This window comes from Rhizobium sp. G21, from assembly GCF_014158035.1.
Lineage (GTDB): Bacteria > Pseudomonadota > Alphaproteobacteria > Rhizobiales > Rhizobiaceae > Rhizobium_E.
The window spans coordinates 1,023,176-1,245,284 of sequence record NZ_JACFXW010000001.1; the positions used below are offsets into that span (position 1 = coordinate 1,023,176).

Genomic DNA, 222,109 nt, shown 5'->3' on the forward strand with positions numbered 1-222,109 from the left:
CTATACGGTGGAAACCGAAGGCTTTCCGAAGGGCTGAGGCGCAAGCGTCGGCCAAACGGCAGAGGACAAAGGGAGCGCGACCATGCCGAAACTGCTGGTGAAACCCAAGGCCGACCACGGCCTCATCCATGATGTGACGCCTGAAAGCGCCGGCTGGACCTATGTCGGATTTGCGCTTCATCGCCTGAAGGCCGGAGAAACCGTCTCGGCCAACACCGGCGACCGCGAGGCCTGCCTGGTCTGGCTGACCGGTAAGGGCAAGGCGACCGCCTCGGGCGAAGATTTCGGCGAGGTCGGCGAACGCATGAGCGTGTTCGACGGCGCGCCGCATGCGCTTTACGTGCAGGCCGGCTCCTCCTGGTCGGTGACGGCGACGACCGATCTCGAACTCGCTGTCTGCACGGCGCCGGGCGGCGAAGGGTTCAAGACCAGGCTCATCGCGCCCGGAACGCATCCTCAGTTCATGCGCGGCAAGGGCTCCAATGTCAGGCACGTGACGAATATCATGCCGGAGGACGACGGCGCGGCCGCTTCGCTGCTGGTGGTGGAAGTGATCACGCCCTCGGGCAACACCTCGTCCTATCCGTCGCACAAGCACGACCAGGACGACCTGCCAAACGAGAGCTTCCTGGAAGAGACCTATTACCACCGCCTCAACCCGCCGCAGGGCTTCGCCTTCCAGCGCGTCTATACCGACGATCGCTCGCTCGACGAAGCCATGGCGGTGGAGAATGGCGATGTGACCCTGGTGCCCAAGGGATATCACCCCTGCGCCACCATCCACGGCTATGACCTCTATTATCTCAACGTCATGGCGGGACCGAAGCGGGTGTGGAAATTCCACAACGCCCGAGAGCATGAATGGCTGCTTTCCACCTGACTTGACATTCCGTCTCCTTGGCTCATCTTTAGGAACAAGGAGACCAGTCATGAAGGTGACGATCGAACAGGCGCAATCCGATCTCGCCCGCCTTATCGAGCAGGCGGCCGAGACAGGGCAGGACGTGACTATCGCGGACGGCGACAGGTCGGTCGCGACCATTGTGCCTTGGCCGAAGAAGCGGAAGTTCCATCTGGGCATTCTCAAAGATCAGCTCAAAGGCGACGCGCCGGACTTTCTTGAGCCAATGAGCGAAGAAGAGTTAAGGCTCTGGGAAGGCGGTTGATGGCGTCTTACCTGCCGAATACCCATGTGTGGGCATGGACCACCAATCTGGATCGGCGGTTACCGGGCAATATCGCAGCTATTATTCTGGACGCTGATATTATTTAGGTCAGCGCGATTTCCGTCTACGAAATCTGCCAGAAAGTTCGAATCGGAAAATGGCCTGAGATGGAGCCGTTCACCGACCGTCTCCCGGAGCTTGCCGTCAATCAGGGCGGGCGGATTATTGACCTCAATCCCAGCATTGCGCGAAGCGCCGGCCTGCTCGATTGGGATCACCGCGACCCGTTCGATCGCATGCTCGCCGGCACCGCGCTGGAGATGGGGCTGCCGATCCTGTCCGCCGACAGCGCGTTTGACGAACTGTCGGCTCGGCCGTCCTGGCCTGGGCGCGCATGGGTAACCCATCATCAACCATGCTGGACTTGAAACCTGTGCCGCAATGGCCCAGTCGACCTCAAAATCACGCGCTTCGATAAAATTGTAGCAATCCGCTTGAACCTGCCTCAACCCGCCGATGCTATTGTCGTCTTCAACCAGAAAGGAGGATGACCATGCAGATCCGGGAGTTCAAGAATTTCAACGACGTTCTGATGATCCAGAATCCGAAGCGCAGCTTCAAGATGCATAAGATAGACCGTCCGGGCACCATCATCCCCGTCGCGCCGCATCTGCAGATCAAGAAGAAATACAATACCTTGATCGAGAGCATCTCCTGCGGCGGCGCGCTTTTGAATTTCAGTCCCTATATCGACCTGCCGCGCAATTTCTTCCTGGTGATCATGGGCTCGTCAGAGGAGATCGGCTCGACGATGGTGCGCCGTGAAAAAGATCGCATGATGATCAAATTCAACATGTTCCTCGACGCGGGCTATCTGCAGACGATCGTCGGCGGCGTGTCGATCGAGGAACTCGAGGCCATCTGAGCCAACTGCAAAGCGACGATATGCCCGGGCCGCCTCGCGCGGCCCTTCTTCGTTGAAACGGGTGGATTTCGTCCAAAACTCCCGAATTCGCACAGCCCTGTCGCTTAAATCTGGATTCGTTAAAATTCTAAGACCGCCCTTGAGGCGGATTAAATGTTTGGGGTGGATTGTCGGGTCATGGAAACAAGGAGTGTGTCCATGGCTGTAGGCGCAGAAGCGACGATCAGCACTGTTCATGTAGAGCAGGGCCTGGAAGCAAAGAAATTCGAACGATTCATCGTCAATAGACCCGGCGTGGTCTATTCCGTCCTCCCCGGGCTGGCGGGCCTTTCCCCGCGATCCTGTCAGGTGGTGGACATCTCTCGCGGCGGCGCCTGCTTGCAGATGTTTACGACCATCGGCCTTCCCGATCACTATTATCTTTCCTTCTCGGGTCTGGCGATCCGCATCGGCTGCGCCGAGGTCCATCGGCTCGACGGCCGCGTCGGCGTGCGGTTCATCAAGCCGCTGCCCGAGGGCCTGTTGTCGAAAATCGTGCGCGGCGATTTCATCGCCGGCGACAATCTTCCCGGACGCGTTCGTTTTCAATAGGGTGATCCCGATCATGAATCAGGGCTCACACGCATATGTCGACCTTCGAATATTTCACGCCGCTCGTCCGCGATCTTCCGGCCACCATCCCTTTCGTGGGGCCGGAAGCCATCGAACGGAACCGCAATCTCCTCGTCGCGGCGCGGATCGGCGCCAATGAAAACGGCTTCGGCCCATCGCCGCGGGTGAAAGCGGCGATGGCGGCGGCGATCGACGAGAGCTGGAAATATTCCGATCCCGAGAATTTCGCGTTGCGCGAGGCGCTGGCGAACCATCTCGGCCTCGATCGCCATGAGGTCAATGTCGGCGAAGGCATCGATGGTCTGCTCGGAGAGATCGTGCGGATGACGATCGAAAAAGGCATGCCGGTGGTCACCTCGCTCGGCGGCTATCCGACGTTCAACTATCATGTGAACGGTTATGGCGGGCGGTTGGTGACCGTCCCCTACAAAGACGACAAGGAAGATCTCGACGGTCTTCTCGATGCAGTGAAGCGCGAAAAAGCGCCGCTCGTCTATTTCGCCAATCCCGACAATCCCATGGGCAGTTGGCACGACGCCGGGGCGGTTCTCGCTTTCGCCCGCGCCATTCCCGACGAGACCTTGCTGATCCTGGACGAGGCCTATGGGGAGACCGCCCCGCAAGGCACACTGCCCGCCAATGAAGCGCTGCTCGACCGGCCGAACGTGATCCGCACCCGCACCTTCTCCAAGGCCTATGGGCTGGCCGGCGCGCGCATCGGCTATGTCATCGCCGCCCGCGGCACGGCCCAGGCCTTCGACAAGATCCGCAATCACTTCGGCATGAACCGTGTCGGCGTCGCTGGCGCGATCGCAGCGCTCGCGGATCAGGATTATCTCGCCGACACATTGGCGAAGATCGCCGCCGCCCGGGACCGCATCGGCATGATCGCCCGCGCCAATGGTCTTGCTCCCCTACCCTCCGCGACGAATTTCGTGGCGATCGATTGCCATCGCGACGGGACTTATGCGCGCGCCATCGTCGATGGCTTGATGGAGGAAGGCGTGTTCATCCGGATGCCGGGCGTGGCCCCGCTCAACCGCTGCATCCGCGTCAGCGTCGGGCCGGAGAGCGATCTCGATCTGTTCGAGAAGGCGCTTCCCAAGGTTCTGGCGAAAATCGGCTGAACGCTGGCCAAAGAAAAGCCGCGGGCGCTGGGTGAGCGGTCGCGGCTTCAATATTCTGCTGCGTAAACCGCAGTCTTGGTCTTCACGTCTTTTGTGATGAGCGGCATGCGAATGACGATCAGTGCATCGTCATCCATTCGCGGGCGGCGCGCAGTGCGCGGGCCAATTCCATCTTGGTCATCGACGGGGTCAGTTCGGCGCGCAGCATGGCGGCGCGTTCGGAGCCTTTGATCGCGGCGATGTTGAGCCATTTGTGCGCAGCGACCAGATCGATGTCGCAGCCCTGGCCCGTGGCGTACATCAGGCCCATGTCGCAGAAGATGTCGGCCTGGCTTTCGCCGCCCATAGCCGAATTCGAGATGTTCATGTCGTAACGCGCCATTGTCGTTGTCCCTGTTTAAGACGTTGTTTTCTTTTCACCCTGTTTTGCCTTGCATGAAGGCCGGACTGCGCTTGCCTATTCTTTTCGATCGCTCGGCGCTTTCCGTTTTTCGGCGGCGTTTACTGCCGTCCTTGTTATGGCTCTACTATGCCGAAGGGCTTTGAAAATTCGCCTAAAATGCATCCTTAATTTGCAGCAAACGAAATCCGAACAGCTGGTAAACTTATGTTTTTCTTAAGTATCCAACCGCCTGCGCTTCTCGGCGAATACGGAAAACTTTACGAAAATTTCAGCCTGCGGTTTTAATCGGCTCGTAACCATGGAAATCGATCGCGCGTTTTTGCAAGACGCGACTGCTGTTCAGTTTCCTGTTTTCTTCCAGGCAAATCGACGCTACCAATTCCGTGACGAGGCCTCTGGGACGGCCTTGCAGACTGGGAGGCATGGATGCGCAGATTTTTGACGGCACTTCTGATCATGGCGTCCGCGGGCGCGGCAATTGCGGCGGAACCGATCGAGGGCAACTGGAAAACCAAGAGCGGCGAAACCGCCGCGATCGCCAAATGCGGCGGCGCTTATTGTGTGACGCTGAAATCAGGAAAGTTTTCGGGCAAACGTATCGGCACGATGTCCGGAGCCGGCGCCGACTACAAAGGCGAGATCACAGATCCCGAGAACGACAAGACATATTCCGGCTACGCGACCGTGTCGGGCGCTTCCATGAAACTCAAGGGCTGTGTGATGGGCGTGCTCTGCAAATCGCAGACCTGGACCAAGCTCTGATCGAGTTCCTCATGCGAGGAGGCGGGCCCCAGAGGGAGCCGCCTCTTTTGTCGTTATCGAGCGCGTTGGCCGAAGAGGACTTTCTGCGCTTCCTTGTCTTCGGCGAGATTGGCCTGGCGTTCCCGCTCTTCCTTGCCCACGGCAATGCCTCTCAATAGCGCGGGGCGCTGATGCAGGCGCTCGAACCAGGCTTTGAGATGCGGGAAGTCGTCGAGATCCTGACCTTGGTTCTTGTACGGGATCACCCAGCCGATGCAGGCCATGTCGGCGATCGAATAGTCGCCGGCGAGGTAATCGCGATCGGCGAGCCGCTTGTTCATCACGCCATACAGACGGTTGACCTCGTTGGTGTAGCGGTCGATGCCATATTGGATCTTTTCCGGCGCATAATTGCGGAAATGATGCGCCTGCCCGGCCATGGGACCGAGCCCGCCCATTTGCCAGAACAACCATTGGTCGACCTCGACGCGGGCGCGTTCATCGACAGGATAGAACTTGCCGAACTTGCGGCCGAGATATTGCAAGATGGCCCCGGATTCGAACACCGAGATCGGCGCGCCGTCGGGGCCTTCGGATCGACGATCGCCGGCATCCGGTTGTTCGGCGCGATCGCCAGGAAGGACGGCTCGAACTGCTCGCCCTTCGAAATATTGATGTATTTGATCTGGTAAGGGGCTTCGAGCTCCTCCAGCATGATGGTGATTTTCCAGCCGTTGGGGGTGGGCCAGTAATAGAGATCGATCGGTGCGGACATGGGCGTCTCCTTCCTCTGTCTGACGTTAGTTAGTGAGCCGGTTAATGGCCGGCAACCACTCTGAACCGAAAATGAACATGAAGGTCAGCGCGGGTTCAGTCACATCTGGTTAGAGTTTTCTCCATCGAAGACGGGAATGGGATGAAGCCTGAGATGAATGCGATCATGATACGCCGCTTTGCGATCATCTGCCTCGGCGCCGCGCTTTTTGCGATTGGTTTGCAGGTCGCGGTGGAAAATCATTCTCGCGCTCCGCATTTCGCCCAGTTCAATGTCGAAAGCTGCTCGAACCCGATGAACGCCAGCTGCGGAATTCGCTGAATCATCCCGCGCAATTGCCCTCATGCCGCGGCGCAGCGTGAAAAATTCGCGGGAATGACCGATCCGGGACTGTTCAACTGTCATAAACCGCCTTCTATTATGGCCTATGGCCAAGCGAATCCTTTCTTCCTCCATCCTGAACGTCATCTCTCCGGAGCCCTTTGAGCAGGCTTCCTTCACCACGGCCGATGAAGCCGTCGACGCGATTGCGTCGCTGTACGAACGCAACACGTCGTTTCTTCGAGCCGCCTTCGAAAAGATCATTCAGGGCGGCGCCGCCGAAGGCAGATACCGCGCCTTCTACCCCGAGATAAGACTGGGAACGGTTCGCTACGATCATGTCGACTCGCGACTGCCCTATGGTTTCCTGAGCGAGCCCGGCGAATATTCCACCACCATCACCCGCCCTCTCCTGTTCAAGCACTACCTCAAGACGCAGATCGGGCAGCTTTTGAAGAATCATGGGCTGCCGGTGATCGTCGCGGAATCGTCGACGCCCATTCCGCTGCATTTCGCCTTCGGCGAAGGCGCCCATATCGAAGCGTCGGTCGGCAGCACCATCGAGGCGCCGTTGCGCGACCTGTTCGACACGCCCGATCTTTCGACCACCGACGACGAAATCGCCAATGGCGAATATGAGCCGCCGCCTGGCACGCCGAAGCCGCTCGCGCCTTTCACCGCCCAGCGCATCGATTACTCGCTGGCGCGGCTCAGCCATTACACGGCGACCAAGGCGGAGCATTTCCAGAATTTCGTGCTGTTCACCAATTACCAGTTCTACATCGACGAATTCTGCGCCTGGGCGCGCCGGCAGATGGCCGAAGGCGGCAACGGCTACACAGCCTTCGTCGAACCCGGCAATCTTGTCACCTATCCCGGCGAGGACGCGCCGAGCGAAGGCTCGCCCGCCCAGCGGCTGCCGCAGATGCCGACCTATCACATCAAGCGCAAGGGCCATGCCGGCATCACCATGGTCAATATCGGCGTCGGGCCCTCCAACGCCAAGACGATTACTGACCATATCGCCGTTCTCCGTCCGCATGCCTGGCTGATGCTCGGCCATTGCGCTGGACTGCGCAATTCGCAACGCCTCGGCGACTACGTGCTGGCGCATGCCTATATGCGCGAAGATCATGTGCTGGACGACGACCTGCCGGTCTGGGTGCCGATCCCGGCATTGGCGGAAATCCAGCAGGCGCTGCAGGATGCGGTGGCCGAGGTCACCGGCTATGACGGCTACGAGCTCAAGCGCATCATGCGCACCGGCACGGTGGCGACGATCGACAACCGCAACTGGGAGCTCCGCGACCAATCCGGACCCGTAAAACGCCTGTCGCAAGCCCGCGCCATCGCGCTCGACATGGAATCCGCCACCATCGCCGCCAACGGCTTCCGCTTCCGCGTTCCGTACGGAACATTGCTCTGCGTATCGGATAAACCGCTGCATGGAGAATTGAAACTGCCGGGCATGGCGACCGCCTTCTACAAGAGCCAGGTCAGCCAGCATCTCAAGATCGGGCTTCTGGCGCTCGAGAAACTGTCGGCCATGTCGCCCGAAAAGCTGCATTCACGCAAATTGCGAAGCTTCTTCGAAACGGCCTTCCAATGAGAGAGCAGGAAGACGACCGGCTGTACAGCGATCCGCGGCTCGTCGACTTCTACGATCTCGAAAACGGTTGGGGACAGGATACGCGCTACTGCGCGGAACTGGCCCGCACCGCCGGCTCCGTGCTCGATTTCGGCTGCGGCACCGGCTTGTTTCTCGCCGGCATCGCCGACGGCAGGCCCATGGTCGGCGTCGATCCCGCGTCAGCCATGCTGGAAGTGGCGCGGCATCGGACGAATGGCGAGCAGGTGCGCTGGGTCGAAGGCGACATTCGCAGCATCCGGCTGGGCGAGCGCTTCGATCTCGTGACCATGACCGGACATGCCTTTCAATGCTTGCTGACCGATGCCGACGTAAAGGCGGCGCTCGCCACCATCGCGGCGCATCTCACGCCATCGGGGCAATTCATTTTCGACAGCCGCAACCCCGCCCGCCGCGAATGGGAGGGCTGGACGCCAGAGGCCTCACGTCGGACCGTGGCCCATCCTGATTACGGCAAAGTCGAAAGCTGGAACGACGTCGCCGTCGATGAAGAGACCGGGGTCGTCTGCTATGAGACCGCCTATCGTCTGGCATCGGGCGAGACACTCTCGTCCCGCTCGTCGATCCGTTTCATCGATCAGGCGCATCTCGCCGGCCTGATCGCCCGCGCCGGACTCGTGATCGACGTCTGGCTGGGCGACTGGATAGGCGCGCCGTTCGAGCCCGGCTGCAAGGAAATCATACCGTTGGGTCGATTGGCTTGAGGCTGGCGTCCGCCGGGGCGATCACCTTCAATTCTCCTGGATGAAGACGAATTTCGACATCGCGCGGCAGTTTCATCAACTCCCCGTCGAGTACGAAATTGGCGGCTCGATAGAGTTTGGGGAAATGCAGGTCGACAGACTGCGCTTTCATTTCGGTAATGGCGGGATTGGCCTTCAGCCGTCCGCGCAGCACATCGACCGCCAGTCCCACAGCGCCGGCCGGATCGAGCGGATCGGCGATATAGAAACCGAGATGACCGGTCTTGACGTCCTCTGCAACCAACAGTCCATTCTCGCCGAAGGGGTTGTTGGACACCGAAATCGCCGAAACCATTCGGTTTTCACGATGGCCGTCGGCGTCGAACTCGATCTCGAAACGCGGCGGGTTGAGCACCGCGCCGACCGCCGCGCGGACATTGGCGGCAATCTTGCCGGCGCGCGAGCCATAGCTCATCTGGTTGCGATAGCGCACCATGCGCGCATGCATGCCGGCCGAGAATTGATGCACGAAAGCGCGGCCGTTGACGCTGCCGATATCGGCGTCGTCGACGACGCCGTCGGCGAGAACCGGCAGGACCTGCCAGATGTCGAGCGGCAAGCGCAGCGTACGGGCGAACAGGTTCATCGTGCCTGCCGGAATGACGCCGAGCGGCTTGCCCGCTTTCCAGGCGATGCCCGCGGCCGACGAGATCGTGCCGTCGCCGCCGCCGGCGATGATCGCATCGACATCGTCACGGCCGGCCGCCTTCTCCAGCGCGGCGCCGATATCCGACCCTTCGACCACCACCGTTTCAAGAACATGGCTGCGCTCGGCGAAGATCTCCGCCATTTTCGCTTCATAGGCCTTCATATCCGTGGTCCGGAACGTTCCGCCGTCGCGGTTGAGAATGGCTTTGATCTTCACGCGTCATCTCCCGTGTGGTCAGCAGGATATAGGCTTGTTTTCCGCGTTTTTAGGAGCGGCCGGCTCAGTAACGCGCAGAACCGACTTTTGATCATTCTCATTTTCATTTGCGCCGCAAAATCGCCTTTACCGCAATGCAAAATCTCTATTATATTACTATAACTCATCATCGGACGGCCTGAATCGTCTGCGCCGCTTCCATTCTCGACATCCGGGTCCCCAAACCCCTTCAGACGGATCTTTACCGTGAGCGACGCTGTTTGCACCGATACGATAGCAATACCCGAAGAGGCGCGTGCGCTGACGCGCTTCCAGATCGCCTTGGTGATCCTGGCGCTCGCCTGCGGCGGCTTCGGCATCGGCACCGGCGAATTCGCCATCATGGGCCTGCTTCCGGATGTCGCCAGAACCTTCGCAGTTACGACGCCGGAAGCGGGTTACGTGATCAGCGCCTATGCGCTCGGCGTGGTGATCGGCGCGCCGCTGATCGCGATTCTCGGCGCCAAGTCCTCGCGCCGCTCCCTGCTCCTGGTGCTGATGAGCGTCTTCGCCGCCGGTAATCTCGCCAGCGCGGTCGCGCCTGATTTCTGGAGCTTCACCGCGCTGCGATTCCTATCGGGCCTTCCGCATGGCGCCTATTTCGGCGTCTCCGCCCTGGTCGCGGCGTCGCTGGTGCCGGTTTACATGCGCGCGCGCGCCGTGGGCTACGTGATGCTCGGATTGACGGTGGCGACGCTGGCCGGCACGCCGGTGATGGCGCTGTTCGGCCAGTATCTCTCCTGGCGGGTGCTGTTCTTCGCTGTCGGCGGCATCGGCGCGCTGACCGTCACCCTCATCTGGCTCTATCTGCCGCGCGACCGGCCGGCGGCAGGCGCGAGCGTGTCCCGGGAGCTCATCGCCTTCACGCATCCGCAGGTGCTCCTGACCCTGACGCTGGCCGCGACCGGCTTCGGCGGCATGTTTTCGATCTTCAGCTACATCGCTGGCACTGCGACGGAGGTGGCGCTGATGCCCGTCTCGATGATCCCCGTGATCATGGTTCTGTTCGGCATCGGCATGAATGTCGGCAATGTCGTCGGTTCGAAATTGGCCGACATGTCGCTGATGGGCACGATCGGCGGCATGCTAGTGTTCAATGTGGTGGTGATGACCGTGTTCGGCCTGACCGCCGCCAATCCCTATCTGCTCTGCCTGTCGGTGTTTCTGATCGGCTGCACCTTCGCCGCCGGGCCGGCTGTGCAGACACGGCTGATGGACGTCGCCGCCGACGGCCAGACGCTGGCCGCAGCGTCGATGCATTCGGCCTTCAATGTCGCCAATGCGCTGGGCGCCTGGCTCGGCGGCCTGGTGATCGCTTATGGCTATGGCTATGCCGCCACCGGTTATGTCGGCGCGATTCTGTCCTTCTTCGGCCTGTTCGTGTTCGGCGCGTCCTGGCTTCTCGAAAAACGGGCGGCGCGCTGAAGCTCTCGATCATTCTTCCGGCAATTTCAGCGGTCCGTTCGCCTTCACCGTGCGGATCGCGAAATTGATCGGATATCGGTGACCTCCGGCAGCGTCAGCAGTTGCTCGGTGAGCAGCCGCTCATAGGCGGCCAGATCCTCCACCACCACTTCCGCCAGAAAATCCGCCTCTCCCGAGATCATGTGGCAAGCCACCACCTCAGGCAGCGCCAGAAGCGCATCCTGCAGATTGCCGGCATTTTCCCGACTATGGCGGATCACCTTGAAGAACACGAACACCGTCAATTCCAGGCCCACGGCGCGGCGGTCGACATCGGCCCTGTAGCCGCGGATCACGCCGCTCCCTTCCAACGCCCGTATCCGTCTGAGACACGGCGATGGCGACAGATTGACCCGCGCTGCGATGTCGACATTGGTCATCCGTGCATCCTCCTGCAGCGCGTCGAGGATCCCGAGATCAAATTCATCCAGTTTAGGCATATTCCACCAATTATCTCCCAGCAGACGCAATATCCTGCGCCATGGCCTTAATTTCAAGTCACAAGTCGCAAGGACATGCGCGACCGCGCTGGTTTAGTGTCCGAGCATTGACGGTCGGGGCTAGGAGCGAGCGGATGGCGATGGCGGCGGATACGGCGAAAACGAGTGAAATCTCGCCCTTTACGGGCCGCCTCGCAGCGCTGGCGGTGGTGGCCATCTGGGCGGCGTGGCTGGTGTCGACGCGACATGGAACCGTCTCGTCGCTCAAGGCCGTCGATCTCAGCTTGCTACGCTACGGCATTCCGGCGTTGATCCTCGCGCCGGTCTGGCTCAGGACAGGTCTCTGGCCGAAGGCCACGCCGAAATGGCCGCTCGTGCTGATGATCCTGGGCTCCGGCGCGCCCTTCTTCCAGATCGTGGCCGTGGGCATGCGGGCGACGCCTGCCTCTGCCGCCGGCGTCCTGCTGCCGGGCGTGATGCCATTGGCGACAGCGCTGATCGGAGTGGCGATCTATCGCGAACGCCCCGACCTGATGCGCTGGTTCGGCATGGGCGCCATCGCGCTCGGCGGGCTGGTGATGCTGACGTTCGGCGTCGGCGAAGTCGAACTCGGCTGGAGAAGCTATCTGATCCTGCCGTTCTGCGCGACGCTCTGGGCAATCTTCACCCATGCTTTCCGGCGCTCCGGCCTGACGCCGCTCGAAGGCGGCGCGCTCGTCTGCGTCTGGTCGACGCTGATCACGCTGGCGCTGATCCCGTTTCTCGGCGTTCACCTGTTTTCAGCCCCGCTCGGCGAAATCGGATTGCAGGTGTTGACGCAGGGCGTCTTGTCTGGCCTCTGCGCCACCCTTCTCTATGGCTACGCGATCCGGGCCTTGGGCGGCACGCTTGCCGCCGCCTTTACCGCGGCGACGCCAGCGGCCGCGGCTGTCGGCGGCGGCTTGTTGCTGGGCGAGCGGATCGGCGCGGCGACGATCGCCGCAGCCGTCATCACCGGTCTCGGCGTGGTGCTCTCGACCGGGCTTCTGTCTCGACGTCAGGCCTGAATGACCACGACCTTGTCGCCGGTGGAGACACGGCTGTAGAGATCGATGACGTCGTGGTTCAGCATGCGGATGCAGCCCGACGACATGGCGTAGCCGATCGATTGCGGCTGGTTGGTGCCGTGAATGCGGAAGTGAATGTCGTTGCCGCCGCGATAGAGATACATGGCGCGGGCGCCGAGCGGATTGTTCGGGCCGCCCTTCATGCCGCCGGCCAGCGGGCCGTATTTCGCCGGTTCGCGGCGGATCATGTTTGCGGTCGGCGTCCAGGTCGGCCATTCGGCCTTGCGGCCGACATAAGCGTTGCCGCGCAGCTCCAACCCTTCGCGGCCGACGCTGACGGCGTAACGGATCGCCCTGCCATTGCCGAGCACATAGTAGAGACGACGGGCGGGCGTATCGACCACGACGGTGCCGGCGGGCTGGCTGGTGGCGTAATCGACCTCCGTGCGACGCAGTTCCGGCTTGATCTTGTCCAGCGACATGGCGGGCAGCGGATAAGGCTCCGTCGTCTGCGCGCCGTAATTGGCCTTGTCGTTGGAATGATTGGTCTGGCATCCCGCCAGAAACGCCGATGCGCCGAGAAGGAACGCCCGCCGAGAAACCGCCATCGAATTGAGTCCTTAATGCCCCGTTGATGCCGCAGACATTAGGAAGATTATGGTTAATGGAGCGTAAAGCAGCGTCGCAAAAGTTAACGATCGTCAGGATTTTGCTGCGAAACGGGGCGGTCCGTTGCATGATACAATTCGGCGTCGGCCGCCAGCCGTTGACTGCTCCTGCGGTCGTCGGACGGTTCGGATCCCATCAGGAAAGCCGACATGCCGACGCTCAGGAAGAGAAGCGTCGAGAGCAATACCCGCAACGCGTTGACGCGCTCGTCGCCACCACCGCAGGCGGCATAGAAGTCATCCTCACCCTTCCAATTCGCCGCCATCGTCAGGTTCGCCCAGAAGGCCATACGCGGATCCATGTCTTCGCCCTCGCATTTTTTCGATGACGCTGGTCGAATGCGAGAGGCGAGTTTCGACAGCCTGGCCGCACGACGTCGCAAAAATAGTTTCTCTTTCCCGCCTTTTGCTGTCGAAATGTCCTCGCGCCATTCGACCAGTCCGCCATCAACCAACCGAGGAACCGAACGATGAAATATCTGCTGCAAGTCTGGCTGCCTGACGGCGTCTTCGATCACATGCCGCAAGACGAGAAGGACAAGCTCGACCGGGACTCGCTTGCCCACGACGTCATGCTCAAGGAACAAGGACATTTCATCGCCGCAGAGCCCCTGCTCGGGCCTGAGACAGCCGTTTCGATCCGACACGGAAATGGCGAGATTTCCATCACCGACGGTCCGTTCTGCGAGACCCGCGAGCATCTCGGCGGCTTCCTCGTCGTCGAGGCCCGCGATCTCAACGAGGCGATCCGATTGGCGAGCGCCGTGCCGGTCGGACGATATGGCGGCATGGAGGTGCGTCCGATCTTCGATCTCGAAGCGCTGGTGGCTGCGCAAACCCGGGCAGCCGGTTGACGATGGACGACGGCATCGACGCCATCTTTCGTCAGCATTCGCGAAAAGCGCTGGCAAGCCTGATCCGGTTGCTGGGCAGTTTCGACCTGGCGGAAGAAGCACTGCAGGACGCCTTCCTGCAGGCGGCGAGGCAGTGGCCTGAGAAGGGGCCGCCCGACAATCCCCTCGCCTGGCTGGTGTCGACGGGACGGTTTCAGGTGATCGACAGACTGCGTCGTCACAAACGGTTTGGCGAGTTGACGGCTGACGTGACGGACACACTCTACGGAAGCGGAGCAGTCGAGATGCAGGATGAGCCGGAATCGCTCGCCGACGACGAGTTGCGCCTGATCTTCATCTGCTGCCATCCCGCTCTTCAGCCCGATGCGCAACTCGCGCTGGCGCTGCGCGAAGTCTGCGGGCTGAAGACCGAAGAGATCGCACGCGCCTTCCTCGTCTCCGCCCCGACCATCGCCCAGCGCATCGTTCGGGCCAAGAAGCGCATCCGCGATCTGGCTCTGCCCTATGACGTGCCGGACGCCGCCGCGCTGCCGGCGCGGCTGTCGGTCGTCCTGCACGTCGTCTACCTCCTGTTCAACGAAGGCTATGCGGCGTCGAGCGGCGCGGACTTGATGCGACAGGATCTCGCCGAGGAGGCCATCCGGCTGAACAGGCTGCTGATCGGCCTTCTGCCGGAGCCCGAGGTTCTCGGGCTTGGGGCGTTGATGCTGTTCCAGCACGCCCGCGCGCCGGCGAGGCGCGGGCGCCGATGGCGACCTCATCCTGCTGGCGGACCAGGATCGACGCCTCTGGAGACAGGATCTCATCGCCGAAGCAACCGCGCTTCTCGAACGCGCCTGGGCGAGCGGCGAAGTCGGGGCCTATACGCTGCAGGCGGCCATCGCGGGCGTGCATTCCACGGCGACGTCCAGCGAAGAGACGGACTGGCGTCGCATCGTCGGGCTTTACGATCTGACGCTGCAGGCCGCGCCCTCGCCGATCGCGGCGCTCAACCGCGCCGTGGCCGTCGCCATGGTCGATGGTCCGGCTGCCGGCCTGGCGCTGGTCGATCGCTTACTGGAGACAGGAGAGCTCGGCGCCTATCATCTGGCGCATGCCGCCCGCGCCGATTTCCTCCGCCAGCTCGGCGACATCGCTTCAGCTCGGCAAGCATATCGGCAGGCCTTGTCGCTCGCGCGGCTGGATGCGGAGCGCGATTTTCTCGCACGCCGCATCCGTGAACTCGGCTAACCGAGCCTCATCACATATTCGGATAGACAGGCCCTTCGCCGCCCTGCGGCGGAACCCAGGTGATGTTCTGGTTGGGGTCCTTGATGTCGCAGGTCTTGCAGTGCACGCAGTTTTGCGCGTTGATCACGAAGACCTTGTCGCCGTCCTTCTCCACCCATTCATAGACGCCGGCCGGACAGTAGCGCGAGGACGGGCCGGCAAAAACGTCGAGTTCGGACGACTTCTGCAGCGCCGGATCCTTAAGACGCAGATGGATCGGCTGGTCTTCCTCGTGATTGGTGTTGGACAGGAACACCGAGGACAGGCGGTCGAAGGTCAGCACGCCGTCGGGCTTGGGATAGTCGATCTTCTTGTGCTGGGCGGCAGGCTCCAGCGAGGCGGCGTCGGTCTTGCCGTGCTTCAGCGTGAAGGGCGACGTACCGAAGATCTGGTTGATCCACATATCCAGGCCGCCGATCGCCACGCCGATCGCCGTGCCGAATTTCGACCAGAGCGGCTTGACGTTGCGGACGCGCTTCAGATCCTTGCCGATGTCGCCGGCGCGCCATTCGTTTTCGATCTCGATGACTTCGTCATTGGCGCGGCCAGCAGCGATCGCAGCTGAAATCTTTTCTGCGGCGAGCATGCCGGAGAGCACCGCATTGTGGCTGCCCTTGATGCGCGGCACGTTGACGAAGCCGGCCGAACAGCCGATCAGCGCCCCGCCCGGGAAGGTCAGCTTCGGCACGGACTGGTACCCGCCTTCGGTGATGGCGCGAGCGCCGTAGGAGATGCGCTTTGCGCCCTCAAACACGCCGCAGATCGCCGGATGCGTCTTGAACCGCTGCATCTCCTCGAACGGGAAGAGGTAGGGATTCTTATAGTTCAGATGCACGACGAAGCCGACGGCGACCTGATTGTCTTCGAGATGATAGAGGAACGATCCGCCGCCGGTCTTCATGTCGAGCGGCCAGCCGAAGGAATGCTGCACGAGGCCCCGTCTGTGGTTTTCCGGCTTGACCTGCCAGAGTTCCTTGATGCCGATGCCGAACTTTTGGGGCTCGCGATCCTTCGAGAGGTCGTATTTGGCGATCAGCTGCTTGGCGAGCGAGCCGCGCACGCCCTCGCCGATCAGCGTATATTTGCCGAGAAGCTCCATGCCGCGGGCATAGTTTCCTGTCGGCTCTCCGTCGCGGCCGATGCCCATGTCGCCGGAGGCGACGCCGCGCACCGCGCCGTTCTCATCATAAAGCACTTCGGTGGCGGCGAAGCCCGGATAGATCTCGACGCCGAGTTCTTCCGCCTTGGTCGCTAGCCAGCGACAGACATTGCCGAGCGAGACGATGTAATTGCCATGATTGTTCATCAAAGGCGGCATGAAGATATTCGGCAAGCGGATGGAGCCCGCCGGCCCCAGAAACAGGAAATGGTCATCGGTGACTGGGGTCTTGAACGGATGATCCGCCTCGTCGCGCCAACCTGGCAGCAGCCGGTCGACGCCGATGGGATCGACCACCGCGCCCGACAAGATATGCGCACCGACTTCCGCGCCTTTTTCCAGCACCACCACCGACAGCTCGGGATTGACCTGCTTCAGCCTGATGGCGGCGGCAAGACCCGCGGGACCTGCGCCCACGATCACCACGTCGAATTCCATGCTCTCGCGTTCGGGCAATTCCATGTCGCTCATCTCAAAAACTCCGGCCGGGCGCGCAAATTGGTCGAAGTCTTGTGTCAAATCCGCAAAACCTTGTCGAGCCAGCAAACGACATAAGCCTATCTCATTTGCTCATACCTTACTTTGACGTAAACGTAAATTATCGGACAAAAAAATGTTAGAAGAATTGCTGCCATGAACCTGTATATCAATAGGGTCGCGCCAAATCTGGGAACATGGGGAAATGTTTGAGGTTCAACGTCGCCAACGGCTTTTGCATCGAGATGGCAGTCGACGCGATAACAGCATCTACAAGATCTACGCCGTGGCTCGGTCCATAGCGGCGAAGATATTCACCCGCGCGCAAGGAAATATCGAGATCCACGGGCACGCAGGCCATTTTCTCAAACAGCGCGCGGAACAGCGTTTCCTCCGACGTCTTGCGGACGCCACGCATGACTTCCACGACAGTCAGCATAGAGATGGCGGGACGCTCATTCTGGTGTAGGAGAAAATTGAGAGCGGCTTGGTTGCCCCGGGAAACATCAATCAGAATGCAACTGTCGACAATCATGCGCCGTCGGCTCTTGACATTCGCTCGACGAGTTTTCGCCGCTCCTCGATGGTTTGTCGGTCCAGGTCATCATGATCCCGCCAGACGCCGAAAACGGCCTGAAGCGCAGACCTCCACTCCGCTGAACCGTCATTTTCTGTCGCGTTTATCTTATCGGCGCCGTCTCGGCTTGCAGTCGTACTGGCCATGCGGAAGATCCTCCGTGTCCTTCGCGCGAAGGTAGTCGCGTTCAGGCTCAGCGTCAAATTCCCATTGCCATCCCCCTGCCCCTGTGGCATGAGGCGCGCCTTCCGCTGCGGCGCAGCATTTCCCATTTCCGATGGAGTTTTCAGATGGCGACCGCGCTCGGCCTGGATTTCGGCACCACCAACACCGTGCTCGCGGTCAAGGAAGGCAACGGCTCGCGTTCGCTCACCTTCGACAGCCTCGCCGGCCACACCGACAGCATGCGCACCTGTCTGTCCTTCATGAAGGACGGTCGTCTCGGCGCGTCCAAGCTGGATGTCGAAGCGGGCGCCGCGGCGATCCGCGTCTTTGTCGACAATCCCGGCGATGTGCGTTTCCTGCAGTCGATCAAGACATTTGCCGCCTCGCCCTTGTTTCAGGGCACGCTGGTCTACGCCAAGCGCTTCAGCTTCGAAGACCTGATGGAGACCTTCCTCAACCGACTGCGCGATTATGCCGGCGCGGCGCTCGACAGCGGCATCAATCGCATCGTCGTCGGACGGCCGGTCAAATATGCCGGCGCCAATCCCGATGAAGGCTTGGCCGTCACGCGTTACAACGAGGCGCTAGGCCGTCTCGGCTTTCCGGAAGTGCATTTCGTCTATGAGCCGGTCGCCGCGGCCTTCTTCTTCGCCGAAAAGCTGAAGCGCGACGCCACCGTGCTGGTGGCCGATTTCGGCGGCGGCACCACCGATTATTCCGTCATCCGCTTCGAAACTGCTGCGGGCCGGCTGACGGCGACGCCGCTCGGCCATTCCGGCGTCGGCGTGGCCGGCGACCAGTTCGATTACCGCATTATCGACAACCTCGTCTCGCCGGTGATCGGCAAAGGCTCGAAATTCAAGAGCTTCGACAAGATCCTCGATGTTCCGACCAATTACTACGCCAATTTCGGTCGCTGGAACCAGCTGTCGATCTTCAAGACGCTCAAGGATTTTCAGGACTTGAAGGGTCTGGTTCGCGCCTCGCTCGAGCCGGAAAAGCTCGAAGCCTTCATCGATCTGATCGACCAGGATGAAGGCTATCCGCTCTATCAGGCCGTGTCGCGGACCAAGATGCGTCTGTCGGAAGAGGAAGAGACCGAATTCTTCTTTGCGCCGCTCGGCGAGAAGAGCCGCCGCATGGTCAAGCGCACGGATTTCGAAGGCTGGATCGCCGACGACCTCAAGGCGATGGAAACCGCGCTCGACGACGCGCTGACCAAGACCGGCATGTCGCCCGGGGCGATCGACAAAGTCTTCCTCACCGGCGGCACCTCCTTCGTGCCGGCGGTGCGCCGCCTGTTCGAAAACCGCTTCGGCGCCGAGCGCATCGAAAGCGGCGGCGAACTCCTCTCCATCGCCCATGGCCTCGCCCTGATCGGCGAACGCGAGGACGCGGCGGATTGGGCGGCGCTGTGAGCGGGAGTTCATGTTCGTCGGCAGCGATGAAGCTAGCCGAAAGATAAGGAGTTCCGTAGGTTGCCGGGCAAGGAGGCTCCGATGAAGCTATCAGAATACGCCGCTTCGGAAAATGGAAACACATTTTATCACGGAGAACGACTTCTGTTCCCAGGAGATGGGATTATCCATGAGGATTGGCTTGAAGTCATGCTGTGCAAATTTTCGGAGTACGGCGGAGGGTATGGTTTCGTCATCTTATCTGGTCGCAAAGCCGGACGCATACTAACAACTCTTCCCAAAGAAGCTGAAACACCCCGACACGAAGCCGTATCGTCCGCTTGGCTGATAGAAAATTTCAACGAATGGGTGTATGAAGACACAGACATCCAGGATGTTTACGTACTGGAGCAGCCAGATGCTGCCCAGAGTCCGTCAACGGAAAACGATAGTTAGAACGGCAAGGATTCTCCCCTACTGGCCGACCATCTAGTATGCCGACGCGGTAATGTGTAGCAAAGTCCCGGCTTTTCATAATCCTTGACTACCGCTTCGGTCTAAAGATGACGCACGCCGAGGCCACGCTAGATTTTGTTCGTGAGGTTCGCCGATGACCTCGGCTGAGAGTGGAACCTGAAGGCCCAAAGCGGCGGAGGTTTTATCCGCAATAGTGATTACCGCAGTATCACGCCAATTAGCGAGGCTAGTGGCCTCTGGCCTCACCCTGATCGGCGAACGCGAGGAGGCGGCGGACTGGGTGGCGTTGTGAGCGGGGGCTTGCCTCGGTCATCTCTCTATAGAGATATATCTGAAAACCCTCGTAGTCGGGGGAGGAATGTTTTTTTGAAGAGTTCGGCGAAGCAGGATCCGCAATAAGAGGACGCCTCATCGATGTTTTCCGAGAAGTAATTACGCCAAAACTCGTCTTCCCATCCGCCGATTCTCAATTCGGCGCTATCACTCTTGCGCCTCGAAATAATGACGAAGGGTAGATCCGGGTTGTAAGTCATCCATACAGCCGCGTTACTGTCAAATAAAATATAGTCATTGTTTCCCCCGCCATCCCGCGCGAGCTCATGGGCTATATCATAGCTAAACATCTCCAACTCCGCCGCCACAAAGTGCCTAGGATCGCAAGAGAAAACGTATTTTTTGCGTGATAGAGCCTTGTTGAAAAAATCCTGAATAACATGGGATAATGGGTGATCATGAACATCCTTATCTTCATGTTCATCGATGCTGAAGGGGATCGCCACATGATTGACGCCATTCACCTCAGGCAACAGAGGCAAGCTCAGGATACGGTCCCATCTTTCTCCTCGAGATAACAAAAGATCAAATAGTTTGTGATGATCGATCTTGTTTGCCTGCTCCGGATCCAGGAGCTTTACAGACATTGAGGTCAGCCAATGACGAAGCGGCGCATCGCCTTCCTCGTTTTTAAGCGGGTCATAGGCGTCTTCGTTAAAGAAGGCTCTTCTCATATGTCAGACTTCCTCATGCTCCCTCGCATACCCATATCTTTGCCGGCTTCGTTTTGCAGAAACAACCAATAGCAGTGATGGCAATTCTCTGTCATGGTTTCCTTTAAACATTGCAGTGCCGATTTTCGGCCCGGTCATAGGAACAAACCCTCCTCTCCCCCAAACGCACGCATCGGCTTCGCCGATGGACGGCGCGGACGGAATAGCCTAAGCACCCGGCCGCACGCTACAATCGGCGCGCGCGACGGAGCCTTGATGTGACCAACAGCCTCAAATCGATTTCCAGCCTGCTTCTCACGATCTTCATCGTCATGACCGGTTTCGGGCTGGGCGGCTATATCGTGCAGTTGCGCGCGCTCGGCGAAGGCTGGACGGCCTATGACATTTCGCTGATCGGCGCGGTTTATTCGCTCGGCTATACGCTCTCGTCCTTCGTCACGCCACGCTTCATCCGCCGCACCGGCCATATCCGGGTGTTCTCCGCCTATATCGCGTTGATGTCGATTTCGATCCTGCTCTGCTCGCTCGAGCAGACGCCGCTGTGGTGGATGCTGTTTCGCGGCCTGTTCGGCTTCGCCATCGCCGGCGGCTACATGATCATGGAAAGCTGGATCAACGAGAAGGCGACCAATGAAAATCGCGGCCTGATGTTTTCGGTCTATATGGTGGTGGCCATGGGCGGCTCGATCGCCGGCCCCTATATCGCGGCGCTCGCCGATCCCATGACCACGGTTCTGTTCATCGTCGCCGCCATCCTGTTTTCGGTGGCGATCTTCCCAATCGCGCTGTCGTCCAGCACCTCGCCCTCCATCCCCACCGAAGCGGGTTTCGATCTCAAGGGACTGTGGACGCGCTCGCCCGTCGCCTTTGTCGGCACCTTCATCGCCGGCGTCATTTCGGCGGCCTGGGTGAATTTCTCCGCCGTCTACGCCAAAATGAGCGGGCTGAGCGAAACCGGCGGCGCAAATCTCATCGCCGCCGTCATATTGGGCTCCGTGGTGGCGCAGTTTCCGCTCGGCCGCATTTCCGACCACATGGACCGCCGGCTGGTGATGGTCGGCTGCGGCGCGTTCGGCATCGTCGCGGCGCTCGCCATGGCGGCGTCGTCAGCCTCGCCCTATTTCGTCTATCTCTCGGGCTTCCTCGCCGGCATGGTGATCTTCCCGATCTATTCGCTGAATGTCGCGCATGCCAACGATCTCGCGAGCCCGGCGAATATGTGCGGATCTCGAGCGGCATCACTGTGCTCTACGGATTGGGCGTCGTCGTCGGCCCCCTGGCCGCCGGCCAGGCCATCGCCTTCGGCGGCGCGCCGGGCCTGCCGATGCTGCTGGCTCTGTGTTTCGCGCTCTACGGCGCTTATGCGGGGCTTCGCTTGCGGCAGCGTCCCGCCGTCATCCCGCCGTCGGACGTTTGACGCCGCGGCGGCTTTCCCGCCAGATGATGAACACGCCGGAGCCGATGATCACGGCGGCTCCCAGATACAGGGAGGCGCTGAGCGTTTCCCCGAACAGCAAATAGCCCACCGCCGCCCCGCCGATGATTGACGTATACTCGAAAGGCGCGATGGTCGAGACGTCGGCGTAACGGTAACTCTCGGTCAGAAGGATCTGCGCCACCCCGCCGAAGAAACCGGCCCCCATCAGCATCAGCGCCTGCTCCCAGCTCATCGCCGGCCAGCCAAAGGGGATGGTAAGAAGCGACAGCAAGGTCGCCGACAGCGAGAAATACAACACGATCGTCGGCGTATTCTCGGTGCGCACCAACTGCCTGACCTGCACCATGGCGAGCGCCGCCAGCGCCGCGCTCGTCAAGGCCGCGATTGCGCCCGCAAATTCTCCGGCGCTCATCCGCCCCGATGTGAACAGATCGAGTTTCGGCCAGAGAATGATCATCACCCCCAAGAACCCCACGGCCACCGCGCTCCAGCGATAGGCCCGAACCGTCTCCCCAGAAGCACGGCGCCTGCGATGACGGTGAACAGCGGCAACGCATAGCCGATGACGATCGCCTCCGGCAGCGGCAGATGCACCAACGCGTAAAAGCCGAACGACATCGATATAACGCCAATAAAGCCGCGCTTGAAATGGCCGAAGGGGTTGTCGGTGCGGAAGGCCGAGAGAAATTCGCCGCGCATCGCCAGCCAGGCTAGGATTGCAGGCATGGCGAAGAGGGATCGAAAGAAGGTGATCTCCCCGGTCGCCAACCCCTTGCCGCCTTCCTTGATCAGGATCTGCATGCAGAGAAACAGCACGATCGACAGCAGCTTCATCGTGATGCCGCGCAGCGGATTGGTGACGGTCTTGTCCATGGGATTCGGCTCGGCAGGGCTTGAGTTTCCCACTTGCGCTCATTCGACGGCCAAGACAAGACGTCGATGGGCAAAATAGCGACGGCTGTGATCATCCCGCCCCAAGAATGATCGCATACGATCGACTGCAAGACAAAGCTGTTCGCATTTGATACATGTTAACGTTAGATCAGCATTTCACTGAAATACTGCCGCCGGATTTGCGCGCATCGCATGAATTGCAAGCGGGATGAGCGCTTTCGCCGACGATCACCATGATGATTCGCGCTTGCAAACCGGGAAGACACGATGGACGCCTCCTCCGGCCAGATTATTCATCTGACAGACTACCGCCCCACAGATTTCGTGCTCGAGCGCGTCGATCTCACCTTCGAACTCGACCCTACGGCGACGCTGGTGATCCAGCGCTCGCTGATGCATCGCCGCGATGGCGCAGCCGAGGATGCGCCGCTGGTGCTGGATGGCGATGAACTGTCGCTGAAAGCAGTCGCCATAGACGGCAACGAAATTCCCGCTTCGCAATACGACGTCTCCGATAAACAGTTGGTCATCCGCGATCTGCCCACCGGCGTGACGTTCGAGGTCACCATCGAGACCATCATCAATCCGGAAGCCAACACCAAGCTGATGGGGCTCTACCGCACCAACGGCACCTATTGCACGCAGTGCGAGGCGGAGGGTTTCAGGCGGATCACCTATTTCATGGATCGCCCCGACGTTCTCGGCGTCTACACCATCACCATCATCGGCGATGGCGAGGCCAATCCGCTCATGCTGTCGAACGGCAATTTTCTCGGCGCCGGTCCCTATGGCGACGGCCGCCGTTTCGCCGCCTGGTTCGATCCGCATCCAAAGCCCAGCTATCTCTTCGCGCTGGTCGCCGGCGATCTCGGCGTGGTCGAAGACACCTTCACCACCTTGTCTGGCAACGACGTCGCGTTGAAGATCTATGTCGAGCATGGCAAGGAGCCGCGTGCCGCCTACGCCATGGACGCGCTCAAGCGCTCGATGAAGTGGGACGAGGAAGCCTTCGGCCGCGAATATGATCTCGACATCTTCATGATCGTCGCCGTGTCCGACTTCAACATGGGCGCCATGGAGAACAAGGGCCTCAACGTCTTCAACGACAAATACATTCTCGCCGACCCGGAAACCGCGACAGACCAGGACTACGCCAATATCGAGGCGATCGTCGCGCATGAATATTTCCACAACTGGACCGGCAACCGCATCACCTGCCGCGACTGGTTCCAGCTCTGCCTCAAGGAAGGCCTGACCGTCTATCGCGACCACGAATTCTCCGCCGACCAGCGCTCCCGCGCCGTCAAGCGCATCGCCGAGGTCCGCCATCTCAAGGCCGAGCAGTTCGCCGAGGACGCCGGCCCCCTCGCCCACCCCGTCCGCCCTGAGATCTACCGCGAGATCAACAACTTCTACACGACCACGGTCTATGAGAAGGGCTCGGAAGTCACCCGCATGATCGCGACGCTGCTCGGCGCGTCCGATTTCCGCAAGGGCATGGATCTCTATTTCGAACGCCATGACGGACAGGCGGTGACGATCGAGGATTTCGTCACCTGCTTCGAGGATGCGAGCGGCCGTGATCTCGGCCAGTTCTCACTCTGGTACCGCCAGTCCGGCACGCCGCTTGTGTCGGCCTCCGCCGCCTATGACGCGGCGGCCAAGACGCTCAGCCTGTCGCTCGAACAGATGGTCCCGCCGACGCCCGGCCAGCCCAGCAAGCAGCCGATGCATATTCCGTTGGCGTTCGGCCTGATCCTGGAAGACGGCTCCGAAGCCAAGCTTAGCGCCGTCACCGGCGGCGAATATTCCGGCGGGGTGCTGCATCTCACCGATCGCGCCCAGACTTTCGTGTTCGAAGGCGTACCCTCTCGTCCGGTCCTGTCGGTCAATCGCAGCTTCTCGGCCCCGATCAACTTGCATCTCGACCAGTCGGCCGCCGACATCGTTCATATCGCCCGTCACGACGCCGATCTCTTCTCACGCTGGCAGGCGATCAACACGCTGGCGCTGCAGGATCTCCTGAAGGCGGTGCGCGCCGTCCAGGCCGGCGAGACGCCGTCCGCAGGTCCCGAACTGATCGACATTCTCGGCGCAACCTTGGTCAATGAGACGCTGGAGCCTGCCTTCCGCGCTCAGGCACTGGCGTTGCCGTCGGAATCCGACATCGCCCGCGAGATCGGCGCCAATATCGACACCGACGCTATTCACGAAGCCCGCGAGGGAGTAATCGGCGCCGCCGCCAAGGCCGCAGCCGGGGCGCTCGCCGATATCCATGCGACGCTAGCCCCCGAAGGTCCGTTCAGCCCCGACGCCGTCAGCGCCGGCAAGCGCGCCCTGCGCAACGCCGCGCTCGGCTGGCTCGCCTCTGCCGACGGGACGCCGGCGCGGGCCGCAAAGGCCTTCGCCGAAGCCGACAACATGACCGAACAGGCGTCTGCTCTGACCACGCTCGCGCATCGTTTCCCCGACAGCGCCGAAGCGACCGACGCGCTCGCCGCCTTCGAAAAACGGTTCGGCGACAATCCGCTGGTCATGGACAAGTGGTTCTCCATCCAGGCCGCCATTCCCGGCGCTTCGACGCTTGATCGCGTCAAGGCCCTCACGGAAAGCCGCCATTTTGCGCCGAACAATCCCAATCGCCTGCGGTCGCTGATCGGCTCTTTCGCCATGCAGAACCCCACCGGCTTCAACCGCAAGGACGGCGCGGGCTATGCTTTCCTCGCCGAGCAGATCGTGGCGATCGACAAGCGCAACCCACAAGTCGCAGCCCGTATCCTCACCTCCATGCGCTCCTGGAGGTCGCTCGAACCCGTTCGCGCCAGCCATGCGAAGTCCGCGCTGATGGAGATCGATCGGTCGGGGCCGCTCTCTCCGGATGTCCGCGATCTCGTCGATCGCATGCTGAAAGGCTGACGGAGCGCGGCGGGGTGGTTCCCGCCGCTCTTCCTCCCCCTCTCCGCAGCGCCGCCGAACTCAACCCCGACACCCGAGAGAGCCGCCTATCCGGCTGATTTTGTTCGGCTCCGGCGATGTCGCCGAAAAAAGCCGAGTCGAATAAAGGGGTTAATAAAAGTTTAATCCTGATCTCTGGACAAGCCGATTCGGGGATGATTCATTACGGCAGATTCGAGCGAGCGGCGGTCGAATCATCAAAGGAATCAAGGCGGAAAACATGGCGGATACGCGACGGGGAAGCGTGACCGACGGCTCCGTTCGTCCCGGCTTTACGGCTCTTTCGGGCGTCGAGCGGCAGGTGCGAACATTCATCAAAGGCTGGCGTCGCGCGGGGAGCATGTCCCGGGCGCAACCGCATCTGAAGCGTTCCATCCCTATCCTGATCACTGCTTTTCTGCTGGTCGTCGCCGCCTCGCGCGCTTTCGGCATCTATGCCGAAGTGCAGCGGTTGGAGGACGCCCATATCCTTCAGGCTCAACTGTCGGCGAATACCATCGCGGCGCGGCTCGCCGGCAATCCGGACGTCGTCACGAAGAACGAAGCCATGCGCGCCGAGGCCCTTGCTCGCGCCGATCTGCCGGCCGCTCTGATCAATTCGGGACTGGAAGTCTATGCCGCAGATCGAAGCGGCTATATCGTCGCCGCCATCGGTTCCGAAGCCGGCCGGCCCGGACGCTATATCCAGACGCTGGCGCCGAGTTTCTATGCCGACCAGATCCCCGCGGCGGATCAACGCGTCCTGCTGAATGGCAAGAGCTTCTATGCTTCCGTCGCGCGCATCGGCGCTGATCTCGGTTCGGTGATGGTCTTCCTGCCCACAGATGGCGTCGACGCGCTCTGGCGCGAGGAAATTTCGCTCAACGTCACGCTGTTCACCGGCATTGCGGCGATCATTCTCGTCATTCTCTACGCCTATTACAATCAGGCGAAGCGCGCGCGCGACGCCGACGAGATCTTCGTCGAATCCAATGTGCGGGTGGAAACGGCCTTGTCGCGCGGTCGCTGCGGCCTCTGGGATCTGGACATGGAGGACGGGCGGCTGTTCTGGTCGCGCTCGATGTTCGAAATGCTCGGCGTCGCCTCGCGCGACACGGTGATGTCCTTCGGCGAGGTCGCCCGGCTCATGCATCCGGACGACAAGTCCATCTATTCGCTCGCCCGCAGCATCGCGCGCGGCGAACTGCGCCAGCTCGACCAGGTTTTCCGGGTTCGTCATGCGTCCGGCCATTATGTCTGGCTGCGCGCCCGCGCCCAGATCATTCGTTCCACCTCGCGCCGGGTTCATCTCATCGGCATCGCCATGGATGTCACCGAGCAGCACAAGCTCGCCCAGCGCTATGCGGAGGCCGACCAGCGTTTGGCCGACGCCATCGAATCCACCTCCGAAGCCTTCGTGCTCTGGGACAAGCACGACCGGCTGGTAATGTGCAATTCGCACTACCAACAGGCTTACGGCCTTCCCGATTACGTGCTGGTCCCCGGCGCCGAGCGGCATGTGGTGCTGGGGGCGGCCTCACGTCCGGTGATCGAACGACGACTCGCCGATCCTGATCCCGGTCAGGTCATGTCCCAGACCATGGAAGTGCAGCTCGCCGACGGCCGCTGGCTGCAGATCAACGAGCGCCGCACCCATGACGGCGGCCTCGTCTCGGTGGGCACCGACATCACGCTTCTGAAGCGCCACCAGGAGCGTTTGCGCGACAGCGAGCGCCGGCTTATGGCGACGATCGGCGATCTCTCCGCCTCGCGCCTCAAGCTCGAACGGCAGAAATCCGAACTGTCGGTCGCCAACTCCAATTACCAGGCGGAGAAGGAGCGCGCCGAGGCCGCCAACCGCGCCAAGTCCGAATTCCTCGCTAATATGTCGCACGAGCTGCGCACGCCGCTCAACGCCATCCTCGGCTTTTCCGAGATCCTGCAGAACCAGATGTTCGGCCCGCTCGGCTCGGAAAAGTACTTCGAATATGCCGGAGACATCCATGAGAGCGGCAAGCACCTGCTCCAGGTCATCAGCGACATTCTCGATATGTCCAAGATCGAGGCGGGACATCTCAAGATCAATCCCGAGCCCACTGATCTCGGCGTGCTGATCGAGGAAAGCCTGCGTTTCATCAACATCGCCGCAGCCCAGAAGCACATCACCGTGGAGCAGCATATCGACGGCGATCTGCGCCTGATGGCCGACAAGCGCGCCATGAAGCAGATCCTGCTCAATCTGCTGTCCAATGCGGTAAAATTCACCAATCCCGACGGCAAGGTCATCGTCCGCGCCCGCAAGCTCAGCGATTGCATCTGCATGACCATCGCGGACACCGGCATCGGCATCCCGAAGTCCGCCATGCACAAGATCGGCCAGCCCTTCGAGCAGGTTCAGAGCCAATACGCCAAGAGCCAGGGCGGCTCCGGCCTCGGTCTCGCCATCTCCCGCTCCCTCACCCAGCTCCACGGCGGCGAAATGAAGATCCATTCCGAAGAGGGCAAGGGCACGATCATTGTGGTGAGGATTTAAGACAGAAGGCGGAGATTGCTACCTCTTGACCTCTGCCCTCGCATTGACAAAATACGCAATTTACGTATTTTTCTCCTATAGGAGAAGTTTCGATGTCTCGTCCTCTGCAGGTTTCAGCAACCCAGTTTTCTCGCAGCTTCGCGCGATATCGGGAAGAGGTCCACGCCGTCGGCGTGATCGAAGTGACGTCGCACGATCGTGTTGTCGGCGGCTATCTCAGTCCTAAGGAACTCGAACATTACCGCCGTCTCAAGCTCAAAGAGCGTGAGGTCGTGGCTGTTGAAGATATTGATGACGAACTTCTCGACGCCATAAAGAATGCCAAATACGGCGAAGTATCCGAGTGAAGACGCCGGCTCCAGTCCAGGGCCTCGTGATCCGATACAATTACCTTTGGCTGGAAGAAGCACGAAGCGGTCTGACGGAAGGCGTCAAGGATCGTCCCTGCGCAATCGTCATTTACGTCTCCCGGACGGGGCGCGCCTCTGTTGTGCCCATAACCCATTCGCCACCCGATCTCGGCCAAGAAGACCTATCCCTGGAAATTCCGGAGGAGGTCTGCGCATCGATTGGCCTTGATCAGCAGACCAATTGGATACGGTTGGACGAGATGAATTCATTCGATTGGCCAAGCGAGCTTCTCCGTCCCCGCCCTGATAAGCCAGAGCGATGCGATTACGGCATGATTCCAAAAGAGTTTTACGAGCAGATCCGTGATCACCTCGTCCGACTGGCCGAAGCGCGTCGCATCGCCCGGATTAACCGTACCTGATCACTCTGCCTTCACCGTCGCCTTGAAGATCTTGCGCACCTGTGCCGACATGCGCCTGATCTCCGCTTCCAGCACCCGGATATCCGGCGCTTCGGCGATCTGGCAGATCAGGTCCTTGAGCCCGTCGGGTGCATCAGCAATGATGAAATCCCCCTCGACGCAGAGCCGCGCCATCTGCGCAAAGGCCGAATAGAGCCGGAGCGCGGCGATGACCGTTTCGAGATCGGCGGGCTCTAGAAAGGACGGCCCGAGCCGGGCGAGCGTCGCTTCCGTGCCGGGTCCCCGCTCGACATCGCCGAGCCCGCTCAACGGCGCGATCAGCGCGAAATATTGCGCGATGAATTCGATGTCGACCAGACCGCCGGCGATCAGCTTGACGTCCCAGACGTCGCGCGGCGGCTTTTCCTTGTCGATCATCGCCCGCATGTCGGCGACGTCGGTGGCGATCTTGCTCCTGTCGCCGGGCCGCGCCAGCACACGGGCAATGATCTCTTCGGCCTTGCCGGCCAGATCTCTATCGCCGCTCACCACCCGCGCCCGGGTCAGCGCCATATGCTCCCAGGTCCAGGCTTCTTCGAGCTGGTATTTCTCGAAGGCCCGCAGTCGCGTGGCCACAGGACCTTTGTTGCCGGAGGGCCGAAGACGCATGTCCACCTCGTAGAGCACGCCCTCTGCGGTCGGCGCCGATAGCGCCGCGATCAGCCGCTGCGTCATGCGGGTGAAATAGCGGTTGGCGTCGAGCGGCTTTGGCCCATCCGACACCGCGTCATCGTCATGGTCGTAAAGCAGGATGATATCGACATCGGAGCCGGCGGTCATTTCGCGGCTGCCGAGTTTTCCCATGCCGAGCACCACGACCTCGCCGCCTGGCAGTTTGCCATGCGCCGCCTCCAACTCCCGCCTGACAGCCGCCAGCGCCTCCCCGATCACCAGATCGGCGAGATCGGTGAAGGCCGCAGCCGCCGCATCCGCGCCGATCGCATCGGTCAGCAACCGTACACCGATCAGGAATTTCTGCTCGAAGGCGAAGATGCGGAGACGGTCGAGCACATCCTCGAAATGCACCGCGCCCGACAGAAACGCCGTCAGCCGTCGTTCGAGATACTCCCGCGTCGGCAATTCCGAAATCAGCGTCGGATCGAGCATGCCGTCGAACACATGCGGCTTGGCCGAAATGATCCGCGCCAGCCGCGGCGCCGCCGACATGATGGTGGCGATCAGCGACAGCAGCGAAGGATTGGAAGACAGCAGCGAAAACACCTGGATGCCGGAGGGTAGACCGGCGATGAAGCGGTCGAAATCGAACAGCGCCTCATCCGCCCGTCGCGTCTGGCCGAAGACGCTGAGAATATCAGGCGTCAATTCTGTCAGCCGCTCACGCGCCTCAACCGATTGCGTGGCCCTGTAGCGGCCATAATGCCAGCCGCGTATGGCGCGGGAAATATCCTCGGGCCGTTTGAAACCGAGTTGCGCCAGCGTCTTCAGCGTATCGGGATCGTCCTTCTGGCCGGTGAAGACGAGATTGCCGGTTTCGCCGGACAGCTTGCTTTCCTGCTCGAACAACCGGGCGTAACGGCGCTCCACCGTTTTCAGCCGCTTGGTCAGCGCAGAAGAGAACGCGGCCGTATCGGAATATCCCAGCATGAAAGCGATGCGCTTCAGCTCGGCCTCGGACGTCGGCAGGCTATGCGTCTGTTCGTCATGCACCATCTGAACACGATGCTCGACGCCGCGCAGGAACCAATAGGCCTCGATCAGCTCAGCGCAGGTCTCCCCATCGATCCAGCGATTGCTTTCCAACGCATTCAGCGCCTGTTCGGTGCTTTTGACGCGCAATTCGGGAATGCGGCCGCCGGCGATCAATTGCTGTGTCTGGGCGAAGAACTCGATCTCGCGAATGCCGCCGCGGCCGAGCTTGACATTATGCCCCTTCACCGCGATTTCCCCATGCCCCTTATGCACATGGATCTGCCGCTTGATCGAATGAATGTCGGCGATCGCCGCGTAGTCGAGATATTTGCGGAACACGAAAGGCGTCAACTCTTTGAGGAAACGCTCGCCTGCCTGGAGATCGCCCGCGATCGGCCGCGCCTTGATATAGGCCGCCCGCTCCCAATTTTGCCCTCTGCCCTCGTAATAGAGGATCGCCGCCTCCACCGGGATCGCGAGCGGCGTCGAACCCGGATCGGGCCTGAGTCGAAGATCGGTCCGGAACACATAGCCGTCGCCGGTGCGATCCTGAAGTATGCGGATCAGCCGTCTCAGCAGCCGCGCGAATGTCTCCGTCCCCTCGTCGGGATCGACGAGAATGCCTGCCTCCGGCTCATAGAACACCACGATATCGATGTCGGAGGAGTAGTTGAGCTCGAAGCCGCCGAGCTTTCCCATGCCGAGCACGATCAGCCCGGACCCTTGCGACGGTTGGCCGGGATCGGCGAGCACCAGCTTGTCGGCTTGCGCGCCCGCCAGCAGCAGATGATCGATTGCCGCCGCCGTCGCCGCACCGGCGAACAGGCTCAGGCTCCGCGTCGTCTCCGCCGCCGTCATGATCTCGGCGAGATCGGCGAGCGCGATCAGAAAGGCCGCCCGCCGTTTCGCCTGCCGCAGCGCCGTCATCAACTCGGCCTCGGTCCGCCCGCGCCAGCGCTCACGCGTCTCGGCAATCAACGTCTCGATTTCCCAGGCCGGATCGGTTGTCAGGGCTTCGGCCAGAAGACCGGGATTGATGCGGGCGGTGTCGCGCAGAAAAGGCGACAGAGTCATGGCAGCGACCACGAAATCCCGGGCCGGACTGTCCCCCGACAGAAGCGCCGCGATATCAGGCTGTTCCTTCGCCCAATCCTTGAGATCGGCCAGCGCCGATTTCACCGCCTGCTGCGACAGCGGCAGGATGGGGTTGGTCGTGAGATCCAAAATGCGCCGCCCCTCCGCGCCGCCGCTCTTCTCCGTCATCCGACCTCCTCGGCATTCCCTACTGCGCCGCCGACCGCAACGCCTCAAGGCAGAGGTCGACGGCGACGGGACGCAAATCCTCGAAGGCAGGTTTTACGGCGAGATCGGCGATGACGCCATGGAGAAATTCGGGGCTGGCGGAAAGCACGGCGCGTTCGGCGCGGCGAACTTCGTCTGGAAATGCTTGGAGCGCCGAAAGCACCTGGCGCCTGTCGGCTCGCCAAGCCGCTGCTATATCGAACATGTCGCGCGGCAGGAGCGAGGCTCCTCGAAAGTAGACCTTCTTCGCCAGGATCTCTCCGATCGTCTCCACCCGGGTGGATAGACCGAGCACATCAAGTCTGCGATGAGGTGCCGTTGTAAGATCGGGACAGGCAATGAAATCAATCTCGCCCGCAGCGCCGAACGACAGCTTGAGAAATCGCACACCATCGCCATGATAGGCTGCCAGGCCTTGGACAAATCCGATATTGCCCTTGCCAGGGTCCAGATACGCCAGCAGCTGCGGATCGGGGAGAAAAACATCGATGTCATGACTTTCTCGATGGCCTATCTGCAACATCAAGGCCGTTCCGCCACCAAATGACCACCGATCCAGAAAGCCGGCGCGTCCGAGAATTTCATTCGCTTTCAGAAACAGGTCTTGCCAACCGCCGCTCAAGCGGCCCGGCCCAGCCATGTCCGGCCCGTCCAATTGTCGAAGTCAGCTGCAGCCTGAGCAAGGCGCTCATCGGAGATGCCGTGCTCCCCAGCAAATTGCCGCTGTAGATCTGCATCGACTTCATAGAGAAAGGAGGCGGCATGTCCCGGCATGGCCTTCATGCGCTTTAGATCGAGAAGCAGTGAAGCAATCTGTTTCCCGCTGAGCTTGCGGGCATAGGAGGCGTTCACAGTGGCCAAAATCAGCGGTTCGACACTCGCCATAGACTTATCCTCCGAGTGATGGTCGAAGAGTCTCACGCGCCTTCGGTTGCGTCAACCCACCGGAAACACCATCGTCACCGCAAGCCCCGGATGCGCCGCCCCCGCCTTCGTCGGCGCAAGCTCCACCCGGCCGCCATGCAGTTCCATCACCGCCACCGTCAGCGCCAGCCCGAGCCCCGTGCCAGGCTTCGAGCGGCTTTCGTCCAGGCGAAAGAAGCGTTTGACCACATCGCCATATTTGTCCTCGGGAACCCCTGGCCGCGATCGGCCACCGTCACCCGCACGCCCTCGGCGCCGAGCGTCACCGAAAGCGTGATCACAGACGCGTCGGGATTGTCGCCATATTTCATGGCGTTGTCGATCAGGTTGGAAATGGCTTGGCCGATCAGTTCACGGTTGCCGCGCACGGTGATGTCGGGCGCGATCATCCGGTCCAGCCGGAAGCCGGCGTCTTCGGCCACGGGTTCATAGAGTTCGCCGAACTCCTCGGCGACCTCGGACAGATTGACCACAGACATTTCCGCCGCCGCTGAACCCGCCTCTACCCTGGAAATCATCAGAAGCGCGTTGAAGGTGCGGATCAGCTGGTCGGTGTCGCCGATCACCTCTTCGAGCGCGACGCGGTAGTCCTCGGCGTCATCGGCCTTGGCGAGGGCGTTTTCCGCCTTGTTGCGCAGTCGGGTCAGCGGCGTCTTGAGGTCATGGGCGATGTTGTCGGAGACCTGCCTGAGGCCCTCGTTCAGCCGCTCCATGCGGGCGAGCATCACGTTCAGCGATCCGGCCAGTCGATCGAACTCGTCGCCCGACCCGGTTTCCGGCAGGCGTTGCGATAGGTCGCCGGCCATGATCTTCTGGGCGGCGAGCGAGGTCCGGTCGATGCGCCGCAGAGCATTGCGGCCGATCGCAAACCAGATCACCAGCGCGCCGACGCCCATCACCCCAAGCGCCAGCATCAGCGCCTTGCGCACCAGGAGGCGGGCGTTTTCCGGCTCGCCGACATCGCGGCCCACCAGCACGCGCAAGCCGTTTTCGAAGCGGATCACATGGGCGATGGCCTGATGCCGGTCCTTCTTGGCCGTCTCGCCGAAACGATTGTAGAGAAAGGGCTTGTCGGTCCAGCCCTCTTCGTTGAGCACGCCGGCCTGCAAGCCCGCCACATTGCCGGCGAGGATTTCGCCGCTCGGCCCGGCGATCACATAGAGATTGGCGCCGGGCTGATGCGAGCGGCGCTCCAGCACGCGCAGCAACGAGGCGACGCCGCCTTCGGTATAGATATCCTCGAGCTGGTTGACCTCTTCGGTAATAGATTCCTTCATCCGCGCCTGCAACTGGCCGTCGGAAATCGAAGTGACATACAGCACCAGCACCGCCGCGCAGGCGGAAAACAGCAAGAGATAGATGGCGGAGAGGCGGACGGCGGTATGGCGATAGAGCAGCCTCAGGCGCGCCAGCGCAGCCATCACGCCTCGTCCTTGATCATATAGCCCGCGCCGCGAATGGTCTTCAGCAGGGACTTTTCGAAATCCTTCTCGATCTTGCCGCGCAGGCGCGACACATGCACGTCGATCACATTGGTCTGCGGATCGAAATGGTAGTCCCAGACATTTTCGAGCAGCATGGTGCGCGTCACCACCTGGCCGGCATTCTTCATCAGATATTCGAGCAGGCGATATTCGCGCGGCTGCAGCACGATCTCCTTGCCGGCCCGGCGCACCTCGTGCGAGAGCCGGTCGAGTTCGAGATCGCCGACCCTATAGATCATGTCCTGCTCGGGCAGAGCGCGGCGGCGGCCGAGAACCTCCACGCGCGCCAGAAGCTCCGTGAAGGAATAGGGTTTGGGCAGATAGTCGTCGCCGCCGGCGCGCAGTCCTGTCACTCGGTCATCGACCTGCCCGAGCGCCGACAGGATCAGCGCCGGCGTATTGTTGTTGCGGCGGCGAAGCTCCGAGATCACCGACAGCCCGTCTCGCCGCGGCAGCATGCGGTCGACGATCAGCACGTCATAGCCGTTTTCGGCGGCCATGAAGAGACCCGCTTCGCCGTCGCTGGCATGATCGATCGTATGTCCCGCCTCGCGAAAAGCCTTGACGAGATAGCTCGCCGCGTCGAGATCGTCTTCGATGATGAGTATTTTCATGGCCGGGAAATTAAGGCGAGAGCATCAAAAGCGAAAGCCCCGTCGGGGGCTTTCGCGGTTCGGATCGGAAGGTCAGCCGATCGGCAGGGCCACGAAGCGGTTGCCGGTCTGGTCCTGGATCTGGAACAGCGCCTTCTTGCGGCCGTCCCTCTTGGCGTCCTCGACGATCTTCTTGATGTCGGAGGGCGACTTGATCTCCTGGTTGTTCACCGAGGTGATCTTCTGCCCCTCCTTTACGCCCTTGTCGGCCGCGTCGGAGTCCGGGTTGACCGAGGTGATCGCCACACCCTTGCCGTCGTCGGTGGGGGCGACGATAAGGCCGAGTTGGTCGAGCGTCAGTTCGGCCGGCGCGGCCTGCTCGTCGGAGCCCTGATCCTGTTGCGGCTCGGCCGAAGCAACCTTCGGATCGGTCGGCAGCGTGCCGAGCGTCACCTTGACGCTGACCAGCTTGCCGTCGCGCCAGACGGAGATGTCCGCCACCTTGCCGGGGTCCATGGCGCCGATCTTGCGGGCCAGTTCCTTGGGACCCTTGACCGGATCGCCATCGACGGCGGTGATCACATCGCCCACCTTGATGCCGGCCTTGGCGCCGGGAGAATCGCCCGTGGGCTCATTGACCAGCGCGCCGGCGGCTTCCGCCAGGCCGAGCGAGTCGGCGACGTCCTGGGTCACGGGCTCGATCTTGACGCCCAGCCAGCCGCGCTGAATTTCGCCGCCCTTCATCAGCTTGCCGACCACATCCTTGGCCACCGAGGCCGGAATGGCGAAGGCGATGCCGACATTGCCGCCCGACGGCGAGAAAATCGCGGTGTTGATGCCGACCACTTCGCCCTGCAGGTTGAAGGTCGGGCCGCCGGAATTGCCCCGGTTCACCGCCGCGTCGACCTGCAGATAGTCGTCATAGGGGCCGGAGCCGATGTCGCGGCCGCGAGCCGAGACGATGCCGGCGGTCACGGTGCCGCCGAGGCCGAAGGGATTGCCGACAGCCACCACCCAATCGCCGACCCGCGTCTTGCTGTCGTCGGCGAACTGCACATAGGTGAACTTGCGCTTGGCGTCGACCTTCAAAACCGCGAGATCGGTGCGCGGATCACGGCCCACCAGCTTGGCGCCGAGTTCGGAGCCGTCATTCATCACCACCGTGAAGGCGCTGCCGCCGTCGACGACATGGTTGTTGGTCACAAGATAGCCGTCCTCGGTGATGAAGAAGCCCGAACCCTGCGAGGTCGGACGCAGACGCGGCTTGTCGCCACGCTTGCCGTGATTTCGCCAGTAGTCGCGCTCCTGGTCGCCGCGCTGGCTATACTGGTCGCCGCCGCCGAATTCCTTGAAAAAGCGCTTCAGCGGATGATCGTCCGGGAGGTCTTCGAAATTCTGGCCGCCGAAATTGGGACCGAAATTGAAGTTGAAGCCGTTGGACGCGTCCTCGGAGGCCGGCTGGGCGCGGCTTTCGACACGCACAGACACGACGGCCGGGGTCACGGCGGAGACGACGTCGGCGAAGCTCGGCACCTGCGGCGGCGCCGTCAGTTTCACCGCCTCGGCATGCGCCGTGTTGAACGCCATCGGCGCGCCGGTCACGAGCACGGCGGTCGCCATGCCGGCGATGGTGCCGGCCTTGAGGAGAGAAGTCAGCGAAAAGCGTGAAGCGGTCTTTCCGGTCATGGTTCTAGTCCTTCATCGTCAGGCGGAGCGGGGGCTCCAGTTCAGATCCTTAAGATGGGATTAGATCTAGCGCGCGCCACCTTGCGGCATTCTTTCCGGGGGTGAAATTTTGGTAATGTGCAAAAGAACTCAGTCTTCTCGTTGCAAAAGCGCGTCCAGCTTGCGCTGCTCCTCTGCGCTGAGGTCCTGTGCCCCGACTGAGATTCTTCTGCGACGCAATTGGACAAGCACCACCCCTGCCCCTATCGCCGCCAGCGCGACCGGCATGCCCCAAAGCAGGAGCGTGTGTTCGGACAATCTCGGCTTCAACAGAACGAATTCGCCGTAGCGCGACACCAGATAATCGATCACCTCGTCGTCGCTGTCGCCGGCCGTCAGCCGTTCGCGCACCAGCAATCTGAGGTCTTTGGCGAGATCGGCGTTGGAGTCGTCGATCGACTGGTTCTGACAAACCATGCAGCGCAATTGCGCCGACAGCCCCCGCGCCCGCGCCTCGAGCGCCGGATCCTTCAGCACCTCGTCGGGATTGACGGCGAAAGCCGGCGCCGCCGCCAACAGCAGCAGAAAGGCAGCGACGAGCCTCCTCATTCCGCAGCCTCCAGGATGCCCGGCGCAGCGATCGGCCGCGCCCGTTTCGAGGGCGCCCCGATGCGGAGACGCCGATCCGACAGCGACACGAAGCCGCCGATCATCATCACCACCGCCCCGCCCCAGATGAACAGGATCCACGGCTTCCACCAGATGCGCACCACGTGTTCGCCTTCGGGGTTCTTGTCGCCGATCGAGATGTAGAGCTGCGACGCGCCGAAGGTGATGATGCCGGCTTCCGTCGTCGGCATCTGGCGGGCGGTGTAGATGCGCTTGGCGCTGTTGGTTTCCGCCACGACGACGCCATCGCGCAGCACCGAAAAATGCGCAGCGTCCTCGATGTAGTTCGGTCCCCTGCCCGCGCGCTCGTCGTCGAAGCGCACCGTATAGACGCCGTTTTCAGTCGTGTCGCCCGGCTTCATTTCGAGAATATGTTCGGTCGACCACGCGGTGGTCAGCACCACGCCCAAAACCGATACGCCGAGGCCGAGATGGGCGAGCATCGTGCCGAAAGCCGAGCGCGGCAGACCGGCAAGCCGCCGAAGGCCATTGGCGAAGCCTGCCTTGGCGAAACCGGCGCGCTGCCAGAGATCGACGAGCGCGCCGGTCACCAGCCAGAAACCGGCGATCAGCCCGAGCGCCGCCAGCATCGGCCCATCGCCGCGCGCCACCCAGACAGCAACCCCGAGACAGAGCGACAGCGCAAAGGCGAGCCCAAGCCGGCGGCTCGCCGCTTTCAAGTCGCCGCGCTTCCAGGCCAGCAGCGGCCCGAAGGGCAGCACGACGAACAGCGGCGCCATCAGCCAGCTGAAGGCGATATTGAAGAAGGGCGCGCCGACCGAAATCTTCTCGCCGGTCAGCGATTCAAGCAGCAGCGGATAGAGCGTTCCGGTCAGGATCGCCCCTGTCGCGACAACGAGAATAACGTTGTTGAGCACCAGCGCCCCTTCGCGCGACACCGGCTGGAACAGACCGCCGGGCGCGAGCGACGCGGATCTCAGCGCAAACAGCGCAAAGGCGCCGCCGATGAAGATCGACAGAATGACCAGAATGAACACGCCGCGCGAGGGATCGCTGGCAAAGGCATGCACCGAGGTCAGCACGCCCGAGCGCACCAGGAAGGTGCCGAGCAGCGACAGCGAGAAGGTCATGATCGCGAGCAGCACGGTCCAGATCTTCAGCGCATCGCGCTTTTCCATCACCAGCGCCGAATGCAGAAGCGCGGTGCCGGCGAGCCAGGGCATGAAGGAGGCGTTTTCGACCGGATCCCAAAACCACCAGCCGCCCCAGCCGAGTTCGTAATATGCCCAATAGGAGCCCATGGCGATGCCGGCGGTCAGGAAGGTCCAGGCGAGCAGCGTCCACGGCCTCACCCAGCGCGCCCAGGCGGCGTCGATCCGCCCTTCGATCAGGGCGGCGACGGCGAAGGAGAAGCAGACGGAGAAGCCGACATAGCCGAGATAGAGCAGCGGCGGATGGATCGCCAGGCCGAAATCCTGCAGCACCGGGTTGAGGTCGCGACCCTCCGCCGGCGGGGGGTCAGTTCGGCGATGCCGAAGGTGCGCAGGAAGGGATTGGAGGTCAGCAGGATGAACAGCAGGAAGGCGACGGTGATCCATCCCTGCACGGCCAGCGCATTGGCCTTCAGGCTCTTGGGCAGATTGCCGCCGAAGCCCGCCACCAGCGCCGAGAAAAAGGCGAGGATCAACAGCCAGAGCATCATCGATCCCTCGTGATTGCCCCAGACGCCGGAAATCTTGTAGACCATCGGCATCAGCGAATGCGAATTCTCCCAGACATTGATGACGGAGAAATCCGAGGTCACATAGGCCCAGGTCAGCGCGAGATAGGACAGCCCGATCAGCGTAAAACTCGCCAGCGCCCCGGTAGTCCCCACCGCCATCAGTCGCGCCTCGTTGCGAAAAGCGCCGACCACCGGCAAGGTCGACTGCAACAGCGCCGCGGCGAGCGCGCAGGCGAGCAGAAAATGCCCGAGTTCGACGATCATTGGATCTTCTCCTTGCCGCTCATGGTCACACCCTTGGCCTTCAGCCGGTCGGCGACGTCCTTGGGCATATAGGTCTCGTCATGTTTGGCGAGCACGGTGTCGGCCACGAAGGTCGGCGGCGCCATGCTGGTCATCCGCCCCTCCGCCACCACGCCCTGCCCCTCGCGAAACAGATCCGGCAGGATGCCGGTATAGGCGACCGAAACCTGGCCGATCGTATCCGTCACCACGAAATTCTCATGCATGCCCTGCCCGCGCTTCCAGGAGCCGACTTCCACCAGCCCGCCAAGCCGAATGCGCGTGTCCGGCTTCAGGTTCGCCTTGGCGAGATCGGACGGCACGTAAAAATAGGCGACCGACTGGCTGAAAGCGAACATCACCAGGAGAACCGCGGCGATCAGAAAGCTCACGCCGCCGCCGATCAAGGCCAGCCTCTTCTGCTTGCGGGTCATGGGGTCGCTCCCTCCATCGGCGCGCCCACCTCGCGCGCCAGCGCCATCAGCGCCTTGCCATTGTCGGTGTTCGCGGGGAAAGCCGCAAGACCCCGCTTCAACGCTTCACCAGCCTTGGCCGGGTCGCCCAGCACCATGTAGGAGCGGATCAACCGCTGCCAGCCCTCGAAATTGGCCGGCTCGTCTGTCAGCCGCGCATCGAGCGATTCGACCATGGTGCGGATCATCTGCATGCGGTCGGCGTCGTTCAGTCCGGCCGCCGCCTCGACATCCGCCGCCGAAGGGTTGCCGGGCGCGGCCGGATTGGCCGCTTCGGCCTTGAACCGCATGATCTGCGCGGCGACGATCTCCTGCCAGGGCGCATCCTGGGACGCCGAGGCCGCCAGCGCCTCGAGATCGGCGATCGCCTTGGCTCTGTCGCCGGCTTGCCCCTCGGCCAGCGCAAGATAGAAGCGGGCGCGCGCATCCGCCGGGTCGAGCTTCAAGGCTTCCATGAAGGCCGCGCCGGCGTCCTTGGTCACCATGCCCTGATTGCCAGCCGCGATCGCCTCGCCCAGCGCGCCGTAAAGCTCGGCGCTGCCGCCCTGATAGCGGATGGCGTTTCGATAAGCGTCCGCCGCGTCTTCCGTGCGCATGCGGCGCATATAGATCGGCGCGAGCAGCGCCCAGCCGCGTCCGTCGGTCGGATTGGCTGCGAGATGCGCTTCGGTCTTGGCGATCAGCACATTGATGTCGGGATCGGCCTCGTTCATGCGCATGGCGAGCGGCAGATCCGGAAATTCTGGATTGCCGGTGCGCAGATAGAGAAGTCCTGCCGCCGCCGGCAGGAACAGACAGAGAAACAGGATGACGCCCACCGCCGCGCCGCGCGACAAGCCCGCGCCGCCGCCTTCGCTCTTTTCGCTGGCTGCGATCAGCCGGCGGGCGATCTCGGCGCGCGCCTGCTTTGCCTGGTCGGCCTCGATCAGGCCGGCGGCCTGGTCTCGGTCGATCTCGGCGAGCTGGTCGCGATAGACTTCGGCGTCGTTGGCCGACGCCGGCAAGGCGGCCGCCGGCCGCCGCATCAGCGGGGCGGCGACGATGAATGCGGCGATGACCGCGATGGGTAGCGATACGATCCAAAACATGATGGATATCAACTAACGAAAGCCGCGCGGCGTGAAAATGCGCCAGATCAAGGAATTCGCTGTCGGGAGACGATTGGCCGCATTCCCGAGGTCAATTTCACGTGAGAGGCGTCCAGGCTCCGTTGCCCATACGGCAGGCGGCGCCGCGCGCAGTCACCGCGCCGCTCTTGGCGGCCAGCACGTGAGAATATTGACGGCAATTCTGCGAGCCCACCTGATAAGGCGCCGCCGCCGTCACTTCGCCCTTCAGTCCGTTGCCGCTCCAAACCACCGCCTGGCCGTTCGGCGCCGCTTCCAGCGCCTTGTATTCCGCTTCCAGCGCCCGCGCTTTATCGGCCTCCGACAGTTTCACGCCCGGCATCCGCGCCACGAGCCCGCCCTTCAGGGCCTGCAGATAAAAGGCCGGCGGCTCCGGCCTGTCCGACAGTTCATACCCGGTTGCGTCGGAAATCTTTTCGCCGGTCTTGTCGAGCCGGGTTGAGCCTGATGTGGTGGCGCAGGACGCGACGGAAACCGCGACGAGCGCGAGAACGGAGAAACGGGCGGTCACACCAAATGCAGTCACGAAATTCATTCTTGTCATCACGGATTTGCGGGCAGTCCTGCGGCGCAGAGATGGCCGCAATATGACACGGATGAAACGAGAAATATATTCGTTTTGATGGAAATGATGGCGTGGGCGCTCCACAGCGCATTCGTCAACCACGATCATAATGCGAGGGTGCTTTTATTGAGGCACAATCGAGGTTTCCGCAAATGTCGCCGCTACTGCGGAAAGCGGAATATACATCGCTTTGTAACCCTTCCTGATCCTGATCGGCTTCGGTGAACGTCTTAAATCCGAAGGCTTCGTATATTTCCTGAACGCGCGCATTGAAGGCGTGTAGCGTCATCGCGTACACTCCAACATTCTCCCTAACCGACAATGCGCTCTCAAATGCGTTTAGCATCATGGTGAGACCCAAGCCCTTCGGCGCATTCTTGTCGCGCCCGATCATGGTCAGATAAATGGTAGGGATTGCAGCAAATCGACCAAACTTCTTGTCTGCTTCGTCGCTCATGCCAGGCTTGAAGGTCATCGTTGTGAGGGCGTAAAATCCGAGCGGCGTCGGGCATCCGGCTCTACAGGAGACGAACACGCGCTGGGCATAGCTTTTGTGGCTCTTGAGCGTGTTTATTCGGAAGAAGTTGTCGATCGGCTTCAGATCGCAGCAAAAAGCCCCTCGCGGATGATCACCAAGGGGCTCAATGACAATCTCTTCCATAGGCGGACTTATTTAGATTGCGTCATAAAACGCGCGCGCGATTTGCGAATGAGTTTGGCTAAGCTGGGCACAGACTCTGCGTTCTCGTCAACCGCCGCCGCTTTCAATTGTTCAAATTTCGCCGTATCGACCACGACAGGCATCGGCGTGAACTCGCCGTCATCTTTGAGAAGAGCTACCATGATGGCCTCCGTGCGGCGCGCAGGAAAAACATGGAACAAAGATGGTGTGCAGCCTGCAGGCTTTCATCTATAATTATCGCATAAAGAGCCACCGTGCAAGAGATTCAAACTCCATACAACCTCCGATAGATTCTAGATATCTTCAGAATCTGTTGGAACTACAATGCCGGACCTATGCTCAACCACCCCACCGCCGTCACCCCCAATCATTGGCAGGATCAGTTCCGCCCTCAACCCGCCGGCCTCGGCCCGCGACAGCGTGAACACGCCCTGATATTCCGAGACGATTTCAGACACGATCGACAGGCCGAGCCCGGTGCCCGGCTTGCTCTCGTCCAGCCGGCGTCCGCGCTTCATCGCTTCCGTGATCTGGTCGGGCTCGAGGCCGGGGCCGTCGTCCTCCACCGCCACGAGCGCCCAGTTCTTGCGGGCCGCATCCTGACCGACCCGGCCGGGCGGCGCGGGCGTCACGGTCACCGACACGGTCGAGGCGGCGAAGCGGCCGGCGTTTTCGAGCAGATTGCCGATGGTTTCCTCGAGATCCTGCGCTTCCATCGCGAGTTTCAGCCCACGCCCGGTCATCGATAGCGTGAATTCCTTGCCGTCGTTGAGCTTGCGCATCACGCGCAGCAAGCGCTCCAGCACCGGCTCCACCTCGGTGCGGGCCAGGATGCTCTCGCGCTGGGCGGCGATGCGGGCGCGGTTGAGATAGGATTGCACCTGCGCCCGCATGATCTCGGCCTGGCTCTTCACCAGCGCATTATGCGGCGAGGCCATCTGGTCGGCGTCGTTGAGCAGCACGGCGATGGGCGTCTTGAGCGAATGGGCGAGATTGCCCACCTGCATGCGCGCCCGCTCCATCACCCGCTTGTTGCTCTCGATCAGCGCGTTGACTTCGACGGCCAGCGGCTGGATTTCAAGCGGCAGATCGTCGTCCAGTCTTTCAGCCTCGCCGTTGCGGATGCGGGCGAGCGAACGTCTGACGCGGTCGAGCGGCTTCAACCCGATCAGGATCACCAGCGCGTTGAGCCCGAGCGAACCGATGCTGAACAGGCCGAGCGACAGATAGAGATTGCGGTTGAAGGCGGCGACGTCGTTCTCGACCGTCCGGTGGTTGCCGATCATCCGGAAACGCACGGTTCGATAGACGGCTTCGGGAAGTTCGGTGGCGTTGGCGTCGATATCCTCGGGCGCGCCCTCGTCGAGACTGATCTCGGCTTCGGCCACCCGCACCGGATTGCCGGCGCTGTCGGTGGCGGCGTAATAGCGCTCGAAGCGTTGGTTGAACGGCGCGGATTCGTTGGTCGCCGTCGGCACCGTCACCCCTTCGAAGCTCGGCGAGGTCAACGGCTCTGTCTGATAGTCGCCGAGCGGCAGCACTGCCCAGTACCAGCCCGATCCCAATTGCTGGAAGCCGAGTTCGCTCATCTGCGGCGATCCCGTCAGTTTGCGGCTGTCGGGATCGATCGACACCGAATTGATCGCCGAATAGAGCTGGGCGCGCAGAAGATCATGCAGATTCTTCTCGGCGCTGCGTTCGTAGAGCGTGGAAATGACGAAGCCCATGATCACGACCCCGATCGCCGACCATACGGTCGTGTAGATCAGGACGCGGCCGGTGAGCGAGCGCAGCCTATCCATTGGTGTTGGGCTGGATGCGGTAGCCGAGGCCGCGCACGGTCTCGATGATGTCGATGCCCATCTTCTTGCGCAGACGGCCGACAAACACTTCGATCGTGTTGGAATCACGGTCGAAATCCTGATCGTACATATGCTCGACCAGTTCGGTGCGCGACACGACCTGGCCCATGTGATGCATCAGATAGGACAGAAGCCGGAATTCGTGCGAGGTGAGTTTCAGCGCGCTTCCATTCACCGTCACGCGGCTGCTCTTGGTGTCGAGCTTCACCGGCCCGCAGCTGAGTTCAGAGCTCGCATGGCCCGCAGCGCGGCGGATCAGCGCCCGCAGCCGCGCCTGCACTTCTTCCATGTGGAAGGGTTTGGCGACATAGTCGTCGGCGCCGGCGTCGATGCCCGCCACCTTGTCGCTCCAGCGGTCGCGCGCCGTGAGCAACAAGACCGGCATCTTGCGCCCGGCCGCGCGCCATTTTTCAAGCACGGTGATGCCGTCCATTTCGGGCAGGCCGATATCCAGGATCACCGCGTCATAGGGTTCGTTTTCGCCGAGATAATGGCCCTCTTCGCCGTCATAGGCCTGGTCGACCACATAGCCGGCTTCCTTCAGCGTGTCGGCGAGTTGGCGGTTGAGATTCTGGTCATCTTCGACGACGAGTATGCGCATCGGAACTCCTCGGATAGCCGGGCCTGCGTATCAATAATCCATGGGAATGCGCAAGCGGACTTTCTTCGGCCGTCCGTTCTGCTTGATCACCAGCATGGTGACCACGCAGACGCCCTGGTTGCGATTGGCCCGCACCGACAGGAGTTCGCCGCCGGTCATGGCCATCGCCTGATTGACCGCGCCGGCGCAACCGGCGCGGTTGTTGGCGCGCATCCGCCTCGGCGCCGGCGCATATTCATCCGCAAACACCGGGCCGTCCTGGAGATAGAGCATCTGCGCGGGCGTATACTGCTTGGCCGGCGCCGGCAGATCGCCGGTGGGGCCGAGCATGAGGCTCGCGGCCAGAAGGGAGGGCAGGAAAGCGGCCATGGGCAGTTGCGGTTCCGTGTAAGGCGTTTGACTTGCGCCCTTTCTAGAGCAGCAACAATGAATGGCGAATGAATGTGTCCTTCAGCTTCGATTGGGTCGGCTCAGGACACGCGCCGATCGGCGCTCAGCCGCCCGTAGATCGCCAACAAACCGCCTGCCGCGCCGGCCAGCGTCGTCAGCGCCTCGACGAGATCATGCTCCATGCCGGGCGCGAGAGGCGACCCCGCCGCCTGCAAGACACTGGCGAGAATCGCCACCAGCGCTCCCCAGACGGTCTTGGATTGATGCCATGCTTTCGTGTCGTCCATGGTGTCGTCCTTTCCTGGCTCCATGTCAGATTGGCAGTGTGGCGTGCGCGGGCAGTCCGGCCGCCACGCGTGCGCCCCTCTGGCGCACGCGGATCGTCAAGGCGGTTTGCGGCGCGCCGAAATCGGCGATTTCGTCGTCGGCCGCATAGAGGGCCTCGGGATCGTTCACATGCAGGCTGCGGACCACCTCGCCATGCCTGACGATGTCCAACCGATAGGCTTCGCGAACCTCGTCGAGCGGAATGTCATCGCCGTCCCAGCCATCGGCGTTGATGCGGCCGCGGCGGATCCATTTGAAGCGAATATCGCCGTCCGGCTCGCGCCAGCCGCGCAGATGAACCGGCGCGAGCGGCGTCGCCGCCCTTTCGCCGCCGGAGAAGACGTAAGGCCCGACCCGCCCGCCCGCGGCGCCCGCCGTTTCGGTGATCCAGTTCAGCGTCAAGCCGGCCTCGGTTCCTTTCAGCCCGAGCGATCGGACGGCGTCGTCGAGAAGCACGAATCGAGCGCCGCTCTCTGCGCCGGCGGCCAAGGCGTCGTCGGTCCCAAACAGACCGCGCAGCAATCCGTGCAGGCGCCAGACATCGGCTTCGATTTCCTCGGCGCTCTGGAAGGCGATGATCTCCCAGCCGCCATTTCCGGCAGCGATCGCCGCGCGGTTCGCGCCATTCAGAAGCGCAGACCTCGACACGCTTTCCACAGCGCCGGACGTCATGCGCACGGTCACCGCATTGGCGTGGTCGATCACCGCCGTCGGACCCGCGCCGAGCGCCGTCGTCAACCGTCCCAGGCTGGCGCGCCGCGACAGCGTCAACCGCCCCTCGTAATTGTCTGCGCCCGACGACACGGACATCCGCGTCCGCCGCCAGGGCGACGCCGCCACTGCGGCCATCGCGAAATCCTGGTCTTCGCCGTCGCCCAGCCTCGGCAGATCCATCAGCGCCACGAGGGGCCGATAGACCGCATTGGCGGCTCCCCCGCGCGGCTGACGCCGCGCCCTCACCGTCGTCGCCAGGCTCTCGCCGCCGGATCCGGCCTCGCGCGCCGTCACGCGCCTGACATCGCCATCCTCGATGCGGGTGATCAGAAACCGCCCCTCCGGGCCATCGGCCAGTTCGACGACATCGCCGGGCTCATGCGCGAGCGCCAACGGCGGCAGGCGGAAGCCGATCTGCCGCCGTCCCAGCCGGTGATCCCTCAGCATCGCGTCCACCGTGGCTTGCGCCGCCTGTTCATCGAGCGTTCCGGCCAGCGAAATGCTCAGCGCGCGCTGATGGGCGGGCTCGGCCCGCCGGGAACGCACGCTCGCCGGTTCATGCTCGTTGTCCTCCGCCTGATAGGTGAGGATCGCTTCGGAGGCGTAGTCGCCGTCCTGCCCCAGCGTTTCCGACCACAGCGGCTCGTCCTCGGTCTCCGCCAGCACGTCGATCACCGCCGCCGGCGCCGAGGCGAGATCCCGCGACCGGAAGGTGAGCCGTCCCGCCGCCTCCGTCACGTCCAGCCGATAGGCGGTGAGAAGCGGCTCGATCAGCGTCCGGGCCGAACTCTGCTGGCCCATCACATAGCCCTGGAGATTTCCCGAGACGGCTGCGACATCCACCTCGCCGATCTCGCAATCCCGAGCGATCGCCGCGATCACCGTCGCCAGCGTTCCCGCTCCCAGCCGCCCGTTCAGCCAATGGCCGGTACGCCAGTTTTCTCCATCGGCGAAGATATCGGGGTCCTCCGGAAAGCTCGGCGCGGCGCGCGCATCCCAGGTCCAAAGAAACACATGCCCCGGATCGACCATGCCGTCCGGCGCCCCGCTCCCGTTCCAATGGCTCAGATGCGCATTGAGAAACCGCCGCGGCGTCTCGTCCGACCGGACCCCGCTCGAAAAATACGGTATCTCGGATTCCGACGATTTCGGTCGACGAACACATTCGGCTGGTTGCCGCCGCGGTCGATCGCCGGGCAACCGAGCTCGGTGAACCAGATCGGCTTCATCCGCGCCGTCCAGCCGGTTGGCGACGTCAGTTCCGCTCCGCCCACGCGGTCATGATGCCGGTGCGCCCACCAGTTCTCGATATCCTTGTAGCGGTAGACCCAGGGCTTGCCCGCCAAGCCGTCGCTGATCGGGCTGCGGATGCGCGCCGCCCGGTCGGCGCTCGCGTAATACCAGTCATAGCCCTCGCCGCTCTCGATCGCCGCCCGCATCGCCGCCTCGTCGTCGGCGATCACGGCGCCGTCCGGATGGGCGTGGGTCAAATCCTCGTCCTGAAAATCCGACAGCGGCATGTAATTGTCGATACCGACGGCGTCGATCGCAGGCGAAGCCCAGAGCGGATCGAGGTGAAAGAGGCGGTCGCCCGTCCCGTCTTGCGGCTGATGGCCGAAATATTCGCTCCAGTCCGCCCCATAGGTCAGCTTGGTCGAGGGCCCGAGAATGGCCCTGACATCCTCCGCCAGCTCCACGAGCGCCGCCACGAAGGGATAATTCCCCGAGGCATCGCGGATCTGGGTCAGCCCTCGCAACTCCGAGCCGATGATGAAACCATCGACCCCGCCCGCCGCCTGCGCCAGCAGGGCATAATGCAGCACCAGCCGCCGATAGCCCTCGTCGGCGCCCTCATGGCGCACGCTCTCGCCATCGACCTCGAAATCTCCCGCCTCGGCCGCGCCCATGAAGGCCAGCGCCTGCGCCGCACCCTCAGCCGTCCTGTCGGCGCTGTCGGGCCGGCCGGCCGCCGGATGGCAGGTGATGCGTCCGCGCCAGGGAAAGGCCGCCTGCTCGCCCCAGCCATAGGGGTCCGGCAGACCATTGCCCGGGGAATGTCCATCATCAGGAACGGATAGAGATAGACGCCGAGCCCGCGCGCCTTGAGGTCGCGGATCGCCTGGATCACGCTCCGGTCATCGGGCGTGCCGCCATAGGCGGGCCCCCGAACTCGACGAGATCAGATGCGCCGAGACGCGGTCGCGACCGCAGACCCTCCAGGCGGGATCTTCCTCGTGGCGCACGCGCGTTTCCACGCCCGGCCGCACACGGCAATGCCCGGCCCGGAGATCGCTCCCGAACCAGGACACCACCAGCGCCGCCCGTTCGAGATGCGGGCAGAGCGCCTGCAATTCATCCAGCGACGCCTCCCAATCGGTGGCTCGTCGCAACTGGTTGCGGTTGATCTTGCGCCCGCGGTCCTCGCCGGTCTTCTCCGTGGCCACCTCCGTCGCATAACCGTGTTCGGTCGCGCCGGGAATGATCGTCACCGCCCTGATCCGACTCTCGAGCGGATCGATCACCCGCAACACTTCGAATTGCAGCACCGGAATGCGATTGCCGAAGGCGTCGAGCGGCATGCGCTCGAACACCACATAGGCGAGCCCCCGAAAGGCCGGCGCATTCCCGCCCCCTGCTTGGCCTCGATCAGGGGATCGGGGCCCTGGCCCTCCGTCCCCTCGTAGAAACGGATCTCGTAATCCGTCTGGTCGATCTCCATCCCGTCGGCCCAGATCCTCCTGATGGCGGCGATCGGCCCCTCCGCGAGACCGACGGCGATATTGGCGAAGTAGCGATAGGTCTCCACCCGCGGCCCCGTCGCCTTGGAGCCCGACCGCTCCTTGCTCACCTCTTCCTCGAAGCGCGTCGCCCAGATCAACGTGCCGCCGATCCGCATCGTCCCATAGACCCGCGGGATCGCCGTCCCCTCTTCCGCGCCCGCGATCCGCGCATTGGCGAGCCGGCTGCTCTCGATCGTCGTCAGGCCCGAAATCAGGCTGCGGTCGATCACATTGCCCGCCAAAGCCCCCGCCGCCCGCCCGATGATCGCGCCGACAGGGCCGAACACTCCGCCGAGCGCCGCGCCGGCGGCCTGCAAAACCAATGTCGCCATGAGATTGTCCTTAAACAGCTAAGGGATCGGACGACGCTGCTCGCGCGCCGATCGTTCTGACTTTGAGAAGATATGAAGATGAGGGCAAAGAGGCCCGCAACAGGCGCTCACTCGGGGCCGAAAGGCCCTTTTAGGGCGCCGACCAGCGCCTCGACCCCCAGGATCACCGCCGGCAAATCCCGGGTTACGGTGGTCCAGACAAGGTCGAGATTGATGTCGAAATAGCCGTGAACCAATTGATTGCGCACGCCGCGCATTGCTTTCCATGGCAGGGCTGGATGCAAACCGGCGAAACCAGGATCGACGCGCTGCAACTACACGACAGCCTCGCCCATGACGATCAGGCTCATCACCACCGCCTGCTGGGTTCTGCGATCACCCCGGAATGCCTCGATGGTCATTCCATCACAAAACCCCACCGCCTTGCGCCCCGCCCGGAGAATATGTCCGAGATAGTCGGCGGCGGTTCGATTGGTCATAAGGGCTCAGCCTCGGCCAGCACCTCTGCCCGTATCGCCGGAGGCAGATCTTGTGGCGTCCTGAGATCGACGCCGACGCCCAGCATCTCCTCCAATTCCTGCCGAAGTCCGCCGAGATCGAACAAAGACGCGCCGGGCTCGGCGTCGACGAGAATATCAAGGTCGCTGTCCGGCCGATCCTGCCCGGTCAGCGCAGAGCCGAACAGACGCGGATTGCTCAAGCGATAGCGCGACACGGCATCCCGGACATCGCCAAGCCGCGCGGCCAACCGCTCCGACGGCTTCAGGGCCACGGCGTCCGACGCTAGTGCGCTTTCAAGCACCCGCCGCGCTTCGTCCTCGACCGTCCTGCCGCTCCTCTGCGCCCGCGCCTGCAATTGCTCGAGCGCGGCCGCATCCAGATCTTCGATCGTCACCAGGCCCATATCAAGCCTCCAGTTGAGAGACAGTCTAAGCTCCGGTTCGGAGAACCGCAAGTTCGGCCTAAGTCACCCTCGCTGCAGCGCCCGCGGATGCAACACCAATGACTCTGAGATGAGAGAGAACGGCGGCTCCCGCGCGAGCAATCACTACGGTTGCAACCAAGGGAAAAGAACGTCACATTCGCCTCAGCGAAGGTCAGGCGCAGAAGACGACCGCGCCACCCTTGACAATCGAGCAAATGTACAACTACTTATACAGGCAATTGAATGCGCAAGCGCATCGTCTGGATGGGATTGTCATTCGACGACATCAGGGAATTCCCCGCCGCCGCCCGACGGCAGGCGGGCCATGACCTCAACCTTATCCAGGCGGGCCTGCCGCCCATGGACTGGAAAGCGTTTTCCACGGTCGGTCCCGGAGCTTACGAGATCCGCATCAAGTCAGACGACAACCAGTACCGCGTCTTCTATGTCGCGAAATTCGAAGAGGCGATCTATGTGCTGCATTGTTTCGTCAAGAAGAGCCGGAAGACCGCTGCCTTCGATGTCGAGATCGGCCAGCAGCGCTACAAGGCAATGAAAAAGCTGAGAGAACAGATGAAGGAAGGCGCATGACGACAGTTCACGACATCGGCCATGTCACGCCGGAGAACGCCAACATCTTCGCGGAACTCGGTTTCGCCGCGGATGAAGCCGAACGGCTTCAGACGGACTCGGAAGCCCGCATCACCGCCGCCATCGCCATCAAGAAAAGCCTGATGGCGGAAATCGCCGCCTGGATTCGCGACGGCCGGCTGAAACAGGCCGAAGCCGCCGAACGCCTCAACGTCTCCCGCCCGCGCGTCTCCGACGTCGTCAATATGAAAGTGTCTAAATTCACCATCGACACCCTGATCGACATGGCCCAGCGCATCGGGAAAACGGTCGAGGTGACGGTCAGAAACTCCGAGACTGCGGAGCGCGTCGCAGGGGCGCGATGAGCACGCTCACCCCCGCTGCAGCGCCAGATTGACGCCTAGCCCGCACAGCACAGTCCCGCCCGCGCGCCGCATCAGCTTCTGCGCGCCGCTCGACCGCTTCAGCCGCTCGGTCACCAGCCCCGCGAAGAGCACGCAGACAATGTCGGCCGACGTGAAGATCAGGTTCACCGCGCTGCCGAGGATCGCCAGTTGCAGCCAGACGGGGAAGCCTGCGCCGGCGTCGACGAATTGCGGCAGGAAGGCGAGAAAGAAGATCGCCGTCTTCGGGTTCAGCACCTCCACCAGCATGCTCTCGATGAGCGCCGCCCGGCCGCTTGTCATCGCGCCCGCTTCCGCCGCCGGCTGATCCTTCGCCACGATCATCCGAAAGCCGAGCCAGACGAGATAGGCCGCGCCCGCCAGCTTCACGACGAGGTAAAGCGCCGGCACCGCATGAAACAGGATCGACAGCCCGGCGGCTGCCGCAAACACATGCGCATAGCAGCCGAGATGAATGCCGAGCGCCGCCATCAGCCCCGCCTTTCGCCCCCGCGCCAGCGTCTGCCCCGCCGCATAAAGCATCGCCGGCCCCGGCACATAGGCGAAGACGAAGGTGGTCGCGAAGAAGGCGGCGAGCAGGGACAAAGACGGCATGAGCGCTCCGGGACTCTTCTGCCGGACCTCACGAGACGGAACAGCCGGCCCCGCCCCGTCACGGCCACCTGATCACGCGGCGGAGGTGTTGTCAAAACTCCGCCTGCGGAAGCATTTACACGTCCCGCCAAGGGTTGACGACCTCAACGCCCGTCAGATCGAAATCCTTCGTGTTGCGCGGGTCACGATCGTCGCGCCTACCGAAAGGGCGATCGCAGCGATTTGCCCATCGAATTGCGACATCGTCCTCCCTTGCGACCGCCTGTCCGCCATGATCGATGCAAAGCGTTCAGCCGCGGGCGCGTCGAACGGCAGTATCCTGCCCAGAAACGCGTCGTGCAACAACAGGCCGATCTCGCGCTCCAGAAGCATGCGCCGCCGACCTTCGGGTAGAAGCTTCACCCCATAGAGAATCTCAGCGACCGTCACAGCCGAAATATACTGACTGCGAGCCGGATGCGACGCGACCCATGCGAGAACGCCTGGATCGGGCTTGATCGACACGAGGTCCGAGATGACATTCGTGTCGAGGAAAAACATCAGCTCGGCGTCACCCGCTCGGCCATGGCCGCGCGATCTGGGAGAGCGAGATCTTCTCCGCCGAACCGGGCCACCTTGTCACGAATGAAGGCAGCGAGATTGTCAGTCTTGGGCGTCGCGGCGCGCTCCGTATCGAGCGCGGCTTCGAAGCACCGCCTTTGCTTCATCGGCGAGCGTGCGGCCGTTTTCTCGCGCGCGTTCTTCCAGCGCCGCCTCCGCGTCCTTGTCCAAACCGTCGATCGTAATCAGGCCCATCGCAAGCCCCCGTGCTGAAACGGCAGTCTACCGCCGCCACCGGGCTCCCGCAACACTCAAAACCGGAACACGCCCGCGATCCGCCGCCGCCAGGCCGGCGCGAGCGGGCTTTCCACCACGCCGGTCTGCTCACAGGCGTGAATGAAGCGGTCTGCGCCGGAGACGATGCCGAGATGCTGGGCGGCCATGCCCCGCCTGAGCCGGAACACCAGCACGTCCCCCATCCGCAGCGTGGCCTCGGCGCAGGCCGGGCCGAAATGACGGGTCGCGGCCTGCAGCAGACGCTCCTCGCCCGATCGCTCCGCCCAGTCGCGGCCATAGGGGCCGGGCTCCTCGGGCTCTTGGCCCCGCATTTCACGCCAGACGCCGCGGATCAGGCCGAGGCAATCGCAGCCGATCCGGCTGAAACCCTGATGCCGATAGGGCGCGCCGATCCATGTCCGCGCGATCGCCGCCGCCCGCTCGCCCGCGCTGTCGTCGGCCTCAGTCATAGAGCGGCCGTCCGTCATGCTCGGTCTCCCCGTCGGCGTAGGAATAGGCGAAATCCGCGCCCGGCATATGCGGAAATCCTCTGAAGTTCAGCGCATTGCCGAAGCGGTCGCGGCAGGTCTCGAACCGCTTGTCGCAGCCTTCGAGCAGGCTCACCGCGTCGCCGGGCTCGGGAGGCGCCGCTATCGGCTGCCAGAGCGCGAGCCGCATCCGCCCGTCTCTCCGCTGCGCCCCGTCGACATCGACCGCCAGCCCCGCAAGCGCTCCGCTTTCCACCGTCATCACCCCGCCCGCGAGCCGGGCCGGCGCGGCGCCGCCAAGGCCCTCCACCGTCACGCTCGATCGATCGGCGGAAATCACCACGCCCGCATGCCGAAATGCGCTGGCCGCAAGCCCGCATCGGGCGTCGCAAAAGCCCGCGTCGCAGCGATGGCCATAGACGCGCCCCTGCACCTGACCGAGGCGGTGCGAAAGCCCCCGCAATTCCGCCCTGAAGTCGCTCTCGCTCCTCGCCACCTCGCCGATCTCGTAGCGCCTGAGCCGCATATGCTGCGCCGGCGCCTGCCAGTTGACGAGATAGAGGTCCACCGTCGCGCCGTCATAGCGGCCCGCCGCGATATCCTCTGCGCTGATGACGTCCGACGACAGCGCCCCGAGCGTCTCGGAGGATGCCGCCGCCAGCCCGCTCTCGCTCTCGTCGTCGCCCGCCGCAAAGCCGCTCGCGGCGAGAAAGGTCACGCCCGCAAATGTCAGATCATGGTCGTGATCGGTGAAGCCCAGCGCCACGCCATCCCGGCGAGTCACCTTCCAGGCATTGGCGAGCGTCGTCGCCTCGCCGGCGATATGGGTTGCAAGCGCCTCCGGAATGCGCCTCATGGCCGGATCTCCACCAGCGGGATCGACGGGATGCGGCCCGCCTGAAACGCGTCGAGGTCGATATCGAGCCTGTCCGTATCGAAACGAACAGGCGTATCGAAGCGAAACCCGGCCTTGATCACCGCGCCCTCGCCCGGCGTCGCCGAGGCCGAAAACGTCACCATCCCCGTCTCCGCCGCCACCGAAAAATCCGCCCCGTCAATCTCGACGCCGTCGACGGAAATCCGCACGCTGGCCGCCAACGGCTTCTCGATCGTCCTGACGCTCTCGCCGCCGGCGTCTCGATAGGTCTTCCTGAGCTGGAAATTCCGCGTTTCGCCATCCCCGTCCCGATCCGCTGATCGCCGGGCCCAACCGCCTCATGCGGCCCGCCGCTCTTGAAATCGAAGGGATCGGTGAAGCGGAACCCATAGAGCTGTCCCGCCCGCGCCTCGAAAAAAGCAAGCGTTTCATAGAGATCGGCCAGCGTCTTCATGCTCGATCCCACATCATAACGCCGCCGCGCATCCCGCCACCGCCTGTTGCGCGCCTCGCGCCCATTGGACAAAGACACGATCTCCGTCCGCCTCTCCGGCCCGCGCGCGCGCCGAGCGCCAACCTGAGCGGAAACTGCACCTCGTGAAATGCGGTCATGGATGATCTCCTTGGGGGAAGTGATATCGGGGGCGTGGAAAATTGACGCGCAATCAACCGCACACGGTATGACGAACTTTGCTTTGTTGCGTTTCCAGTCCTGCGAGAAAGATCGTGACGCGACAGCCTTTAGGCGCCGATAGGTTCTCAGAAGTGTTCGGAACCATGCCGCAGATAACAAGGAGTTATTGGCCAAGATCAGTGACATCAGGTGGTCACGCCGTGAGCCACTAAAATTGTGGTGAACAGCCGAGATTATTGGGAAACTTGTCCTCGGACGCGCCATGCGCTGCCGCTTGAGCATTGGGCCTTCGCACTGATATCAACCACAGAATTTCGCCGAGGAAGGCGCGTCTGTCTGATCAAGAACATTCTCGGAAAGGCGGAGATGCCCAGGGATTTGCGCCCCGCGACCTCAAGACGGATCGATGATGCCTACAACCTTGGCAACGATTTCATCGACCGTGTCTGCGTCTAGCGTGTCGACATAGCGCGCTGTCTTCTGGAGAACACGGGACACGATGTCGAAGCTTCTGACATGATTGCAAAGCGCGACCCCATTGGTCTCGTGTCCTGCAATATTCACCGCCATGCCCGCTTTCCGAGCGAATTGGCCGCCAGTTGTAACGACGATGGTCAAGCACATGCCGAGAGCGTTGACCTCACGAGGCGAAATCACCACGCAGCGATGCGTGTCTCGCATCTCGTTTCCCACGACCGGATTGAGGTCAATAAGAAAAACATCACCGCGTTTGGGAACATGACTCCGCACCATCAGAGAATTTCATTCCCCACAGGACCGCCTGTGTCCCATCCCGCAGCTTGCCTGCTCAGTTCGATCATCTCGTCCGACCCTTCAAGCAGTTCTGCAAGGGTGTATTTTTCTTTGACTTAAGCGGCGTCGCGACCAGAGCGCCGTTGTCCACGACTAAGGTGAGTTCAGCCCCAACGTCCACGCCGAGCATTTTCAGAAGCGCAGGAGGAATGCTGAATACTGCGGCGCCGCCCTGGCGGCGAATCTTTGCTGTGTTGGACATATCGCCTTCCCATTGGTGTGCTACATATATAGCACCGTCCTATTTTTCGCAAGGCGATGATGGAGCCATCGGTGGAAGACAGTTACGCCGGAACCAAATTGTGGGACATTGACGAAGACCTGGCTGCATTGGCATTCGACTTTGCTCACACCCCGCGCCGTCCCCTGGCAGCCGCCCGCGCCAGCATCGCGTTGATCTGCTGCTCGGACCGCCGGAAGCTGGCCGCATCGGTGGCCTGCACATTGAAGACGATCTGGGTTCCACCGCCCGCGCCCGCCACGCCGAGGCGTCCGTCGGCGCCGTGGCTCAAAGGCAGGATGGCCTCGGCGCCGGCTTCGCCCATCAGGCCCAGCCCGTCGCCGGCGCCGAAATAAGTCGGGCCGTTGACGACGCCGCCCTTGGCGTAGGCTGTCGCGCTTGTGAGCGTCTGGGTCAGGCTGGAAACGCCCGACGACAACGCGCTTTGCAGCGGCGCGAGCCCGGCGTCGAGCGCGATCGACGAGAAACGCGTGGCGATCGAGGCCAGCACCGCGTTCAGCCCGTTGCCTTCGAGCGCAGCGCCCTTGAGCGCACTTGTCAAAGCCGCGCCAAAAGCGCGCGAGCGCGCCTCGAGCCCATCCAGCGTGTCGGTCAGCGCGCCGGCGAGATCGAGGCTCGCCTCCAGGTCATCGTCAGCCATAAGTCCCTCCTTGTTCCACCTTCGCCGGCTCGTCCGGCCAGGCCGCCATCAGCGCGGCGAGATCGCCGCGCCCCAGCGGGCGTCGCTGCGGCCCGCCCAGCAGCACGGTCAGTTCCCTCACTGTCATCGACCAGAAATCCCTGGGCGTGAGCCGCAGCCGACCGAGGCCCGCCTCCATCACCTGCCGCCAGGGAAAACCGGCGCCGGGCTTGTCGGACCCTGCGCCGGCGGCTGAAAAGGGCTGCTGGCCCCGCCTGCCGCCTCCGTCAGAAAGGCCGAAGCGAGAAGCTCCGCCGTCAGCCGCACCGCGCCTTCCAGTCCGCCCTCGATGCTGAGATCGGCGAGATCCTCGTCGTCGAGCCGGTTTCCGCCGCCGCGCAGGCCGGCGGCGAGGATCGTCATGACGTCGCGCGTCGACAGCCTGCCACCCGAAAAACGCCCGGCGAGATCGGCGATATTGTCGACGCCGAAGCCGGTTTCCAGTTCGGCGATGGCGCCGAGCGTCAGGCAGAGAATACGGCGCTCGCCATCGATCACCGCTTCCACCTCGCCGCGCCGCCGGTTGGCCCGGCCGCTCACGCCAGCGCTCCGAAACTCAATTGACCCGCCGATTCCAATGCCAGATCGAACAGCACCTCGCCGTCGAACTGGCCGTAATAATCGAGCGCGGCGATCTGGAACGGCCCGGTCACCTGGCCGAAATCGGGAATGACGATCCGCCAGTCGAGCACGCTGCCGGCGAAGAAGGCAGCGCGCACCGTCGCGTCGGACGCCTGATCCTTGAAGATGCCGGAGCCGGACACGGCCGCCTTCTTGACCCCGCCGCCGTCGAGCAATTCCCGCCAGCGTCCGGCGCTTTCGGCGTCGGTGGCGTCGATCACCGCCGCATTGAAGGCGATGCGGCGCGAGCGCAGCCCCGCCACCGTCTCGTAACTGTCGCCATTGTGGATCTTGAGCAGCAGATCCTTGCCGCGCTGGGCTGTCATGCGCCTGTCCTTTCTTACTGGGATAACCGGTGTCGCCCTCGCCTTGCGGCGGCGGGCGGCGGCGCCTATGCTGGCGTCGCATTCAAAGAGATTTTCATGACGTCGCCATCCGCCGCGCGCTTTCGCCTTCTCGCGCCCCTGGCGCTCTGCCAGATCATCGGCTGGGGAACGACCTTCGATATGCCCGGCGCGCTCGGCCGCATCATCGCCGCCGATCTCGGCTTTTCCAACGAGGCGGCCTTCGCGGGCCTGAGCGTGATGATGATCGTCTCGGGCCTTGCCGGCCCCTGGGCCGGCCGGCTTTGAAGGCGCGCGGCGCGCGTTTCTGCCTGATCACAGGCGCCTGCGCCATGGGCGCGGGCCTGACGATCATCGCCGCCGCGCAGGGTCTTTTTCTCTATGGGCTCGGCTGGCTGGCAGTCGGGCTGGGCGCGGCGCTCGGTCTCTCGGCCTCCGCCCACACCGCCGTGGTCGAGCGCGAAGGCCTCCGCGCCAAGGCGTCGATCTCGCTGATGATGATCGTCACCGGCCTGTCGGCGGCCGTGTTCTGGCCGCTTCTCAGCCTCGTCAATGCAAGCTTCGGCTGGCGCGCAGCGGTGCTGATGGGCACCGCCCTGCAGATCGGCCTCTGCGTTCCGCTCTATCTGCTCGCGCTCCCCGATGCGCCGCCACAGCCGCCCCAGGAAACGCAATCTCCCACATCGGCGCCTGCCGAGACCGCCAAAGCCGGACGCGCCACCTTCCTGCTGCTCGCCGCCGTCTCGACCTTGTTCACGCTAGTCACCTTCGGCCTGTCGCCGATCCTGATCGCGCTGTTGACCGCCAGCGGCGCGGCCCCGGCGCTCGCGCTCAGCCTCGCCTCGTTCCGCTCGGCGCTCGGCGTCACCGCCCGGCTCGGCGATCTCCTCCTGGGCAAGCTCAGCACGCCGCCGCGCGCCATGGCAGGCGCCTGCCTTCTCTTGCTCGTCGCCTTCGCTGCGCTCGCCTTCGGCGCGCCGTCGCTTACGGCCCTTATCCTGTTCATCGGCCTTTACGGCTTCGGCTCCGGCGTCGGCACGGTGGCCCGCACCGTCCTGCCGCTCAGCCACTTTTCGGCGGCGGATTTCGGGCTGATGTCCAGCCGCATCGCGCTGCCGCAAAACATCGCCACCGCCTTCGCCCCCGTCGCCATGACCGCCCTTCTTGATCGCGGCGGCCCCATGGCCGCATTGTCGGCGGCGGCGCTGCTCACGCTGGCCGCGCTCGCCTGCCTGTGGGGGCTTCAGAGAGGGAGGCGCTCATGACTCCGGGTCAAGCGCCGCGATCAGGTCACGCATCGGCAGGATCAGCGCCCGGTCGAGCCCCTAACCTTGCGAAAGCCCCATCTCAGGTAAAATGCTTCGGCGGCTTCGTCGAGCGCATGCACCAGCACCGCCCGCGCCCCGACATGATCGGCGGCGAGCGTCGCCACCGTCAGCGCATGAGCCAGCATGGCCCCGCCCAGTCCCTGGCCCTGGCATCGCTGATCGACGGCCAGACGGCCGAGCACGATTACCGGGATCAATCGCGGCGCGCCATGGCCGCCGATCGCCCTGTCCACACTCGCCCGCTCGATATCTCCGGCGGCCAGCGAACAATAAGCGACGACGCGCTCTCGCTCGTCGGCGATTACATAGGTGCGGGCAAAGCCTTCGCTCTCGCTGGCCAGCCCCAATTTTTGCAGATAGTCATCCAGCGACGGCTGCCCGCAGTGAAACTCGGCGACCTGATGGCGCGCTGACAGTTTCGCCGGGCGCCGATAGAGCGTCAATCGAGCCACTCCCGCGTCCGGCGCATCAGACGCTTGAGCCCATCGTTCACGCTTGCGGGTTCGGCCAGAAGCGCGTCGATCTCGTCGAACACCTCGTCCGATAGCGTCAGCCGCGTCCGCTCCATCAGCGCCTGTTCGGCCGCCGCCTGCGCAACTTCGGTCACGAAGGCGGTCATCGTCTTGCCCTTCAGCGCCGCCGCCTGCTGAATGGTCTTCAGCGCCGAAGCCTCCATGCGAAATGTCACCGTCTCGGTCTTGCGGATCGCGCCCATCGAAAAGCTCCTGCTCATCAGGGCAAAAGCCGAACACAACGTCATGACATTGTCAATACACTCACCGCGGCGCGCACCCCAATCTCGACCACGACAGCCCCGCTCCCCTCCTTCCGCCGTGCGGCGGATGTCCTGAGCGCCAGCCGCGCCAGCCCGCCGCCCTCGAGCGCCAGATCGGCGCCGTCGAGCGTCCGGGCTGCGCAGGCGGCGATCGCCTGCGCCTCGGCTCGCCCCGTCGCCCGCGACCAGGCTTCGAAACTCAGCAGATGCTCCTCGACGCCCTCCGCGAGCGGTTTCGCCTCGCTTTTTGACAGGAGCAGATAGGGCATGGCGCGCGCGCTGCGGCGATGGTCGAATACGCCGTCCGCGCCCACCAGCGCCATCAGTTCGGCGTCGGCGGTGAGCCTCGCGAAAACAGCCTTTTGCAGAGGGTTCAAAAACGCGCTCATATCTCTCCCTCCGTCACGCGGCAGACGAGAAAGCGGCCGGTCTCATCAGGATCATGCAGCGTGCGGATCACGAACACCCGCCCACCCTTGCGAAAGCGCATGCCGGGTTGGACCACGCCGCTCCAGCGGATCCAGATGCGATGGGTGATCGTCTGGCGCTCGACGCCGCCGGTTTCCGCGACCGTATCGGCCACCGGCTCGATCCTCGCCCAGAGGCTGGCCGCAACGGCGTGACTCCGCGTCACCCCGCCCTGCCCGTCCGGCGTCTCCACGGCTGACTCCAGGTCAAGCCGCACTGTCAATTGCCCGGCGTCGAAGAAGCGCGTCAGCATGTCAGAGCCTCATCATCCGATAGGGCGCGATCAACCGGTCGTAACCATCCGGCACGCCCGCCGGCTGCATCTCGGTGGAAACGACGGCGCGAAAGCCGTGCATCAGCGCCACATGCGTCAGCATCGCCCGCTTCAGCGTGTCGGGAATATCGGCGCCTGTGTCGCCGAAGCCGGCGGTAAAATCCACCTCGACGCCGTTCACCGCGCCCCGCGTCTCCGGCCGCCGCTTCAGCCACAGCCGCGCCGGCCGCGCCGCGCCGTCGAGCACATGCCCAGCGAGATCGACAAGCCCCTCGGCGCCGTCGGCGTCGAAGATCCTGACCGCATCCACCGCCGTCACCGGCCCCCGCGCAATCTCGATCAGCCCCGTCTCGGGCCAGCGATCGAGATAAAGCCGCATCGGCCGGCGGACGAGCGCAAGCCCGCTCACTTGTTCGAGATGCTCGCGCGCGGTCGCGATCAGGCTCGTGATCAGCCCGTCCTCGTCCGTGTGATCGATCTTCAGATGCGCCTTGGCCTGGGCGAGTGTCAGCGGCTCGGCGCCGGGCGGCGCGAGGTTGATGATGGTCATGGGAGGTCCTTGCAATGGAAAATCATGGGCGTGACGGCGCCAAACCCCGGCGCCGTCAATCTTGCGGGCCCTCAGCTCGCCGAAAACTTCACCAGCTTGATCGCCTCGAAATTCTGCACGCCGCCGCCGACCCGCTTGGTGGTGTAAAACAGCACATAGGGTTTGGCCGAATAGGGGTCGCGCAGCACCCGCACGCCGAGACGGTCGACGACCAGATAGCCGGCGCGGAAATCGCCGATGGCGATCGCCAGCGCATTGGCGGCGATGTCGGGCATATGCTCGGCCTCGGCCACCGGAAAACCCATCAGCGAGGCCGGCTCGCCCACCGCCGCCGGCGGACGCCAGAGATAGTTGCCGTCGGCGTCCTTGAATTTGCGGATCGCGGCTTGCGTGGTGCGGTTCATGAGATAGGTGGCGTTCTGGCGATGGCCGGCCTTCAGCGCATAGGCCGCGTCGATCAGCACGTCGGCCGGACCGGACGACGAGAAAGCGCCCGCCGCGCCGGTGGCGACATAGCCGAGATTGCCCCAGCTCCAGCCGGCATTGGCCACCGCCGTATAGGCGAGCACGCCCTTGGGCTTGGACACGCCGTTGCCGGTCACGAAGGCGGCGCTTTCCTGTTCGGCGAAAGCGATCTCCACCTCCGAAGCAATCCAGTTCTCGATGTCGACGGCGGCGTCGTCGAGCAGCGTTTGCGTCGCCGCAGGCATGGCGTAGAGCTCCATCGTCTCGAAGGAAAGCTCGGTCAGCGCTGCCGCCGCCGTCTCCGTCCGCGCCGCCGTCTCCGCCGCCCAGCCGGTGGTCATGCCCGAGGTCGAGAACGGCTTTTTCAGCACAGGAGTGGAGACCTGCCGCACTGTCGCCAGCGCCCTGATCGGCGAGACCACGGCCAGCCTGCGGCCGATCTCGCCATCGGTCTCCTCGGGCACGAGATAGCCGCCATCGGCATTCGATCCCGCCGACATCGCCTTCTGTTCGAGCGACCGCAGCCCCGCCTCGTCGCCGCGACGGATATAGGCTTCGAACGCGCTCTTATGCTCGCCGCGCTCGGCCCCGTCGCGCACCGCCCGAGAGACGCGGCCGCGCCTGTTTCAGCGTCAACTGGTCGAGCATGGATTTCTGCTCGTCGACCGCCTTGTTGATGCGCTCCACCTTGTCGCGGGTCACGACGTCGGCGCTCAGCTTGCGCTCGATCTCGTCGAGCCTGACGTCATTGGCCTCCTTGAAGGCGTCGAACGCATGCATGAAGCCGTCAAAGGCGTCCGCAATCGCATCCGGCGCCGCCTTGATCTCGGGGCTCATATGGGCGTGGGTCATTCCAGGTCCTTTCCATGAAAAAAGGGCCCCGAAGGACCCTTGGTGAAGATGAAATTTGAAAATGGGTCCGTGGGCGGGGTCGCACCCCTCTCCGCCGTCATCCTCGCCATTGCGCCGAGAATCTAATAAATCTAACAAAATCAATATTTTGAAGATGCCCTAAACAGGCCCGAGCATGACGGCGGCGGCTATTGTGGTCGGTCTATGGGCAACGCCTTCTACCCCATGCCGGGACGTTCGCCCCTCCAGAGAGCGGAGGGGTCACACCCCTCTCCGCCGTCATCCTCGGCCTTGTGCCGAGGATCTAAGCCATCGAACAAAATCAAGGCGTTCGCAGATGCTCGGGCCTGTCCCACTGCTGTCCGGTTTAGCCAAAGGGCAGCGGCAGGGCCAATTGTCGGGGATCAGAAGACGGTCGTTCCGGCGGTGATTTGAGCGTCGTTAGACTGCGCCTCTCCATGATGTTGAGGCGCACGAGTCGGGCGAAGGCGAGCGGTTGACGGACAGCCTGCTGCCGGGATTGCCCCAGGCGCAGCAGGATGTGGGCGATCAGGGCCACGAAGATTTGAATGCGCACGGCGTTCTCCGAGCGGCCGAGAAAGTGGCGGATTTTCAGGTTCTGCTTGATCCATTTGAAGAAGAGTTCGATCTGCCAACGCTGTTTGTAGAGGTCCGCGATCTCCTCGGCCGGCGCATCGAGATCGTTGGTCACGAGCCTCAGGATCTTGCCGGTGGACAGCTGGATGGTGACGACGCGCACCGGGTCCTGAAAAGGGTTTTTGCGGCAACTGGCCAAGCGCTCCGGCAGATGCCCGATGGCGTCGGCAATGATGCCCTCTCGATTGCGGCGGGGCTTGCGGAAGCGTGTTTCATTGTTGAGCCGAAGAGGGGTGTTGGCCTTCAATCGGGTGACGAAACGGGCGCCGCATTGATCGATCTTGGCCCACCAGCCGAAGTCATAGTAAGCGAGATCAAAGACATAGGTGACGCCGAACAGGATCGTCGCGTCCCTCGCCGGCAGGATGTCGTTGGTCTTCTGGCCGGTGATCGCAGCGTCCACGGGCGCATCGGCGAGCGGATCATAGGCGACATGCACCTTGATCGCCTGCTTGCCGCCGATCATGTCGGCCCAACCGCCGCAGAGCGAGGAGACCTTGATGCGGGTGGCGTCGATGAGGCGCACGCTGTCGCGCATATGACGGCGGGTGCGCCGGGAGGCGGTCTCGGCCATGCGGGAAAACAGCGCTGCGAAAAGAGCTGCAGGCCGCTTGGCATTGGCGTCGGCCAGGGTGGCGCGGGCAATCGTGCGTCCGCCGACATGGTAAAGCCGCGTCTTCTGGCTGGCCAGCCCCGCCTCGATCTCCCTCAGGCTGACCGCGCCCGCCAACTGGGCGAACAGCAGCGCCAGGAACTGGCTTTTGGTCGTCAGTTTGCGGACGCGCCGGTCGGCTTTATGTTCATCCACAAGTTAGTCGAAGAGTGCCCAGGGAATATGCTGTTGAAGCTGGTGAAAAACGCTATTCTCATGCCGCATGACATTGAGCTCCACTTGGTGTCCAGAACGCCGCGAAACGTCTGAAACCGCGTAGAATCAATGTCATGCGCCTTGTCCAGAAATTTAAACCGGACAGCAGTGGCCTTGTGCCGAGGATCTGAGCCATCGACAAAATCAAGACGTTGCAGATGCTCGGGACAGGCCCGAGCATGGCGGCGGCGGCAAATATGGTCTTTCCATGGGCCACGGCGTGCAAAGCCCCTCATCCCCTAACGGGACCTTCTCCCCGCGCATGCGGGGAGAAGGAGGACGGAGCGCCGACATTGCCCCGATCGCCCTTCGCCCCGCAGGCGCGGGGAGAAGGTGGCGGCAGCCGGATGAGGGGCCGTGCACGACGCTTCAACGCGACCCCAACCACCTAGCTCAGCGCCTCGATCCCCTTGCGCCGGATCAGATCGAGCAGCACCAGCGCCCTATCCGCAATCCCGGCGCGCCGAACGAATTTCGTCCTCCACCGGGTCATGGAGATGCGCATGCCGACATCCGCCGATCGGCAAACTCTAGTTCATTGTGCGACAGCTTCAAGCCGTCGCGTCGCCTCGCGTATCCGGCCCGCAAGCCCCAGCGCCTTCACCGCGCTCACCCGCGCGCCCGGCAGCATGGGAAAAGTGACGATCGAAATCTCCCAGAGATCCGCCTCAAGGATCCGCCGCACGCCGCTTTTCGGATCCGCTCTGGCCCGCACCGTCTCGAAGCCGATCGACAACCCGTCGAGCGCTTTAGTGCGCATCAATTCGCGCACCTCCCGCGCCCGCGCCACGCCGTCGGACAGCAGCCCCTCGACATAGAGCCCGCGCCCATCCTCGCGGATCGTCCGCCACACGCCGATCGGCTCGGCCGGATCATGCTGATAGAGCATCCTGACGCCTTCAGCCCCGCGCCGCGCCAGCGATTTCAGAAAGGCCCCGCGCTCGACGCTGTCGCGGCCGAGATCGGTCTCGCCGAACAGGCTGGCGTAACCGGAAAAGGCGCCGCTGGCGTCCAGCATCTTCAGTTCGGGCAAGGTTAAGCGTCGCCCGGCGCGTCCGCCGATCGCGGTTCTGATCATGATAAAACTCCTGGGTTTTGAGCTGGGCGCGCCGAATTGACAGCCCCTGAAGCCTATGGTGGACTATCGACATGAAGGCGGCTTTTGGTCATCCGACAACGGAGACAGCGCGCCGGGGTTCACATTAAAAGCTGCTCGACGATTTCGCCGAGGCGGTGTCGAACCTGAGGGGAGAGCCGATTTGACCAAGGTCGATGTCCATGTCGCCGAGCCCTTCTCCGCATCCCGGCGTCGCATTCTCGATGCGCTGGCGCAGTCGGACGCCGGCGAGACCGTCGACGAATTCCACATCGTGTTTCCCGACTGGACGACGCTCGCCTCGGTCATGACGCCGAGCCGTCTCACGCTGTTGCGCCATCTCCATGCGCATCCCGGGTCCAGCGTCGCGGATCTGGCGCGCGGCCTCAAGCGCGACGACACGCGGGTGCAGGAAGACGTCGAGGCGCTGACGGCCGCCGGACTGATCGATCGAGACGATTTCGGCCTCAGCGCCGCCTATAGCGAAATCCGCGCGTCGATTGCGCTGTAAGGATCCGGCTCGGTCAGGAAGGTTCACCCCTTCCCCGCCCCCACCGTTTCGCCAGCCGCTCGATCAACCCCAGCCCCCACCAGGCGCTCACGCTCACGCCTGCGGCCCCCGTCAGCATCACCTCGGATGGCGAAAGCGACCCGGCCACGCCCATGCGCTGGGCCAGCCACACGCCGGCCGGGCCGCCGAAGACGACGCCGGCGATCAGGCCGGTGGCGAACCGGGCGGCGGCCTCGCGGGTTCCGCGCGGCAGCATATAGACGAGCGACAGCGCCGCTCCCGCCGAGGCGCCGGCGGCGCGCTCCATCCAGAAGCCGGGGTCCTGGGTCAGGTCAGCCATCGTTAACAGTTTCACGGTAAGGTCCATCCAGTTGTTCAGGCAGGTCATCGGCGTCTCCTCCCGTTCCCGAGGCGGCGCCGCGACGTCGAAAAAGCGAGTCTCCTGAATCGCTTGGCCGAACGCGCTGAGACGGCGGTTTCACACCGCGCGCGCCCGCCAGAGCCGGGCCTTCACGCGCCTCATGAACCGCCTGCCGGAGCGTGTCTGGCATCCTCTGGAACATCATGATTTCATTGTCGTCTTGATCCGCCGCGCCTTTCTCGCCGCCGGTTTCGGCCCCGCTGAGGGCTCTATCATTTTGAGTCAATCGCTCTGGACAAGTCCCTCAAAACGCTTAGCTTTAGGCTTGAAGCATCAAGGAGCCGCCCATGTCCGATTTCCCCGTGATCGATCTCGCCGCCTTCGAGGCCGCCGATCCTGATAAAAAGCGGCAGATGGGGCGGGAGGTAGACCGCATCTGCCGCGCGTCCGGCTTCCTCGCGGTCGTCAACCACGGGATTTCGGACGAAACCATTTCGAATGCGTGGGCGCCGCCCGCGCCTTTTTCGATCTGCCCTATGAGCTCAAGGATCAGGCGCGCGCCCCCTATCCGGGCTATCCCTACGGCTATCTCGGCCCGGGCGCCGAGGCGCTCGCCCGCTCCAAGGGCGTGGAAAGCCCGCCCGATCTCAAGGAAAGTTTCAATGGCGGCCCGCTCTCGGCGCCCGAAGGGCTCACCGATGAAGAGGCGCTGAATTTCTGCTATGCGCCGACCATCTGGCCGCGCGATCCACAGGGTTTCCGGGGCGATTGGGAGGCCTATTACAGCGCCGTCACCGATCTCGCCGCACGCATCATGCGCGTCTTCGCCGTGGCGCTCGATCTCGATGAAGCCTATTTCGAACCCTTCATCGCCAATCCCATCTCGGCGCTGAGGGCGCTGAATTACCCCGAACTCACCGCCCCGCCGCCCGAGGGCCAGTTGCGCGCCGGCGCGCATACCGATTACGGCAGCCTGACCATCCTTCTGCCGCAGCCCGGCTCGCGGGGGCTGGAAATCCTGACGCCGGAAGGCGCATGGCGCGAAGTGCCCCCGTCGACGGCGCCTTCGTCATCAATATCGGCGATCTCATGGCCCGCTGGACAAACGACCGCTGGGTCTCCACGCTGCACCGCGTCGTCAACGTCCCCCGACCAAGGCGGCCTCGACCGCCGCCAATCGCTCGCCTTCTTCCACCAGCCCGACTGGTTCGCCGCCATCGAAACCCTGCCCTCCTGCCTGGCGGAGGGCGAGACGCCGAAATACGAGCCGGTGCTGTCGGGGCCGTATTTGATGGGGAAGTTTAGGAAGACGGTGGTGTGATGGCGGGTATTTGGGCGTGGTAGGGCGGGGGATCCGATAGTGGGTTGGCGCCAGAATCGGACCTATTACGTTCACTGAGTGGCGATTGGTGTTCGCTGCGAATTAACTACCAATGATCTGCTTATTCAATATCACATCCACAAGCGCAGGGCTTAATATGTCAAGCATCGAAAGACTGGCGATGGAACCCAATCGTTTTGACTGCTCAAACTCAATAGCTAAACTAATACAGCTTGTGGAAGATCACTTTTTGCAGTGACAACCCCCACATGTCCGCAGTATTGCTTTGATATGGCGGGCCAACGCGCCTCAGCGCATGTGGATGAGCATGATTGAAATCGCGGACCATTACTTCTTCGACAGCTCTGCGCTGCTCGACCGACTTAGCAACGGCGTTAGGGTCTCTACCAAAGAGGTCGTGTTCGTGGTCGGCGCACCTTTGACCGCTCCCTACGGTGGAAATCCAGGTGTTGACGACGTCAACGCGGTCATACAGCTAATCCGTGACGAATTCTCGGCGGAAAGCGAAAACCTGCGCAGGCTTGACGCAGATATTCACGCCAGCGACAACCGCTATCAGGCGGCCTTCCGCTTCCTGCAAGGACGGCGTGGTCAGGACACGGCGAACGAGGTGATCAGGAAAGCGGTGTTGAACGCCCACAACGGGTTGCGGAGCGAAAGAAATGACGTGGCTCGTTGGCCGGACGCCCAACTTGCACCTCTTGAAGAAAGCATCGGGGAATGGGACCTCAGCCCGGGCGTTGCAGCGCTTGGCGAATTGCTCGCGATTAAGGACACTCCGTTTGGCAAACTGGCGATTACGTCAAATTTCGATCCGCTGGTAGAAATTGCAACGAGGGCGGCGGGTGGAAAAAGTTGGAGAACGTCTCTACATGTCGACGGCGATTTCAGCCTGAGCCAAGCCCCCGGTTGCCAAGTCTTGCATATCCATGGCCATTGGCAAGGTACCGATACGCTTCACACAGGAAACCAGTTGCTCCAGACACGCCCGTTCCTGAAGAATGCTCTCTTGCGATACATGCAGGACAAGCTCGTAGTCGTCATTGCCTACGGAGGGTGGCAGGATATTTTCACAGGTGCGCTTCAAAGCTTGGTCAGCGATCCTTCTACTTATCCGGAGGTGCTTTGGGCTTTCTACGAACAGGCCCCCGAACTCAACAGCTACTTGAGGTCCGTACTGACTCCAGGTCTAGATCGCAATCGCGTGACCCTCTACGGAGGGGTGGACTGTCATGCATTTTTTCCGGAACTGCTGAACAGATGGAAAACCTCGCCGACTGCACCCGAGCGGTTGCCCTTCTCGGCTCGGCCTTCGGCCGCTCCCGAAACGCCAATCCGCCTCAGGTCCTCGGAAAGCGACCGTCCACCCAACATTGAGGTCTGGGTCGGTCGCGAAGCGGAGGTAAGAGCACTGGAGGCATCGTCTGCCAAGGTCGTCATCGTTTCGGGTATCGGTGGACAGGGCAAATCCACACTTGCCGCACACTATCTGCGTCTCGTCTCTGAGGGCGGCACTCAGTACACTCATTGGGACTGGCGAGACTGTAAGGAGGAAGGCGACCGAATCCGAACCCAGCTGTTAGCCGCGATTGAGAGAATTTCCTTGAACAGTCTTTCAGCCGAAACCTTGGGGGCGGCGTCAGACGCGGACATAGTCGAAGCGTTCATCAGCGTCGCCGAAGACACCGCGTGCGTATTCGTGTTCGACAATGTGGACAGCTATGTGGACCTCGTCAACGAAGTATTTATTGGCATCCTCGACAAGCTCGTAAGGAAATTCTCGCGTTCCGCGACCAAGAGTCGGATTATCATCACATGCCGCCCGCGCGCGGCTTACGACATCGTATCCATTATTACCATCCCGCTCACCGGCCTTACTTTGAAGGAAACCGTCGAGCTTTTCGACCAACGAACGGGAAGAGGAAAGACAAACTCTGCCCAGATTGAAACCGCGCATTCCATGACCGAAGGACACGCGTTTTGGCTTGACATGATGGCAGTGCAGGTCGGTCGAGCCCCGGGTGTGACTCTCAAAAGTATATTGGAAGACACACGTAGGGGACGGGAAGGCCCCACAAATCTTCTAGCTTCGATTTGGAAGACCCTACCTGAACGCGAAAAGGTCGTGCTTCGTGCAATGGCAGAAACAATGCGACCGGAAGATGAAGATCTCATCGCCGACGTCGTGTCCGGGAAGCTTAATTTCAAGAACTTTAAGAAGGCGCTGAAGTCACTCGTCAACCTCAACCTCGTGCTGGTGAAGCCGGAGAGGAACTCGCCCGATCTGTTTGACCTTCATCCCTTAGTGCGCCAGTTTGTCCGTCTGACTTTCGACCGCCGCGATCGGTTAGGATTCATCAAAATCGTCCTTGTCCAATACGGCAACATAATAAAGGGCATCGGGTCCGCGCTTGGCGTCCATCTTCCCCTATCGCTCCTTGAAAGATGGTCGCAGAAGGCGGAACTCGAAATTGAAGCAGGTATGCTAGTTGACGCTTTGGAGACCCTCGCCTCGGCATATGACGCTCTGATCGGTGGTGGACACACAGAGGAGTTTGTCCGGGTGGCGCGAAAACTGTTTCAGACAAACAACTGGGCCGACCTCCGCGAGCTTCCAAAATTTGACGGCGTCTGCGCTGCCATGATCTCAGGCCTAAGCGATCTGGAGGAATTTTCTGACGTAGATGACATGCTGCAAAAGTACGAGCAGACCATCAGCATCAAAACGGCGCGGTACATTAAATTCTGTGACATCAAATCACACTATCTTTGGCAACGCAAGAAATTCGACGAAGCAATAGAGTGGGCAACCAAAGGCGACGACCTCAAGAAGTCGTCGCACGTTGACACCCTTTATGACTGCGAGCACAATCTAGCTTTAGCACGCAGAGACGGAGGTGATCCAGGGAAAGCGCTAGAATACTTCACCCGTAATTCGTCACTTGAAGTAATGCTTGATCCAGACGATACGTCGATCGAAAGCGCTTCATTGCTCGGCAACACAGGTCGTTGTCTGCAACTCATGGGCCGCTTGGATGAGGCTCTGACATGCCTGAAGAAATCTGCACGCATCCTTGAGACAGACGGGAGTGCGCATCGCCTTGGTAATCAGGCTTTCGCTCGCCAATGGATCGGGGAAGTGTTCCGGACGAAGGGCGACCGGGACACCGCTTTTTTATTTTTCTGTGATGCCGAGCAACTTGTTATTAAGGCATTCCCAGGTCGGGCGAGGGAGCTGCGTTCCGCTATCGAAATCCTCTTCCAGGGCGAACCATTGCCCTCCATATCTCCAGCCGACACTCAAAGGCGAGTCAGCCGGTGGATACAGGGACGCAACAATTGGAACGGGCACGCCATAGCATAATGCCAGACAACCCAAGATCGCAGGATAATTAAATGAGCCTACGCACTCGAGGCGCTGCGAGATTTCAAGCCAAAACATTTGGAGTTCGATGGCTTTTTAACAGTGACTCCCGAGCATCAGAGTAATTTCAAAGCAACGACAACTCAGTCATTCAGCGCCGTGAACGTCCGCAACATGGGACACTCTACGACTCGTCGCCTACAGCCCCCCTCAATACCCCACCGCCTCCCGCTTCTCCGCATCCGTCAAGAACCCCGCCGCCCCCACTCTCGCCCACAGCGCATCCCGCTCGGCTGAGAGCCCCGAGGCCTGGTCGAGATCGTGGCTCAGCCTGATCTCCTCGCCAAAAATCTCCGAGAGAAACCCCGAGAAGGCCGAGGCCGTGCGGGCGGCGAGCGGCAGCACGGTCAGCCGCCAGAAGGCGCGGTTGGCTTCGGCGTAATTGGCGTAGGTGTTGTCGCCGGGCAGGCCGAGCAGCAGCGGCGGCACGCCGAGCGCGAGCGCGATGTCGCGGGCCGCGCCGTTCTTGGCCTCGAAGAAATCCATCTCGCGCGGCGTCAGCGCCATGGATTTCCAGTCGAGCCCGCCTTCGAGCAGCATCGGCCGCCCCGCCCGCGCCGGGCCCGAATAGCCCTCGGCGAGCTCCGCCTTCAGCCGCTCATATTGGTCGGGGCTCAGATTGCCGCCCTCGCGCGGCTGATAGACCAGCGCGCCCGAGGGCCGGGCGGAATTCTCGATCAGCGCCGCGTTCCATTCGCCGGCGCGGTTAGAGAGGTCGAGCGCCGTCAGCGCCGCCGACAGCGGCGCAAAGCCCAGGTGATCGTCGAGCGGATGAAAGAGTTTGAGATGCAGCAGCCGCCCCTCGCCGAGAGCCGGATAGCGCCGGCCGCGGCCGCCGGCGGTGTAGTCATAGGCCTCGGCCCAGCCATCGGCGCCCTCGATCACCCTGATGCGATCGGGCCTCAGCAGATGCAGTTCGGCCAGCCGCGTCCCGGCCTTCACCGGCAGCGCATAGCCGTTGCCGGAGATCAGCAGATGGCCAAACAGCGCCTCGAAAAACTCCGCCCCCGACTGGCGCGGATTGGGCGCGGCGATGAGCGCGAGCGCCGGATGCGCCGCCGCCTCGCGCCCTCCCACATGGCAGAGCCAGGCGAGCGAGGCGGCGGCCTCGGCGATCAGCCGCACGCCGCGATGGGCGATCGGGTTCTTCATGAAACCCTCGCGGGCGAGCGCGGCGTAGGATTTCTCCCGCCACACCACCCGCCCCTCGCCGGCGAAGGCGATCAGGCTTTCGAGCCCCTTGCGCTCGGCCGGCGCGGTGTCCTCCCGGCGTCGCCGCCAGGGCAAGAAAGATGTATTTTTCATCGTCGGATTTACCTTATGTTCAACGCGTCGTGGCAGCTTCGGCACAGGGAAAGGAGGTCCACCGGCCATGGCTAATTTCATCCACGCGCGTCAGGGGCTCAACAAGGGCGACATCGTCGTCGTCCAGTGTTCGCATCAATGCAATGTCTTCCTGATGGACGATCAGAATTTCGAGGCCTACAAGAAAAGGGCCAAATTCACCTTCTTCGGCGGCCACGCCAAGCTGTTCCCGGTCAAGCTGCCGGCGCCCGCCTCGGGCCATTGGAACGTGGTGATCGATCTCGGCGGCAGGCAGGCCGAAATCAGCCACCAGATCAGTTATATCCGCCAGCCGCAGCCGCAGCGCGCCGCCGCCCAGGCGTGAGGCGCCGCGCTCTTCAGGTATGCAGCCGCAGTTTTCCGGTCACGGGATCGCGCTCCATTCCGGGGTTGTGGGTCACGGCCGGCCAGAGCTCGGCATAGCCGTCCGGCGTCGAAAACAGCGCGTTGCACATCACCTCGGCGGTATAGGCCATGCCCGGCGCGAGAAATTGCGGCGGGCGTCCATCGTAATAGAGCAGGAAGCAGAGATAGCCCTTGCCCGCCATATAGGCGAGCATCTCGTCGAGCCCGCCGCCCAGCTGCGCGAGGCCTTTCTGGTGCATCTCGGCGACGATGAAGCGGATCGCCTTGCGGTCGAGCAGGTCGCCCGCGCCCCTGAGGATCAGCTGCTCGGCGCCTTCGGTGTCGATCTTGACCAGCCGCGCGCCGTCGAGCCCGCGCTCGGCCAGCACCGCGTCCAGCGTCGTGGTCCGCATCGTTCTCGCCCCGCCGCTCATGCCGGCGTCGCCGTTGAACTTCACCGGGTCCCACAGCGCGTTGCCGCCCGAACTCTTGGCGTTGAAGAAGAATTCCGCGTCGCGCTCCGCCTCCGCCAGCGGCCGGTCGACAATGTCGATGACCTCCAGCCCGTTCAGCCGGCATTGCAGCCTTATGCGGTCGATATTCTTGGGGTCGGGCTCGGCCGAGATCACTCGTCCCCCGGGGCCGACGAGCAGGCCGCCGAGCACCGAGAAATACCCGACATTGGCGCCGATATCGACCAACACGTCCCCCGGCCTCAGCGCCAGGCGAAACAGATTGGTCACGTCGGGCTCATAGGCCCCGCCGGCGCGCAGAAACTGCAGGATGTGGTTCTCGTTGACGTTCTGATCGTCGTGGCGGAAATGCATCTCGGTCAGCGGACGCTCCATGCCCCTGATGCGAAACTTGTAGTCGGTCTCCATGCGCTCACCCCGGCGAATCCTTTGCCGGAGAAAACCATGCGGAGCCTGCCCGGAGCCGTCGCAGGCCGCCCCGTCGGATCGGGAAGATCGGGAGCCGAGCCGGCCCGGCTCCCCGCGCGCGTCGTCAGCCGGCCATCATGCGTCCGGTCCCGGTCCGGTCGAGACGCTGCGCGATGGCCTTGCGGGCGTTGTCCATTCCGCCCTGGCGCGCATCCGGCCCCATCGCCAGCCCGTCGGCATGGATCACGACGATATCGATGATGCCGATGAAGGCCAGCAGGTTGCGCAGATGCGGCTCCTGCGAATCCATCGACGCGGCCGGGCCGTCCCGGTAAACGCCGCCCTGCGCCAGGATCACGACGGCGCGTTTTCCCGTCATCAGGCCCCTGGGCCCCGCTTCCCCATAGCTGAAGGTCACCCCCGCCCGCAGCACATGGTCGAACCACGCCTTGAGCGTCGAGGGCATGCCGAAATTATACATCGGCGCGCCGATCACGATCGTGTCGGCGGCGACGAGTTCAGCCACGAGCTGGTCCGACAGCGCCAGCGCCGCGGCTTGTCCGGCCGTCGCCGGCGGCTGTCCGCGCAGGGCGGCGGCGCCGTCGCCGTCGAGATGCGCCACCGGGTCGCGGGCGAGATCGCGCGTCACGATGCGCGGCGCGTCGCCGGCGCGTCCGAGGGCTTCGAGGGCGAAATCGACCAGTTCGTTCGACGCGGACGCTGATCCGAGGATGCTGTTCTTGAGAACGAGAATATTCGTCATTGCCGTATTCCTATGCGTTGAATGCCGGGCTAAGGAATAGTGATGCTTTGGCGGCGCCAGTAGCCGCCGTCTGGGCACAACACTGTTGCTTCCAGAGGAACGCGATGATCGAAATCGAGGATATGCGGGCTTTTGTCGAAGTCGCGGGCGGCGGCGGCTTCACGCGGGCGGCGGCCAGGCTCGGCGTCGCCAAGTCGGTGGTGAGCAGGCGCATCGCCAAGATGGAGCGCGACCTCGGCGTTCAACTTCTGTCGCGCAGCACGCGCGGCGTCACCCTCACCGAAGCCGGCGCCGAGTTCCGGCAGCGCAGCGAGCTGATCATCGGCGCCTTCGACGAGGCCCGCGACGCCGCCGCCGCGCATCGGGGCCAGGTCGCCGGCAAATTGCGGCTCGCGGCGCCCACCGCCTTCGCCCGCCTGCTGGCGCCGACGCTGGTGCAGATGGGACAGACCCACCCCAGGCTCGAAATCGACGTCTCCTTCACCGACAGGGTGGTGGATATGATCGCCGAGCGCTTCGATGTCGCGATCCGGATCGGCGCCCTGCCGGATTCCAGCCTGATGGCCCGGCGCATCGCGCCGATACGCTCGGTCGTCGCCGCCAGCCCGGATTATTTGGAGAAGATGGGCCGGCCGGAAACCCCGGCCGATCTGGCCCGTCATTCCTGCCTGCTCTACGCCATGTCTCCGGTCGGCGGCTGGAGCTTCCGGATCGGCGGGCGCTGGACGCAGATCCAGGTCGCCGGCCGCTTCCGGTCCGACAATGGCGAGACCATCGTCGATTGGGCCGTGGCCGGGCTCGGCGTCTGCAATTCGCCGTCCTTCCTGGTCGAGGACCAGATCGCCGACGGCAGGCTCGAACAGTTGTTCACCGACTACCCGACGCCGGAATTCGGCATTTACGTCGTCAGGCCGCCGGGCGGCGAAGCGACCGCGCGCGTGAAGCTGCTGACGGATTCGCTGGCCGAACGGCTCAGCCGCTGCCCCGGTCGCTGACATCCCCGGCTGCGCCCGTTTTCATGGCGTCAGGCGCTGGCGCAGGTCGTCCAGCAGCCAGCTTCCGGCCCGCCCCAGCGGACGATTGCGCATATGCGCCGCATAGATCGGCAATGTCTCGGCGCGGGACGGCGCGTCGCCGGAGAGATCGAGCGCCTTCAGGCGACCCGCCGCCAGGTGCTGGTCGACGAGATAGGGCGGCATCCTGCACCAGCCGAATCCTGCGAGCAGAAAATCCAGGCGGCGGGCAATATCCACGAATCTCCAGACCCGGCTGCTGATCACCCCGTAATTCGGCCCTTCGGCGCCGAGGGCGTCGGACAGGACGAGCTGGATATGGGCGTGGAGATCGTCACGGCTCAGCGGACGCGCCAGACGGGCCAGCGGATGCTCCGCCGCCGCCACGGGAATGAGCCTGCGATCCATCAGCGGATAGGCCATCAGATCGTCCGGGACCGTCGGCAGCAGCAGACAGAAGGCCAGCGACGCCGATCCCGACCGCAGCCGCCGCTCGGCGCCTCCCAGCCCTTCGGTGAAAAACGACACCGGCAGGTCGGGAAATCTGTCCCGCAACGCCCGCATGCTGTCGATCAGCGGCTCGGTCGGCACGAGCGGATCGATGGCGAGCGTCAGCGACGCCTCTAGCCCCTGCCGCGTTCCGGCGGCGATGGCTTCGAAACGCTGCGCGCTCGCCAGGATCGCACGCGCCTGCTCGACGAGCACGCGTCCCACCGGCGTCAGCACCGGCCGCTGCCGGCTGCGGTCGAAAAGCTCGACGCCCTGATTGTCCTCGAGCGCCCTGATCGACTGGCTGATGGCCGATTGAACCCGGCCGAGCGCCCGCCCCGCGGCGCCGAACCCGCCCTCGTCGCTCACCGTCACCAGGATTCGCAGCTGGTCCAGCGTCAGGCTCTCGATCACGCCCATCTCCATTTATGATCGTCTTGATCACTATTTGATCAGTTTTTGTGACTGGCGTCATCCCGTAAATCTCTGCCGGAGCCGCAGGCAACGCGGCGCCCTAGACGCAATCAATCGACCCTTCAGGAGTTCCCATGCCCACCTTGCTCGTCGTCAATGCCAGTCCCCGCGGAGACCAGTCCCTATCGCGCGGGCTGTCGGCGATGTTCGTCGACCGCTGGCGCGCCAACAATCCGGATGGCCGGGTGATCGAACGCGACCTGATGGAGAGCAATCTGCCCTTCGTGACCATGCCCTGGCTCGGCGCCTATTTCACCCCCGCCGACCGCCAGTCGGCGGAGATGCAAGACATGCTGCGCCTGTCGGACGCGCTCGTCGACGAAATCCTCGCCGCCGATCACATCGTCATCGGCACGCCGGTCTACAACTACAATATTCCGGCGGTGCTCAAGGCCTATATCGATCACATCGTCCGCAAGGGCCGGACGCTCGGCTTTTCCGGCGAAGGGCTGGTTCATGGCAAGGCCTGCACCGTGGCGATGGCGTCGGGCGGCGTCTACACCGAAGACTCGCCGATCCGCGACCGCGACATCGCCACGACCTATCTCAGGCTGATCCTCGCGGTGATCGGCATCGAGGACGTCACGGTCGTGGCCGGCGGCAACGCCAAGTCCGTCGATATGGGCCAGATGTCGCGCGAGGCCTTCCTCGAGAGTTTCGCAGCCGAGATCGCCGCGGCCGCGGCCGCGGCCTGAGCGGACCGAAACGCTGCAGTCCCGCGTCAGGTGGCCAGGGCCAGCACGTCTTCGGCCGGCATCGGACGGCCATAGCGGTAGCCCTGTCCCGACGGGCATCCCATTTCCAGCAGCGCGTCGGCCTGGGCTTCCGTCTCGATGCCTTCGGCGATCGTGTCCAGGCCGAGATCCGAGCTCATCGCCACCAGAGCGCGGATGATGGCGGCGTTGGACGACTTGTGCTCCAGCCCGCCGACGAAGGCCTTGTCGATCTTCAGCGTGGTCAGGGGAAAGCGTTGCAACGAGCTCAACGACGCGAAACCGGTGCCGAAATCGTCGAAGGCCACGCCCACGCCCATGTCGCGGATGGCGGCGAAGGTCTCGAATGTCCGGTCGTCGTCGGCCAGCGCGATCTGTTCCGTCACCTCCAGCTCCAGCAGGTCGGATCGCAGCGCATGGTCGCGCAGCGCGCTCTCGATCTTGTCGCACAGGTTCAGGGCGCGAAACTGCGCGGGAAACAGGTTGACGCTGACCTTGTAGTCCCCGCCGCCGCGATTGAGGCGCGCCGCCATCGAGGCGGCTTCTTCCAGCGTCCACCAGCCGATATCCAGCGCCAGCGCGCTCTGCTCGAGAGCGGGCAGGAAGGCCGCCGGCGACATCAGCCCGCGGACGGGATGCGCCCAGCGGATCAGCGCTTCGAAGCCGGTGATCCTGCTGGTCCGCAGGTCGACCTGCGGCTGATAGAACATCTTCAATTCATTGTCGCGCAACGCCCGTCGCAACTCGTCGCGCAGGGCGCGGCGCGCCTGGGCCTCGGAGCGCATGGACGGCTCGAAGATGCGGAAACTGCCTGCCGCCGCCGCCTTGGCGCGATAGAGCGCGAAGTCGGCAGAGGCGAGCAGTTCGTCGGCGTCCACGCCATGCTGCGGGGCCAGCGCCACGCCGGCGCTCGCCGAGAGGTCGAGAGACAGCGGCCCGAGCGTGAACGGCTTGCGGAAGGCGTGCAGGATCGCCCGGACCTCCGCATCGACCTCCGTCGCCTCCGATGCCGGAAACAGCACGGCGAATTCGTCGCCGCCCAGCCGCGCCAGCGGCACGTCGGCGCTGAGCAGATAGGACAGGCGCACGCCGACCGCCTGCAGCAGGCTGTCGCCCACGGCATGGCCATGCGTGTCGTTGACCTCCTTGAACCCGTCGAGATCAATCAGCGCGGCCGCCGCGGATCTGCCGGCGATCAGCGTGTCCTGCAACAGCGCCATGAACTGATGCTTGTTGTAGAGGCCGGTCAACGTATCCTGCGACGCCAGGCGCAGAAGGCGCGCCTCGCGCTCCCGGCGTTCGGAAATGTCGCGGATCACCGCGCCCGCGCAATGGCCCCGTCGCCCCTCCCAGACCGACAGGGTGATCTCGATGGGAAATTCGACGCCGTTCTTCTTGAGCGCGAACACTTCCACGGTTCTGCCGCCGAGATTGGGCTGCTCGCCCTTGGCGACGCGGGTGAAGCCGGCCAGATGCGCGCCGCGCATCCGCTCGGGCACGATGATGGTGATCGGCTGCCCGACCAACTCGTCCCGCGCATAGCCGAACAGGCTGCAGGCGGCGGGATTGACGAATTCGATCACGCCCCGGCTGTTGACGGAAATGAGCGACAGATAGGTTGCTTCCGCAAAATCCAGAACATTGGTCGAGATGTAATCCGCTTCCATGGCTTTCCGATCCATCGCGCCGAGCTCTGTCGTCTGCGGCGATATTACCACACCTCCGTTAGAAACTTCTGATTTATCTCAAACGATGTTACCGGCGCGGAAAGCTTTTCTGCGCCCCAGCCGCCGGCCGGCGGAGCGAAATCGCCGCCGGCGTCCGTCGGGCGGCGCCCGCTGCGGAACCTAACGCTCATCCTGCCGTTTGTGATGTTGACCACCCACACGCACTGAAGAGGCGCCATCATGGCCGACAAGACCCCCGCCCCCGCACGACGACCGACGCCGGCATCCCGGTCCAGAGCGACGAACATTCGCTCACGATAGGGCGCGACGGCCCGATCGTCCTGAACGATCACTATCTGATCGAGCAGATGGCGAATTTCAATCGCGAGCGCATTCCCGAGCGCCAGCCGCACGCCAAGGGCAGCGGCGCCTTCGGCCGCTTCGAGGTGACGCAGGACATCAGCAAATTCACCAAGGCGAAATTCCTGCAGCCCGGCGCGAAAGTCGAGACGGCGGTCCGCTTCTCCACCGTCGCGGGCGAGCGCGGCAGTCCCGACACCTGGCGCGATCCGCGCGGCTTCTCGGTGAAATTCTACACCGAAGACGGCAATTTCGACATGGTCGGCAACAACACGCCGATCTTCTTCATCCGCGACCCGATGAAATTCCAGCATTTCATCCGCAGCCAGAAGCGCCGGGCCGACAACGGTCTGCGCGATCACGACATGCAGTGGGACTTCTGGACGCTCAGCCCCGAAAGCGCGCATCAGGTGACCTATCTGATGGGCGATCGCGGCGTGCCGAAAAACTGGCGCGAGATGAACGGCTATGGCAGCCACACCTATATGCTGATCAACGAAGCGGGCGACAAATTCTGGGTCAAGTGGCATTTCCACACCGATCTGGGCGACGGCAACGCGCATCTGACGCAACAGGCCGCCGATGAAATGGCCGGCCAGGACGGCGACTATCACCGTCGCGACCTGTTCGATCACATCGACAAGGGCGAATTCCCCAGCTGGACGCTGAAATTCCAGGTCATGCCGTTCGAAGACGCCCGCACCTATCGCATCAATCCGTTCGACCTGACCAAAATCTGGCCGCACAAGGATTATCCCCTGATCGAGGTCGGCAAGCTCACCCTCGACACCAATCCCAAAGACTGGGACACCCAGATCGAGCAACTGGCCTTCGAGCCCAACAATATGGTGCCCGGCATCGGCCTCAGCCCCGACAAGATGCTGCTCGCGCGCGGATTTTCCTATGCGGACGCCCATCGCGCCCGGCTCGGGGTCAATTACAAGCAGATCCCGGTCAATCAGGCCAAGGCGGCCGAGGTCCATTCCTATTCGCGCGCCGGACGCGGGCGAACCGTCAACGCGGTCGATCCGGTCTATGCGCCCAATTCCTACGGCGGTCCCGGCGCGCAACCGCAAACCGGAGGCGAAGCGACGTGGATGGCCGACGGCGACATGGTCCGCGCGGCCTACACCTTGCGCCAGGACGATGACGACTGGAGCCAGCCCGGCGCGCTGGTGCGCGAGGTCATGGACGATGCGCAGCGCGAACGCTTCGTGAAGAACGTCGCCGGGCATCTCGCCAAGGGCGTCAGCGAACCCATCCTGCAGCGCGCCTTCGATTACTGGCGCAATGTCGACAAGGACATCGGCGACCGGATCGAAAAGGCCGCCCGCGATCTCGTCGGCGGCGCTTCGAAGGCTCCGGGCATGGCGAGCGCCAAATCGATCTCCGGCTATCAGGGCATTCCCGAGACAGCCTCGATCGCCCGGGGCGAAGGCCAGAAAAACGCCGCGGCCGAGTAACGCGACGCCCGAACACGCCGCTCTGATTTCCTCGATCCCATCTCCGACGTTCCACCGTCGGAGGCGGAGATCGAGAAAACCGCATTCGGGCCCCCGGTCCGGGTGACGGGCGGCCGACGCAACCTCGACGCCGGCCGAAGGGTCGGCCTCGACGCCCGGTCACTCGCTCGCGAAATCGGCTGGGTCTCGGATCGAGACAAACACGATGGTCGGATCTGGCAAGCGTCTAACGATGCTGGCGGCCGATCGGCCATCCCTGACGTTGGATGCGCCCGGCTCTGGCTGAGGTCGCGTAAGCGCCAAAAGGAGAGATGAGCTGCGTTGAGTTTAGAGGCTGAAAAGGGGCCGGAAGCAGACTGTCCGCTTATGTTCGGTACCACGACAAGCCGCCATGTCCACAGTGCGCTGCAGGCCTTGCTAAACCTGGACCAGTTCGCCTTCTACACCTGAAGCGTGGAAACGTCGAGGTCGGCCTTTAGTTAGCGCGGCATGCAGGGATGGCGCGCGTCGCTGCAATGATTTCATTGCGAGCGTCCGGCGAAGACATGCGCAAGGTCGACCAATAGGCGGCGCCGCCGCTGTTGGGTTTTGCGGTGCTCCCGCCGATGGGCTTACCGTCCCTTACAAGCTTGGCAATGATCTTGACGCCGCATTGCAGATTCACGTCGGGATTGGTGACCTCGGCCTCAGTCACAAACTGGCAACCGGGCGGATTTGCTTCGCTATAGGAATCTCTGTCGTGATAGGACAGCTGCAGCAGGCCAAGGCTGTATTGAAATTGGCCTGGTTCCCACAGCACAGTCTTAGTCTTGTAGTCCGACTCCGGCCTAGCCATCGCGGTCAGTAGCTCCCGCCAGAAGGCAGCACGGCCTTCATTGTTGGTGCTGGCATAGCCGGGGCAGAAGACGTCGATGTCGGCGGGCATGATCGCGGTGAGTGCATGGCCCGAGGGTATAAGCGAGCGCAGCTTCGTTCGCACGGTCGCCGGCGACATCGTCAGATCGACCGCACCATCTTCAGCGGTTAGGCATGTTGCCGCGAATAGCTTCGCCTCTTTCTGCGTGGTGTGGCCATGTGCCTTCCATGCCCGGGTACATTTGGGTTCTTTGCCGCCTGTCGCCAGCGGCGTCACATGTGCAACAACCGGCGGCATCTGCACGACCTCAGCCGGCGCCTCCTTCCTCACGCATCCTCCGATTAACGGCGTGATCGTTATGCAGGCTGCCATGGTCAAGGCACGTTGCGTCATCCGCATGTCTGTCACCTATTTTTTGATGAGGGCGTGCAGAGCTTGCACCTGGCCGGCCCAACTTTTCAGATCCATGTGCTGGGGATCGTCATGGACGCCGTCGATGCCTTCATCGATGTTAAAATGGTAGGCGGGCATGAGCCATTTGCCCGCCTGATAGCTTGCCGTGAAATAAAGGAGCGCAAGCCTCTTCTCCTGGGCTTTGGTGAGCCCCGGGACGGGTGCCTCCACGCGCCCACGATCCCTTCGGCTTAAGTCTTGGCTGCGTGTTTTCAACATGCACGAAGAGCGACCGCGCTGCGGGAATATGTTCCGTCTCCCCGGCTTGTCCCTGCGTAGCTCGAGCTTTATTCCGGACATCGGCCGTTCTTCGCCCCAAACATGGAAGATCAACGATTGACCGTCGCGGCTGGTGATCGCGTTCACCTTGTCACAAAGATCGCTTTTCGACCATGAAGCGGAAAGATCGTTCCAGCCATAGCTTGACTCGTCCATATTCTTTGGGAAGTCCTTTGCCTTGGGGATTTCGGGCCAGCTGGTGTCATGAATGACAAAGTAGCGGACCTTGGACGCGCTCCCTTGACCAGGCCTTCCCCTACGTACTTCGGGGCAATATCATTCGCTAAAAGATACTCTTTGAGTTGCTGGTCCGAGATGTCGATTGGTTTGCCAACATGTGCCACCAACCAATCAGGTATCGGCTGTTCATCTGCGCCTTTGGCTTGCTCCGCACCTTGCGAAGCAGGCATTTCATCTGTGTTGCAATGTCGCCCGCGAAATCGAGCTTTTCCTTGGAGAACTTGCATCCCCCATAAGGCGTGGTTGGATCCCACGGCGCACCCCACGCATGAGTCTCTGCAAGCAGAATTGCCGTTGCGATCGCAAACGTCGAAATGATGTATTTCAATTGCATGTCATCCCCCGACACATGCCGCACAAGCATTGTATTGCAAATGCATCAGGCAATCAATTGGGGATTGCAGAGTTTTTCACGGGCTTTTTGGGCGCAGAGGGTGCCTGAGGGATGGGGCGGCATCCCCGCCTCTTCGGGTTGAGACAGGTCGAGCAGGCGACAAATACAACGACGTTCTCACTCGACGCGCTGCGCGAGGGCAAGGGCAAGGGCACGCGACTAAAACCTAAGTACAAGCGCAATGGTTTTCCAATGACCGCTTCTGCCGCATTCGAGACCTGAGGTTTGGTCGTCGTTCGCCTTTTAGAGCCATTCGAACTCGAATGAGCGACGTCTGCTTTCGGGAAGATCCCACCGCAGCCCCTATGTCTGAAATGACGGCGCGTAGCTGCCTGGCAGCTATCTGTCCCGGAGCGTCACCTTCGGCCCCCGGACAACGCCACCAAACCCTCCCCGCCACATCTCCCTCGACCCCCGGCCCTCGCCAGATCCGTCAAATCTCCGCATGGCCTTCGAGATAGAAGACGCATCGACCTCGCAGGGCGACGCGGTCGCCGTTCAGGCGGCAATCGATCTCGCCGCCGCGCGCGGAGGCCTGATAGGCGCGGAGAGACGTCTTTTCGAGTCGGGCGGCCCAGTATGGGGCCAGCATGCAATGCGCGCCGCCGGTGACGGGATCTTCGGCTATGCCCTTGGCCGGGGCGAAGTAGCGGCTCACGACGTCATAGCCGTCGTCGCCCGGGGCGGTGACGATGACGCCCGGCCGGTCGAGCGCTGCGACCGCCGTCAAATCGGGGGCGAGCGTCCGGACCGTCCGAGCATCGTCCATCACGGCGAGGTAGTTGAACGCATTGACCCAGACCTCCCGGGGCGCAACGCCCAGCGCCATCGCCAAAGCGGGCGGCGCCGGCGCCCGGACCGACGGTCTCGACGGGAAGTCCATCACATAGCCGTTTTCGTCGCGGATCACCGGCAGGGGGCCGCTTGCGGTGTCGAACACCACCTCGTCCAGCTCGGGCCTGAGACGCTCCATCACCACCGCCGCGGTCGCCAGCGTCGCATGACCGCACAGCGGCACCTCCACGGTCGGCGTGAACCAGCGCAGGCGATAGTCGCCCGGCCGCATCACCAGGAACGCCGTTTCCGCCAGGTTGTTCTCGGCGGAGATCGCCTGCATCGTGGAATCGTCGGGAAAGTCCGGCAACACCATGACGGCGGCGGGATTGCCGCGAAACCGCCGGCTGGTGAATGCATCGACTTGAAAAATGGGGACGCGCACGCGTGAAATCCTCCTCGGAGCCCGAAGTCCAGACCTTGTGCCCGAGCGCGCCGCCCCTCGCAAGCGCCGCGTCGCGGAGAGAGAGGCGATCGCAAGTTCCGCCCGTCGCCCGGCGGTCGCGTCGAAGGCCCCTCGCCGCTCGTCGGTTCCTGCCCTTTTTCGACGTCAATCAGACCGAGTGGCGAAGGCTCTTTGCGCCGAGAGAACCTCGTCCCGATGATCTTCCGTCCATTGCAGGATCGCGCGGAGATGCGGCTCCAGGGATCGCCCGAGCGGCGAAATCTCATACACCACCGCCACCGGCGCCGTGCTGACGACATGGCGGCTGATGAAGCCATTCGCTTCCAGTCTGCGAAGGGCCTGGGTCAACGCCTTCTGCGAAATGCCTTCGTTCGCCCTCTTCAAGGCGTTGAACCGCATGGGGCCGGCGCAGAGGGAGCCGAGGATCAGCAGCGTCCATTTGGTGGTGATCTCTTCCAGGATCGCCCTGTTCAGTTCCAGCCCTTCGCGGGAGGTCGTCGTCATCGAGCAGGATACTCCAGGTTACCAGGTAACGTACAGGTGCGTAATTGCATTCACGTATAATATGTATACCTAACTCGTCTCTCATCAACAAGGAGACGCAAAATGCCCATCCAGGCGCATGACATCGACAGGGAGCACTCGCCCCGCAAGACCATACTCGTGTTCGGAGCGACCGGACAACAAGGGGCGCCGTCGCCTCGGCGCTGGGCCGAACCGGCTGGACGGTTCGGGCTCTCGTCCGCGATCCCGAAAGCGCGAAAGCGAAGGTCCTGGCGTCCCTCGGGGTCGAAGTCGTGCGTGGCGACCTCTCCGACAGCGCATCGATCAGATCGGCGATGTCCGGCGTCTACGGCGTCTTCAGCGTTCAACCGAGTTCCGGGCAGGGAGAAGTCTACGGCGTCACCGACGAGCAGGAGGTGCGCTACGGGACGACGATCGCCGATATCGCGGCTGAGTGCGGCGTCGAGCACCTCGTCTATACGTCGGTCAATGCCGCCGGCCCCGAAAAGACCGGCATGGGGCATTTCGACAGCAAATCGGAGATCGAGGCCCATATCCGCAAGCTCGACCTCAAGAGCACGATCATCCGTCCGGCCGGCTTCATGGAACTGTTGATGCTGCCCGGAATGGGGCTCGACAAGGGATATTTCCTATCCTTCGTGCGCCCGGATCAGACAGCGCAGGTGATCGCAGTCCAGGACATCGGCAGGATCGTCGCCGGGATTTTCCAGAACCCGGATCGCTTCGTCGGCGAGACCATCGAGATCGCCGGCGACGAAATCACCGGGCAGCGTCTGCAGGACAGCTTGAGCCGCGCAGCCGGCAAACCGATCGCCTATAGCCGTTTCCCCGACAGCCTGTTGCGACAGAACAGTTTTCTCGATCGTCTCGCCGAACTGTTCGATGACGGACGACTTGCCGGACATGCCGACATCCCCCGCCTCGAGCAAGACTTCGGAAAGTTCCTCAGCTTCGACGAATGGTTAGCGGGGCCCGGCAAACCGCTTTTCGAGGCGGCCCTGGTCGCAGAAAACGCGCCCATCGCCCTTCGTTGATCCGCGCGACGGCGGCGCTCCCGCGCTGCCGTCCTTAAATACGCGATGTTGACGTGGCGGACGCAGGGTCCGCCACGTCGTTCATCGAGAAGGTTCACGACGCCGGATGCTCACAGCGTCACGCCGACGCTCGACAGGAAGCTGTCCATGCGGCGATCGACCTCGCGCTTGGTTTCGGCCCAGGCGGGAAACGACTGCAGAAGGTTGTCGTGCCACGCCATGAGATTGGGAAACTCCCGAAAGGGAGGCCTCGACCGGTCGATCTGCGAAAACGGACCGGCGATGTCGATATCGGCGAGGGTCAGGGTCTCTCCGACAATGAATGTGCGGCGCTCCAGGCGCTGGTCGAGCACTTTCGCCGCCGCGCGGAGCTTGCTCTCGGCGAAGTCGATCACGGGCTCGCTTTTCGGCATGCCCGTGACCGTCTTGCCCACGCTCTCGTCGAACAGCGCCGTCGCAAAGACGCGCCACTGCTCCGCCGACCAGAACATCCATTGCAGAACCTGAAAACGCTCCTCCGCATTGGCTCCGGCCAAGGGCGAGTTCGTCTTGTCCGCCAGATACAGGTTGATCGCCGCCGCTTCGTAGAGAATGACGTCGCCGTCCTCCAGAACCGGCGTCAGGCCATGCGGGTTGAGGCGTGACTTGAACGCGTCGGTCCGGCTTTCGCCCTTGAAAAGATCGACCATGACATGTTCGAGCTCGATACCCATTATTTTCGCCGCCGTGGTCACGCGGCGCAAGCTGCCCGAGCCCGGATCGCCATAAATCTTCATCGTCATATCTCTTCCTCTCGGCTTGAGGACCGCTGCGGCCCAACGCAGGAAGCCTTTTCATATTCTCTTGAGGAATTGAATTGACGGTAAAGGCATAGACTCTATTCGAAATCGGCATAGATATGGACCAGCCGCGGCGCGACGTCAGGTTTGAGCCGCGCCCGTTCGACGGAGAAAGCGAATATGGACAGACTGGACGCAATGCGGGCGTTCGCGCGCGTCGTCGAGACCGGGAGCTTTTCACAGGCCGCGCGCGACCTGAGTGTGAGCCAACCAACGGTCAGCAAGCAGCTCGCGGCGCTCGAAGCGCGGCTGGGCGCCCAGCTGCTGACGAGAAGTTCGCGCGCGCTCACCGTCACGCTGGCCGGACAGGAATATTACGAAGCCGCGATCCGCATTCTCGAGGATATCCAGACCGTGGAGGAAAAACTGCTCGAAGGGCAGTCGTCGCCGTCGGGTCTCGTGCGGATAACCCTCGCTCCCGCCTTCGGCAGGATGTATGTCATACCAAAGCTTCCCGTCTTCAAAGAGCGCTTTCCGGACGTCTCGATCGACATCGAAGTCTCCGGCCGTCACGTCGATCTCGTCGAAGAGGGGATCGATATCGCCATCCGCATCGGTCACCTCTCGGACTCCGCTCTGCTGGCCCGGCGGATTGGCGATATGCGCATGATCACCGGGCGTCCGCCGACTATCTAGCCAGGCGCGGCGCGCCGCGAACGCTGGACGATCTGCAGGGCCACGAGCGGATCGGCTACGTCCATCAGGGCCACACGATCGGCTGGAATTTCACGGTCGAGGGCAAGGAGATCACCCTGGAAGGCGGCTGCGCCTTCCGCACCAACGATGCCGAACATGTCCGGGGCGCCGTGCTGGCCGGTCTCGGCATCGCCCATCACGCGAGCTGGCTGTTTCCGGATGTGCTCGCCTCCGGGGAAGTGGCGCGCGTTCTCGACGATTACGCCCCGCCCCTTCTTCCGATCAACGCGATCATCGCCGGGGGCGCCGCATGCCGTCTCGGGTGCGGCGTTTCATCGATTTCCTCGCCGACATCTGCGCCGCGGAGCCCGAGTTGCGCATCGGATAGCCACCTCACAGCGCCGACGACGACCGACGGCGCAGACCGCCCCCTTCACGCCAAGCTCCCCCTCGCCGCCTCCTCCACCCGATAATCCGCCGCGATCCGCATCTCCCGAAGCGGCCGAACGATCTCGATCGAGCGCTGATAATTCGGATGCGCCTTATAGGCCGCGAGCTGGGCCTCGTCTTCGAATTCGCCATAGACGACCAGGTCCGCTTCGCCGCCCAGCTGGTCGGTCGTCAAATTGGTCGCGGACGGAGAAGAACAAACGATAGGACGGATCACGCGAGCCTCCGCCGATGCTGGCTGGCCGCCATTGGCCCAAAGCAGACTTTCACTTCGAAGAACGCGACGCGGCGGTCTTGCTCTATCGAAACGTAAAGCCGTTACGCGCAGTTCTGAAAACTCCTCCAAACGCAAAGCCAAGAGCAAAGCCTGCGAGCGGCCAAACCCATCCCACTCCAGGCGTGCTAAAATAGCTATCCACCAGATCAGCCGCACTCATGAGGGCTGTTGAGCCAGTAGCGCCCGCAAACGCATAGGCGGGAACGTTGCGACTGCGTGGTCTCCATGCGTGATAGAGGCCGGTTGTCATCGCGGCTGCCGAGAATATGAGGAAAAGCAGAAGATAGGACACCACGTTGTCAATAATCGGCTCGAATCCGTGACCAGCCACCGCTCTGCTGACGTTGACGAACGCCAGGAACGGGAATGGCGACAACACCAAGAGAACAAGCATGGTCACAACGGAATTGACAGGGCGCACGGTTCACTTCCATCCAATTGGGGCAATGTTACCGTTCTGCGCCAAATCGAACAACCCGACCAATGTCTCCTCTTGGCGCAAAGCAACCCGCCCCCTCACGCCAAGCTCCCCCTCGCCGCCTCCTCCACCCGATAATCCACCGCGATCCTCAACTCCCTCAGCGGCCGAACGATCTCGATCGAGCGCTGATAATTCGGATGCGCCTTATAGGCCGCGAGCTGGGCCTCGTCTTCGAATTCGCCATAGACGACCAGGTCCGCCTCGCCGCCCAGCTGGTCGGTCTTCAGGTTGGTCCCGATCTCGAGCAGGATCTTGTCGGGGATCTCGGTCAGGATGGAGAGACCGGCCTTGATGCGGTCGAGATCGGCCCTGTCGCGGGCGGAGAAGAAGACGATATGGCGGATCATGCGGGCCTCCGGGGATGCTGGCCCGCGCTTAGCACGGCCCCCGCGCCGCCTGCAACCGCCTCACTTGTACGACAGCGCCTTATAGAACGCCCGCCCATGCCCGGCCAGCCGGTCGGCGCTTTCCAGCCCGTTGATGATGCGCCGCGCGCCGGCCCAGTCGTCGCTGTCGCCGTCGAAGAACTCCTTGAGCTTGCGCGTCGTGAACAGCCCCTCGATCATGCCGGCGATGATGATCTTCACGGCGATCTCCGGGTCGAGCGCCCGGTCGGGATCGGTGACGAGATCGACGCCGAGCCGCTCGCCGAGCGCCGCGTAATTGCGCTTGTGGGTGAGCTGCACCAGCCCGCGGCCATACCAGCTCTTGCCGTCCGCGTCCCTGCGCCAATAGGGCGTCTTCACCCAGGGCAGTTTGCCGGCGTTCCAGGCGGTTTCCAGCCGCCTGATCGCCTGGTCGTCGGTGTTCGCCAGCGTCTCGCGCACCGCCTGCAGCGTGTGGGCGCTTTCGTGATAGGCGGTGGCGAGGATATAGGCCAGCCAGCGGTCGTCCTCCTCAGCATGCCCCCTCCCAGGCGTCGAGGATCGCCTCGGCCCCGTCGACCTGGCTCTGTCTCAGCCCGTTCGGAAACAGGCTTTCGCGGATGATCTCAAAAAAGAACGCCCTGTTGATGCTCATGGTGTGTTGCTCCTGTGTCGCGAGTGTTTTCGAACCGCTCGGGTGTGCATTGCTATCCGTCGCTCGCTGTGACGCTGCCGCTCGAGCCCGACCATGAGCATAAAAAACCGGCTCGCATGAGCGCGAGCCGGGTGCATGGATGCGGATTTCTACAGCGTGGGTGTTCAATACTCCGATTCGATTTTCTGGTAATCGAACAAGCTCTTCATGGCGCCGTTGATCTGATCCTGGGTGAGAGGATGCGGCACGCCCAGAGTGTCAGGCTTTTCTGCGGGCGGCATCCCGGACCTCGGCTTCGGTTTCGGCGCGCCCGCAGCTGTCTTCTGCGGCTTCGCCCTCACAGTCTCGGGCGGTCCCAGCCGCTTGAAAACCATGTTGATCTCCCCTTCCGCGCCACTCGACACGGAGACGAAGCCGGCGGGAACCGCAAAATGCTTGGATTTATATGTCGCCCCGCCGCTATTGATCCCCTCCGCCGAGGCAATTTTGGTCGTTTGCGAAATCGGCGGATCTTCAATCGGAAGACTGACCACAGGCACGAGATTGTCAGGCCTCCGGCTGTAGTTCTGCTCGGCATAGGCCGCCCTCATCACGATCGCGCCGGTGTTAAGGTCGCCCGCCGGCCGGTTCATGCAGACATTGTTCGGGATGGCGGATATGGAGATCACCACGTTTTGCGTGACCGAATTTTCCGTCGTCCGGGATAGGTTGAGGCCGAAGACCCCGCTGACGGCGGTCGCGGTCGAGCCATCCAGATTGCCAAATCCGAAGGACGGCGCAAATCCCCGCCCCGTCGTCGATTTCAGCTTCACCGCGAGCGCGATGACCCAGTTGCCCTCAAGAAACTTGGTCTTGTCTGCCCCCAGTTTTTCGACGCCGTCATGCACTTCGCACTGCACCTGTCGGATGACGCGGTCAGCATCTCCGATGTCTTTGGCGCTCATTTCGGATGTCTCGACACTCGCGCAGCCCTGCAGCAGAAGCAAAGATAAGACTATGGCATATCCTTTATTTGCAGAGATCATGTTCTTCCCCCTTTATAGTTGGACAGAATTCAACCATCGGAAGAATAAAAAATCAATAAAAAGTTGCTACACCCTCATAAACACAACCATCTACACGCCCCTCACCCTCGGCTCGCCCGCCCCCGTCAGCATCAGCGCCGTCAGCGCCCAGACCAGCGCGTCGAGCCGGTCGGGAGAGGCGCCGTTCGACAGGCCGTCGGGGCCGAAATCGCACATCTGGTCTTCGAGCGCCGGAAAGGCGCCGGCATGGGCGACGCGGCCCTGCTCGTAAAGCGCGGCTGCGGGTTCGGCGCGGGCCCGTTTGCCGCGCCGGGCCGAGACGGTGGAGATAGGCAGATTGGCGTCGGCGGCGCGTAAGACCGCCGTCACCATGTCGCCGCCCTGGTTGATCTCGGCGATCACCCGGTCGGCCTGGAAACGTCGATAGGCGCGGACGACGGCGTCAGCCCAGCGGGCCGGCGAGGCCTGCGCCACCGAGCAATCGGCCAGCACCACCGCGCGGCCATCCTCGCCGAAGCCGGCGACGACGACGCCGCAGCAGCTGTCTCGGGCGTTTTCCGACGCCGGCGGATCGACCGCCACGACGATGCGCCGCATTGGCCCCGGCGCGCGGATGCGGCTCCGTTCGATCAGCGAGCGGCTCCACAGCGCATCGTCGCGATCCTCGATCATCTCGCCGTCGAGTTCCTGCCGGCCCAGCCGCGTGCCGCCATAGCGCTGTTCGAGCGCGGCGATGAAGCCCGGCGCGAGATTGTCGGCATTGTCGCGCGTCGAAAGCCGGGTCAGGACCGCGCCGGGCTCGGCGATCAGCCGCTTCAGAAGCGGCGTCGTCCGCGGCGTCGTCGTCGCCGCCTGGCGCGGATGCGGCCCCAGCCGGAGGCCGAATTGCAGCATGTCCCAGGTTTCCTCGGCATGTTTCCATTTGCCGATCTCGTCGGCCCAGGCATAGTCGAATTGCGGCCCGCGCAGGCTTTCGGGATCTTCGGAGGAGAAGAGCTGCGCCGTCGAGCCGTTCGGCCAGACCAGCCGCCGTCGGCTCACCTCGAAGGACGGCCTGTCGACCCGGGCGATGCGCCAGATGCCGGAGACGCCATCCACCATCACCTCGCGGGCGTCGCCCAGCGTCTCGCCGATCAGGGCGATCCGCACCGGGCTTTCGCCGGTGGCCAGCGCCTGCACCCATTCGGCCCCGGCCCGGGTCTTGCCCGAGCCGCGCCCGCCGAGGATCAGCCAGCTCCGCCAGTCGCCCTTGGGCGGCCGCTGGTCGCGCCTCAGCGCATGCCGCGCTTCGAGCCGGAGCAGCGCCGGAACCGGCAGAGCGGTAAGGCCTTGGGCGGTCAGCGGCGGCAAGGCGAAGTGTTCGGCCATGCTCTGGTCACCCTCACGGCCATCACTCTCAGGAGCCCGGGAGGCGCAAGTCTCGCTTGCCCTGTCGGAAGCCCGATCCGACGCCGTATCCGCATCAGCGCCGGCGTCAGTCCCGGCCTGCGCCAGACCTCCCTCAACCGCGCCGTCGCCCTGTCGCGCGCCCGGATGCGGCTCGGGGCCAGCGTCTGCCGCGACCGGACATCCGGCATTCACCTCCGCATCGGCGCCGCTCGTCGCCATCGCGCCAGCGGCGCCAGCGCCATCCGCCGCCTGCGAAACCGCCGCCGGGACCGATCCGTCCCGGGCCGATCCGCCTGCAGCCTCTCGCAGCCCTTGCACAACATCCCGAAAGCGATTCCGAGATGCGTGCAGACCCTTCGCCGCCATCAGCTCGTCTTTCACCCGTTCAAGCGCCTTCGCATTGTCATCGAGCGCTCGGCCGGCCTCTGCGTCGATCGCTTCATTTTTCTGCCGCAGCGTCCGCTGTGAGGCCCCCGGTCCAACCGTCCGTGATGGTCCCGACCCGGCGTCATGCCAATCGCGCCGCCTCGACCGGCGCCGCAGCCCATGGCCCGCCGTCGCCGGGCGACGCCGCCGCGCCGTCTGGCTCCCCGGATCGTCCACACATGTCGGGGCCGGCGGTTTCCCGGGGCCGCAGAGAATCTTCAGCTATCCCCGCACTCTCAGGCCCATCCCGCGCCTCGCCCGGCTCACGCCGCTCGCGCATTTCCACCGCCAGTTCCCGGGCGCGGGCCTCGATCAGCCGCTCCACCCGCGCGGCCAGCGCCTTGTGCGCCTCGGCGCCGAAACTGGCCTCCTCGCGCGCCGCCCGTTCTTCGGCGAGCGCCCGCTGCAGGCTGTCGAGCTTTTCGATGGTGCGGACAATCTGCTGGATCGCCTCGCTCGCCGCCTTGGCGTCGGCCTTGGCGGTCTTGTGGTCCTCGCCCTCGGTCTCCATCAGCTGCTGCGCGCGGGCCCGCATGGCGCGAAACATCTTCAGCTCCTCGCCGAGTTCGGTGACGATCTCGGAGAGCATCCGCGCGAGCTCCCGCCCCTCCTCCCCAGCCGCCTTGATCTCCGGCGCCATCTCCGGCTCCCGGTCGCCCAAAAGCGCCCGCCCGATCAGCAGCTCCGCCGCGACATCCTCGAGGTTATCCAGATCGTCGGTCATGGAAAATTTTCCCAACAAAAAAGGCGCGAGCCTCACGCCCACGCCTCATCCTATCGACACTATTTCCCGGCCTCGCCGCCTCCGGGAGCCAGTCCCGAGCCGCATTTACCGGATCATGTCATAACCCTACCAAATCACCGTCACGCCGTCAAGGACTTTTTCCTATTTTTGGATTTTACAGTCGTTTCGGTCGTGCTCCGCCCCTCATCTCCTGCAGGGATCTTCTACTCCTATCAAAGGCAGAAGGTGGCGGCAGCCGGATGAGGGGCTGTGCACGCCATCAAACCAGCAAGGCCAAAACTACCCCGCCTCCGCCACCGTCTCCGGCGACTTCAATTCCGGCGCCGTCTTCATCTTCTCCCCCAATTCCCTGAGCAACCGGCTGGTCGCCGTCGACAACAGCCTCGGCCGCTCGAACACCGGCAGGCCCGCCTTGGCGGCGTCCTCGGCCTTCTTGCGGGCTTCCTCGGCCACCACCGCCGGGTCGCGCTTTTCGGCTTCCGGGAACGGGTTTTCGACGCCGGGGATGGCGCGGAGCTCGACGCCCTGATGGGCGTAATCCATCAGCATCTTGAAAGTCATGGCGGGCAGCGAGCCGCCGGTCATGTTGTTGGTGGAGGTGTAGTCGTCGTTGCCGAACCAGACGGCGGCGGCGTAGTTGCCGGTGAAGCCGCAGAACCAGGCGTCGCGATAGGCCTGTGTCGTGCCGGTCTTGCCGGCGGTCAGCACGCCGTCGACGGCGGCCTTGCGGGCGGTGCCGACATAGGGGATGCGGGTCAGCATCTGGTTCATATAGGCGGCGGCGGTTTCCGACAGCACGCGCTTGGGCGGCGGGGCGTCGCGGCTGAAGTCGTAGAGCACCTTGCCGTCGTAATCCATGATCTGCTCGACGCCGTGGCGGCGCGATTCGTAACCGCCGGCGGGGAACACCGCGTAAGCCGTGGCCTGGTCCATCACCGTGACTTCGGAACTGCCGAGCGGAATGGTGACATCCTTGCGGATCGGCGTCTCGACGCCGAATTTCTTGGCCTCGTCGATGATCTGCTGGATGCCGTCCTTGCCGAACTTCTCCTTGGCGAAGCGCACCGGTATGGTGTTGATCGATTTGGCGATCGCCGTCTGCACGTCGATGCGGCCGGCATAGGAATTGCCGTAATTGCCCGGGCACCAGTTGCCCCAGCAGATCGGCGCGTCGGTGATCGCCGTGGTCGGCGTCAGCCCCTTCTCCATGGCCAGCGAATAGGTGTAGATCTTGAAGGACGAGCCCGGCTGGCGCAGCGCCCGGGTGGCGCGGTTGAACTGCGTCTCGCCATAATCGCGGCCGCCGACCATGGCGCGCACGGCGCCGCCGTTTTCGATCATCACCAGCGCGCCCTGGCTGACGCGGTAGCTCTCGCCATATTGGCGCAGCCCCGTCTCCACCGCCTGTTCGGCGGCGTGCTGCAGGCTCATGTCGATGGTGGTGCGCACCACCAGCGAATGGTCGGTATAGTCGCGCGCCTGTTTCAGCACTTCCTCATAGGCCCAGTCGAGGAAGAAGTCGGGCGCCTCCTGCTTGCCGCGATCCACCGCCGTGGCCGGGTTGCGCCGCGCCTCGATCACCTCGCCCTCGGTCATCAGCCCGCCCTGGACGAGATTGGTCAGCACTTCGTTGGCGCGGGCGCGGGCGGCCGGCAGGTTGACATGCGGCGCATATTTGGCCGGCGCCTTGAACAGGCCGGCCAGCATGGCGCTTTCGGCCAGGGTCAGATCGGTGATTTCCTTGCCGAAATAGAAGCGCGCCGCCGCCGCCGCCCCGAATGTGCCGCCGCCCATATAGGCGCGATCGAGATAGAGCGACAGGATTTCCTTCTTGGAATAATTGGCCTCCAGCCACAGCGACAGGAAGGCTTCCTTGATCTTGCGGTCGAAGGTGCGCTCGTTGGAGAGGAACAGGTTCTTGGCCAGCTGCTGGGTCAGGGTCGAGCCGCCCTGCACCACGCCGCCGGCGCGGGCGTTTTCGCTCATGGCGCGGGCCAGGCCGAGAAAATCGATGCCGAAATGGTCGAAGAAGCGGCGGTCCTCGGTCGCCAGCACCGCCTTGACGAGATGGTCGGGCAATTCGTCGATCGGCGCGGAATCCTCGTGGATGATGCCGCGATGGCCGATCACGTTTCCGTAGCGATCGAGAAAGGTGACGGCGAAATCTGCTTCTTGCGCCAGTCGCTCTTGGCGATCTCGAAAGCGGGCTTGGCCAGCGCCAGCATCGCCACCATGCCGACCGCGCCCCAGGTGAGCGCCTCGCCGGCCAGCTCCACCGGCAGCCGCTTCCAGCCCTTCACCTTGAATTTACGGAAGAAAATCGTGACGTCTTCCCACCAGTCGACGAAATTGAACGAGGCGTTCCACAACGTCGAATCAATCCAGGCGTCGATGCGCAGCAGAATATGCTTCTTCAGGCGCGGTTCTCGTTCTTTCTGCGGGTCGTCGGCCATTGGAAACTCACGCGTCCGTCAAAGCGATGGAAAATCAAGCCACGGGCATTTCGGATATTTCTAAACCGGGCGGCATTCTCTATACCACCGCGATGACCGACACAGAACTGGAAAATACGGCGCCATTTTGGAAGACCAAGACGCTGCGCCAGATGACCGACACGGAATGGGAAAGCCTGTGCGACGGCTGCGGCCGCTGCTGTCTCAACAAGGTCGAGTTCGAAGACACCGGCGAGATCGTCTTCACCAATATCCGCTGCAAGATGCTCGATCCGGTGAGCTGTCGCTGCATGGACTATGAAAACCGCCAGCAACATGTGCCGGATTGCATCCGACTGACCATCGAGGAGGTCGAAACCCTGCCCTGGCTGCCCCCACCTGCGGCTACCGCGTCGTGAAGGAAGGCCGTGATCTCGCCTGGTGGCACCCGCTGATCTCCGGCGACCCCGACACCGTCCACGCCGCCGGCATCTCCGTCCGCGACCGCACGGTCAACGAGGAAGACGTCGCCTGGGAGGATTACGAGGAACACGAGGTGGACTGGCCGATGCAGGATCCGGAGCGGTAGTGAGGGGCTGACCTCACCCCCTCTCCGCCGTCATGCTCGGGCCTGTCCCGAGCATCTGCGAACGCCTGAATATCGCTGATACTTCAACGTCCTAGCCCCGCGCGGCAGATCCTCGGCACAAGGCCGAGGATGACGTCGAGCAAGGGGGCGCCCCTCACACCGCCCACGCCCCCGCCGCCCTGTCGCCCGCGGTAAACTCCCCCGTTTCCAGATCCACCACCCCGTCGTCGAACACCGCAAGCTCCACGCCCTCGAGCCTGTCCCGCCCCTCGCCGCCGCCGGAGATCACGAGCGTGTCGAGGTCGATGTCATAGTCGCCATGGTCGCCGGAAAAGATCGCCCGGTCGCGGCCGGCGCCGGCGATCAGCGTGTCGTTTCCATCGCCGCCGTCGAGCCGGTCGGCGCCGCTACGGCCTTCGAGAATGTTGCGGCCGTCGTCGCCGGTCAGGGTGTCGGCGAATTTGGAGCCGATCAGGCCTTCGATCGCGCTGTAGCGGTCGCCCCTGGCCTCGCCTGAATTTCGGGAGGCGTCGGAGAGATCGGCGGTCACGCCATTGCCCGCCAGCTTGTAGCTGGCGAAGTCGACGCCGTCGCCGCCCAAGATCCTGTCGGCGCCCGCTCCGCCCGCCAGCACGTCGTCCCCCTTTGCCGCCCAAAAGCTGGTCGGCGCCTGCGAGGCCGTAGAGGAAGTCGTCGCCGGCCCCCGTCTTCAGCACGTTTGCTTCCTCGCCGCCGATCACCAGATCGCGATAGGCCTCGGTGATCCTGCCGCCCTTGGTCGTGTCGTAATCGTCCGGCAGGTCGCTCCATTTGTGCACCCAGGCATTGTCGATGCGCCGGCCGTCGGCATAGCGGACGCCCGCCTCGATCACCTCGCCGCTGGCGTCATACCCCATATAAGCGAGCTGTCGGGTATAGCCGGCCTGGGCGTAGATCCCGTTGACGAAATTCTGGTTGTCGCCGGCCGGGTTCCGGATCGTCCAATTGTCCTCGTAGCCTTCCAGCGCATGGCCGAGTTCGTGGACGATGGCGGTGAAGGGCGTGTCCTTGACCGCATTGCCGTGGCGGTCGAGGTAATGGGCGTCGTCGAGTTCGCGCATGTCGATATAGATCTGGCCGGTTCCCAGGCCGGCGGCGAAATTGCCCTTTTCGTAGTTGACGACGATGTGCGCGCCGTCGTCGCCCACCCAGTCCTCCAGCATGCGTCGGCCGATCGCGGAGTCGCGATAGGCCTGGCGAAACACCGCCAGAATGGCCTTTTCGTCGGCGTCGGAGAAATCCTTGTCGATGTCGACGGCGGCGAGGACTGACTTCAGGGACATACGGCATCCTTCTTGCGGGCGATGGCGGGCGACCGGACCGACACTAATCGCCGCTTTCGCCCGGCGTCAACGCGCCCGCCGCACCGAAAAACTATGGCGTCGCCTGCATCCACGCGCGGCAATATTAGCAAGTCCAGTCATCATCCGACAGTTTCGCGAAAGTTTGCCCCCTACCCTGAGACGAGGTTTGGTCAGTGGGGATTCTGCATGGATAATCTGGCGCGCAAGGAAGATGTGGATCAGCGGATCCGGCAGACGATGGCCGACATCGCCCGCATCGGCGACCCCAAGCGGATGATGGAGCTCGCCGACAGCCTCGTCTACTCCATGCCGCCCGAGCGGGGCGTGGAAATGGCCGGGCTGATGAGCTACGCCAATCCCTTCTACCTGCCCGAAATGCCCGACGAGGCCGCCGAGCGCATCGCCATCCATATCGGCACGCTGGCCGAATATGTGATGCGCGCCAAGCTGACGGCCAACCGCGCCGGCAAGCGCAACATCCTGCTCGCCTGCGCGCCGAAATCGGCCTCGACCTTCATTCAGGGCGCGCTGCGCGCTTCGCTCGATCTGCCCACCGCCAGCCTGTTCACCGCCACCACCGATCCGATGTCGGGTTCGGCGCTGGGGGCCAATCTGCGCGAGCAGGAGCCGGACGAACTGGCGCTGTTGCGCGCCGGCCTCAATGGCCGCGGCTATGTCAGCCAGCATCACGCCCGCTGCTCGCCTTATCTGGCGCGGCTGATGGAGACCTATCGCATCCGCCCGATCGTCACCTATCGCAACATCTTCGACACGCTGGTGTCGATGGACGACATGGTGGTCGACTGGCGCAAGGGTCTGCCGGCGACCGTCAGCAATTTCTTCAACGACGCCATGCCGCAGAATTACCATCTGCGCGACCGCGAGGCGCGGCTGATGATGCTGGCGCGGCGCTGGGCGCCCTGGCTTACGCAATTCTATGTCAGCTGGCGCAAGTCCGAGGCGCTCGGTTTCGTCAAGCCGCTGTGGATCAGCTACGACGCCGATTTCCTCGGCGACAAGTCGGCGCTCGCCGCCCGCATCGTCGATTATGTCGGCGCCTCGGGCGACGCCGCGCTGCGCCTGGCCGCCGCCTTCGAAGACCGCTCCGACGCCTCCGCCAAGCGCCTGAACAAGGGCGTGGCCGGCCGCGGCCGCGATATTCCCGACGCCGTCCGCGCCCATGTCATGGCCGTGGCGTCCGCTTATGCGGACGATGTCGATCTTGCCCCGCTGGTCGGCGGCTGAGCCGAAACCGTTTCGAGGACCCCCGCATGCACGCACACGCCGCCAATGATCTCGAGGGCCAGATCCGGCCGATGATGACCTGGATGTCGCGCAATCCCGACGGACGGGAAATGCTCGATGTCGGCAACGCCTTCATCCTGCGCTTTCCGCCGCAGCGGGCGCTGGCCGTCGCCACCGCCATGAGCCTTGCCAATCCGTTCTTCCTGCCGAAAGTGCCGGATCAGGCCGCCAACGATCTCGCCGTGCCGCTCGAGGATTTCGCCGAAATCGTCATGCGCGCCAAGCTCACGGCCAAGAAGGCCAAGCAGAGCAATGTGCTGATCGCGGCCGCGCCGTTTTCCGGCGCCGATCTCATCCAGAGCGCGCTGGTCCGCGCCGCCGGCCTGCCGGAGGCCTGCCTGCACTCCACCACGCTCGACGGCCCGGCCGCCACCGCCCAGGGCGGCAGCCTGCGGGAGCAGGAAGTCGACGAACTGGCGCTGATCCAGAACGGGCTCAACATGCATGGCTACACCGCCCTGCACGCCGTACGCTGCACGCCCTATATGTCCCGGCTGTTGTCCACCTATGGCGTCAGGCCGATCGTCGCCAGCCGCGGGATCGCCGACACGATCGTGTCGCTCGAAGCGGCGGCGCTCGCCGGCCGCGCGGGCCAGGACGGGCTCTACCCCGCCTATTTCGCCGACGGACTGCCGGGCAATTTCCACACGCTCGGCCGCGAGGAGCGGTTGACGCTGATCGCCCATCGCTGGACGCCCTGGCTGGTGCAGTTCTTCGTCAGCTGGCGGATCTGCGCGCGCGAAGGCCTGGCGCAGCCGCTGTTCCTCACTTACGAGGAAGACATGCTCGGCGATCTCGACCTGCTCGCCGCCCGCATCGCCGATTTCGTCGGCTATGACGTCGCCGACATCGAAAAGGTCGCCCGCGTCTTCGCCGATCCCGACAATGCGGCCGCCCGCAGCCTGAAGACCGATCCCGCCGGCCGCGGCGCCGATCTGCCGGCCACGGTGGCCGCCTTCATACAGGCTTCGATCGACGATTATCGCGACGATGTCGACCTGACGCCGCTGGTGGGCGCGGCGCTCGCCTGAGATTTGACCTATCGCATTGATTTCGCCGCGTCGGGGCCTTCCTATGGGAGGCCCCGACGTCGTTTCAGGAGATCGTCACTTGGTGGATCTGCCGCATGGCCTCTTGCCGTTTCTCATCGCCAGCCTGCTGATCGAGCTGACGCCGGGGCCGAACATGACGTGGCTCGCCATCCTGACTTTGGCGGAGGGACGCGCGCGCGGGCTGATGGCGGTGGCCGGCGTCGGGCTCGGGCTTGCGCTTCTGGGCGCGCTCGGCGCCCTCGGCGTCTCCGAGATCGTGCAGTCGTCGCGGCTCGCCTATGAGGCCTTGCGCTGGACGGGGGCGGCCTTCCTGGTCTATCTCGCCTGGGAAGGCTGGCGCGGCGGCGAAAAAGAAGAAGGCGGCGGCGAGCGCCGCGCCTTCGCGCGCGGCTTTTTCGCCAATGTCCTCAATCCCAAGGCGGCGGTGTTCTACATCGCCGTGCTGCCGGGCTTCATCACCCCCGATCACGACGTGGCCGCGCAGACATGGACGCTGACGGCGGCCTATGTGACGGTGGCGACCTCGGTGCATGCGGCCATCGTGCTCATGGCCTCGGTGCTGCAGCCGCTGCTGATGGAGCCGCGCCGGGCCGAGATCACCCGAAAAGCGCTGTCGCTGGCGCTGTTCGGCGTCGCGGTGTGGTTCATCCTGACCAGCAGCCGCGCCTGACCGCCTCACATGGCGGCAGCGGTCGGCGTGCGGCGGGCAAACAGCCAGTGATCGAGCGACACCGGCCCGGGGCCCCGCAGCGCGATCAGCAGCAGGCAGGCGGCCCAGGTTCCATGCGTCGGCCAGGCGCCGGGATAGACGAAGATCTGGATCACCAGCGTCATGCCGAGAAGCGCCAGCGCCGCGAAGCGCGTTCCCAGACCCAGCACCAGCAGGATGGGGAAGAAATGCTCGGCGAAAGCGGCCATATGCGCGGCGAGCCAGGGATCGATCAGCGGCAATTTGTATTCGTTTTCGAACAGGAAGATGGCGCTGTCATTGACCATGAAGCCGTCGACCTTGGTCTGGCCGGACTGCCAGAACACCGCGGCGATCGACAGCCGCGCGATCAGCGACACCGGCCAGAGCGGCGCGGCCTCGGCCAGCCGCAAGGCGCGATCATAGAGAGACAGTGCGGATGTGGTCACGGTCATGGCTGGGGCTCCAGAGGTTCGAGCGCGATGAAGCAGCCGGCCTGGATCAGGCCGGTCAGATGTCGGGTGATGTCGAAATCGGCGGTCGTCGCGGCGGTCGTCGCATAGGCGGAGCCGAGCGATGCGCCCTCGGCGAGAGCATTGAGAAACAGCGCCCCGCCCGGCGGCAGCACGCGGGTCTCCACCAGCATCTCGGGACGACAGACCAGCACGTCCTCGGCCCGCCAATCGGTGATCGGGCCGGGCTCGGCCTCGCCGGAATTCATCGCCCAGATCGTTCCGACCGGATGGGCGGAGGCGATGACGGCGAGCGAGGGATGGGCGCGGAACCGAATCTCGGCCAGCCGTCCGGGCGGGAGGGCGGCGAGCGCCTGCGGATCGAGCGGATCGGCGTCCGCAGCGTGATAGGCATGCGAGCGGGCGATCTCCAGCCGCGCCACATCGGCGAGGTAAGGCAGTTCGGCGACCGGTTCGAAGCCAGCGAGAAACTCCGGCAGATCGTCGCCGTAGTTCAGCAGCAGCGGCGAGCGCGGCGGATGGGCGGAGACGAAGACCTCGGCCATCGCGGTGAAGAAGGCGTCGCCCACCAGTTTCTCGATGACGGGAAAGCGGCTGGCGAGCGCGCCCCGAAGCCCGATGGCGACATTGTCGCGATAGACGCGGAAGCGCCGTCCCACCGGCCCGCTCCAGGCTTTCAGGCCCTCGGGCGGCGTCTCCCCGGGGGTCAGCAGCGCTGCGGCGAAGTGGTCGTGGATCTGCATGATCACGCCGCCCGCGCCCGCGCCAGATCGAGGATCGCTCCGGCCGCGATCGCTTCCGCGCGCAGCACCGTCCAGTCCGGCACGTCGTTGTCCCATTCGATCAGCGTCGGCAGCGGCCCGGTCTTCGCGATGGTCTCCCTGTAGAGCGTCCAGACCGGATCTTTCACCGGCGTGTCGTGGCTGTCGATCAGCAGGGCCGCGCCATGCTCGTCCTCGGTCTCGGAATGACCCGACAGATGGATCTCGCCGACATGGCCGAGCGGAAAGCGGGCGAGATAGGCGCGCGGATCGAGATTGTGGTTGGCGGCGGCGACAAAGACATTGTTGATGTCGAGCAGCAATCCGCAGCCGGTGCGGCGGACCACTTCGCCGAGAAAATCGGTTTCCTCGATGTCGCTCGCCTCGAACAGCAGATAGGTGGCGGGATTTTCGAGCAGCATGCGCCGGCCCAGAGCCTCCTGCACCTGATCGACATGGCTGACCACGCTGTCGAGCGTCGCCTGATTATAGGGCAAGGGCAACAGATCGTTGTAGAAATTCTCGCCGTGGCTCGACCAGGCCAGATGTTCGGAAAAGCTTTCCGGCTGATAGCGGTCGCAGACGATCTTCAGGCGCGCCAGATGGGCGCGATCGAGCGGCTGCGCGCCGCCGATCGACAGTCCCACGCCATGAATGGACAGCGCGTAATCCTGCCTCAGTTTCGCGAGGCGCGCATGCGGCGGCCCGCCCGCGCCCATATAGTTTTCCGCATGCACCTCGAAAAAGCCGAGCGGTTGAGGCTCCCGGTCGATCTCGGAAAAATGCTCCGGCTTGAAGCCGACGCCGGGACGGGCGGGAAGCAGCGTCTGTCGCATGATCGGTGTCCTTTCGAGGCGTGAGGGTATTGTTCAGGGTTTGACGGCGTGCACTGCCCCATCCGGCTGCCGCCACCTTCTCCCCGCGGCTGCGGGGAGAAGGATGAGTGTGGCAATGTCGGCGCTCCATCCTCCTTCTCCCCGCATGCGCGGGGAGAAGGTCCCGGCATGGGGATGAGGGGCGGTGCACGACGCGCGCGCCGCCGATTGCAAAATCACATCGGCGCCGGACCCTGCTCCAGCATGCCCATGCCGTCGGGGGTCTTCATGGTGACGCAGGTGCCGGCGGGCACCAGCTTCCAGGCGTTCTTCTGATAGTCGACCTTGGAGGTTCCGGCGCAGGTGGTGCCGGCGCCGGCGGCGCAGTCGTTCTGGCCCTTGAGCGCGACGCCGTAGCACTTTTCCTTGTCGGCGGCGGCGGCGGGGGGCGGTCACGGCGGCCGAGAGGGCGGCGGCGACGGAAGCGGCGAGGACGGCGGTGTTGACGAAGTTCATGTGGATCTCCCAGTGATCGGTAAAGTCGGGTTGCGTGCGGAGGGGCGGATGGATCAGGCCGGGGTCAGCGAGCCCATGCCGTTCGGGGTTTCCATCTTGGCGCAGGTGCCGGCCGGCACGAGCTTGAAGGAGGCCTTGTCGTAATCGACCTTGGAATGGCCAGCGCAGTCATGCTTGCCGGCGGCGCAATTTCTGGCCCTTCAGCGCGACGCCGTAGCATTTTTCGGTGTCGGCGGCGGCGGCCGGGACCGAAACGGCGGCGAGCGCGGAGGCGAGAGAGCCGGCGAGCGTCAAAGTCAGCATGGTCTTGTTCATCGATCTGTCTCCGTTTGAGCGGCCATCCATCGGCCTGCAAAGGGGAATACGGGGGTATTTCCGCCTTCATTACAGCCATGGTGAAATTTTTTTCGGAGGGGTCCCGCATCACGTCTTCGACACGCAAGCGTGATCCGAACGTCGCGACATTTGAATTTTTTCATCTTCGCGCTGTAATAAAGGCGCGGGCTCTTGCGTAACAGGGGATAACGCGTGGCGATTTCGGCGCGACAACAGCAATGGGCGACATGGATGCGGGCGGCGCTTTCGGGCGACGAGCGCGCCTATCACGCCTTTCTCACCGACGTCGCGCCGCATCTGCGCGCCATGGCGCGACGGCGATGCGACATGCTGGGCGCGGACAAGAGCATCGCCAGAGGATATCGTGCAGGAGGTGCTGCTCAGCGTGCATCTCAAGCGCGGCTCCTGGGATCCGTCCCGGCCGATCGGCCCCTGGCTCGCCGCCATCACGCGCAACAAGCTGATCGACGCGCTGCGCCGCAGAGGCCGCCGCGTCGACATTCCCATCGAAGACGTGGCCGAGACCCTGGCCGCTCTCGACGCGGGAGAGACCGAGCAGGATCTGGGCGACGCCAGCCGTCTCCTCGACCGGCTCAAGGATCCGCAGCGCGACATCGTGCGCTCCATCTCGCTCGAAGGGCGGGAGGTGCGCGAGACCGCGGCGCGGCTGAACATGACCGAGGGCGCGGTGCGCGTGGCGCTGCACAGGGCGTTGAAGAACCTCGCGGCCCTTTATCGGAGCACGGTGGAATGAAGACCGAAGACCTGATCGCCCTGATGACCAAGGACGCCGGCAGCGTCAAACCGCTCGGGGGCGCCTTTTCCGGTTGGCTGGCGCTCGGCGCGGCGGGCTCCGCCGTCCTGTTCCTGCTCACGATCGGTTTGCGGCCCGATCTCGCGGTGATGATCGCCACGCCGCGCGTCGCCTTCAAGATCGTGCTGACGCTTCTCATCGCCGGCGCCGCCATTCTGCTGGCGCGGCGCATGGGCGAGCCCGGCCTGTCGCTGAAGCCGGCTTTCGCCCTCATCGCGCTCGCCGGCGTGGCGCTGGTCGCAGGCGTGGCGACCGAACTCGCCGCCCTGCCCCGCTCGGCCTGGGCGACCAGCCTGATCGGCCGCAACTCGCGCTTCTGCCTCGTCGCCATCCCGACGCTGTCGCTCCTGCCGCTTCTCGCCTTGATGCTGGCGCTTCGCCGCGGCGCGCCGGACCGGCCCGCCGCCGCGGGCGGGGGGGCGGGCCTCGCCGCCGGCGCGGTGGCGACCGCCATCTATGCCTGGCATTGCCCCGACGACAGTCCGCTCTTCGTGGCGTCCTGGTACATGCTGGCCATGCTGATCGTGACGGGCGTCGGCGCGGCCATCGGCGCCCGCGCGCTGAAGTGGTGAATTGGCGCAACGCAGCGATCTCGGCAATCGGAGATTGACGCGTCGCGCGCAGTGTCGTTAAAGTCCTCCGCACAGTTGACGAAGCAATTTAGGAGGATGTGATGAGCGTTTTTACAGTAACGCCCGGCGATTACCTGTATTCATTCGCGAGCTTCGTGGGAGCGGTGGACGCCTTCATCTTCGCCCGGGCCGACTTCAGCGCCACGTCGAGTTCCTCGTTCAAGTCGGTGATCGAAGAAGGCCCGTTCGAAGGCCTGGGCTTCAGCGTCAAGGGCAGCGGATTTCGCTACAACGGCGACAGTTTGGCGGATGGGGTGATTTCCTCGATCACCGCCACCGAACGCGGCGAAACCATCTTCCGGATCACCGGCCAACTGGACATGGACGTCTTTCGTCCCTTGATCGTCAAGGAACTGACCGGCACGGACCGGCTGGCGATCGAGCGCAAACTGTTCAGCCATGACTGGCGCTACACCGGCACCGACGCCGACGACGTCGCCGCCAAGAACAGCCTTTTGGGCGGCGACGGCTACCGGTTCAATCCCAAGGGGAACGACGTCATCAAGCTCATGGGCGGCAATGACGATTTCTTCGCCGGCGACGGCAATGACGAGATCTATGGCGGCGCGGGCAATGACCGGCTGGACGCCGGCGCCGGCCGCGACCTCGTCCATGGCGGCGCGGGCAAGGACACGCTGACCGGCGGCGCGGGCGGCGACACGTTTCTGTTCCGCCGCGGCGACGGCAAGGACACGATCGTCGATTTCGACGCCAAGGGCGGCGATCACGATCGCATCGATCTCTCCGACATCGCCGCGATCAAGAACTGGGCCGATCTCAAGGCGAACCATCTCGACAGGGACGGCGCGGATGCGATCATCGACGCCGGCGCCGGCGCGCAACTGCGGCTGGAGGACGTCAAGCTGGGCGACCTCGACAAGACCGACTTCCTGTTCTGAGCCGGACCATCGGCGCCCGCTCTCCTGAGTATTTTCGGGACTATCGTTCGAATACGCTAAAATTACGGATCGGACGCTAACCCTTCGCTAACCGGAACGCGGTGTAACTCGGGCTCGGGAAAGCGCAGCCGCGCTTTCGGGACAGGGCGGAGTGTGCGCGTGTTGATGCCTGCGGAAATAAACCTGGCCTATCCGCGCATGGTGGATGCGCGGGCCGCGGTGCTGCTCGTCGAGGGATCGGAATCCCTCAGTCTGCTGCTGAAGACGCGCATCGAGGCCGAAGCCGACGTCGATGTCGTCGCCTGCCACACGCTCGCCGAGGCGCGCGCGTCGCTGCGGGCGCGACGCTTCACGCTCGTCGTCGCCGCCCGCACCCTGCCCGACGGGCCGGACGGCGAGATCGTGGCGGTGGCGGAAAAGGCGGAGACGCCGTTCATCCTGCTGACGGCGACCTTCGACCCCAGCCTGCGCAGCCGCTTCGCCCGGCAGCATCTCGTCGACTATTTCGTCAAGGACAATGCGCATGCGGCGCAGCTGGTGACGGCGGCGGTGGTCAAGTTCATCGCCAATCGCGACGTGACGGTGCTGGTGGTCGACGACAGCGCCTCCGGCCGCAGCAGGCTGACCGACATCCTCCGCCGGCAGAATTTCACCGTGACGCAGACCAGTTGCGCCGAAGACGCCATGCGCCGCATCGACGCCGGCGGCGTCGAGCTGGTGATCGTCGACTATTACATGCCCGGCATGAACGGCTATGAGCTGATCCGCAAGATCCGCGAGACGCATCCGTCGGACCGCATCCGGCTGATCGGCGTTTCCGCCTCGTCCGACCGCATGCTCGCCGCCGCCTTCCTGAAAGCCGGCGCCTCGGACTTTCTCTATCGCCCCTTCGTGACCGAGGAACTGCAGTGCCGGCTCGATGCGCATGTGGAGACGCTGAGCCAGATCAAGCGGTTGCGACATCTCGCCGACCATGATCCGCTGACCGGCCTCCATAATCGCCGCGCCTTTTCGAACACGCCCGGCGCCGCCTCCGCGACCTCGAAGGCCGCGGCCGGCGCGGCTCGGTGTTCATCGTCGACATCGACCATTTCAAGCAGATCAACGACACGCATGGCCACGAGGCCGGCGACCGGGTGCTCATCGGCGCCGCGAAGCTGATCAAGGCGCATGCCGATCTGACCGGCTCGCTCTCGGCCCGGTTCGGCGGCGAGGAATTCGTGGTGCTGTCGACCGATCTGACCGACATCGCCGCCGAAGCCTCGGCGGAGGCGCTGCGCACCCATTTCGCCGCCAGCCGCTTCGACGCCACGGACGAGCCGATCAGCGCGACCATCTCGATCGGGCTCGCCGAACTCGATCCCGGCGAAACGCTGTCCAACGCGCTGAACGCCGCCGACCAGATGCTCTACCTGGCCAAGAGCGGCGGCCGGAACAAGGTGGTGTCGGACCGGTCGTTCGCCTAGAGCCTTTTGCTTGCGCCGGGCCGGGGGCGAAGCCTATCCTCACCCCAACCTCCTCAACGCCGCGTCGCCCCATGCTCGCCGCCTTTCGCGCCCTGTCCGCCACCCAACGCTCCGCCCGCGCCGACCGGCATCTGGCCTATTGCCTGACATTCGCGGCCGGCGCCGCCAATGCCGGCGGCTTCATGGCGGTGGGGCAATACACGTCGCATATGTCGGGCATCGTCTCGGCCATGGCCGATCACCTGACGCTGGGTCAGGCGGCGCTCGTCGGCGCGGGACTTTCGGCCTTTATCGCCTTCGTGGCGGGGGCTGCGACCTCCGCCATCCTGGTCAACTGGGCGCGGCGGCGATCGCTCGCCAGCGAATACGCCCTGCCGCTGATGCTGGAAGCGGCGCTGCTGGCGCTGTTCGCGCTGGTCGGGCCCCGGCTGCAGACCTATGCCTGGGCGCTGGCGCCGGCCACCGTGATGCTGCTCTGCTTCATCATGGGCCTGCAGAACGCCATCATCACCAAACTGTCGCAGGCGCGCATCCGCACCACCCATATCACCGGCCTCGTCACCGACATGGGCATCGAGATCGGCAAGGCGCTCTACTGGAACGCGCCCTCCTCGACGCTGCCGCCGGTCAAGGCCGACCGCGACAAGCTCGGCCTGCTCGCCAGCCTGATCGGCCTGTTCTTCGCCGGCGGGGCGCTGGGCGCAAAAGCCTTCATGACCACCGGCTTCGCCGCGGCCTATGCGCTGGCCGGACTGGTGGCGGCGCTGGCGATCGCGCCCGTCATCGAGGATCTGCGCAGGCTGCTCTCCGCCGGGCGTCGCCTGAACTGACGCCGCGTCGGTTGCGCTTGCGCGGGTCTTGACGCCCCTCAATTGTTAACGCTCATTTCCCATTCGTAAACGGTAACCTTTGATTAACCATGAAATGCAACCATTTATAAACCATGGGGGCATGGGCATCGCATTCGAAGGGGTTACTCAAAATGCCAGTCATTACAATTGCGAACACCAAGGGCGGAGCGGGCAAGACGACGGCGGCGGTGCTGCTGGCGGTGGAGCTCGCCCATTGCGGCCACAAGGTCACGGTTTTCGACAGCGACGCCCAGGCCTGGTTTTCCGAATGGTACAATGTCGCCCGGCCCGCGGGCCTGTTGACGCTCGTCACTCGTGTGACGCCGGCTTCGCTGGAATGTCAGATCCGCGACATGGCGCCGGACGAATATTTCATCATCGACCTCGCCGGCGAGCGCAACCAGTTGACCGCAACCGCGCTGGCTTTCGCCAATCATGTGCTGATCCCGGTGCAGGGTTCGGCGATGGACGCCAAGGGCGCGATGAAGATCCTCGACCTGATCAAGCAGATCAAGGCCGAGACCGGCTTCGACATTCCGCATTCCGTGTTGCTGTCGCGCGTCAACCCGATGGTGACGACGCATTCGCTCTTGGTCATCAAGGGCATGCTCGCCCAGCGCAACGTCAATGTGCTGGCGACCCCGATCGTCGAGCGCGGCGCCTATCGCGAAATGTTCGACCATGGAACGACGATCTACGATCTCGATCCGACCAAGACTTCCAATCTCGATCGCGCCCAGTCCAACGCCCGCGAATTCGCCGCCGAAATCATGCGGCTGCTGCCGGCCCGCATCATCCGCAGCGCGCGCCGCAAGACCATGTTCGGCTGGAGCCGGGCGGCGTGAGCGCAGGAAGGTCTGATTGCGCGCCTGAAGGGGATGGACTATATCTCCCGGATGAAGAGCGTCATGAAGAGAATTTCTCTGGACGAGCACTGGACGAAACTCGTGGAGGACGCGGTCGAGGACGGCCGCTTCCGCTCCGCAGAGGACGTTGTCACCGCAGGTCTCCGACTGATCGAGGAGCGTGATGGCAGGCTCCGGGCGCTCAAGGACAAGGTCGCCGACGCGATTGCCCGAGGCGGGGCTGTGTCCGAACCGGAAACGGACGCTCTGCTGGTCGATCGAGCCGAAGCGCTGTTGCGCGAAGGCGTGTGATTGCGGCGGCTGGTCTATCTTCCAAGCGCCGCTGCAAACTGGAAGCTGTGCTTTGAAAGTCAATGTATTTCACAGCGGGTTGATGATTGGCTACAGTCGCCTGGATGCGGCCGATCCGCCGATGAGCGTTGCGGCAGGACCATTTGAGCCGACGTCAGACTATGATCCGCAACGCCATGCCAGCACCATCGACGGTGAGGACAACACCGGGCGCGTTGAAGAGCAATTGTCTGTCCGCTCGGAAGAGTTTGGGGGCATCGACTGCCAAGGCGTCATCATCGACGACTACAGCAAAACACTGGGGAGATAAGCATCTCCGTGTTGTGCATACGCCATCCGGATTACGACACTTTATTTGCATCCAGTCCGGCCTATAAGGCCTATTGGGATTAATCCGCCTGACCTCACATCCCCGCCCGGCGCTCCAGCGCCTCGACACGCTCGGTCAGATCGCTGAGCGCGGTCGTGTTCTGAAGACCGCCCTGCAGCGCGGTCAGAATATCGTTGTATTGGCTGCGGAGCTCGATGCGCATCTCACGGATATGTTCCGAATTGGCGTCGAGCGTGTTTTCGATGTCCTCCATGCGGTGATGAAGCGCTTCCAGACGTTGCGCGAGCGCCTCCAGACGATGCGCGAGCGCGTCGAGACGATGCGTGACATCCGTCCGAAACTGCGCGAAATCCGACCGGAATAATGTGTGCTCCGATCTCATCTCGAGCACGTCACCGCGCACTTGCGTGTTCTGGCGCGACAATTTGGTGAATTCCGACTCGAAGCGCCCGATGGCGCCTGATGTTTTCGGAAATATTGCTGTTCAGCGTCTTCATGCCGTCGAGAACGGCGGAGAACTGGTGGATCAGGCGCTTCTGAAACTCAAAATCTTCAGACATCGGGCGATCTCGGCGTTGACGACGAGGATCATACAACGTTGCGATGACCGAGACAACAAGGACAACCGGCGGGGCCAAGCGGGCCGAACTCCCCTTGCCCCCGCCCCGCATTCGCTCTATCCAGCCGGCTTCCCTTTCCCCCCCCGGAGGCCTCGACCATGCTCCCCTGGATCACCCTGGATACCGCGACGATCCCCGGCGGGACGGAGACGTTGCGGCTCAAGCAGCGGGGGACGGAGTTTTCGATCATGCTCGGGGCCAACGAGTTGATGAACAGCCGGCTCTTCGGCTCGGAAGAGGCGCTGGCGACGCTGTCGATCGAGGCGCTCGCGGGGCGCCCCCGGCCGAAAGTGCTGATCGGAGGGCTCGGCATGGGGTTTACGCTGCGGGCGGCGCTCGGGCGGCTCGGCGGCGATGCGGAGGTCGAGGTGGCGGAGTTGGTGCCCCAGGTGGTCGATTGGGCGCGCGGGCCGATGGCGGCGCTGCATCAGGGGACGCTGGAGGATCCGCGGGTGAAGATCACGCTGGGCGATGTCGGCGCGGTGATTGCGGGCGGCAAAAGCTATGACGCCATCCTGCTCGATGTCGACAACGGCCCGGATGGTCTCAGCCGCACCGCAAACGACGCGCTCTACAACGCCCGCGGGCTGGGGCTGGCGAAAGCGGCGCTGAGCAAGGGCGGCGTGCTCGCCGTCTGGTCCTCGGGCCGCGATCCCGGCTTCACCAAAAGGCTCAATCAGGCCCGCTTCCAGACCGAGGAGAAGATCGTGCGCGCCACCGGCAGATCCGGCGCCAAGCACATGATCTGGCTGGCGGTGAAGCCGTAAGGCGTCCTGCGCGTCAGAAGATGAAGTCGCTGGCCCTGAAGTCGGCGAGCGTGACGTTTTCGATCGTCACCTGATCGTCGCCGGGCAGGTCGAGGATCACGTTCTTGCCGCTCTGGCGCATGACATTGGTCTTGAGATCGACGAAACTGTCGAAAGCCTCGCTCTGGGCGAAATCGCTGATGTCGATCCGGTCGTCGCCCGCCCCCTTGATCTGAAAACCGCGGATCCTATCGGCCCCGCAATCGAGGCTGAAGACGAATGTGTCTCGCACGCCGTCGTTCACTGAGCCGCCGATCAGCAGATCGTCGCCGCGGCCGCCATTCAGCGTGTCGGCGCCGGCCAGTCCTTTCAACGTGTTGTCGCCGCGATTGCCGGTGATGAGATTGGCGGCGCTGTTGCCGACGCCCTTGAGCGCGTCGCCGCCGCGCAGGGTCAGGTTCTCGATATCGAGACCGAGCACGGTATTGCGGATGACCGAGAGCGTATCGGTCCCCTCGCCGCCCGAGACCTCGATGTCGACGGCCCCCATAAAGATAAAATCGTCGCCAGCCCCGGTAGTCGCATCGCCGCCGACCACGCCGGCGAGAAGCTTCAGCGTATCGGCGCCCTCGCCGAGATCGATATCGCCGGTGATGACGCCGGTGTTGATCAGCGTCGCATTGGCCAAGGTTTCGGTGATCGAGCCCTGGATCGTTCCGGAATTGACGATGCGGGCGGTCGCGTCCGTCTCGCCCGAGATCTGCGCCGCCACGCCGCTGTCCACCGCGACCACGCCGGAATTGGACAGCGACAGGCCTGCGCCCGACAGCTGCACGGCGACGCCGCCCGAGGTGATTTCGCCGCTATTGGCGAGTGCGCCCTCATCGCCGCTCAGGAATACGCCGAAGGAGGCGCCGGTGATCGCGCCGCTGTTGACGACGGTGTTGCCGGTTCCCGACACATTGACGCCGCCAACGCCGGTGATGGCGCCGGCATTTGTGAGCCGCAGGGCATTGGCGTTGCCGGTGACGCCGCTATCCGAGGCCAGGATGCCGCCGCCAGCGCTGATCATGATGTCGTCGCCGGAACTGAAGATCGGGTCGAAGGTGAACTCGTCGAAGGAGCCCAGCGAGACGCCATCGTCGCCCGCAGACACGATCCGTCCATCGATCAGCACATTGCGCCCGACAAAGGCGCCGGCAAGCTCTACCGCGTCTGTCGCCGTGATCAGCGATATGCCGGCTGCGACCACAAGCGCGTCGGAACTGTGCGTGAGACTGACGACGGCGGTGGAATTGGCGGTGAGGACGGTAGTGGCCATGGATCAGCTCCGGTGAATTTGCTGGACGGCAAGACGACAGTCCGCTTGCCATCGGACTAACAAACACTAAATTGAAAACTCTGCGGGCTTCAAAGCCCAAAAATGGGGGCATCCGTCCCAATTCTGGGCGGACCGGACAGCGAGAGGGCGAGATGGACCAGATGAACCGCAGTCTGCTGCCGGACACGCTGCGCGCCCGCAGCCAGGCGCTCGCCGCCCATCCCGCCTTCCATCACGTCGCCCGGGCCGGCGCGCAGGGGCTCATCGCCATGTATGACCAGCACCCGGCTTTGGTGCGGCTGATCGGCAATCACCAGAAATGGCTGCTGACCGGGCTGATCTACGGCGCCTATCTCAAATCGATCGCGCCGGGGGCCGCCCGTCCCTTCTGCGCCGCCCAGGTCATCGAGGACGCCGACGCCGCCGGCATCCTCAGCCGCAACACCGTGCAGCAGACCATGGACGCGATGGCGGGCTACGGGCTGCTGGACAGGACCGATCATGCCGATGACGGCCGCGTCGTGCTGCTCGGCATTCCCGATCATATCCATGGCTCGACGCGCGGCTGGCTGGCCATGCATTGCCAGGCGCTGGACGGGCTCGACGGCGGCGATCGCGCCGCCCGTTTCGTGAGCCGGCCGGAGCTGTTCGCCGCCATCCATCGCGGCCTGATGGCCGGCCTGACCCTGCCCGGCGGCTGGCGCGATCCGCCCGAGGACGTGGCGCTGTTCTACGACGCCCGCCACGGCTTCCTGCTCGCCGAACATCTGGCGGCCACCGCCGAAGCCGAGGGCTCCCGTTTTTGGGTGGCGGGCCTCACCCGCAGCGGCGTCAGCCGCCGCTACGGCATCGGCCGCTCCACCGTGCACCGGCTGTTCCAGGCGGCGGAAGCCAGGGGGCTGTTTTCCCTGGGAGACGGCGGCGTCACAGTCTCTTCCGGCTTCATGGCCAGTTACGCCGGCTGGCAGGCGCTGAAATTCGCCGCGCTGGACCTCGCCGTGGAGCGGGCGTTTTCCGGCGACGCCTGAGCCCTCACCAGGATGTCAGCGCCCTGAGCGTCGGGGTCTTCTTGAAGACGTGATCGTCCATGCGGGTGAAGAGGCGGTCGATGAGGCCGACGGCCTCGACCACGGCGGGACCCTTGTTGAGCATCACGCATTCGGCGCGGGCGGCCATGGCGGCGTCGGTCATTTCGCCGCGCGAGGGCACGCCGTCCTTGACCAGATCCTCCAGCACCTGGGTGGCCCAGATCACCGGGGTGGCCGCCGCCTCGCAGATCCACAGGATCTCCTCCTGCATTTCCGCCAGCCGCTCGAAACCGATTTCGGCGGCGAGATCGCCGCGGGCGATCATCACGCCGAAGGGCCGGCGGGCCCGCGCGATCAGAGCCGGCAGATTGCGCACCGCCTCCGGCTGCTCGATCTTGGCGATCAGCGCCAGCGCTCGGGCCGGTTCGCCGGCGCGGAGAAGCGCGTCCTCGAACAGGTCGAGATCGTCGGGCCGGCTGACGAATGAATAGCCGATCATGTCGGCGATGCCGATCACGGTCTCGAGATCGGTCTCGTCCTTGGCGGTCAGCGGCGACAGGCCGAGCGCGGTGTCGGGCAGGTTGATGCCTTTTTCCGGCTTCAGCTTGGCGCCGCCGGCCTTGGCCTTGACGACGCGCAACAGGACGTCGCCGTCGCGCTTTTCCTCCACCACCGCTTCGAGCTTGCCGTCGTCATAGCGGACGCGATGGCCGACCTCCAACCGGGTGACGATGTCGGGCAGCGACACCGAGGCGGCGAAGCGGGCGCGACCGTCGAGCGCGGGCGCGTCGATGGTCAGGCGAAAGTGATCGCCGGGGGCGAGTTTGCCCGCCTTCTTCTCCGACACGACCGTCTCGACGCGGATCTTCGGGCCGGCAATGTCCATCAGCACGGGAATGTCGCGGCCGAGTCGTCGAGCGGCCGTGCGGACATGGTCGGCGATGGCGCGCCAGACATCGGGGCCGTCATGGGCGCAATTGATGCGGGCGACATCCATGCCGGCTTCGGCGAGCGCCAGCACGAAATCGGCGTCGCCGGCCGCCTCGCTCGGCATAGTGACCATGATCCGGCCGCGCCTGTTGACGCGCGGCGCGCCGAACAGACGATCGGTCGCCGCGATCAGCCTGGCCTCGCCGGAAAAGAACTCCTCCTCCGTGGGCGCGGCGTGTTCGGTCGAACCGCCGGACAGCGCGGCCAGAGCATGGGCGACCGCGTCGAGCGTCGGCAGCACCCGGCTTTCCATCCGCCCGAGCGAGGAGAGGCCGCGCGCCATCAGCCTGCGTTGCAGCGGCCGGAGATCGCGATGGCGCAGCGCGAGATAGGCGGCGAGATTGAACAGTTCGGGACTGGCCTCGGCGGGATCGAGCCCGAAGCCTGCGATCAGCGCGGGGGCGGCGTCCGTCGCCTCGCGCCTGAGCGCGATGATCTCGTCGAGCAGCGCGGCGGCGTTGTCTTCGAGGGCGATGGGTTGGGGGCGATGTCGACATGCGCGTCCATGGCGGGCGATCCTCGTGGCGTTGGCCGGCATCCTAGCCGCGGCCTGCGAAGCCACCATGACAGGGATCAAACGGCGCTGTCGAAAAAGCCTCCGCCGCACAGGCCGCGAACCGGATTTTCGAGCTTCGCCATTTGCTTGCCCCGGAATCAGTGCTAACCCTCCGAAGAGACGTTTCACAGGATCGCCCGCCGTCGATGTTCCGCCTGCCCTTCCTCGTCGCGCTCGCGCTCCTCGTCGCTTTCGGCCTCGGCATCGGCTTGACGGTGATGATGCTCGACGCCTCCTCCGGTTTCGGCGCGATCCGCATCGGCGCCTGGAAAGCCTTTCCGGCGGCGCAGACGGCGGACGCCGACCCCTATGCCCGATCCCATCGCGCCCGCGCCGGACGGCTGCTCTACGGGGCGGCGGAGGGCCTGACCTTCACGGCCGAAACCGACGACGGCGGCCAAGGGCTGACGCCGGCCTGCACCTATCGCATCAGCGGCCAGACGCCGCCGGCGCGGTTCTGGACGCTCTATCCCGCCGACGCCAGGGGCGAGCCGATCGCGGTCGATCCCGCTTTGCCCGGCGCGCTCAATTCGGTGACGGCGCTGCGCCGCGCCGACGGCGGCTTCACCATCGCCGTCTCGCCGCGGGCGCAGGCCGGCAACTGGCTGGCTGCGCCGGCCGACAGGCCCTATCGGCTGGCGCTAACGCTGTTCGACACGCCGGCGGCAGGCTCCTCCGGCCTGATCGACGTGGCGATGCCGACACTCGAAAAGGTCGGTTGCCCATGATCCGCGCCTCGCTCTTTTCCCTGCTGGTCGGCGTCGCCGGCGCGGCGCTGCTGCATGTCATCATCGTGCTGGCGCTGCCCGCCTTCACCGGCATCGACGCCTATACCAAGCTCACCAATTACGACGCCGACCAGCGCTTCGTCCGGTTCGGCGCCGAGCCCGACGCGCAGGGCTTCTCCAACGGCGATCCCTTCCTGCGCACCGCAGCCTGCCTGGTGTCGGTGGCCGAGCGGCCGGTCAGGCTGGCGGCGCCGGGCGGGCCGGTGTTCTGGTCCTTCGCCGTCTACGATTCCGACTCCAACGAGATCTTCTCGATGAACGACCGCTCGCAGGCGGGCGGCGATCTCGACGCCATTCTCGGCTCGCCCGAGCAGCTGGCCCGCATCCGCCGCGACAATCCCGACGCCGCCTCCGACAACGTGCTGATCGAAATGCCGCGCCCGGAAGGCTATGTCGTCATCCGCGCGCTCGCGCCGACGCCCAGCCGGGAGCAGGCGGCGCGAGACTTCCTCGACGGCGCGAGCTGCGAGGGGGCGTGACGCCCCAGGCAAGCCCTGTTTCCAGCCAAATCGTTGCCATCAAAAGTTTTTTCGGCGCTCAGAGTTAACGCGCAATAAAGTTTTGAGACTTGTATAAACCATTTAGGCACATCCCCTGATACACCCGAAAATGCTCAGGGCAAACATAACTTCTCAGAGCGCTTTCATAAGGAACATTTAAGATTCTGGATCGCTAATGAAGCGGTCAAACGAATTAGCCGTTCCTGGAAAAGACGAACAACGCGCTTCTCCTGAACCTTATCTCTAACACGCCGGACGAAAATTCCGTCATCGACGCGACATAAGGTTGCGCCGAAACCCTTGGCTGTGACCGCGCGCAAGCGCGATCCTTCCGCCGATCTGCTTCGTTGCGGCGATGATTGCCGCTCGCGCTCCCCGACATATCAAACCTGGCAAGCCGGTCTTTCAACGGACGCGGCGCGAGCACCTGCGCATAGGAAAAACTGATGACCACCTATAGTGAAATCCTCACCCTTCTCGGCTCCGGCGCTTCCGTCGACCTGCCGGACGACGAAGCCTCGATCACGCTGGAACAGGCGATTTCGCTCGCCGACGCCGGCGTCAGTTTCGGCGCGGGAGACGTGCTCACGGTCGCCGACACAGCCGCAAACCTGCAACAGATCGACGATGACGGCGTCGCCAAGATCGCGACGCTCGGCGTCTCGCTCATCAAGGCCACCGACAGCGCGCTGACGCTGAGCCTGTCGCAGGTCAATGCGCTCGCCGCCGCCGATATCGGCGCGGGCTACAGCTCCGGCGAATATGGCTGGTCGTCGGATAGCGACACTCAGGTCGTCGCCACCTCATCGACCTATGATTCCAGTGTGACCGCCCTGAAAGCCGGCGGCTATGTGGTCACCTGGTCGTCCTACGACTCGTCGCAAAGCGGATACACCAACTATTTCGAGATCCTGAACTCGGATGGCTCCAGCGCCGGGGAACCGACCGCCATCGCCAGCACGTCCTCGAATAGCGGCTGGACGTCGGTCGAAACCACCGCGCTCGACAATGGCGGCTTCGCCGTGGTCTGGACGGACTTCACCACGGGCAAGGTCAAGCTGGCCACCTACTCCGCCGACGGCGTCAGCGACGTGGTCGTGGACGTCGGCGACGCGACATCGTCGCAATCATACTATTCCTATAACGAGATCAATGCCCTGCCCGACGGCAACCTCGTGGTGACCTGGTCGAACTACGGCAAGGACGGCTCGGGCTACGGCGTCTATATGAAAATCCTCGATGCGTCCGGCGACGAGGTGCTCGCAGAGACGCGGGTCAACGACTATACCAGCGGCCAACAATCCAATCAGAAAGTGACGCCGCTCGAAAACGGGTCTTTCGCGGTCGTCTGGACCTCGAACGGCCAGGACGGCAGCAACGAAGGCGTCTACCTGAAGGTCTATTCGGCGGACGGCGTCGAGATCCTGGGCGAAACCCGCGTCAACGACTACACGGCGAGCACGCAGTATCTGCCGCGGATCGTCGCGCTCGCGGATGGCGGTTTCTCCGTGACGTGGTCGTCCTATGAGCAGGACGGCTCGAGCTACGGCGTTTACACCAAGGTCTATGACGACAATGGCGAGGTTGTGCTGGGGGAAACCAAGGTCAACGACACGACGGAAGGCCACCAGGACTGGTCAAACGTCACTCCACTCGCCAAGGGCGGCTTCGTCACGACGTGGATGTCCTACGACAGCTACAGCAACTATGAGATCTACGGCAAGCAATTTGCAGCCGATGGCACGACGGTCACCGCCGAGTTCCAGGTCAGCAGCGGCTCCAACGGCTATGATATTTATCCCTCCGTGTTGGCCCTGAGCAATGGCGGCTACGCCATCGCCTGGTATTCTCTCGACAACTCTTCCAACTGGATACCGACAGTTCAGGTCTACGACGAAGACGGCAATGCGATCGGGGACGTGATGCCGGCTTCACTCACGCATTCGGCGACGGATTGGGGCTATGGCAATGGCGAAGACTACGGCGTCAACCTGATCGAACTCGACAATGGCGACATCGTCGTCGCCTGGGGCTCTTCCGACGGCATCTACACACAGACATTCGAAATCGGCGTCGAGGCCGCCAGCCTCAGCGAACCGGCCGAAACGGTCGAGAACCTGTCGCCGTCCGACATCGCCGACCTGATCGAACTGGGGTCAAGACCATTCATGTCACCGACGCCGGCGACGTGACGCTGTCGAGCGATCTCGCCACGTCGCTGATCGGCATCGCCGGCCTGAAGATCCTGGAGGCTTCCTCGGTGACCGTGTCGGCCGAAGGCGCGACGCTCGATGATTTCGAGGCCGCCGATATCGCCAAGCTCGGCGCGATGGGCGTCACGGCGATGGACGCCGCCGACGATGCTGCGACGCTGAGCTACGACCAGGCCAGCGCCTATGTGAGCGCCGACATCGCCTTCTCGACCGGCGATAAGGTCACCGTGCAGATGGAGTCGTCGGAGCTCGCCGAACTCGACGCCACCGCCATCGCCGACCTCGCCGGCATCGGCGCCGACATGCTCGATCTGACCGACGACGCCGTCACCCTGTCCGCCTACGGCGCCCAGGTCCTGATCGACGCCGGCCTCACCTTCGCGGATGGCGACGCCGTCACGGTCAGCGGAACGGCCGCGGAACTCGACACGTTCATCGCCGCCTATGTCGAAGGCGACGCGACATTCGTCGATCAGTTCGACGTTGCGGATGACGGCGCGGTGACCCTGGCCGTCGCCGAATGGCGCGCCCTGTCGGATCTCGGCGCAGCCTTCTCCGAAGGCGACTCCATCGTGATCGCCGACGGCTGGGAAGGCCTGGCCACGCTGACGCCCGACGATGTCGACAGCCTCGCCGCGTATGGCGTCAAGGAAATCACCTTCACCGGCGGCTCGACCAATATCGACGGCGACGTCGTCCGGGAAATGGCGATCGAGGGACTGGCCTTTACCGAGGACGCCGGAACGGTGGTCCGCATGACGGTGAGCGCAGACGACGTCTCGGGCTTGACGACCGACGACATCGCCGCGCTGGCCGCCGTCAAGATCGACGCCTTCTTCGTCGAGGAAGACGCGAGCGTGACGCTGGACCAGGTGGCGGCTCTCGCGGACGCAGGCGTGAGCGTCTATTCCACCGGCACGCTGGCGCTGGCGATCAGCGTGGCGGAAGCCCAGAGCTTCGACGCGGCGACATTCGAGACGGCTGAAACCGTCGGCGTCAACGCGCTGCAGATCTCCGACGCCGCAGCGCAGATCGCCACGCTCTCCAGCCTGTCCCCGGACGTGTTGGCGACGATTGAAGGGGCGACGCTGAATGTCGACGGCGGCCAGGGCGCATTCACGCTCGCCGAGGCGAGCGGTCTCGTCGACGCCGGCTTCGCGTTTGTCGACGGCAATACGATCACGGCGACCCTCACTTTGGCCGAGGCCAAGGCTCTGGAGAGCGCGACCAGCGATGCGCTGGACGCCGCCGGCGTCGACATCCTCCGGCTCGAGGCCGCGCCGGCCGACATCAAGGCGCTGACCACGACCGAGATCGCCGCGCTGGGGGCTGCGGGCGTCGACACGGTCAATCTCGATCCCGACCGCGTCATACTGAGCGCAGCCCAGATCGCCGCCTTTGCGAATGCCGGCATCGCCTTCAGCGACGATGACGACGTCGTCGAATATGTCGACCTGCAGCTCGGCAACGACACGGCCACCGTCGCCGAACACGCCGTCGCCAAGGTGGACGTGACGGCCAACGACATCGTCACCGACGGCTTCGCCCTCGACGTCACCGAGGCCGTGGTCTCCTCCGGCGACGGCGTCGTCGCCATCAACGACGACGGCACGCTGTCGGTCTCCTATGACGGCGCCGATATCGACGGCTCCGCCCAGGCCGAGGTCAAGGTGACCTACACCGCCACCGACGGCGAGACGAGCTCGACGGCGGAGCTGACCGTCACCTTCACCGCCACGGCGGAAGACGGCGACGACATCGTCGGCACGCCCAGGAGCGACAGGCTGGCCGGCACCGGCGCCGGCGAGCGCATCTTCGGCCTGGCCTCCAACGACGTCATCCTCGGCTATGGCGGCGACGACAGGCTCTATGGCCAGGCCGGCGCCGACACGCTCTATGGCGGCGCGGGCGACGACAGCCTGTTCGGCGATACGGGCAAGGACCGGCTGCTCGGCGGCGACGGCGCCGACCGGCTGTCCGGCGGGGCCGACGACGACCGGCTGTTCGGCGGCGCGGGCGACGACACGCTCGACGGCGACGGCGGGGCCGACCGGCTGCTCGGCGGCGACGGCGCCGACCGGCTCGACGGCGGAACCGGCGATGACCGCCTGTACGGCGACGAGGGCGACGACATCCTCGCCGGCGCCGCGGGCGTCGACCGGCTGCTCGGCGGAGCCGGCGCCGACCGGCTCGACGGCGGAACCGACGACGACCGGCTGTTCGGCGATGCGGGCGACGACCGTCTCGTCGGCGGCGGCGGCGCGGACCGGCTGGTCGGCGGCGACGGCCGCGACCAGTTGCTGGGCGGAACCGGCGACGATATCCTCTCGGGCGGGGCCGGCGACGACACGCTGACCGGCGGGGCCGGCAGCGACAGGCTTTCGGGCGGAACCGGCGCGGACACCTTCGTCTTCGTCGACGAGATCGGCAGCCACCGCGACATCGTCACCGACTTCCAGGCTTCCGGCGCCGCCCAGGACGTCGTCGATCTCTCCGACTTCGACCTCGACGGCTTCCAGGACCTGCGGTCGCTGATGAGTCAGCGAGGCGACAACGTCGTCATCGCCTTCGAGCCGGGCGAGACGATCGTGCTGAAGAATGTCGACATCGACGATCTCTCCAAGAGCGATTTCCTGCTCTGATCCGCGCCGAACCACCTCGGACGCCCCCGCGCGCCGCCCTGAAACGGGCGGCGCGTTCGCGTTGTGGCGAGGCTCGGACGGACGGACGAGGATGAGGCGGCCTTCGCCCGCCACGACGCGGCCAGGCGGCGCCTATTGCCTGCGTCCGCACTCCTATATTCAAGCACTTCTATATATTCTCATTTAGCAATAAACAAAAAAACACGTCTATCCCTACAGTATAAAAATCTAAAATTATAAGTTCCCGCCACATGCGTGAGATATGCTTAGCAAAACAAAATCGTCACCAGAAATGATCAGGGAAAGTGCGATTTCTGGATGTTTCCGGAAAGGAATCCTTAAGGGCAGCGGCTTTTTATAGAAACTACATTATTGACCAGGGAGTATTTTTCGGACGGAAACGCCCATCACTTTATTTTTTTGAGGCCGCAGCGAGACGTCGGGTTTCGCCGCCCGGCCAGGGCCGCTCCAGGGCGCGGCTTGGGCTGGTCGAAACCCGCGATATGGCGACGGGACGGCGCGTTGGGCGCGAGAGTGTCCCGACTTCCGACGATGAACGTTGGAGCCGCCGGTCGCGATCGACGATCGACGACGGCGCTTTCATCCTCTTCAGACCATCTCGAACCGGCGCGACCGCCGCATACAGATCCAACATATCCGACCAACCGATGTCACGCCTCAGGCCGACCGCGCTCCGAGAAGAAAGCGCGCCTGAAGTCGTCGCCAATTCGCAGGAATCGAAGTTATGGCCCTCAACTATTATACTACCGCTATACAGACTGTGACGAACGTCAATCTCTCGAAATTTGATGTCGTGGACACAACGATTTCCTCCGGCGGGGAGACGAATGGCCTCTTTTCGGTTGTACCGAGCTCCGTTTATACAGAAACATATTACAACAACACGCTTTTGCAAAGATGGGCAATATCATCCGCCACCGAAACAAACATCATCACTTTTTCTTTTCAAGAAGTACCCTATTCACTTATCAGCATTAAAACCGCAACAACTTCATATCATATGCTTTACAAAGGGAATTCCAACAACACTTTTACATTCTATAGATCATTCTATACAACTATCTCGGATCAGCTTACCGGTGTTTATCGCGATACGGAAACCGGGGACATTCTCATCAGACACACGAACAGCTCCACCGGCAACGACACGTTTTCTCTGATTGATTCCGGCTATGACGTGAACACCGCGCCGACATTGGCGACAAGCCCCGAGACCTCCACCAGCGCCGACACCGGCCTCACCGTCGCGATCGCCGATCTCGGTTCGGACGCCGACGGCGACGATATCAGCCTGGGCAATCTCACCGTCACCAGCGGCGACGCGATCGTCTTCACCGACGCCGACGGCGCTCTGGTGGTCATCCCCACCGGCTCGCTCGCCGAGGGCGACAACGGCACGGTGACCATCGGCTATTCGCTCAATGACGGCACAGACCTTACCTCCGGCGGCGCGCTCACCGTCACGGTCACCGGCACGGGCTCCAGCACTCTCCACCTGACGCTGTCTCAGGCAAAAGGCGCCTATGCGGCCAATTATACGACGCTCTCATCGCTCGGCGACGCCTTCACATCGATCACCATCCACGCCACCGGAACGGAAATCGCCGCGCTGAGCGACACCGACCTCGCCCAGTTCAAGGATCTCGGCGTCACCCTGCTCGACGCCTCCGACGATGCGATCAGCCTCTCGCTCGCCCAACTCACCGCAATGAACACCACCGGCATCGGCCTGAGCGCGGCCGACGCCGTCACCCTGTCGGCGACCGCCACCGATATCTCGGCGCTCGACGCCGACGATGCGGCCATGATCGCCGGCATGGGCGTCAATACGATTACCGTCTCCGGCGGCGGGCGCGGCGGCGGCGGCGCCGTCACCCTCGACGCGTCCGTGGCCGTATCGCTGGCCGACGTCTCCGGCCTGGCCATCACCGGCGCCTCGTCGGTGACGATCACCGGCGACGGCGACACGATCGCGAGCGTCTACAGCGACGACATCCAGGCGCTGGCGACGCTGGGCGTCACCGCGATCGACGTCTCCGACAACGCCGTCGCCATCGACATTGCCGAAGCCGAGGCTTACGTCTCGGCCGGCATCGCCTTTGCAGCCGACGACACGGTCGCGGTCTCCCTGTGGAGCACGGACCTCGCCAGCTTCGGTACACAGAAATTCAACGAATTTAAGGACTTGGGCGTCGATATCCTCAATGTGAGCGGCAATAGAGCCACCGTGTCGCTCGCTTTTGCGCAAGCCCTGGCCGCCCGCAACATCGGCTTTTCGTCCGAAGACGCGATCACGATCACCCTGTCGGCCTCCGAACTCGCCGCGCTCGACGCCGACGATATCGACGATCTCGACGATCTCGGCGCCGATGTCCTCGACCTGAGCGACAATGCCGGATCGGTGACCCTGGCCCAGGCCGTCATCCTGTCCGCCGCCGGCATCGCCTTCGCCGCCCAAGACACGATCACGCTCGCCGACACCGGCGCGAACCTGGCGGGCCTGACCAGCGTCGGGATCAGCGACCTGAAACTGCTCGGCGTCTCCGTGATCGACGCCTCCGACAACGCCGTCGACCTGTCGTTCGCCCAGCTTGCGGATCTCAAATCGGTCTTGATCGGCCTGACCTATTCCGACGCCGTCACCCTGTCCGACACGGCGGCCAATCTGTCGGCGCTCGACACAGACGACGCCGCCACGATCGCCGCCATGGGCGTCGATGCGATCACCGTCTCCGACGGCGGCGCGGTCAGCCTCGATGCGGCCGCAGCCCTGGCGCGTGTCGGCGGTCTCCGGTCTCGCCGTTTCCGGGGCCATGTCGGTCACCGTGACCGGAACCGGCGCCACGATCGCCGCTTTCGACGCCGACGAGATGACCGCGCTCGGCGCGCTCGGCGTCACCGTGATCGACGCCACGGACGACGCGGCGACGCTGACGCTCGCCCAGGCCCAGGCCATAGCGGACGCCGGCATCGTCTTCGACGACGGCGACGTCGTCACCGTCGCCCTGTCGACCACCGAACTGGCCGCGCTCGGCGCCACCGATCTCGACGCCCTCGACGCCGTCGGCGTCGACGTCCTCGACATGACCGGCAATGTCGCCACGCTGACCCTGGCCCAGGCCGCTGCGCTGGCCGCTGCCGGCATCGCCTTCGCCGGCGACGATACGATCACGGTCGCCGACACCGGCGCAAACCTCGCCGGCCTGGACAGCGCGACGATCGCCGATCTCGCCGCTCTCGGCGTCGCCACGCTCGACGCCTCCGACAACGCCGTCGCCCTGTCGCTCGCCCAGCTGAGCGCCTTGAAGACCGCCGGCATCGGCCTCACCCCATCCGACGTCGTGAGCCTGACGATCAGCGCCGCCGACATGTCCAACCTGGGCAGCGACGACGTGACCCTGATCGCCGACTTCGGCGTCGACAAGATCGCCCTGTCGGACACCGGCGGCGTCACCCTGCCCGCCGGCGTGGCGGCCCAGTTGCTGACCATCGCCGACCTTTCCGTCACCGGCCTCGGCTCGATGACCGTCGTCGGAAACGCCGCCCTGATCGGCGGCTTCAGCGCCGCCGACATCGCCGGGCTCGCCGGGCTCGGCGTCTCCGGCATGAATGTCAGCAACGACGCCGTGACGCTGACGCTCGCCCAGGCCAAGGCCTATGCCGAAAACGAGATCGGCTTCGCCAGCGGCGATGCCGTGACGGTGGCCCTGACCGCCACGCAGGCCGGCAGCCTCGACACCGACACGATCGACGATCTCGGCGAGATGGGCGCGGACGCCTTCGACCTGGTCGGCGACGCGGCGACGCTGACGCTCGACCAGGCCCAGGCCATAGCGGACGCCGGCATCGTCTTCGACGACGGCGACGTCGTCACCGTCGCCCTGTCGACCACCGAACTGGCCGCGCTCGGCGCCACCGATCTCGACGCCCTCGACGCCGTCGGCGTCGGCGTCGACGTCCTCGACATGACCGGCAATGCCGCCACGCTGACGCTGGCCCAGGCCGCTGCGCTGACCGCGAGCGGCATCGCCTTCGCCGGCGACGATACGATCACGGTCGCCGACACCGGCGCAAACCTCGCCGGCCTGGACAGCGCGACGATCGCCGATCTCGCCACTCTCGGCGTCACGACGCTCGACGCCTCCGACAACGCCGTCGCCCTGTCGCTCGCCCAGCTGAGCGCCTTGAAGACCGCCGGCATCGGCCTCACCCCATCCGACGTCGTGAGCCTGACGATCAGCGCCGCCGACATGTCCAACCTGGGCAGCGACGACGTGACTCTGATCGCCGACTTCGGCGTCGACAAGATCGCCCTGTCGGACACCGGCGGCGTCACCCTGCCCGCCGGCGTGGCGGCCCAGTTGCTGACCATCGCCGACCTTTCCGTCACCGGCCTCGGCTCGATGACCGTCGTCGGAAACGCCGCCCTGATCGGCGGCTTCAGCGCCGCCGACATCGCCGGGCTCGCCGGGCTCGGCGTCTCCGGCATGAATGTCAGCAACGACGCCGTGACGCTGACGCTCGCCCAGGCCAAGGCCTATGCCGAAAACCAGATCGGCTTCGCCAGCGGCGATGCGGTGACGGTCGCCCTCACCGCCACGGAGGTGACCAGCCTCGACACCGACACGATCGACGATGTCGACGCGTGGGGCGCGGACGCCTTCGACGTGATCGGCGACGCGGCGACGCTGACGCTCGACCAGGCCAAGGCCATAGCGGACGCCGGCATCGTCTTCGACGACGGCGACGTCGTCACCGTCGCCCTGTCGACCACCGAACTGGCCGCGCTCGGCGCCACCGATCTCGACGCCCTCGACGCCGTCGGCGTCGACGTCCTCGACATGACCGGCAATGTCGCCACGCTGACCCTGGCCCAGGCCGCCGCGCTGACCGCTGCCGGCATCGCCTTCGCCGGCGACGACGTCGTAACGGTCGCCGACACCGGCGCAAACCTCGCCGGCCTGGACAGCGCGACGATCGCCGATCTCGCCGCTCTCGGCGTCGCCACGCTCGACGCCTCCGACAACGCCGTCGGCCTGTCGCTCGCCCAGCTGAGCGCCTTGAAGACCGCCGGCATCGGCCTCACCCCATCCGACGTCGTGAGCCTGACGATCAGCGCCGCCGACATGTCCAACCTTGGCAGCGACGACGTGACCCTGATCGCCGACTTCGGCGTCGACAAGATCGCCCTGTCGGACACCGGCGGCGTCGCCCTGCCCGCCGGCGTGGCGGCCCAGTTGCTGACCATCGCCGACCTTTCCGTCACCGGCCTCGGCTCGATGACCGTCGTCGGAAACGCCGCCCTGATCGGCGGCTTCAGCGCCGCCGACATCGCCGGGCTCGCCGGGCTCGGCGTCTCCGGCATGAATGTCAGCAACGACGCCGTGACGCTGACGCTCGCCCAGGCCAAGGCCTATGCCGAAAACGAGATCGGCTTCGCCAGCGGCGATGCGGTGACGGTGGCCCTCACCGCCACGCAGGCCGGCAGCCTCGACACCGACACGATCGACGATCTCGGCGAGATGGGCGCGGACGCCTTCGACCTGGTCGGCGACGCGGCGACGCTGACGCTCGCCCAGGCCCAGGCCATAGCGGACGCCGGCATCGTCTTCGACGACGGCGACGTCGTCACCGTCGCCCTGTCGACCACCGAACTGGCCGCGCTCGGCGCCACCGATCTCGACGCCCTCGACGCCGTCGGCGTCGACGTCCTCGACATGACCGGCAATGCCGCCACGCTGACGCTGGCCCAGGCCGCCGCGCTGACCGCTGCCGGCATCGCCTTCGCCGGCGACGACGTCGTAACGGTCGCCGACACCGGCGCAAACCTCGCCGGCCTGGACAGCGCGACGATCGCCGATCTCGCCGCTCTCGGCGTCGCCACGCTCGACGCCTCCGACAACGCCGTCGGCCTGTCGCTCGCCCAGCTGAGCGCCTTGAAGACCGCCGGCATCGGCCTCACCCCATCCGACGTCGTGAGCCTGACGATCAGCGCCGCCGACATGTCCAAACTTGGCAGCGACGACGTGACCCTGATCGCCGACTTCGGCGTCGACAAGATCGCCCTGTCGGACACCGGCGGCGTCGCCCTGCCCGCCGGCGTGGCGGCCCAGTTGCTGACCATCGCCGACCTTTCCGTCACCGGCCTCGGCTCGATGACCGTCGTCGGAAACGCCGCCCTGATCGGCGGCTTCAGCGCCGCCGACATCGCCGGGCTCGCCGGGCTCGGCGTCTCCGGCATGAATGTCGGCAACGACGCGGTGACGCTGACGCTCGCCCAGGCCAAGGCCTATGCCGAAAACGAGATCGGCTTCGCCAGCGGCGATGCGGTGACGGTGGCCCTCACCGCCACGCAGGCCGGCAGCCTCGACACCGACACGATCGACGATCTCGGCGAGATGGGCGCGGACGCCTTCGACGTGATCGGCGACGCGGCGGCGCTGACGCTCGACCAGGCCAAGGCGGTCGCGGACGCCGGCATCGTCTTCGACGACGGCGACGTCGTCACCGTCGCCCTGTCGACCGCCGAACTGGCCGCGCTCGGCGCCGCCGATCTCGACGCCCTCGACGCCATCGGCGTCGACGTCCTCGACATGGCCGGCAATGCCGCCACGCTGACGCTGGCCCAGGCCCAGAGCGTGGCGTATCGCGGCATCGCTTTCGCCGAGACCGACGCGATCACGGTCGCCCTGTCGGCCGCCGAACTCGCCGCGCTCGACGCCGACGATCTCGAGGATCTCGACGAGGTCGGCGCGAATGTGCTCGACCTGAGCGACGACGCCGGATCGCTGACCCTGGCTCAGGCGGTCAGGCTCTCCGCCGCGGATATCGCCTTCGCCAGCGGCGACACGATCACGCTCGCCGATACGGGCGCCCGTCTCGCCGGCCTGACCAGCGTCCAGATCGGCGATCTGAAGGATCTCGGCGTCGCCACGCTCGACGCCGCCGACGACGCCGTTTACCTGTCGCTCACCCAGCTTGCGGATCTGAAATCGGCCTCGATCGGCCTGGCAGCCGGCGACGTCGTCACCCTGTCCGACGACGCCGCGGCTCTCTCGGCGCTCGACGCCGACGGGGCGGCCCTGATCGCCGACATGGGCGTCGATGCGATCGCCGTCTCCGACGCCAGCGCCGTCAGCCTCGACGCGGCCGCAGCCCTGGCGCTGTCGACCGTTCCCGGCCTCGCCGTCTCCGGCGCGGCGTCGGTCACCGTGACCGGAACCAGTGACGTGATCGCCGATTTCGACGAAGACGACGTCTCCGCCCTCGCCGCCTTCGGCGTCACCGCCATCGACGCGACGGACGACGCCGTGACGGTCACGCTCGCCCAGGCCCAGGCCGTCGCGAACGCCGGCGTCGCCTTCGCCGGGGAGACGTGGTGACGGCCACCCTCACTTTGGCCGAGGCCAAGGCTCTGGAGAGCGCGACGGGCGACGCGCTGGACGCCGCCGGCGTCGACATCCTCCGGCTCGAGGCCGCGCCGGCCGACATCAAGGCGCTGACAACGACAGAAATCGCCGCGCTGGGGGCTGCGGGCGTCGACACGGTCGACCTCGATCCGGACCGCGTCCTGTTGAGCGCGGCCCAGATCGCCGCCTTCGCCGACGCCGGCATCACCTTCAGCGACGGCGACACGGTGGTCGATTATGCCCCGCTGCAGCTGGTCGCCGATAGCGCCAAGGCCTCCGAACACGCCGTCGCCAAGGTCAATGTCGGAGCCAACGACATCGTCACCGACGGCTTCGCCCTCGACGTCACCGAGGCCGTGGTCTCCTCCGGCGACGGCGTCGTCGCCATCAACGACGACGGCACGCTGTCGGTCTCCTATGACGGCGCCGATATCGACGGCTCCGCCCAGGCCGAGGTCAAGGTGACCTACACCGCCACCGACGGCGAGACGAGCTCGACGGCGGAGCTGACCGTCACCTTCACCGCCACGGACGAAGACGGCGACGACATCGTCGGCACGCCCAGGAGCGACAGGCTGGCCGGCACCGGCGCCGGCGAGCGCATCTTCGGCCTGGCCTCCAACGACGTCATCCTCGGCTATGGCGGCGACGACAGGCTCTATGGCCAGGCCGGCGCCGACACGCTGTATGGCGGCGCGGGCGACGACAGCCTGTTCGGCGATACGGGCAAGGACCGCCTGCTCGGCGGCGACGGCGCCGACCGGCTGTCCGGCGGGGCCGACGACGACCGGCTGTTCGGCGGCGCGGGCGACGACACGCTCGACGGCGACGGCGGGGCCGACCGGCTGCTGGGCGGCGACGGCGCCGACCGGCTCGACGGCGGAACCGGCGACGACCGCCTGTATGGCGACGAGGGCGACGACATCCTCGCCGGCGCCGCGGGCGTCGACCGGCTGCTCGGCGGAGCCGGGGCCGACCGGCTCGACGGCGGAACCGACGACGACCGGCTGTTCGGCGATGCGGGCGACGACCGTCTCGTCGGCGGCGGCGGCGCGGACCGGCTGGTCGGCGGCGACGGCCGCGACCAGCTGCTGGGCGGAACCGGCGACGATATCCTCTCGGGCGGGGCCGGCGACGACACGCTGACCGGCGGGGCCGGCAGCGACAGGCTTTCGGGCGGAACCGGCGCGGACACTTTCGTCTTCGTCGACGAGATTGGCAGCCACCGCGACATCGTCACCGACTTCCAGGCCTCCGGCGCCGCCCAGGACGTCGTCGATCTCTCCGACTTCGACCTCGACGGCTTCCAGGACCTGCACTCGCTGACGAGTCAGCGAGGCGACAACGTCGTCATCGCCTTCGAGCCGGGCGAGACGATCGTGCTGAAGAATGTCGACATCGACGATCTCTCCAAGAGCGATTTCCTGCTCTGATCCGCGCCGAACCACCTCGGACGCCCCCGCGCGCCGCCCCGAAACGGGCGGCGCGTTCGCGTTGTGGCGAGGCCCGGACGGGTGGACGAGGTCGGGGCGGCCTTCGAAATAGGAGCCCTTCGCCGGCCCTTCCGGGGGCTTCGGCGCGATCGGACGCCAGGCCTGCGCGGCTTCCGATGTCCCGCCTGCCGAAATCCCCAATAATGATCAGATTTGAGTGTGTTTTTTTATTGCGAAAAGACAGTTATGCGTCCATGATCATCTTCATAGCCGATAAATTCAACTGATTTATACAAATAAATACAGTCGCGCCAATGACGCCGCGCGTTTACGGTCCATGAGGGCGCCTTTCATCACGCTGTTTGGATGACGTAAGCCTTTTCTTTCTCATTCTCGTCGAGTGTAGTCCGTCCAAGTGCATTTTGCGCGATCGGGCGGAGACGCCCGGTTGGACCGCTCGGTCCGCGGCCATGCGAAGGCGCGATTCGGCGCGCATCGACGCCGGGCGGCATTCGAGAGCCCGCGCTTTCTCCATGAAGGGCTCGTGCGGACGCCATCGGGGCTCGAAAGCGAACGGGCGCCGGGCGCATGTCCGGGACATGCGCGATGACGGATCGACCAACCGGGAACACGTCGCAGGAAAGGGCCGGACCGCGTTCGCCGACTGCATGCCCATCGGACGCGCCCGGCGATCGGGACCGGACGGAAGCGTCGCGGCGGGGAACCTCGCGGCGCGAATGATGCGGCGGGAAACGATGGGGCGCGAAGGATGAGGCCGGAAGGACACGCGCCGCGGCGACGACGCCACTCTAAACCGGGTTCAAATACACCCCACAAAAAAGTCATGCGCGAGTGATCTGCGCCCGATCATCGCTCGTATGAAAAAATTGGCCTTATCGTATAACTTTAGCAATATCAAATACACTTTTCGTAAACGAACCTTGCCTAAGGTTTATCCGCGACATGATCCGAAACGCGCAAGGCGCCCAGCCCGCCGCTTTCCCACATGACCGACGCCGATGGAGCGCGACGACCGACCTCGGCTTCGCGCGACGACGCAGGCCCGCAATGACGGCGGGCCCAGCATGACATGTATCGAGACAACAGCCGGCGGCGCTCATGATTGCGCGCCGGATCAAGACGGCGCGCGTCGGCGCGTCCGAAAGTGGGGACGACAATGCTCGACGGACTGTTTGCCAAACACGCCAAGGCGAAGCTCGCGGCGCTGGATGCGCTCGGCGCGAATGTGATGCTGGCCGACGCCCAGCTCAACATCACCTATATGAACGACAGCGTGCGCGAGTTGCTGCAGGACGCCGAGAGCGACCTCAAGAAGGAACTGCCGCGCTTTGCGATGTCGACGCTGATCGGCTCGTCGATCGACGTGTTCCACAAAAATCCGAGCCACCAGCGCAATATGCTGGCGGCGCTCAAGACGCCGCACAATGCGACGATCTGGGTCGGCAAGCACGCCTTCGATCTCAAGGTCGCGCCGCTGATCGACGGGGGCAAGACTTTCGGTTTCGTGGTGGAATGGTCCAACGCCAAGGAGCGCCTGCTCAATCTCGACTATCACAACCAGATGGCGGCCATCCATCGCGTGCAGGCGGTGATCGAATTCACGCCCGAGGGCAAGGTGGTCTGCGCCAACCAGAATTTCTGCGACGCCTTGGGCTACCGGCTCGACGAAATCGTCGGGCAGAACCACAGCCTGTTCGTCGACAAAGACTACGTCGCCTCCCCGGCCTATGGCGAATTCTGGAACGCGCTGCGCCGCGGCGAACCACAGATCGCCGAATTCACCCGCGTCGCCAAGGGCGGCAAGAAAGTGGTGATCAGCGCCTCCTATAACCCGATCAAAGACTCCCACGGCCGGGTGATCAAAGTCGTGAAGTTCGCCACCGACGTGACGGAACGGGTGCGCGCCGTCGACGAGATCGGCGAGGGCCTGGGACGCATGGCCGACGGCGACATTTCCTTCGAATTGAACAGGCCATTCGCGCCGGACTTTGAAAGCCTGCGCATCAATCTCAACAATGCGCTGAAGCAACTCTCGGAGACGCTGGGCGCAGTGGCGCGATCCACCGGCGAAATCGACGGCGGCACGCAGGAGATCTCGCGCAACGCCAACGATCTCGCCCGCCGAACCGAACAGCAGGCCGCCTCGCTCGAGGAGACCGCCGCCGCGCTCGACGAGATCACCGCCAATGTCTCCAGTTCCTCCAAACGCGCCGACGAAGCCCGCCGCGCCGCCGGCGAGGCCAATGACAGCGCCGCCCGATCCGGCAAGGTGGTGGCCGACGCCGTCGGCGCCATGGCGCGGATCGAGGCGTCGTCGAACCAGATTTCCAACATCATCGGCGTCATCGACGAGATCGCCTTCCAGACCAACCTGCTCGCCTTGAACGCGGGCGTCGAGGCGGCGCGCGCCGGCGACGCCGGCAAGGGTTTCGCGGTCGTGGCGCAAGAGGTGCGCGAACTCGCCCAGCGCTCGGCCCAGGCCGCCAAGGAAATCAAGGACCTGATCCGCAACTCCTCGGAAGAGGTGAAGACCGGCGTGCGCCTGGTCAGCGAGACCGGCGAGGCGCTGAAGACGATCGAGACCAATATCGTCGCGGTCAACGACCATATGAACGCCATCGCCATCGCCGCGCGCGAACAATCGGTCGGCCTGTCGGAGGTCAACACCGCCGTCAACCAGATGGACCAGACCACCCAGCAGAACGCCGCGATGGTGGAGGAATCCAACGCCGCGAGCGCCACGCTGGCCAGCGAGACCGATCGTCTCAGGGAGCTCATCTCCCGCTTCAAATTGGCGGGCGGCGCCATCGCCGCGCCGCGGGCCGTCGGCCACGCCGCCCGCCCCGTCGCCTCCCCCGCCCGCGCGCTGACCGCAAAGGTCGCCCGCGGCATGAGCGGCGGCGCGACCGCGGAGAAGTGGGACGAATTCTGAACCCGACCGTCGGCGGCCATCGCCTCGACGGGGGCCGCCGCAGCGCCCGAGATAGAGACGAAGACATCGCGCGTCGCCGGAGGCAGTCCCTCCGGCGGCGTTTTTCGTCGCCGGATCACTGGGAAAGGCGACCGGCGCAGGCTTTGGTTGTATCGGGCGTCGAGCTCCGAGACCTGTCGCGGATGATGAGATCTTGCGCGCCCCGCCGTTGTTCGCGCGACAGTATAGTGTCTTTGAAAATCAGAGTTTTACAGGTTGCAGCCTTGCATGAGAATTTTCGCGAAAACGCAAATAGGCTGAATATCAGCACCCGAACATAAGTGTCCGTTAACCCAAACTAACCAATATTGGTGCGGAGCCGCGGCGAACGGCCTGAAATTATCACGCTACTTTAGCGTGTTTTCCGGAGAAAGAACTGACTGCCATGCAGAATATCAAGATAATCCACAAAATCGGCCTCGTGATAGGCTGCCTGGTGCTGCTCAGCCTCGGTGTGGCCGCCATCGAGCATCACGCCACAGGAGTTCAGGACGAAAGCGCGGCGATGATCGATCACACGCATGACGTCATCAGCGATGTCAACGCGATGATGGCCGCCATGGTGGACCAGGAAACCGGCATGCGCGGCTATGTGATCGCCGGCGACGAGAAATTCCTCGAGCCGCAGATCGCCGGCGCCAAGGCCTTCGAAAAGGCGCATGCCTCCGCCAAGGCGCTGACGGCGGACAATCCGGTCCAGCAGGCCCGTCTCGACGACGTCGCCAAGCTCGCCGCCGAATGGACGACCAGGGTGGTCGAAGCCGAAAAGGCGTTGATGAAGGACCCGGCGACGCAGGATCAAGCGCGCCAGATCGAGATTTCCGGCGCCGGCAAGGCGTCGATGGACGGCATCCGCGCCAAGGTGGCCGAGCTGATCGAAGCCGAGGAAGCACTGCTGGTCATCCGCGATGCGGACGCCGAAGCCGCCGCCGACATGTCGCAGATGGCCGCCATCGGCGGCGGCGTTGTCATGGTGCTGTTCTCCATCGCCGGCCTGTTGCTGCTCAACCGGGCGCTGGTCGCGCCGGTCCGCGCGCTCAACGCCTGCATGGTGACCCTCGCCGGCGGCAAGAACGACATCGACGTGCCCGGCCGCGATCGCCGCGACGAACTGGGCGCCATGGCCGCCGCCGTGGAGACGTTCCGCCAGACGGCGCTCGCCAAGATCGACGGCGACCGCCGCGCCGCCGCCTCGCGCGAAGCCACCGACGCCGAGCGCGCCCAGGCGATGGAAACCGAGCGCCAGCGCGCCGCCGCCATGGCGGAAGCGACCACCGGTCTCGCCGAAGGCCTCAAGCATCTCTCGCAGGGCGACCTGACCTATGAGCTGCCGCGTCCGTTCGCCAGCGAATTCGAAGGCCTGCGCGTCGATTTCAACGCCGCCGTCGCCCAGTTGCGCGAGACGCTCTCCTCGGTGGCCGAAGCCACCCGCTCGATCGACTCCGGCTCGCAGGAACTGTCCTCCAGCGCCGGCGATCTTTCCAAGCGCACCGAACAGCAGGCGGCGTCGCTCGAGGAAACCGCAGCCGCGCTCGACGAGATCACCGCCAATGTGTCGAGCTCGTCCAAGCGCACCGAAGAGGCGCTCGGCATCGCCACCAACGCCAACAGTTCGGCGCGGCAATCCGGCGAAGTGGTCTCCAACGCCATCCAGGCGATGAGCCGGATCGAGGAATCGTCGGGCAAGATCAGCCAGATCATCGGCGTGATCGACGAGATCGCCTTCCAGACCAATCTCCTGGCGCTCAACGCCGGCGTCGAAGCCGCCCGCGCCGGCGAAGCCGGCAAGGGTTTCGCCGTCGTGGCCCAGGAAGTGCGCGAACTCGCCCAGCGCTCCGCCCAGGCCGCCAAGGAGATCAAGGATCTCATTCGCGCCTCGGCCATCGAGGTGGAGAGCGGCGTGCAACTGGTGACCGCGACCGGCCAGGCGCTGAAGGGCATCGAGGAGCATGTGGTGGCGATCAACACGCAGCTGACCGCCATCGCCACCTCCGCCCGCGAACAGTCCGTCGGCCTGTCGGAGGTCAACACCGCCGTCAACCAGATGGACCAGACCACCCAGCAGAACGCGGCGATGGTGGAAGAGGCGACCGCCGCCAGCGCCTCGCTCGCCAGCGAAGCCGACAAGCTGCGCCAGCTGGTGGGCCGCTTCCAGCTCGGCGCCCGCATGGCCGCGCAGCCGCGCTCTGCGAGCCACGCCTCCCGCCCCGTCGCCTCTCCCGCCCGGGCGCTGACCGCGCGCGTGGCGAAGAGCGTCGGCGGCGCGGCGGCGGCCCAGCAATGGGACGAATTCTGAGCCGACGTCTCGCGCGATCGGCCCGGACAGACATCGACGAAGGCCGGCGGACCAGCTTCGCCGGCCTTCGTCGTATCAGAGACGGTCGGCGCGCTCGACCCGGAGCGCGGCGATCTCTTCGCGCAACGCCCTGACCTCGCGCAGCAGATCGGCGTTTTCGCCATGGATCGATTTCAGGTCGGCGTCGGTCTCGGCGCTCTGGTCCTGCATGGCCGAGACGATGACGCCGATGAACAGGTTGAGCACCGAATAGGTGCTGAGCAGGATGAAGGGCACGAAGAACATCCAGGCGTTGGGATGGACCTCCATCACCGGCCGCACGATGCCCATCGACCAGCTTTCCAGCGTCATGATCTGGAACAGCGAATAGAGCGAGGCGCCCAGGCTGCCGAACCAATCCGGAAAACTCGCGCCGTAGAGATTGGTGGCCATGACCGAGGCGACGTAGAACAGCAGCACCATCAATACGATGATCGAGCCCATGCCCGGCAGCGCCGCGATCAGCCCGCCGATGACCCGCCGGAGCGACGGCACCACCGAGATCAGCCGGAGCAGACGCAGGATGCGCAGCGCGCGCAACACCTGGAACGGCCCGGTGGCCGGAATGAGCGCGATGGCGACGATGCCGAAATCGAACAGGCTCCAGGGATCGCGGAAGAAGGCGAGCCGGAAGGCGTAGAGCCGCGCCGCGATTTCCAGCGCAAACAGCGCCAGGATCAGCCGGTCCAGCCCATGCAGAAGCGGCCCCGCCGCCGCCATCACCGAAGGCGAGGTTTCGAGGCCCAGCGTTATCGAATTGAGGAGAATGAGACCGACGACAAACCGCTCCCAGCGCTCCGACGTCAAAATCCCGATCAATGTGTTGCGCATGGCCGATCCCTTGTTTCGCGGTGATGGAATCGCCGAAGGCCCGGGCTTCGTCAAGGCGCCGCGACGGCCGCCCTGCCCGACTTTTCCGGTGGTTTCCAAATTCCCGGCCGTCGCGCCCTCAAAGGCGATGCCCCGCCTCTCTCAGCAACGCCTCGGCGCGGTCCAGTTCGGCGCGCTTGACCAGGATGTGATCGCCGTCGAAGGTCGAGACCGCGAAGATCCCCAGGCCGGCATTCGAGAGCGGGGCGACGACCGAGAGCACGATTCCCGTCTCGTCGAAGGCGAAGGGGCCTTGCAGTTTGAGACAGGCCCAGCCGGCATCCTGCCGGACATCGGAAGGCGCGCGCTCGGCGCGGCAGAGGATCGACAGTTCCTCGTCCGATCGCGAGATGCTGACGAAGCCGTCGCCCTCGGCCCAGGCGGGAATGGGATCTGCGGGCGAGAGGCGGCAGACGGCGTAATCGCCGGCCAACAGCGAGAGAGCGACGGAGGGCATGATCGGGTTTCCTGGCGGCTGCGACTTCGGGCGCGCGAGCCAGACGAGGCCCGGCGGCGACCAAGTTGTCGAACCGCGTGGCCGCTCTGTCAAGCCGCGTCGGGCGCCCGCGACACTCTTGACATCCAGCCTGTTCGAGCGCATTTCAGCCTCGACGGACAAGTCCGTCATTTTCAAAGGAACTCTCGTCATGGACCCCGACAGTAGATCGTCGACATCGCATAACCGGCGCGCGCGCTGACGGGACCGCTCCCGACGGCGCAAGGCGCGCCCGAAGGAGAAGACAATGCTCAGAACCTATGTCCGGGCGGACGACCGCCTGCGCGCCGCAGCCCTGGTCGCCGAGGCCGCGCCCTCCCCTGACACCGCCGTCGCAAACGAAGCCGCCGTGATCTGGTACGATCTCGTCGAGCCTTCGCTGGCGGAAAGCCGGCATGTCGAAGCCTCGCTCGGCCTGACGCTGCCGAGCCGCGACGAGATGGAGGACATCGAACTCTCCGCCCGTCTCTACCAGGAAAACGGCGCGGAATTCATGACCATGACGGCGCTGACCAATCTCGACGGCGACGAGCCGGTGAAGACGCCGGTGACCTTCATCCTCACCGATTGCGCGCTGGCGACGCTGCGCTATGGCGAAAGCCGCGCCTTCGCCGCCTTCGCCGCCCGCGCCGTGCGCACCAACGGCCACGCCTTGCAGAACGCGGAGGTGGTGATGCTCGGCCTGATCGAGGCGATGGTGGACCGCATGGCGGATGTGCTGGAGCGGATCGGCAACGAGATCGACGGCATTTCGCGCAGCATCTTCCGGGCGAAAGCGGCGCGCTCCAACAAGAAGCAGCAGGACCTGCAGTCGCTGATCGAGCAACTGGGGCAGAAGGGCGATTTTCTTTCCGGCATCCGCGAAAGCCTGGTGTCCGTGACGCGGCTGGTCGCCTATCACGCCGCCACCGAAAATCCCGGTCGGAAAAGCGGCAAGGAAGCGCGCCAGATGATCAAGCTGCTCGGCCGCGACGCCACCTCGCTCGGCGACCACGCCGCCTTCCTCTCCGGCAAGATCAACTTCCTGCTGGACGCGACGCTCGGGCTGATCAATCTCGAACAGAACCAGATCATCAAGATCTTCACCGTCGCCTCGGTGGTGTTTCTGCCGCCGACGCTGGTGGCCTCGGTCTATGGCATGAATTTCCAGCTGATGCCGGAACTGCAGTGGAGCCTCGGCTATCCCTGGGCGATCCTGCTGATGATCGCATCTGCGGCGCTGCCGTTTCTGTATTTCAAGCGGCGGGGGTGGTTGTGAGCGGTGCGGCTTCGCAAGGTGAGGTATCGCTAAAATACAACCTAACGCCGCACAAGAGTTTCGCAAATGCTGCAAGCCGCCTATCATGAGCCGACCGTCGGAAGAGAATCGCTTTTGATCCGGCGGCCGGGGGCGGAGATCTGCTCTCCCTCTGTCTGGGACACGACATACTGACGTCATCACCGCCTTTACAGGATATATCGATGGGCAAGATCAGACTTTATGAGGGCTTTTTGCCCGCCAGTAATTTTCTCGACAAATCCAGCTTCCGCTTGAGAGAACACGACGCAGACGAGATGCTGTTTTCTGACAAGCGCGGCGCGCATGTCGAGATCCAGGGCAAGGATTTCGCCTATAGTAAGGGCGAACTCATCGACGGCACGATCACCGCCATGCAGATCTACGACAAGCACGGCGACATGACCCTCAGCGCTCGCAATATCAGCATCAAGAGCGACGTTTTCAGCTTTTACTATGATCGCGATGGTTCCTGGGCCTTCGATTACGTCCATTCGCTGGGCAAGGACACTGTCATCGGATCCTCAGGCGACGACATGGTGGTGGGCGACGATCAGGATGACGTGCTGTATGGAAAGGGCGGAGACGACGGTCTTTACGCGCAGTTCGGCACTGACACCCTACATGGCGGGCGTGGAGACGACCGCTTCTACTTCAACTATCGAAAATTCGATGACGCGGTGATCGCCGACTTCGAAGATATAGGCACGGTTCAGGATGAGATGGTCATCAGCAACTATATGTATCAACACATGAAGGTTCAGCAGGTCGGCAAAGACACCGTGTTGCATTTCGACAAACACGACGTGACCCTGCTCGATTTCAAGGCCAAGGATATCGACAGAGGCGATTTCGATTTCTCGCCCAGCTATGGCTAGCCCAACCGATCACACTTGTATTTTCAGATTGTCGGCAGACGGCTGAATGATGTGGGCGCTGCGCTTTCGTGCGCGTCATGCCCCCGACCAGGGTGGCGACATGCTGCATGCGAAAACCGCGGCGCCCGCATCATTGCCTGAGATCGGCGGACGATCTTCGAGAGAGAAAAACTACTAACGAGAACAAAGTTCGATGGCGAAGATCAATATTTACGAGTCATACTGGCCAGCCAAATCCACATTCAACGAAGAATATTTCCATCTCCATTACAAAAGTAAAAATGAAATACTATACACAGACGGCAGCGGCGCATTCATAGAAATGAGAGGCGATGAATTCCGTTTTTCAGGCGACCGACTTGTTGCCGGGACAATAAAATCCATCGAAATTGACACCCAAGGCGGAAACATCGCCCTTGAGGCGAAGAATCTCAATGTAACGAGCAGCGTGTTCAATTTCTATTTTGACCATGGCGGCGTCTCCGCATTTGACTATGTGCACACTTTAGGCCGCGATGTCATTGTCGGCTCGAGCGGTGACGACATATTGCGGGGCGGCGACAAAAACGACCGGATTCTCGGAAAAGCGGGCGACGATTATTTCCTGGCGGAACGTGGCGTCGATACTTTTGGCGGCGGAGGCGGCGCAGATGTGTTCTGCCTGACTTTCCGGCAATTTGGCGCCGTTGTGATCAATGACTTTGATGACGTTGGCACCGTGCAGGACACAATGATTGTCAGCCGATGGATGTATCGCGCCATGGATATCGAACAGGTTGGTCAGAACACTGTGCTGCATTTCGCAGAGCAAGAGGTGACCCTGCTCGACTTCAGGGCCAATAATATCGACAAGGGTGACTTCGATTTCGAACCGGCCTTCGGCTAAAACGATACTTCACTGACGGACCGATTGCGCGGCTTTCAAAAACAAAAGCGGCGACTCTAGCGTCATACAAAGGGAGGCTGACGCCCTCTCTCCCCAAATATTGACGAAACCAAATTTTCATGTCCTATTCTTTTTATGATTTACTAACACAACAAGCAAAAGAGGGAGGGCGTTATCATGAGCATCGAGGTCCGTCACGACTATCCAGGCCTGATTATCAACGTCGTGGATCAAGCGATCAGTTTAGATTTCGAGATCGCCGACGGGGATGTCACCTACTATCTCAACGGCAACGACGTGATCTTCGCGCAGACGACGTTCGACAATTTCATCAATGCGCGCGCGGGTGACGATTACGTGGCCACGGGTGACGGCGACGACACCGTCTATGGCGGCGGCGGCGACGACGAGCTGATCGGCGGCGGCGGCTCCGACATGATCAGCGGGGAGACCGGCGGCGACATGATCTATGGCGACGACGGCGACGATGAACTTCATGGCGGCGGCGGCGACGACGAGATGTTCGGCGGCGCCGGAGCCGACCGTCTGTTCGGCGAAACCGGCGACAACAGGCTCTCGGGCGACGACGGCGACGACACGGTGGTGGGCGGCGGCTCCAACGACGTCCTGTCCGGCGGCGACGACGACGACAACATGCGCGGCAACCAGGGCGACGACGCCCTGTTCGGCGACGCCGGCGACGACGTCATGCGCGGCAGCGAAGGCGCCGACTATCTCAGCGGCGGCGACGGCGCCGACGAATTGCGGGGCGGCAAGGACGACGACATTCTCGAAGGCGGCGCCGGCGTCGATCAGCTGCGCGCCAGCTTCGGCGACGACGAACTGGTCGGCGGGCTCGGCGCCGATATTCTGGGCAGCGGCAGCGGCGCGGACGAATTCGGCTATTACGAGGCGGGGGATTCCGGGGTGGGCGCCGCCAAGCGCGATACGATCACCGATTTCACCCAGGGTCTCGATTATTTCTATCTCACCGATCTCGACGCCAAGACGGGCGGCGGCGACGACGACTTCACCTTCATCGGAACCAAGGCCTTCACCGCCGCCGGCCAGATCCATGTCAAGCAGAGCGGCGCCGACGTGCTGATCGAGTTCAACCTCGACGCCGACAAGACGGCGGAAATGTCGATCCTGGTGCAGAACCAGAAGGCGTCCGCCTTCGACGCCGGCGATTTCGCGCTGTAGACGCGGCCAAGGGCGGCGGCGCGTCGCCCAGAGAGGCGCCGCCCGCCTCACCGACGGCGAAGGCCGCTGCTCAATCCTCGAGCGCCCCGCCCGGCTTGCGCGGCTTGTTGGACAGCGTGGTCGAGGCGATCTTCATCAGATTGTCGCCGCGGCGGACGAAGCGGGCGGCGACGCGGGTGACGATGGTTCCGTCGACGGGGGCGTGGACGGCGATGTCGTTCTCCGGGAAGCCGGGGTGGAGATGATGGTGGCGAGGCGGTCGCCCGCCTTCACCTCGTCTCCAAACGTCCTTTCGAACAGCACCGTGCCGGCTTTCGGCGCGTCGATCATCTGCACATAGTCGAGGCCGGCGACGGGGCCGGTGAAGGTCTCGCGGCGAACGGGTTCGCCGGAGACGACACCGCGGCGTTGCAGGAAGGCCATCAGGCCCTCAGCATCGCTGGCGGCGAGATCGGGGCGGACGTCGCGCAGGCCGCGGAACTCCATGGTCAGCGAAATGCGGCCGTCGTGCCAGGCGCCGCGCGCGCCGAGAGCGCCGGCCTTCCAGGCATGGGTGACGGCTTCCTCGAAGGCGGTCGAACCGCCGTCGGAGAGCAGAACGGCCTCGAGGCCGAAACTTTCGGCGAGATCCATCGCCTCGGGCCAGAAAGAGGCTTCGAGATAAGCGTAGAGCTGGCTCTCGTCGTCGCAATGCAGATCGAGCACCAGATCGGCGCCGAGGGCGAGATGCAGCAGCCTGCGCTTGAGCTGGTCGGCGGCGGACGAGGCTTCGATCCGGTCGAGCAGGGTCTCGCGGTCTTCGAGCGCGATCAGCGGGTAGTCGCGGTTGAAATTGGCGCGGCTGGCGATCTCGAAACGGCCCTGCAATTCGCCATGCAGCCATTGGCTGGCGCCGATCGGATTGCATTTGGGCACGATCACCACGTCGCCGAGAAGGCGGCCTTCGCCTTCGGCGGCGCGGAGCGCGGGAATGAAGGCGTGCAACGCCGCGACGCCGGGCAATTCGCCGGCATGCAGCGCCGCCTGGATATAGACTTTGGATGCGTTGGGGTCAGACCCCGTGAAGGAAAGAACCGGGATGCGCCATTCTCCGGCGACGTCGTCGGCGATCACGATTTCGGATGTCTGCATGGTCTGGCTCCCGTCTTGATGCGGGGCCTATGTGCCGGGTTTCGGGCGCGCTGGCAATAGGATGGGATGGCTCGGTGCGCATGGCGCCGATTGGCGGGGGCTTTGCTCGCGCCGCATGCGGCGCTCCTCGGCGCCGTGCCGGGATCTGTTCAACGCGCGACCGACGCCGATGCGCCGCCGGGGTCTTCGCTGGGCCGGAAAAATCCGCTCAGTGCTTCTTGGACTTGGAGCCGCTTCGGCGCTTGCGCGGATGGTCGTCGGCGTCGGTCCAGCGCTCGTAGCGCACGCCGGTGAAGAGCAGGATCCGCGCTTCGCCGGTCTGGTCCCGCATGCGTTTCGGCTGTTTGGCCAGCCATGTGTCCAGTCTAATCACTTCTGCCATTCTCTTCTCCATCAACTGGATCGAGACGGATGAACTGGGAATGATCTCATCCTGCCGCACCAGGCAGACGCTTTCCGTCGCCGCGAGGGCTCCGGACATATGCGCCTTTCTCCTTTCATCAGCCGCGTCGGGCGTCAATTCGACGTCCGAAGCGCTTTTTAGTTCCACGAGATACACGATGGATCGCGAAGGTTAACGCGACCTTATGATTTGCGATCACACCATGGCATAGTTAACATCGGCTTAACGGGCGCACAAACGATTTCAACGGCTTGATTTTCACGAGGACGTCAGTGACGGCGAACGCCGCGCGGCAGCCGCGCTTCGAACGGCGCGGTGGCGGCAGAGACGGGAAAACGGCCGGCGCGGGGCGGCGCAAGCCGTCGGGCGCGTTTTTTCGACGGTTGCCGTTCAGTGAGAAGGAGTCGGCGCCTGCGCCTGCACGGCCGGGCTCTGGGCGGCGAACAAGGAATAGTCTTCCTTGAAGGCGGCGTCGACCGCGCGGCTGATTTCGAGATCGAACACGTCCCAATAAGCTTCGAAAAAATTGAAGCCGTAATTGGCCTGGATGATGGCGCTGATGAAGGCGGTCGCGGCCGTTTCGTGCAGGGCGTCGCCGCGCATGGCGGTCACGCAGGTGACGACCGCCTTGCGATAGGAAGCGCAACGCTCGCCGGACCATTTGTCGAGCAGGAACTCGCCGGCTTCGCGCGTGGTGCGGATCTTGGCGATCTCCTTGCCGCTGCGCCGATCAAAGAGAACGACGCCCATCTTCCACAATCCGCTGATCATGGAGCCACCCCATCGGTTATTTCCATCAAGGATAGCTGTTTAAGCTTGCCCGAAAATGCTCCCGAAAATGATCAGGCGCGGCCGGGCTCGCCGATGCTGTCGCCATAAGCCCAGTAGGGGAAATCGGCCTCGATCAGTTCCTGCGCGGCGCGAGAGATCTCGGCGTCGAAATCGTCCCAGAACGCATCGAAGACATTGATCTCGTAGCGCGCCTCGACGGCGGCGCTGACGAAGGTCGCAGCGGCGGCGGCGTGCGGGATCTGTCCCTTGAGAGCCTGGGCGCAGGCGCGCACGGCGCGCAGATAGGCGTCCTTGCGCTCGCGACCCCAGCCGGACAACAGAAACTCGGCGGCGGCCCGCGTATCGGTGATCCTGACCGTGCGGCCGTCGAGACCCGCGCCGCCCAAGAGAACCCCACTTTGCCACATATGTCTCGTCATCGCTTCAATCTCACAATTCGCATCCCGCCGGATGTAGCGCGCCAAGCTTGCGCGGGCTGAGACGGCGCCAGTGCGAGATCTTGCAATGCCGGGATTTCGAGCGGGTCCGCGGTCGATGGTTAACGGCCTGTAAACCGTTTGCAGGTAGCCTTTCCGAAATGGGACAAGTATTGCGTAGAGGGCGCCCAGGTGTCTGACGGATTTCGTGATTTGAAGGTCCGCCGCTGACGCGGACCAAGGATGTCGTGCTGATGGCCACCGTGTCGAGCTTCGAGGCCATGCCGCATCCGGGACGCAACGACGTCAGGCAGTTTTCCGAACTGTTCGAACCGGTGTTCCGGGCCTCGAGCCTGGAAGCGCAGCGCAACGCCGCCGCCGCGCTCGCCCGCTCGCCGCATGTGCCGCGCAGCGTCGCCTGGTTTCTCGCCACCCAGCCGATCGCGGTGGCCGCGCTGTTTCTCGGCGCCTCCCCTACCCTGGACGACGACCTGTTGATCGCCGCCGCCCGCCTGAAGGGTCGCGACCACGCCAAGGCCATCGCCGCCCGACCCAATCTCTCGGTGAAAGTGGTGGATGCGCTGGTGGCGCTGCATCAGGGCCTGCCCGAGCGCGACGTGGGCGCGCGGAGCGAGGCGGACGCTCCCTCGCAAACCACCGGCGACAGCCGCCTGGCGCGCGAGGAGACGCTGCGTCAGACGCTGAAATCACTGGTGGCCCGCGACGCGCTGACCCGCGACGAAGAGAGCGAGGACGCCGCCGCCGAGCGCGAAGAGGCGCTGCTGATGCGCTTCGCCCGCCTTCGCGAAGCCAAGGCGTTCTCCCGCATGCTCTCGCACTGCCTGGGTTCGAGCGTCTGGCTCACCAACCGCATCATGCTCGATCTCTCCGGCCTGCAGCTCGCCACCGCGCTCAAGGCGCTCGGTCTGCATGACGGCGAGACCCGTTTCGCCTTGACCCAATTCTATCCGCATCTCGCGGGCGGCGACATCGAAGGCGCGCGCGCCGACGGTGTGGTCGCCGGCCTCGACGCCGAGGAATGCGCCGAGCGCGTCGGCGTCTGGATCCGCGCCGACGCCTATACCCAGGGAGCGGCGGAAGAGGCCGCCGCCAACGCCAACGCCGCCGCCCCGAGGCGGTTCAGAGCGAGCGACAGGCGCGCGGCGGGGTGAGCCGCCACAGCGTAAGCCAGTCGTTCGAACGCTCCGGCGCGCTGACATCCTGTCCATCGACAGCTGCTACATATCCGGTATATTGCCAGATATCTGGATCGAAGAAAAATTATATCGCTAGGCTTGGTGGGTCGTATTGCGGATCACTACTATTAGTGTTAAGTACGAAAGAACTCTCGCAAAAAATATGCCGCCCCGCGCTTAGCGTTTCAAGGACGATTGTCCGCGTTATAGCAGAGGGCTAAAGTCTCTTACTGCAGGTGATAGCAAACAGCGCCAAGAGGGCGAAAATGTTGAAAACCCTAATAAAATTTCCGCTTATATTAGTTCTTTTGGCGTCAGGAATATATTTGATACTCTATGTGAGACGCAAGATACACGCCATAACAGAGAGCACACAATACGACAAACCCATCCTCACGCAACCGGAAAGAGACATTATTATAGACATGAGTTGCACTAAAATTAATTTATATTATAAATATCTACGACAAGAGATTGAGAGGGAGGATCAAATAACTCATCAAAGATTGACTTGGTCGATGACGTTCCAAGGTTTCTTGATAAGTGCGCTGGCTGCTCTGATGGCGCTGTCTTGGGATGGCCCCGTGGAAATCGTGATACTTCGCAAGCTCTCCTTGATGGCAATTTCGATTATTGGCTTACGAGTGGCTATCTTGTCCTTTGCGGGGATACAAGCATCCCGCAAGTCCATCGAATTGACCAAACTAAACTGGGATATACGGAATAAGATTTGGGGACTTTATCCCAATTTCGCTCCACAACCTTGCGGTCAGAACGGTGTTTTTTCGACAGGCACCCAATTTACAACAGAAATTCCAAAACACTTCATATATATGTGGACCCTGTTTTTATTCGGGTACGTATCTATAGGCTACATCACGGATGTTTTACCCTGCGCTGATGCAGGCGATGCTCTTCAATGTGTTTGGAAGAATATTGGAGCGGGCAAAACGTCGCCTGATACCCTGTAGTATCGGCGCTCGGCTTGTGTTGTGGGCATCGTCTCATCACAAAACAAAACGCCGCCCATGGGCAGGGAATGCCATGGACGGCGCCGGTCAGAAATGAAGTCCGAAGGCTTCGGTGATCCTCTACATCCACACTGCGACAGTTTTGCGATGCAAAAGTAAAAATCCGACAGAAGACACGGGCATGGATCGCGCGCCGGAGAGCGGCTCGCGGCCGGCGGACGCCGATCAGAAGATGCGCAGGCGGCGATGTTCGATGTCGTCGCGGGCCTCGCGCGAGGCGGCGATCACCGAGAAGGCGAAGGTGGCGATGAACATCGCCGAGATCAGGCTGGCGAACAGGGCGAGCACGAATGTCATGGTCATATCCTCGTCAAAAAGGATCTTGTCCGGCGTGAAGCGCGTCGGGGTGATGATTTTCCGGATGTTTTGTCTCGGCCGGACGCATCGTCCAATTCTTGCGGACCAGCCCTGAAGTCTGGATTCACCATGACAGACTCAGATTGCCAGCCGGTTGAAGAAGATGGTTAACCGACGGTGAATCCACCCCCTCGCCTCTCCCCGCCTGACCGGCGATGCGGATTCTTGATCGGCGTCAGTTTGAGAAGTTGCAATTTCGCAACATCGCGCGATATCCCCGAAATCGCATTTAGAGGTCTCTAATCTATTGATCTAGAGCAACGAAAGCCGTGGCGATGGGCGGATAGTGCGGCCGTGACACACGATGCGGGCCCGCCCTGGGGCGTCTGGCGCGGACCCCTCGCAACGGAAGGAAAAAGACCATGTCTCACGCTCACGTCGCGCCGCTTCTGGCCGCTCTCGCCACCGCCGCCCTGCTCGGCGGCATGCCGGCCAAGGCCGCCGACCTCACCGCCGCGCCCGATGTCGCGCCGGAAGCCCAGGCCGATGTCGCCGCGGCCTTCAGCCCCTGGCAGGTCCGCCTGCGCGCCCTCGGCGTGCTGCCGACCGACTCGGGCGATGTGGACGGCATCGCAGGCTCCGACCTCAGCTACACCGACAGCGTGATTCCGGAACTCGACATCAGCTATTATTTCACCAAGAACATTTCGGCCGAACTGATCCTCGGCACGACCCATTCGTCGATCCATGGCGACGGCTCGGTCAAGGGTCTCGGCAAGGTCGGCAAGACCTGGATCCTGCCGCCGACCCTGACCGCGCAATATCACTTCACCAATTTCGGCGCGTTCCAGCCCTATCTCGGCGCCGGCGTCAACTACACGATCTTCTACAACCAGGATTCCGCCGGCGCGATGACGGACATCAAGGTCAAGAACGCCTTCGGCGTGGCGCTGCAGGCCGGCTTCGACTACATGATCGACGAACATTGGGGCGTGAACGCCGACGTGAAGAAGATCTTCCTGCGGCCGGACTGGGAAGGCGTGGCGGGCGGCGCGGCCGTCAAGGGAACAGCCAAGCTCGATCCCTGGCTGATCGGCGGCGGCGTCACCTACCGCTTCTGATCCGCGCGGGCAGTTTGGCCGCATAGGCATGAAGGCCCCCTTCGATGCGCGCCCCGGCAAGGGGCGCGCATCGATCATTCGAGGGCGAAGCGCTGGACGACGCCGCGATCAGAAAATGAAATCGCCGGCGTCGAGTTCGGCCTTCTGGGTGTTCCGGATCAGGAGTTGGTCCGACCCCGCCGTAATGACGACGTCGCCTCCGACATTGGCGGCGTGATTGTTCTTGAGATCCGCGATGTCGGCGATCGCCGACCAGCCGCTGACGTCGATACGGTCGACTTCGTCGGCATAGTCGCCGATCCTGTCCTGTCCGTCGCCGGAGACGAACACGAACGTATCGCCGCCCCCGCCGCCGATCAGCGCATCGGCGCCTTTGTTGCCGTAGAGCTGGTCGGCGCCCGCCGCGCCCTTGAGAATATTGTCGGCGCCATTGCCGCGCAGGACATTGGCGAGCTTGTTGCCGACGCCGCTGATGTCGCCTGCGCCGATGAGGATCAACTGCTCGACATTGGCGCTGAGCGAATAGCTGACATAGGAGCGCACCGTATCGCTTCCCTGCCCGGCTTTTTCACCCAACACCAGATCCGCCCGATCGGTGGTCAGGGTGTCGTTGCCGGCGCCGCCCATCAGATTGCCGTCGAGCACGCCTTTCACGCCGTTGAAACTGTCGTCGCCCGCGCCGAGCAGGACATCGCCGACCAGCACGCCGCTGTTGGCCACGCGGGTGTCGCCGGCCTCGGTGTAGATCGCGGCGACGTCGGACACGATCTTGCCGCGGTTGACGATGGTGGAATTGTAGCCGGCGTCCGGCGTGTCGTAGACGCCGTAGGAGGCGTAGATGACCCCGGAGGCCTGATTGACGATGGTGTCTTCGTTGCCGGAGCCGGAAATGCCCGAACCGTCGATCGCGGTGATCACGCCGCGATTGTCCACATGGTTCGAGTTGCCGTCGAGCCGAATTCCGACAGTGTCGCCGGCGACCACGCCGCGATTGACGAAATTGCTGTCGCCGCCGCCGAGCGCCGCGCCGGTCGCGCCGCTCACCATGGCGTCTTCGCCGATCCAGACTGACGTCTTGGACCCGAGCAGGTTCAGCCCCGCGACGCCCGCTGACACATCGCCGAGCACGGAGACGGAGATCCTGTTGACGCTATCGGCGGCGGAGATGCCGAAGCCAGACTTGGTGGCGGAGATGGTCGCATTCGCCACGAGCGTATAATCTTCATTCGACAAGGTCGCCGCATAGGTCGATGTCAGATTTCCAGTAATCCTTCGCGTCATTACATCGTCCTCTGGTGTTTTTCGCCGTCACGAGATCGTCTTCATAACGATTCCACTATCGGGACGGTCGTCCAGCGGCATTCATACATTAAATACTATTTTCATTCGGTTAATTTTTACCAGTCCGAAGCGCCGTCGCCCAATGCGGGCGGCCCTTGGCCTCGGCGATTTTGGCTGCGGCCTCGCAATCATAGGGCAGGCGGCGGAAGGTCACGTCCCAGTCCGCATCCCGCCGTTCGATCACCGCATAGGCCGCATGCGGCGACCCCGCCTCGACCTTGTGCGGATGGGGTTGGTCGTCGTCATAGGCGGGGCAGCCGACCGAGCCGGGATTGACGATCAATCGGCCGTCGGAAAGCCGCGCCATTCGGGCGAGATGGGTGTGGCCGCAGAGGATCAACGATTGGCTCACGCCTTCGGCGAAGGTCTCCACCTCGGCGAGAGGACGGGCATGCACGATGCCGTCGGGCGAGACGGTCTCCAGCCAATAGATCATGTCGCTCTGGGGCGTGGCGTGGCAGAGGAACACCTCGTCCCGCCAGACGCGCGAAAACGGCAGGCTGGCGAGCCAGGCGTGATGGGCGGGCGCGAGCTCGTGCCAGCAATCGGCCTCCCATTCATGCAGGTCGGCGGGATCTCCGCGCAGGTAACGATCGTGATTGCCCGAGACCGACACCATGTCGCGGGCGAGAATGAGATCGGCCGTGCGCGCCGCTTCCAGGGGGCCCGAGAGGTGATCGCCGAGATTGAGGATGTCGGACACGCCTTGCGCGTCGATGTCGGCCAGCACCGCCTCCAGCGCCAGCGCATTGCCGTGGATGTCGGCGATGACGGCGAAGCGCATCACGAGCCGCGATAGGTGGAGTAGCCGAAGGGCGAAAGCAGCAGCGGCACGTGATAATGCAGCTTGGGATCGGCGACGCCGAACCGGATGGGAATCATGTCGAGAAACAGCAGATCCGGCAGTTTCTGTCCGGTCATCTTCAGATAGGCGCCGGCATGGAACACGAGTTCATACTGGCCGCGGGTGAACTGCTCCTCGGGCAGGATCGGCCCGCCGTCGACGCGGCCGTCGGCATTGGTGCGGACGGTTTTCAGATATTCGCGCACCTCGTCCTGGATCCGGAAGACATCGATCATAACGCCCTTGGCCGGAAGGCCGAGCGCGGTGTCCAGAACATGGGTGGTGAGGCCTGCCATCAAGAAATCTCCGATATCGTAAAGGGCGTTTGGTAGAAATATTCCTCAAGGTTAACGCCCGGCCCCTGCCTGTCAACCACGAGAAAGTCGCAAACCTCGCCGAGCGCCATCAGAGGGTGGTGCCAGAGGCCGGCCGGATAATTGACGCCCTGGTCGCCCCGCGCCAGAAACACCTGGGGAACGCCCGGCTTGCCGCCCTCGTCGGCGGCGACCACCACCAGCCAGTCTCCGCCCGAAAGCGGCTGGAAGCTCTGGCTCCCGAACGGATGTCGCTCCATCATGTCGACACTGTAGGGCAGGCGCCGCGGCTGGCCGCGAAAAATGTTGAAGATCACCTCCGCCCCTCGCCCAGGGCTTCCGCCCGGCCGAGCCCGTGATGCCGCTCGGTGGTTCCGCCATTGATGAGGCGCATCTTGGCGGGTGAAATTTCGATGACCTGGCCATAGGGCGCGAAGGCTTCCGTGGTGAGCGGGCGGATGGGGAGGATCTGGGGCAATGGGAGGGTCCTTATGGGTGGAAGCATCATTTCAGGGATTCCCGCTCTGATGGGTGACGGCGCGCTCCGCCCCTCACCCCCTGCCGGGCACGCCGTCAGCGCTCATATCGGCCGGGCTTCTCCGAGAATTCGCGATCTTGAGGCGGGAGGGATATCGCCCGGTGTCAGGAGATGAATGGATGTTCCCTCGAGAAGCCGCTCCAGAGTATCGTGGAGACCGCCGAGCGTCAGAAGCGTCGAGCCGGCGAGGTCATCCACCAGAATATCCAGATCGCTGTCCTCGCGGTCCTCGCCTCGCGCCACCGAGCCGAAGACGCGCGGATTGGCGGCGTTGAAACGGCGCACAGCGTCGCGGATGGCTTGGCGGTTGGCGTCGAGGCGGTCGGACGGTTTCATCGGGCGATCCCTTTCGAGGCGATGATAGCGCGGGGAGATCTGGTTTTGAAGGGCGGAGTTCGGCATCCATCAAAGGCGACCGAGGGTCGAGGGGCGCATGCCCCCAAACGCAAAAACGCCAGCCGCGGGGGCTGGCGTTTCGCATGTCACGTCCGTGGCGCCGATCAGGCGGCGGCGGAGGCTTCGGTGGCGACTTCCGCGATGGTCTTCAGGACCTGGGAAGCGATCTGGTAGGGGCAGCCCTGGGAGTTCGGGCGGCGATCTTCCAGATAGCCCTTGTAGTCGTTCTTGATGAAGGAGTGCGGCACGCGGATGGAGGCGCCGCGGTCGGCCACGCCCCAGGAGAACTTGTTCCACGGAGCCGTCTCGTGCTTGCCGGTCAGGCGCAGATGGTTGTCCGGACCGTAGACGTCGATATGCTCTTTCCAGTTCTTGCCGAAGGCGGCCATGAGCGCTTCGAAATAGGCCTTGCCGCCGGTTTCGCGCATGAACTTGGTGGAGAAGTTGCAATGCATGCCCGAGCCGTTCCAGTCGGTGTCGCCGAGCGGCTTGCAATGGAATTCGACGTCGACCGCATACTTTTCGCAGAGGCGGAGCAGCAGGTAGCGGGCGAGCCAGATTTCGTCGGCGGCCTTCTTGGAGCCCTTGCCGAAAATCTGGAATTCCCACTGGCCCTTGGCCACTTCGGCATTGATGCCTTCATGGTTGATGCCGGCTTCGAGGCAGAGGTCGAGATGTTCTTCGACGATTTCGCGGGCGATGTCGCCGACGTTGGAATAGCCGACGCCGGTGTAATACGGACCCTGCGGCGCGGGGTAGCCGTTCTCCGGGAAGCCGAGCGGACGGCCGTTCTGGTAGAGGAAATATTCCTGCTCGAAGCCGAACCAGGTGTCGGCGTCGTCGAGGATCGTGGCGCGGCTGTTGGACGGATGCGGGGTGACGCCGTCGGGCATCATCACTTCGCACATCACGAGAGCGCCGTTGGTGCGGGCCGGATCGGGATACAGAGCGACGGGCTTCAGCACGCAATCCGAGGAATGACCTTCGGCTTGCATCGTGGACGAGCCGTCGAAGCCCCAGAGCGGGAGCTGTTCAAGCGTCGGGAATTCGGCGAATTCCTTGATCTGCGTCTTGCCGCGCAGGTTCGGAACCGGCTTGTAACCATCCAACCAGATATACTCGAGCTTATACTTTGTCATGTCCATCTCTCGTAAAGTGACTGCGCGCGTCCTGGCGCAACCGTAGTTCAGATCCGCCGGCACGCCCGGGGCTCGAAAAACAGGAATGCAGGTTTCGTGCCAGTTTCAGGCTGCATGCTCGCGGACCGCGAAAATGCGGCGTTTCGACGCCATTCGGTTAAGCTTTTTGCGCCAGACTGACGGAACTTACGGCTCCCGGGCGGTGTTTCTGCTTAAAATTTGGCGGAAAAAGAGATGCCGCCCAGAAAAACGCCGCGGCAAGCCCAGGAACCGGTCAGACTCTGATAATTTTTTGGGCGTTTTGCTGTTTTTATGTGCAAACATGTGAAGTTTCTGTTACAACCAAGATCCGGGCTCCCTGGAGCTCATGGAGGAAAGCGAGGCAGTAGCATGACAACGGGCATGATCCGGGAATCGGCCACGATCTACCAATTCCCCAAGAGAAATATTCGCGATCAACGCTTTGGCGCCAATGTTCCCAAGGTGGTGATCATGGAGAGCGGCGCGAGCTGGTATCACGAAGACGCCATCCGCGAAGCCGACGAGACGCGCAAGCAGTGACCTCCGCCTGACGCGAGACCCGCGCCCGCGAAAGATGTCGCGGGCGGAGAGCGATGCTGCGCGCTCCGGGGTCTATTCCCGCGACGCGCAATGGCGTTGGAGGATCCAATTCGACCCGTTGCGCATATCTGACGCGGCCTACGGTTCTGCGACCTGCGCCTTATTCACGAATGCAAGCGCCAGTCCCGCCATGATTTCCATCTGACAACAGAAATGGCGCATGCTGAAGCAATGGCGTATCGCCACGCGCTCCGGAGCGGAGATTTCACCATAAGCGCCGCCGCCAGTGAAGATGATGCTGTCGGTCTCCGCGATTTCGGCCAACTGGCGCAACTGCCGCATCTGCAGATCGGTCGCCGCCGAACTTCCGCCCAGAACGATCACCTTGATGCGGTTTCGTTTGGCGAGCCGGGCGATCTCGTAGACCGGCAACTGCGCGCCCGTATAGAGCGGGTCGAAGCCGTGGCTCTGCGCCAGACGGCAGGCCGGCGAGGGCGCCGATCTCATGAAGCTCCCCGAACGGCGTGGCCACGAGCATCTTCAAGCGAACGGGCGCGGCCGGATGGCCTGGCGCCGCTCCCGACCTCAGCAGGGAGACGAGGGCCGAGGATACGAGATGCTCCGCGGCCACGCTGATCTGGTTGGAAGCCCACAGATCGCCGACCCTGCGCATGAGCGGCAGCGCATAGAGAAGAACGAAATCGCCGATATCGAATTCGTTGGAACAGATCCAGAGCTTGCGCCGCACCCCGTCTATGTCGAGGGCGCGCGCCAGTTCGAGCGTCTCCTCGATCCGCTCGCGCCCGCCGCGTTCGCGGCCCTCGATCCGATCCAGCGCGCGATCGAGGGCCGCGGCATCAGACGCTTCGGCGCCAATTTCTCCCGTAGCGGCCGCATCCAGCCGCCGCAACATCACGAGCCGGACGAGATCGTCGATACCGAGATGTTCGTCATCCGAGCGCTGCGCCTCGGCAAACTCCGCAGGGGCGCGGAACAAGTCCCGGCTTTGCGGCCATGCGACCATCGAAGACTTCACACCATGGCTCCAGGCGGCGAAGATATCGCTCCAGCCATCGGCGGCGGTCTCGTCGCAGGGGCCGATATCGGCGACATCAGGCGGCGACATGAAATTCATGCGAGCAGCCCTAGCCTTATCGACGTTGAAATCAGGTGCATTCTGTTCGAGCAGTTCAGTTTGGCCATGCTCGAGCGGATGTATTCGTTGACCGTATGCTCCGACAAATCCAGAATGATGCCGATTTCGACCGACGTCTTCCCCTCGCTGATCCAGCGCGTCACTTCGAGCTCCCGTGTCGTCAAAGGCTCGAAACTCCGTCTCGACGCCGAAGCGTGGATCGGGGCCTGCTGCAATTGCATCCATGCAAATGGCGCCCCATCGATTTTCGCGATCCAGATCAGCAGTTTCAGCGGCGGAAAGTGATCGGGAAACACCGGCACGAGCGATACGAGATCATCGCCGCGCAGAACGGCGATGGCGGGAGCGCCGGAGCGCTGATCGATCGCCCTGTAGACGTCGAGCGCGGCGGCCACCTCGGGCGAATCCATGCATGCGGCAACAACCGACCAATCTCCCCGCACGAAAGCGTCGGCGTCGCCCATCAAGGCCGCCAGCAGGCCATCGTGATCCGAAAATGCCGGCAGGTCGAACAGCGCCACCAGGGCGTCCCTATTCTGCTCCGCCAGAGTTTTCACGCGCTGAGCGAATTGATCGAAACTGCAGTTGATATCTTGGGCGCCGAGCTTGCAGGACAGTGTCGTTTCTCCCATTCACCTGGGCTCCCCCTCAAATTGAGGGGGTTTACGAAGACAGAAAATCAAGCGATGTTTATTTACGAATAAGGGTCGGGAATACTGGAGTTAACCAGCATGCGGCGGCACTTTCCCGACCCTTATTCTAACACCAGGCCTGGTCGCCGAAAAAGAATACCTTACGGGAGACGCTACGGCGGCGTATCTTCTCTCGTTCTACGGGGTTATATTCGGTTTTCTTCCATCGACAACTGAAATTAGCAAAAAGCCTATCTCATACAATCAGAATCTACATTAGAAACACTGGAAATACATAATTGTGACGTCAATGTTAAATGGCTGAAATCACGGAGCTAAATGAAAAATTTCACCTAAGGTGAAACTTGCACGCCGGAAGATTCCGCCTCACCTCGCCTAATTCTGCTGCAAACTGATTCGAGCAATCTGTTTGCTGTCATGTGTTTTCAGATCCATTGTTCTTATTGTTATCATCTCATTTCTCCGTATTTTTTACGGTATCGAATCTGCATCGCTTTGCCCTCGCCAATCCGTATTGCATCACGGGCAATGACCTGTCGAAACCGGGAATGTCGTCGTCGACGTCCGGGCGTCTTTCGGTGGAGCAAATGGAGCTTTTCGCAGAGCCGTCGAACGGTTAGTGTGATCGTCTCTCACGTTTCGGGACATCATAGAGGAAAGCCGGCCTCTCCGCCGCATCCTCAGCCTTTAAGACAGAAAGCCCTTTCATGCGCACCGACGCCTCGTTGAAACCCGTGCTGGCCGCCGCTCTCGGCGTCGGACTGTTTTCGTTGCTCGACGCCATGATGAAGCTGATCGCCAGCGCCTATCCGCTCGCCCAGACGACGGGGCTGCGTTATGCGGCGGGCGCGGCGGCGGCGATCGTCTATTACGCGCTGACGGTGGGCCGGCCGCCCTCCTGGGCGGCGGTGATCCGCAGCCTGCCGCGCGCCGCCTGCATTCTGCTGGCCGGCACCTGTTTCTTCTTCGCGCTGTCGCGGCTGCCCTTGATCGACGCCATCGCCCTCAGCTTCCTGTCGCCCTTGTTTCTCGGCCTGTTTTCCTGGGCGCTGCTCGGCGAAAAGCTGCGGATCTCGACGATCGGCGCCATGCTGGTCGGGCTCGCCGGCGTGTTCGTGATCGCGCAGGGCCATCGGTTGGGCGAGAACAAGGCTTTCGAAATGCTGGGGTTTCTCGCCGCCATCGCCACCGCCGGCTTCTATGCGCTGTCGATGGTGCTGACGCGCAAACAGGGGGCGACCGATCCGGTGCCGACGCTGGTGATGCTGCCGGTGACGATCGGCGCGCTGGTGACGGCGGGGCCGATGGCGATGGCGTGGCAGCCGGTGGCGCATTGGCACTGGCTGGTGCTGGCGGCGGTGGGCGTGACCGGCACCACGGCGCATCTGTGCATTTCCTGGGCCTACACCAATTCCCGCGTCGGCCGTCTCGGGTTGCTGGAATATACCGGCCTCGTCTGGGGCGCGATCCTCGGCTATCTGATCTTTCGCGAAAGCCCCTCGGCCTTCACGCTGGCGGGTTCGGCGATTATCGTCGCCGCCTGCCTGCCGGCCTTCCGCAAGGAGCCGGCGTGAGCGCGCCGGTTCAGAACGCGCGGGCGCGGCCGTAGAGGGCGTAATTCCTGCCGTCGCCCGCCACGGAGGGCCGGGCGCCGTAGAACACCGGCGCGCCGTCGCGATTGAGCATCGAGGTTTCGAGCGCGGTCATGGCGTGGCCGAGCAGTTCCGGCGGCGCGCCGGCCCCGCTCGAGGCGGCGCAGCCGTAATGGCCCGTGAGCACCGGGGCGGTGGCGATGGAATGGCGCAGCGCGCCGACGATCTCGGCGGTCGCCTCGTGCAGCCGGCGGGTGACGCCGGTCACATAGGTCTCCTCCGTGCCGAAGACGATGAAGGCCAGATGCGGCTGTCCCAGCCAGTAGCCGCCTTCCCTGCCCTTCAGCAATTTGCGGGCGAAGCCGCCGAAACGGGCGAGGAAATAGGCGCGCGCCTTGGCGAGCTCCGGCCGGTCGAACTGTTCGAGGCCGGAGATGCGGCAGAGGATCAGCGTATAGCCGTCGATGCCGCGATCGCCGTGGAAGATCTCGCCCATGCGCCGGTTGAAGGCGCGGCGATTGCCCAGCGCGGTGGGGCCGTCGGTGAATTTCGAGCGCTCGGACTGGTCGATCGTGTGGCGGATCGCCTTGACCGTCTCGATGCGCTCATGCACCGAGCGCATCATCCGGGTGGTGGCGACCTTCTGGGCGGCGGTGGCCTGGCTGACATGATCGATGGCGCGGCGGATGGCGGTGGAATCGCGCGGATCGGCGCGGGAAAACTGCTCGCTCGCCTGGTTCAGCACCATGGCGTAGGCGCTGAGCGCCTCCTGGCCGTTGGACAGCGCATCCTGAAAGCCCTGCAACTCCTCGGAAAACAGCGAGGCGGAGCTGTCGAGCGCCGAATGGCCGAAGTGATGCGGCAGGAATTCGCGCGCCAGACGCTCCACATCCTGCGCCGTCACATGCTTGCCGAGCGCGATGAATTGCTGGCGCAGCTCCGGATTGTCGCCGGAGAGCACCTCATGCATCAGTTCGAAACTGACCGGCGTCACCTCCAGCCCCATGCGCATGAGCTGGATGATCACCTGCTGGGCGAAGTCTTGCCGGTTGGGGACGGGGTTCATGGCGGAGGTCCTCGGATTCTTTCCGAATCATAAGGCCCCGCGGCAAATGCTTGCTTAAGCGGAGTGGTTAAACCACCGTTAATCGCGTGCGAATTTCAACCGGGCTCTTTCAGGCGAAAGCCCTCGGCCAGCGCCCGAAAGGCGGCGATGGCTTTTGGCATCGCATCATCCGGCGCGAGGCTGGCGGCCACCCAGAGGGCGGCGTTGAGGGCGGCGCCGGTCAGCAGGCGGGCGGCGGCGTCGGGATCGACGGGCTTGAGGACGCCGTCGGCCATCAACGCCGTCACCGCCTGGCGGGTCTCCGCGAGGCAACTGCTCTGGCTCGGCCATTGCGAGGGATCGCCGAGCACGGAAGGGCCGTCGAGCAGCACGATGCGCTGCACCTCTGGATCGAGCGCCATTTCGATATAGGCGGCGGCTTCCTTCTGCAGCGCCTCCCAGCCGTTCTCGGCATCGGCGGCGATGGCGCGGGCGCGGGCCGCCATCTCCGAATCCACCTGATGCACGACAGCGGCGAACAGGCCGCGCTTGTCGCCGAAGGCGTGATAGAGCGCGCCGCGCGTCAGCCCGGCCTCGGCGGTGAAATCATCCATCGAGGCCGCCATATAGCCCTTTTCCGCGAACGCCTTGCGGGCGGCAGCCAGCAGACGGGCGCGGTTTTCCTCCATGCTTTCGCTTCGCTTTTTCGCCATGCGCGCTCCATTTCACATACGATACGTATGTAAACTATTGACATACGCATCGTATGTCGCCATTTTCACATACGCAACGTATATCGAACCGGAGACCGAGGCAAACGCCTCCCGCCGGTTTTCCACCAGGAGAGACGAGATGACCAAACCCGAACCGATCTTCCCGCCCGACCGGCACGCGCTTTACGCGGCGCATGGCTATTCCGCCGCCATCCGCTCCGGCGACCTTCTGTTCGTCTCGGGACAGGTGGGCAGCCGGACCGACGGCTCGCCGGAGCCTGATTTCGAACGCCAGGTGCGGCTGGCCTTCGCCAATCTCCAGGCCACGCTTGCCGCCGCCGGCTGCACCACCGCCGACATCGTCGACCTCACCAGCTTCCACACCGATCCCGAACGCCAATTCGAGACCATCATGGCGGTGAAGCAGGAGGTGTTTCCGCAAGCGCCCTATCCCAACTGGACGGCGCTCGGCGTCACCTGGCTGGCGGGCTTCGACTTCGAGATCAAGGTCGTCGCCCGCATTCCCGAGGCTGCAGGTCGCGCCTGACCTCAGGCGTCGCGCTCCAGCCTCGCCAGATCCTCGAGCAGGCTCGGCCCGACGGGCGACCAGCCCAGGCGTTCGCGGGTGAGCGCGCTGGAGGCCGGCATGTTCATGGTCATGAAATGGGTGAGCCAGCCGAAATGGCCGGCCGCCTCGTCCGGGGCGATCGAGACCACCGGCAGGCCGAGGCGAACCGCGAGCCTGTCGATGATGGCGCTCAGCGACACCGCCTCTTCCGCCACCGCGTGATAGCGGGCGCCGGCCACGCCATTCTCAACCGCCAGGCGGTAGAGCCGCGCCGTATCGTCGATCGGGCAGGCGCACCAATCGACCGCGCCGTCGCCGACATAAGCGAGCGCGCCCTTCTCCAAGGAGAGATCGATGAGCGGGCTGATCAGGCCCTGCTTGCGGCGGTCATGGATCTGCGACAGGCGCATGGTGATCACGTTGACGCCGCGATCGAGCAGGTCGCGACCGGCGAGTTCGGAAGCGACGCGGGGATTGTGGCTGCCCGCGTCGAAATGATCCTCGACCGCTTTCTCGCCCGGCCCCGGCGTGCCCAGGCCGACGCCGGAAGTCACGATCAGCGGTCGGTCGGAGCCGACGAGCGCCTCGCCGAGCGCGCGGATGGCGACGCCGTCGCGGCCGCAATTGGCGGCGAAATTCGTGAACGTATGGTCGAAGGCGGTGTGGATGACCGCGTCGCAGGCGTCCGCGCCCGCGCGCAGGCTGTCGTGATCGTCGATGCCGCCGTGATGGACCTCGGCGCCGAGCGTGGCGACCTTTGCCGCGCCGGTTTCGGAGCGGACGAGGCCGAGCACCCGATGGCCGGCGCCGACAAGCTCGGGAATGATGTGGGAGCCGATGAAGCCGCTGGCGCCGGTGAGGAAGATGCGCATGAAAAGTCTCCTTGCTTGCTGCTGGCGATGGCGTAAACAGGAGATCTATCGTGTTAAAGTCGGTAGTTTATCCTATTATAATGCTTCACAGGATCAGGCGATGGACGAGCACAACGCGCTAGGGCGGTTTCTGAGGGATCTGCGCGCCCGCCGCGACCCGGCGAGCTACGGCTTCGCATCGAGCCGGCGGCGCACGCCCGGGCTCAGGCGCGAAGAAGTGGCGCAGCGCGCCCATATCAGCCCGGCCTGGTACACCTGGCTGGAACAGGGCCGCGGCGGCCCGCCCTCCGCCGATGTGCTGGACCGCATCGCCAAGGGACTGCTGCTGACGGAACCAGAGCGCGAGCATCTGTTCGTTCTCGGGCTGGGCCACCCGCCGCCGGCGCAGTACCGCGCGCCCGAAGGCGTGTCGCCGCGCCTGCAGCGGATGATCGACGCGATGGACTTCAGCCCGGCGATCCTGCGCACCGCCACCTGGGAAGTGCTGGCCTGGAACCGTGCGGCGTCCGTGGTGCTGACCGATTACAGCCGCCTGCCGCCCGATGGACGCAATCTGCTGCGGCTGATCTTTTCAAACCCCGACATCCGCGCCAAGCAGGTCGACTGGCGGGCGATGGCGAGCGGCGTCGTCGCCGCCTTCCGCGCCGACGCGGCCCGCGCCGGGGCGTCGGCCGAGGTCACCAGGCTGGTGGAGGACCTGTCGGCGCTGAGCCCGGATTTCGCCGAAATGTGGGCCGACGCCTCGCTGCTTCCGCATGGCGACGGCGCCAAGCGGCTCAACCATCCGGTTCTCGGGCTGATCGAGCTGGAATATTCGAGCTTCGCGGTGGACGGGCGGCCGGATCTCGGGCTGATCGTCTATAATCCCGTCGACGAGGCGGTCGCGGAGAGGATCAGGGCGTTGGTGAAGGGGTTGGCGGGCTGAGCGTGGGGGCTCGAGGCAATTTTTGCTGACTGTCCTTGACGGCGTGCGCCGAGCGATAGCGCGCGCCCTTCTCCGCCACCCCTCAAAACGCCGCCGGGGCCCAGAAATCCGAGGCCTGCAGGCGGGCGACCGATTCCAGATGCATCAGGTCGACCGCTTCGCCCGGGCCGGCCGCGCCGTCGGCGTCGAAAGAGAGGATGCGGGTGTCGACATCGAAGATCAGCTGTCGGGTGGAATTGAGCTGGCCGCCGGTGATGGTGAGGTCGCCTTCGTGATCGACGGTGATCAGGGCGGCGGCGATGTCATAGGCGCCTTGGTGAGTGTCCGGCAGCTGACGCAGGATCTCGCCGCCGAGCGCGATCAGGTCCTGGCCCTGGCGGAAATCGGTGATGCGGTCGACGCCGTCGCCGGTGTGGAAGATAAAGACATCCGAGCCCGAACCACCGGTCAGCACGTCGTCGCCGCGGCCGCCGCCGATCATGTCGCGGTCGGCGCCGCCATCGATCACATCGACGCCCGAGCCGCCCTGAATGTCGTCCTGATGCGCGCCGCCGAAAATGGTGTCGTTGCCCGAGCCGCCGAACACGTCGTCCTCGCCCTTGCGGGCGTCGATACGGTCGTTGCCGGAGCCGCCATAGATGATGTCGTCGCCGGCGCTCGTGCCGATCACGTCATTGCCCCAGCGAGCGTTGATGCGATAGTCGGTCGAAAAGTCGAAGCGCGGATTGATCACGAATGTGTCGGACGCGATGGTGAGATTGTTGAAGCCGGATTTCACGGCGTCTTCACTGAAGGGCATGACGCCGGTGATGTCGAAACCATTGAGGCGCTTGATCAGGATCGCATTGGCTGCCGTCGTCATCTGACTTCTCCCTTTTGACAGGCGACGCGCCCTCCGCACCGCTCATGACGAGGGTTGTGCCGGATTTTTCCGCCGCTTGCTGTTCCCGGCGGAACAGGCAGGCTCGGCCTCACAGCCTGCTCCGCGGCGGCGACGGACCGCGCCTGGCGCGGCGTCGGCGCCGAAGAGCCCATCGTCCGTCGCCCCCGGGAAAAAGAGTGCTGCGCCACAACGCACTGCAACATTCTCGATCTTGAAACGTTATGCATTGCAGCACAAATTTGATCGGTGGCGATCAACATAGGAATTCTGGCGCGGTCGGGGCCGAGGGTGAAGATGACGAGCGACACCATGAGGGCGGAGCGGAAGACGCGCTGGCTCTGGCTGGCGGCTTTCGCGACCGTCTTGATCGGCCTTGCTTTGCGACTTCCGGAGATCGGTTCGCGCTCGCTTTGGATCGACGAACTCTACAGCCACTGGTTCGCCTCGCGCAGTTATGCCGAACTCTGGCGCGACGTGCCGCAATACGAGACCCATCCCCCGTCTATTACACTCTGCTCAAGGCCTGGTCCGGCCTGTTCGGCGACGGCGAAGCCGGGCTTCGATCGCTGTCCTTGGCGGCGAGCCTGGCGACGATCGCGGCGATCGCGGTCTCGGGACGCGTGATCGGAAGGTCGCCGCGCTTCGAGGCGGCGGGGCTCGTGGCCGCGCTTTTTGTCGCCGTCAACGCCGCCAATATCCGCGATGCGCAGAACGTGCGGCCCTATGCGCTGCAGACGCTGCTGCTGACCCTCGCCATCCTCGCGGCGCTGGCGCTGATCGAGCGGCTGGCGCGCGCCGACGACAAGGCGCCGCGCGGCGACTGGCTGGGGCCGGCGATGCTGATGGGGCTGACGGCGGGGGCGGCGCTGTTGTTTCACAACACTTCCTTCTTCGTCGCCTTCGGGCTCTGGGCCGGGCTTGCCGCGACGCTGCCGCTGATCCCGAGCGGGAGGCGGTTCATGGCGTTCGGCGTGATGGCCGGCGCGGGCGTGCTGGCGCTCCTGGTCTGGGCGCCCTACGCGCCGATCTTCTTCGCCCAATCCAAGGGCTTCATGGGCCTCGCCTTCTGGCTGACGCCGAAGCCGAGGGATCTCTGGAGCGCCTGGGAGCTGGTGATCGGCGGCAATTGGCTCGCGCTCTGTCTGACGGCGGCGCTGCTGCTGGTCGGCATGTTCAGACTGGCGCAGGCGGCGCCGCGGCAGGCGACGATCGCCGGCGTGACGCTGGTTCTGCCGCTCTATGCGCTGCTGGCGGTGAGTTTTTCGGTCAAGCCGATCTATATCCAGCGGCTGTTCGACTGGATGGTTCCCTTGGCGCTGCTGGTCGTCGCTTATGGCGTCGTCTCGCTGCCGGGGCGGATCTGGATCAAGTCGGCGCTTGCGGCGCTGGTGATCGGCCTTTCGGTCGAGCGGACGATCGAGGATTTCAAAAACCGATCGACGACTGGAAGATGATCGCCCAGGTGATCGCCGACAACGCCCAGCCCGGCGACGTGGTGATCGCCGCGCCCGCCGAAGGCAGCGTCGCGGTGGATTATTACGCCCGCCGTCACGCGAACTTCCCGCCGATCGTCTATGTCCCCGGCCCCTATCCGCAGCGCGGGCTCGATCGCACCTATATGAGCAATCTCGGCGCGCCCCAGATCGCGCCCGAGGACCGGGCGATCGTGGAGGCGGCGCTTGCGCGCCACAGGCGCGTCTGGCTCGTGCAGGTGTCCATATCGCTTTACGACCCCAAATCCATCATCCGCTCCGCCATCGCCGAAAAGCGCCGTTTCGTGCGCTATGACGGCAATTCGCTGGCCAAGGTGGAACTCTTCGACTGACGCGACCTTTCTTCCTCATCGACCGAAAGACAGCTGAGCCATGAGCGACATCGACCTTCTCCCGAGAACACCGGCCGCCGAAGCCGCGCTGCCGCCCGCCCTCGCCCGGGCGGCCGAGACGACCGCGGCCCGCCTGCCCCTGCCTCGGGCGGCGATCGAGCTGACCGTGGTCATCCCCAGCTATTGCGAGCGGGAGAACATCGCCGAACTCTTCCGCCGCCTGGACGTCGCGCTTCGATGGCGTCGCCTGGGAGGCGGTGGTGGTCGACGACGACAGTCCCGACGGCACCGCCGAGATCGCCAAATCGATCGGCCGGCGCGATCCCCGCCTGCGCTGCATCCGCCGGGTCGGCCGACGCGGCCTGTCGGGCGCGGTGATCGAGGGCATGCTGTCCTCCTCCGCGCCGATCGTTGCGGTGATCGACGCCGATCTGCAGCATGACGAGACGCTGCTGCCGAAGATGCTCGCGGAAATCCGCGCCGGCGCCGAGATCGCCATCGCCAGCCGTTACGCCGAGGGCGGATCCGCCACCGAAGGCTTTTCCGGCGTGCGCCGCTGGGGCAGCGAGATGGCCACGACGCTGGCGCGCAGGCTGATGGGCGTCTCCGTCAGCGACCCGATGTCGGGTTTCTTCATGCTGAGGCGCGACATCGTCGAAACGCACGCCCATGACCTCTCCAGCCAGGGCTACAAGCTGCTCGCCGACATCCTGTGGAGCGCAGGCCGCGACCGGCGGATCGTCGAACTGACCTATCGCTTCCGCGCCCGCCAGCATGGCGAGAGCAAGCTCGACGCGCTGGTGACGCTCGATTATCTCGGACTGATCTTCTCGAAACTGCTCGGCGGCGCGCTGCCGGTGCGCTTCCTGATGTTCGCCGCCGTCGGCGCCTCGGGCGTGGCGGTGCATCTGATGATGCTGCAATTCGGTCTCGGCAATCTCGGCCTCGCCTTCGGCTGGGCGCAGGCGCTGGCGGTGATCACCGCCATGACCTGGAATTTCGTGCTCAACAACCGCCTGACCTATCGCGACGCCCGCCTGACCGGCTGGGGTTTCATGACCGGGCTCGTCAAATTCTACCTCGCCTGTTCGATCGGCTCCATCGGCAATATCGGGGTCGCGAGCTGGATCTACTCCTTCCACGCCACCGCCTGGATCGCGGGACTGACCGGCGCGGTGATGGGGGCGGTGTTCAATTACGCGGTTAGCTCGGCGTTGATCTGGAAGAAGTGAGGGGTTGCGGGTGGGGTCAGCGGGCATAACGGGACGGTATAAATTCATTTGGCTTTTTCTAAGTCAGAGACAAAGAGACCATATTTCGTACCACGACCTGTCGCCACGATATTCGTTCCCGGCTGCAGCGTTTTCCGAAAAGTGTCGCTTACGCCACAGACGCGGTCGAACGGAAATGGCGCGCCCTGGAAGGTGACGGACGATCTGCAATATTTTTCATCGGCGTCACGCGCTTGATCGACCACATAGGCCATTTCGACAGGCCCCCGAATACAATTGCCATCACCATCGGAACCGCGATGTTGACGACAGTAGCGCCGAGGCAATACCCCAGAACAGGGGAAGCTATGACGGCAATTACTTTCTTCAGCTCATTACTGCTTGATTGGGAAACAGAAGACACAATCAGCCATACAGTGAATCCTCCCGTGCCAATTCCAACCAACATCGCCAGATCGCGCACATCACGTATCCATGCCGGCGATGGCAAGAAATTGTTTCCTGATATTTGCACGAGCAGCGGCAACACTCCGATCAACAACCAGATGGCGACAGCCCGTTTTCCGTAAAGCGCTGTTCCATGATGCTGATATTTGGATTCCAATTTCGCCTTCCTCCTCTTGCTCGCCACAAATTACCTACATCCTGTCCCATTGGTCTAAATTGCTTTTTGCAACAGCTGGTCAGAATTCGTCGAAGAAAATGTCGTTGCCGATTGCTGTGTAGATCCTCTTCCATCCAAGACCTTCACGGCTTCATTTCTTCTTTATTTCGGCCAGTGAGATTCAAGTTGGCGCGTAGCGCTCCACAGGCATCGGCGCTGACCTGGAAGAAGGGTCGTCGCCTGGGGTTACCCCCTCTGGTCTGCCGACCATCTCCCCCTCAAGGGGGGAGATTGGCTGGCGGCTCGATCCTCGCCCAGCCATTTTCGTTGAAAGTGGGGAAGCCGGCGCTCCCTCAATCTCCCCCTTGAGGGGGAGATGTCCGGCAGGACAGAGGGGGTGGCCCGGAGGGCAGATGCAAACACATGGCCACACACCCCGTCCCCTACCCCACCGCCTCGATCTCGATCTCCTTCCCCGCCATGACCACCACGTCGCCCTCGCTTTTGCCGATCAGCAGGCGCGCGATCGGGGACACGTAGGAAATGGAGCCCGCCTTGGGATCGGCCTCGTCCTCGCCGACGATGCGGTAGGTTTCGACCCGGCCGTCCTCGCGGCGGAAGGTGACGGAGGAGCCGAAGGCGATCACGTCAGTATCGGCGGGGGCCGGCATGAGTTGGGCGCTGGCGATGCGTTCCGAATAATAGCGGATATCGCGCAAGGGGCTCGCCTGCTGGCGGCGGCGTTCGTTGACGTCCTCGATGGGCTGGGCCGCCTGATAGAGCTCGCGCGCCTCGGCGAGCGCCGTTTCCAGCGCTTTCAGGCCCGTCTCGGTGACGAGATTGGCGTGCGGCGAGATCTCGCGCGGCGGCAGCAGCGTTTCCGACGCCGTCTCGGCGCTTTCTTCCTTGAGGAAGGCGACGCTCATGGGATGTCCTTTCCGGGCAAGACCTGAAGGCGCGGGCGGCAAATCCGCCACGCGCCGGTGGAAGCCCTTAAGCCTTCACGCCCAGCAACCTGAGCCGCATCACCCCGCCGTCGGGATGCATGGCGAAGCGGACATGGGTGACGGGGCCGATCGGTTCGACGTCGGAGCCGGCGAAGTCGTGGATATGATCCATGGCGAGCTTCTTCCTGGTCAGGATCGGCGTCCAGTTCTCCGACGCCGCGATCTCTTCCGGCGTCAGCGTGTCGCCGAGATCGGGCAGATAGGCGCCGAGCAATTCGCAGGTGTCGGGGAAATTGCCCTTGTAGAAATGCGTGTCGACGGTGATCTTGCGGATCTCGCCGGCATGGCCGAGGCGGATGATCGCCCAGTCATGGCCGGGGCCGCGGCGACGCTTGGTTTCCCAGCCGTCGCCCATATTCTTGCCGCGGCCGGGCTCGAGCATCTTGTCGGGATGGCCGTAATGGGCGTCCGACCAGGCGAGCGATTTGGCGCCGTGGAAGATGTAGGCGAGGTCGATTTCCTGATCGGCGCCGACCTTGGACCAGTCGAAGGCCGCCGTTCCATAGACGCGCAGCCGCGCCACGCCGCCATCGGGATAGATGTGCAGGCGCAGATGCGTCCAGACGCGGTCCTTGTCGGCGTTCTCGTAGAAGTGATGGGCCGACGGGCCGAGCGGGCTTTTCGCCACCAGTTCGGTCCATTGGGCGTCGTCGTTCGGATCGGGGTCGCCATCGGGCGAAAATGCGGCTTCGATGGAGGCGAAGGGCGGATAGTTGCCGGTGAACCAATGCGTGTCGACGTCGAAACCCTGGATGCGGCCGGCCATGGCCAGCCTGATCACCGCATAGTCGTGGCCTTCCACGCGCTTGCGGCGGCTTTCCCAGCCGTCCATCCATTTGCCGTTGTCGTCATAGAGATCGGGATCCCAGAGCGGCGGCTCGTCGGCGAGCATGCGCGAGAGCGGCGCGAAGAATTCGTCGGTGGAGAAAACCGCCGTCGCGCCCAGCCGGGCCGAGGCGAGATTGACGGCGCCCGCGGCGAAAGCGGGCATGTCGAGCGTTCCGTAGGAGACTGGCAAGGCGTTCCTCATTCTTGTGTCTGGGCTTGCTGCTTCGGCTAGCTATAGCGCGGCGAGAGAGGGATGGGAACGGCGCTTGTGGAACCGGTCGCCGTCGCCTATCAAGACGTCTGGCGCAAGCGGCGGCGCTTTGCAGCGACGATCGCGGCCGCCTCGAGCGCGCCTGCGCTTCGCCGTCGAACAGCCATCACTGCGTCGCCCTCGGCATTTTTTTCGCCAACGGGACATTTCATCGCAAAATACGCGTCGAAACCATCGTGACATTTACTGAGAAAACATAACTCGCATCTATAATTAGGAAACTTTCAGAACAGGTCGGGCCATGGCTGAACAGCGCACGTACAATCGGAAGCTGCTAATCGGAGCCGCTTGCGCGACGCTCATCGTCAATAGTTATGTTCTCTTTCTGAGCCTGGCCAGCCTGATCGACACCCATGACCGCGTCAGACATTCCATCATCGTCAAGGGCGAGCTGGCCCGCGTCAACGTGGAAAAGTCCAACGCCGAATCCAACCAGCGCGGATATCTGCTGACCTCCGACATCCGCTATCTCGACCCTTATTACAGCGCCGCCAACATCATCCGCTCCAAGCTGGACCGATTGCGCGAGCTGGTGTCCGACAATCCCGAGCAGATTCGCTATGTCGAGAAGATGAGCGAGCTCATCGGCATGAGGTTCGACGAAATGGGCGAGGCGATTATGTTCCAGAGCGCCGGCAATTCAAAAGCGGCCGTGGAACAGGTGCGCAAAAATCGCGGCAGGGAAATCGGGATCGAGTTTCACCGCACGGTCGAGCGCATGCAGCAGGCGGAGGAGCGGCTTCTTCTGGAGCGCGAAGCGCAGGCGGAGCTGGCCAAGCGGGCGGCCTTTCTGACCCTGTTCGGCTTTACCGTCACCACGGCCATGCTGCTTGCGGCGCTGGTCTATCTCGGACGACGGGAAATCGTCCGCAAGACCCAGGCCTCGCGGGAGCACGAAGCGATGGCCGTCAAGCTGGGAGAGCAGTCCGAGCGTCTGGCGCGCGAACGCAACGATGTCGCGCATCTCAACGAGGCCAGCAACTTTCTGCAAAGCTGCAACAACATGGATGAGATCTCGGCTGTCATCGGTCCATTCCTGGAGCGCCTGTTCCCCAACAATTCCGGCGCAATCCACATTACGGCGTCGTCGCGCAACCGGTTGGACCTGATCGGCTCATGGGGAGACCGATCGTTTCCGCGCCAATTTTCTCCGCATGACTGCTGGGGCCTGCGACGCGGACAGATCGAGGCGCGAGGCGCAAACGATGTCCGCCCCCGCTGCGAGCACCATACCTCGGAGGCCCATGCGGGCCATGAGCTGTGCATCCCGCTCGTCGCGCAGGGAGAAACGCTGGGCCTGCTGTCGCTCGTCACAAACCGCCGGTTCCGAAGACGTCGACAACCGCGATACGCGCCGGCTGGCGGAAATGGCGGCGCGCCAGATCGGCCTGACCCTGTCGAACATCCGGCTGCGCGAGAGCCTGCGCGACCAGTCGATCCGCGATCCCATGACCAAAGCGTTCAATCGGCGCCACCTCGAGACGGTGTTCGAGAAGGAAATGGCGAAAGCCATCCGCTATGGCCGCCCCTTGAGCATCGCCATGCTCGATATCGATCATTTCAAGCGCTACAACGACACGCATGGCCATCAGGCGGGCGACGCCGCTCTCATCGCGGTGACGCAGCATATCCAGTCCAAACTGCGCGAAAGCGACTGGCTGTTCCGATATGGCGGCGAAGAATTCCTGATCCTGTTCAGCGAGTCCGGATCGGCCGACGCGGCGGCGAGGCTGGATCAGATCAGAAATTCCGTGTCCATGCTGAGCATCGCCAATGACGGCGTCGCGCTGCCGCATGTCACGATCTCCTGCGGCGCAGCCGGACTGGGCGAGGATGCGGAGACCTTCGAGGCTCTGGTCAGCGCCGCCGACGCCGCGCTTTACGAAGCCAAGAATGCAGGGCGCAACCAGGTGAGGCGCGCCTCCGAGCTAACGGCCATCGGCAAGATCGCCTGATCGCCGGGCACCGACGGGGTCATGGTTCGCTGGTGCGCCTCGCGCTCATGCTAAAACTTTGTACCGCCCGAAGCGCTGCGCGACTCTTCGGTGAGATGACGTGCCTACGCAGTTTGCCAGCGAGATAGGGATGGGCGCAGCAAGCCTGAGTGTTAGTCACCGTCCGTAGCGCAAAATTCGTCGCAGGCTCGGCAACACGCGATCCCTTTCAGAACATCGCTCTTATCCGCTTCCGAGCTGAAGTGGTTCGACAAATCTTCGCTCTTCGACGGCTTGAGTGCTGCATACGCGGTCCGCTGTCGTGTTTTCCATTCAGTAAGGTAGGTGGTGCCGGGATAGCGCGATATGCAAAAAGCCCCTCACATTGTTGAAACGTACCTTTACCAGACGTTTTTCACCCGTGAAATAATCTTTCTACCGTCGATTGATATGCGCAACGTCACCTACGCATTTTTCCCCGCCAACGCCTCATAAAATCATCGGCCTCACTATGCTTTCAGCGCGTGGTTTGGAGATGAAACATCAAAGCTCATCAATAGGAAAACCTGTAAACTTTTTATACAATCTTTTTTTGACTGATCGATCTCGCCCAGGCTTTATCAGCATCCAAGGATAGATTATTTCCCTCGGCATTCTGCCCGCAAAACGGTAACCTGTATTCGTAATGTGCCAAGACTGCGCAACAGGAGGCCTAAACTTGGGAAGCGACAGTTGTTTTCGATCATTATATAGGGTCGGCCCGATTGCCCAAATAAGAATATGCTCAAGGCCCTCCAATGCTGCGCGATTGTTTTTTCCCATAGCCGATTTATAACCGTGGAAATCTATTTTCCCAATGCTTAGGCCTGTTGGGCCGCGCATGTCAGCGAACTCCCTCGCCTTTGGATGATTTTTGAAGCGAGCATCCAAATTACTGGTAATGCCAACATAGACGATTGTATCTCGCGTCTTCGCACTGTGATGGTTTCGTGTGATGGCATACAAATAGCCAGGCTCAAGATACTCATCATCGATGGGCGCGCGCATCCCAACATCCCAAGTGCGGGGAAGAGACCACTCAATCGATACTGGCTTGAAAAGCTGGCCATTGCCATTTCCTAGTTCTTCGACGTCGTAACCATAATCTGCCGGTTTAAACTGACGCGGTGCAGCCATCTCCTCACTCCTTCAAGCACTATCAAAAACTAACCACAAGAGTCGCTGATCATCTATCCAGATGTATATCCAGGCCAGCGACTTGGAAAGAGTTCAACACGCTATAGTGGGTATTTTTCTACTTTTCCGTCTAAGTTTTGCCTCCTGCGCCTCCTCTACGGCTTGAAGGTGCTGCGACAAGGAACCAAGCCACGCAGCAGCATTCACGCAAATAAGATTTACCAAGGTTATAGAAATCCAATTAAACCGGATTCACACAACAACACTGTATTTTTGATACATTTATCCCGTGATGCCATAAAAAAACATCACATGATAGAATTTCACAAGACCACACACTTAATGTAATAGACTTTTAGAATTTCATAAATGCATAAATTCACAATAAAATTACCCAAAAGTTATTTGACGCACATATGGTCAAGCACCGCACATTTATGATTTTTAACACGAGACATGCAATGTCATCACATCACAACCCTCAACACAATTCAGTCAATGAAGCGGTAAGATGCGTTAAGCGAGATCAAGATCATTGAATTGCGCCGGATAGCTATTCAGAATACATGACGGTACGCATAGCCCCGAATTGGGCGTCCCTGTTCTCCCTCACCAATCCATCGCCTCCAGCCTCAGCCTGGCGATCTTTTCCACCTCATGCGCCGCCGTGTCGAATTCGGTGACGCGGGAATTGTGGATGCGGCGTTCGAAGGCGGCGAGGATGTCGTCTTTGCCGAGGCCCTTGACGGCGATGATGAAGGGGAAGCCGAATTTCGACTGGTAGCGGGTGTTGAGATCGGTGAAGCGGGCGAATTCCGTCTCGGTCAGCCGGTCGAGCCCGGCGCCTTTCTGCTCGGCGCGCGACTCTTCGGTCAGTTGACCGGCCACCGCCAGTTTGCCGGCGAGATCGGGATGGGCGCGCAACACGCCCAGCCTCTCCTCGTCGCCGGCGGCGCGGAATTCGGCGGCGAGCGCGGCGTGCACCGTCTGCGCCGACAGAGGCTCTGGCGCGCCGCTTCCGTCGAAGGCGCGCTCGGCGATCCACGGCGAATGTTCGAACACCCCGCCGAAACGGGCCACGAAAGCGTTCCGATCCATGAACATCTCCCTTTTCATCCGCAAATCAGTCGCATGACCATATAGGCGCGGTCGAGCCGAGAACAAGCGCAAAGCAATCGCACCGCGCAGCCTCGCTTTCCGGAGAAGTGAAGGGTCAGTTCATTGGGTGTTTGATTTAACTTTTATCAACTTCAGCGCCGCATTTTATGCGGAATTGATGATGGAAAAGAGGGTCGGCATGAAAAATTTCTCGGTACTGTTTCGCGTTTTCATGCTGACGGGCTTCTGTCTTCTGGTTCTCGCCGCCGCTCTCTTCTATCGCAACGAGGAAAGCTACGGCGACGTGGTGGCGGAGCGAAAGGCGATGCTGGCGCAGATGAACGAGAACGCCGTGTCGATCTTCAAGCGCTATCACGCGCTCGAAACGGAAGGGAAAATCGCCAAGGAGGCAGCCCAGGCCGACGCGATCGCCCAGATCATGGCGATGCGCTACGGCGCTGACGGCTATTTCTGGATCAACGATCTCGACGCCCGGATGATCGCGCACGCCGCCAAGCCGAAGCTGAACGGAACCGACGTGTCCGGGATGAAGGATCCCGACGGCGTGTTCATCTTCCAGGAATTCGTGCGCACCGCCAAGGCGAACGGCCAGGGCTTCGTCGACTATATGTGGCCGAAGCCGGGCTCGGACGCGCCGGTCGGCAAGAATTCGCATGTGATGCTGTTTCAGCCCTGGGGCTGGATCGTCGGCACCGGCGTCTATAACGACGATATCGCCGCCATCCATTCCAGCGGCATGGCCAAGACCGCCGGCATCCTCGCCTTGGCGGGCCTCGTCACCATCCTGTTTTCGGTGATGATCGGCCGCTCGATCTCGGTCCCGCTCGGCGGCCTGCAGGCGGCCATGGCGCGCATCGCGGCCGGCGACGCCTCCGAGGAGGTCGCCCATACCGATCGCCGCGACGAAATCGGCCGGATGGCGGCGGCGCTGGTCGAATTGCGTCGGTCGGTGATCGAACGCCGCGCGCTGGAGGACGGCCGCGCCGCCCAGCAGCAGGCGCTCGCCGACGCCCGCGCCCGCCAGGACGCCGCCGATCGCGAGCAGGTGGAAAAGCAGCAGGCGGTCATGGGCGAGTTCGAACGCGCGCTCGGGCTGATGTCGTCGGGCGACCTGACGGTGCGGATGACCGGCCTTCCGGCCGATTACGCCCGGCTGGAGCAGGATTTCAACCGCGCCATCGGCAATCTCGCCCAGGCGCTCGACGACATCGCCGTCTCGACCGACACCGTCACGCGCACGGCCGCCGAGATCGACGCGGCGGTGGCGCAGCTGTCGTCGCGCACCGAGGGACAGGCGGCCAATCTGGAGGAAACCGCAGCCGCGATCGAGGAAATCAGCCGGACCATCCAGTCGTCGGCCCGGAGCATCGACCAGGCCAAGACCATGGCGGCCGCCGCCAAGACCGACGCCGGAACGTCGAGCGGCATCGTCGGCTCGGCCATTTCGGCGATGAGCCGCATCGAGGAGTCGTCGCGGAAAATCGGCGAGATCATCGGGGTGATCGACGAAATCGCCTTCCAGACCAATCTTCTGGCGCTCAACGCCGGGGTCGAGGCGGCGCGCGCCGGCGAGGCCGGCAAGGGCTTCGCGGTCGTCGCCCAGGAGGTGCGGGAACTAGCGCAGCGTTCGGCCAATGCGGCCAAGGAGATCAAGGCGCTGATCACCGCGTCGAGCCAGCAGGTCGGCGAAGGCGTGCATCTGGTCGAGGAGACCGGCAAGTCGCTGTCGGGCATCGACCGCCGGGTGGCGACGATCGACGCCAGCATCGGCGACGTCGCCACGCTGGCCCGCGAGCAATCGTCCGGCATCGCCGAGATCAACGGCGCCATCAGCCAGATCGATCACATGACCCAGCAGAACGCCGCGATGGTGGAGGAAACCACCGCCGCCACCGCGACCCTGCGTCAGGAAACCGAAAACCTGGCCCGCCTGCTCGGCCGGTTCAAGGTCGAGGAGGAGCGTCGGCGCGCCGCGGCGTGACCACGGCGCCGAGCGTCACTTGTTCTGAAGAAGCCACATCTTGCCGGCCATGGTGATCTCATGGGCGGCGGTGTCGGCGTCGGCGCCTTCGCTGGTGGATTTGATCAGGCCGTGGTCGCGCAGCTGGGTGATCACCGCCGTGGTGACGGTCTTGATCGGCTGCGGACGCTCCTTGAACCGGTCGGTGCGCGCATAGGTCACTTCGGCGTTGAGGTGGGTCCATTTGTTGCCCTCGCCGAGATGAAGCCCGCCGTCCTTGACGAGTTTGAGGGCCTTGATCTGCGTCGGGGTGAGTTCGATGGTCATGATGGTCCTTGGTGTGCGGAATTAGAGGCGCCGGAACGGCCTGGAAATGCGACCGGCGCGGCCCGGGAACGCGCGGAGACCGTTCCACGAAAGCCAAGGCAACGTTTGCGCGCGCGCTTGCGGCGCGCGGCTACGCCGGTGCGGTCCTTATGACCCCACGCGGTCGCCATGGCAAGCCCGACCTCGCCGAACGCCTGATATTCACGGCCCGTGACCGCATGCAGCGTCCGCGGCGCCCCGTTTTGCATACCTCAAAGCCTTTGACAGCGCCTCTGGTTTCTCAAATATCGGGCTCCGGTGATTCCAGGGCAAGGGAGACGGCGACATATGGCGCGGGTTCAGAAGCGGACGATCGACGACGACGACAATGTGTTCCTGGAGGGCATTCTCTGGAAGAAGGTGGATTCCGACACGATCTCCGCCTGGAACGACCAGCCGCTGTGGATCCACTTCAAGGACACGGCCGCCAACAGCTGGACATTCGCGGACAAGTCCTTTTTCAGATCGGTGCTCGACCAGTGGACCGACGTCACCCGGCTGAGCTATCGCGTGACCTCCGACGCCAAGAGGGCCGACATGGTCGAGACGATCGTGCCGCAGAAATTTTTCGGCGGCGGCGGCAATATTACGCTCGGCGCGCATGAGACGCCCTATTTCGAAATGAAGAACGGCGTGTCGCGCGGCTGGTACTGGAACGACATGCTCGAAAACGGCTCCACCCGGGAGGGATCGCTGATCTATTCCACCGTGCTGCACGAACTGGGCCATGCGCTGGGCCTGGCGCATCCGCATGACGCGGGCGGCGGCTCCTCGATCTTCCCAAACACGCGCTACGACCATTCGGCCTATACGATCATGTCCTACAACGAAGCCTACAGCTTCGGCGCCAACGGCAAGATCACGCTGCGCTACGGCGCGCTCGGCGGGCTGGACCAGGACTATGGCCTGCGCATCGACCCCGCCGCCTTCGACATCGAGGCGATCCAGGCGATCTACGGCGTCAAGCAGGCGGCGCGCGGCGACAACGTCTATCGTCTCTCCGACGAGAACGGCTACTGGACGACCCCTGGGACACCGGCGGCATCGATGAGCTGCGCTATAACGGCGACGGCCGCGCGACGCTGGACCTCCGTCCGGCCTCGCTCAAGCAAGGCGCTTCCGACGCCGGCGGCGGCCTGTCCTACGTCGCGGGCGTTTACGGCGGCGTGACCATGGCGTCCGACCGAAGGGTAGAGACGGCGGTGATCGAGCGCGCCACCGGCGGCAGCGGCGACGACCGGATCACCGGCAACGATACCGACAATCTTCTCAAGGGCCGCGGCGGCGACGACATCATCATCGGCGGCGACCATACCCATGTCGAGGGCGGCGGCGATGTCGCCTATTATCGCGGTGCTCGCGCGGATTATTACGCGCGCGTTTTCGTCAATGGCGCGATGATCGAACATATAAGACACACGAAGGAATTCGATGACGGCTTCGATCGGCTGAGAAAGGTGGAATACGCCTATTTTGCCGAGGACGATAAGGCCTATAGTCTAAAACCGGCATCGGCGAATTCGCAAACCCGGTCCGGCGGCAAGGAATTCACGCTCGACGGCGGCACGTTGATCGAGACGCCGGCGCTGCTGCTGGGCTTTGCCGAGGGCAAGGACACGATCGTCCTGAAGAGCGAGCTGTTCGACAGCCTCGAGAATGGGCGCCTCGACGCCGACGAATTCATCCTCGGGCGCAAGGCGGTCGACGCCGATGATCATCTGATCTTCGACCGGGACGCCCGCGCGCTTTATTTCGACGCGGACGGCGCAGGCGGTCGCGACGCGGTGCTCGTGGCGGCCTTCGGCCAGACGGTGACGGTGACGGCGTCCGATTTTCAGATCGTCTGATCCAAGCGCTCGGCCGCACGGGTTTCAGCGCGCCGGCTCGCCCGGCGCGTCTTTTTTGGGTGAATGGCCGGCGACGCCCCTGCGGCGGGCCAATTCCTTTGACATGGCCAGAGGTTTCTAAACTATCTGGGCCGAGGGCACTGATTCACGCGGGAACGGGCGGAGGGACACTTATGGCCACAGTGATCAAGCGCAATGTCGACGACGGCGAGAACGTATTTCTCGAAGGGATTCTCTGGAAGGGCGTCAACGCCTCGCAGACCTATGCCTGGAGCAGCGACGCGCCGCTGCAGCTCTATTTCAGGACACCGCCGCCCATAGCTGGACGGCGGCGCAGAAGAATTTCTATCAAAGCGTGCTCGGCGAATGGACATCGGTCACCCGGCTGAGCTTTTCGGTGACCAACTCGTATTCGCAGGCGAACCTGGTCGAGAAGATCGTCGGCCAGAGCGCCTGGGGCGGCGGCGGAATCGTCTATGCCGATCATGAAACGCCCGACGACGCCTGGTCCTTCGGCAACGCCATCGGGCGGTTCTGGAACAAGCTCGTCGATCCCTCCGACCTCAAGCCGGGCTCGTTTTCCTACGAGACGCTGCTGCATGAGCTCGGCCATGCGCTGGGTCTCGCCCATCCGCACGACAATGGCGGCGGCTCCAGCATCTATGCCGACAAGACCTATGACCACATCACCTATACGATCATGTCGTATAACGACAATTACAGCTTCAAGGCGGATGGCTCGATCAAGCTGAAGAGCGGCGAACTCGGCCCGCACAGCCAGAGTTACGGCTTCCGCATCGACCCCGCCGCCTTCGACATCGAGGCGATCCAGGCGGTCTACGGGATCAAGCAGGCGCATACCGGCAACGACGTCTATACGCTGTCGGACAAGAACGGCTACTGGACGACGCCCTGGGACACCGGCGGCAACGATACGCTGCGCTATGACGGCGCCAAGCGCGCCGTTCTCGACCTGCGTCCCGCCTCGCTGCGGGAAGGCGCGGCCGACGCCGGCGGCGGCGTCTCCTATGTCTCCGGCGTCTATGCCGGCATCACCATGGCGTCGAACCGCACGGTGAAGACGGCGGTGATCGAAAACGCCATCGGCGGCGACGGCAACGACGCGATCACCGGCAACGGCGCCAACAACCGCATCACCGGAAATGGCGGCGACGACAAGATCAATGGCGGCGGCGCGCACGACACGGTCGTCTTCAGTTCCCGAATGAGAGACTATGTTTTCGACAGCCGGGGCTCCACCATTATTGTGGAGCACGCGTTCGGGTCGGCAAAGGGGAGCGATGGCGTTGATACACTGCAAAATATTGAAACTCTTCGCTTTTCGAACCGCACCTTCAATCTCGCTGAATCTAGGCATGACGAGACGGCGCGCGGCGACGGCCACGCCTATCGCCTCGACCACAGCCTGACCGACAAGGCGGCGACGCTCGTCATCGGCTTCATCGCCGGCCGGGACACGCTCGAACTCGACGCTTCCGTCTTCGCCGCGCTCGCCAGGGGCGGCGTCGGCGACGACGTCTTCACGCTGGGTTCGCAGGCGAAGGACGCCGACGACAGGCTGATCTACAATGCCGGCCGCGACGCGCTCTATTACGACGCCGACGGCGCCGGCGACGGCGGGAAACTGCTCGTCGCCCAGTTCAGCGGCGATGTCGACCTCGGCGCACGCGACATCCTGGTGGTGTGAACGGCGGGCGGGTTTAGTCCGAGCGCCGGAGCGGCTCGCTCCGGCGTCCTCCATGCCGGACGTCTAATTTGCCCGCCGGCCTTGCGGGCCCGATTTCGCGACCTATATCCAACGGGTTCTTGCCATGCCCGCCGCATTTTCAGCAGTCGCGCGGGCGTTTCCCTGACATCACTCGACGACGAGGTTTCCCATGCCGATCGCAAAGGCTACGCCGCCACAGATGCGTCCAGCCCGCTCACGCCCTTCACCTTCGAGCGCCGCGCCCCCAATGACGACGACGTCGTCATTGCGATCAAATATTCCGGCATCTGCCATTCCGACATCCACCAGGCCCGCAACGAATGGGGCAATTCGATCTTCCCGATGGTGCCCGGCCACGAGATCGCCGGCGTGGTGACGGAGGTCGGCGCAAAGGTGACCAAGTTCAAGGTCGGCGACCATGTCGGCGTCGGCTGCTTCGTCGATTCCTGCACGCAATGCGCAACCCGCGATCTCGACAACGAACAGTATATGCCGGGCCTGATCGGCACCTACAACGCCTATGAAGCCGACGGGACGACGCCGACCTATGGCGGCTATTCCGACAGCATCGTGGTCAAGGAAGGCTATGTGCTCTCCATCCCGCAGAACCTGCCGCTCGACGCAGCCGCGCCCCTGCTCTGCGCCGGCATCACGCTCTATTCGCCGCTCAAGCACTGGAACGCCGGCCCCGGCAAGAAGGTGGCGATCGTCGGCATGGGCGGCCTCGGCCATATGGGCGTCAAGCTCGGCGCGGCCATGGGCGCCGACATCACCGTGCTCAGCCAGTCGCTGTCGAAGAAGGAAGACGGGCTCAAGCTCGGCGCCAAGGCGTATTACGCCACCTCCGACGCCGAAACCTTCAAGACGCTCGCCGGAAGCTTCGACCTGATCCTCTGCACGGTCAGCGCCGATATCGACTGGAACGCCTATCTGTCGCTGCTCAAGGTCGACGGCGCCATGGTGCTGCTCGGCGTGCCGGAAAAGCCGGTGCCGGTGCACGCCTTCTCGCTGATCGGCGGCCGCCGCACGCTGGCCGGCTCGATGATCGGCTCGATCAAGGAAACCCAGGACATGCTGGATTTCTGCGGCCGGCACGACATCGTCTCCGAAATCGAGACGATCTCGATGGACCAGGTCAACGAAGCCTATGAGCGCGTGCTGAAGAGCGACGTGCGCTACCGCTTCGTGATCGACATGGCGACGATGAAGTAAGGTGGACGGGGGCGCGGCGCGGATGAGCGGCGCGCTCCTGTTTTTGCTCAGTCCATGTCGATAGGACGCACGGAGAGCCGCAATCCCATCGCTTTCAGAATCGCGGACAAACCGCGAAGCTCCGGATTTCCCTTTTCGGACAGAGTCCGGTAAAGCTGTGTGGGATTGAGGTCGGCCGCCTGCGCGACGGCCGAGACGCCGCCATAGGCTGACGTCATTTGCCGGAGCGCGATCATCAGTTCCGCCTGATCTCCCTCCGCGAGGATCTGGTCCAGGGTTTCGGCGGCCAGCGCCGGGTCTCCCTGAACAGCTCCGCCATCGCTTCGTCATGACTGCTATCCTTCACGGCATTCTCCCTTATCAGTGGCTCCGGCTCTTCCAGTCTCGCCAGCAGGCGCAAGCGCGATCGATATCCGCTCCCTGGCCGCGCTTGTCGCCGCCACAGAGCAGCAGGACGAGGGTGTCGCCGGCGCGGGCATAATAAAGGCGGTAGCCCGGACCCAGATCGATCCGCAATTCATGCACCCCGTCACGAAGCGCCTTGCGGTCGCCGAAATTTCCGAGCTCGAGACGGTTGATACGCCTGACGATCGCAGCCTTGGCCCTGATGTCGCGCAGGTCTCGAAGCCATTCGGTGACGAGATCTACTCCGCCCTTGGTCAGTTAGTGGCGAATGATCAACATATATCACCTTCGTTTAAAAACGAATAGCATGATCCGGAGATGTGACGACGATAACCTGACAAGGTCTTTCGTTCGAGACGTCAATCGGCGCGCGGAGACTGAGGCTCCAAGGTCGGGTCGGCGGGCGTCTGTAGCTGTGGCCACCCCCTCTGCCCTGCCGGGCATCTCCCCCTCAAGGGGGGAGATTGGATGGGGCGCCGGTTTGCCCAATCTCGACGTCCATGGCTGGGCGATGGTGGCGCCGCTTGCCGATCTCCCCCTTGAGGGGGAGATGGTCGGCAGACCAGAGAGGGGGTGGCGGCAAGCGCGATCGATATCCGCCCCTGACGGCGCCCGTCTCCGATTCAGCATCAATCCCGAGGCTGCGGTTTTGGGCGCCATGGCCTATTGAGCCACCAGTCGATTTGCCAATCCTCATAGCCCAGCAGTTCCCCCTCGCGGCGCTCATGTGTGTCGTCCCATGCGCCCTCACTCCAGAGATCGAGATAGGCCTGGATGCGCCAAGCTTCGGCGGACAGCGCGTAAAGCAGTTTGCGGATCGGATGCGAGACGCCGCGATGCTCCCACGTGGTCAGATCATCCCGTTCGACAAACGTCTTTGCCGCGACATGCGGAGCGAACCTGGACTTCAATTCATCAAACCAGTCGCTTTCAGGATCGCTGCTAAAAACGGCGAGCGGCTTGCGCCCCTCCAGCATCAACGGCAGTTCGAACTCGGTGTGAATGAGATAGGGCGTTCGGCGCAGCGCATTATCCGGCTCGATGTATTCGAGATCGGCATCGAGATCGAGAGGCGGCGTGAAGAGCGCGGCGACGCGGTCCACATCCCCTCGTCGAGGAAATAGGAATAGGTCATCTCGTCATCGTCTTCGATCTCAAGAGCGGCGGCGAGGCGGCCGGGGTCGTCGATTTCGATACGCGCTTCATAGAGTGCGGATCCGGTTGCGGGATCGAGACGCTTCAGAAAGAAGACCGGCAAGCCGCCCCCTCACCAACTCGGCTTGTGATGCGCGTGCCAATGCCGGGCGATGTCCAGCCGCGTCGGCGTCCAGGCGTCCTGATGGCTCTTCACATACTCGACGAAACGCCGTAGCGCCGCGATGCGGGCGGGGCGGCCGACGAGGCGGCAGTGGAGGCCGACGGACATCATCTTGGGCGAGCCCGCCTGCCCCTCCCGATAGAGCTCGTCGAAGGCGTCCTTCAGATAGGTGAAGAACTGGTCGCCGGAATTGAAGCCCTGGGGCGTGGCGAAGCGCATGTCGTTGGTGTCGAGCGTGTAGGGGATGATCAGGAACGGTTTGCCTTGGTGATCCGGAACCCAGAAGGGCAGATCGTCGGAATAATTGTCGGAGGAATAGAGGAAACCGCCCTCCTCCATCACCAGTTTCAGCGTGTTGAGCGACGGCTTGCCCTGATACATGCCATAGGGCCGCTCGCCGGCCACTTCTGTGTGCAGCCTGACGGCTTCGAGAATGTGCCGGCGCTCGATCTCTTCGGGATAATCCTTGTATTCATGCCAGCGATAGCCGTGGCTGGCGATCTCCCAGCCGGCTTCGTTCATGGCGGCCACCGCATCCGGATTGCGGGCCATGGCCAGCGTCACGCCATAGACGGTGACGGGAACCTCGAGCTCGGTGAACAGCCGGTGGAGCCGCCAGAAGCCGGCGCGCGAGCCGTATTCGTAGATCGATTCCATGTTGAGATTGCGCTGGCCGGGCCAGGCCGGTCCGCCGACGATTTCCGACAGCAGATTCTCCGAGGCCGGGTCGCCATCGAGAATGCAGCTCTCGCCGCCTTCCTCGTAATTGAGCACGAACTGCACCGCGACCTTGGCTGCGCCCGGCCATTGCGGATCGGGGATGTTGCGCCCGTAACCGACGAGATCCCGGCTGGTCTTGATATCGACAATCATCTGTTCCGCCTCGTTCTTTTCGTATTGCAGCGCGGCGAGGCTAGAGCGGCGCGGCGGATTTGTCGAGGGGCGGAAACGGCGAAGCGCGGGGACTGTCTACAGCCTCGAAAAGCGGTTGCAGACGCGCGAAAATCATGCAACTCAACGCAATGTGATTATTGTTCGGCTTATTGAAGGCGATTTTGATGACGGTCTCTTATTCCCCGCTTTACGGCTCCGACGCCGACGAAAAGCTTCAGCCCACCTACAGCGTCGATGGCGATCATGTCGTGGTGCACAGCACCATCTATGGCGGCGGCGGCAACGACGTGATCACGGGCGAAGAAGAACCGCTGCAGAGATCGCGCTACGCCTTTTACGGCGAAGCGGGCGACGACACGCTGCGGATCGACAGCGGCGCCAAAGCCTATTTCTCGGGCGGCAAGGGTAATGATCAGATTTTCCTCACCGGCAGGGACCAGCAAGCAAAGGGCGGCGATGGTTATGACACGTTGATTGCGGCCGAGACCGTGATCAGCGCCAAATCCGCGAGCGGTTTTGAAAAGCTGGTTCTTGAAGGAGACGCTTTCCTTGACGGGGTAGGCATCGGCAGCTTCGACGAAGTTGTGGTGAATTACACCACGCTATCCCTTACTCTACAGACTGACCTGTCGACCGTGAACATCGAAACGTCCAAAGCCTCGATGTTCTATATCAAAGGTTCAAATTTTTCCGATCGCTTCGACGGGTCATCTTATAGCGGGGATTTCGGGGTCGTGGCCGGCGGCGGCAACGACTACGTTAAGGGCAACGACAATGGCATCGACGCCGACGGTGGATCCGGCAACGATATATTGATCGGGGGCTCTGGCAACGACACGCCCTGGGATGGGAGCGCACAAAATCGGGAAGCCAATACAATGATTGGCGGAAGCGGCAACGACGAGATCAATTATACGGGAGGACGCGGAAAAATCGATGGTGGATCGGGCGCCGATACACTGTCGTTGTATTCCAGCGCGGACCGGTGGGTGATGAACTCCGCCGTGGTGAAAAGTATCGAAGTGCTCGATATATCCTTCGTCGACGGAAAGCTGTTCCTGGGAACCATGGACACATCGGGGCTCAGACGCCTCGTCGGCGACGGCAACATCTACATGAGCAACAAGAGTGTCCTGCGCAACATCGTCTCGGAAGACAATGCTGCGATCACGGGCTCGGCTGGAGCGAACAACGTTTCGATCGCCGACGTCGAATTGGGAACGATATCAATCAATGGCCGGGGCGGAGACGATCGTCTCTCGGTTGCCGCCGGCCAGGCGATCTTGATCGGTGGGGACGGCGATGATCGCCTTGTTGGCGGCGATGATATGGCGACAATCAGAGGCGGCGACGGGGACGACGTCATCCAAGGCGGCTCGGCCGCCGATTTCCTCAATGGTCAGGCAGGCAACGACACGCTTTCCGGCGGGGCCGGAAACGACACTCTTGTCCTGACAGACGCCACGGCATCGGACAAAGAAATCGCAAACGGCGGCGATGGCAAGGATCTTTTCCTGATCGGCCACGGAGATCACGGACATGGACGCATTCTGGGAGGGGCGGGAGCCGACCTGCTGGAAGGCCGTGGAAACCTCGCAGGATATGTTGTCAGAGACATTGAAACGCTCAAATCGACAGGGGCTATAACGGCTGACGCAGACGCGTTCGACAGCTTTTCCAAGATCGTCAGCCACGATGTTACCCTGGCCGACAGCCAAGTTCTAAAATTAGTCCTTTCGTCTGGCGGACACTTCAGCTGGAAGGCCGCATCTGAAAAAACGAATGGGGTCCTCACAGGTTCGGCGCAAGCGGACATCATCAATTTTTCAAAATCAACCTGGGGCTGGCATTTCGAACTCGGGAAAGGAGAGGATGTCGTGACGGGCACACAAGCGCGCGACGGCTTTTATTTCCGGAAAGGGGATGGCCACGACGTCATCCATGGCTTCAAAGATTTTGGCGCCAATGAAGACAGTATCCTGATCCACAGCACCGCCAAGATCAGAGGGATCGAGGATCTCGATGATCGAATCCTGACGCGAGGCGACGACGTGCTGATCGTCCTGGACGACGAGGTTTCCAACAATCTCGCCGATATGCATGACGTGATCGAACTTCGGAATGTCAACGTCCACTCCATCGGCTCGATGGATATCCAAATTTACGATTTTTGAGCATGGGACCCCGAGCAAAGCCGGGTGTGAAGCCGTATCAGCGGCAATTCAAGAGGGTATTTTGATGACTGTTTATATCGAACGCAGTCTGGTCGGCACCGAAAACAACGACCAATTAAGCTATAGCATCACCCATGTCGGCAACGGAAATTCGGACGTCTTCATCCACTACACGTCCATTTACGGACTCGGCGGCGAAGACGAAATCACCAACGATGCGGATTGGAAAGACATATTCATCGACGCTGGGGCGGGAAACGACCGTTTCAAAGCCGGGGCCTATTCCAGCGGCACCGTGCTTGGGGGCGAAGGGGATGACCAGATTAACTGTTACGTCGAGGATACGAGCTACACAATCCTCGGTGAAGCCGGCAACGACACGGTGTCCTATTATGTTGACTATTATGATAAGACATCGCGGCTTGATGGCGGCGACGGCGAAGATCATCTCGTGTTCGGCGGCAATTATAGCACTGACCGGATCACTGGGTTCGAGACGCTGGCGCTCAAAGGGAGCATTCGGATCAACAAAGGCAAATTGTCCGACTTCAAGAGCGTCGATCCAGGCTCGGCGACGATCATGTTCGCGCACGCGGCCGATGTGGCCGACGTGGCCTTCGTCAAGGGCGCTTCCAGTATCGCCATCATTGGATCATCCGTCGCGGACAACTTGGATCTGACGAATACAACCGCAGCTTTTCGATTTCGGGCGGCAGCGGCGGCGACGTGATCATCGCCGGCGCCGGGCGACTGCAAGCCGATGGCGGCCCGGGAGCCGACTACATTCGGGGTAGCGACAGAAACGACATATTGAGCTCAGGGCCGCTGCCCAAATGGGGGACCTTGGACGCGCTGGAGACCGTGCTGGCCGGCGGCGGCGACGATGTCGTCATCTTTTCGGGATCACAAGGCGTTTATGACGGCGGCGAGGGCCACGATACGCTTCGCATCACACCGCCCGACCATGGCGGAGATCTGACGCTTTCGCGAGGGGATGCCGTGAACTTCGAGCGCCTCGACATCACCAGCTTCTACGAACTCTCCATCGACGGAGATCTTATCAAGCAATTCGAGACCGTTTCCGCCCGGGAAGCCACCCTCATATTTTCTACGGCCGTCACACCAAAGGACATGCCCGAATTCAAGGTGTTGTTTCTGACGCTCGTCGGTTCCAGGAACAACGACGCGTTGGATTTCACGACATCGAAAGTGCGTCTCACCTTCGACGGAGAAGGCGGAAACGATCTTCTTCGGGCTGGATTGAAGAGCGTCACCGCGGACGGCGGTGTCGGCGACGACCGCCTCTACGGATCAATCTTGGGAGATACGATTGTCGGAGGAATGGGAGACGACATGCTGAGCGGCGGCGCGGGGAAAGACTCCCTCGACGGCGGCCACGGTCTCGACATCGTACACGGCGGCGCGGGCAACGACTGGTTCAAGATGGACCAGTTGAAAGCCTCCGACCATCAGACCCTGTACGGTGACGGGGGCGACGATACTTTCTACTACGGCGACGACGAGAGTATCAACGGCAGCACACCCTGGATCCTGAAACAGGCGGCGACACTGAACTTTGTCGGTGGCGGCGGCAAAGACTATCTGACCATTTCCGGCAATCTCCGAAATGTACAGGCCACCGGCGTGGAGGGACTGTCGTTTTATGACGACATCTGGGTGAGGCCGGATTTTCTACAAAGTTTCGACTCCGTCTACGCCGGCGTCTCCTGGCCAAGGGAAATGGCGACGATCCATCTGTCACAACCAGGGACAATGCACTGGAAAGGCGGGTGGATAAATGCGGAAATCATCGGCAGCAAGGGCGTCGACATTCTCGATTTCTCCAAGGCCTATGACATGCCGGAGGTGATAAACCTCGGCGCCGGCGACGACGAAATCCGGTTTGGGAAAGGAAGCAACGACGAAGGATCCATCCTGACCGGAGGCGCAGGCGACGACCGGTTTCACGGCGGCGCGGGCAACAATTATTTCCGAGGGGGTTCAGGTCACGACATCTATGTGGCGCGCGACAACAAGGGGGTGGATAGCTTTATCGACTTCACCTCTTCCGGCGAATCCGGCGACATCATCGACCTTTCCGGCGTATCTTCCATCAAGGACTATAAGGATCTCTCCAAGAACCATCTTAAAACCGCCGGCGACCTCGGCTATGCCGTGGTTTACATCGATATGGATGCGCAGGGGTCGCTGGTGCTGGGATATGCAGCCGATTTCGATGGTGTATCCTCGGCCAACTTCCTCTTCTGACGTCGCATTTGAGAGTTCGGTGTGATGGGAATTGCCCGATCTTGCCTCCCTCCCAGGATTGAATTCGAGTGAAACATGGTGAGGTTCATTGCGGCGACAAATGCTCTCCGGCTTTCTGGAACGGGCGCGAACTCCGCTTCCCAGGAAGACGTGGCTTTAGCCCGTTAGGAGGATTTTCGCGTCACCGGGTCCATCTTGAAGCGCTTGCCCGATCTGACGCACAAGACGAAGGCGGCGGCAATGTCTCAAATTGCTTTTTAGGCGCGTCGCCTGACGCCCCCTGCCCCGCCTCGGCCTTCGCATCCGCCATGACGAACGAGATCAGCCTGCAGCAGGGCGAGCATGGGCGCTGACGAACGGCGCGGGCGACGTCAGCGCGAGGGCTGTTCGACGCCGTGCTCGCGTCGACGGCCGCCCAGCGCCAACACCAGACCGATGATCACGAAGATCGCGCCGGCGACGAGGCTGACCAGCGTGACGAAGCCGCTGACCGCCAGGCCGGCGACCCCCGTCAGCAGCGACGCCTCGCCCGACGCCGCGTCCGAGCCCGGGATGATCAGGTCGAGGAGCGCCTTGCCGGTGAGAAGAATCGTGGAGACAGGCAGGGAGAAAAAGCTCGCGCCAGCGATCAGGAAGCCGCGCCCGAACGCCGCCCTGATCGTGGGAGCCAGGCCGGCAAGGATCGCGCCGCCGAGGGCGACGGCCGGGACCAGAAGCAGCGATCGATCGGCGTGGGACGAACCGAAGGCGGCCACCGCCGGCGCGAGCGCCAGGCCGGCGAGCGCGCCGAACAACACGCCCGCCAGGATCCTGACCGCAGCTTTGACGATTCCCATGCGACGCTCCCCACTCCGTTGGGCCGCAAGTATCGGGCGCGCGGCGGCCGCGTCAATCGCATCCTCGACGCGGGCGGCGGCTGCGACATGAAAAAATGATCGCCTTCAGGATGGAGGCGCCGTCCGACGCAGAGGTCGGGGCCGGCCATGCGGGGTCGCTTCGCGCCTGCGCGGCGTCACCCCGCCTCGGCCAGATGCGCCTCGGTCCGGAAACTCTCCGGCAGGCGCTCGGGCTCGCGCCCCTCGATGACGTCGATCAGCGCGTCGGCCAGCGCATGCGCCACTCCGAAGGAGATCTTGAAGCCGCCGGTCATGGCGAGGATGTTGGCGCAGTCGGGCAGCAGGCCGAGCATCGGGTCGCGGGCGATGGCCTTGGGGCGGAGACCGGCCCAGCGTTCGATGACCGGGGCCTTGCGAAGCGCGGGGATGAGGGCGCGGGCTTTCTCCAGGACGTCGTCGAGCTGCGCGTCGGTGGCGAACGGATCGTCATAGCTGTTTTCCGAGGTCGAGCCCACCGCGACATGGCTGCGGGCATTTGGGCCGCCGGCATGCGGCACGACATAAACGCCATCGAGAAAGGCCACGGGCAGGCCGGGGTCGAGATCGGCGGCGATGAGCGCGGCCTGGCCTTTCACCCCCTGCCCCAACTGCTTTTTGAGCGGCGGCAGCAGCGCTTCGAGCTGTGCGAAGGCGTCGACGCCGGAGGCGAGCACGAGGCGATCGAAGAGGATGTCGCCGGCATAGGATTCGCCGCTCTGATCCACCGGGCTCAAGCCCGAGGCGCGGAGGCAAGCGCGGCCGGCGGCGGGGTCGATCGAGTCGAGCTCGGTCCCGAGGAAGATCCGCACATTCGGCTGACGCTTCAGCCAGGCGGTGAGCACGGCGCAAAGGCCGCGCGGGCTCATGCGGGCGGCGAGCGTGTCCTGCACATAGCCGCCGTCGGCGAAAGCCGGGTCGATGTAATCGGGGATCGGAGCCGTGTCCGTGATGCGCCAGTGGAAGGCGGCGCCGGGCGTGGCCCAGGCCGTCTCGGCGTCCTGCCGGTGGCGTTCGGCGATGGGCCGCAGATGGGCTTTCGGCAGCGGGATGATGCGGCCGACCCGGGCATAGCCGGCGGAGAGACCGGTCTCGGCCTCCAAGGGAGCGAGCTGATCGGGCAGCGAGATCAGCGCGTCGAACTGGAATTTCTTCTTCTTGCCGAAGTGATTGGGCATCCAGGGAAACAGCGCGCCGAGCAGCCCGCCCGAGGCGCCGGCGCCCGGCCGGGCGCGATCGACCAGCGTGACCGCATAGCCGGCTTCGGCGGCCTTCACCGCTGCCCAGAGGCCCATGACGCCCGCGCCCGTAACGAGAATGTCGGTTGTGAATTGACCGGACGCTGCGGGCGGGTTATCGGCTTTCGACATGGACACCACGGATATTGCTGAAGATGCGACGCTGGACTGGATCGAGGGCGATATGCCCTATTCGACCCTGTTTGGCGATCACTTTTATTGCCGCAGCGACGGACGCGCCGAATGCGGCCATGTGTTTCTCGGCGCCAACGGCCTGCCGGGCCGCTGGGCGGACGGCGGGCATTTCGCCATCGGCGAACTCGGCTTCGGCACGGGCTTGAATTTCTGCGAGACGCTGAGGACATGGCGGGCGGCGCGGGCGGCCGGCGCGGCGCCGGGAAGGCTCTCCTTCACCTCCTTCGAGCTCTATCCGATGGAGCGCGAGGCGGCAGCCAAAGCGCTGTCCCGTTGGCCGGAGCTAGCCCGCGAGCGGGAGGATTTCCTGGCGCTCTGGCCGGAAAAGCCCGACGCCGACGTGACGCTGGCCTTCGCGCCCGATGTGACGCTGCGGGTGGTGGTGGGCGACGCGCTGACGCGGCTGTCGGCCTGCAACGACCTGTTCGACGCCTGGTATCTCGACGGCTTCGCGCCGTCGCGCAATCCGGCCATGTGGTCGGAGGAGCTGATGGCGGCGGTGTTTCATCGCACCCGGGCCGGCGGCAGCTTCGCTACCTATGCCGCCGCCGGTTTCGTGCGGCGCAATCTGGTGGCCGCGGGCTTTAAAGTGGAGCGGCGGCCGGGCTTTGCGGGCAAGCGGGAGATGCTGGCGGGAACCAAAGCGGCGGCCTGAGCCTTCAGCCCCCGCGTCCAAATGCCGTCTTTACCGTCTTGATACGGTCACGGCCGCATGATGAAATGGGCGCGACGCAAGGAAGGATCGCATGACTGCAAGGCCCATCATCGACTGGCGCTACGACCGCTATGAAATCATCGCCGACGGCATCGTCCACGGCGTGGGCGTGGCCGCCGCGCTGGTGGCGGTGACCGTGCTGATCTTCTACGCGACGGTGTGGGGCACGGCGGCGACGATCGCCGCCTCCTGGGTGTATGGGCTCGGGCTGATCGCCTCGCTCGGCATTTCCTTCGCCTATAATATCTGGCCGGTGTCGCCGGTGAAATGGGTGCTCCGGCGCTTCGATCATTCGGCGATCTTCATCCTGATCGCCGCCACCTATACGCCCTTCCTCGCCGCGGCGCTGCCGGACGGGCTGGTGCTGGCCAATCTCATCGGCATCTGGGCGGTGGCCGCCTTCGGCGTGGCGCTGAAATTCTTCTGGCCGGGGCGCTTCGACCGGCTGGCGATCCTGCTCTATCTCGCCATGGGCTGGAGCGGGGTGGCCATCGCCGGCAAGCTCTCGACCGTGCTGTCGCTCGCAACCCTCGTGCTGATCCTCATCGGCGGGATCATCTATTCGCTGGGGTGATCTTCCACGTTTGGGAAAAGCTGCGCTTCCAGAACGCCATCTGGCACGGCTTCGTGGTGACGGCGGCGGGCGTGCACTACGCCGCCGTCCTGACCTGCATCGTCTGGCAGAGCGCCTGATCAGGCCGATTTCTCGAAATCCAGCGCATGGCCATTGATGCAATAGCGCAGGCCGGTCGGCGGCGGGCCATCGGGGAAGACATGGCCCAAATGCGCGTCGCATTCGGCGCAGCGCACTTCCACGCGCACCATGCCATGGCTGACATCGCGGATATTCTTGATGGCGTCCTTGTCGACCGGCTGGAAATAGCTCGGCCAGCCGGTGCCGGAATCGAACTTGGTGTCGGACGAGAACAGCGGCGTCTTGCAGCAGACGCAGCGATAGATCCCCGTCTCGTGATTGTCCCAATAGGGCCCGGTAAACGGCCGCTCGGTGCCGCCCTCGCGCGTGACCCGATATTGCTCGGGCGTCAGGCAATGCGTCCACTCGGCCTCGGCGGCCTTGCTCTTGGCGTCGGTCATGATGATCTCCCTGTGATGGGGGATAAATGGGGTGAGCGGGGGAGATGGCAAGGATGGGGTTGGTCTTCGGGCGAGATCCGAAGCATCGGCCGCACGACCAAGGCGACGCAACGCCGCTCTGCCGCCGAACCGCTTGAAACTTTGCCAATGCTGGCGCATGATGGGCGCTTAAAGAGCCATATAGACGCTCATGAGCATTTAAATGCTCAGATTGTAGGACTGACATGAAACGGATCCGCAGCTATTCGCGCATGACCAAACAGGCGCTGTCGATCCTTGGCAAGCTCATTCGCGCGAACCGCATGGAGCGTGGGATGACGGCCGTGGAATTGTCCGAGCGCGCGGGCATATCCCGCAAGACGCTCCGAGCGATCGAGCAAGGCCAGGGCGGCTCGGAGGTGGGAGTGGTGTTCGAAGTCGCTGCTCTGGTGGGCGTTCGCCTGTTCGACGCCGACGACAAGATCCTCGCGCTCCAGGAGGCTCGCCTCGACGAAAAACTCACGCTGCTGCCGAAGAGCGTGCGCCATGGCAAGCAGGAGGTCGACGATGACTTCTAGGCCGAAGAACCCGAAGGAGGCCTTTGTCTGGATCTGGCTGCCGGGAAAGACGGACCCCGTCGTCGCCGGGCGCATGGCGGCAGACGGCGCCGTCTACAGTTTCAACTACGGCGCCAGCTATCTCGCCCGACCCGACGCCATCCCGATCTACGCGCCCGAACTTCCGCTCGAGCGCGGATTGATCGCCCCGCCCCCGGTCTCGCCATGGCCGGCAGCCTGCGCGACGGCTCTCCCGACGCCTGGGGCCGCCGGGTCATTCTCAACCGGCTCATGGGCGCCAAGGCGACAGACAGCGCAGAGATTACCGAACTCATCTATCTGCTCGAATCCGGATCCGATCGCATCGGCGCGCTCGATTTCCAGCAGTCCGCCACGAATTATGTTCCCCGCCTCAAGGCTGAAGCGTCTTATGAGGAGCTGCTGGAGGCCGCCGAGCGGATCGAAAAAGGCGCGTCGCTGACGCCGGCTCTCGACCAGGCCATCAACCATGGCACCTCGATCGGCGGCGCGCGCCCCAAAGCCCTGATCGATCACGGCGATCGCAAACTCATCGCGAAATTCTCCTCCAGCGCCGATCTCTACAGCGTCGTGAAGGCGGAATTCCTCGCCATGACGCTGGCCGCCTGCTGCGGTCTCGACGTTGCGCCCGTCTCGATGATCACGGCGGCGGGCAAGGATGTCCTGCTGATCGAACGCTTCGATCGCGTCAAGGCGGAGAACGGCTGGCGGCGCACCGCCATGGTTTCGGCGCTGACGATGCTCGGCCTCGACGAAATGATGGCCCGTTACGCGTCTTATCAAGACCTTGCCGAGCTCATCCGACACCGCTTCGCCAAACCGAAGGCGACGCTCCGAGAACTCTTCGGGCGGATCGTCTTCAATATTCTCTGCGGCAATACCGATGACCACGCCCGCAACCATGCCGCCTTCTGGGACGGCAGGACGCTGACCCTGACCCCCGCCTATGACATCTGCCCCCAGGGCCGGACCGGCAACGAAGCGACGCAGGCCATGTTGATCAAGGGCGACGATCGCAGAAGCACGCTCCAGAGCTGCCTCGATGCGGCGCCTGATTTTCTGATCAACGACAAGGACGCCACAGGAATCATCGGGGCGCAACTGAAGACGATCGCTGCGGAATGGAGCGGCATCTGTGAGCAGGCCGAACTGACGGAGACGGACCGGAGGCTGTTTGCCGGACGGCAGTTCCTCAACAGCTATTGCATCGACGGCCTCGGAGCGGAGCATGGCGGATTGCGTGAGCTGTTTTTGGGAGCGCGGGCTGATCTTATGCACTGACGCAGTGCTGCGCGCCATTTAAGGCGAGAAACGTTCAATAAATTGCCGATGTATCAGGACCTCCATATGCCCAAACTCGCACACCTCACATCGATCGCCCACAATCTCGCGGATTCCCTGAGCTCCGGGTGCGGGTTTATGATCGGCAAGTATGACATGGATATTCACGGCGAAGCTGCGGCCTCGAAAGAGGGATTCATAGACGTCGATTTTCTGAGCGGCGAAACGGCCGGCGGCAGAGTTTCGGCTTCGCTGGCGGCGGCGATTGAACGTTACCGCGAGGAATTGCCCGAGCTTTGCCACCGTCATAAGGTCGACGTCGCGGATTTTGGCGCCCTAAAGGTCCGCTTCGGCGGAGCAGGTCTGGACCGGTATTGCGTCGTGACGGTCAAGGATCGACGCGGGCGATCGTCAGTGGATGAATATCGCGGATCGCCGGCGGCGCGCGTCAAAATTCTCGATGCTCTCGGGCGAGTGCGCAGTCGTTGATCGACACAGCTGCTGTGGACAACACCCTGATCACAATCGCGTCAGACCGAGTTTACCGGCATATCTGCCCGTTTTTGCTGGCGCCCCTCGCTATTCCCCCTATTCCTAGCCGCGACCGATGAATATGGAGACGCCGAGATAGTGTCAGCGAACGGGTTCACCACCGCCGCTCTTTTCCTGCCCTTGCTGGGCGCGCTCGTTGCGCCCGCCTTGACGCGGGGGTTGCAGGAAAAGGCCGCATGGCCGCTGATGCTGTTCTTGGCGGCGCCGTTTTTGATCTTTGCGAGCCATTTGCCCGAGGTGGCGGGCGGCGCGGAGGTGACCGGCGGGTTTGCCTGGGCGCCGGCGATGGGGCTCGATTACGCCTGGCGGCTCGACGGGTTGGGGCTGACATTCGCGCTTCTGATCTCCGGCATCGGCGTGCTGATCGTGCTCTATTCCGGCGGCTATCTGAAGGGGCACGTCCAGCAGGGGCGGTTCTTCGCCTTCATCCTGCTGTTCTCGTTTGCCATGCTCGGCGTCGTCGTTTCCGACAACCTCTTGATGCTGTTCGTCTATTGGGAGATGACCTCGATCGCCTCCTTCCTGCTGATCGGTTTCGATCACGAGCGTGCGGCGTCGCGGCGCGGCGCGCTGCAGGCGCTGTTGGTGACCGGCGGCGGCGGGCTGGCGTTGCTGGCCGGCGTGATGACGCTGACGGTGATGAGCGGCGAGACGACGCTGTCGGGGCTTACAGCCAAGACGGCGGATGTGACGGCGCATCCCTGGGCGGGCGCGGCGCTGGTGCTGGTTTTGATCGGCGCCTTCACCAAATCGGCGCAGTTTCCCTTCCATTTCTGGCTGCCCAACGCCATGGAGGCGCCGACGCCGGTGTCGGCCTTCCTGCATTCGGCCACCATGGTGAAGGCCGGGGTCTATCTGCTGCTCCGGCTCAATCCGGTGTTCGGCGACATGGATCTCTGGCAGATCGTCCTGCCGCTGTTCGGCGGCGTCACGCTGGTGATCGGGGCGGCGCTCGCGCTGAAACAGACCGATCTCAAGCTGATGCTCGCCTATACCACGGTCGCTTCGCTCGGGCTGATCACCATGATGACCGGCGTCGGCTCGGACGTGGCGATCGAGGCGGCGGCGCTCTATCTCATCGCGCATGCGCTGTTCAAGGGCGCCTTCTTCATGATCGCCGGCGTCATCGACCATGAGACGGGCACGCGCGACATCAGGCAGCTCTCGGGCCTCCGGGGCAAGATGCCGATCACCTTCGTCGCCGCGCTCTTGGCCGCCTGCTCGATGGCCGGCATCCCCTTGTTCGCCGGCTTCATGGCCAAGGAAGAGATCTATGCGGCGCTGACCGAGGGCGGCTGGCGGGCGCTGCCGCTTCTCGCTGCGATCGCCGGCAATGCGATGATGGGGGCGATCGGCTTTGCGATTGCGCTCCTGCCCTTCCTCGGCGCCCAGGCGCGACACGCCGAAACACGCCCATGACGGGCCGCTGCTCTTGATGGCCGGGCCGGTGGCGCTGGCCGCGCTCGGGCTGGTCGCGGGGCTGGCGGCCGGGCCTTTCCATCAGCTGTTTTCGAGCCCGATGGCGTCTTCCGCGGCGGGCGCGGCGCTTAATGTTCACGCCTCGCCGCTGCCGCATGTCAGCCTCGCTTTCGCGCTGTCGGTTCTGACGCTCGTGCTGGCGGCGGCCATGCTGTGGGGCCTCGACGGGTTGCGCGGGCTGATGTCGCGGCTGCTCGGGGCGATCGGCTGGGGCCCCGATCGCGGCTTCGACCAGTTCGTCTCGCTGGTGGTGACCGCCAGCCATGCCGCCCTCAACCGGCTGCAGACCGGGCGGCTGGAGCTCTATCTCACCACCGTCTTCGCCTTCATCGCGGCCAGTCTTTTGCTGCCCATGGCGATCCATGGCGAATGGCCGGAAATTCCCGCCTGGCCGCGCGATCTGCAGCCGCATGAAGCGGGCTTCATCGCCATCGCCATCTTCGGCCTCTATGCGGTGCTGGCCGCCAAAAGCCGGCTGACGGCGATCGTGTCCCTGGGCATCCAGGGTTTTGCGGTGGCGGTGCTCTATCTCCTCTTCGGCGCGCCGGATCTCGCCTTCACCCAGTTCATGGTCGAGACGCTGTCGGTAGTGATCCTGGCGCTGATCATGACGCGCCTCAGGCTCGACGTCAGCGACCACCGGCCTATCAGGCAGATCGCGCTCGACGCGACGATCGCCGTGGCCTGCGGCCTGGGCTTCGCGCTCTATCTGCTCAAGACGCTGGAGACGCCGTTCGACGCCACGCTGTCGGCCTTCTTCGGCGATTATTCGAAAACGCTCGCGCATGGAGCCAATGTCGTCAATGTCATCATCGTCGATTTCCGCGGCTCGGACACGCTGGGAGAAATCGCCGTGGTGACGATCACCGGGCTCGCGATCCTGGCGCTGATCCGCCTGCGGCCCTTGGGGCCCCGCCCGCCGACAATGACCCCGATCGCGAGGAGGAGCGCGCATGAACTCCTTGATCCTCAAGACCATGGCGCCGTTCCTGACGGTGCTGATGATCGTCTTCTCCGTCTTCGTGCTGCTGCGCGGCCACAATGCGCCGGGCGGCGGCTTCATCGGCGGGCTGCTGGCGGCCGCCGCGATCGCGCTCTACGCGCTGGCCTTCGGGGTGGAGGCGACGCGGCGGGCGCTGAAGGCGCATCCGATGACGATCGCCGGCGGCGGCCTGCTGCTGTCGACGGTGTCGGGCTTCGTCTCCTGGCTCGCCGGCAAGCCGTTCATGACCGGCCTGTGGTTCAATGTCGCCGGCGTCGATCTCTCCACCGTGATGAGCTTCGATCTTGGCGTCTATCTGGTGGTGCTCGGGGCGTTTTCGACCATTCTCTTGGCGCTCGAGGAGCGGGAGGACCCATGACCGAAGCGCCCTTCATCCTGCTCGCCGGCCTGTTTTTCACCGCCGCCATCTATCTGATGTTGTCGAGCCGCATCATCCGCATCATGCTCGGCGTGTCGCTGCTGGGCAACGCCGTCAATCTGACGCTGTTCATCGCCGGCCGGATGACGCGCGAGATCCCGCCGGTGATCACGGGCGGCGACGTGCTGCCCTCGACCGCGGCCAATCCGCTGCCGCAGGCGCTGATCCTGACCGCCATCGTGATCTCCTTCTCCTTCTTCGCCTTCCTGATGGTGCTGGCCTATCGCGCCCGGCAGACGCTCGACACCGACGACACCACGTCGCTGCGATTCTCCGAGCCGGCCGATGCGGCCCTGCCGCCGAGGGAGTACTGACATGCAGACGCTGCTCGCCGCCGCCGCCGGCATCGACCTGACCAAAGTCTATGCGCCCGACGTCGCGCCCGAAGCCTGGCTGACCATCCTGCCCGTGGCGCTGCCGCTCGCCACCGGCGCGCTTCTCACCGCGATCCGTCGCCGCATCGACTGGCATGCGCCGATCGCGCTCGCCACGCTGGCGCTGATGGTTCTGGCGGAGATTGCGCTTCTGGCGCATGTCGCCGTCAACGGCCCCGTCACGCTGGCGCTCGGCCAATGGCTGCCGCCGTTCGGCATCGCCTTCACCGTCGATGTCGGCGGCGCCGGGCTGGCGCTGGTCGCGGGCGTGGTGACGCTAGCCGCGTCCGTGTTTGCGCTCGACGAGATCGACCTCAACCACCGGCGCTACGGCTTTTATCCCTTCCTGCTGTTCCTGATCGCCGGCGTCTCCGGGGCGTTTCTGACCGGCGACGTGTTCAACCTCTATGTCTGGTTCGAGGTGCTGCTGATCTCGTCCTTCGGCCTGCTGGTGCTGGGCGGCGAGAAGGAGCAGATCGACGGAGCGCTGAAATACGGCCTGCTCAATCTGGTCGGCACGACGCTGTTCCTGATCGCCACAGGCTATCTCTATTCCCTGTTCGGCACCCTCAACATGGCCGACATCGCCGTAAAAGTGTCCAAGGATCAGGGCGATCTGCCGCTCGGCACGCTGGCGGCGCTCTATCTCACCGCTTTCGGCATGAAGGCGGCCGCCTTTCCGCTCAACGCCTGGCTGCCCGCCTCCTATCACACGCCGCGCATGGCGGCCGCCGCCTTGTTCGCCGGCCTGCTGACCAAGGTCGGCGTCTATGCGCTGATCCGGGTGCTCGCCATGCTGATGCCGGCCGAAGGCGCGGCCCTGTCGCCGGTGATCGGCGCGGTGGCGGGCCTGACCATGCTGGCCGGCGCGATCGGCGCCATCGCCAGCGACGACCTCAAGCGCGCGCTCGGCCATTGGGTGGTCGCCGGCATCGGGGTTGCGCTGGCGGGGCTGGCGATCGGCGGCGAGGCCGGCCTGTCGGGCGCCTATTTCTACCTCCTGCATTCGATGCTGGTGATGTCCGGCCTCTATTTCGCCGTGGGCGTGATGACGATGCGGGCGGGAGCGTCCTCGCTGACCAAGCTGGGCGGGCTCTACAAGGCCGCGCCGGGGCTGACTGTGATCACCGGCCTGCTGCTGCTCGGGCTGGCCGGACTGCCGCCGCTGTCGGGCTTCTGGCCCAAGGCGATGCTGGTCAAGGCGGCGCTCGCCGCCGATCACGACGGGCTGGCCGCGGCCATTCTCGTCTCCGGCTTCCTGCTGAGCTTTGCGGCGGGGCGGGTGATGCTGCTCGCCTTCTGGCGGCCCGGCGAGATCGCCGCCGACAGGGCGCCCGATCACCGGATGATGACCGGCGCGGCGGCGGCGATGGCGGCGCTCAGCCTGGCGATCGGCCTCTGGCCGGCGCCGGCGGCCGATATCGCCGATCTCGCCGCGCGCGGCTTCATCGATCCCGCCGCCTATATCGGCTCGGCGCTGATGGGGGACCGCCCATGAAGGCCGCCCTCGCCCACCTCGCCATCATTCTCGCCGCGACGGCCTTTTCCGGCCTGCCGTCCGGGCTTTCGCTGCTGATCGGCTTTTTCGTCGGCGCCGTCGTGCTGTCGCTGCTGCCGCGCGCCTCGGGCTCGCTGCGTTACGGCGTCAGGCTGTGGCGCATCTGCAAGCTGATCCTGGTCTTTCTGAAAGAGTTCACGCTGTCGGTGTGGCGGGTGGCGCGGCTGGTGACCTCGCCGAGCATGCGCTTCCAGCCCGGCCTGCTGACCGTGCCGCTGACGCTGACCCGCGACGCCGAGATCACCCTTCTCGCCAATCTCATCACGCTGACGCCGGGCACGCTGACGGTGGACGTGGCCGAAGACCGCAGCTATCTGCTGGTGCATGCGGTGGACGCGCCCGATCCCGACGCGACCCGCGACGATATCGTCACCGGTTTCCAGCGGCTGATCAAGGAGGCCTTCGAACCATGACCGCTGCCGACATTCTCACGCATTCGGTGCATTTCGCCCTGGCCATGCTCATCGCCGCCATGGCGCTGATCGCGTTGCGGGTGCTGCGCGGGCCGACTCTGGCCGACCGGGCGCTGGCCCTCGACCAGCTGGTGGGCGTGGCGATCGGCTTCATCGCCGTGATCGCCGTGCAGACCGGCTTCGAACTCTATGTCGACATCGCGCTGGCGCTCGGCCTGACCGGCTTTCTGACCACGGCGGCCTTCGCCCGTTACCTGCAGCTCGCCGGCGATCCCGAAGGACGGCGCGGCGGCGCGCAGATCGACAAGGTCGAAAAGAAGATCGCGCCATGACCGAGACGCTTCTCACGCTGGCGGCGTCGGCGCTGCTGATCATCGGCTCCGTGATCGCGCTGATTTCGGCGATCGGCCTGCTGCGGCTGCCCGACGTCTTCGCCCGCATGCACGCCGCCTCCAAGGCGGGGGCGGCGGGATCGAGCCTGCTGCTGCTCGCCGTGGCGCTGAGGGCAGACGAAAGCTCGATCTGGATCAAGGTGGCGGCGACGATCCTGTTCTTCTTCCTGACGGCGCCGATCTCCGCCCATCTGCTGGCCCGCGCCGCAATCAAGGCGGGCTTCCGGCCGCCGGTCCTCGACGAGGGCGCGCGCGCCGCGATCGAGGAGACGAAAGCGGACTGAGCAACGTGCATCAGGCGGGGTCAGTATTGCCGTAAAATTTCTACGAGCGGGCCAGAAACGATCGAAATCGGGCCAAGCCGCTTCAAACGAAGAACAAGCGAAAAAGTTCCACCACAAAACTGCAAGTCGAGAATTTTTTATAGCTTATGTAAGGCTCTATTAAGATTGGTTTCCATTTTACGGGATGACGTAACGGCAAGTTTTTGCTGATTGTGTAGAATATGTAAAAATATATTGGAAATGCCAAGGAAAGATGTTAATCGGCAAAACAAGAGTCATATTCCGATTCAGTTCAGTCCAATCCTCATGGGGGACGCTAGGCTCAAGCAAGGCGCTGCATGAACGACAGGACTGAAGAGCGGATCTATCCGCTCACGGAATGGAAGTCGTCGAAGCATATTGGTCGAAGCGCTAGGGGTAGCGACCAGGCCATCAAACCTATACTTCGCCGGGCATGGCTCTGATGATCGCTTCTGGTTCGAAAGAAACTGAAGCAGGGCAAGTGGATCGATCAGGAGAACAAGAATGAACGACGCAGCCAATGCGGGAAACAAGGAATTGCTGGTCGAACTGACCGCGGAAATCGTTGCCGCCTATGTCGGCAATCACGTGGTGCCGGCCAACGACCTCGCTTCCCTCATCGCCGACGTGCATACGGCGCTGTCCAACACGGCGACGGCGGAAGCCGCCGCTCCGGTGGTGGAAAAGCCGAAGCCGCCGGTGCCGATCAAGAAGTCGGTGCACAACGACTATATCATCTGCCTCGAAGACGGCATGAAGTTCAAGTCGCTCAAGCGCCACCTCATGACCCATTACGGCATGACCCCGGAAGATTATCGCGAAAAGTGGGAGCTACCGGCAGACTACCCGATGGTGGCCCCGGCCTATGCCGAAGCGCGCTCGCGCCTCGCCAAGGAAATGGGCCTCGGCCAGGGCCGCAAGAAGCGCGCCTGAGCCGACGGCGCCCAATGCGTCAGACGACAGGGCGGTCCTTCGGGGCCGCCTTTTTCGTTTCCGAGCAAGGAATTTTTTCCTACAATTGATTTCAAATACTTAGCCCGGTTCCGCCCTGTGAATCGGCGATCGGTTGCGCGCCCATCTTTTCAACGTCTGGATTGTACGCTATGAATAGGAAAATTAACCTATTTTGATCGGAGCGATACGGATGAGCGATACCGAAGACCGTGACATCACCAGCCTGTTTTGCGAGCCGCATGTGGCCGCCCGGCTGGAGCAACGCCTGTCGGACTGGCGCGCGCGCGGCAGGGACCAGACGGCCCTCGTCGCCGCGGCCGGCCCCGGCCCCGGCAAGCTCGCCCGCCGCGCCCGACGCCGCCGGCAGCGCGCCGAGATTTCGCCGCGCAGCGTCTCCGGCGTGGTGGCGACGATCGCCACCGAGATGATGTTCCTGACCTCCGACGAGCCGCAGTGCGGCCGCAACCGCCGCTTCGCCATGAGCCATGTGCAGCAGATCGCCATGTATGTCTGCCATGTGGTGCTGCAGATGACCATGACCGAGATCGGCCGCGGCTTCGGCCGCGACCGCAGCACGGTGGGGCACGCCTGCGCCCGCGTCGAGGACCGACGGGACGAGGCCGGTTTCGACCGGCTGGTGACGGCGATCGAGACGGTGACCTCGGGCGTCTTCACGCCCATCGGCCGCAAGGGGTGAGGCCGATGAGCGGAATCGACACGATGAAAGAGATCGAAAAGCTGCTCCGCTTTCTCGGCAATGCCGGCTGCCGCGCGGACCTCGCCCCCGACAAAGCCGACGGCGCGTTGCGGCTCAGCCATCCCGACGGCCGGGTGGCCGATTTCCCGGGGCCGGTGGCGACCGAGGCCGCGAGCCGCGGCTTGCTGGTCGATCGCAGCGGCCTGGTGGCCCCCACGCTCGAGGCCCGCTCCTTCCTGCGCCGTCGGCGCGCCGCCCGCGAAGAGGCGATGCTCGACCAGCATCGCGCCATCGAGATCGGCTTTCTCGTCGAGGGCGAGACGGCGGAGCCTGTGCGCATCAACGCCGCCGAAAGCCCGCTTTCGCAATTCGCCCGCATGAAGGACAAATCCGGCGCGCCGTGGTTTGCCGACGCCGCACTCGCCGCCGGCGAGCGGCTGGCGCGCGATTTCCACTTCGCCGGGCTGCAGCCCAAGATCACGCCGAGCTACGAGCCCCGCTTCGGCGACCGCGTCAAGGCCGCGCCCGGCGCGGGCGTGGAGCTCAAGGACAATGTCGTGGCCGCCCGGCTGCGGGTCGCCCGCGCGCTGACCGCCATCGGCCCCGAACTTTCCGGCGTGGCGCTCGACATCTGCTGCTTCGAAAAGGGGCTTGAGACGGTGGAGCGCGAACGCCAATGGCCGGCGCGATCGGCCAAGCTGATGCTGAAGACGGCGCTTCTGGCGCTAGAGAGGCATTATCGGGCGGGTGGGAGGGGGTGATAGAGCGGACGACGAGCAGCCTGTCGATGCGGGGGCTCGCGCTCCGAATCGACAGGCATAGTTAAATTAAGCGAACAGGAAATTGGCAGCCAGGAGCTCAGACTTATCCGCTATACCGCCAAGTCGAATACTGTCTGTCTCATCATTCCACTTGATCACGATATAGCTGCCGCCATCGGTGACGTGGTTGTTGCGGAGATCGTTGATACCCGTGATCTCGGCAATTGAACTGAGGTCGATGATGTCGGCGCCCGTGAGGAAGTCGGTCAGTCTGTCTTTGTCGCTTCCGACGCTGAAGACAAATGTGTCGTCTCCCGCCCCTCCCGTCAGCGTGTCATTGCCGACGCCGCCAACAAGACGGTCTGCGCCGCCGCCACCCGAAAGAACATCAACACCAACCTTACCGTTCAAAGTGTCATTGCCATTGCCGCCGCTGAGGCTATTTTCGCCACCATTGCCATTGATGATAGGACAGCTTCGATGAACACTTTATTTCTCTTTATTGCAGCATACTTCACTTCATATACCACGATCCTCTTGGATCAAGTCAGTTCGACAGCCGATATTCCCCTAGTTACGGAAATCAGAAATATAAACGAGCTAGCCGTTAACATTGAATCGGAGACGCCCGCATCCTTGTATCTCGCTTGCACCGATGGATCCGAGCGGCGTCTGCTCCTGTCGACCCGTCTCCCCGGACCTAGATATGATTACAGAAAGGGGAACAAGGACGACGCCTTCCTCTATGTCGAAACCATAGAGCAGAAAATGGATCTGAAGTGGACGCTGGCTGAAAGGGGCAAGGACGATCCCTGGGGCGGCTATCTCTTCTGGCGAAAGAACCTCGATGAGCCGGATACGTTGATCTCGGCGCCGCTCACCGGCGATCAGATTGCCACAATCAGCCGGTGGTTCGGGCATGCGCCACCATCGGAAGTCTCGATCATCGGCTTCCTAGAAACCGGCGTCTTCATGACAGGAAAGGCGACGGGCAAGGCCATCGCCGACTTCGACGCGTCTTGCAGCGCAAAATAGAGTGCGCCCAACGCAGGAAAGCCGGCTCGTTCATTGGAAGCTATCGTCGTCTTCCGCAGACACCCTCACCCCGCCGCCTTCACGCCCTCTTCCCTGATACGGTTGACCATCGACCTCAACCCATTGGCGCGTTGCGCCGAGAGATGTTCGATCATGCCGATCTCTTTGAACGTGTCGAGCGCGTCGAGCTTGGCGACGTCGGAGGCGTGTTTGCCGCTGTAGATGGCGAGCACGATGGCGACGAGGCCGCGGACGATGTGGGCGTCGCTGTCGCCGCGGAAGGTCATCACGGGGTCTTGGCCCTCGCCCGGTTCGCTGACCAGCCAGACCTGGCTCGCGCAGCCGCGCACCTTGTTGTCGGCCGTGCGGTCTTCCTCGGGCAGATCGGGCAGCGCCTTGCCGAGTTCGATCACATAGCGGTAGCGATCCTCCCAATCGTCGAGAAAGGCGAAGTCGCTGATGATGTCGTCGATGGCGGCCATGATGCTGATCCCTGTCTTGCGCCCGATATAGGCGCTCGGAACGGCCTTGAAAAGCCGTAGCAGGGGTTTGTCCGGCGCGATCGGGGCAAAGAAAAAGCCGCGAAGCTGTTGGCTTCGCGGCGGCGTCACAAGGACGAGGCGGGGCATGAAAAGAAGCGAGGCGCGCTTCAGGCAGCGCGGCGGAGCCGATCATGGCGCGGCCGCGAAGGGGGAATGGGCGAATAGCGAATAGCGAATAGTGAATAGCGAATAGCGAATAGCGAGTAGGCGGTCGGGTCAGGGCGCGGGGCGCGGGGTCGGGATGGGGATGTGGCGGGCGGTCCCGGCTTGCGCGCCGGCCTCGGGGGCGGCTGCGGCCGATGTCACGGTTCCGGTCGTCACGCTGTCGGCGGCGGCGAGCTGGGCGGGGTCGGCGAATTTTTCATCGAGATAGGAATAGGCCACCCGCGCGCCCTCCCTGGCTCTGGAGCCCAGCGTCGAGACGGTCTCGGCGCCCTTGACGCAGACATCGGGTTTTCCGCGCAGAGCGAGCCCATATAGGTGATGGCGCCGGCGGCGGCGCCGAAAGCATCGGTCAGTTCGACGCCTTCCTCTTTCTTCAGGCGGTCGCTCGCTTCCTGATCGAAGATCGGCAGCATGACCAGCACCATCGAAAACCAGAAGGCGGTTCTCAAGAGAAACCACATAGCCTTGTTCCTTGCCCTGTTTCATTCCGGATCTTGTCGCGTCCGGTTTTGTCGTGTCCGCCGGCTGTCGCCGGTCTCGTCGTTTCGGGCCGGCCCATCTGTCCGGCGATGACCAGACCCTAGCCCGGTCATGCTGACGTCCCATTACGGCAAAGGGGAGGAATCGAGTCGAATTTGCAGCGAATTTGAGTTTTTCGACATTTATGCAATCTTGAACTGCATTTGTCTCGAATTCGACCGATCGCCGTTAACCTTCGTGGCGGCCCGTCCCGGAAATACAGGCGATTGAGGGGGACCTGGCCGCCACAAAGGTTAACTCCCGCCGCGGAAGGCCGAAAACGCCAGCAATTACGTGCTGTTAACCACGATTTTCGAAGTTGGCCGCATCTGTGCCTTTTCTGGACTTTTCGCCCGTCGCGGCGGCTGTTCCGGGTTCGTTTTTATCCTTTCCTTAAGTCGACGCTGCCATTTTCCGGACTGAGAGTTCCCAAGGGCTAATGAAGGCCACAAGCTTTGAGAGTATTGAGCGACATCGGCGGCAAGGCGCGTCACATGATCGGACGCGTATGCGAGACAGGCGACGGGGCCCTGCCCCGGCCTGGCCTCAGACTGGCCGCGTCCTGCGCGATCGGCCTGGGCTGCCTGGCCGGCATGCAGCTGGCCGGCGTCGCGCTCGCGGCGTCCCTGCCGGCTTCGGCCGCGCTGTTCGCCGCCTCGATGACGCTGGCGCTGGCGCTGCGCGAGATCCGCCCGGAGTTCAAAGCCGGACGTGAGGCCGAGACCGTCGCCGCCGCTCCATCGCCCGCATCGCCGCTTGCGCGCCTGCCGGGCCTTGTGTGACCCGCCACGATCGCTCGGGCGGCCTCCTTTCCGTCGCCGGCGCCGACGCGCAGGCATTCGGTTTCTCGCCGGATCGCATCCAGCCGAATGCGGTGATCGACCGCGTGCATGTGGCCGGACGCATCGGCTATCTCCAGGCGGTCGACGACCTGCGCCGCGGCGCGGCCCGCGCCCGCGCCGACGTGCTGTTCGCAGTCGGCGGCTTCGAAAACCACTACCGCCCCGTCCGCATCGACTTCGTCGGCGAATGCGACGCAGACGGCGCGCTGTCGGGTTTCGTCACCCAGATCACCGATCGCGGCCAGGAGGCGGCGCTGGAGGAAGAGGTCGCCCGCGCCCGCGACGAGGCGCTCGGCGCCAACGAGGCCAAGACCCGTTTTCTCGCCGCCGTCAGCCATGAGCTGCGCACGCCGCTCAACGCCATCCTCGGATTCTCCGACATTCTCACCGGCGAATATTTCGGCCGCTTCGAAAACGACAAGCAGAAGGAATATTGCGAGCTGATCAACCGTTCCGGCAAGCATCTGCTCGCCGTGGTCAACGCCATGCTCGACATGAGCAAGATCGAGGCCGGCCGCTACGATCTGGTCAAGGAACCGTTCGATATCGGCGACGCCGTGTCCGCCACCGAGGAGATGCTGTCGCTCGCCGCCCGCGCCAAGGGCGTTGTGCTGACGACGCGGGTGGCCCGCCAGTTGGGCGACGTCTGCGCCGACCGTCGCGCCATCCAGCAGGTGCTGATCAATCTCGCCAGCAACGCGATCAAATTCACCGAGGCCGGCGGCGTGGTGACCATCGACGCCGCCCGGGCCGGCGAAAAACTCGTGCTCACCGTTTCCGACACCGGCGTCGGCATCGCGCCCGACAAGATCGGCAAACTCGGCCAGCCCTTCGTGCAGGTGGACAGCACCTATGCGCGTCAATATGAAGGCGCAGGCCTCGGCCTTGCGCTGGTCAAGGGTCTCGTGGCCCTGCATGGCGGCTCCTTCGCGATCGAAAGCGAAGTGGGGGCCGGCACCAAGGCGACCGTCATCCTGCCTTTCGAGGGCGAGGACGGCGCCGACAACGCCATCGAATTTCCGCCGCGCCTCATCGAGCGCGCCCGGACACAGACGATAGAGGAGACGCTCAATGGCGCCGCCGAAGCGAAAATCGCCTGAGACGAAGAAAGCCCCCGCCCGCAAGGCGCCGGCCAAACGCAAACGGAGCGCCTGGCTGTCGGGTGTCTCCTTCATCGCGCGCTATCCCCGGCTGATCTCGGGCGTGGCGATCTTTTCCGTCGTGTTCAGTTTCGTCGCGGCCAATGCGCTGTGGTATCAGCCGCATCACCCGTCGCCCTTCATGGCGACGCGGGGCGACGCCGCCGCAGCCGTCGACGCGGCGCGGGCTCCCGCCGCGGAAACCGGCGTCACCACGTTCCGCATCCAGCGTGAGGAGGATCTCGCGGCGCAACCAAAGCCGGCGGCCTCGCCGCTGGTGGCCGACATGCAGAAGCCCTGACCGGCCTCAACCTCTATGACGGTCCCGCCGACGGCGTGAACGGGCCGAAGACCGTGGCCGCGATCCAGTTCTATCAGGAGACGGAAGGGCTGGAAGCGACCGGCGAAGCCTCGCAGGCGCTGCTCGACCGCATGAAAGCGGCCCGCGCGGCCGTCGCCGACGCGTCGCCGCCGCCGGATCAGTCCAAGACCGCCAGCGTGAAGAAGAGCGACGACGTGGCGGACCTCATCCGCGCCATGGACGAGACGGGCTCGGTGCCCATTCCCGCCTCCGCCTATCCGGAGCCCGCAAAAAGACCGCCCATGCCGACAAGGCGAAGGAGGCGCCGGCAGAAGCGCCGGTCAAGCGGGTGATGCTGATCCAGAAAGCCCTGGTCGGTCTCGCCTATGGCGATATCGCCGTGGACGGCAAGGCGGGCGCGGCGACCAAAGCGGCGATCCGCTCGTTCGAAAAAGCCTATCGCCTGCCCGTGACGGGCGAACCCTCGGACGCGGTCCTGAAGAAGCTGAAGTCGATCGGCGCGCTCTGAAGCCGCAAAAGATCGGCTGAAAACGCGTAAAGTTTGACTTTCTGCGGAAAGCGTCAATGATCGTGTTTCAAGCTCTACTCACACATGGTCTTCATGCTCATCCCCGGATCTCCCGATCACGATCGCATCATCGACAAGATCTATGAAGCGGCGTTGCTGCCCGACGCCTGGCAGGACGTGCTGGAGGAGATCTGTCGATGGGGTGGCTTCTTCGGCGGCCTGGTGGCGATGGACGACGTCGCCCGCGCCGATTGGGTGCTGACGCCGAGCGTGGTCCCCATCTTCCAGGAATTCCTCGACGGCGGCTGGCAGCCGCGCAACGAGCGGCTCTACGGCCTGGTGCAATCCGGCGATCTCGATTTCGTTTCCGACTCGCAGCTCTATAGCGAGGCAGACAAGGCGCGCATCCCGATCTACCGCGACTTCCTCACGCCGCGCGGTTTCGGGATCGGCTCCGCCACGATCGTGCAGGCGGCGGACGGCCGGCGCATGTCGATCATCTTCGAACGGAAGCTGGAGCAAGGGCCGTCGCCGCCGGAGATCCTGGCGGCGCTCAACAGCCTGAGGCCGCATATGGCGAGGGCGCTCAATCTCGCGAGCGAGGTGCGCCGGCAGCGCCAGCATTCGCTGTTGAACGGGCTGGCGCTGGCGGGCGTGCCGGCGGCGCTGATCACCGAACAGGGCCGGATCTTGGCCGCCAATGCGGTTTTCGAAGGCCTCGGCGACCACATCGCCTTTCTCGCCCATGGCCGGATGGCGCTGCGCGATCCCGCCGCGCAACTCCTGTTCACCGAGGCCTTGACCTCGCTCGGCGGCGAGCGCGTGCAATCGCTGCCGCTGCCGTCGGCGAACGAGGCGGCGCTGCCCGGCGTCTTGCACATCCTGCCGCTGCGGCGCATGGCGCGGGATCTCGGCCCGAACGCGCAGGCGATCGTGATGGCCGCCTTCCCCACCAGAGGCGACGAAACCCTGTTTCCGCTGCTGAAGACGCTTTACGATTTCACCCGCGCCGAGGCGCGCGTCGCCGCGCTGATGCTGGAGGGCGAGGCCCTGCCCGAAATCGCCAAGAAGCTCGGCGTCGCCTATGAAACCGTGCGCAGCGGCGCCAAGGCGATCTATCGCAAGACCGGCAGTTCGGGCCAGACGGATTTCGTCCGGCGACTGTCGCCAGTCACGCGCTATTCGGTGGCGTCTGGCGGCTGAGCCGACGATCAGTGGATGCAGTCTTCGCAGAGCGCCGCCTGCGGCACAGCCCGAAGCCGCGCCTCGGAAATCGGCTCGCCGCATTTGGCGCAGAGGCCGAAGACGCCGCGGGCGATGCGGTCCAGCGCGGCGTTGACGGCGCGCAATTCCTCGAGCCCGGCCTGGCCGACCCCTTCGAGCACCTCGTCGCCCTCCACTTCCAGCGCATGATCCTCCGCATCCGCGCCCGCGGATGCGTCGAGCTCGTCTTCGATGGCGCGGAGGCGTCCCTCCAGCTCAGTCTTTCGCGCAGAGAGGCGGGCGGCAAAAGCGTTCACGTCCAGCATGGATCATTCTCCTCCAACTCGTATTTTTCGTGGCCGAACCGGGATCAACGGTCGACAAGGACCGAGCATTTGGCGTGGCGCACGACCCGATCGGCGGTGGAGCCGAGAAGATAGTTGGAAAAATCGGGCCGATGCGACGCGATGATGACGAGATCGGCCGCCTGTTCCTCCGCCACAGCCAGGATCTCGCGGGCGGGCGAACCGACCCGGGTGTGAATTTGCGCCGTCGCGCCGGTCTTGTCGTTCAGCGCCTTCAAGCGATCGACCGCTTCCCGGATGCTGGCCTCGATGAAATCCGCGGGCAGTTCGATGGTCATGTAGCCCGGAATATCCTCCGCCACATTGAGAAGCAGGATGACGCCGCCGTCGTCGACGAGCTCCATCGCCTTGCGAAGGATCTTCTCGCCCTTGTCGAGCTGGCCGATATCCACGGGAACGATGATCTTTTTAAACATGTCGCGCCTCCGGTCGTTGAAACGTCATGGAGGGACCATGCGCGCAGCGGAGCGAGCGGGCATTGATCAACATCAAGCGTCGTCCGCCGGCGGGCGATCAGTCGTAGAGTTCGACGCCCGAGGCCCTGATGCGAGCGAGATCGGACTGATATTTGTCCTCGTAGGCGGCGACGAGGCCCGGATCGGTGATTTCGAGACGCGGATTGGGCTCGTCGAACGGGAAGCCGCGCATCATGCGGGCCACATTCTTGAGCTCGTTGGCCGACAGATGCGGCTTGAGCTCGTTGAGCACCTTCAGCCCCTTGAGGGTGAGTGAGGGCAGAACGTCGCGGCGCAACTCCTCGTCGGGCACGACGAAGGCGACGCTGGGCGCCAGCAGACCGAAAACCCGCGCCGGATTGGCCGACAACCAGTCATAGGTCCAGACGGTCAGCTTGTCGGCGCCGCAGGCCGCGGCCATGTCGGCGACGACCTCGGCCCAGCCGCGACAGTCGGGCTTGAATTTCGCCAGATACCGGTCGAAAGCCGGAGCCTTGCCGCGCGAGGCGAGTTGCAGCCAGGACGAGGTCAGATAGTCCGGATAGCGGCGGATCGAAAGAAAATAATGCGCCTCCCGCCCCTTCAGGAGGGAATCGAGCATGCGAATGCGCCGATGCGCCGCCGGATACAGCCGGCCCGTCCAGTAATTGGCGGAAATCAGGCCGAGCAGGTTTTCGTCGGAGAGAATGAAGGTGTCGCCGCGGCCCTGACTGCGGATCAGCGCCTCCAGCCGACGCGCCAGGAGCGGGCGCGCCATGGCGCCGCTGATCGCATCCGTCCAGGCCAGCGCATCGAACAATTTGGTGAAGTTCTGCCGGACGGCGGAAATGCCCGCATAGCGGATGCTCCCTTCGGCCAGCAGGCTTCCGTGGTCGTGCAACTGCGCCTGAATGAAGGTGGTCGCAGTCTTGTGGACGCCGAGATGGACATTGACGCGTCGGTGAAAGCCCGGCCTGTTCGACGGAGCCGAACGGCGCCGCGGCCTTGCCGACCAGGCGGCCTGCCATTGCCGGGCTTACTTCGTCATGCGCCATGGAAGATCGTCATTTCAAGGTTGAAAACCAGTCGTCGCCGCCGAGGCGCGACGCCTGTCGATCATGTCGTCAGCCGGCCTCGCCCGGAGTGGCCGGTTTTCCGGCCTTCTTGGCGGCGCGCCCGGCGCCGGCGGCCTTCACCTTTTCCTTCAGGGTCGAGCGCTGTTCTTTCAGCGCGCCGATGCGCTCCCGCAGCGTGGCGATCTCCTGATTGATCGCCTTGATCTGCATCTTCGGGGCCAGCTTCTTCACCGGCGTCTCAGTCGTATTCATCGTCTTACCTCATAAACGGGCCGAAACCCACGGAGTGACCGTCCATTCCCGCACCAGAGGAAAGGGAGCGGCGCAGCGCCCTACAATCAGCGCGAACACTAATGCGGCCAAGGTAAAGACACAAGGCCCCGTTCGTCGCCACGCCGTGCAATCCGAAACAACCGTGTCGGTTTCGTGTCCGGCGCGCCCGCCTGCGGCAGATAACGGAATCAGACCCCGTTCACCGCGGGCAAGCGCCTGAGGGCGCCGGTTTGAAGGCGGCGACGGCAGAACGGGGGTTCGCGCCGCCCGCCACGTCAGAGGCCCGTCAATCGCCGCTTGAGGCGCACCCACCAACCCGACTTCTTCTTCGGCTTGATCCGCGCCCGGCGGGCGCGCGCCGCGGCCTCCGCGCCGCCGAACGGCGCGAAAAGCGGATCGTCGAGAGAAAGCGGAGGCGGGATATCCCCGCTCTCGATACGGCCGAGCGGTCCCCCGTCGAACCGGATCCAGGATCGGAACAGGACGGCGCCGCGATCGGAACGGATGTCCAAGGCGCGGCCGCCCATCGCCTCGGCGCCGGACGACATGTGAGGCGGGTGGCGAATCACGGTGTAGTCGCCGACTTCGGCGCCGGGAGAGAAATGATAAATCGCCAGCCCCTGACCTTCCGGCGCGACGATCCGGCCGGCCACATCGGGCGCGACGAGGATCGCATCGGCGCGCATGTCGCGCGCGTCGGCGAGCAGTCTCGCCGGCCCCGGCGCCCGCCGGCGCCGGACGATGCGGTAGCGCGACGCGTGCGGAAGGATCTGCCGCATCAGCATGACATCGGCGGCGCTGCGGCAATAGACGAGCCAGGCGCCCTGCCCGCGCGCGTCCGACAGCGGCGAGGGCATCGCCCCGGCCTTGTCGAAGGCGCGCATGAGCCGACGCAACAGGCGAAAATTGGGTCCCGGTCGGAAATAGCCTTTTTCCCGACGGCGCGGATGCCAGAGGTGGACCAGATGAACGCCGCGTTCGAACGCCTCGAGCCCGTAAAGCGCGAAAAAGGCCCGGAAGCCGCAATAATTCCGGACGCCGTTGTCCTTGAAATCGGTCAGATAGGCGTGCGGGCGCGGCCCTTTCGGCGCAAGCGCCGCCAGCCGATGCAAGATGTCGTAATCTTCCGCGCCGTGCCCGGAAAATTCCGGCGCATGCCCACCGAGGGAAAGATAGTGTTCGCGATTGATCACCATCGCCGAACTGCCGAAGGCGGTGGATTGCACGACATCGCCTTGGGATTCCAGCCAATCCGGCGTGTTCTGCTTGATGAAAGGCACACCGGCGGTCATGTCGGAGAACCAGCTGTCTACGCCGGCTTCGGTGAGAAACAGCACGGGGACGGTGAAGAAATCGAAGCGGTTGCGCGCCAGATCACGGCGCATGGCCTCGGCGTGAATGGCGCGATACATGTCCGGGGAGCCGTAGAAATCGACGTCGTTGAACATGATGACGGGGTTGCGGGCCATGACCGCGCCGAAGTCGCGCACCTTGCCGATCGAGAACAGCCGCTCGGGACGGGGATGCCTGGCCACCTCGACGCCGCTCGCTTCGATGAGGCGCAAGGGCTTGGCCTGAGCTTCGCTGGTGCCGTAGTCGGCGATGAGGATGTCGAAGAGATCGCGGGGGATGGCCGCGACGAGTCGCCGAAGGCGCAATTCGCCCTCATAGGTCTCCGCCGTCAGCCGCAGGGGAATGATCAGGGTGATCTTAGTCATGCCGCGCTTGCTTCTCTCCCTCGGCGCTCCCTCGCCCGGCGCGCCGACGCGTCATAGAACGCCGGGCGTCAAACGGAAAGCCTCTTCCTGCGTTCACCAATGGTAAAGGAAAATTCATCATATTTCCCCACATCTATTCACACCGGAAGCGGCTGCGCCACGGCCGTCGGCTCAACCATATTGTTGGCGCAAAGGAAATATACTAACCTGCCCACGAGCGGCGGCCGCCCGGTCGGGAAACCGACGGCCTCTTCATTGACGCGAATGCGGCGAGACCTTGCGTTCGACGCTGGGGATCGGTTTCTTGCTTGTTTGCGGTGGGGCCCTTTCCAACGCCGACCCATATATTTGGAATCAGAGATGACAGTTCCGAAGACCACGGATGACACGATCGAAACCATCCGGTTTCCGATCACCAGTGACGAACAGCGCGAACAGCGCCTTCGCAGGCGCGCCGCGCGTCAGAAGCTGACGGAGGACGCGCCGGGCGAAGCCGTGATCGGTCCAGCGTCGTCCGAGACCGGCAGGGTTATTTCGGTGGTCGCAGACGAGGCGCTCGCGCCGAGGCCGGCGGTTCGGGAGCCGGCCGAGGTCGACAGCGAGGACGGAGACGTGTTCCGGACTCCGAAGAAGCGGTTCGTGCAGGTTTCCTGGACCAACCTGTCCTTCATCCTGTTCGTGGTGATACCGGGGGCCATGACGGCCTTCTACTTCATGTTCCTGGCCAGCCCGCAATATGTGGTGGAATCGCAGTTTTCCGTGCGCGGCTCCAACGCCTCGTCGATGTCGAGCTTCGGCCTCGGCAGCCTGTTCGGCACATCCGTGCAATCCAATGATTCCTATATCGTGTCGAGCTACATCGAATCGCAGCAATTGGTGCGTGACGTGCGCGTGAACTCGGCATCGACCTCCGCCAATACTATTCGGGCCAGAACATCGATTTCCTCTACCGTATTTCGCCCGACATGCCGCTGGAGAAATTCACCGCATACTGGCGCGACATGGTCGAGATCAGCTTCAACTCGACGACCGGAAACACCACGCTCTATATTTACGCATTCTCGGCCGACGACTCCAAGGCGATTACCGACGCCGTGCTGAAAGTGTCGGAAAAGCTGGTCAACTCGCTCAGCGAGAGCTCACGCCAGCAGATGACGCGCGTCGCCTCGATGCAGGTCGAACGCGCCGAGGCCCGGCTGCAGAGTGTGCGCAGCGAAATTCGACGCCTGCGGTCGGAAGAGAAGATCATCGATCCCAAGCAGCTTTCCGCACTCGATTTCAGTCTGACGCAGAAACTGGAATCCGAATTGCAGGGCGCGAGAACCCGGCTGAACACGGCGCTGCAGAGCGTGTCGAACGACGCCCCGCAGGTCGTGGTGCTCAAGCGCACGATCAAGGGGCTGGAAAATCAGCTCGGCATCCTCAAGGAAAAGATGCTGCTGCCGGACGACTCGGAAAACCCGAACAAGCCGACCAAGGCGGGTCGGGTCAACGAAGAAGGCAATATTCCCGGCGTGCTGACGAAATTCGAGGACCTGACCGTGCAGCTCGAATTCTCCACACAGGCCTACACGACGGCCCTGGCGGCGTTCGAAACCTCGTTGACCGAAGCGCAGAAGCAGGACCGTTATTTCGCGGTGTTCGTCTCGCCGGTTCGCCCCGAAATCGCGCTTTATCCGATGCGGCTTCTCGACACGTTCATTTCGCTGCTGGTGCTGATGGCGGTCTGGCTGCTCGCGCAGTTCTTCTACCGTTCGTTCAAAGACCATGCGATCTGATCTGATCGGACTCACTCCGAAAGAGACTATCGTGACGACGATCGACGCCGCCCGGCGAAACGACAATTTTACCGTCCTGAGAGGCGCGCAGAACAATCTGCGCGTCATCGTCGGCATGATTTTCCGCGAGGCCGCCAACCGTTTCGGCGCCTCGCCGATTTCCTATGTCTGGACGATCATCGAGCCTGCGATCCTGGTGGGCATCCTGTTGCTGGCTCGCATCTATTTCAAGAATGTCAGCCCCGCCTTCGGCGAAAGTTCGGTGATGTTCCTGTTGACCGGCGTCGTGGCGTTCCGCGCGGTTCGCGCCGTGGTCAATACGGGCGGCCGGGCGATCCAGGCCAACAGGGCGCTGTTCGAGTTCGGGCTGGTCAAGCCGCTCGACACCGTCGTGGCGCGAACCATCGTCGAGTTCGTGATCTGGATCGTGATCCTGACGGTGTTCTTCGCCGCGGTGGGCCGGATCCTCGACATTCAGGTCATCACCGACTTCGAGGGCTTCGTTCTCTCGATGTTGCTGATCCTGTATTTCAGCCTGTCCATGGCGATGTTCAACGCCACCGTCGGCGCTCTGGTGCCGGTATGGCGCAGCATGTGGAAGATGATGTCCATGCCGCTGATGATGACGTCGGGCGTTCTCTTCGTTCCGTCGCAGATGCCCCCGGACATCCTGAAGTTCATCATCTGGAACCCGTTCCTGCATTGCGTCGAGGGACTGCGGTCTCACTCCTATCTGGATTACCTGTCTGTCTATTCGCCCCACTATCTCCTCACCTTCTCCACCGCGGTCTTGTTGTTTTCATTGGCGATGGAACGGCTGTTCCGCAAAGAAATCATCCGCGCGAGAGGCGACGACGACGAAGACGAGTTCATATGATCGCGCTTGACAATGTCGGCAAGGCCTACCGGGACAGGCGCGGCCAGATCCAATGGGTGTTTCGCAATCTGAACGCCGTGTTCGGGGATGACGACTATCACGCCGTGCTGGCGCCGAGAGGCCAGGGCAAGACGACGCTCCTGAACACGATCTGCGGGAACGAGACCTTGTCGGAAGGCAAGATCCATCGAACCGCCCGGATTTCCTATCCGGCCGATTTCCGCGCCGCCCTATCCCAGAAGCTGACGGGGCGCCAGAATATGCGCTTCCTGTCGGACGTCTACGGCGTGAGTTTCGCGCAGGCGCTGGATTTCTGCGCCGCCTTTTCGGAGCTGGGCCGGCAGATGGACCTGCCGTTGAAGAGCTATTCCAACCAGACGCGCGGGCGCTTCATGGTCAGCGCGGTCCTGTCGCTGGGTTTCAAGCATATCCTGATCGACGATACGATCAATGTCGGCGACATGAAGTTCCGCAGGAAATGCCTTCAATATCTGCAGGACAGCCGTGACCGGCTCGCCGTGCTGATCGCGACCAGCGACGCGGATTATGCGGCGCGATTGTGCACGTCGGCAAGCGTGCTCCATGAAGGAAAACTGACGCTTTTCGAGAATTTCGAAGAAGCCCGCATGGTGTTCAACGAGATCAACAAGGTCTATGTCTGATCGGAAAAACGGCGTGCAAATCCCCGCTTCCCTTGCGGATTTTTCTCGGCTTTTCAGTTAGATAGCGCCAATCCACATTTCCTTGAAGTTTTTTGACGAAATGACTTGCGGAAACAAAATGAGCGGTCTATACGACCCTCAACTTGAGTTACGGAGTGTAGCGCAGCCTGGTAGCGCACCTCGTTCGGGACGAGGGGGTCGCAAGTTCGAATCTTGCCACTCCGACCAAGTTGACCTTCCCGAAAATCACTTCCCTCCCCGCATAGACGTCGCGAGCGCATAAACAGCCCCTGTTCGAGACGCGCGGCGCGCGCAATCCTATCCGTTGTTTGGAACCCGTTCGCAGTCGGCGCGGCGAATGTCGGTGCGTGGAAGGCGTGACGGACGCGGCGTCTCGCGCAGAGGCCTTCGCCGGAATGCCGACGGCGCCAGCGAGGCGACGATCAGGATCGGCCAGGCGAAGCAGAGGATCAGACCGCAGACGCGCCAGATATCCCAGGACGCCCGCGTCGCATAGCCTTCGAACAGCGTGCGTATGACGCAGCCCGTGGCGATCGCGCCATAGACGACCGCTGCGAAGATCAACAGGATCGTCTGAACCGGCTCATAGTCCGCCATCGAAAACACCCTTCCCCTTCCGCACCGCATCGCGGCGCGTCACGCAAAACCCGGCGCCGATCGCCCCATCGCATCGGACGCCGCCTGAAAGACCCAGATCCGAGCGTAGCTCAGCTTTTTGCTAAAGCTTCCCCCAAATGGGTGAGGCGCGGGAACGAGGCGCATTTATCCGGCGATGGTCGCGGTCGTCCGGCGCGCCGAACATGGCGCCTGCCAACGAAAAATCCCGCGCACGAGGCGCGGGATCTTCGGGGGCCGGTTCGAGATCGGCCGGCAGGAGCCTATCTGACGCAAACGGCGCGGGCAGAACGGCTCACATTGGAACGGTCGGACGCGACGAGGTCGGAGACCGCGGACGCCTCAGCGGACGCCGTTGACGAAATACTGGATGCACGTGCGGATAAAGGCGCGGCCAGAGGCGCCTTTGCGTTGATCGCCGTCGGCGGCGCCATAGGCCATGTCCATCAGCATGTAGGCGGCGGCCTGGGGATTTGTGGCGCTGAGCAGGCCGGCGGCGCTCCAGCGCTCGAACCAGGCCGTCAGGCGACGGCGGGCGCGATCCAGGCAATCCTCGCGCAGGACGTCGCCGATCTCGGGCGACGCCACGGCGTCCTGGCGCGCCTGACGCAGGAAATTCTGCCGCTTCTGATCGGTCTCCTCGTCGATATCGACGCGAAAGATCGCCGACAGCGCGCGCTCCACGGTGTCGCCGGGTTCGACATCGTCGAAGTCGAAGAGCTGCGCGTTCATCAGGCCGACAATGGCGCGGAACAGATGCAGCTTGCTGGGGAAAAGCCGATAGAGCGTGCGCTTGGAGACGCGGCAGGCGGCCGAAATATCGTCCATGCGCATGGCGACGTAACCGCTGCGCAGATAGATGTCGGCGGCGCGCTCGACGATGATGTCGCGCTGCTCCTCGTCGCTGCGCACCTTGGGGCGACCGCGGCCGCGCTTGGCACGGGCGGTTTCGCCGACGGCGTCGAGGTCGTCGGTCATGATGCGATCGGCGGCGGCGGATAGGCTGTGATGGGTCGATTCCAAAGTCAAAGTCGGGCTCCTGTTTGTCTGGAAGCCAGGTCCGGACCGGATCCGCCTCGCTCCCACGGATCACGCGTCCGGCGGCTTCGCCCTTGCGTCATGCTCACCCTGTGGCCACTGCGCCTCGTCCGATGCGGCCTGCGGTCTGCGTCCTCGACGGCCGCCTGTCATGACCACGCGATGCGCATCCCGGACGAGGTGTCATCCTCGCTCCGGCAGCACCATAGCGATCGCTGCGTTAAGTGCTGTTAAGGCAGTGTAAAGTTAGGTAAAATTACTGGAAAAGCCGATTTGAGGGTGTATCCCGGACGCATGGCCAAGGTTCTTCTCATAGACGACGACGTCGAATTGACTTCGCTTCTCACCGAATACCTGGTCGAGGAGGGCTTCGACGCGCATGCGGTGCATGACGGCCGGCAGGGCGTGGAAGAGAGCCTGTCCAACCAGTACGACATCGTCGTGCTCGACATCATGATGCCGAAGATGAACGGCATCGAGGTGCTGCAGCGCATTCGCCGCTCGAGCGACGTGCCGGTGGTGATGCTGACCGCGCGCGGCGACAATGTCGACCGCATCACCGGCCTCAATCTCGGCGCCGACGATTATGTGCCCAAACCCTGCTCGCCCGACGAACTGGTGGCGCGGCTGCGCGCCATCCTGCGGCGCTCGCGCCGCCAGGCGCCGGGCGACGGCGGCTCGCGCGTGGTGGAGGCCGGGTCGCTGGTGCTCACCCCCGCCGCGCGCCATGCCGAATGGCGCGGCCAGCCGCTGGAGCTGACCGGCGCGGAATATTCCATTCTCGAAGTGCTGGCCCGCAACGCCGGCCAGCTGGTGTCGAAACAGGACATGGCCAAACGGGTGTTCGGACAGCCGCTGGCGCCGTTCGACCGCCGAATCGACGTGCATGTCAGTTCGATCCGCCAGAAGCTCGGCATCGCCGAGAACGGCCAGTCGTGGATCCGCACCGTGCGCGGCCAGGGCTATCAACTGGTGACGGAGGGCTGATGGGGCGAACCTTCTGGCATTCGTTCCTGACCATCTGGCTGACCATGGCGGGCGCCATCGCCATCATCGCCGCCGCAAACGCCTATCTCCGCGTGCTGCCGCCGAAGGACAGTTTCATCGACAGCCGCGAATTCTACACGATGGAGGCGCTGAACGCTTATCTTCGTCGCGACCAGATCGACGAGGCGCGCGCCTATACCGCGATGCTGGCGCGCCTGACCCCGCCCATCCGGGCGCGGGTGACGCCGGGGCCGCTGGGCGGGCCACAGGACTGCAAGACCTGGGCCGATCATCCATTCTTCAACGGCGGCCAGAGCGACAAGCCCCTATCGACCTCCGACGAGATCGACGCGCCGCCGCATCCGCCCATACGGCCGGACAAGGACGGCGTCGTGCGGCTGGACGCGCGCGGCGAGCGCGCCTGCTATCACATCGAAATCCAGAAGGAACGGCTGTCCTATTTCGATCGCTATGCGCCCGCGGTGCTGCCGATCATCGCCGGCCTGATGGCGAGCGTCATTTCGTCCTTCCTGCTCGCGAGCTATCTCGTCGCGCCGATCATGAAGCTGCGCGGCGGCTTGAAGACGCTGGCGGGCGGCGATTTCCGGGTGCGGATCGGCCGGCAGCTGGGCCGGCGCCGCGACGAACTCGCGACGCTGGGCAAGGATTTCGACGTCACCGCCGCCAAGCTCGAAGAGATGGACGCCGCCCAGAAGCGGCTGTTTCACGACGTGTCGCATGAATTGCGCTCGCCTCTCTCGCGGCTGCAGGCGGCCGTCGGCCTGCTGCGCAAGAATCCCGCGCGGCTCGAGGCGCTCCTGCCGCGCATGGAGCGCGAGATCAAGCGCCAGGACGGACTCGTCGAGGAAATCCTGACGCTCGCCCGGCTCGGCCCCAACGCCGCCGCCTCGCTCGAACGCGAGACGATCGACGTCATCGACCTCGTCGCCGCGATCATCGACGACGCCGCCTTCGAGGCGCAGGCCAAGAGCGTGGGCATGGACTATGCCGGCGCGCAGAGTTTCGTGACCCGGGTGAACGGCGAACTGATCTACCGCGCCATCGAGAATGTCGCGCGCAACGCGGTGAAATATTCGCCGCCGGGCAGCCGGATCAGGATTTCGTCGTCGCTGGGGAGCGGCGGCGAGACGCTGGATCTCGCCATCCGCAACCCCGGCCCGGTGGTGCCGCAGGAGGATATCGAGAAGATCTTCCACCCCTTCACCCGGCTGCAGGAAAGCGAATCCGGCTATGGCCTCGGCCTGGCCATCACCCGCCGCGCGGTGGAGGCGCATGGCGGCTCGGTGGAGGCGCTCGCCAATCCCGAAGGCGGGCTGACCGTGACCATCGTCATCCCCCGACTGGACTGACATGAGGCCGATCCGTGCGGAACCCGATCCGCGCGAGCCGCGTTAGGGGTCATCGAGACATCGATGAAAAAGGAGATTGTCATGAAACTCAAGCTGTTGACGGCCGGCTGCCTCGCCCTGGCCACCCTCGCCGCCGCTCCCGCTTACGCCGATGACGACAATGACGGCGCGCTGACAGGCGCAGCCGGCGGCGCCGCCACCGGCGCAATCGTGGGCGGTCCCGTGGGCGCCGTGGTCGGCGGCGCGGTCGGTCTCGCCGCCGGCGCCGTGCTCGATCCTCCCTCCGAGCGCGTTGTGACCTATGTCCAGGAGCAGCCGCTTCCGGAACAGCGCGTGGTGGTGCAGCAGCCGATCGTGGTCGGCGAGCCCCTGCCCGCCGAAGTCGCGCTGACGCCCATTCCCGGCGACGAGGCCTACGCTTATACCGTGGTCAACGAACAGCGCGTGATCGTCGACCCCCGCACCCACACCGTGGTGAGGGTCATCGAATAAACCGGGCTCCCCACCCGAACCTCCAGTCGAAAGCCCTTGCGACCCCCTGCCTCGCAAGGGCTTTTTCGTACAGATTTTTGCGCAAGTCGTCATGCGAGAGCGCCTTGCCACATCCCCTCCCAGGGGATAGCATGTGGAGCATGACCGACCACCGCCATGTGAGCCATCCCGAAATCGTCAAGCGGCTGAAGCGCGCCGAAGGCCACCTGCGCGGCGTGATCGCCATGATCGAGGGCGGACGCCCCTGCCTCGATGTCGCCCAGCAATTGCAGGCGGTGGAAAAGGCCGTGGCCAGCGCCAAGCGCACTTTGATCGAAGATCATCTCGACCATTGCCTGGACAGCGCCGTCGGCAGCCTCGGGCGCGAGGAGCGCCAGACCATCGCAGACTTTAAAGCCATCGCCCGTTATCTCTGAGGAGCGCTCATGCCCGGGTTCGACGCATTGTTGCAGCAAGGCTCGGCGCATGCCTGGCTGTTCATCCCCAGCGCCATCCTGCTGGGGGCGCTGCACGGGCTGGAGCCGGGCCATTCCAAGACGATGATGGCCGCCTTCATCGTGGCGGTCAGGGGCACGGTGCTGCAGGCGGCGCTGCTGGGGCTGGCGGCGACGCTGTCGCATACGGCCGTCGTCTGGGGCATCGCGCTCGTGGGCATGACGCTGTGGCAGGGCGTGGACGCCGAGGCGATCGAACCCTATTTCCAGCTCGCCTCCGGCCTGGTGATCATCGCCATCGCGCTGTGGATGATCTGGCGGGTGCGACGGGAGCACGCGATGACTCATCATGCGGCGGGGCATGGTCATGACGGGCGCCATGGGCGCGTCCATCATCATGCGCATCATGGACATCATGGGCATCATGATCACCATCGCCATGGCCATTCTCATCACCATGGCGCGGTGCGGTCCCACGCGCATCGGCATTCCTCGCCCCCGATATCAGGCGCATCGACACCGGCCATGGCGTCGTGGCGCTGGAGCTTCATGAAGGCGATGGACCGGCGGTGTGGCGATTGAAAACGGAAAGCGGGCCGCGCTGGTCGGCCTATGACGTGAAGCTGACCACCGAGCGGCCGGACGGGACGTTCGGCGTCTTCGTGTTCGCCGAGCGCGGCGACTGGCTGCAATCGGTCGATGCGGTCGACGAGCCGCACGACTTCACGGCGCGGCTGACGCTCCGCCATGGCGGCCACAGCCATGCCTATGATCTCGCTTATCTGGACAGGCCGGGCGATGACGCGCCGCATGCCGGAATGCATGGGCTGGCCGGCGGCGCCGACGACTATCAGGACGCCCATGAACGGGCGCACGCCAACGACATCCGCAAGCGCTTCGCCAACGGCCGCGCCACCACCGGCCAGATCGTCCTGTTCGGCCTGACCGGCGGGCTGATCCCCTGCCCCGCCGCCATCACCATCCTTCTTCTCTGTCTGCAGCTCAAGGAATTCTCGCTCGGCTTCACGCTGGTGCTGTGCTTTTCGATCGGTCTGGCGCTGACGCTGGTCTCGGTCGGAGCGATTGCGGCGCTGAGCCTCCGACAAGCCGGCAAGCGCTGGCGCGGCCTCAGCGCAATCGCGGCCCGCGCGCCTTATCTGTCAGGTCTGCTGATCCTGGCGGTCGGGATCTACACCTGCCTGCATGGCTGGCAGGGGATCGGGGGCGGGGCGTGAGGGGGATGGGTGAACATGGCGAGACCCACGAGCATCCTGACGCTCGCTTTCTCACTGATGATCGCGACGATGGCCTTGACCATCTCGTCCACCGCCAAGGCGGGAGGCGATGCGATGGATAAGGACGCGCGCCTCACAGCGCTGCCGGCGGAGATGCAGGGAGACTGGATCGGAGCGGAGGATGACAGCTACACCGTCTCGATCCACGGCGCGCGCATCAAGGTGATGGGAAAAACTGTCATCTACGATAGCTGGCGGCTCATCCAGCAGGACGGCGCGACGACGGTGGATTTGCGTGTCGATGACCCCGCCGAGGAATATGATTTTCAACGACGCAATATCATCGGGCTAGTCATCAGTCCGGAGGGAGACTTCCTGGTTTACAACGTCAGATATTCGATGGCGCTCAGGCGGCAAAACTAAGCGGGAGATGCAGGCGACGCAAGGCGTTTGCGGACGTTCATCAGCGCGAAACCGAGCAGATTTTCACCGCGCCAGAGCAGCGGATTTTGCGCATCCGGATGATCGGCGGCCAAACCGATGCCCCAGATGCGATCGACCGGGCTCGCCTCCACGAGGATCTGATCGCCGGTGGCGATGAGAAAGGCTGCAAGTTCGGCGTTCTGCGCGAATTTGTGAAAGTTCCCCTCTTCCACGATCCCGGCCTTGTCGCGATCCCAGACATCAGGATCGAACCCCTCGCCTCCCTGCCGCGTTGCTTGACCTCCTGCGGGCTCGAAGCCGAAAGGATCTTCGCCGTCGTCTCATGATCCCCGAACAGCCGCGCCTTCTCCGCCATCATCCAGTGTTCGGTGGTGGGATAGCGAAGACCCGATACCTCGAAGACGGCGGGCCACCATTGGCTGAGACAGGACGCGCCGATACGGCCATCCTTGAGAGGTCGATGGCCCCAGAACATCAGAAATTCGAGCGGCGTTCCGGCTTGATAGGCGCGCTCGAGAGCGGTGCGGTCGGCGAACATAACGCCGTTAAAGTTGCTTTACGATCGGCTGTCAACTATCAGAACCCGAACATGCAAGCGCTTGCTACGCCGCGTCCCTCACCCGGATCTCGATGTCGAGCCGCGGCGGCGGCGATGTTGACAAGGGCGTCGAGCGAGAATTTCGCGAGCTTGCCGCGCAAGAGATCATTGGCGCGCGGACGGGTGAGGCCGAGGCGTTTGGCGGCCTCTTCCTGCGGCAGCTCCCATTTCAGAACCGCCTTGCGGATTTCATAGAGCAGCGCCGAGCGCGCCTTGAGATTGGCGGCTTCCTCAGCGGTGTCGGAGAGGGCGTCCCAGACACTGTCATATGTCTCAGTGGTCATTGTGCCGCTTTCCATCTTTTAAGCCGTTGAACCGCTAGATCTAGGTCTTTCTTCGAGGTCGCTTGCGTCTTCTTCTGAAACGCGTGAAGCACCAGAACACGGTCTTCGAACGTCGCCAGAAAAATGATCCGAAAAGCGCCGGACGGCTCTCGGATCCTTATTTCCCGCACGCCTGGGCCGATCGACTGCATCGGCTTCCAATCGTCTGGGTCTTCTCCACGCTGAACCAGTTCGAGCTGCCAACCGGCATCGATCCGTGCGTCTTCAGGAAACGCTCGAACATCCGCCCTGCTGCTTCCAAGCCATTCGATCGCCTTCATAACGACAAAGTATCAAATTCGATACAGGCAGACTAGCGGTAAATTTTCTAGGCCCCCTCACCCCGCCGTATCCACCCGCACCTCCACCGAGAGCCCCGGCGCGAGCCTGTCCGTCGCCGGTTGGCCCTCGTCGATGGCGATGCGGACGGGGAGGCGTTGGGTGACTTTGGTGAAATTGCCGGTGGCGTTGTCGGATTTGATCACGGAAAATTCGCTGCCGGTCGCGGGCGAGAAGCTCTCGATGATGCGGCCGGTGAAGGTCTGGCCTTTGAGGAGATCGGCTGTGAAGGTCACGGGCATGCCGATGCGCATGGCGGCGACCTGGGTCTCCTTGAAATTGGCCGAGATCCAGATGCGGTCGGGCACCACCGACATCAGCTGCGTGCCGGTGGTCACATAGGCGCCGACGCGGGCGGCGACTTCGCCGAGGCGGCCATCGGATGGCGCGCGGATCGTCGTGTTGGCGAGGTCGATGCGGGCGAGTTCGAGCGCGGCGCGCGCGCCTTCGATCGCCGCTTCATACTGCTTGCGGGAGACGGCGAGCGAGACCAGCGCCTGTTGGGCGACATCGGCGTCGGCGCGGGCGGAGACGAGGCTGGCGCGGGCGGCTTCCAGCGCGCTTTCGCTCTGCTCCAGCGCCGTCTGCGAAATGGCGTTCTGGCGGGCGAGCGAAAGGTTGCGGCCATAAGTCGCCTGGGCTGTTTCCAGCCCGACATTGGCGCTGTCCACCTTCGCCTTGGCCGCCCTGAGCTTGGCCTCGTCTGAAGCGCGCTCCTGCTCCAGCGTGGCGAGTTGGGCGTCGTCGGAGGCCAGCGTCGCCTCGGCCTGGCGAAGCTTCTGCACATAGATGCGGTCGTCGATCTTCAGCACCACATCGCCCTTCTTGACCCGCTGGTAATCGGTGACCGGCGCCTGCAGCACATAGCCCGACACCTGCGGCGCCAGAAACGTCACCTGGCCCCGCACATAGGCGTTGTCGGTGGTCTCCACCGACGTGGTGAAGGGCGGCAGTTTCCAGACATAGAGGATGAGCAGCACGCCACTGAGGCCGGCGAGGATGGCGAGAAGGCTGGCGATGGTGCGAATGATGCGGGACATGAGCGTGGTTCCGGTGGTTCAGACGGCGGCGGGCGCGGGACGGGCAAAGACCGCGCGCCAGGCGGTGTGGACAATGAGGGTCAAAAGCGCCAGCGCACAGATGGCGGCGATGGCGAGGAAGAGGTCGTTATAGGCGAGCACCCAGGCTTCGCGCGTCACCTGCTGGGCGAGCAACTGCCCGCCTTCGGCCGTCAGCAGCGCTTTGTCGGTCAGCACTCTGGCATAGGCCTGGCCGAGCTGGGCGACGCGGGCGGCGACCAGAGGATCGGCGCGGCCGAGATGGGAGACGAGATCGACCGAATGGACTTTTTCACGGATGGTCGCGAAGGTGCCGAACAGCGCCGCGCCGAACAGGCCGCCCATGGTCTGGGTGAAGATGAACACCATGATGAAGCTGGTGATGTAATTCGGCCCCTTCTTCAGCGCCCCGACGAAGCCCGCCGACAGCGCCGGCGGCAGGAACAGGCCGCCGCCGGCGGCGATCAGCGCCTGGCTGAACAGGATGTTTTCGGGGCGGGTGAGATTGGTGGCGGAGGCGTCCATCCAGGCGCCGGTTCCGATCATGACGAGCGCCACGGCATGGATGAGCGGTTCGCGGCCCGGCTTGAGGATCACCGCGCAAAGGCCGAGGCGCCGACGGAGGCGATGAGAATGACCGTCCACAGCGTGGTGAGCTGATAGGGCGCGAGCCCCAATTGCGTCAGCAGCGCCAGCGCGCCGGAGGCCTGTTCCGACAGCGCGACGCGGAACAGCAGGAGCACGCCGAGGAAATGCAGCATCGGCGGCGACGTCAGCCAGGCGATGTCGAGCAGCGGCTCCTTGCGATTGAGTTCGATGACGACGGTGGCCGCGACGCCCGCCACCGCCACGGCGAGCAGCACGCCGATCCACGGGGCCTCCAGCCACCAGTAATAACGGCCGAGCGTCAGCGCCACGGCGAAGCAGCCGAGGCCGGCGGCGAGAAAGCCGTAGCTGATCAGATCGATGAGCCGGATGGTCATGGTGCGCGGCATGGGGCCGAGCGGCACCTTGTAGACCAGCGCGAAGGCGATGAGCGACAGCGCCACTTCGAGCAGATAAAGCGCATGCCAGCCGCCGAGATCGAGCAGCGCCGGCGACAGGATGCGGGCGAGCGGCGCCGCCAACGCCTGATTGGCGAGCGCCAGCGACAGGCCGACC

221 protein-coding genes, 1 tRNA gene and 33 pseudogenes (2 of these 255 cut by a window edge) are annotated in these 222,109 nt (G+C 63.6%); 122 read left to right on the plus strand and 133 right to left on the minus strand.

The window, feature by feature from the left end:
* From iolE to H2O14_RS05215, 7 genes are all read left to right on the plus strand, one after another.
* Positions 1-37, plus strand: the end of a protein-coding gene (iolE, locus tag H2O14_RS05185; RefSeq protein ID WP_182826792.1) for a myo-inosose-2 dehydratase. 881 nt of this gene lie to the left of the window's left edge; 37 of the gene's 918 nt are visible here — the last part of the coding sequence; the start codon falls outside the window, past its left edge; its stop codon occupies positions 35-37.
* 45 nt (positions 38-82) lie between these two features.
* On the plus strand, positions 83-880 hold the full coding sequence (iolB, locus tag H2O14_RS05190; RefSeq protein WP_182826793.1) for a 5-deoxy-glucuronate isomerase: 798 nt from the start codon (positions 83-85) through the stop codon (positions 878-880).
* Positions 881-929: 49 nt separating this feature from the next.
* Positions 930-1,166 carry a type II toxin-antitoxin system Phd/YefM family antitoxin gene (locus H2O14_RS05195; RefSeq protein WP_182826794.1) on the plus strand — a complete coding sequence of 79 codons (237 nt, stop codon included), beginning with the start codon at positions 930-932 and terminating at the stop codon, positions 1,164-1,166.
* A 116-nt stretch (positions 1,167-1,282) separates the two neighbouring features.
* A complete protein-coding gene (locus H2O14_RS27105) occupies positions 1,283-1,594 on the plus strand; it encodes a type II toxin-antitoxin system VapC family toxin (protein WP_312858655.1) in 312 nt (103 codons plus the stop codon).
* Positions 1,595-1,719: 125 nt separating this feature from the next.
* The gene (locus tag H2O14_RS05205) at positions 1,720-2,091 is read left to right on the plus strand and encodes a hypothetical protein (RefSeq protein WP_182826795.1); all 372 of its coding nucleotides are present in this window, start codon (positions 1,720-1,722) and stop codon (positions 2,089-2,091) included.
* A 198-nt stretch (positions 2,092-2,289) separates the two neighbouring features.
* Entirely contained in the window at positions 2,290-2,682 is a 393-nt protein-coding gene (locus H2O14_RS05210; RefSeq protein ID WP_182826796.1) for a PilZ domain-containing protein, read from the plus strand.
* A gap of 35 nt (positions 2,683-2,717) precedes the next feature.
* Positions 2,718-3,830: a pyridoxal phosphate-dependent aminotransferase gene (locus H2O14_RS05215; RefSeq protein ID WP_182826797.1), complete on the plus strand. Its 1,113-nt coding sequence runs from the start codon at positions 2,718-2,720 to the stop codon at positions 3,828-3,830.
* Positions 3,831-3,948: 118 nt separating this feature from the next.
* Here the strand turns inward: H2O14_RS05215 and H2O14_RS05220 are convergent, their stop codons facing one another.
* Positions 3,949-4,212 (minus strand): sel1 repeat family protein, encoded by a 264-nt coding sequence (locus tag H2O14_RS05220; protein WP_137154091.1) that lies wholly within the window; start codon positions 4,210-4,212, stop codon positions 3,949-3,951.
* 447 nt (positions 4,213-4,659) lie between these two features.
* Between H2O14_RS05220 and H2O14_RS05225 the strand changes: the two genes are divergently transcribed.
* Positions 4,660-4,995, plus strand: a complete 336-nt coding sequence (locus H2O14_RS05225; RefSeq protein WP_182826798.1) for a DUF2147 domain-containing protein — start codon at positions 4,660-4,662, stop codon at positions 4,993-4,995.
* Positions 4,996-5,048: 53 nt separating this feature from the next.
* On the opposite strand, the pseudogene H2O14_RS05230 reads toward H2O14_RS05225, so the two are convergent.
* Together H2O14_RS05230 and H2O14_RS05235 are read right to left on the minus strand one after the other, a co-directional pair.
* Positions 5,049-5,749: pseudogene (locus tag H2O14_RS05230) on the minus strand (glutathione S-transferase N-terminal domain-containing protein).
* Positions 5,750-5,848: 99 nt separating this feature from the next.
* Positions 5,849-6,154: a hypothetical protein gene (locus tag H2O14_RS05235; protein WP_182826799.1), complete on the minus strand. Its 306-nt coding sequence runs from the start codon at positions 6,152-6,154 to the stop codon at positions 5,849-5,851.
* A gap of 22 nt (positions 6,155-6,176) precedes the next feature.
* Here H2O14_RS05235 and H2O14_RS05240 point away from each other — a divergent pair, with 22 nt between their 5' ends.
* Positions 6,177-7,679, plus strand: a complete 1,503-nt coding sequence (locus tag H2O14_RS05240; RefSeq protein WP_182826800.1) for an AMP nucleosidase — start codon at positions 6,177-6,179, stop codon at positions 7,677-7,679.
* Positions 7,676-8,422, plus strand: coding sequence for a class I SAM-dependent methyltransferase (locus H2O14_RS05245; RefSeq protein ID WP_182826801.1), 747 nt, complete (start codon positions 7,676-7,678; stop codon positions 8,420-8,422). The genes H2O14_RS05240 and H2O14_RS05245 overlap by 4 nt, the downstream gene beginning before the upstream one ends.
* Here the strand turns inward: H2O14_RS05245 and H2O14_RS05250 are convergent.
* Positions 8,397-9,326, minus strand: a complete 930-nt coding sequence (locus tag H2O14_RS05250) for a diacylglycerol/lipid kinase family protein (RefSeq protein ID WP_182826802.1) — start codon at positions 9,324-9,326, stop codon at positions 8,397-8,399. The two genes, H2O14_RS05245 and H2O14_RS05250, sit on opposite strands and share 26 nt — an antisense overlap.
* A 273-nt stretch (positions 9,327-9,599) precedes the next feature.
* Between H2O14_RS05250 and H2O14_RS05255 the strand changes: the two genes are divergently transcribed.
* Positions 9,600-10,790, plus strand: coding sequence for an MFS transporter (locus tag H2O14_RS05255; RefSeq protein ID WP_312858656.1), 1,191 nt, complete (start codon positions 9,600-9,602; stop codon positions 10,788-10,790).
* A 9-nt stretch (positions 10,791-10,799) separates the two neighbouring features.
* On the opposite strand, the pseudogene H2O14_RS05260 reads toward H2O14_RS05255, so the two are convergent.
* Positions 10,800-11,269 (minus strand): annotated as a pseudogene (locus H2O14_RS05260) (Lrp/AsnC family transcriptional regulator).
* Positions 11,270-11,409: 140 nt separating this feature from the next.
* On the opposite strand from H2O14_RS05260, the gene H2O14_RS05265 reads away from it, so the two are divergent.
* Positions 11,410-12,315, plus strand: a complete 906-nt coding sequence (locus H2O14_RS05265) for a DMT family transporter (protein WP_182829271.1) — start codon at positions 11,410-11,412, stop codon at positions 12,313-12,315.
* Here H2O14_RS05265 and H2O14_RS05270 read toward each other — a convergent pair.
* Positions 12,306-12,923 carry a L,D-transpeptidase gene (locus H2O14_RS05270; RefSeq protein WP_182826803.1) on the minus strand — a complete coding sequence of 206 codons (618 nt, stop codon included), beginning with the start codon at positions 12,921-12,923 and terminating at the stop codon, positions 12,306-12,308. The genes H2O14_RS05265 and H2O14_RS05270 overlap by 10 nt on opposite strands.
* 83 nt (positions 12,924-13,006) lie before the next feature.
* Complete coding sequence (locus tag H2O14_RS05275; protein WP_182826804.1) at positions 13,007-13,471, minus strand: hypothetical protein; 465 nt, start codon at positions 13,469-13,471, stop codon at positions 13,007-13,009.
* On the opposite strand from H2O14_RS05275, the gene H2O14_RS05280 reads away from it, so the two are divergent.
* Positions 13,454-13,837, plus strand: a complete 384-nt coding sequence (locus H2O14_RS05280; RefSeq protein WP_182826805.1) for a YciI family protein — start codon at positions 13,454-13,456, stop codon at positions 13,835-13,837. The genes H2O14_RS05275 and H2O14_RS05280 overlap by 18 nt on opposite strands.
* Positions 13,838-13,839: 2 nt before the next feature.
* Positions 13,840-15,067, plus strand: a pseudogene (locus H2O14_RS05285) (RNA polymerase sigma factor).
* Positions 15,068-15,077: 10 nt separating this feature from the next.
* Here H2O14_RS05285 and H2O14_RS05290 read toward each other — a convergent pair.
* Complete coding sequence (locus H2O14_RS05290; protein WP_182826806.1) at positions 15,078-16,736, minus strand: electron transfer flavoprotein-ubiquinone oxidoreductase; 1,659 nt, start codon at positions 16,734-16,736, stop codon at positions 15,078-15,080.
* A 175-nt stretch (positions 16,737-16,911) separates the two neighbouring features.
* On the minus strand, positions 16,912-17,277 hold the full coding sequence (locus H2O14_RS05295; protein ID WP_182826807.1) for a type II toxin-antitoxin system VapC family toxin: 366 nt from the start codon (positions 17,275-17,277) through the stop codon (positions 16,912-16,914).
* A 332-nt stretch (positions 17,278-17,609) separates the two neighbouring features.
* On the opposite strand from H2O14_RS05295, the gene H2O14_RS05300 reads away from it, so the two are divergent.
* Together H2O14_RS05300 and imm45 are read left to right on the plus strand one after the other, a co-directional pair.
* A complete protein-coding gene (locus tag H2O14_RS05300; RefSeq protein WP_182826808.1) occupies positions 17,610-18,902 on the plus strand; it encodes an Hsp70 family protein in 1,293 nt (430 codons plus the stop codon).
* A gap of 81 nt (positions 18,903-18,983) precedes the next feature.
* A complete protein-coding gene (gene imm45 / locus H2O14_RS05305; protein ID WP_182826809.1) occupies positions 18,984-19,337 on the plus strand; it encodes an Imm45 family immunity protein in 354 nt (117 codons plus the stop codon).
* Between the two features lie 338 nt (positions 19,338-19,675).
* Here the strand turns inward: imm45 and H2O14_RS05310 are convergent, their stop codons facing one another.
* Complete coding sequence (locus H2O14_RS05310) at positions 19,676-20,365, minus strand: hypothetical protein (RefSeq protein WP_182826810.1); 690 nt, start codon at positions 20,363-20,365, stop codon at positions 19,676-19,678.
* 257 nt (positions 20,366-20,622) lie between these two features.
* On the opposite strand from H2O14_RS05310, the pseudogene H2O14_RS27110 reads away from it, so the two are divergent.
* A pseudogene (locus H2O14_RS27110) lies at positions 20,623-21,564 on the plus strand (MFS transporter); the annotation flags it as partial.
* Positions 21,565-21,759: 195 nt separating this feature from the next.
* On the opposite strand, the pseudogene H2O14_RS05315 reads toward H2O14_RS27110, so the two are convergent.
* Positions 21,760-22,676, minus strand: a pseudogene (locus H2O14_RS05315) (DMT family transporter).
* Positions 22,677-22,964: 288 nt separating this feature from the next.
* On the opposite strand from H2O14_RS05315, the gene pepN reads away from it, so the two are divergent.
* The 4 genes from pepN to H2O14_RS05335 all read left to right on the plus strand — a co-directional run bounded on the left by pepN (position 22,965) and on the right by H2O14_RS05335 (position 28,936).
* Positions 22,965-25,613 carry an aminopeptidase N gene (gene pepN, locus H2O14_RS05320; protein ID WP_182826811.1) on the plus strand — a complete coding sequence of 883 codons (2,649 nt, stop codon included), beginning with the start codon at positions 22,965-22,967 and terminating at the stop codon, positions 25,611-25,613.
* A 259-nt stretch (positions 25,614-25,872) separates the two neighbouring features.
* Positions 25,873-28,164, plus strand: a complete 2,292-nt coding sequence (locus H2O14_RS05325; protein WP_182826812.1) for an ATP-binding protein — start codon at positions 25,873-25,875, stop codon at positions 28,162-28,164.
* 92 nt (positions 28,165-28,256) lie between these two features.
* Positions 28,257-28,511 carry a hypothetical protein gene (locus H2O14_RS05330; protein WP_182826813.1) on the plus strand — a complete coding sequence of 85 codons (255 nt, stop codon included), beginning with the start codon at positions 28,257-28,259 and terminating at the stop codon, positions 28,509-28,511.
* On the plus strand, positions 28,508-28,936 hold the full coding sequence (locus H2O14_RS05335) for a hypothetical protein (RefSeq protein ID WP_182826814.1): 429 nt from the start codon (positions 28,508-28,510) through the stop codon (positions 28,934-28,936). The genes H2O14_RS05330 and H2O14_RS05335 overlap by 4 nt, the downstream gene beginning before the upstream one ends.
* Here the strand turns inward: H2O14_RS05335 and H2O14_RS05340 are convergent, their stop codons facing one another.
* From H2O14_RS05340 to H2O14_RS05435, 20 genes and pseudogenes are all read right to left on the minus strand, one after another.
* Positions 28,937-31,888, minus strand: a complete 2,952-nt coding sequence (locus H2O14_RS05340) for a bifunctional [glutamine synthetase] adenylyltransferase/[glutamine synthetase]-adenylyl-L-tyrosine phosphorylase (protein WP_182826815.1) — start codon at positions 31,886-31,888, stop codon at positions 28,937-28,939.
* 19 nt (positions 31,889-31,907) lie between these two features.
* On the minus strand, positions 31,908-32,567 hold the full coding sequence (locus H2O14_RS05345; RefSeq protein WP_182826816.1) for a nucleotidyl transferase AbiEii/AbiGii toxin family protein: 660 nt from the start codon (positions 32,565-32,567) through the stop codon (positions 31,908-31,910).
* Positions 32,546-32,812, minus strand: coding sequence for a hypothetical protein (locus H2O14_RS05350; RefSeq protein WP_182826817.1), 267 nt, complete (start codon positions 32,810-32,812; stop codon positions 32,546-32,548). Before H2O14_RS05350 ends, H2O14_RS05345 begins: the two co-directional genes overlap by 22 nt.
* 51 nt (positions 32,813-32,863) lie before the next feature.
* Positions 32,864-34,272 (minus strand): annotated as a pseudogene (locus H2O14_RS05355) (ATP-binding protein).
* Positions 34,272-34,949, minus strand: a complete 678-nt coding sequence (locus tag H2O14_RS05360; protein ID WP_182826818.1) for a response regulator transcription factor — start codon at positions 34,947-34,949, stop codon at positions 34,272-34,274. The pseudogene H2O14_RS05355 and the gene H2O14_RS05360 overlap by 1 nt, the downstream one beginning before the upstream one ends.
* Before the next feature lie 72 nt (positions 34,950-35,021).
* Complete coding sequence (locus H2O14_RS05365) at positions 35,022-36,614, minus strand: Do family serine endopeptidase (protein WP_182826819.1); 1,593 nt, start codon at positions 36,612-36,614, stop codon at positions 35,022-35,024.
* Positions 36,615-36,743: 129 nt separating this feature from the next.
* Complete coding sequence (locus H2O14_RS05370) at positions 36,744-37,202, minus strand: cytochrome c-type biogenesis protein CcmH (protein ID WP_182826820.1); 459 nt, start codon at positions 37,200-37,202, stop codon at positions 36,744-36,746.
* A pseudogene (locus H2O14_RS05375) lies at positions 37,199-39,210 on the minus strand (heme lyase CcmF/NrfE family subunit). Before H2O14_RS05375 ends, H2O14_RS05370 begins: the two are co-directional and overlap by 4 nt.
* On the minus strand, positions 39,207-39,662 hold the full coding sequence (gene ccmE, locus H2O14_RS05380; RefSeq protein ID WP_182826821.1) for a cytochrome c maturation protein CcmE: 456 nt from the start codon (positions 39,660-39,662) through the stop codon (positions 39,207-39,209). Before ccmE ends, H2O14_RS05375 begins: the two are co-directional and overlap by 4 nt.
* Complete coding sequence (gene ccmI / locus H2O14_RS05385; protein WP_182826822.1) at positions 39,659-40,789, minus strand: c-type cytochrome biogenesis protein CcmI; 1,131 nt, start codon at positions 40,787-40,789, stop codon at positions 39,659-39,661. The genes ccmE and ccmI overlap by 4 nt, the downstream gene beginning before the upstream one ends.
* Before the next feature lie 97 nt (positions 40,790-40,886).
* Complete coding sequence (locus H2O14_RS05390) at positions 40,887-41,354, minus strand: hypothetical protein (RefSeq protein ID WP_409526903.1); 468 nt, start codon at positions 41,352-41,354, stop codon at positions 40,887-40,889.
* Positions 41,355-41,487: 133 nt separating this feature from the next.
* Positions 41,488-42,054: a hypothetical protein gene (locus H2O14_RS05395; RefSeq protein ID WP_182826824.1), complete on the minus strand. Its 567-nt coding sequence runs from the start codon at positions 42,052-42,054 to the stop codon at positions 41,488-41,490.
* An 8-nt stretch (positions 42,055-42,062) separates the two neighbouring features.
* The gene (locus tag H2O14_RS05400) at positions 42,063-42,236 is read right to left on the minus strand and encodes a hypothetical protein (protein ID WP_182826825.1); all 174 of its coding nucleotides are present in this window, start codon (positions 42,234-42,236) and stop codon (positions 42,063-42,065) included.
* A 132-nt stretch (positions 42,237-42,368) separates the two neighbouring features.
* A complete protein-coding gene (locus H2O14_RS05405; protein WP_182826826.1) occupies positions 42,369-43,877 on the minus strand; it encodes a sensor histidine kinase in 1,509 nt (502 codons plus the stop codon).
* Positions 43,870-44,538: a response regulator transcription factor gene (locus tag H2O14_RS05410; RefSeq protein WP_137154127.1), complete on the minus strand. Its 669-nt coding sequence runs from the start codon at positions 44,536-44,538 to the stop codon at positions 43,870-43,872. Before H2O14_RS05410 ends, H2O14_RS05405 begins: the two co-directional genes overlap by 8 nt.
* Before the next feature lie 30 nt (positions 44,539-44,568).
* Positions 44,569-44,907 carry a hypothetical protein gene (locus H2O14_RS05415; RefSeq protein ID WP_182826827.1) on the minus strand — a complete coding sequence of 113 codons (339 nt, stop codon included), beginning with the start codon at positions 44,905-44,907 and terminating at the stop codon, positions 44,569-44,571.
* A 101-nt stretch (positions 44,908-45,008) separates the two neighbouring features.
* Positions 45,009-45,215, minus strand: coding sequence for a hypothetical protein (locus tag H2O14_RS05420; protein ID WP_182826828.1), 207 nt, complete (start codon positions 45,213-45,215; stop codon positions 45,009-45,011).
* 25 nt (positions 45,216-45,240) lie between these two features.
* A pseudogene (locus H2O14_RS05425) lies at positions 45,241-49,081 on the minus strand (glycoside hydrolase TIM-barrel-like domain-containing protein).
* Positions 49,082-49,188: 107 nt separating this feature from the next.
* Positions 49,189-49,560, minus strand: a pseudogene (locus H2O14_RS29260) (DUF86 domain-containing protein).
* Entirely contained in the window at positions 49,557-49,985 is a 429-nt protein-coding gene (locus H2O14_RS05435; RefSeq protein ID WP_182826829.1) for a nucleotidyltransferase family protein, read from the minus strand. Before H2O14_RS05435 ends, H2O14_RS29260 begins: the two are co-directional and overlap by 4 nt.
* Before the next feature lie 264 nt (positions 49,986-50,249).
* Between H2O14_RS05435 and H2O14_RS05440 the strand changes: the two genes are divergently transcribed.
* Together H2O14_RS05440 and H2O14_RS05445 are read left to right on the plus strand one after the other, a co-directional pair.
* Positions 50,250-50,597 (plus strand): type II toxin-antitoxin system RelE/ParE family toxin, encoded by a 348-nt coding sequence (locus tag H2O14_RS05440; RefSeq protein ID WP_182826830.1) that lies wholly within the window; start codon positions 50,250-50,252, stop codon positions 50,595-50,597.
* On the plus strand, positions 50,594-50,962 hold the full coding sequence (locus H2O14_RS05445; protein ID WP_182826831.1) for a helix-turn-helix domain-containing protein: 369 nt from the start codon (positions 50,594-50,596) through the stop codon (positions 50,960-50,962). The genes H2O14_RS05440 and H2O14_RS05445 overlap by 4 nt, the downstream gene beginning before the upstream one ends.
* 6 nt (positions 50,963-50,968) lie before the next feature.
* Here H2O14_RS05445 and H2O14_RS05450 read toward each other — a convergent pair whose 3' ends face one another.
* The 12 genes and pseudogenes from H2O14_RS05450 to H2O14_RS05505 form a co-directional block, all read right to left on the minus strand.
* The gene (locus tag H2O14_RS05450) at positions 50,969-51,595 is read right to left on the minus strand and encodes a LysE family translocator (protein WP_182826832.1); all 627 of its coding nucleotides are present in this window, start codon (positions 51,593-51,595) and stop codon (positions 50,969-50,971) included.
* 153 nt (positions 51,596-51,748) lie between these two features.
* Complete coding sequence (locus tag H2O14_RS05455) at positions 51,749-52,135, minus strand: type II toxin-antitoxin system VapC family toxin (protein WP_246697296.1); 387 nt, start codon at positions 52,133-52,135, stop codon at positions 51,749-51,751.
* 102 nt (positions 52,136-52,237) lie between these two features.
* Positions 52,238-52,390, minus strand: a complete 153-nt coding sequence (locus H2O14_RS05460; protein ID WP_182826833.1) for a FitA-like ribbon-helix-helix domain-containing protein — start codon at positions 52,388-52,390, stop codon at positions 52,238-52,240.
* A 56-nt stretch (positions 52,391-52,446) separates the two neighbouring features.
* Positions 52,447-52,899 carry a DUF6950 family protein gene (locus H2O14_RS05465; protein ID WP_246697297.1) on the minus strand — a complete coding sequence of 151 codons (453 nt, stop codon included), beginning with the start codon at positions 52,897-52,899 and terminating at the stop codon, positions 52,447-52,449.
* Complete coding sequence (locus tag H2O14_RS05470; protein ID WP_182826834.1) at positions 52,874-53,755, minus strand: DUF2163 domain-containing protein; 882 nt, start codon at positions 53,753-53,755, stop codon at positions 52,874-52,876. Before H2O14_RS05470 ends, H2O14_RS05465 begins: the two co-directional genes overlap by 26 nt.
* Positions 53,752-54,388 (minus strand): annotated as a pseudogene (locus H2O14_RS05475) (TIGR02217 family protein). The gene H2O14_RS05470 and the pseudogene H2O14_RS05475 overlap by 4 nt, the downstream one beginning before the upstream one ends.
* A 415-nt stretch (positions 54,389-54,803) precedes the next feature.
* Positions 54,804-55,163: a type II toxin-antitoxin system PemK/MazF family toxin gene (locus H2O14_RS05480; protein ID WP_182826835.1), complete on the minus strand. Its 360-nt coding sequence runs from the start codon at positions 55,161-55,163 to the stop codon at positions 54,804-54,806.
* 64 nt (positions 55,164-55,227) lie between these two features.
* The gene (locus H2O14_RS05485) at positions 55,228-55,425 is read right to left on the minus strand and encodes an AbrB/MazE/SpoVT family DNA-binding domain-containing protein (protein WP_246697298.1); all 198 of its coding nucleotides are present in this window, start codon (positions 55,423-55,425) and stop codon (positions 55,228-55,230) included.
* A 145-nt stretch (positions 55,426-55,570) separates the two neighbouring features.
* On the minus strand, positions 55,571-56,104 hold the full coding sequence (locus H2O14_RS05490; RefSeq protein ID WP_182826836.1) for a phage tail tape measure protein: 534 nt from the start codon (positions 56,102-56,104) through the stop codon (positions 55,571-55,573).
* The gene (locus H2O14_RS05495) at positions 56,097-56,282 is read right to left on the minus strand and encodes a phage tail assembly chaperone (RefSeq protein ID WP_182826837.1); all 186 of its coding nucleotides are present in this window, start codon (positions 56,280-56,282) and stop codon (positions 56,097-56,099) included. Before H2O14_RS05495 ends, H2O14_RS05490 begins: the two co-directional genes overlap by 8 nt.
* Positions 56,282-56,683 (minus strand): gene transfer agent family protein, encoded by a 402-nt coding sequence (locus H2O14_RS05500; protein ID WP_182826838.1) that lies wholly within the window; start codon positions 56,681-56,683, stop codon positions 56,282-56,284. Before H2O14_RS05500 ends, H2O14_RS05495 begins: the two co-directional genes overlap by 1 nt.
* Positions 56,680-57,090 carry a phage major tail protein, TP901-1 family gene (locus H2O14_RS05505; RefSeq protein ID WP_182826839.1) on the minus strand — a complete coding sequence of 137 codons (411 nt, stop codon included), beginning with the start codon at positions 57,088-57,090 and terminating at the stop codon, positions 56,680-56,682. The genes H2O14_RS05500 and H2O14_RS05505 overlap by 4 nt, the downstream gene beginning before the upstream one ends.
* Positions 57,091-57,186: 96 nt before the next feature.
* Here H2O14_RS05505 and H2O14_RS05510 point away from each other — a divergent pair, with 96 nt between their 5' ends.
* Both H2O14_RS05510 and H2O14_RS05515 read left to right on the plus strand, forming a co-directional pair.
* Positions 57,187-57,396: a hypothetical protein gene (locus H2O14_RS05510; RefSeq protein ID WP_182826840.1), complete on the plus strand. Its 210-nt coding sequence runs from the start codon at positions 57,187-57,189 to the stop codon at positions 57,394-57,396.
* 44 nt (positions 57,397-57,440) lie between these two features.
* Positions 57,441-58,373 carry an MFS transporter gene (locus tag H2O14_RS05515; protein WP_182826841.1) on the plus strand — a complete coding sequence of 311 codons (933 nt, stop codon included), beginning with the start codon at positions 57,441-57,443 and terminating at the stop codon, positions 58,371-58,373.
* A gap of 41 nt (positions 58,374-58,414) precedes the next feature.
* Here the strand turns inward: H2O14_RS05515 and H2O14_RS05520 are convergent, their stop codons facing one another.
* The 8 genes and pseudogenes from H2O14_RS05520 to H2O14_RS05555 all read right to left on the minus strand — a co-directional run bounded on the left by H2O14_RS05520 (position 58,415) and on the right by H2O14_RS05555 (position 64,363).
* Positions 58,415-58,888, minus strand: coding sequence for a GNAT family N-acetyltransferase (locus H2O14_RS05520; RefSeq protein WP_182826842.1), 474 nt, complete (start codon positions 58,886-58,888; stop codon positions 58,415-58,417).
* On the minus strand, positions 58,876-59,151 hold the full coding sequence (locus tag H2O14_RS05525) for a DUF1778 domain-containing protein (RefSeq protein ID WP_182826843.1): 276 nt from the start codon (positions 59,149-59,151) through the stop codon (positions 58,876-58,878). Before H2O14_RS05525 ends, H2O14_RS05520 begins: the two co-directional genes overlap by 13 nt.
* Positions 59,152-59,192: 41 nt before the next feature.
* The gene (locus H2O14_RS05530; protein ID WP_182826844.1) at positions 59,193-59,600 is read right to left on the minus strand and encodes a DUF3168 domain-containing protein; all 408 of its coding nucleotides are present in this window, start codon (positions 59,598-59,600) and stop codon (positions 59,193-59,195) included.
* Entirely contained in the window at positions 59,597-59,932 is a 336-nt protein-coding gene (locus H2O14_RS05535; RefSeq protein ID WP_182826845.1) for a phage head closure protein, read from the minus strand. The genes H2O14_RS05530 and H2O14_RS05535 overlap by 4 nt, the downstream gene beginning before the upstream one ends.
* Position 59,933: 1 nt before the next feature.
* Positions 59,934-60,503 carry a head-tail connector protein gene (locus tag H2O14_RS05540; RefSeq protein ID WP_182826846.1) on the minus strand — a complete coding sequence of 190 codons (570 nt, stop codon included), beginning with the start codon at positions 60,501-60,503 and terminating at the stop codon, positions 59,934-59,936.
* A gap of 71 nt (positions 60,504-60,574) precedes the next feature.
* A pseudogene (locus H2O14_RS05545) lies at positions 60,575-61,820 on the minus strand (phage major capsid protein).
* Positions 61,821-62,187: 367 nt separating this feature from the next.
* Positions 62,188-63,354: pseudogene (locus tag H2O14_RS05550) on the minus strand (IS4 family transposase).
* Between the two features lie 526 nt (positions 63,355-63,880).
* Positions 63,881-64,363 (minus strand): HK97 family phage prohead protease, encoded by a 483-nt coding sequence (locus tag H2O14_RS05555; protein WP_409526940.1) that lies wholly within the window; start codon positions 64,361-64,363, stop codon positions 63,881-63,883.
* 241 nt (positions 64,364-64,604) lie between these two features.
* Here H2O14_RS05555 and H2O14_RS05560 point away from each other — a divergent pair, with 241 nt between their 5' ends.
* On the plus strand, positions 64,605-64,952 hold the full coding sequence (locus H2O14_RS05560; protein ID WP_182826849.1) for a MarR family transcriptional regulator: 348 nt from the start codon (positions 64,605-64,607) through the stop codon (positions 64,950-64,952).
* Between the two features lie 13 nt (positions 64,953-64,965).
* Here H2O14_RS05560 and H2O14_RS05565 read toward each other — a convergent pair whose 3' ends face one another.
* The gene (locus H2O14_RS05565; RefSeq protein WP_182826850.1) at positions 64,966-65,292 is read right to left on the minus strand and encodes a DUF6107 family protein; all 327 of its coding nucleotides are present in this window, start codon (positions 65,290-65,292) and stop codon (positions 64,966-64,968) included.
* Between the two features lie 434 nt (positions 65,293-65,726).
* Between H2O14_RS05565 and H2O14_RS28770 the strand changes: the two genes are divergently transcribed.
* From H2O14_RS28770 to H2O14_RS05575, 4 genes and pseudogenes are all read left to right on the plus strand, one after another.
* Positions 65,727-66,026: a hypothetical protein gene (locus H2O14_RS28770; RefSeq protein ID WP_409526941.1), complete on the plus strand. Its 300-nt coding sequence runs from the start codon at positions 65,727-65,729 to the stop codon at positions 66,024-66,026.
* 101 nt (positions 66,027-66,127) lie between these two features.
* Positions 66,128-66,454: pseudogene (locus H2O14_RS29265) on the plus strand (2OG-Fe(II) oxygenase family protein); the annotation flags it as partial.
* Positions 66,349-66,618: a 2OG-Fe(II) oxygenase family protein gene (locus H2O14_RS28385; protein ID WP_281410012.1), complete on the plus strand. Its 270-nt coding sequence runs from the start codon at positions 66,349-66,351 to the stop codon at positions 66,616-66,618. The pseudogene H2O14_RS29265 and the gene H2O14_RS28385, both read left to right, overlap by 106 nt.
* Positions 66,619-66,956: 338 nt before the next feature.
* On the plus strand, positions 66,957-70,019 hold the full coding sequence (locus H2O14_RS05575; protein WP_182826851.1) for an SIR2 family protein: 3,063 nt from the start codon (positions 66,957-66,959) through the stop codon (positions 70,017-70,019).
* A 210-nt stretch (positions 70,020-70,229) separates the two neighbouring features.
* Here the strand turns inward: H2O14_RS05575 and H2O14_RS05580 are convergent, their stop codons facing one another.
* Positions 70,230-71,384 carry a phage portal protein gene (locus tag H2O14_RS05580; protein WP_182826852.1) on the minus strand — a complete coding sequence of 385 codons (1,155 nt, stop codon included), beginning with the start codon at positions 71,382-71,384 and terminating at the stop codon, positions 70,230-70,232.
* A gap of 67 nt (positions 71,385-71,451) precedes the next feature.
* Between H2O14_RS05580 and H2O14_RS05585 the strand changes: the two genes are divergently transcribed.
* Positions 71,452-71,748: a DUF1883 domain-containing protein gene (locus tag H2O14_RS05585; RefSeq protein WP_182826853.1), complete on the plus strand. Its 297-nt coding sequence runs from the start codon at positions 71,452-71,454 to the stop codon at positions 71,746-71,748.
* Between the two features lie 13 nt (positions 71,749-71,761).
* On the opposite strand, the gene H2O14_RS05590 is transcribed toward H2O14_RS05585, so the two are convergent.
* Together H2O14_RS05590 and H2O14_RS05595 are read right to left on the minus strand one after the other, a co-directional pair.
* Complete coding sequence (locus H2O14_RS05590) at positions 71,762-72,649, minus strand: FkbM family methyltransferase (protein ID WP_182826854.1); 888 nt, start codon at positions 72,647-72,649, stop codon at positions 71,762-71,764.
* Positions 72,650-72,773: 124 nt separating this feature from the next.
* Positions 72,774-73,412: an FMN-dependent NADH-azoreductase gene (locus H2O14_RS05595; RefSeq protein ID WP_182826855.1), complete on the minus strand. Its 639-nt coding sequence runs from the start codon at positions 73,410-73,412 to the stop codon at positions 72,774-72,776.
* 104 nt (positions 73,413-73,516) lie between these two features.
* Here H2O14_RS05595 and H2O14_RS05600 point away from each other — a divergent pair, with 104 nt between their 5' ends.
* Positions 73,517-74,407, plus strand: a complete 891-nt coding sequence (locus H2O14_RS05600; RefSeq protein WP_182826856.1) for a LysR family transcriptional regulator — start codon at positions 73,517-73,519, stop codon at positions 74,405-74,407.
* Between the two features lie 21 nt (positions 74,408-74,428).
* Here H2O14_RS05600 and H2O14_RS05605 read toward each other — a convergent pair whose 3' ends face one another.
* Entirely contained in the window at positions 74,429-75,328 is a 900-nt protein-coding gene (locus tag H2O14_RS05605; RefSeq protein WP_210275413.1) for a LysR family transcriptional regulator, read from the minus strand.
* 134 nt (positions 75,329-75,462) lie between these two features.
* Here H2O14_RS05605 and H2O14_RS05610 point away from each other — a divergent pair, with 134 nt between their 5' ends.
* The gene (locus H2O14_RS05610; protein ID WP_182826857.1) at positions 75,463-76,083 is read left to right on the plus strand and encodes an FMN-dependent NADH-azoreductase; all 621 of its coding nucleotides are present in this window, start codon (positions 75,463-75,465) and stop codon (positions 76,081-76,083) included.
* 26 nt (positions 76,084-76,109) lie between these two features.
* Here the strand turns inward: H2O14_RS05610 and H2O14_RS05615 are convergent, their stop codons facing one another.
* Complete coding sequence (locus H2O14_RS05615; RefSeq protein WP_182826858.1) at positions 76,110-77,768, minus strand: putative bifunctional diguanylate cyclase/phosphodiesterase; 1,659 nt, start codon at positions 77,766-77,768, stop codon at positions 76,110-76,112.
* A 224-nt stretch (positions 77,769-77,992) separates the two neighbouring features.
* Here H2O14_RS05615 and H2O14_RS05620 point away from each other — a divergent pair, with 224 nt between their 5' ends.
* Complete coding sequence (locus H2O14_RS05620) at positions 77,993-79,591, plus strand: catalase (protein WP_182829274.1); 1,599 nt, start codon at positions 77,993-77,995, stop codon at positions 79,589-79,591.
* A gap of 475 nt (positions 79,592-80,066) precedes the next feature.
* Here the strand turns inward: H2O14_RS05620 and H2O14_RS05625 are convergent, their stop codons facing one another.
* From H2O14_RS05625 to H2O14_RS05635, 3 genes are all read right to left on the minus strand, one after another.
* A complete protein-coding gene (locus H2O14_RS05625) occupies positions 80,067-80,846 on the minus strand; it encodes a hypothetical protein (RefSeq protein ID WP_182826859.1) in 780 nt (259 codons plus the stop codon).
* Between the two features lie 9 nt (positions 80,847-80,855).
* The gene (locus H2O14_RS05630) at positions 80,856-81,335 is read right to left on the minus strand and encodes a hypothetical protein (RefSeq protein ID WP_182826860.1); all 480 of its coding nucleotides are present in this window, start codon (positions 81,333-81,335) and stop codon (positions 80,856-80,858) included.
* Positions 81,336-81,462: 127 nt separating this feature from the next.
* Entirely contained in the window at positions 81,463-81,753 is a 291-nt protein-coding gene (locus H2O14_RS05635; protein WP_182826861.1) for a hypothetical protein, read from the minus strand.
* 111 nt (positions 81,754-81,864) lie between these two features.
* Between H2O14_RS05635 and H2O14_RS05640 the strand changes: the two genes are divergently transcribed.
* Complete coding sequence (locus H2O14_RS05640) at positions 81,865-82,035, plus strand: hypothetical protein (protein ID WP_182826862.1); 171 nt, start codon at positions 81,865-81,867, stop codon at positions 82,033-82,035.
* 211 nt (positions 82,036-82,246) lie between these two features.
* Here the strand turns inward: H2O14_RS05640 and H2O14_RS05645 are convergent, their stop codons facing one another.
* Both H2O14_RS05645 and H2O14_RS05650 read right to left on the minus strand, forming a co-directional pair.
* Positions 82,247-83,032, minus strand: coding sequence for a PhzF family phenazine biosynthesis protein (locus H2O14_RS05645; RefSeq protein WP_182826863.1), 786 nt, complete (start codon positions 83,030-83,032; stop codon positions 82,247-82,249).
* Positions 83,033-83,197: 165 nt separating this feature from the next.
* The gene (locus tag H2O14_RS05650) at positions 83,198-83,557 is read right to left on the minus strand and encodes a winged helix-turn-helix transcriptional regulator (RefSeq protein ID WP_182826864.1); all 360 of its coding nucleotides are present in this window, start codon (positions 83,555-83,557) and stop codon (positions 83,198-83,200) included.
* 203 nt (positions 83,558-83,760) lie between these two features.
* On the opposite strand from H2O14_RS05650, the gene H2O14_RS05655 reads away from it, so the two are divergent.
* Entirely contained in the window at positions 83,761-84,612 is an 852-nt protein-coding gene (locus H2O14_RS05655; RefSeq protein ID WP_246697529.1) for an NmrA/HSCARG family protein, read from the plus strand.
* 110 nt (positions 84,613-84,722) lie between these two features.
* Here the strand turns inward: H2O14_RS05655 and H2O14_RS05660 are convergent, their stop codons facing one another.
* The gene (locus H2O14_RS05660; RefSeq protein ID WP_182826865.1) at positions 84,723-85,394 is read right to left on the minus strand and encodes a glutathione S-transferase family protein; all 672 of its coding nucleotides are present in this window, start codon (positions 85,392-85,394) and stop codon (positions 84,723-84,725) included.
* A gap of 177 nt (positions 85,395-85,571) precedes the next feature.
* Here H2O14_RS05660 and H2O14_RS05665 point away from each other — a divergent pair, with 177 nt between their 5' ends.
* A complete protein-coding gene (locus tag H2O14_RS05665) occupies positions 85,572-86,087 on the plus strand; it encodes a LysR family transcriptional regulator (protein ID WP_182826866.1) in 516 nt (171 codons plus the stop codon).
* 32 nt (positions 86,088-86,119) lie between these two features.
* Positions 86,120-86,560: a hypothetical protein gene (locus H2O14_RS29270; RefSeq protein ID WP_409526942.1), complete on the plus strand. Its 441-nt coding sequence runs from the start codon at positions 86,120-86,122 to the stop codon at positions 86,558-86,560.
* Here H2O14_RS29270 and H2O14_RS05675 read toward each other — a convergent pair.
* The 7 genes and pseudogenes from H2O14_RS05675 to H2O14_RS05700 all read right to left on the minus strand — a co-directional run.
* Positions 86,521-86,718: pseudogene (locus H2O14_RS05675) on the minus strand (Dabb family protein); the annotation flags it as partial. The gene H2O14_RS29270 and the pseudogene H2O14_RS05675 overlap by 40 nt on opposite strands.
* Positions 86,719-86,836: 118 nt before the next feature.
* Positions 86,837-87,235: a hypothetical protein gene (locus tag H2O14_RS05680; RefSeq protein ID WP_182829468.1), complete on the minus strand. Its 399-nt coding sequence runs from the start codon at positions 87,233-87,235 to the stop codon at positions 86,837-86,839.
* Between the two features lie 95 nt (positions 87,236-87,330).
* Positions 87,331-87,642: a Dabb family protein gene (locus H2O14_RS05685; RefSeq protein WP_182826867.1), complete on the minus strand. Its 312-nt coding sequence runs from the start codon at positions 87,640-87,642 to the stop codon at positions 87,331-87,333.
* Between the two features lie 60 nt (positions 87,643-87,702).
* Positions 87,703-88,122, minus strand: coding sequence for a glycoside hydrolase family 19 protein (locus H2O14_RS27120; RefSeq protein ID WP_312858553.1), 420 nt, complete (start codon positions 88,120-88,122; stop codon positions 87,703-87,705).
* A 70-nt stretch (positions 88,123-88,192) separates the two neighbouring features.
* Entirely contained in the window at positions 88,193-88,315 is a 123-nt protein-coding gene (locus tag H2O14_RS28390) for a hypothetical protein (RefSeq protein ID WP_281409976.1), read from the minus strand.
* A gap of 164 nt (positions 88,316-88,479) precedes the next feature.
* Complete coding sequence (locus tag H2O14_RS05695; RefSeq protein ID WP_182826868.1) at positions 88,480-89,259, minus strand: hypothetical protein; 780 nt, start codon at positions 89,257-89,259, stop codon at positions 88,480-88,482.
* Positions 89,260-89,430: 171 nt separating this feature from the next.
* Positions 89,431-90,708, minus strand: a complete 1,278-nt coding sequence (locus H2O14_RS05700; protein ID WP_246697300.1) for a DNA-packaging protein — start codon at positions 90,706-90,708, stop codon at positions 89,431-89,433.
* Here H2O14_RS05700 and H2O14_RS27125 point away from each other — a divergent pair.
* On the plus strand, positions 90,697-91,197 hold the full coding sequence (locus H2O14_RS27125) for a hypothetical protein (protein WP_246697301.1): 501 nt from the start codon (positions 90,697-90,699) through the stop codon (positions 91,195-91,197). The two genes, H2O14_RS05700 and H2O14_RS27125, sit on opposite strands and share 12 nt — an antisense overlap.
* Positions 91,198-91,237: 40 nt before the next feature.
* Here the strand turns inward: H2O14_RS27125 and H2O14_RS05705 are convergent, their stop codons facing one another.
* Positions 91,238-91,879: a hypothetical protein gene (locus H2O14_RS05705; protein WP_182826870.1), complete on the minus strand. Its 642-nt coding sequence runs from the start codon at positions 91,877-91,879 to the stop codon at positions 91,238-91,240.
* 300 nt (positions 91,880-92,179) lie between these two features.
* Positions 92,180-94,353: pseudogene (locus H2O14_RS05710) on the minus strand (transglycosylase domain-containing protein).
* 92 nt (positions 94,354-94,445) lie between these two features.
* On the opposite strand from H2O14_RS05710, the pseudogene H2O14_RS05715 reads away from it, so the two are divergent.
* A pseudogene (locus H2O14_RS05715) lies at positions 94,446-94,921 on the plus strand (YcgN family cysteine cluster protein).
* 154 nt (positions 94,922-95,075) lie between these two features.
* Here the strand turns inward: H2O14_RS05715 and H2O14_RS05720 are convergent.
* The gene (locus H2O14_RS05720; RefSeq protein WP_182829469.1) at positions 95,076-95,471 is read right to left on the minus strand and encodes a hypothetical protein; all 396 of its coding nucleotides are present in this window, start codon (positions 95,469-95,471) and stop codon (positions 95,076-95,078) included.
* Between the two features lie 103 nt (positions 95,472-95,574).
* Positions 95,575-96,243, minus strand: a pseudogene (locus H2O14_RS27130) (hypothetical protein); the annotation flags it as partial.
* A gap of 207 nt (positions 96,244-96,450) precedes the next feature.
* Here H2O14_RS27130 and H2O14_RS05730 point away from each other — a divergent pair.
* From H2O14_RS05730 to H2O14_RS05740, 3 genes are all read left to right on the plus strand, one after another.
* Entirely contained in the window at positions 96,451-97,509 is a 1,059-nt protein-coding gene (locus H2O14_RS05730) for a hypothetical protein (RefSeq protein ID WP_182826871.1), read from the plus strand.
* 26 nt (positions 97,510-97,535) lie between these two features.
* Positions 97,536-98,600, plus strand: a complete 1,065-nt coding sequence (locus H2O14_RS05735; RefSeq protein WP_182826872.1) for a hypothetical protein — start codon at positions 97,536-97,538, stop codon at positions 98,598-98,600.
* A gap of 82 nt (positions 98,601-98,682) precedes the next feature.
* The gene (locus H2O14_RS05740) at positions 98,683-99,291 is read left to right on the plus strand and encodes a LysE family translocator (RefSeq protein WP_312858659.1); all 609 of its coding nucleotides are present in this window, start codon (positions 98,683-98,685) and stop codon (positions 99,289-99,291) included.
* 5 nt (positions 99,292-99,296) lie between these two features.
* Here H2O14_RS05740 and H2O14_RS05745 read toward each other — a convergent pair whose 3' ends face one another.
* The 5 genes and pseudogenes from H2O14_RS05745 to H2O14_RS05765 all read right to left on the minus strand — a co-directional run bounded on the left by H2O14_RS05745 (position 99,297) and on the right by H2O14_RS05765 (position 102,189).
* Positions 99,297-99,764 carry a DoxX family protein gene (locus H2O14_RS05745; protein ID WP_182826874.1) on the minus strand — a complete coding sequence of 156 codons (468 nt, stop codon included), beginning with the start codon at positions 99,762-99,764 and terminating at the stop codon, positions 99,297-99,299.
* Positions 99,761-100,525 (minus strand): DUF2063 domain-containing protein, encoded by a 765-nt coding sequence (locus tag H2O14_RS05750; protein ID WP_182826875.1) that lies wholly within the window; start codon positions 100,523-100,525, stop codon positions 99,761-99,763. The genes H2O14_RS05745 and H2O14_RS05750 overlap by 4 nt, the downstream gene beginning before the upstream one ends.
* A gap of 2 nt (positions 100,526-100,527) precedes the next feature.
* Positions 100,528-101,379, minus strand: coding sequence for a DUF692 family multinuclear iron-containing protein (locus tag H2O14_RS05755; protein ID WP_182826876.1), 852 nt, complete (start codon positions 101,377-101,379; stop codon positions 100,528-100,530).
* 215 nt (positions 101,380-101,594) lie between these two features.
* Positions 101,595-101,874: pseudogene (locus H2O14_RS05760) on the minus strand (DUF2282 domain-containing protein).
* Between the two features lie 53 nt (positions 101,875-101,927).
* Positions 101,928-102,189, minus strand: a pseudogene (locus H2O14_RS05765) (DUF2282 domain-containing protein).
* A 252-nt stretch (positions 102,190-102,441) separates the two neighbouring features.
* On the opposite strand from H2O14_RS05765, the pseudogene H2O14_RS05770 reads away from it, so the two are divergent.
* The 9 genes and pseudogenes from H2O14_RS05770 (at position 102,442) to H2O14_RS05810 (ending at position 108,339) form a co-directional block, all read left to right on the plus strand.
* A pseudogene (locus H2O14_RS05770) lies at positions 102,442-102,964 on the plus strand (sigma-70 family RNA polymerase sigma factor).
* The gene (locus tag H2O14_RS05775; RefSeq protein WP_182826877.1) at positions 102,961-103,596 is read left to right on the plus strand and encodes an NrsF family protein; all 636 of its coding nucleotides are present in this window, start codon (positions 102,961-102,963) and stop codon (positions 103,594-103,596) included. Before H2O14_RS05770 ends, H2O14_RS05775 begins: the two are co-directional and overlap by 4 nt.
* 101 nt (positions 103,597-103,697) lie before the next feature.
* Positions 103,698-104,555: a calcium-binding protein gene (locus H2O14_RS05780; RefSeq protein WP_182826878.1), complete on the plus strand. Its 858-nt coding sequence runs from the start codon at positions 103,698-103,700 to the stop codon at positions 104,553-104,555.
* Between the two features lie 165 nt (positions 104,556-104,720).
* Complete coding sequence (locus H2O14_RS05785; protein WP_312858660.1) at positions 104,721-105,716, plus strand: response regulator; 996 nt, start codon at positions 104,721-104,723, stop codon at positions 105,714-105,716.
* Entirely contained in the window at positions 105,623-106,021 is a 399-nt protein-coding gene (locus H2O14_RS05790; protein ID WP_182826880.1) for a GGDEF domain-containing protein, read from the plus strand. Before H2O14_RS05785 ends, H2O14_RS05790 begins: the two co-directional genes overlap by 94 nt.
* A gap of 71 nt (positions 106,022-106,092) precedes the next feature.
* Positions 106,093-106,851, plus strand: coding sequence for a YoaK family protein (locus tag H2O14_RS05795; RefSeq protein ID WP_182826881.1), 759 nt, complete (start codon positions 106,093-106,095; stop codon positions 106,849-106,851).
* A gap of 152 nt (positions 106,852-107,003) precedes the next feature.
* Entirely contained in the window at positions 107,004-107,717 is a 714-nt protein-coding gene (locus H2O14_RS05800; RefSeq protein WP_182826882.1) for a ParA family protein, read from the plus strand.
* 63 nt (positions 107,718-107,780) lie between these two features.
* A complete protein-coding gene (locus H2O14_RS05805; protein WP_182826883.1) occupies positions 107,781-108,029 on the plus strand; it encodes a type II toxin-antitoxin system ParD family antitoxin in 249 nt (82 codons plus the stop codon).
* Positions 108,030-108,081: 52 nt separating this feature from the next.
* Positions 108,082-108,339, plus strand: coding sequence for a hypothetical protein (locus tag H2O14_RS05810; protein WP_210275417.1), 258 nt, complete (start codon positions 108,082-108,084; stop codon positions 108,337-108,339).
* A 94-nt stretch (positions 108,340-108,433) separates the two neighbouring features.
* Here H2O14_RS05810 and H2O14_RS05815 read toward each other — a convergent pair whose 3' ends face one another.
* Both H2O14_RS05815 and H2O14_RS05820 read right to left on the minus strand, forming a co-directional pair.
* Positions 108,434-108,763 carry a hypothetical protein gene (locus tag H2O14_RS05815; protein WP_182826884.1) on the minus strand — a complete coding sequence of 110 codons (330 nt, stop codon included), beginning with the start codon at positions 108,761-108,763 and terminating at the stop codon, positions 108,434-108,436.
* Entirely contained in the window at positions 108,753-108,998 is a 246-nt protein-coding gene (locus tag H2O14_RS05820) for a hypothetical protein (RefSeq protein WP_182826885.1), read from the minus strand. The genes H2O14_RS05815 and H2O14_RS05820 overlap by 11 nt, the downstream gene beginning before the upstream one ends.
* 80 nt (positions 108,999-109,078) lie before the next feature.
* Between H2O14_RS05820 and H2O14_RS05825 the strand changes: the two genes are divergently transcribed.
* Positions 109,079-109,747 carry a spermidine synthase gene (locus tag H2O14_RS05825; protein ID WP_182826886.1) on the plus strand — a complete coding sequence of 223 codons (669 nt, stop codon included), beginning with the start codon at positions 109,079-109,081 and terminating at the stop codon, positions 109,745-109,747.
* Between the two features lie 13 nt (positions 109,748-109,760).
* On the opposite strand, the gene H2O14_RS05830 is transcribed toward H2O14_RS05825, so the two are convergent.
* The gene (locus tag H2O14_RS05830; RefSeq protein ID WP_182826887.1) at positions 109,761-111,047 is read right to left on the minus strand and encodes a hypothetical protein; all 1,287 of its coding nucleotides are present in this window, start codon (positions 111,045-111,047) and stop codon (positions 109,761-109,763) included.
* Between the two features lie 152 nt (positions 111,048-111,199).
* On the opposite strand from H2O14_RS05830, the gene H2O14_RS05835 reads away from it, so the two are divergent.
* The gene (locus tag H2O14_RS05835) at positions 111,200-112,075 is read left to right on the plus strand and encodes a hypothetical protein (protein WP_182826888.1); all 876 of its coding nucleotides are present in this window, start codon (positions 111,200-111,202) and stop codon (positions 112,073-112,075) included.
* Positions 112,076-112,079: 4 nt separating this feature from the next.
* Here the strand turns inward: H2O14_RS05835 and H2O14_RS05840 are convergent, their stop codons facing one another.
* Positions 112,080-113,603: a pyruvate kinase gene (locus H2O14_RS05840; protein ID WP_182826889.1), complete on the minus strand. Its 1,524-nt coding sequence runs from the start codon at positions 113,601-113,603 to the stop codon at positions 112,080-112,082.
* A 164-nt stretch (positions 113,604-113,767) separates the two neighbouring features.
* Between H2O14_RS05840 and H2O14_RS05845 the strand changes: the two genes are divergently transcribed.
* The 5 genes and pseudogenes from H2O14_RS05845 to H2O14_RS29275 all read left to right on the plus strand — a co-directional run.
* Entirely contained in the window at positions 113,768-114,349 is a 582-nt protein-coding gene (locus H2O14_RS05845; protein WP_182826890.1) for a DUF1214 domain-containing protein, read from the plus strand.
* Complete coding sequence (locus tag H2O14_RS05850) at positions 114,346-114,888, plus strand: DUF1254 domain-containing protein (RefSeq protein WP_210275511.1); 543 nt, start codon at positions 114,346-114,348, stop codon at positions 114,886-114,888. Before H2O14_RS05845 ends, H2O14_RS05850 begins: the two co-directional genes overlap by 4 nt.
* 467 nt (positions 114,889-115,355) lie before the next feature.
* The gene (locus H2O14_RS05855; protein WP_182826891.1) at positions 115,356-117,101 is read left to right on the plus strand and encodes a hypothetical protein; all 1,746 of its coding nucleotides are present in this window, start codon (positions 115,356-115,358) and stop codon (positions 117,099-117,101) included.
* Positions 117,098-119,764, plus strand: coding sequence for a calcium-binding protein (locus H2O14_RS05860; RefSeq protein ID WP_182826892.1), 2,667 nt, complete (start codon positions 117,098-117,100; stop codon positions 119,762-119,764). The genes H2O14_RS05855 and H2O14_RS05860 overlap by 4 nt, the downstream gene beginning before the upstream one ends.
* A 1,021-nt stretch (positions 119,765-120,785) precedes the next feature.
* Positions 120,786-121,196 (plus strand): annotated as a pseudogene (locus H2O14_RS29275) (hypothetical protein); the annotation flags it as partial.
* Between the two features lie 135 nt (positions 121,197-121,331).
* Here the strand turns inward: H2O14_RS29275 and H2O14_RS05870 are convergent.
* Positions 121,332-122,630, minus strand: a complete 1,299-nt coding sequence (locus H2O14_RS05870) for a hypothetical protein (protein WP_182826894.1) — start codon at positions 122,628-122,630, stop codon at positions 121,332-121,334.
* Between H2O14_RS05870 and H2O14_RS05875 the strand changes: the two genes are divergently transcribed.
* The 4 genes from H2O14_RS05875 to H2O14_RS05890 all read left to right on the plus strand — a co-directional run bounded on the left by H2O14_RS05875 (position 122,599) and on the right by H2O14_RS05890 (position 133,915).
* The gene (locus H2O14_RS05875) at positions 122,599-127,167 is read left to right on the plus strand and encodes a beta strand repeat-containing protein (RefSeq protein ID WP_182826895.1); all 4,569 of its coding nucleotides are present in this window, start codon (positions 122,599-122,601) and stop codon (positions 127,165-127,167) included. The genes H2O14_RS05870 and H2O14_RS05875 overlap by 32 nt on opposite strands.
* Complete coding sequence (locus tag H2O14_RS05880; protein ID WP_182826896.1) at positions 127,164-128,627, plus strand: calcium-binding protein; 1,464 nt, start codon at positions 127,164-127,166, stop codon at positions 128,625-128,627. Before H2O14_RS05875 ends, H2O14_RS05880 begins: the two co-directional genes overlap by 4 nt.
* 1,177 nt (positions 128,628-129,804) lie before the next feature.
* The gene (locus H2O14_RS05885; RefSeq protein ID WP_182826897.1) at positions 129,805-131,580 is read left to right on the plus strand and encodes a PAS domain-containing methyl-accepting chemotaxis protein; all 1,776 of its coding nucleotides are present in this window, start codon (positions 129,805-129,807) and stop codon (positions 131,578-131,580) included.
* A gap of 424 nt (positions 131,581-132,004) precedes the next feature.
* Positions 132,005-133,915: a methyl-accepting chemotaxis protein gene (locus H2O14_RS05890; protein ID WP_182826898.1), complete on the plus strand. Its 1,911-nt coding sequence runs from the start codon at positions 132,005-132,007 to the stop codon at positions 133,913-133,915.
* Between the two features lie 75 nt (positions 133,916-133,990).
* Here the strand turns inward: H2O14_RS05890 and H2O14_RS05895 are convergent, their stop codons facing one another.
* Both H2O14_RS05895 and H2O14_RS05900 read right to left on the minus strand, forming a co-directional pair.
* Positions 133,991-134,785 (minus strand): ion transporter, encoded by a 795-nt coding sequence (locus tag H2O14_RS05895; RefSeq protein ID WP_182826899.1) that lies wholly within the window; start codon positions 134,783-134,785, stop codon positions 133,991-133,993.
* Positions 134,786-134,903: 118 nt separating this feature from the next.
* Positions 134,904-135,284, minus strand: a complete 381-nt coding sequence (locus tag H2O14_RS05900) for an ACT domain-containing protein (RefSeq protein WP_409526943.1) — start codon at positions 135,282-135,284, stop codon at positions 134,904-134,906.
* Between the two features lie 283 nt (positions 135,285-135,567).
* Between H2O14_RS05900 and H2O14_RS05905 the strand changes: the two genes are divergently transcribed.
* From H2O14_RS05905 to H2O14_RS05920, 4 genes are all read left to right on the plus strand, one after another.
* Positions 135,568-136,578: a magnesium transporter CorA family protein gene (locus H2O14_RS05905; RefSeq protein WP_182826901.1), complete on the plus strand. Its 1,011-nt coding sequence runs from the start codon at positions 135,568-135,570 to the stop codon at positions 136,576-136,578.
* A 203-nt stretch (positions 136,579-136,781) separates the two neighbouring features.
* Complete coding sequence (locus H2O14_RS05910; protein ID WP_182826902.1) at positions 136,782-137,474, plus strand: hypothetical protein; 693 nt, start codon at positions 136,782-136,784, stop codon at positions 137,472-137,474.
* Positions 137,475-137,667: 193 nt separating this feature from the next.
* Complete coding sequence (locus H2O14_RS05915) at positions 137,668-138,360, plus strand: hypothetical protein (protein WP_182826903.1); 693 nt, start codon at positions 137,668-137,670, stop codon at positions 138,358-138,360.
* A gap of 177 nt (positions 138,361-138,537) precedes the next feature.
* Complete coding sequence (locus H2O14_RS05920; protein WP_182826904.1) at positions 138,538-139,563, plus strand: calcium-binding protein; 1,026 nt, start codon at positions 138,538-138,540, stop codon at positions 139,561-139,563.
* Between the two features lie 70 nt (positions 139,564-139,633).
* On the opposite strand, the pseudogene H2O14_RS05925 reads toward H2O14_RS05920, so the two are convergent.
* From H2O14_RS05925 to H2O14_RS05940, 4 genes and pseudogenes are all read right to left on the minus strand, one after another.
* Positions 139,634-140,694, minus strand: a pseudogene (locus H2O14_RS05925) (succinylglutamate desuccinylase/aspartoacylase family protein).
* A gap of 208 nt (positions 140,695-140,902) precedes the next feature.
* The gene (locus H2O14_RS05930; protein ID WP_182829470.1) at positions 140,903-141,175 is read right to left on the minus strand and encodes a hypothetical protein; all 273 of its coding nucleotides are present in this window, start codon (positions 141,173-141,175) and stop codon (positions 140,903-140,905) included.
* 312 nt (positions 141,176-141,487) lie between these two features.
* Positions 141,488-141,868, minus strand: a complete 381-nt coding sequence (locus H2O14_RS05935; RefSeq protein WP_182826905.1) for a DUF982 domain-containing protein — start codon at positions 141,866-141,868, stop codon at positions 141,488-141,490.
* Between the two features lie 71 nt (positions 141,869-141,939).
* Complete coding sequence (locus tag H2O14_RS05940; RefSeq protein WP_182826906.1) at positions 141,940-142,308, minus strand: DUF982 domain-containing protein; 369 nt, start codon at positions 142,306-142,308, stop codon at positions 141,940-141,942.
* A 251-nt stretch (positions 142,309-142,559) separates the two neighbouring features.
* Between H2O14_RS05940 and H2O14_RS05945 the strand changes: the two genes are divergently transcribed.
* Together H2O14_RS05945 and H2O14_RS05950 are read left to right on the plus strand one after the other, a co-directional pair.
* Complete coding sequence (locus H2O14_RS05945) at positions 142,560-143,477, plus strand: DUF2336 domain-containing protein (protein ID WP_182826907.1); 918 nt, start codon at positions 142,560-142,562, stop codon at positions 143,475-143,477.
* Between the two features lie 350 nt (positions 143,478-143,827).
* A complete protein-coding gene (locus H2O14_RS05950) occupies positions 143,828-144,472 on the plus strand; it encodes a hypothetical protein (RefSeq protein WP_182826908.1) in 645 nt (214 codons plus the stop codon).
* Between the two features lie 225 nt (positions 144,473-144,697).
* Here H2O14_RS05950 and H2O14_RS28395 read toward each other — a convergent pair whose 3' ends face one another.
* The gene (locus tag H2O14_RS28395; protein ID WP_281409977.1) at positions 144,698-144,829 is read right to left on the minus strand and encodes a hypothetical protein; all 132 of its coding nucleotides are present in this window, start codon (positions 144,827-144,829) and stop codon (positions 144,698-144,700) included.
* A gap of 422 nt (positions 144,830-145,251) precedes the next feature.
* On the opposite strand from H2O14_RS28395, the gene H2O14_RS05955 reads away from it, so the two are divergent.
* Positions 145,252-145,950 carry an OmpW/AlkL family protein gene (locus H2O14_RS05955; protein ID WP_182826909.1) on the plus strand — a complete coding sequence of 233 codons (699 nt, stop codon included), beginning with the start codon at positions 145,252-145,254 and terminating at the stop codon, positions 145,948-145,950.
* A 108-nt stretch (positions 145,951-146,058) separates the two neighbouring features.
* Here H2O14_RS05955 and H2O14_RS05960 read toward each other — a convergent pair whose 3' ends face one another.
* From H2O14_RS05960 to H2O14_RS05985, 6 genes and pseudogenes are all read right to left on the minus strand, one after another.
* Entirely contained in the window at positions 146,059-147,231 is a 1,173-nt protein-coding gene (locus H2O14_RS05960) for a calcium-binding protein (protein ID WP_182826910.1), read from the minus strand.
* A gap of 109 nt (positions 147,232-147,340) precedes the next feature.
* Positions 147,341-148,075: a metallophosphoesterase gene (locus H2O14_RS05965; RefSeq protein ID WP_182826911.1), complete on the minus strand. Its 735-nt coding sequence runs from the start codon at positions 148,073-148,075 to the stop codon at positions 147,341-147,343.
* Positions 148,075-148,431, minus strand: a complete 357-nt coding sequence (gene uraH, locus H2O14_RS05970; protein WP_182826912.1) for a hydroxyisourate hydrolase — start codon at positions 148,429-148,431, stop codon at positions 148,075-148,077. Before uraH ends, H2O14_RS05965 begins: the two co-directional genes overlap by 1 nt.
* A pseudogene (locus H2O14_RS05975) lies at positions 148,431-148,954 on the minus strand (ureidoglycolate lyase). Before H2O14_RS05975 ends, uraH begins: the two are co-directional and overlap by 1 nt.
* Before the next feature lie 75 nt (positions 148,955-149,029).
* Complete coding sequence (locus tag H2O14_RS05980) at positions 149,030-149,323, minus strand: nucleotidyltransferase family protein (RefSeq protein ID WP_182826913.1); 294 nt, start codon at positions 149,321-149,323, stop codon at positions 149,030-149,032.
* A 164-nt stretch (positions 149,324-149,487) separates the two neighbouring features.
* On the minus strand, positions 149,488-150,522 hold the full coding sequence (locus H2O14_RS05985; protein WP_182826914.1) for a glutamine synthetase beta-grasp domain-containing protein: 1,035 nt from the start codon (positions 150,520-150,522) through the stop codon (positions 149,488-149,490).
* A 390-nt stretch (positions 150,523-150,912) separates the two neighbouring features.
* On the opposite strand from H2O14_RS05985, the gene H2O14_RS05990 reads away from it, so the two are divergent.
* On the plus strand, positions 150,913-151,083 hold the full coding sequence (locus H2O14_RS05990) for a DUF2735 domain-containing protein (protein WP_182826915.1): 171 nt from the start codon (positions 150,913-150,915) through the stop codon (positions 151,081-151,083).
* A 138-nt stretch (positions 151,084-151,221) separates the two neighbouring features.
* Here H2O14_RS05990 and H2O14_RS27135 read toward each other — a convergent pair whose 3' ends face one another.
* From H2O14_RS27135 to H2O14_RS29285, 3 genes and pseudogenes are all read right to left on the minus strand, one after another.
* Positions 151,222-151,590, minus strand: coding sequence for a hypothetical protein (locus tag H2O14_RS27135; protein WP_246697303.1), 369 nt, complete (start codon positions 151,588-151,590; stop codon positions 151,222-151,224).
* Positions 151,591-151,735: 145 nt separating this feature from the next.
* Positions 151,736-152,218 (minus strand): annotated as a pseudogene (locus tag H2O14_RS29280) (hypothetical protein); the annotation flags it as partial.
* Entirely contained in the window at positions 152,215-152,460 is a 246-nt protein-coding gene (locus H2O14_RS29285; RefSeq protein WP_409526944.1) for a response regulator transcription factor, read from the minus strand. The pseudogene H2O14_RS29280 and the gene H2O14_RS29285, both read right to left, overlap by 4 nt.
* Positions 152,461-152,520: 60 nt before the next feature.
* Here H2O14_RS29285 and H2O14_RS27145 point away from each other — a divergent pair, with 60 nt between their 5' ends.
* Positions 152,521-152,943, plus strand: a complete 423-nt coding sequence (locus tag H2O14_RS27145) for a hypothetical protein (RefSeq protein ID WP_246697305.1) — start codon at positions 152,521-152,523, stop codon at positions 152,941-152,943.
* A gap of 656 nt (positions 152,944-153,599) precedes the next feature.
* Positions 153,600-154,466: a DMT family transporter gene (locus tag H2O14_RS06005; RefSeq protein WP_182826918.1), complete on the plus strand. Its 867-nt coding sequence runs from the start codon at positions 153,600-153,602 to the stop codon at positions 154,464-154,466.
* 10 nt (positions 154,467-154,476) lie between these two features.
* Here H2O14_RS06005 and H2O14_RS06010 read toward each other — a convergent pair whose 3' ends face one another.
* Positions 154,477-155,550, minus strand: coding sequence for a hypothetical protein (locus tag H2O14_RS06010; protein ID WP_182826919.1), 1,074 nt, complete (start codon positions 155,548-155,550; stop codon positions 154,477-154,479).
* A 95-nt stretch (positions 155,551-155,645) separates the two neighbouring features.
* Positions 155,646-156,242, minus strand: a complete 597-nt coding sequence (locus H2O14_RS06015; RefSeq protein WP_182826920.1) for a TetR/AcrR family transcriptional regulator — start codon at positions 156,240-156,242, stop codon at positions 155,646-155,648.
* A gap of 139 nt (positions 156,243-156,381) precedes the next feature.
* On the opposite strand from H2O14_RS06015, the gene H2O14_RS06020 reads away from it, so the two are divergent.
* On the plus strand, positions 156,382-156,789 hold the full coding sequence (locus H2O14_RS06020) for a RidA family protein (RefSeq protein ID WP_182826921.1): 408 nt from the start codon (positions 156,382-156,384) through the stop codon (positions 156,787-156,789).
* A 2-nt stretch (positions 156,790-156,791) separates the two neighbouring features.
* Here the strand turns inward: H2O14_RS06020 and H2O14_RS06025 are convergent, their stop codons facing one another.
* The gene (locus H2O14_RS06025; protein WP_182826922.1) at positions 156,792-157,682 is read right to left on the minus strand and encodes an SDR family oxidoreductase; all 891 of its coding nucleotides are present in this window, start codon (positions 157,680-157,682) and stop codon (positions 156,792-156,794) included.
* A gap of 100 nt (positions 157,683-157,782) precedes the next feature.
* Here H2O14_RS06025 and H2O14_RS06030 point away from each other — a divergent pair, with 100 nt between their 5' ends.
* Positions 157,783-158,607 (plus strand): helix-turn-helix transcriptional regulator, encoded by an 825-nt coding sequence (locus H2O14_RS06030; RefSeq protein ID WP_182826923.1) that lies wholly within the window; start codon positions 157,783-157,785, stop codon positions 158,605-158,607.
* An 82-nt stretch (positions 158,608-158,689) separates the two neighbouring features.
* On the opposite strand, the gene H2O14_RS06035 is transcribed toward H2O14_RS06030, so the two are convergent.
* Positions 158,690-159,469, minus strand: coding sequence for a calcium-binding protein (locus H2O14_RS06035; RefSeq protein WP_182826924.1), 780 nt, complete (start codon positions 159,467-159,469; stop codon positions 158,690-158,692).
* A 315-nt stretch (positions 159,470-159,784) separates the two neighbouring features.
* Between H2O14_RS06035 and H2O14_RS27150 the strand changes: the two genes are divergently transcribed.
* From H2O14_RS27150 to H2O14_RS28775, 4 genes are all read left to right on the plus strand, one after another.
* Positions 159,785-160,114, plus strand: a complete 330-nt coding sequence (locus tag H2O14_RS27150; protein ID WP_246697306.1) for a hypothetical protein — start codon at positions 159,785-159,787, stop codon at positions 160,112-160,114.
* Positions 160,063-160,944, plus strand: coding sequence for a hypothetical protein (locus H2O14_RS06040; protein ID WP_246697307.1), 882 nt, complete (start codon positions 160,063-160,065; stop codon positions 160,942-160,944). Before H2O14_RS27150 ends, H2O14_RS06040 begins: the two co-directional genes overlap by 52 nt.
* Positions 160,941-161,315 carry a hypothetical protein gene (locus tag H2O14_RS06045; RefSeq protein ID WP_182826926.1) on the plus strand — a complete coding sequence of 125 codons (375 nt, stop codon included), beginning with the start codon at positions 160,941-160,943 and terminating at the stop codon, positions 161,313-161,315. The genes H2O14_RS06040 and H2O14_RS06045 overlap by 4 nt, the downstream gene beginning before the upstream one ends.
* 260 nt (positions 161,316-161,575) lie before the next feature.
* The gene (locus tag H2O14_RS28775) at positions 161,576-162,547 is read left to right on the plus strand and encodes a glycosyltransferase family 2 protein (RefSeq protein WP_312858554.1); all 972 of its coding nucleotides are present in this window, start codon (positions 161,576-161,578) and stop codon (positions 162,545-162,547) included.
* Between the two features lie 148 nt (positions 162,548-162,695).
* Here the strand turns inward: H2O14_RS28775 and H2O14_RS06055 are convergent, their stop codons facing one another.
* The 3 genes from H2O14_RS06055 to alc form a co-directional block, all read right to left on the minus strand.
* Positions 162,696-163,151 carry a hypothetical protein gene (locus tag H2O14_RS06055; RefSeq protein ID WP_182826927.1) on the minus strand — a complete coding sequence of 152 codons (456 nt, stop codon included), beginning with the start codon at positions 163,149-163,151 and terminating at the stop codon, positions 162,696-162,698.
* A 443-nt stretch (positions 163,152-163,594) separates the two neighbouring features.
* A complete protein-coding gene (gene greA, locus H2O14_RS06060; RefSeq protein WP_182826928.1) occupies positions 163,595-164,077 on the minus strand; it encodes a transcription elongation factor GreA in 483 nt (160 codons plus the stop codon).
* Positions 164,078-164,144: 67 nt separating this feature from the next.
* Positions 164,145-165,149 (minus strand): allantoicase, encoded by a 1,005-nt coding sequence (gene alc, locus H2O14_RS06065; RefSeq protein ID WP_246697308.1) that lies wholly within the window; start codon positions 165,147-165,149, stop codon positions 164,145-164,147.
* A gap of 349 nt (positions 165,150-165,498) precedes the next feature.
* On the opposite strand from alc, the pseudogene H2O14_RS29290 reads away from it, so the two are divergent.
* Positions 165,499-165,960, plus strand: a pseudogene (locus H2O14_RS29290) (CHASE3 domain-containing protein); the annotation flags it as partial.
* Here the strand turns inward: H2O14_RS29290 and H2O14_RS27165 are convergent.
* Positions 165,898-166,332 carry a hypothetical protein gene (locus tag H2O14_RS27165; RefSeq protein ID WP_246697309.1) on the minus strand — a complete coding sequence of 145 codons (435 nt, stop codon included), beginning with the start codon at positions 166,330-166,332 and terminating at the stop codon, positions 165,898-165,900. The pseudogene H2O14_RS29290 and the gene H2O14_RS27165 sit on opposite strands and share 63 nt — an antisense overlap.
* A 178-nt stretch (positions 166,333-166,510) precedes the next feature.
* Between H2O14_RS27165 and H2O14_RS06075 the strand changes: the two genes are divergently transcribed.
* Positions 166,511-167,212, plus strand: a complete 702-nt coding sequence (locus H2O14_RS06075; RefSeq protein ID WP_182826930.1) for a GGDEF domain-containing protein — start codon at positions 166,511-166,513, stop codon at positions 167,210-167,212.
* A gap of 522 nt (positions 167,213-167,734) precedes the next feature.
* Here H2O14_RS06075 and H2O14_RS06080 read toward each other — a convergent pair.
* Together H2O14_RS06080 and uraD are read right to left on the minus strand one after the other, a co-directional pair.
* Positions 167,735-168,367, minus strand: a complete 633-nt coding sequence (locus H2O14_RS06080; protein ID WP_182826931.1) for a GIY-YIG nuclease family protein — start codon at positions 168,365-168,367, stop codon at positions 167,735-167,737.
* A 609-nt stretch (positions 168,368-168,976) separates the two neighbouring features.
* Complete coding sequence (gene uraD, locus H2O14_RS06085) at positions 168,977-169,465, minus strand: 2-oxo-4-hydroxy-4-carboxy-5-ureidoimidazoline decarboxylase (RefSeq protein ID WP_182826932.1); 489 nt, start codon at positions 169,463-169,465, stop codon at positions 168,977-168,979.
* Between the two features lie 199 nt (positions 169,466-169,664).
* Here uraD and H2O14_RS06090 point away from each other — a divergent pair, with 199 nt between their 5' ends.
* On the plus strand, positions 169,665-171,467 hold the full coding sequence (locus H2O14_RS06090; RefSeq protein ID WP_182829278.1) for a methyl-accepting chemotaxis protein: 1,803 nt from the start codon (positions 169,665-169,667) through the stop codon (positions 171,465-171,467).
* Between the two features lie 15 nt (positions 171,468-171,482).
* On the opposite strand, the gene H2O14_RS06095 is transcribed toward H2O14_RS06090, so the two are convergent.
* Positions 171,483-171,773, minus strand: a complete 291-nt coding sequence (locus tag H2O14_RS06095; protein WP_182826933.1) for a hypothetical protein — start codon at positions 171,771-171,773, stop codon at positions 171,483-171,485.
* A gap of 327 nt (positions 171,774-172,100) precedes the next feature.
* Here H2O14_RS06095 and H2O14_RS06100 point away from each other — a divergent pair, with 327 nt between their 5' ends.
* From H2O14_RS06100 to H2O14_RS06120, 5 genes are all read left to right on the plus strand, one after another.
* Positions 172,101-172,982: a reprolysin-like metallopeptidase gene (locus H2O14_RS06100; RefSeq protein ID WP_182826934.1), complete on the plus strand. Its 882-nt coding sequence runs from the start codon at positions 172,101-172,103 to the stop codon at positions 172,980-172,982.
* Entirely contained in the window at positions 172,895-173,659 is a 765-nt protein-coding gene (locus H2O14_RS06105; RefSeq protein ID WP_246697537.1) for a M10 family metallopeptidase C-terminal domain-containing protein, read from the plus strand. The genes H2O14_RS06100 and H2O14_RS06105 overlap by 88 nt, the downstream gene beginning before the upstream one ends.
* A 173-nt stretch (positions 173,660-173,832) precedes the next feature.
* Positions 173,833-174,048: a hypothetical protein gene (locus H2O14_RS06110; protein WP_182826936.1), complete on the plus strand. Its 216-nt coding sequence runs from the start codon at positions 173,833-173,835 to the stop codon at positions 174,046-174,048.
* The gene (locus tag H2O14_RS06115; protein WP_182826937.1) at positions 174,015-175,367 is read left to right on the plus strand and encodes a M10 family metallopeptidase C-terminal domain-containing protein; all 1,353 of its coding nucleotides are present in this window, start codon (positions 174,015-174,017) and stop codon (positions 175,365-175,367) included. The genes H2O14_RS06110 and H2O14_RS06115 overlap by 34 nt, the downstream gene beginning before the upstream one ends.
* A 162-nt stretch (positions 175,368-175,529) precedes the next feature.
* Entirely contained in the window at positions 175,530-176,600 is a 1,071-nt protein-coding gene (locus H2O14_RS06120; protein ID WP_182829279.1) for an NAD(P)-dependent alcohol dehydrogenase, read from the plus strand.
* Between the two features lie 47 nt (positions 176,601-176,647).
* Here H2O14_RS06120 and H2O14_RS06125 read toward each other — a convergent pair.
* The 4 genes and pseudogenes from H2O14_RS06125 to puuE all read right to left on the minus strand — a co-directional run bounded on the left by H2O14_RS06125 (position 176,648) and on the right by puuE (position 179,196).
* Positions 176,648-176,946, minus strand: a pseudogene (locus H2O14_RS06125) (DNA-binding protein).
* A 14-nt stretch (positions 176,947-176,960) separates the two neighbouring features.
* The gene (locus H2O14_RS06130) at positions 176,961-177,263 is read right to left on the minus strand and encodes a type II toxin-antitoxin system RelE/ParE family toxin (protein ID WP_182829280.1); all 303 of its coding nucleotides are present in this window, start codon (positions 177,261-177,263) and stop codon (positions 176,961-176,963) included.
* 371 nt (positions 177,264-177,634) lie between these two features.
* Entirely contained in the window at positions 177,635-178,108 is a 474-nt protein-coding gene (locus H2O14_RS06135) for a hypothetical protein (protein WP_312858555.1), read from the minus strand.
* A gap of 164 nt (positions 178,109-178,272) precedes the next feature.
* Positions 178,273-179,196, minus strand: a complete 924-nt coding sequence (gene puuE, locus H2O14_RS06140) for an allantoinase PuuE (RefSeq protein WP_182826938.1) — start codon at positions 179,194-179,196, stop codon at positions 178,273-178,275.
* A gap of 185 nt (positions 179,197-179,381) precedes the next feature.
* Between puuE and H2O14_RS06145 the strand changes: the two genes are divergently transcribed.
* The 3 genes from H2O14_RS06145 to H2O14_RS28780 all read left to right on the plus strand — a co-directional run bounded on the left by H2O14_RS06145 (position 179,382) and on the right by H2O14_RS28780 (position 183,659).
* On the plus strand, positions 179,382-181,391 hold the full coding sequence (locus tag H2O14_RS06145; protein WP_182826939.1) for a calcium-binding protein: 2,010 nt from the start codon (positions 179,382-179,384) through the stop codon (positions 181,389-181,391).
* 64 nt (positions 181,392-181,455) lie between these two features.
* A complete protein-coding gene (locus H2O14_RS06150) occupies positions 181,456-182,121 on the plus strand; it encodes a hypothetical protein (protein ID WP_182826940.1) in 666 nt (221 codons plus the stop codon).
* Positions 182,118-183,659: a calcium-binding protein gene (locus H2O14_RS28780; RefSeq protein ID WP_312858556.1), complete on the plus strand. Its 1,542-nt coding sequence runs from the start codon at positions 182,118-182,120 to the stop codon at positions 183,657-183,659. Before H2O14_RS06150 ends, H2O14_RS28780 begins: the two co-directional genes overlap by 4 nt.
* 371 nt (positions 183,660-184,030) lie before the next feature.
* Here H2O14_RS28780 and H2O14_RS06160 read toward each other — a convergent pair whose 3' ends face one another.
* Together H2O14_RS06160 and H2O14_RS06165 are read right to left on the minus strand one after the other, a co-directional pair.
* On the minus strand, positions 184,031-184,495 hold the full coding sequence (locus tag H2O14_RS06160; RefSeq protein WP_182826941.1) for a hypothetical protein: 465 nt from the start codon (positions 184,493-184,495) through the stop codon (positions 184,031-184,033).
* Between the two features lie 176 nt (positions 184,496-184,671).
* Positions 184,672-185,901: an FAD-binding oxidoreductase gene (locus H2O14_RS06165; protein ID WP_182826942.1), complete on the minus strand. Its 1,230-nt coding sequence runs from the start codon at positions 185,899-185,901 to the stop codon at positions 184,672-184,674.
* Here H2O14_RS06165 and mnmD point away from each other — a divergent pair.
* Positions 185,900-186,619 (plus strand): tRNA (5-methylaminomethyl-2-thiouridine)(34)-methyltransferase MnmD, encoded by a 720-nt coding sequence (gene mnmD / locus H2O14_RS06170; RefSeq protein ID WP_182826943.1) that lies wholly within the window; start codon positions 185,900-185,902, stop codon positions 186,617-186,619. The genes H2O14_RS06165 and mnmD overlap by 2 nt on opposite strands.
* Positions 186,620-186,710: 91 nt before the next feature.
* A pseudogene (gene trhA, locus H2O14_RS06175) lies at positions 186,711-187,372 on the plus strand (PAQR family membrane homeostasis protein TrhA).
* On the opposite strand, the gene msrB reads toward trhA, so the two are convergent.
* Complete coding sequence (msrB, locus tag H2O14_RS06180; RefSeq protein WP_182826944.1) at positions 187,373-187,774, minus strand: peptide-methionine (R)-S-oxide reductase MsrB; 402 nt, start codon at positions 187,772-187,774, stop codon at positions 187,373-187,375.
* Positions 187,775-187,998: 224 nt separating this feature from the next.
* Here msrB and H2O14_RS06185 point away from each other — a divergent pair, with 224 nt between their 5' ends.
* The 13 genes and pseudogenes from H2O14_RS06185 (at position 187,999) to H2O14_RS06245 (ending at position 198,536) form a co-directional block, all read left to right on the plus strand.
* A complete protein-coding gene (locus H2O14_RS06185; RefSeq protein ID WP_182826945.1) occupies positions 187,999-188,331 on the plus strand; it encodes a helix-turn-helix transcriptional regulator in 333 nt (110 codons plus the stop codon).
* Positions 188,321-189,630: pseudogene (locus H2O14_RS06190) on the plus strand (type II toxin-antitoxin system HipA family toxin). Before H2O14_RS06185 ends, H2O14_RS06190 begins: the two are co-directional and overlap by 11 nt.
* Before the next feature lie 66 nt (positions 189,631-189,696).
* Entirely contained in the window at positions 189,697-190,119 is a 423-nt protein-coding gene (locus H2O14_RS06195; RefSeq protein WP_182826946.1) for a hypothetical protein, read from the plus strand.
* 138 nt (positions 190,120-190,257) lie between these two features.
* Positions 190,258-192,565, plus strand: a pseudogene (locus H2O14_RS06200) (putative monovalent cation/H+ antiporter subunit A); the annotation flags it as partial.
* Positions 192,566-192,614: 49 nt separating this feature from the next.
* Positions 192,615-193,022: a Na+/H+ antiporter subunit B gene (locus H2O14_RS06205; protein WP_182826947.1), complete on the plus strand. Its 408-nt coding sequence runs from the start codon at positions 192,615-192,617 to the stop codon at positions 193,020-193,022.
* Positions 193,023-193,087: 65 nt separating this feature from the next.
* A pseudogene (locus H2O14_RS06210) lies at positions 193,088-193,396 on the plus strand (NADH-quinone oxidoreductase subunit K); the annotation flags it as partial.
* Between the two features lies 1 nt (position 193,397).
* Positions 193,398-194,954 carry a Na+/H+ antiporter subunit D gene (locus tag H2O14_RS06215; protein ID WP_182826949.1) on the plus strand — a complete coding sequence of 519 codons (1,557 nt, stop codon included), beginning with the start codon at positions 193,398-193,400 and terminating at the stop codon, positions 194,952-194,954.
* Positions 194,951-195,427, plus strand: coding sequence for a Na+/H+ antiporter subunit E (locus H2O14_RS06220; RefSeq protein ID WP_182826950.1), 477 nt, complete (start codon positions 194,951-194,953; stop codon positions 195,425-195,427). The genes H2O14_RS06215 and H2O14_RS06220 overlap by 4 nt, the downstream gene beginning before the upstream one ends.
* Entirely contained in the window at positions 195,424-195,759 is a 336-nt protein-coding gene (locus tag H2O14_RS06225) for a cation:proton antiporter (RefSeq protein ID WP_182826951.1), read from the plus strand. The genes H2O14_RS06220 and H2O14_RS06225 overlap by 4 nt, the downstream gene beginning before the upstream one ends.
* Positions 195,756-196,103, plus strand: a complete 348-nt coding sequence (gene mnhG, locus H2O14_RS06230) for a monovalent cation/H(+) antiporter subunit G (RefSeq protein WP_182826952.1) — start codon at positions 195,756-195,758, stop codon at positions 196,101-196,103. The genes H2O14_RS06225 and mnhG overlap by 4 nt, the downstream gene beginning before the upstream one ends.
* A gap of 525 nt (positions 196,104-196,628) precedes the next feature.
* Positions 196,629-197,057: a MucR family transcriptional regulator gene (locus tag H2O14_RS06235; protein WP_182826953.1), complete on the plus strand. Its 429-nt coding sequence runs from the start codon at positions 196,629-196,631 to the stop codon at positions 197,055-197,057.
* 211 nt (positions 197,058-197,268) lie between these two features.
* Positions 197,269-197,775 (plus strand): helix-turn-helix domain-containing protein, encoded by a 507-nt coding sequence (locus H2O14_RS27180; protein WP_246697310.1) that lies wholly within the window; start codon positions 197,269-197,271, stop codon positions 197,773-197,775.
* A gap of 5 nt (positions 197,776-197,780) precedes the next feature.
* Positions 197,781-198,536: a DUF6456 domain-containing protein gene (locus H2O14_RS06245; RefSeq protein WP_182826954.1), complete on the plus strand. Its 756-nt coding sequence runs from the start codon at positions 197,781-197,783 to the stop codon at positions 198,534-198,536.
* Positions 198,537-198,602: 66 nt separating this feature from the next.
* Here H2O14_RS06245 and H2O14_RS06250 read toward each other — a convergent pair whose 3' ends face one another.
* On the minus strand, positions 198,603-199,004 hold the full coding sequence (locus H2O14_RS06250; protein WP_182829284.1) for a M10 family metallopeptidase C-terminal domain-containing protein: 402 nt from the start codon (positions 199,002-199,004) through the stop codon (positions 198,603-198,605).
* Positions 199,005-199,016: 12 nt separating this feature from the next.
* Between H2O14_RS06250 and H2O14_RS06255 the strand changes: the two genes are divergently transcribed.
* A complete protein-coding gene (locus tag H2O14_RS06255; RefSeq protein WP_182826955.1) occupies positions 199,017-199,571 on the plus strand; it encodes a hypothetical protein in 555 nt (184 codons plus the stop codon).
* A 65-nt stretch (positions 199,572-199,636) separates the two neighbouring features.
* Here H2O14_RS06255 and H2O14_RS06260 read toward each other — a convergent pair whose 3' ends face one another.
* Together H2O14_RS06260 and H2O14_RS29295 are read right to left on the minus strand one after the other, a co-directional pair.
* Positions 199,637-200,053 (minus strand): SufE family protein, encoded by a 417-nt coding sequence (locus H2O14_RS06260; protein WP_137158323.1) that lies wholly within the window; start codon positions 200,051-200,053, stop codon positions 199,637-199,639.
* A gap of 276 nt (positions 200,054-200,329) precedes the next feature.
* Positions 200,330-200,884 carry a DUF5330 domain-containing protein gene (locus H2O14_RS29295; protein ID WP_409526904.1) on the minus strand — a complete coding sequence of 185 codons (555 nt, stop codon included), beginning with the start codon at positions 200,882-200,884 and terminating at the stop codon, positions 200,330-200,332.
* 407 nt (positions 200,885-201,291) lie between these two features.
* Between H2O14_RS29295 and H2O14_RS06270 the strand changes: the two genes are divergently transcribed.
* The 4 genes and pseudogenes from H2O14_RS06270 (at position 201,292) to H2O14_RS06295 (ending at position 204,811) form a co-directional block, all read left to right on the plus strand.
* On the plus strand, positions 201,292-201,579 hold the full coding sequence (locus H2O14_RS06270; protein ID WP_182826957.1) for a hypothetical protein: 288 nt from the start codon (positions 201,292-201,294) through the stop codon (positions 201,577-201,579).
* Positions 201,576-202,739 (plus strand): sensor histidine kinase, encoded by a 1,164-nt coding sequence (locus tag H2O14_RS06275; protein WP_182826958.1) that lies wholly within the window; start codon positions 201,576-201,578, stop codon positions 202,737-202,739. Before H2O14_RS06270 ends, H2O14_RS06275 begins: the two co-directional genes overlap by 4 nt.
* A pseudogene (locus H2O14_RS29300) lies at positions 202,711-203,608 on the plus strand (peptidoglycan-binding domain-containing protein). The gene H2O14_RS06275 and the pseudogene H2O14_RS29300 overlap by 29 nt, the downstream one beginning before the upstream one ends.
* Before the next feature lie 84 nt (positions 203,609-203,692).
* A complete protein-coding gene (locus H2O14_RS06295) occupies positions 203,693-204,811 on the plus strand; it encodes a helix-turn-helix transcriptional regulator (protein WP_182826961.1) in 1,119 nt (372 codons plus the stop codon).
* Between the two features lie 8 nt (positions 204,812-204,819).
* On the opposite strand, the gene H2O14_RS06300 is transcribed toward H2O14_RS06295, so the two are convergent.
* The 5 genes from H2O14_RS06300 to H2O14_RS06320 form a co-directional block, all read right to left on the minus strand.
* Complete coding sequence (locus H2O14_RS06300) at positions 204,820-205,137, minus strand: TraR/DksA family transcriptional regulator (protein ID WP_182826962.1); 318 nt, start codon at positions 205,135-205,137, stop codon at positions 204,820-204,822.
* A 44-nt stretch (positions 205,138-205,181) separates the two neighbouring features.
* Complete coding sequence (locus tag H2O14_RS06305; protein WP_182826963.1) at positions 205,182-205,592, minus strand: universal stress protein; 411 nt, start codon at positions 205,590-205,592, stop codon at positions 205,182-205,184.
* Positions 205,593-205,689: 97 nt separating this feature from the next.
* Positions 205,690-206,511 (minus strand): hypothetical protein, encoded by an 822-nt coding sequence (locus tag H2O14_RS06310; RefSeq protein WP_182826964.1) that lies wholly within the window; start codon positions 206,509-206,511, stop codon positions 205,690-205,692.
* Positions 206,512-206,734: 223 nt separating this feature from the next.
* On the minus strand, positions 206,735-206,938 hold the full coding sequence (locus H2O14_RS06315) for a hypothetical protein (RefSeq protein WP_182826965.1): 204 nt from the start codon (positions 206,936-206,938) through the stop codon (positions 206,735-206,737).
* A 296-nt stretch (positions 206,939-207,234) separates the two neighbouring features.
* On the minus strand, positions 207,235-208,677 hold the full coding sequence (locus tag H2O14_RS06320; RefSeq protein ID WP_182826966.1) for a galactosyltransferase-related protein: 1,443 nt from the start codon (positions 208,675-208,677) through the stop codon (positions 207,235-207,237).
* A gap of 360 nt (positions 208,678-209,037) precedes the next feature.
* Between H2O14_RS06320 and H2O14_RS06325 the strand changes: the two genes are divergently transcribed.
* The 5 genes from H2O14_RS06325 to H2O14_RS06345 all read left to right on the plus strand — a co-directional run bounded on the left by H2O14_RS06325 (position 209,038) and on the right by H2O14_RS06345 (position 212,222).
* Positions 209,038-209,778, plus strand: coding sequence for a hypothetical protein (locus H2O14_RS06325; protein ID WP_182826967.1), 741 nt, complete (start codon positions 209,038-209,040; stop codon positions 209,776-209,778).
* Positions 209,679-210,455: a hypothetical protein gene (locus H2O14_RS06330; RefSeq protein WP_182826968.1), complete on the plus strand. Its 777-nt coding sequence runs from the start codon at positions 209,679-209,681 to the stop codon at positions 210,453-210,455. The genes H2O14_RS06325 and H2O14_RS06330 overlap by 100 nt, the downstream gene beginning before the upstream one ends.
* 31 nt (positions 210,456-210,486) lie before the next feature.
* Positions 210,487-211,332 (plus strand): ABC transporter permease, encoded by an 846-nt coding sequence (locus H2O14_RS06335; protein ID WP_182826969.1) that lies wholly within the window; start codon positions 210,487-210,489, stop codon positions 211,330-211,332.
* Complete coding sequence (locus tag H2O14_RS06340; protein ID WP_182826970.1) at positions 211,329-211,994, plus strand: ABC transporter ATP-binding protein; 666 nt, start codon at positions 211,329-211,331, stop codon at positions 211,992-211,994. The genes H2O14_RS06335 and H2O14_RS06340 overlap by 4 nt, the downstream gene beginning before the upstream one ends.
* A gap of 151 nt (positions 211,995-212,145) precedes the next feature.
* Positions 212,146-212,222 (plus strand) — tRNA-Pro (locus tag H2O14_RS06345).
* A 90-nt stretch (positions 212,223-212,312) separates the two neighbouring features.
* Here the strand turns inward: H2O14_RS06345 and H2O14_RS06350 are convergent.
* A complete protein-coding gene (locus tag H2O14_RS06350; RefSeq protein WP_182826971.1) occupies positions 212,313-212,612 on the minus strand; it encodes a hypothetical protein in 300 nt (99 codons plus the stop codon).
* A gap of 360 nt (positions 212,613-212,972) precedes the next feature.
* Complete coding sequence (locus H2O14_RS06355) at positions 212,973-213,659, minus strand: TetR/AcrR family transcriptional regulator (RefSeq protein WP_182826972.1); 687 nt, start codon at positions 213,657-213,659, stop codon at positions 212,973-212,975.
* Positions 213,660-213,962: 303 nt separating this feature from the next.
* Here H2O14_RS06355 and H2O14_RS06360 point away from each other — a divergent pair, with 303 nt between their 5' ends.
* From H2O14_RS06360 to H2O14_RS06385, 7 genes are all read left to right on the plus strand, one after another.
* Positions 213,963-214,655 (plus strand): response regulator, encoded by a 693-nt coding sequence (locus H2O14_RS06360; protein WP_182826973.1) that lies wholly within the window; start codon positions 213,963-213,965, stop codon positions 214,653-214,655.
* A complete protein-coding gene (locus tag H2O14_RS06365) occupies positions 214,655-216,025 on the plus strand; it encodes a cell wall metabolism sensor histidine kinase WalK (RefSeq protein WP_182826974.1) in 1,371 nt (456 codons plus the stop codon). Before H2O14_RS06360 ends, H2O14_RS06365 begins: the two co-directional genes overlap by 1 nt.
* 81 nt (positions 216,026-216,106) lie before the next feature.
* Positions 216,107-216,517: a DUF1236 domain-containing protein gene (locus H2O14_RS06370; RefSeq protein WP_182826975.1), complete on the plus strand. Its 411-nt coding sequence runs from the start codon at positions 216,107-216,109 to the stop codon at positions 216,515-216,517.
* Positions 216,518-216,657: 140 nt separating this feature from the next.
* Positions 216,658-216,933 (plus strand): metal-sensing transcriptional repressor, encoded by a 276-nt coding sequence (locus H2O14_RS06375; protein WP_182829286.1) that lies wholly within the window; start codon positions 216,658-216,660, stop codon positions 216,931-216,933.
* 9 nt (positions 216,934-216,942) lie between these two features.
* A complete protein-coding gene (locus H2O14_RS26745) occupies positions 216,943-217,533 on the plus strand; it encodes a nickel/cobalt efflux transporter (protein WP_210275419.1) in 591 nt (196 codons plus the stop codon).
* Entirely contained in the window at positions 217,521-218,186 is a 666-nt protein-coding gene (locus H2O14_RS26750) for a nickel/cobalt efflux transporter (protein ID WP_312858558.1), read from the plus strand. The genes H2O14_RS26745 and H2O14_RS26750 overlap by 13 nt, the downstream gene beginning before the upstream one ends.
* A 15-nt stretch (positions 218,187-218,201) precedes the next feature.
* Positions 218,202-218,609 carry a hypothetical protein gene (locus tag H2O14_RS06385; protein ID WP_182826976.1) on the plus strand — a complete coding sequence of 136 codons (408 nt, stop codon included), beginning with the start codon at positions 218,202-218,204 and terminating at the stop codon, positions 218,607-218,609.
* Here the strand turns inward: H2O14_RS06385 and H2O14_RS29305 are convergent.
* The 5 genes and pseudogenes from H2O14_RS29305 to H2O14_RS29310 form a co-directional block, all read right to left on the minus strand.
* Positions 218,606-219,168, minus strand: a pseudogene (locus H2O14_RS29305) (NADAR family protein). The gene H2O14_RS06385 and the pseudogene H2O14_RS29305 overlap by 4 nt on opposite strands.
* A gap of 38 nt (positions 219,169-219,206) precedes the next feature.
* Positions 219,207-219,512 (minus strand): helix-turn-helix domain-containing protein, encoded by a 306-nt coding sequence (locus H2O14_RS06395; protein WP_182826977.1) that lies wholly within the window; start codon positions 219,510-219,512, stop codon positions 219,207-219,209.
* Positions 219,509-219,832: a type II toxin-antitoxin system RelE/ParE family toxin gene (locus tag H2O14_RS06400; RefSeq protein WP_182826978.1), complete on the minus strand. Its 324-nt coding sequence runs from the start codon at positions 219,830-219,832 to the stop codon at positions 219,509-219,511. The genes H2O14_RS06395 and H2O14_RS06400 overlap by 4 nt, the downstream gene beginning before the upstream one ends.
* Before the next feature lie 57 nt (positions 219,833-219,889).
* On the minus strand, positions 219,890-220,930 hold the full coding sequence (locus H2O14_RS06405) for an HlyD family secretion protein (RefSeq protein ID WP_182826979.1): 1,041 nt from the start codon (positions 220,928-220,930) through the stop codon (positions 219,890-219,892).
* An 18-nt stretch (positions 220,931-220,948) separates the two neighbouring features.
* Positions 220,949-222,109: pseudogene (locus H2O14_RS29310) on the minus strand (MFS transporter) (it continues 449 nt past the right edge of the window).

Bases quoted from the DNA above. Each gene is read 5' to 3' on its own strand.
- H2O14_RS06245 (WP_182826954.1), top strand. From the start codon at position 197,781: ATGAGCGGAATCGACACGATGAAAGAGATCGAAAAGCTGCTCCGCTTT.
- H2O14_RS05215 (WP_182826797.1), top strand. From the start codon at position 2,718: ATGTCGACCTTCGAATATTTCACGCCGCTCGTCCGCGATCTTCCGGCC.
- mnhG (WP_182826952.1), top strand. From the start codon at position 195,756: ATGACCGAGACGCTTCTCACGCTGGCGGCGTCGGCGCTGCTGATCATC.
- H2O14_RS05910 (WP_182826902.1), top strand. From the start codon at position 136,782: ATGGGCAAGATCAGACTTTATGAGGGCTTTTTGCCCGCCAGTAATTTT.
- iolB (WP_182826793.1), top strand. From the start codon at position 83: ATGCCGAAACTGCTGGTGAAACCCAAGGCCGACCACGGCCTCATCCAT.
- H2O14_RS05780 (WP_182826878.1), top strand. From the start codon at position 103,698: ATGAGCGTTTTTACAGTAACGCCCGGCGATTACCTGTATTCATTCGCG.
- H2O14_RS06095 (WP_182826933.1), bottom strand. From the start codon at position 171,773: ATGACCATCGAACTCACCCCGACGCAGATCAAGGCCCTCAAACTCGTC.
- H2O14_RS06395 (WP_182826977.1), bottom strand. From the start codon at position 219,512: ATGACCACTGAGACATATGACAGTGTCTGGGACGCCCTCTCCGACACC.
- H2O14_RS05630 (WP_182826860.1), bottom strand. From the start codon at position 81,335: ATGGACGAGTCAAGCTATGGCTGGAACGATCTTTCCGCTTCATGGTCG.
- H2O14_RS05785 (WP_312858660.1), top strand. From the start codon at position 104,721: ATGCCTGCGGAAATAAACCTGGCCTATCCGCGCATGGTGGATGCGCGG.
- H2O14_RS05310 (WP_182826810.1), bottom strand. From the start codon at position 20,365: ATGAGAAGAGCCTTCTTTAACGAAGACGCCTATGACCCGCTTAAAAAC.
- H2O14_RS05930 (WP_182829470.1), bottom strand. From the start codon at position 141,175: ATGTCCGGAGCCCTCGCGGCGACGGAAAGCGTCTGCCTGGTGCGGCAG.
- H2O14_RS05915 (WP_182826903.1), top strand. From the start codon at position 137,668: ATGGCGAAGATCAATATTTACGAGTCATACTGGCCAGCCAAATCCACA.
- H2O14_RS05940 (WP_182826906.1), bottom strand. From the start codon at position 142,308: ATGACGAGACATATGTGGCAAAGTGGGGTTCTCTTGGGCGGCGCGGGT.
- H2O14_RS06365 (WP_182826974.1), top strand. From the start codon at position 214,655: ATGGGGCGAACCTTCTGGCATTCGTTCCTGACCATCTGGCTGACCATG.
- H2O14_RS05700 (WP_246697300.1), bottom strand. From the start codon at position 90,708: ATGGCCGAACACTTCGCCTTGCCGCCGCTGACCGCCCAAGGCCTTACC.
- H2O14_RS05505 (WP_182826839.1), bottom strand. From the start codon at position 57,090: ATGACAGCCCAGCGCGGCAAGGATCTGCTGCTCAAGATCCACAATGGC.
- H2O14_RS05565 (WP_182826850.1), bottom strand. From the start codon at position 65,292: ATGGCTGACCTGACCCAGGACCCCGGCTTCTGGATGGAGCGCGCCGCC.
- H2O14_RS06005 (WP_182826918.1), top strand. From the start codon at position 153,600: ATGCGCACCGACGCCTCGTTGAAACCCGTGCTGGCCGCCGCTCTCGGC.
- H2O14_RS05795 (WP_182826881.1), top strand. From the start codon at position 106,093: ATGCTCGCCGCCTTTCGCGCCCTGTCCGCCACCCAACGCTCCGCCCGC.
- H2O14_RS05490 (WP_182826836.1), bottom strand. From the start codon at position 56,104: ATGGCTGACGATGACCTGGAGGCGAGCCTCGATCTCGCCGGCGCGCTG.
- H2O14_RS05920 (WP_182826904.1), top strand. From the start codon at position 138,538: ATGAGCATCGAGGTCCGTCACGACTATCCAGGCCTGATTATCAACGTC.
- H2O14_RS05625 (WP_182826859.1), bottom strand. From the start codon at position 80,846: ATGCGGATGACGCAACGTGCCTTGACCATGGCAGCCTGCATAACGATC.
- H2O14_RS06145 (WP_182826939.1), top strand. From the start codon at position 179,382: ATGACGGTCTCTTATTCCCCGCTTTACGGCTCCGACGCCGACGAAAAG.
- H2O14_RS05450 (WP_182826832.1), bottom strand. From the start codon at position 51,595: ATGCCGTCTTTGTCCCTGCTCGCCGCCTTCTTCGCGACCACCTTCGTC.
- H2O14_RS05195 (WP_182826794.1), top strand. From the start codon at position 930: ATGAAGGTGACGATCGAACAGGCGCAATCCGATCTCGCCCGCCTTATC.
- ccmI (WP_182826822.1), bottom strand. From the start codon at position 40,789: ATGTTTTGGATCGTATCGCTACCCATCGCGGTCATCGCCGCATTCATC.
- H2O14_RS28770 (WP_409526941.1), top strand. From the start codon at position 65,727: ATGGGGCGGGAGGTAGACCGCATCTGCCGCGCGTCCGGCTTCCTCGCG.
- H2O14_RS05735 (WP_182826872.1), top strand. From the start codon at position 97,536: ATGCACGCACACGCCGCCAATGATCTCGAGGGCCAGATCCGGCCGATG.
- greA (WP_182826928.1), bottom strand. From the start codon at position 164,077: ATGAGCGTCGCCTTCCTCAAGGAAGAAAGCGCCGAGACGGCGTCGGAA.
- H2O14_RS06340 (WP_182826970.1), top strand. From the start codon at position 211,329: ATGATCGCGCTTGACAATGTCGGCAAGGCCTACCGGGACAGGCGCGGC.
- H2O14_RS06255 (WP_182826955.1), top strand. From the start codon at position 199,017: ATGAACACTTTATTTCTCTTTATTGCAGCATACTTCACTTCATATACC.
- H2O14_RS06160 (WP_182826941.1), bottom strand. From the start codon at position 184,495: ATGGGAATCGTCAAAGCTGCGGTCAGGATCCTGGCGGGCGTGTTGTTC.
- H2O14_RS05705 (WP_182826870.1), bottom strand. From the start codon at position 91,879: ATGACCGACGATCTGGATAACCTCGAGGATGTCGCGGCGGAGCTGCTG.
- H2O14_RS06385 (WP_182826976.1), top strand. From the start codon at position 218,202: ATGGCGAGACCCACGAGCATCCTGACGCTCGCTTTCTCACTGATGATC.
- alc (WP_246697308.1), bottom strand. From the start codon at position 165,149: ATGCCCGCTTTCGCCGCGGGCGCCGTCAATCTCGCCTCGGCCCGGCTG.
- H2O14_RS05990 (WP_182826915.1), top strand. From the start codon at position 150,913: ATGACAACGGGCATGATCCGGGAATCGGCCACGATCTACCAATTCCCC.
- H2O14_RS05330 (WP_182826813.1), top strand. From the start codon at position 28,257: ATGTCTCGTCCTCTGCAGGTTTCAGCAACCCAGTTTTCTCGCAGCTTC.
- H2O14_RS06305 (WP_182826963.1), bottom strand. From the start codon at position 205,592: ATGTTTAAAAAGATCATCGTTCCCGTGGATATCGGCCAGCTCGACAAG.
- H2O14_RS05245 (WP_182826801.1), top strand. From the start codon at position 7,676: ATGAGAGAGCAGGAAGACGACCGGCTGTACAGCGATCCGCGGCTCGTC.
- H2O14_RS05875 (WP_182826895.1), top strand. From the start codon at position 122,599: ATGTCGGTCACCGTGACCGGAACCGGCGCCACGATCGCCGCTTTCGAC.
- H2O14_RS05615 (WP_182826858.1), bottom strand. From the start codon at position 77,768: ATGGAAGCGGATTACATCTCGACCAATGTTCTGGATTTTGCGGAAGCA.
- H2O14_RS05905 (WP_182826901.1), top strand. From the start codon at position 135,568: ATGCTCAGAACCTATGTCCGGGCGGACGACCGCCTGCGCGCCGCAGCC.
- H2O14_RS05410 (WP_137154127.1), bottom strand. From the start codon at position 44,538: ATGCGCATACTCGTCGTCGAAGATGACCAGAATCTCAACCGCCAACTC.
- H2O14_RS05575 (WP_182826851.1), top strand. From the start codon at position 66,957: ATGAGCATGATTGAAATCGCGGACCATTACTTCTTCGACAGCTCTGCG.
- H2O14_RS05885 (WP_182826897.1), top strand. From the start codon at position 129,805: ATGCTCGACGGACTGTTTGCCAAACACGCCAAGGCGAAGCTCGCGGCG.
- puuE (WP_182826938.1), bottom strand. From the start codon at position 179,196: ATGATTGTCGATATCAAGACCAGCCGGGATCTCGTCGGTTACGGGCGC.
- uraH (WP_182826912.1), bottom strand. From the start codon at position 148,431: ATGGCAGGCCTCACCACCCATGTTCTGGACACCGCGCTCGGCCTTCCG.
- H2O14_RS05370 (WP_182826820.1), bottom strand. From the start codon at position 37,202: ATGAGGAGGCTCGTCGCTGCCTTTCTGCTGCTGTTGGCGGCGGCGCCG.
- H2O14_RS05890 (WP_182826898.1), top strand. From the start codon at position 132,005: ATGCAGAATATCAAGATAATCCACAAAATCGGCCTCGTGATAGGCTGC.
- H2O14_RS05460 (WP_182826833.1), bottom strand. From the start codon at position 52,390: ATGGGCCTGATTACGATCGACGGTTTGGACAAGGACGCGGAGGCGGCG.
- H2O14_RS05395 (WP_182826824.1), bottom strand. From the start codon at position 42,054: ATGGAAGAGATTGTCATTGAGCCCCTTGGTGATCATCCGCGAGGGGCT.
- H2O14_RS06400 (WP_182826978.1), bottom strand. From the start codon at position 219,832: ATGAAGGCGATCGAATGGCTTGGAAGCAGCAGGGCGGATGTTCGAGCG.
- H2O14_RS06225 (WP_182826951.1), top strand. From the start codon at position 195,424: ATGACCGCTGCCGACATTCTCACGCATTCGGTGCATTTCGCCCTGGCC.
- H2O14_RS06015 (WP_182826920.1), bottom strand. From the start codon at position 156,242: ATGGCGAAAAAGCGAAGCGAAAGCATGGAGGAAAACCGCGCCCGTCTG.
- H2O14_RS05455 (WP_246697296.1), bottom strand. From the start codon at position 52,135: ATGTTTTTCCTCGACACGAATGTCATCTCGGACCTCGTGTCGATCAAG.
- mnmD (WP_182826943.1), top strand. From the start codon at position 185,900: ATGGACACCACGGATATTGCTGAAGATGCGACGCTGGACTGGATCGAG.
- H2O14_RS05535 (WP_182826845.1), bottom strand. From the start codon at position 59,932: ATGCTGACGCGCTTCTTCGACGCCGGGCAATTGACAGTGCGGCTTGAC.
- H2O14_RS05510 (WP_182826840.1), top strand. From the start codon at position 57,187: ATGACGTCGCCATCCGCCGCGCGCTTTCGCCTTCTCGCGCCCCTGGCG.
- H2O14_RS06235 (WP_182826953.1), top strand. From the start codon at position 196,629: ATGAACGACGCAGCCAATGCGGGAAACAAGGAATTGCTGGTCGAACTG.
- H2O14_RS06045 (WP_182826926.1), top strand. From the start codon at position 160,941: ATGATCGCCCAGGTGATCGCCGACAACGCCCAGCCCGGCGACGTGGTG.
- H2O14_RS06150 (WP_182826940.1), top strand. From the start codon at position 181,456: ATGACTGTTTATATCGAACGCAGTCTGGTCGGCACCGAAAACAACGAC.
- H2O14_RS05360 (WP_182826818.1), bottom strand. From the start codon at position 34,949: ATGAAAATACTCATCATCGAAGACGATCTCGACGCGGCGAGCTATCTC.
- H2O14_RS05750 (WP_182826875.1), bottom strand. From the start codon at position 100,525: ATGCAGATCCACGACCACTTCGCCGCAGCGCTGCTGACCCCCGGGGAG.
- H2O14_RS06195 (WP_182826946.1), top strand. From the start codon at position 189,697: ATGCCCAAACTCGCACACCTCACATCGATCGCCCACAATCTCGCGGAT.
- H2O14_RS05980 (WP_182826913.1), bottom strand. From the start codon at position 149,323: ATGAAACCGTCCGACCGCCTCGACGCCAACCGCCAAGCCATCCGCGAC.
- H2O14_RS05265 (WP_182829271.1), top strand. From the start codon at position 11,410: ATGGCGGCGGATACGGCGAAAACGAGTGAAATCTCGCCCTTTACGGGC.
- H2O14_RS05240 (WP_182826800.1), top strand. From the start codon at position 6,177: ATGGCCAAGCGAATCCTTTCTTCCTCCATCCTGAACGTCATCTCTCCG.
- imm45 (WP_182826809.1), top strand. From the start codon at position 18,984: ATGAAGCTATCAGAATACGCCGCTTCGGAAAATGGAAACACATTTTAT.
- H2O14_RS06090 (WP_182829278.1), top strand. From the start codon at position 169,665: ATGAAAAATTTCTCGGTACTGTTTCGCGTTTTCATGCTGACGGGCTTC.
- H2O14_RS06320 (WP_182826966.1), bottom strand. From the start codon at position 208,677: ATGACTAAGATCACCCTGATCATTCCCCTGCGGCTGACGGCGGAGACC.
- H2O14_RS05775 (WP_182826877.1), top strand. From the start codon at position 102,961: ATGAAGACCGAAGACCTGATCGCCCTGATGACCAAGGACGCCGGCAGC.
- H2O14_RS05965 (WP_182826911.1), bottom strand. From the start codon at position 148,075: ATGCGCTTCGCCGTCATCGCCGACATCCACGGCAATGCGCTGGCGCTG.
- H2O14_RS06315 (WP_182826965.1), bottom strand. From the start codon at position 206,938: ATGAATACGACTGAGACGCCGGTGAAGAAGCTGGCCCCGAAGATGCAG.
- H2O14_RS29295 (WP_409526904.1), bottom strand. From the start codon at position 200,884: ATGGGACGTCAGCATGACCGGGCTAGGGTCTGGTCATCGCCGGACAGA.
- H2O14_RS05800 (WP_182826882.1), top strand. From the start codon at position 107,004: ATGCCAGTCATTACAATTGCGAACACCAAGGGCGGAGCGGGCAAGACG.
- H2O14_RS05405 (WP_182826826.1), bottom strand. From the start codon at position 43,877: ATGGATAGGCTGCGCTCGCTCACCGGCCGCGTCCTGATCTACACGACC.
- uraD (WP_182826932.1), bottom strand. From the start codon at position 169,465: ATGGATCGGAACGCTTTCGTGGCCCGTTTCGGCGGGGTGTTCGAACAT.
- H2O14_RS26745 (WP_210275419.1), top strand. From the start codon at position 216,943: ATGCCCGGGTTCGACGCATTGTTGCAGCAAGGCTCGGCGCATGCCTGG.
- H2O14_RS06215 (WP_182826949.1), top strand. From the start codon at position 193,398: ATGCAGACGCTGCTCGCCGCCGCCGCCGGCATCGACCTGACCAAAGTC.
- H2O14_RS28390 (WP_281409976.1), bottom strand. From the start codon at position 88,315: ATGAGCATCAACAGGGCGTTCTTTTTTGAGATCATCCGCGAAAGCCTG.
- H2O14_RS05530 (WP_182826844.1), bottom strand. From the start codon at position 59,600: ATGAGCGCGTTTTTGAACCCTCTGCAAAAGGCTGTTTTCGCGAGGCTC.
- H2O14_RS06360 (WP_182826973.1), top strand. From the start codon at position 213,963: ATGGCCAAGGTTCTTCTCATAGACGACGACGTCGAATTGACTTCGCTT.
- H2O14_RS05515 (WP_182826841.1), top strand. From the start codon at position 57,441: ATGGGCGCGGGCCTGACGATCATCGCCGCCGCGCAGGGTCTTTTTCTC.
- H2O14_RS05280 (WP_182826805.1), top strand. From the start codon at position 13,454: ATGAAATATCTGCTGCAAGTCTGGCTGCCTGACGGCGTCTTCGATCAC.
- H2O14_RS05225 (WP_182826798.1), top strand. From the start codon at position 4,660: ATGCGCAGATTTTTGACGGCACTTCTGATCATGGCGTCCGCGGGCGCG.
- H2O14_RS05635 (WP_182826861.1), bottom strand. From the start codon at position 81,753: ATGCAATTGAAATACATCATTTCGACGTTTGCGATCGCAACGGCAATT.
- H2O14_RS05835 (WP_182826888.1), top strand. From the start codon at position 111,200: ATGGACCAGATGAACCGCAGTCTGCTGCCGGACACGCTGCGCGCCCGC.
- H2O14_RS27150 (WP_246697306.1), top strand. From the start codon at position 159,785: ATGACGAGCGACACCATGAGGGCGGAGCGGAAGACGCGCTGGCTCTGG.
- H2O14_RS06330 (WP_182826968.1), top strand. From the start codon at position 209,679: ATGGTCGAGATCAGCTTCAACTCGACGACCGGAAACACCACGCTCTAT.
- H2O14_RS06220 (WP_182826950.1), top strand. From the start codon at position 194,951: ATGAAGGCCGCCCTCGCCCACCTCGCCATCATTCTCGCCGCGACGGCC.
- H2O14_RS05595 (WP_182826855.1), bottom strand. From the start codon at position 73,412: ATGACGAATATTCTCGTTCTCAAGAACAGCATCCTCGGATCAGCGTCC.
- H2O14_RS05300 (WP_182826808.1), top strand. From the start codon at position 17,610: ATGGCGACCGCGCTCGGCCTGGATTTCGGCACCACCAACACCGTGCTC.
- H2O14_RS05665 (WP_182826866.1), top strand. From the start codon at position 85,572: ATGGACAGACTGGACGCAATGCGGGCGTTCGCGCGCGTCGTCGAGACC.
- H2O14_RS05855 (WP_182826891.1), top strand. From the start codon at position 115,356: ATGACCACCTATAGTGAAATCCTCACCCTTCTCGGCTCCGGCGCTTCC.
- H2O14_RS05495 (WP_182826837.1), bottom strand. From the start codon at position 56,282: ATGGAGGCGGGCCTCGGTCGGCTGCGGCTCACGCCCAGGGATTTCTGG.
- H2O14_RS05440 (WP_182826830.1), top strand. From the start codon at position 50,250: ATGCGCAAGCGCATCGTCTGGATGGGATTGTCATTCGACGACATCAGG.
- H2O14_RS05270 (WP_182826803.1), bottom strand. From the start codon at position 12,923: ATGGCGGTTTCTCGGCGGGCGTTCCTTCTCGGCGCATCGGCGTTTCTG.
- H2O14_RS05480 (WP_182826835.1), bottom strand. From the start codon at position 55,163: ATGGTGCGGAGTCATGTTCCCAAACGCGGTGATGTTTTTCTTATTGAC.
- H2O14_RS05325 (WP_182826812.1), top strand. From the start codon at position 25,873: ATGGCGGATACGCGACGGGGAAGCGTGACCGACGGCTCCGTTCGTCCC.
- H2O14_RS27180 (WP_246697310.1), top strand. From the start codon at position 197,269: ATGAGCGATACCGAAGACCGTGACATCACCAGCCTGTTTTGCGAGCCG.
- H2O14_RS06080 (WP_182826931.1), bottom strand. From the start codon at position 168,367: ATGGCTGCACCGCGTCAGTTTAAACCGGCAGATTATGGTTACGACGTC.
- H2O14_RS05830 (WP_182826887.1), bottom strand. From the start codon at position 111,047: ATGGCCACTACCGTCCTCACCGCCAATTCCACCGCCGTCGTCAGTCTC.
- H2O14_RS06325 (WP_182826967.1), top strand. From the start codon at position 209,038: ATGACAGTTCCGAAGACCACGGATGACACGATCGAAACCATCCGGTTT.
- H2O14_RS05660 (WP_182826865.1), bottom strand. From the start codon at position 85,394: ATGACGATGAAGATTTATGGCGATCCGGGCTCGGGCAGCTTGCGCCGC.
- H2O14_RS05345 (WP_182826816.1), bottom strand. From the start codon at position 32,567: ATGGCTGGGCCGGGCCGCTTGAGCGGCGGTTGGCAAGACCTGTTTCTG.
- H2O14_RS06025 (WP_182826922.1), bottom strand. From the start codon at position 157,682: ATGCGCATCTTCCTCACCGGCGCCAGCGGCTTCATCGGCTCCCACATC.
- H2O14_RS05960 (WP_182826910.1), bottom strand. From the start codon at position 147,231: ATGACGCGAAGGATTACTGGAAATCTGACATCGACCTATGCGGCGACC.
- H2O14_RS06100 (WP_182826934.1), top strand. From the start codon at position 172,101: ATGGCGCGGGTTCAGAAGCGGACGATCGACGACGACGACAATGTGTTC.
- H2O14_RS06405 (WP_182826979.1), bottom strand. From the start codon at position 220,930: ATGTCCCGCATCATTCGCACCATCGCCAGCCTTCTCGCCATCCTCGCC.
- H2O14_RS06035 (WP_182826924.1), bottom strand. From the start codon at position 159,469: ATGACGACGGCAGCCAATGCGATCCTGATCAAGCGCCTCAATGGTTTC.
- pepN (WP_182826811.1), top strand. From the start codon at position 22,965: ATGGACGCCTCCTCCGGCCAGATTATTCATCTGACAGACTACCGCCCC.
- H2O14_RS05935 (WP_182826905.1), bottom strand. From the start codon at position 141,868: ATGATCAGCGGATTGTGGAAGATGGGCGTCGTTCTCTTTGATCGGCGC.
- H2O14_RS05985 (WP_182826914.1), bottom strand. From the start codon at position 150,522: ATGACAAAGTATAAGCTCGAGTATATCTGGTTGGATGGTTACAAGCCG.
- H2O14_RS05295 (WP_182826807.1), bottom strand. From the start codon at position 17,277: ATGATTGTCGACAGTTGCATTCTGATTGATGTTTCCCGGGGCAACCAA.
- H2O14_RS05590 (WP_182826854.1), bottom strand. From the start codon at position 72,649: ATGGAGACCGACTACAAGTTTCGCATCAGGGGCATGGAGCGTCCGCTG.
- H2O14_RS05745 (WP_182826874.1), bottom strand. From the start codon at position 99,764: ATGACCGTGACCACATCCGCACTGTCTCTCTATGATCGCGCCTTGCGG.
- H2O14_RS06165 (WP_182826942.1), bottom strand. From the start codon at position 185,901: ATGTCGAAAGCCGATAACCCGCCCGCAGCGTCCGGTCAATTCACAACC.
- H2O14_RS05555 (WP_409526940.1), bottom strand. From the start codon at position 64,363: ATGCTGGACGCCAGCGGCGCCTTTTCCGGTTACGCCAGCCTGTTCGGC.
- H2O14_RS05365 (WP_182826819.1), bottom strand. From the start codon at position 36,614: ATGACCGGAAAGACCGCTTCACGCTTTTCGCTGACTTCTCTCCTCAAG.
- H2O14_RS06370 (WP_182826975.1), top strand. From the start codon at position 216,107: ATGAAACTCAAGCTGTTGACGGCCGGCTGCCTCGCCCTGGCCACCCTC.
- H2O14_RS06075 (WP_182826930.1), top strand. From the start codon at position 166,511: ATGAGCTGTGCATCCCGCTCGTCGCGCAGGGAGAAACGCTGGGCCTGC.
- H2O14_RS28385 (WP_281410012.1), top strand. From the start codon at position 66,349: ATGGCGCGAAGTGCCCCCGTCGACGGCGCCTTCGTCATCAATATCGGC.
- H2O14_RS05525 (WP_182826843.1), bottom strand. From the start codon at position 59,151: ATGGGCGCGATCCGCAAGACCGAGACGGTGACATTTCGCATGGAGGCT.
- H2O14_RS06350 (WP_182826971.1), bottom strand. From the start codon at position 212,612: ATGGCGGACTATGAGCCGGTTCAGACGATCCTGTTGATCTTCGCAGCG.
- ccmE (WP_182826821.1), bottom strand. From the start codon at position 39,662: ATGACCCGCAAGCAGAAGAGGCTGGCCTTGATCGGCGGCGGCGTGAGC.
- H2O14_RS05350 (WP_182826817.1), bottom strand. From the start codon at position 32,812: ATGGCGAGTGTCGAACCGCTGATTTTGGCCACTGTGAACGCCTCCTAT.
- H2O14_RS06300 (WP_182826962.1), bottom strand. From the start codon at position 205,137: ATGCTGGACGTGAACGCTTTTGCCGCCCGCCTCTCTGCGCGAAAGACT.
- H2O14_RS05610 (WP_182826857.1), top strand. From the start codon at position 75,463: ATGCCCACCTTGCTCGTCGTCAATGCCAGTCCCCGCGGAGACCAGTCC.
- H2O14_RS06260 (WP_137158323.1), bottom strand. From the start codon at position 200,053: ATGGCCGCCATCGACGACATCATCAGCGACTTCGCCTTTCTCGACGAT.
- H2O14_RS05640 (WP_182826862.1), top strand. From the start codon at position 81,865: ATGGGGCGGCATCCCCGCCTCTTCGGGTTGAGACAGGTCGAGCAGGCG.
- H2O14_RS05435 (WP_182826829.1), bottom strand. From the start codon at position 49,985: ATGGGCCTGGTGACGATCGAAGATCTGGATGCGGCCGCGCTCGAGCAA.
- H2O14_RS05805 (WP_182826883.1), top strand. From the start codon at position 107,781: ATGAAGAGAATTTCTCTGGACGAGCACTGGACGAAACTCGTGGAGGAC.
- H2O14_RS05650 (WP_182826864.1), bottom strand. From the start codon at position 83,557: ATGACGACGACCTCCCGCGAAGGGCTGGAACTGAACAGGGCGATCCTG.
- H2O14_RS05840 (WP_182826889.1), bottom strand. From the start codon at position 113,603: ATGCCGGCCAACGCCACGAGGATCGCCCGCCATGGACGCGCATGTCGA.
- H2O14_RS27135 (WP_246697303.1), bottom strand. From the start codon at position 151,590: ATGAGATCGGCGCCCTCGCCGGCCTGCCGTCTGGCGCAGAGCCACGGC.
- H2O14_RS05485 (WP_246697298.1), bottom strand. From the start codon at position 55,425: ATGTCCAACACAGCAAAGATTCGCCGCCAGGGCGGCGCCGCAGTATTC.
- H2O14_RS06295 (WP_182826961.1), top strand. From the start codon at position 203,693: ATGGTCTTCATGCTCATCCCCGGATCTCCCGATCACGATCGCATCATC.
- H2O14_RS05465 (WP_246697297.1), bottom strand. From the start codon at position 52,899: ATGACGGACGGCCGCTCTATGACTGAGGCCGACGACAGCGCGGGCGAG.
- H2O14_RS06030 (WP_182826923.1), top strand. From the start codon at position 157,783: ATGGACGAGCACAACGCGCTAGGGCGGTTTCTGAGGGATCTGCGCGCC.
- H2O14_RS06185 (WP_182826945.1), top strand. From the start codon at position 187,999: ATGAAACGGATCCGCAGCTATTCGCGCATGACCAAACAGGCGCTGTCG.
- H2O14_RS06010 (WP_182826919.1), bottom strand. From the start codon at position 155,550: ATGAACCCCGTCCCCAACCGGCAAGACTTCGCCCAGCAGGTGATCATC.
- H2O14_RS05420 (WP_182826828.1), bottom strand. From the start codon at position 45,215: ATGGACGACACGAAAGCATGGCATCAATCCAAGACCGTCTGGGGAGCG.
- H2O14_RS05850 (WP_210275511.1), top strand. From the start codon at position 114,346: ATGATCCGCGCCTCGCTCTTTTCCCTGCTGGTCGGCGTCGCCGGCGCG.
- H2O14_RS05695 (WP_182826868.1), bottom strand. From the start codon at position 89,259: ATGAGCGCCAAAGACATCGGAGATGCTGACCGCGTCATCCGACAGGTG.
- H2O14_RS06205 (WP_182826947.1), top strand. From the start codon at position 192,615: ATGAACTCCTTGATCCTCAAGACCATGGCGCCGTTCCTGACGGTGCTG.
- H2O14_RS05945 (WP_182826907.1), top strand. From the start codon at position 142,560: ATGGCCACCGTGTCGAGCTTCGAGGCCATGCCGCATCCGGGACGCAAC.
- H2O14_RS29285 (WP_409526944.1), bottom strand. From the start codon at position 152,460: ATGCAATTGCAGCAGGCCCCGATCCACGCTTCGGCGTCGAGACGGAGT.
- H2O14_RS05730 (WP_182826871.1), top strand. From the start codon at position 96,451: ATGGATAATCTGGCGCGCAAGGAAGATGTGGATCAGCGGATCCGGCAG.
- H2O14_RS05845 (WP_182826890.1), top strand. From the start codon at position 113,768: ATGTTCCGCCTGCCCTTCCTCGTCGCGCTCGCGCTCCTCGTCGCTTTC.
- H2O14_RS05220 (WP_137154091.1), bottom strand. From the start codon at position 4,212: ATGGCGCGTTACGACATGAACATCTCGAATTCGGCTATGGGCGGCGAA.
- H2O14_RS06270 (WP_182826957.1), top strand. From the start codon at position 201,292: ATGATCGGACGCGTATGCGAGACAGGCGACGGGGCCCTGCCCCGGCCT.
- H2O14_RS06110 (WP_182826936.1), top strand. From the start codon at position 173,833: ATGGCCACAGTGATCAAGCGCAATGTCGACGACGGCGAGAACGTATTT.
- H2O14_RS05400 (WP_182826825.1), bottom strand. From the start codon at position 42,236: ATGGTAGCTCTTCTCAAAGATGACGGCGAGTTCACGCCGATGCCTGTC.
- H2O14_RS05340 (WP_182826815.1), bottom strand. From the start codon at position 31,888: ATGACGGAGAAGAGCGGCGGCGCGGAGGGGCGGCGCATTTTGGATCTC.
- H2O14_RS05685 (WP_182826867.1), bottom strand. From the start codon at position 87,642: ATGATCCGCCATATCGTCTTCTTCTCCGCCCGCGACAGGGCCGATCTC.
- H2O14_RS05210 (WP_182826796.1), top strand. From the start codon at position 2,290: ATGGCTGTAGGCGCAGAAGCGACGATCAGCACTGTTCATGTAGAGCAG.
- H2O14_RS06375 (WP_182829286.1), top strand. From the start codon at position 216,658: ATGACCGACCACCGCCATGTGAGCCATCCCGAAATCGTCAAGCGGCTG.
- H2O14_RS05290 (WP_182826806.1), bottom strand. From the start codon at position 16,736: ATGAGCGACATGGAATTGCCCGAACGCGAGAGCATGGAATTCGACGTG.
- H2O14_RS05755 (WP_182826876.1), bottom strand. From the start codon at position 101,379: ATGCGACAGACGCTGCTTCCCGCCCGTCCCGGCGTCGGCTTCAAGCCG.
- msrB (WP_182826944.1), bottom strand. From the start codon at position 187,774: ATGACCGACGCCAAGAGCAAGGCCGCCGAGGCCGAGTGGACGCATTGC.
- H2O14_RS05540 (WP_182826846.1), bottom strand. From the start codon at position 60,503: ATGACCATCATCAACCTCGCGCCGCCCGGCGCCGAGCCGCTGACACTC.
- H2O14_RS05895 (WP_182826899.1), bottom strand. From the start codon at position 134,785: ATGCGCAACACATTGATCGGGATTTTGACGTCGGAGCGCTGGGAGCGG.
- H2O14_RS05415 (WP_182826827.1), bottom strand. From the start codon at position 44,907: ATGGCCGCTTTCCTGCCCTCCCTTCTGGCCGCGAGCCTCATGCTCGGC.
- H2O14_RS28395 (WP_281409977.1), bottom strand. From the start codon at position 144,829: ATGACATTCGTGCTCGCCCTGTTCGCCAGCCTGATCTCGGCGATGTTC.
- H2O14_RS05235 (WP_182826799.1), bottom strand. From the start codon at position 6,154: ATGACAGTTGAACAGTCCCGGATCGGTCATTCCCGCGAATTTTTCACG.
- H2O14_RS05205 (WP_182826795.1), top strand. From the start codon at position 1,720: ATGCAGATCCGGGAGTTCAAGAATTTCAACGACGTTCTGATGATCCAG.
- H2O14_RS05600 (WP_182826856.1), top strand. From the start codon at position 73,517: ATGATCGAAATCGAGGATATGCGGGCTTTTGTCGAAGTCGCGGGCGGC.
- H2O14_RS06020 (WP_182826921.1), top strand. From the start codon at position 156,382: ATGACCAAACCCGAACCGATCTTCCCGCCCGACCGGCACGCGCTTTAC.
- H2O14_RS05580 (WP_182826852.1), bottom strand. From the start codon at position 71,384: ATGAAAAATACATCTTTCTTGCCCTGGCGGCGACGCCGGGAGGACACC.
- H2O14_RS05445 (WP_182826831.1), top strand. From the start codon at position 50,594: ATGACGACAGTTCACGACATCGGCCATGTCACGCCGGAGAACGCCAAC.
- H2O14_RS05955 (WP_182826909.1), top strand. From the start codon at position 145,252: ATGTCTCACGCTCACGTCGCGCCGCTTCTGGCCGCTCTCGCCACCGCC.
- H2O14_RS05825 (WP_182826886.1), top strand. From the start codon at position 109,079: ATGCTCCCCTGGATCACCCTGGATACCGCGACGATCCCCGGCGGGACG.
- H2O14_RS05585 (WP_182826853.1), top strand. From the start codon at position 71,452: ATGGCTAATTTCATCCACGCGCGTCAGGGGCTCAACAAGGGCGACATC.
- H2O14_RS05470 (WP_182826834.1), bottom strand. From the start codon at position 53,755: ATGAGGCGCATTCCGGAGGCGCTTGCAACCCATATCGCCGGCGAGGCG.